The 230686-nt window shown below is 68.5% G+C and carries 203 protein-coding genes, 4 pseudogenes and 6 riboswitches (2 of these 213 cut by a window edge); of the genes and pseudogenes, 116 read left to right on the top strand and 91 right to left on the bottom strand.

Translation table 11 applies throughout. The features are described from left to right. Together K3U94_RS18395 and K3U94_RS18390 are read right to left on the bottom strand one after the other, a co-directional pair. A protein-coding gene (locus K3U94_RS18395) for a fatty acyl-AMP ligase (protein WP_220694644.1) crosses the window boundary here: on the bottom strand, window positions 1–1142 show its 5' portion. Its footprint begins 682 nt before the window's first position; only the first 1142 of its 1824 coding nucleotides appear in the window; it begins with the start codon at window positions 1140–1142; its stop codon lies off the left edge, out of view. A gap of 68 nt (window positions 1143–1210) precedes the next feature. Beyond that, window positions 1211–2254 (bottom strand): LLM class F420-dependent oxidoreductase, encoded by a 1044-nt coding sequence (locus tag K3U94_RS18390; protein ID WP_220694643.1) that lies wholly within the window; start codon window positions 2252–2254, stop codon window positions 1211–1213. A gap of 280 nt (window positions 2255–2534) precedes the next feature. On the opposite strand from K3U94_RS18390, the gene gjpA (K3U94_RS18385) reads away from it, so the two are divergent. The 5 genes from gjpA (K3U94_RS18385) (at window position 2535) to gjpA (K3U94_RS18365) (ending at window position 13256) form a co-directional block, all read left to right on the top strand. After that, window positions 2535–3710 carry an outer membrane porin GjpA gene (gjpA, locus tag K3U94_RS18385; RefSeq protein WP_220694642.1) on the top strand — a complete coding sequence of 392 codons (1176 nt, stop codon included), beginning with the start codon at window positions 2535–2537 and terminating at the stop codon, window positions 3708–3710. A gap of 87 nt (window positions 3711–3797) precedes the next feature. After that, on the top strand, window positions 3798–6566 hold the full coding sequence (locus K3U94_RS18380) for a PGRS repeat-containing protein (RefSeq protein WP_220694641.1): 2769 nt from the start codon (window positions 3798–3800) through the stop codon (window positions 6564–6566). A 550-nt stretch (window positions 6567–7116) separates the two neighbouring features. Further along, entirely contained in the window at window positions 7117–8304 is a 1188-nt protein-coding gene (gjpA, locus tag K3U94_RS18375; RefSeq protein ID WP_220694640.1) for an outer membrane porin GjpA, read from the top strand. Window positions 8305–8370: 66 nt separating this feature from the next. Further along, entirely contained in the window at window positions 8371–11748 is a 3378-nt protein-coding gene (locus tag K3U94_RS24310) for a PGRS repeat-containing protein (RefSeq protein WP_220694639.1), read from the top strand. A 410-nt stretch (window positions 11749–12158) separates the two neighbouring features. Beyond that, window positions 12159–13256, top strand: a complete 1098-nt coding sequence (gjpA, locus tag K3U94_RS18365; RefSeq protein WP_131721552.1) for an outer membrane porin GjpA — start codon at window positions 12159–12161, stop codon at window positions 13254–13256. Between the two features lie 62 nt (window positions 13257–13318). Here gjpA (K3U94_RS18365) and K3U94_RS18360 read toward each other — a convergent pair whose 3' ends face one another. After that, complete coding sequence (locus K3U94_RS18360; RefSeq protein ID WP_220694638.1) at window positions 13319–14158, bottom strand: dienelactone hydrolase family protein; 840 nt, start codon at window positions 14156–14158, stop codon at window positions 13319–13321. Between the two features lie 39 nt (window positions 14159–14197). After that, window positions 14198–16021, bottom strand: a complete 1824-nt coding sequence (locus tag K3U94_RS18355) for a fatty acyl-AMP ligase (RefSeq protein ID WP_220694637.1) — start codon at window positions 16019–16021, stop codon at window positions 14198–14200. 284 nt (window positions 16022–16305) lie between these two features. On the opposite strand from K3U94_RS18355, the gene gjpA (K3U94_RS18350) reads away from it, so the two are divergent. The 7 genes from gjpA (K3U94_RS18350) to rnhA all read left to right on the top strand — a co-directional run bounded on the left by gjpA (K3U94_RS18350) (window position 16306) and on the right by rnhA (window position 25635). Further along, on the top strand, window positions 16306–17418 hold the full coding sequence (gene gjpA, locus K3U94_RS18350; RefSeq protein WP_220694636.1) for an outer membrane porin GjpA: 1113 nt from the start codon (window positions 16306–16308) through the stop codon (window positions 17416–17418). Between the two features lie 105 nt (window positions 17419–17523). Continuing rightward, a complete protein-coding gene (gene glmS / locus K3U94_RS18345) occupies window positions 17524–19392 on the top strand; it encodes a glutamine--fructose-6-phosphate transaminase (isomerizing) (protein WP_220694635.1) in 1869 nt (622 codons plus the stop codon). Window positions 19393–19455: 63 nt separating this feature from the next. Then, the gene (locus tag K3U94_RS18340; RefSeq protein WP_230987219.1) at window positions 19456–19962 is read left to right on the top strand and encodes a cupredoxin domain-containing protein; all 507 of its coding nucleotides are present in this window, start codon (window positions 19456–19458) and stop codon (window positions 19960–19962) included. A 314-nt stretch (window positions 19963–20276) separates the two neighbouring features. Then, window positions 20277–23378: a hypothetical protein gene (locus K3U94_RS18335; RefSeq protein ID WP_220694634.1), complete on the top strand. Its 3102-nt coding sequence runs from the start codon at window positions 20277–20279 to the stop codon at window positions 23376–23378. Between the two features lie 313 nt (window positions 23379–23691). Next, window positions 23692–24513 carry a DUF4436 domain-containing protein gene (locus tag K3U94_RS18330; RefSeq protein WP_220696865.1) on the top strand — a complete coding sequence of 274 codons (822 nt, stop codon included), beginning with the start codon at window positions 23692–23694 and terminating at the stop codon, window positions 24511–24513. A 28-nt stretch (window positions 24514–24541) separates the two neighbouring features. Continuing rightward, window positions 24542–25168 carry a glyoxalase gene (locus tag K3U94_RS18325; RefSeq protein WP_220694633.1) on the top strand — a complete coding sequence of 209 codons (627 nt, stop codon included), beginning with the start codon at window positions 24542–24544 and terminating at the stop codon, window positions 25166–25168. After that, window positions 25165–25635, top strand: a complete 471-nt coding sequence (gene rnhA / locus K3U94_RS18320) for a ribonuclease HI (protein ID WP_047321379.1) — start codon at window positions 25165–25167, stop codon at window positions 25633–25635. The genes K3U94_RS18325 and rnhA overlap by 4 nt, the downstream gene beginning before the upstream one ends. A 3-nt stretch (window positions 25636–25638) precedes the next feature. On the opposite strand, the gene K3U94_RS18315 is transcribed toward rnhA, so the two are convergent. From K3U94_RS18315 to K3U94_RS18305, 3 genes are read right to left on the bottom strand one after another with little or no spacing between them, the layout of a single operon-like run. Continuing rightward, entirely contained in the window at window positions 25639–25839 is a 201-nt protein-coding gene (locus K3U94_RS18315) for a hypothetical protein (RefSeq protein ID WP_047321390.1), read from the bottom strand. An 11-nt stretch (window positions 25840–25850) separates the two neighbouring features. After that, window positions 25851–29174 (bottom strand): LuxR C-terminal-related transcriptional regulator, encoded by a 3324-nt coding sequence (locus K3U94_RS18310; RefSeq protein ID WP_220694632.1) that lies wholly within the window; start codon window positions 29172–29174, stop codon window positions 25851–25853. Window position 29175: 1 nt separating this feature from the next. After that, the gene (locus K3U94_RS18305) at window positions 29176–30576 is read right to left on the bottom strand and encodes an FAD-dependent oxidoreductase (protein WP_220694631.1); all 1401 of its coding nucleotides are present in this window, start codon (window positions 30574–30576) and stop codon (window positions 29176–29178) included. 152 nt (window positions 30577–30728) lie between these two features. Here K3U94_RS18305 and K3U94_RS18300 point away from each other — a divergent pair, with 152 nt between their 5' ends. Then, window positions 30729–31277: a hypothetical protein gene (locus K3U94_RS18300; protein WP_230987217.1), complete on the top strand. Its 549-nt coding sequence runs from the start codon at window positions 30729–30731 to the stop codon at window positions 31275–31277. 6 nt (window positions 31278–31283) lie between these two features. Here the strand turns inward: K3U94_RS18300 and K3U94_RS18295 are convergent, their stop codons facing one another. From K3U94_RS18295 to K3U94_RS18285, 3 genes are all read right to left on the bottom strand, one after another. Then, entirely contained in the window at window positions 31284–32021 is a 738-nt protein-coding gene (locus K3U94_RS18295) for an SDR family NAD(P)-dependent oxidoreductase (RefSeq protein WP_220694630.1), read from the bottom strand. Between the two features lies 1 nt (window position 32022). After that, a complete protein-coding gene (locus K3U94_RS18290; protein ID WP_220694629.1) occupies window positions 32023–33954 on the bottom strand; it encodes a flavin-containing monooxygenase in 1932 nt (643 codons plus the stop codon). Between the two features lie 99 nt (window positions 33955–34053). After that, on the bottom strand, window positions 34054–34803 hold the full coding sequence (locus tag K3U94_RS18285) for a sensor domain-containing protein (protein ID WP_052957054.1): 750 nt from the start codon (window positions 34801–34803) through the stop codon (window positions 34054–34056). 277 nt (window positions 34804–35080) lie between these two features. Here K3U94_RS18285 and K3U94_RS18280 point away from each other — a divergent pair, with 277 nt between their 5' ends. The 3 genes from K3U94_RS18280 to gad are packed head-to-tail and all read left to right on the top strand — an operon-like array spanning window position 35081 to window position 38580. Then, complete coding sequence (locus tag K3U94_RS18280; RefSeq protein WP_047321384.1) at window positions 35081–35725, top strand: rhomboid-like protein; 645 nt, start codon at window positions 35081–35083, stop codon at window positions 35723–35725. Window positions 35726–35757: 32 nt separating this feature from the next. Further along, window positions 35758–37179, top strand: a complete 1422-nt coding sequence (locus K3U94_RS18275) for an NAD(P)H-hydrate dehydratase (RefSeq protein ID WP_220694628.1) — start codon at window positions 35758–35760, stop codon at window positions 37177–37179. 12 nt (window positions 37180–37191) lie between these two features. Next, window positions 37192–38580: a glutamate decarboxylase gene (gad, locus tag K3U94_RS18270; RefSeq protein ID WP_047321386.1), complete on the top strand. Its 1389-nt coding sequence runs from the start codon at window positions 37192–37194 to the stop codon at window positions 38578–38580. 101 nt (window positions 38581–38681) lie between these two features. Here gad and K3U94_RS18265 read toward each other — a convergent pair whose 3' ends face one another. Then, complete coding sequence (locus K3U94_RS18265; protein WP_220694627.1) at window positions 38682–39554, bottom strand: putative endonuclease domain-containing protein; 873 nt, start codon at window positions 39552–39554, stop codon at window positions 38682–38684. A 163-nt stretch (window positions 39555–39717) separates the two neighbouring features. Between K3U94_RS18265 and alr the strand changes: the two genes are divergently transcribed. The 6 genes and pseudogenes from alr (at window position 39718) to tsaD (ending at window position 44526) form a co-directional block, all read left to right on the top strand. Then, complete coding sequence (gene alr, locus K3U94_RS18260; RefSeq protein ID WP_220694626.1) at window positions 39718–40872, top strand: alanine racemase; 1155 nt, start codon at window positions 39718–39720, stop codon at window positions 40870–40872. Beyond that, a complete protein-coding gene (locus tag K3U94_RS18255; RefSeq protein WP_047321154.1) occupies window positions 40862–41968 on the top strand; it encodes an alpha/beta fold hydrolase in 1107 nt (368 codons plus the stop codon). Before alr ends, K3U94_RS18255 begins: the two co-directional genes overlap by 11 nt. Next, window positions 41961–42422: a tRNA (adenosine(37)-N6)-threonylcarbamoyltransferase complex ATPase subunit type 1 TsaE gene (gene tsaE, locus K3U94_RS18250; RefSeq protein WP_220694625.1), complete on the top strand. Its 462-nt coding sequence runs from the start codon at window positions 41961–41963 to the stop codon at window positions 42420–42422. Before K3U94_RS18255 ends, tsaE begins: the two co-directional genes overlap by 8 nt. Next, window positions 42407–43033, top strand: a pseudogene (gene tsaB / locus K3U94_RS23760) (tRNA (adenosine(37)-N6)-threonylcarbamoyltransferase complex dimerization subunit type 1 TsaB); the annotation flags it as partial. The gene tsaE and the pseudogene tsaB, both read left to right, overlap by 16 nt. A gap of 15 nt (window positions 43034–43048) precedes the next feature. After that, on the top strand, window positions 43049–43495 hold the full coding sequence (gene rimI / locus K3U94_RS23755) for a ribosomal protein S18-alanine N-acetyltransferase (RefSeq protein WP_230987644.1): 447 nt from the start codon (window positions 43049–43051) through the stop codon (window positions 43493–43495). After that, on the top strand, window positions 43492–44526 hold the full coding sequence (tsaD, locus tag K3U94_RS18240; protein ID WP_220694623.1) for a tRNA (adenosine(37)-N6)-threonylcarbamoyltransferase complex transferase subunit TsaD: 1035 nt from the start codon (window positions 43492–43494) through the stop codon (window positions 44524–44526). Before rimI ends, tsaD begins: the two co-directional genes overlap by 4 nt. Before the next feature lie 13 nt (window positions 44527–44539). Here tsaD and K3U94_RS18235 read toward each other — a convergent pair whose 3' ends face one another. After that, window positions 44540–45199: a C39 family peptidase gene (locus K3U94_RS18235; RefSeq protein ID WP_230987215.1), complete on the bottom strand. Its 660-nt coding sequence runs from the start codon at window positions 45197–45199 to the stop codon at window positions 44540–44542. 239 nt (window positions 45200–45438) lie between these two features. Between K3U94_RS18235 and groES the strand changes: the two genes are divergently transcribed. From groES to K3U94_RS18220, 3 genes are all read left to right on the top strand, one after another. Then, on the top strand, window positions 45439–45741 hold the full coding sequence (gene groES, locus K3U94_RS18230; RefSeq protein WP_047321158.1) for a co-chaperone GroES: 303 nt from the start codon (window positions 45439–45441) through the stop codon (window positions 45739–45741). A 90-nt stretch (window positions 45742–45831) separates the two neighbouring features. Further along, complete coding sequence (groL, locus tag K3U94_RS18225; RefSeq protein WP_220694622.1) at window positions 45832–47454, top strand: chaperonin GroEL; 1623 nt, start codon at window positions 45832–45834, stop codon at window positions 47452–47454. A 147-nt stretch (window positions 47455–47601) separates the two neighbouring features. Then, the gene (locus tag K3U94_RS18220; protein ID WP_220694621.1) at window positions 47602–48237 is read left to right on the top strand and encodes a class I SAM-dependent methyltransferase; all 636 of its coding nucleotides are present in this window, start codon (window positions 47602–47604) and stop codon (window positions 48235–48237) included. A 130-nt stretch (window positions 48238–48367) separates the two neighbouring features. On the opposite strand, the gene K3U94_RS18215 is transcribed toward K3U94_RS18220, so the two are convergent. Both K3U94_RS18215 and K3U94_RS18210 read right to left on the bottom strand, forming a co-directional pair. Continuing rightward, window positions 48368–48769, bottom strand: a complete 402-nt coding sequence (locus tag K3U94_RS18215) for a styrene oxide isomerase (RefSeq protein WP_220694620.1) — start codon at window positions 48767–48769, stop codon at window positions 48368–48370. A gap of 110 nt (window positions 48770–48879) precedes the next feature. Then, a complete protein-coding gene (locus tag K3U94_RS18210) occupies window positions 48880–49410 on the bottom strand; it encodes an HXXEE domain-containing protein (protein WP_220694619.1) in 531 nt (176 codons plus the stop codon). Between the two features lie 153 nt (window positions 49411–49563). Between K3U94_RS18210 and K3U94_RS18205 the strand changes: the two genes are divergently transcribed. The 3 genes from K3U94_RS18205 to K3U94_RS18195 all read left to right on the top strand — a co-directional run bounded on the left by K3U94_RS18205 (window position 49564) and on the right by K3U94_RS18195 (window position 51415). After that, window positions 49564–50664 carry a ferritin-like domain-containing protein gene (locus K3U94_RS18205; RefSeq protein WP_047321164.1) on the top strand — a complete coding sequence of 367 codons (1101 nt, stop codon included), beginning with the start codon at window positions 49564–49566 and terminating at the stop codon, window positions 50662–50664. 160 nt (window positions 50665–50824) lie between these two features. Continuing rightward, on the top strand, window positions 50825–51124 hold the full coding sequence (locus K3U94_RS18200; protein WP_047321165.1) for a GlsB/YeaQ/YmgE family stress response membrane protein: 300 nt from the start codon (window positions 50825–50827) through the stop codon (window positions 51122–51124). Between the two features lie 9 nt (window positions 51125–51133). After that, the gene (locus K3U94_RS18195) at window positions 51134–51415 is read left to right on the top strand and encodes a hypothetical protein (RefSeq protein WP_047321199.1); all 282 of its coding nucleotides are present in this window, start codon (window positions 51134–51136) and stop codon (window positions 51413–51415) included. A 50-nt stretch (window positions 51416–51465) separates the two neighbouring features. Here the strand turns inward: K3U94_RS18195 and K3U94_RS18190 are convergent, their stop codons facing one another. From K3U94_RS18190 to K3U94_RS18175, 4 genes are all read right to left on the bottom strand, one after another. Beyond that, window positions 51466–52407, bottom strand: coding sequence for a PE-PPE domain-containing protein (locus K3U94_RS18190; RefSeq protein ID WP_220694618.1), 942 nt, complete (start codon window positions 52405–52407; stop codon window positions 51466–51468). Between the two features lie 212 nt (window positions 52408–52619). Next, window positions 52620–53615: a PE-PPE domain-containing protein gene (locus K3U94_RS18185; protein ID WP_230987212.1), complete on the bottom strand. Its 996-nt coding sequence runs from the start codon at window positions 53613–53615 to the stop codon at window positions 52620–52622. Window positions 53616–53684: 69 nt separating this feature from the next. Continuing rightward, a complete protein-coding gene (locus K3U94_RS18180; protein WP_220694617.1) occupies window positions 53685–53996 on the bottom strand; it encodes a DUF732 domain-containing protein in 312 nt (103 codons plus the stop codon). Between the two features lie 251 nt (window positions 53997–54247). Next, window positions 54248–54538: a WhiB family transcriptional regulator gene (locus tag K3U94_RS18175; RefSeq protein ID WP_047321169.1), complete on the bottom strand. Its 291-nt coding sequence runs from the start codon at window positions 54536–54538 to the stop codon at window positions 54248–54250. Between the two features lie 255 nt (window positions 54539–54793). Here K3U94_RS18175 and K3U94_RS18170 point away from each other — a divergent pair, with 255 nt between their 5' ends. Further along, a complete protein-coding gene (locus K3U94_RS18170; protein WP_220694616.1) occupies window positions 54794–55582 on the top strand; it encodes a hypothetical protein in 789 nt (262 codons plus the stop codon). Here the strand turns inward: K3U94_RS18170 and K3U94_RS18165 are convergent, their stop codons facing one another. Further along, the gene (locus tag K3U94_RS18165; RefSeq protein WP_024440345.1) at window positions 55583–55987 is read right to left on the bottom strand and encodes a DUF5319 domain-containing protein; all 405 of its coding nucleotides are present in this window, start codon (window positions 55985–55987) and stop codon (window positions 55583–55585) included. 189 nt (window positions 55988–56176) lie between these two features. Between K3U94_RS18165 and guaB the strand changes: the two genes are divergently transcribed. Genes guaB through K3U94_RS18150 form a run of 3 tightly spaced genes read left to right on the top strand, consistent with a single transcriptional unit; the run spans window position 56177 to window position 60726 of the window. Next, window positions 56177–57718, top strand: a complete 1542-nt coding sequence (gene guaB / locus K3U94_RS18160) for an IMP dehydrogenase (RefSeq protein ID WP_230987643.1) — start codon at window positions 56177–56179, stop codon at window positions 57716–57718. A gap of 56 nt (window positions 57719–57774) precedes the next feature. Next, entirely contained in the window at window positions 57775–58923 is a 1149-nt protein-coding gene (locus K3U94_RS18155) for a GuaB3 family IMP dehydrogenase-related protein (protein ID WP_047321172.1), read from the top strand. Window positions 58924–58983: 60 nt separating this feature from the next. Next, on the top strand, window positions 58984–60726 hold the full coding sequence (locus K3U94_RS18150) for a GMC oxidoreductase (protein WP_047321173.1): 1743 nt from the start codon (window positions 58984–58986) through the stop codon (window positions 60724–60726). A 14-nt stretch (window positions 60727–60740) separates the two neighbouring features. Here K3U94_RS18150 and K3U94_RS18145 read toward each other — a convergent pair whose 3' ends face one another. Beyond that, window positions 60741–61634 (bottom strand): TauD/TfdA dioxygenase family protein, encoded by an 894-nt coding sequence (locus K3U94_RS18145; RefSeq protein WP_220694614.1) that lies wholly within the window; start codon window positions 61632–61634, stop codon window positions 60741–60743. Between the two features lie 64 nt (window positions 61635–61698). Here K3U94_RS18145 and K3U94_RS18140 point away from each other — a divergent pair, with 64 nt between their 5' ends. Then, window positions 61699–62268, top strand: a complete 570-nt coding sequence (locus tag K3U94_RS18140; RefSeq protein ID WP_220694613.1) for a TetR/AcrR family transcriptional regulator — start codon at window positions 61699–61701, stop codon at window positions 62266–62268. A gap of 39 nt (window positions 62269–62307) precedes the next feature. On the opposite strand, the gene K3U94_RS18135 is transcribed toward K3U94_RS18140, so the two are convergent. After that, complete coding sequence (locus tag K3U94_RS18135; RefSeq protein ID WP_220694612.1) at window positions 62308–64668, bottom strand: glycoside hydrolase family 65 protein; 2361 nt, start codon at window positions 64666–64668, stop codon at window positions 62308–62310. 10 nt (window positions 64669–64678) lie between these two features. Next, complete coding sequence (locus tag K3U94_RS18130; RefSeq protein ID WP_047321177.1) at window positions 64679–65413, bottom strand: beta-phosphoglucomutase family hydrolase; 735 nt, start codon at window positions 65411–65413, stop codon at window positions 64679–64681. Window positions 65414–65502: 89 nt separating this feature from the next. Between K3U94_RS18130 and guaA the strand changes: the two genes are divergently transcribed. Together guaA and K3U94_RS18120 are read left to right on the top strand one after the other, a co-directional pair. Continuing rightward, window positions 65503–67056: a glutamine-hydrolyzing GMP synthase gene (gene guaA / locus K3U94_RS18125; RefSeq protein ID WP_220694611.1), complete on the top strand. Its 1554-nt coding sequence runs from the start codon at window positions 65503–65505 to the stop codon at window positions 67054–67056. Window positions 67057–67061: 5 nt separating this feature from the next. Next, the gene (locus tag K3U94_RS18120; RefSeq protein WP_220694610.1) at window positions 67062–67976 is read left to right on the top strand and encodes a phytanoyl-CoA dioxygenase family protein; all 915 of its coding nucleotides are present in this window, start codon (window positions 67062–67064) and stop codon (window positions 67974–67976) included. 14 nt (window positions 67977–67990) lie between these two features. Here the strand turns inward: K3U94_RS18120 and K3U94_RS18115 are convergent, their stop codons facing one another. Then, entirely contained in the window at window positions 67991–68593 is a 603-nt protein-coding gene (locus tag K3U94_RS18115) for a TetR/AcrR family transcriptional regulator (RefSeq protein WP_220694609.1), read from the bottom strand. Beyond that, a complete protein-coding gene (locus K3U94_RS18110) occupies window positions 68571–69425 on the bottom strand; it encodes an oxygenase MpaB family protein (RefSeq protein ID WP_220694608.1) in 855 nt (284 codons plus the stop codon). The genes K3U94_RS18115 and K3U94_RS18110 overlap by 23 nt, the downstream gene beginning before the upstream one ends. A gap of 195 nt (window positions 69426–69620) precedes the next feature. Here K3U94_RS18110 and imuA' point away from each other — a divergent pair, with 195 nt between their 5' ends. Beyond that, the gene (gene imuA', locus K3U94_RS18105) at window positions 69621–70325 is read left to right on the top strand and encodes a DnaE2-dependent mutagenesis accessory factor ImuA' (protein ID WP_220696861.1); all 705 of its coding nucleotides are present in this window, start codon (window positions 69621–69623) and stop codon (window positions 70323–70325) included. A gap of 11 nt (window positions 70326–70336) precedes the next feature. Beyond that, on the top strand, window positions 70337–71932 hold the full coding sequence (locus K3U94_RS18100) for a DNA polymerase Y family protein (protein ID WP_220694607.1): 1596 nt from the start codon (window positions 70337–70339) through the stop codon (window positions 71930–71932). A 9-nt stretch (window positions 71933–71941) separates the two neighbouring features. Here K3U94_RS18100 and K3U94_RS18095 read toward each other — a convergent pair whose 3' ends face one another. From K3U94_RS18095 to K3U94_RS18080, 4 genes are read right to left on the bottom strand one after another with little or no spacing between them, the layout of a single operon-like run. Beyond that, the gene (locus tag K3U94_RS18095) at window positions 71942–73009 is read right to left on the bottom strand and encodes a nucleoside hydrolase (RefSeq protein ID WP_220694606.1); all 1068 of its coding nucleotides are present in this window, start codon (window positions 73007–73009) and stop codon (window positions 71942–71944) included. Window positions 73010–73019: 10 nt separating this feature from the next. Further along, window positions 73020–75050, bottom strand: a complete 2031-nt coding sequence (locus K3U94_RS18090; protein WP_220694605.1) for an SDR family oxidoreductase — start codon at window positions 75048–75050, stop codon at window positions 73020–73022. Between the two features lie 31 nt (window positions 75051–75081). Then, complete coding sequence (locus K3U94_RS18085; RefSeq protein ID WP_220694604.1) at window positions 75082–75747, bottom strand: TMEM175 family protein; 666 nt, start codon at window positions 75745–75747, stop codon at window positions 75082–75084. A gap of 12 nt (window positions 75748–75759) precedes the next feature. Then, the gene (locus tag K3U94_RS18080; protein ID WP_047321186.1) at window positions 75760–76467 is read right to left on the bottom strand and encodes a histidine phosphatase family protein; all 708 of its coding nucleotides are present in this window, start codon (window positions 76465–76467) and stop codon (window positions 75760–75762) included. Between the two features lie 89 nt (window positions 76468–76556). Between K3U94_RS18080 and K3U94_RS18075 the strand changes: the two genes are divergently transcribed. Beyond that, on the top strand, window positions 76557–77426 hold the full coding sequence (locus tag K3U94_RS18075) for a MaoC/PaaZ C-terminal domain-containing protein (RefSeq protein WP_047321187.1): 870 nt from the start codon (window positions 76557–76559) through the stop codon (window positions 77424–77426). Window positions 77427–77564: 138 nt separating this feature from the next. Here K3U94_RS18075 and otsB read toward each other — a convergent pair whose 3' ends face one another. Beyond that, entirely contained in the window at window positions 77565–78698 is a 1134-nt protein-coding gene (gene otsB / locus K3U94_RS18070) for a trehalose-phosphatase (protein ID WP_220696860.1), read from the bottom strand. A 98-nt stretch (window positions 78699–78796) separates the two neighbouring features. Between otsB and K3U94_RS18065 the strand changes: the two genes are divergently transcribed. Beyond that, complete coding sequence (locus tag K3U94_RS18065; RefSeq protein ID WP_047321188.1) at window positions 78797–79660, top strand: universal stress protein; 864 nt, start codon at window positions 78797–78799, stop codon at window positions 79658–79660. A 9-nt stretch (window positions 79661–79669) separates the two neighbouring features. Here K3U94_RS18065 and K3U94_RS18060 read toward each other — a convergent pair whose 3' ends face one another. Together K3U94_RS18060 and K3U94_RS18055 are read right to left on the bottom strand one after the other, a co-directional pair. Further along, window positions 79670–82573 (bottom strand): MMPL/RND family transporter, encoded by a 2904-nt coding sequence (locus K3U94_RS18060; RefSeq protein ID WP_230987210.1) that lies wholly within the window; start codon window positions 82571–82573, stop codon window positions 79670–79672. Then, complete coding sequence (locus tag K3U94_RS18055) at window positions 82570–83001, bottom strand: MmpS family transport accessory protein (protein ID WP_220694603.1); 432 nt, start codon at window positions 82999–83001, stop codon at window positions 82570–82572. The genes K3U94_RS18060 and K3U94_RS18055 overlap by 4 nt, the downstream gene beginning before the upstream one ends. A 113-nt stretch (window positions 83002–83114) precedes the next feature. Between K3U94_RS18055 and K3U94_RS18050 the strand changes: the two genes are divergently transcribed. After that, a complete protein-coding gene (locus tag K3U94_RS18050) occupies window positions 83115–86438 on the top strand; it encodes an error-prone DNA polymerase (protein WP_220694602.1) in 3324 nt (1107 codons plus the stop codon). Between the two features lie 21 nt (window positions 86439–86459). Continuing rightward, on the top strand, window positions 86460–87107 hold the full coding sequence (locus tag K3U94_RS18045) for a nitroreductase family protein (protein ID WP_047321192.1): 648 nt from the start codon (window positions 86460–86462) through the stop codon (window positions 87105–87107). A gap of 18 nt (window positions 87108–87125) precedes the next feature. Here the strand turns inward: K3U94_RS18045 and K3U94_RS18040 are convergent, their stop codons facing one another. Then, window positions 87126–87590: a tRNA (cytidine(34)-2'-O)-methyltransferase gene (locus K3U94_RS18040; protein WP_220694601.1), complete on the bottom strand. Its 465-nt coding sequence runs from the start codon at window positions 87588–87590 to the stop codon at window positions 87126–87128. A 301-nt stretch (window positions 87591–87891) separates the two neighbouring features. Between K3U94_RS18040 and K3U94_RS18035 the strand changes: the two genes are divergently transcribed. The 6 genes from K3U94_RS18035 (at window position 87892) to K3U94_RS18010 (ending at window position 93522) form a co-directional block, all read left to right on the top strand. Beyond that, entirely contained in the window at window positions 87892–88182 is a 291-nt protein-coding gene (locus tag K3U94_RS18035) for a DUF732 domain-containing protein (RefSeq protein WP_220694600.1), read from the top strand. A gap of 440 nt (window positions 88183–88622) precedes the next feature. After that, entirely contained in the window at window positions 88623–91502 is a 2880-nt protein-coding gene (locus K3U94_RS18030; protein WP_220694599.1) for an ATP-binding protein, read from the top strand. Next, complete coding sequence (locus K3U94_RS18025; RefSeq protein ID WP_047321195.1) at window positions 91499–91942, top strand: roadblock/LC7 domain-containing protein; 444 nt, start codon at window positions 91499–91501, stop codon at window positions 91940–91942. Before K3U94_RS18030 ends, K3U94_RS18025 begins: the two co-directional genes overlap by 4 nt. Before the next feature lie 17 nt (window positions 91943–91959). Continuing rightward, window positions 91960–92376: a DUF742 domain-containing protein gene (locus tag K3U94_RS18020; RefSeq protein WP_220696858.1), complete on the top strand. Its 417-nt coding sequence runs from the start codon at window positions 91960–91962 to the stop codon at window positions 92374–92376. Continuing rightward, entirely contained in the window at window positions 92354–92956 is a 603-nt protein-coding gene (locus tag K3U94_RS18015; RefSeq protein WP_047321196.1) for a GTP-binding protein, read from the top strand. Before K3U94_RS18020 ends, K3U94_RS18015 begins: the two co-directional genes overlap by 23 nt. Further along, the gene (locus K3U94_RS18010) at window positions 92953–93522 is read left to right on the top strand and encodes a pentapeptide repeat-containing protein (RefSeq protein WP_220694598.1); all 570 of its coding nucleotides are present in this window, start codon (window positions 92953–92955) and stop codon (window positions 93520–93522) included. Before K3U94_RS18015 ends, K3U94_RS18010 begins: the two co-directional genes overlap by 4 nt. A 10-nt stretch (window positions 93523–93532) precedes the next feature. Here the strand turns inward: K3U94_RS18010 and K3U94_RS18005 are convergent, their stop codons facing one another. Together K3U94_RS18005 and K3U94_RS18000 are read right to left on the bottom strand one after the other, a co-directional pair. Continuing rightward, complete coding sequence (locus K3U94_RS18005) at window positions 93533–96199, bottom strand: ATP-binding cassette domain-containing protein (RefSeq protein ID WP_220694597.1); 2667 nt, start codon at window positions 96197–96199, stop codon at window positions 93533–93535. A 10-nt stretch (window positions 96200–96209) separates the two neighbouring features. Further along, window positions 96210–97394 carry an NADH:flavin oxidoreductase gene (locus tag K3U94_RS18000; RefSeq protein WP_220694596.1) on the bottom strand — a complete coding sequence of 395 codons (1185 nt, stop codon included), beginning with the start codon at window positions 97392–97394 and terminating at the stop codon, window positions 96210–96212. A 93-nt stretch (window positions 97395–97487) separates the two neighbouring features. Here K3U94_RS18000 and K3U94_RS17995 point away from each other — a divergent pair, with 93 nt between their 5' ends. From K3U94_RS17995 to kasB, 5 genes are all read left to right on the top strand, one after another. Further along, window positions 97488–98336, top strand: coding sequence for a bifunctional methylenetetrahydrofolate dehydrogenase/methenyltetrahydrofolate cyclohydrolase (locus K3U94_RS17995; protein WP_047321488.1), 849 nt, complete (start codon window positions 97488–97490; stop codon window positions 98334–98336). Next, window positions 98333–98623 carry a DUF3017 domain-containing protein gene (locus K3U94_RS17990; RefSeq protein WP_047321489.1) on the top strand — a complete coding sequence of 97 codons (291 nt, stop codon included), beginning with the start codon at window positions 98333–98335 and terminating at the stop codon, window positions 98621–98623. Before K3U94_RS17995 ends, K3U94_RS17990 begins: the two co-directional genes overlap by 4 nt. A 164-nt stretch (window positions 98624–98787) precedes the next feature. Then, a complete protein-coding gene (locus K3U94_RS17985) occupies window positions 98788–99708 on the top strand; it encodes a cyclopropane mycolic acid synthase family methyltransferase (protein ID WP_220694595.1) in 921 nt (306 codons plus the stop codon). Between the two features lie 27 nt (window positions 99709–99735). Further along, on the top strand, window positions 99736–100596 hold the full coding sequence (locus tag K3U94_RS17980) for a cyclopropane mycolic acid synthase family methyltransferase (protein ID WP_220694594.1): 861 nt from the start codon (window positions 99736–99738) through the stop codon (window positions 100594–100596). A gap of 23 nt (window positions 100597–100619) precedes the next feature. Next, a complete protein-coding gene (kasB, locus tag K3U94_RS17975) occupies window positions 100620–101882 on the top strand; it encodes a 3-oxoacyl-ACP synthase KasB (RefSeq protein ID WP_047321491.1) in 1263 nt (420 codons plus the stop codon). A 33-nt stretch (window positions 101883–101915) separates the two neighbouring features. On the opposite strand, the gene K3U94_RS17970 is transcribed toward kasB, so the two are convergent. Continuing rightward, complete coding sequence (locus tag K3U94_RS17970; RefSeq protein WP_047321492.1) at window positions 101916–102353, bottom strand: DUF732 domain-containing protein; 438 nt, start codon at window positions 102351–102353, stop codon at window positions 101916–101918. Between the two features lie 260 nt (window positions 102354–102613). Between K3U94_RS17970 and K3U94_RS17965 the strand changes: the two genes are divergently transcribed. Beyond that, window positions 102614–104782 (top strand): cellulase family glycosylhydrolase, encoded by a 2169-nt coding sequence (locus K3U94_RS17965; protein ID WP_230987206.1) that lies wholly within the window; start codon window positions 102614–102616, stop codon window positions 104780–104782. Window positions 104783–104956: 174 nt separating this feature from the next. Next, window positions 104957–106471: a PE-PPE domain-containing protein gene (locus tag K3U94_RS17960; protein WP_230987204.1), complete on the top strand. Its 1515-nt coding sequence runs from the start codon at window positions 104957–104959 to the stop codon at window positions 106469–106471. A gap of 9 nt (window positions 106472–106480) precedes the next feature. Here the strand turns inward: K3U94_RS17960 and K3U94_RS17955 are convergent, their stop codons facing one another. The 3 genes from K3U94_RS17955 to K3U94_RS17945 are packed head-to-tail and all read right to left on the bottom strand — an operon-like array spanning window position 106481 to window position 109712. Then, complete coding sequence (locus K3U94_RS17955) at window positions 106481–107227, bottom strand: class I SAM-dependent methyltransferase (RefSeq protein WP_047321493.1); 747 nt, start codon at window positions 107225–107227, stop codon at window positions 106481–106483. Then, on the bottom strand, window positions 107224–108360 hold the full coding sequence (metX, locus tag K3U94_RS17950; RefSeq protein ID WP_220694593.1) for a homoserine O-acetyltransferase MetX: 1137 nt from the start codon (window positions 108358–108360) through the stop codon (window positions 107224–107226). The genes K3U94_RS17955 and metX overlap by 4 nt, the downstream gene beginning before the upstream one ends. An 11-nt stretch (window positions 108361–108371) precedes the next feature. After that, window positions 108372–109712, bottom strand: a complete 1341-nt coding sequence (locus K3U94_RS17945) for a bifunctional o-acetylhomoserine/o-acetylserine sulfhydrylase (protein WP_047321495.1) — start codon at window positions 109710–109712, stop codon at window positions 108372–108374. Between the two features lie 140 nt (window positions 109713–109852). Next, window positions 109853–109972, bottom strand: a riboswitch (SAM riboswitch). Between the two features lie 144 nt (window positions 109973–110116). Here K3U94_RS17945 and K3U94_RS17940 point away from each other — a divergent pair. Beyond that, the gene (locus K3U94_RS17940; RefSeq protein WP_220694592.1) at window positions 110117–112351 is read left to right on the top strand and encodes an NADP-dependent isocitrate dehydrogenase; all 2235 of its coding nucleotides are present in this window, start codon (window positions 110117–110119) and stop codon (window positions 112349–112351) included. 24 nt (window positions 112352–112375) lie between these two features. Here K3U94_RS17940 and K3U94_RS17935 read toward each other — a convergent pair whose 3' ends face one another. Next, on the bottom strand, window positions 112376–114052 hold the full coding sequence (locus tag K3U94_RS17935; protein WP_230987202.1) for a glycosyltransferase: 1677 nt from the start codon (window positions 114050–114052) through the stop codon (window positions 112376–112378). Window positions 114053–114143: 91 nt separating this feature from the next. Continuing rightward, window positions 114144–114285, top strand: a riboswitch (cobalamin riboswitch). Between the two features lie 30 nt (window positions 114286–114315). Between K3U94_RS17935 and K3U94_RS17930 the strand changes: the two genes are divergently transcribed. Beyond that, entirely contained in the window at window positions 114316–115917 is a 1602-nt protein-coding gene (locus tag K3U94_RS17930; RefSeq protein ID WP_220694591.1) for a PPE family protein, read from the top strand. Between the two features lie 6 nt (window positions 115918–115923). On the opposite strand, the gene K3U94_RS17925 is transcribed toward K3U94_RS17930, so the two are convergent. Continuing rightward, window positions 115924–116580 carry a pyridoxamine 5'-phosphate oxidase family protein gene (locus K3U94_RS17925; RefSeq protein WP_220694590.1) on the bottom strand — a complete coding sequence of 219 codons (657 nt, stop codon included), beginning with the start codon at window positions 116578–116580 and terminating at the stop codon, window positions 115924–115926. Between the two features lie 40 nt (window positions 116581–116620). Between K3U94_RS17925 and K3U94_RS17920 the strand changes: the two genes are divergently transcribed. Together K3U94_RS17920 and K3U94_RS17915 are read left to right on the top strand one after the other, a co-directional pair. Next, window positions 116621–117928, top strand: a complete 1308-nt coding sequence (locus K3U94_RS17920) for an aminotransferase class I/II-fold pyridoxal phosphate-dependent enzyme (protein WP_220694589.1) — start codon at window positions 116621–116623, stop codon at window positions 117926–117928. 22 nt (window positions 117929–117950) lie between these two features. Next, a riboswitch (cobalamin riboswitch) is annotated at window positions 117951–118134 on the top strand. A 120-nt stretch (window positions 118135–118254) separates the two neighbouring features. Then, window positions 118255–119958 (top strand): PPE domain-containing protein, encoded by a 1704-nt coding sequence (locus tag K3U94_RS17915; protein WP_434084878.1) that lies wholly within the window; start codon window positions 118255–118257, stop codon window positions 119956–119958. A gap of 253 nt (window positions 119959–120211) precedes the next feature. On the opposite strand, the gene K3U94_RS17910 is transcribed toward K3U94_RS17915, so the two are convergent. From K3U94_RS17910 to K3U94_RS17895, 4 genes are read right to left on the bottom strand one after another with little or no spacing between them, the layout of a single operon-like run. Then, complete coding sequence (locus K3U94_RS17910; RefSeq protein ID WP_047318654.1) at window positions 120212–120790, bottom strand: DUF7676 family protein; 579 nt, start codon at window positions 120788–120790, stop codon at window positions 120212–120214. A gap of 14 nt (window positions 120791–120804) precedes the next feature. Then, window positions 120805–122559: an ATP-binding cassette domain-containing protein gene (locus K3U94_RS17905; protein ID WP_220694587.1), complete on the bottom strand. Its 1755-nt coding sequence runs from the start codon at window positions 122557–122559 to the stop codon at window positions 120805–120807. Continuing rightward, entirely contained in the window at window positions 122556–123596 is a 1041-nt protein-coding gene (locus K3U94_RS17900; protein WP_220694586.1) for a FecCD family ABC transporter permease, read from the bottom strand. The genes K3U94_RS17905 and K3U94_RS17900 overlap by 4 nt, the downstream gene beginning before the upstream one ends. Next, window positions 123593–124783: an ABC transporter substrate-binding protein gene (locus K3U94_RS17895; protein ID WP_220694585.1), complete on the bottom strand. Its 1191-nt coding sequence runs from the start codon at window positions 124781–124783 to the stop codon at window positions 123593–123595. Before K3U94_RS17895 ends, K3U94_RS17900 begins: the two co-directional genes overlap by 4 nt. 37 nt (window positions 124784–124820) lie before the next feature. Further along, window positions 124821–125009, bottom strand: a riboswitch (cobalamin riboswitch). Then, a riboswitch (cobalamin riboswitch) is annotated at window positions 124998–125111 on the top strand. Its footprint overlaps the riboswitch before it by 12 nt. A gap of 31 nt (window positions 125112–125142) precedes the next feature. On the opposite strand from K3U94_RS17895, the gene cobN reads away from it, so the two are divergent. Genes cobN through K3U94_RS17875 form a run of 4 tightly spaced genes read left to right on the top strand, consistent with a single transcriptional unit; the run spans window position 125143 to window position 131628 of the window. Then, the gene (gene cobN, locus K3U94_RS17890; RefSeq protein WP_220694584.1) at window positions 125143–128718 is read left to right on the top strand and encodes a cobaltochelatase subunit CobN; all 3576 of its coding nucleotides are present in this window, start codon (window positions 125143–125145) and stop codon (window positions 128716–128718) included. After that, a complete protein-coding gene (cobF, locus tag K3U94_RS17885) occupies window positions 128715–129449 on the top strand; it encodes a precorrin-6A synthase (deacetylating) (protein ID WP_220694583.1) in 735 nt (244 codons plus the stop codon). Before cobN ends, cobF begins: the two co-directional genes overlap by 4 nt. Next, window positions 129449–130897, top strand: a complete 1449-nt coding sequence (locus K3U94_RS17880; RefSeq protein ID WP_220694582.1) for a cobyric acid synthase — start codon at window positions 129449–129451, stop codon at window positions 130895–130897. Before cobF ends, K3U94_RS17880 begins: the two co-directional genes overlap by 1 nt. Further along, window positions 130894–131628 carry a cobalt-precorrin-6A reductase gene (locus K3U94_RS17875; protein ID WP_220694581.1) on the top strand — a complete coding sequence of 245 codons (735 nt, stop codon included), beginning with the start codon at window positions 130894–130896 and terminating at the stop codon, window positions 131626–131628. Before K3U94_RS17880 ends, K3U94_RS17875 begins: the two co-directional genes overlap by 4 nt. On the opposite strand, the gene K3U94_RS17870 is transcribed toward K3U94_RS17875, so the two are convergent. After that, on the bottom strand, window positions 131614–132060 hold the full coding sequence (locus K3U94_RS17870; protein WP_220694580.1) for a hypothetical protein: 447 nt from the start codon (window positions 132058–132060) through the stop codon (window positions 131614–131616). The genes K3U94_RS17875 and K3U94_RS17870 overlap by 15 nt on opposite strands. 122 nt (window positions 132061–132182) lie before the next feature. Between K3U94_RS17870 and K3U94_RS17865 the strand changes: the two genes are divergently transcribed. Together K3U94_RS17865 and K3U94_RS24385 are read left to right on the top strand one after the other, a co-directional pair. Continuing rightward, window positions 132183–132473, top strand: coding sequence for an antibiotic biosynthesis monooxygenase family protein (locus tag K3U94_RS17865; RefSeq protein ID WP_047318663.1), 291 nt, complete (start codon window positions 132183–132185; stop codon window positions 132471–132473). A gap of 154 nt (window positions 132474–132627) precedes the next feature. Beyond that, window positions 132628–132768, top strand: a complete 141-nt coding sequence (locus K3U94_RS24385) for a nitroreductase/quinone reductase family protein (protein WP_350355347.1) — start codon at window positions 132628–132630, stop codon at window positions 132766–132768. 1 nt (window position 132769) lies between these two features. Here the strand turns inward: K3U94_RS24385 and K3U94_RS17855 are convergent, their stop codons facing one another. The 5 genes from K3U94_RS17855 to K3U94_RS17835 all read right to left on the bottom strand — a co-directional run bounded on the left by K3U94_RS17855 (window position 132770) and on the right by K3U94_RS17835 (window position 141004). After that, window positions 132770–134947: a glutamine synthetase III family protein gene (locus K3U94_RS17855; protein ID WP_220694579.1), complete on the bottom strand. Its 2178-nt coding sequence runs from the start codon at window positions 134945–134947 to the stop codon at window positions 132770–132772. A gap of 171 nt (window positions 134948–135118) precedes the next feature. After that, on the bottom strand, window positions 135119–136042 hold the full coding sequence (cbiB, locus tag K3U94_RS17850; RefSeq protein ID WP_230987200.1) for an adenosylcobinamide-phosphate synthase CbiB: 924 nt from the start codon (window positions 136040–136042) through the stop codon (window positions 135119–135121). Next, a complete protein-coding gene (gene cobBC, locus K3U94_RS17845; RefSeq protein WP_230987199.1) occupies window positions 136039–138393 on the bottom strand; it encodes a bifunctional hydrogenobyrinic acid a,c-diamide synthase/histidinol phosphate aminotransferase CobBC in 2355 nt (784 codons plus the stop codon). Before cobBC ends, cbiB begins: the two co-directional genes overlap by 4 nt. A gap of 5 nt (window positions 138394–138398) precedes the next feature. Continuing rightward, the gene (gene cobO / locus K3U94_RS17840; RefSeq protein WP_047318667.1) at window positions 138399–139013 is read right to left on the bottom strand and encodes a cob(I)yrinic acid a,c-diamide adenosyltransferase; all 615 of its coding nucleotides are present in this window, start codon (window positions 139011–139013) and stop codon (window positions 138399–138401) included. After that, the gene (locus K3U94_RS17835) at window positions 139013–141004 is read right to left on the bottom strand and encodes a VWA domain-containing protein (RefSeq protein WP_220694577.1); all 1992 of its coding nucleotides are present in this window, start codon (window positions 141002–141004) and stop codon (window positions 139013–139015) included. The genes cobO and K3U94_RS17835 overlap by 1 nt, the downstream gene beginning before the upstream one ends. A gap of 28 nt (window positions 141005–141032) precedes the next feature. After that, window positions 141033–141159, bottom strand: a riboswitch (cobalamin riboswitch). Between the two features lie 46 nt (window positions 141160–141205). Here K3U94_RS17835 and K3U94_RS17830 point away from each other — a divergent pair. Continuing rightward, window positions 141206–142003 (top strand): dienelactone hydrolase family protein, encoded by a 798-nt coding sequence (locus tag K3U94_RS17830; protein WP_220694576.1) that lies wholly within the window; start codon window positions 141206–141208, stop codon window positions 142001–142003. A 2-nt stretch (window positions 142004–142005) separates the two neighbouring features. Continuing rightward, window positions 142006–143205, top strand: a complete 1200-nt coding sequence (gene cbiE / locus K3U94_RS17825; protein WP_220694575.1) for a precorrin-6y C5,15-methyltransferase (decarboxylating) subunit CbiE — start codon at window positions 142006–142008, stop codon at window positions 143203–143205. On the opposite strand, the gene cobM is transcribed toward cbiE, so the two are convergent. The 6 genes from cobM to K3U94_RS17795 all read right to left on the bottom strand — a co-directional run bounded on the left by cobM (window position 143191) and on the right by K3U94_RS17795 (window position 148391). Then, window positions 143191–143961 (bottom strand): precorrin-4 C(11)-methyltransferase, encoded by a 771-nt coding sequence (gene cobM / locus K3U94_RS17820; protein ID WP_220694574.1) that lies wholly within the window; start codon window positions 143959–143961, stop codon window positions 143191–143193. The genes cbiE and cobM overlap by 15 nt on opposite strands. Continuing rightward, entirely contained in the window at window positions 143949–145460 is a 1512-nt protein-coding gene (gene cobJ / locus K3U94_RS17815) for a precorrin-3B C(17)-methyltransferase (RefSeq protein ID WP_220694573.1), read from the bottom strand. Before cobJ ends, cobM begins: the two co-directional genes overlap by 13 nt. Next, window positions 145457–146152 carry a precorrin-8X methylmutase gene (locus tag K3U94_RS17810; protein WP_220694572.1) on the bottom strand — a complete coding sequence of 232 codons (696 nt, stop codon included), beginning with the start codon at window positions 146150–146152 and terminating at the stop codon, window positions 145457–145459. Before K3U94_RS17810 ends, cobJ begins: the two co-directional genes overlap by 4 nt. Then, window positions 146125–146949, bottom strand: coding sequence for a ferredoxin-like domain-containing protein (locus K3U94_RS17805; RefSeq protein ID WP_220694571.1), 825 nt, complete (start codon window positions 146947–146949; stop codon window positions 146125–146127). The genes K3U94_RS17810 and K3U94_RS17805 overlap by 28 nt, the downstream gene beginning before the upstream one ends. Window positions 146950–147123: 174 nt before the next feature. Then, window positions 147124–147783: an enoyl-CoA hydratase-related protein gene (locus K3U94_RS17800; RefSeq protein WP_220694570.1), complete on the bottom strand. Its 660-nt coding sequence runs from the start codon at window positions 147781–147783 to the stop codon at window positions 147124–147126. Beyond that, window positions 147780–148391 (bottom strand): TetR/AcrR family transcriptional regulator, encoded by a 612-nt coding sequence (locus K3U94_RS17795; protein WP_220694569.1) that lies wholly within the window; start codon window positions 148389–148391, stop codon window positions 147780–147782. The genes K3U94_RS17800 and K3U94_RS17795 overlap by 4 nt, the downstream gene beginning before the upstream one ends. Before the next feature lie 78 nt (window positions 148392–148469). Here K3U94_RS17795 and trpS point away from each other — a divergent pair, with 78 nt between their 5' ends. Further along, window positions 148470–149489, top strand: coding sequence for a tryptophan--tRNA ligase (gene trpS / locus K3U94_RS17790; RefSeq protein WP_220694568.1), 1020 nt, complete (start codon window positions 148470–148472; stop codon window positions 149487–149489). Window positions 149490–149496: 7 nt separating this feature from the next. Next, a complete protein-coding gene (yhjD, locus tag K3U94_RS17785) occupies window positions 149497–150393 on the top strand; it encodes an inner membrane protein YhjD (RefSeq protein ID WP_047318676.1) in 897 nt (298 codons plus the stop codon). A 21-nt stretch (window positions 150394–150414) separates the two neighbouring features. Here yhjD and K3U94_RS17780 read toward each other — a convergent pair whose 3' ends face one another. The 7 genes and pseudogenes from K3U94_RS17780 to K3U94_RS17750 all read right to left on the bottom strand — a co-directional run bounded on the left by K3U94_RS17780 (window position 150415) and on the right by K3U94_RS17750 (window position 156294). Next, complete coding sequence (locus K3U94_RS17780) at window positions 150415–150702, bottom strand: GNAT family N-acetyltransferase (RefSeq protein WP_220694567.1); 288 nt, start codon at window positions 150700–150702, stop codon at window positions 150415–150417. Between the two features lie 9 nt (window positions 150703–150711). Continuing rightward, window positions 150712–151830 carry an N-acetylglucosamine-6-phosphate deacetylase gene (nagA, locus tag K3U94_RS17775; RefSeq protein WP_220694566.1) on the bottom strand — a complete coding sequence of 373 codons (1119 nt, stop codon included), beginning with the start codon at window positions 151828–151830 and terminating at the stop codon, window positions 150712–150714. Beyond that, entirely contained in the window at window positions 151827–153236 is a 1410-nt protein-coding gene (locus K3U94_RS17770; protein ID WP_434084933.1) for a sugar porter family MFS transporter, read from the bottom strand. The genes nagA and K3U94_RS17770 overlap by 4 nt, the downstream gene beginning before the upstream one ends. 45 nt (window positions 153237–153281) lie before the next feature. Then, complete coding sequence (locus K3U94_RS17765) at window positions 153282–153677, bottom strand: DUF4345 domain-containing protein (RefSeq protein ID WP_220694564.1); 396 nt, start codon at window positions 153675–153677, stop codon at window positions 153282–153284. Then, window positions 153671–154894, bottom strand: coding sequence for a D-alanyl-D-alanine carboxypeptidase family protein (locus K3U94_RS17760; protein ID WP_047318680.1), 1224 nt, complete (start codon window positions 154892–154894; stop codon window positions 153671–153673). Before K3U94_RS17760 ends, K3U94_RS17765 begins: the two co-directional genes overlap by 7 nt. A gap of 172 nt (window positions 154895–155066) precedes the next feature. Further along, window positions 155067–155174, bottom strand: a pseudogene (locus K3U94_RS24450) (hypothetical protein); the annotation flags it as partial. Further along, the gene (locus K3U94_RS17750) at window positions 155167–156294 is read right to left on the bottom strand and encodes an SMP-30/gluconolactonase/LRE family protein (RefSeq protein ID WP_220694563.1); all 1128 of its coding nucleotides are present in this window, start codon (window positions 156292–156294) and stop codon (window positions 155167–155169) included. The pseudogene K3U94_RS24450 and the gene K3U94_RS17750, both read right to left, overlap by 8 nt. A 94-nt stretch (window positions 156295–156388) precedes the next feature. On the opposite strand from K3U94_RS17750, the gene sigJ reads away from it, so the two are divergent. Together sigJ and K3U94_RS17740 are read left to right on the top strand one after the other, a co-directional pair. After that, the gene (gene sigJ / locus K3U94_RS17745; RefSeq protein ID WP_267878365.1) at window positions 156389–157261 is read left to right on the top strand and encodes a sigma-70 family RNA polymerase sigma factor; all 873 of its coding nucleotides are present in this window, start codon (window positions 156389–156391) and stop codon (window positions 157259–157261) included. A gap of 2 nt (window positions 157262–157263) precedes the next feature. After that, complete coding sequence (locus K3U94_RS17740) at window positions 157264–157755, top strand: PPOX class F420-dependent oxidoreductase (RefSeq protein WP_047318683.1); 492 nt, start codon at window positions 157264–157266, stop codon at window positions 157753–157755. On the opposite strand, the pseudogene K3U94_RS17735 reads toward K3U94_RS17740, so the two are convergent. From K3U94_RS17735 to sdhC, 6 genes and pseudogenes are all read right to left on the bottom strand, one after another. Then, window positions 157730–158359 (bottom strand): annotated as a pseudogene (locus K3U94_RS17735) (carboxymuconolactone decarboxylase family protein); the annotation flags it as partial. The gene K3U94_RS17740 and the pseudogene K3U94_RS17735 overlap by 26 nt on opposite strands. A gap of 96 nt (window positions 158360–158455) precedes the next feature. Further along, window positions 158456–159247 (bottom strand): phosphatidylethanolamine N-methyltransferase family domain-containing protein, encoded by a 792-nt coding sequence (locus tag K3U94_RS17730; protein WP_220694561.1) that lies wholly within the window; start codon window positions 159245–159247, stop codon window positions 158456–158458. A 141-nt stretch (window positions 159248–159388) separates the two neighbouring features. Further along, window positions 159389–160258 carry a succinate dehydrogenase iron-sulfur subunit gene (locus K3U94_RS17725; protein WP_230987196.1) on the bottom strand — a complete coding sequence of 290 codons (870 nt, stop codon included), beginning with the start codon at window positions 160256–160258 and terminating at the stop codon, window positions 159389–159391. Further along, window positions 160258–162012 (bottom strand): succinate dehydrogenase flavoprotein subunit, encoded by a 1755-nt coding sequence (gene sdhA / locus K3U94_RS17720; protein WP_220694560.1) that lies wholly within the window; start codon window positions 162010–162012, stop codon window positions 160258–160260. The genes K3U94_RS17725 and sdhA overlap by 1 nt, the downstream gene beginning before the upstream one ends. Window positions 162013–162055: 43 nt before the next feature. Next, window positions 162056–162523 carry a succinate dehydrogenase hydrophobic membrane anchor subunit gene (locus tag K3U94_RS17715; protein WP_047318687.1) on the bottom strand — a complete coding sequence of 156 codons (468 nt, stop codon included), beginning with the start codon at window positions 162521–162523 and terminating at the stop codon, window positions 162056–162058. Further along, window positions 162520–162957, bottom strand: a complete 438-nt coding sequence (gene sdhC, locus K3U94_RS17710; RefSeq protein WP_220694559.1) for a succinate dehydrogenase, cytochrome b556 subunit — start codon at window positions 162955–162957, stop codon at window positions 162520–162522. Before sdhC ends, K3U94_RS17715 begins: the two co-directional genes overlap by 4 nt. 239 nt (window positions 162958–163196) lie before the next feature. Here sdhC and K3U94_RS17705 point away from each other — a divergent pair, with 239 nt between their 5' ends. From K3U94_RS17705 to K3U94_RS17695, 3 genes are read left to right on the top strand one after another with little or no spacing between them, the layout of a single operon-like run. Beyond that, window positions 163197–163589, top strand: a complete 393-nt coding sequence (locus tag K3U94_RS17705; RefSeq protein ID WP_220694558.1) for a cytidine deaminase — start codon at window positions 163197–163199, stop codon at window positions 163587–163589. After that, entirely contained in the window at window positions 163586–164887 is a 1302-nt protein-coding gene (locus K3U94_RS17700) for a thymidine phosphorylase (RefSeq protein WP_220694557.1), read from the top strand. The genes K3U94_RS17705 and K3U94_RS17700 overlap by 4 nt, the downstream gene beginning before the upstream one ends. Before the next feature lie 7 nt (window positions 164888–164894). Then, window positions 164895–165983, top strand: a complete 1089-nt coding sequence (locus tag K3U94_RS17695) for an adenosine deaminase (RefSeq protein ID WP_220694556.1) — start codon at window positions 164895–164897, stop codon at window positions 165981–165983. 68 nt (window positions 165984–166051) lie between these two features. On the opposite strand, the gene K3U94_RS17690 is transcribed toward K3U94_RS17695, so the two are convergent. Both K3U94_RS17690 and satS read right to left on the bottom strand, forming a co-directional pair. Next, the gene (locus K3U94_RS17690) at window positions 166052–166615 is read right to left on the bottom strand and encodes an LGFP repeat-containing protein (RefSeq protein WP_200900629.1); all 564 of its coding nucleotides are present in this window, start codon (window positions 166613–166615) and stop codon (window positions 166052–166054) included. Window positions 166616–166831: 216 nt separating this feature from the next. Then, the gene (gene satS / locus K3U94_RS17685) at window positions 166832–168112 is read right to left on the bottom strand and encodes a protein export chaperone SatS (protein WP_220694555.1); all 1281 of its coding nucleotides are present in this window, start codon (window positions 168110–168112) and stop codon (window positions 166832–166834) included. A 219-nt stretch (window positions 168113–168331) separates the two neighbouring features. Here satS and K3U94_RS17680 point away from each other — a divergent pair, with 219 nt between their 5' ends. The 4 genes from K3U94_RS17680 to upp all read left to right on the top strand — a co-directional run bounded on the left by K3U94_RS17680 (window position 168332) and on the right by upp (window position 173406). After that, window positions 168332–169798: a PE-PPE domain-containing protein gene (locus K3U94_RS17680; protein WP_230987194.1), complete on the top strand. Its 1467-nt coding sequence runs from the start codon at window positions 168332–168334 to the stop codon at window positions 169796–169798. A gap of 165 nt (window positions 169799–169963) precedes the next feature. Next, a complete protein-coding gene (locus K3U94_RS17675) occupies window positions 169964–171379 on the top strand; it encodes a PE-PPE domain-containing protein (protein WP_230987192.1) in 1416 nt (471 codons plus the stop codon). A gap of 3 nt (window positions 171380–171382) precedes the next feature. Beyond that, on the top strand, window positions 171383–172765 hold the full coding sequence (locus K3U94_RS17670; RefSeq protein WP_220694554.1) for a PE-PPE domain-containing protein: 1383 nt from the start codon (window positions 171383–171385) through the stop codon (window positions 172763–172765). Between the two features lie 17 nt (window positions 172766–172782). Continuing rightward, window positions 172783–173406, top strand: a complete 624-nt coding sequence (upp, locus tag K3U94_RS17665) for a uracil phosphoribosyltransferase (RefSeq protein WP_220694553.1) — start codon at window positions 172783–172785, stop codon at window positions 173404–173406. A 199-nt stretch (window positions 173407–173605) separates the two neighbouring features. Here the strand turns inward: upp and K3U94_RS17660 are convergent, their stop codons facing one another. Beyond that, entirely contained in the window at window positions 173606–175216 is a 1611-nt protein-coding gene (locus K3U94_RS17660; protein WP_220694552.1) for a phospho-sugar mutase, read from the bottom strand. A gap of 134 nt (window positions 175217–175350) precedes the next feature. Here K3U94_RS17660 and K3U94_RS17655 point away from each other — a divergent pair, with 134 nt between their 5' ends. Beyond that, complete coding sequence (locus K3U94_RS17655) at window positions 175351–176805, top strand: ArnT family glycosyltransferase (protein WP_230987190.1); 1455 nt, start codon at window positions 175351–175353, stop codon at window positions 176803–176805. Between the two features lie 172 nt (window positions 176806–176977). Beyond that, window positions 176978–178396, top strand: coding sequence for a glycosyltransferase family 39 protein (locus tag K3U94_RS17650; protein ID WP_220694551.1), 1419 nt, complete (start codon window positions 176978–176980; stop codon window positions 178394–178396). Here K3U94_RS17650 and K3U94_RS17645 read toward each other — a convergent pair. Beyond that, window positions 178390–179196, bottom strand: a complete 807-nt coding sequence (locus tag K3U94_RS17645) for a purine-nucleoside phosphorylase (RefSeq protein WP_047318697.1) — start codon at window positions 179194–179196, stop codon at window positions 178390–178392. The genes K3U94_RS17650 and K3U94_RS17645 overlap by 7 nt on opposite strands. Window positions 179197–179239: 43 nt before the next feature. Between K3U94_RS17645 and K3U94_RS17640 the strand changes: the two genes are divergently transcribed. Both K3U94_RS17640 and K3U94_RS17635 read left to right on the top strand, forming a co-directional pair. Next, entirely contained in the window at window positions 179240–180418 is a 1179-nt protein-coding gene (locus K3U94_RS17640; protein ID WP_220694550.1) for an amidohydrolase, read from the top strand. Between the two features lie 181 nt (window positions 180419–180599). Further along, window positions 180600–181484 (top strand): type IV toxin-antitoxin system AbiEi family antitoxin, encoded by an 885-nt coding sequence (locus tag K3U94_RS17635; RefSeq protein ID WP_220694549.1) that lies wholly within the window; start codon window positions 180600–180602, stop codon window positions 181482–181484. A 101-nt stretch (window positions 181485–181585) separates the two neighbouring features. Here the strand turns inward: K3U94_RS17635 and K3U94_RS17630 are convergent, their stop codons facing one another. Next, window positions 181586–182077 carry a gamma-glutamylcyclotransferase family protein gene (locus tag K3U94_RS17630; protein WP_047318700.1) on the bottom strand — a complete coding sequence of 164 codons (492 nt, stop codon included), beginning with the start codon at window positions 182075–182077 and terminating at the stop codon, window positions 181586–181588. A 42-nt stretch (window positions 182078–182119) separates the two neighbouring features. Here K3U94_RS17630 and K3U94_RS17625 point away from each other — a divergent pair, with 42 nt between their 5' ends. The 8 genes from K3U94_RS17625 to K3U94_RS17590 all read left to right on the top strand — a co-directional run bounded on the left by K3U94_RS17625 (window position 182120) and on the right by K3U94_RS17590 (window position 190996). After that, window positions 182120–183553 carry an NAD(P)H-quinone dehydrogenase gene (locus K3U94_RS17625; protein ID WP_220694548.1) on the top strand — a complete coding sequence of 478 codons (1434 nt, stop codon included), beginning with the start codon at window positions 182120–182122 and terminating at the stop codon, window positions 183551–183553. A 63-nt stretch (window positions 183554–183616) separates the two neighbouring features. Further along, on the top strand, window positions 183617–185329 hold the full coding sequence (glpD, locus tag K3U94_RS17620) for a glycerol-3-phosphate dehydrogenase (RefSeq protein WP_220694547.1): 1713 nt from the start codon (window positions 183617–183619) through the stop codon (window positions 185327–185329). Between the two features lie 158 nt (window positions 185330–185487). Further along, complete coding sequence (locus tag K3U94_RS17615; RefSeq protein ID WP_220694546.1) at window positions 185488–186570, top strand: hypothetical protein; 1083 nt, start codon at window positions 185488–185490, stop codon at window positions 186568–186570. Between the two features lie 555 nt (window positions 186571–187125). After that, window positions 187126–187971, top strand: a complete 846-nt coding sequence (locus K3U94_RS17610; protein ID WP_220694545.1) for a hypothetical protein — start codon at window positions 187126–187128, stop codon at window positions 187969–187971. Between the two features lie 149 nt (window positions 187972–188120). Beyond that, complete coding sequence (locus K3U94_RS17605) at window positions 188121–188270, top strand: hypothetical protein (RefSeq protein WP_220696937.1); 150 nt, start codon at window positions 188121–188123, stop codon at window positions 188268–188270. A 68-nt stretch (window positions 188271–188338) separates the two neighbouring features. Further along, window positions 188339–189604: a Na+/H+ antiporter NhaA gene (gene nhaA / locus K3U94_RS17600; RefSeq protein ID WP_350355346.1), complete on the top strand. Its 1266-nt coding sequence runs from the start codon at window positions 188339–188341 to the stop codon at window positions 189602–189604. Next, window positions 189601–190473: a pseudouridine synthase gene (locus K3U94_RS17595; protein WP_220694544.1), complete on the top strand. Its 873-nt coding sequence runs from the start codon at window positions 189601–189603 to the stop codon at window positions 190471–190473. Before nhaA ends, K3U94_RS17595 begins: the two co-directional genes overlap by 4 nt. A gap of 76 nt (window positions 190474–190549) precedes the next feature. Further along, window positions 190550–190996, top strand: coding sequence for a hypothetical protein (locus K3U94_RS17590; protein WP_047318706.1), 447 nt, complete (start codon window positions 190550–190552; stop codon window positions 190994–190996). Between the two features lie 91 nt (window positions 190997–191087). Here K3U94_RS17590 and nei2 read toward each other — a convergent pair whose 3' ends face one another. Together nei2 and K3U94_RS17580 are read right to left on the bottom strand one after the other, a co-directional pair. Continuing rightward, window positions 191088–191837, bottom strand: coding sequence for an endonuclease VIII Nei2 (gene nei2 / locus K3U94_RS17585; RefSeq protein ID WP_220694543.1), 750 nt, complete (start codon window positions 191835–191837; stop codon window positions 191088–191090). After that, on the bottom strand, window positions 191837–196282 hold the full coding sequence (locus tag K3U94_RS17580) for an ATP-dependent helicase (RefSeq protein ID WP_220694542.1): 4446 nt from the start codon (window positions 196280–196282) through the stop codon (window positions 191837–191839). The genes nei2 and K3U94_RS17580 overlap by 1 nt, the downstream gene beginning before the upstream one ends. Window positions 196283–196389: 107 nt before the next feature. On the opposite strand from K3U94_RS17580, the gene K3U94_RS17575 reads away from it, so the two are divergent. Continuing rightward, window positions 196390–196785: a hypothetical protein gene (locus K3U94_RS17575; RefSeq protein ID WP_052956810.1), complete on the top strand. Its 396-nt coding sequence runs from the start codon at window positions 196390–196392 to the stop codon at window positions 196783–196785. Between the two features lie 12 nt (window positions 196786–196797). Here K3U94_RS17575 and K3U94_RS17570 read toward each other — a convergent pair whose 3' ends face one another. From K3U94_RS17570 to mbp1, 3 genes are all read right to left on the bottom strand, one after another. Further along, window positions 196798–197112 carry a hypothetical protein gene (locus tag K3U94_RS17570; RefSeq protein WP_220694541.1) on the bottom strand — a complete coding sequence of 105 codons (315 nt, stop codon included), beginning with the start codon at window positions 197110–197112 and terminating at the stop codon, window positions 196798–196800. A gap of 14 nt (window positions 197113–197126) precedes the next feature. Further along, window positions 197127–197801 (bottom strand): winged helix-turn-helix domain-containing protein, encoded by a 675-nt coding sequence (locus K3U94_RS17565; RefSeq protein WP_220694540.1) that lies wholly within the window; start codon window positions 197799–197801, stop codon window positions 197127–197129. A 128-nt stretch (window positions 197802–197929) separates the two neighbouring features. Then, entirely contained in the window at window positions 197930–198169 is a 240-nt protein-coding gene (gene mbp1 / locus K3U94_RS17560) for a microaggregate-binding protein 1 (protein ID WP_047318711.1), read from the bottom strand. 148 nt (window positions 198170–198317) lie between these two features. Here mbp1 and K3U94_RS17555 point away from each other — a divergent pair, with 148 nt between their 5' ends. The 4 genes from K3U94_RS17555 to K3U94_RS17540 all read left to right on the top strand — a co-directional run bounded on the left by K3U94_RS17555 (window position 198318) and on the right by K3U94_RS17540 (window position 200660). After that, the gene (locus tag K3U94_RS17555; RefSeq protein WP_047318868.1) at window positions 198318–198698 is read left to right on the top strand and encodes a hypothetical protein; all 381 of its coding nucleotides are present in this window, start codon (window positions 198318–198320) and stop codon (window positions 198696–198698) included. 180 nt (window positions 198699–198878) lie between these two features. Then, the gene (gene usfY / locus K3U94_RS17550; protein WP_047318712.1) at window positions 198879–199190 is read left to right on the top strand and encodes a protein UsfY; all 312 of its coding nucleotides are present in this window, start codon (window positions 198879–198881) and stop codon (window positions 199188–199190) included. A 247-nt stretch (window positions 199191–199437) separates the two neighbouring features. Beyond that, window positions 199438–199875, top strand: coding sequence for an ATP-binding protein (locus tag K3U94_RS17545; protein WP_220694539.1), 438 nt, complete (start codon window positions 199438–199440; stop codon window positions 199873–199875). Next, window positions 199872–200660 (top strand): RNA polymerase sigma factor SigF, encoded by a 789-nt coding sequence (locus K3U94_RS17540; protein WP_047318714.1) that lies wholly within the window; start codon window positions 199872–199874, stop codon window positions 200658–200660. Before K3U94_RS17545 ends, K3U94_RS17540 begins: the two co-directional genes overlap by 4 nt. Before the next feature lie 7 nt (window positions 200661–200667). Here the strand turns inward: K3U94_RS17540 and K3U94_RS17535 are convergent, their stop codons facing one another. After that, a complete protein-coding gene (locus K3U94_RS17535) occupies window positions 200668–201102 on the bottom strand; it encodes a pyridoxamine 5'-phosphate oxidase family protein (protein ID WP_230987188.1) in 435 nt (144 codons plus the stop codon). 108 nt (window positions 201103–201210) lie between these two features. Beyond that, window positions 201211–202716 carry an FAD-dependent oxidoreductase gene (locus K3U94_RS17530; protein ID WP_220694537.1) on the bottom strand — a complete coding sequence of 502 codons (1506 nt, stop codon included), beginning with the start codon at window positions 202714–202716 and terminating at the stop codon, window positions 201211–201213. A 126-nt stretch (window positions 202717–202842) separates the two neighbouring features. On the opposite strand from K3U94_RS17530, the gene K3U94_RS17525 reads away from it, so the two are divergent. Continuing rightward, window positions 202843–204021, top strand: coding sequence for an alcohol dehydrogenase catalytic domain-containing protein (locus tag K3U94_RS17525; protein WP_220694536.1), 1179 nt, complete (start codon window positions 202843–202845; stop codon window positions 204019–204021). Between the two features lies 1 nt (window position 204022). Here the strand turns inward: K3U94_RS17525 and K3U94_RS17520 are convergent, their stop codons facing one another. After that, window positions 204023–205783 (bottom strand): glycoside hydrolase family 15 protein, encoded by a 1761-nt coding sequence (locus tag K3U94_RS17520; RefSeq protein WP_220694535.1) that lies wholly within the window; start codon window positions 205781–205783, stop codon window positions 204023–204025. A gap of 44 nt (window positions 205784–205827) precedes the next feature. Between K3U94_RS17520 and K3U94_RS17515 the strand changes: the two genes are divergently transcribed. Further along, window positions 205828–206940, top strand: coding sequence for an enolase C-terminal domain-like protein (locus K3U94_RS17515; protein WP_220694534.1), 1113 nt, complete (start codon window positions 205828–205830; stop codon window positions 206938–206940). Here the strand turns inward: K3U94_RS17515 and K3U94_RS17510 are convergent. Then, window positions 206903–207580, bottom strand: coding sequence for a cutinase family protein (locus K3U94_RS17510; protein ID WP_434084877.1), 678 nt, complete (start codon window positions 207578–207580; stop codon window positions 206903–206905). The two genes, K3U94_RS17515 and K3U94_RS17510, sit on opposite strands and share 38 nt — an antisense overlap. A gap of 325 nt (window positions 207581–207905) precedes the next feature. On the opposite strand from K3U94_RS17510, the pseudogene K3U94_RS24380 reads away from it, so the two are divergent. From K3U94_RS24380 to K3U94_RS17485, 5 genes and pseudogenes are all read left to right on the top strand, one after another. Further along, a pseudogene (locus K3U94_RS24380) lies at window positions 207906–208142 on the top strand (hemophore-related protein); the annotation flags it as partial. Between the two features lie 4 nt (window positions 208143–208146). Further along, entirely contained in the window at window positions 208147–208683 is a 537-nt protein-coding gene (locus tag K3U94_RS17500) for a DUF1360 domain-containing protein (protein ID WP_220694533.1), read from the top strand. A 15-nt stretch (window positions 208684–208698) separates the two neighbouring features. Next, the gene (locus tag K3U94_RS17495; protein ID WP_220694532.1) at window positions 208699–209148 is read left to right on the top strand and encodes an oxidoreductase; all 450 of its coding nucleotides are present in this window, start codon (window positions 208699–208701) and stop codon (window positions 209146–209148) included. Continuing rightward, entirely contained in the window at window positions 209145–210635 is a 1491-nt protein-coding gene (locus tag K3U94_RS17490; protein ID WP_220694531.1) for a molybdopterin-dependent oxidoreductase, read from the top strand. The genes K3U94_RS17495 and K3U94_RS17490 overlap by 4 nt, the downstream gene beginning before the upstream one ends. A 1-nt stretch (window position 210636) precedes the next feature. Continuing rightward, on the top strand, window positions 210637–210906 hold the full coding sequence (locus K3U94_RS17485; RefSeq protein ID WP_220694530.1) for a hypothetical protein: 270 nt from the start codon (window positions 210637–210639) through the stop codon (window positions 210904–210906). Here K3U94_RS17485 and K3U94_RS17480 read toward each other — a convergent pair. Further along, window positions 210903–211184 (bottom strand): hypothetical protein, encoded by a 282-nt coding sequence (locus tag K3U94_RS17480; protein ID WP_220694529.1) that lies wholly within the window; start codon window positions 211182–211184, stop codon window positions 210903–210905. The two genes, K3U94_RS17485 and K3U94_RS17480, sit on opposite strands and share 4 nt — an antisense overlap. Continuing rightward, a complete protein-coding gene (locus K3U94_RS17475) occupies window positions 211181–212212 on the bottom strand; it encodes a hypothetical protein (RefSeq protein ID WP_220694528.1) in 1032 nt (343 codons plus the stop codon). Before K3U94_RS17475 ends, K3U94_RS17480 begins: the two co-directional genes overlap by 4 nt. A 114-nt stretch (window positions 212213–212326) precedes the next feature. On the opposite strand from K3U94_RS17475, the gene K3U94_RS17470 reads away from it, so the two are divergent. Genes K3U94_RS17470 through K3U94_RS17450 form a run of 5 tightly spaced genes read left to right on the top strand, consistent with a single transcriptional unit; the run spans window position 212327 to window position 215485 of the window. Then, complete coding sequence (locus tag K3U94_RS17470; protein WP_220694527.1) at window positions 212327–212896, top strand: type 1 glutamine amidotransferase domain-containing protein; 570 nt, start codon at window positions 212327–212329, stop codon at window positions 212894–212896. Continuing rightward, window positions 212896–213243 carry a hypothetical protein gene (locus K3U94_RS17465; protein WP_230987185.1) on the top strand — a complete coding sequence of 116 codons (348 nt, stop codon included), beginning with the start codon at window positions 212896–212898 and terminating at the stop codon, window positions 213241–213243. Before K3U94_RS17470 ends, K3U94_RS17465 begins: the two co-directional genes overlap by 1 nt. A 17-nt stretch (window positions 213244–213260) precedes the next feature. Beyond that, the gene (locus tag K3U94_RS17460) at window positions 213261–214721 is read left to right on the top strand and encodes an aminotransferase class I/II-fold pyridoxal phosphate-dependent enzyme (protein ID WP_220694525.1); all 1461 of its coding nucleotides are present in this window, start codon (window positions 213261–213263) and stop codon (window positions 214719–214721) included. A 48-nt stretch (window positions 214722–214769) separates the two neighbouring features. Next, window positions 214770–215333 carry a hemerythrin domain-containing protein gene (locus K3U94_RS17455; protein WP_220694524.1) on the top strand — a complete coding sequence of 188 codons (564 nt, stop codon included), beginning with the start codon at window positions 214770–214772 and terminating at the stop codon, window positions 215331–215333. Beyond that, the gene (locus tag K3U94_RS17450; protein ID WP_167344268.1) at window positions 215330–215485 is read left to right on the top strand and encodes a DUF6131 family protein; all 156 of its coding nucleotides are present in this window, start codon (window positions 215330–215332) and stop codon (window positions 215483–215485) included. The genes K3U94_RS17455 and K3U94_RS17450 overlap by 4 nt, the downstream gene beginning before the upstream one ends. Before the next feature lie 16 nt (window positions 215486–215501). On the opposite strand, the gene K3U94_RS17445 is transcribed toward K3U94_RS17450, so the two are convergent. Beyond that, complete coding sequence (locus K3U94_RS17445; RefSeq protein ID WP_220694523.1) at window positions 215502–216443, bottom strand: esterase family protein; 942 nt, start codon at window positions 216441–216443, stop codon at window positions 215502–215504. 258 nt (window positions 216444–216701) lie between these two features. On the opposite strand from K3U94_RS17445, the gene K3U94_RS17440 reads away from it, so the two are divergent. Together K3U94_RS17440 and K3U94_RS17435 are read left to right on the top strand one after the other, a co-directional pair. Beyond that, window positions 216702–217424: a cutinase family protein gene (locus tag K3U94_RS17440; protein WP_047318873.1), complete on the top strand. Its 723-nt coding sequence runs from the start codon at window positions 216702–216704 to the stop codon at window positions 217422–217424. A 73-nt stretch (window positions 217425–217497) separates the two neighbouring features. Next, entirely contained in the window at window positions 217498–218823 is a 1326-nt protein-coding gene (locus K3U94_RS17435) for an MFS transporter (protein ID WP_220694522.1), read from the top strand. On the opposite strand, the gene K3U94_RS17430 is transcribed toward K3U94_RS17435, so the two are convergent. Continuing rightward, window positions 218820–219122, bottom strand: coding sequence for an STAS domain-containing protein (locus tag K3U94_RS17430; RefSeq protein ID WP_230987183.1), 303 nt, complete (start codon window positions 219120–219122; stop codon window positions 218820–218822). The genes K3U94_RS17435 and K3U94_RS17430 overlap by 4 nt on opposite strands. Window positions 219123–219535: 413 nt before the next feature. Here K3U94_RS17430 and K3U94_RS17425 point away from each other — a divergent pair, with 413 nt between their 5' ends. The 4 genes from K3U94_RS17425 (at window position 219536) to K3U94_RS17410 (ending at window position 222960) form a co-directional block, all read left to right on the top strand. Then, entirely contained in the window at window positions 219536–220546 is a 1011-nt protein-coding gene (locus K3U94_RS17425; protein ID WP_220694520.1) for a glycosyltransferase, read from the top strand. Next, window positions 220543–221766, top strand: coding sequence for a glycosyltransferase (locus tag K3U94_RS17420; protein WP_220694519.1), 1224 nt, complete (start codon window positions 220543–220545; stop codon window positions 221764–221766). The genes K3U94_RS17425 and K3U94_RS17420 overlap by 4 nt, the downstream gene beginning before the upstream one ends. 154 nt (window positions 221767–221920) lie before the next feature. Continuing rightward, window positions 221921–222610, top strand: a complete 690-nt coding sequence (locus tag K3U94_RS17415; RefSeq protein ID WP_220696848.1) for a GAF and ANTAR domain-containing protein — start codon at window positions 221921–221923, stop codon at window positions 222608–222610. Then, the gene (locus K3U94_RS17410) at window positions 222607–222960 is read left to right on the top strand and encodes a hypothetical protein (protein ID WP_220694518.1); all 354 of its coding nucleotides are present in this window, start codon (window positions 222607–222609) and stop codon (window positions 222958–222960) included. The genes K3U94_RS17415 and K3U94_RS17410 overlap by 4 nt, the downstream gene beginning before the upstream one ends. Before the next feature lie 4 nt (window positions 222961–222964). Here K3U94_RS17410 and K3U94_RS17405 read toward each other — a convergent pair whose 3' ends face one another. The 4 genes from K3U94_RS17405 to K3U94_RS17390 all read right to left on the bottom strand — a co-directional run bounded on the left by K3U94_RS17405 (window position 222965) and on the right by K3U94_RS17390 (window position 227401). Continuing rightward, complete coding sequence (locus K3U94_RS17405) at window positions 222965–224818, bottom strand: CheR family methyltransferase (RefSeq protein WP_220694517.1); 1854 nt, start codon at window positions 224816–224818, stop codon at window positions 222965–222967. A gap of 71 nt (window positions 224819–224889) precedes the next feature. Continuing rightward, window positions 224890–225645 (bottom strand): STAS domain-containing protein, encoded by a 756-nt coding sequence (locus K3U94_RS17400; protein ID WP_434084932.1) that lies wholly within the window; start codon window positions 225643–225645, stop codon window positions 224890–224892. Continuing rightward, window positions 225638–226642: a chemotaxis protein CheB gene (locus K3U94_RS17395; RefSeq protein WP_220694515.1), complete on the bottom strand. Its 1005-nt coding sequence runs from the start codon at window positions 226640–226642 to the stop codon at window positions 225638–225640. Before K3U94_RS17395 ends, K3U94_RS17400 begins: the two co-directional genes overlap by 8 nt. A gap of 90 nt (window positions 226643–226732) precedes the next feature. Then, window positions 226733–227401 carry a PAS and ANTAR domain-containing protein gene (locus tag K3U94_RS17390; RefSeq protein WP_230987182.1) on the bottom strand — a complete coding sequence of 223 codons (669 nt, stop codon included), beginning with the start codon at window positions 227399–227401 and terminating at the stop codon, window positions 226733–226735. Window positions 227402–227677: 276 nt separating this feature from the next. On the opposite strand from K3U94_RS17390, the gene K3U94_RS17385 reads away from it, so the two are divergent. The 4 genes in view from K3U94_RS17385 to K3U94_RS17370 are tightly spaced (at most 45 nt apart) and all read left to right on the top strand, a layout consistent with a single transcriptional unit that may run on beyond the window. Beyond that, window positions 227678–228157: an MPT63 family protein gene (locus K3U94_RS17385; RefSeq protein ID WP_434084931.1), complete on the top strand. Its 480-nt coding sequence runs from the start codon at window positions 227678–227680 to the stop codon at window positions 228155–228157. A gap of 12 nt (window positions 228158–228169) precedes the next feature. Beyond that, the gene (locus tag K3U94_RS17380) at window positions 228170–228382 is read left to right on the top strand and encodes a hypothetical protein (protein ID WP_220694513.1); all 213 of its coding nucleotides are present in this window, start codon (window positions 228170–228172) and stop codon (window positions 228380–228382) included. After that, window positions 228382–229065 carry a UdgX family uracil-DNA binding protein gene (locus tag K3U94_RS17375; RefSeq protein ID WP_220694512.1) on the top strand — a complete coding sequence of 228 codons (684 nt, stop codon included), beginning with the start codon at window positions 228382–228384 and terminating at the stop codon, window positions 229063–229065. The genes K3U94_RS17380 and K3U94_RS17375 overlap by 1 nt, the downstream gene beginning before the upstream one ends. 45 nt (window positions 229066–229110) lie before the next feature. Next, window positions 229111–230686, top strand: partial view of a thiamine pyrophosphate-requiring protein gene (locus tag K3U94_RS17370; protein WP_220694511.1) — the 5' portion only. Its footprint extends 245 nt past the window's final position; 1576 of the gene's 1821 nt are visible here — the first part of the coding sequence; the start codon lies at window positions 229111–229113; its stop codon lies beyond the right edge, outside the window.

The following is a 230686-nucleotide window of genomic DNA, read 5'->3' as shown; positions in this document are numbered from 1 at the left end:
GCGACGTCGGATTGACGGGGCTGGCCGCATCCGACGAATGTCGCGGCGGCGGGGTCATCCGGCGACACATCAACGATGCGGTCCTGCTCCAGCGCAACACGATCGAGGTAGCGCACTCCGGGCACTCCGGCGGGCGACCCGGACGCCACACACAGGGTGGCCTCGGCCAACCCGTACACCGGATAGCACGACGAGAGCTGGAAACCCGCCGGCGCGAAGGCGTCTGCGAAGGCGGCGAGCGACGTAGCGCGCACCGCCTCTGCACCGTTCATCGCCACCGTCATGCAGGAAAGGTCCAGTGCGGCACGTTCTTCGGGAGTGCTGGTCTCCACGCACCGGTCGTAGGCGAAGTTCGGCGCGGCGGTGATCACGCCGCGATGGGCAGACACCAGCTCCAGCCAGCGCATCGGGCGTTTGATGAAGGCGGTCGGTGACATCAGCGCCGTGCTGGCCCCGATGTAGATCATGGACAGAATGCCGCCGATCAAGCCCAGATCGTGGTGCGGTGGCAGCCAGAACACGCCCTTGGCGTTCTCGTCGCCGTTCCACGACTGACGGATGGCATCGCAGTTGTGCAGGATATTGCCGTGGCTGAGCAGCACACCCTTGGGGGAGCGGGTCGAGCCGGAGGTGTACTGGATGGCCGCCGGGGAGTCGATGTTGAGGTCGGGGGTCACCCAGGTGTCGGGGTCGGCGCCGGCGTCGGTGAAGAACCACTGCTCGGGTTCTCCCGGAATCCCGGCGACCGCGGCCCGGGTGGCCTCGCGGTTCTCGGCGGCGGTGAGCGCGAACCGGGCCTGAGCGTCGGGGACGACCACCGCCAGGCGCGGCGCCAGCTTCTGGTGCACCGGCACCGCCACGGCGCCCGCGTACAGGCAGCCGAAGAACCCGGCGATGAAGTCCAGTCCCGGCCGCACCAGCACCAGCACCCGTTCGCCGTTGATGTCGTAGCGCTGCAGGTTCGCCGCGATGGCGCGTGCGCGGCGGTCCAGCTCAGCGAATGTCAGCTCGCTGCGTCCTTCGTCGTCGCCGTTGTAGGAGAAGCTGAACGCGACTTTGTCGTCGAGCCGTTCAGCTTGGCGTTGCAGCAGCTCAACCAGGGTTTCTGCAGCGGGTGTAGTCACGGTAGGCGTGAATTCCATACGCCCCATCTTGGCGTGTGGGGTGTCCTGGGCCACACCCGGCCCAAATTCTCCGCCCGCGCCGTGAATCAGGACGGCAGCAGAGCGCGCAGCTCCTCGACGTAGCGCAGCGCTTCGTCCGGCGCTGTGGCCAGCGGGCCGACCAGCAGCGTTGTCACGCCGGCCTCGGCGTAGGCGGCGAGTCGTTCGGCCACCAGGCCGCGGGGTCCGACCAAGGACGTGTTGCGCACCAGCTCGTCGGGCACCGCGTCGATCGCCTCGGTCTTGCGTCCGGACAGGTACAGCTCCTGAATGCGATTCGCGACCTCGCCGAACCCGTAACGGGTGGCCAGGTTGTGGTAGAAGTTGCGGCCTTTGGCGCCCATTCCACCGATGTAGAGCGCCAGCTGCGGTTTCACCCAAGCCAGCCGATCCTCGACGTCGTCGCCGATGGCCAGCGACGCCCCCACGATGACGTCCAGCGGACCTAACGCGGGATCACGTTTGGCCGCACCGGCTTTCAGGGATTCACCCCACACGTCATCGGCACGTTCCGGGTAGAAGAACACCGGCTGCCAACCGTTGGCGATCTCGGCGGTCAGTTCAACGTTCTTGGGTCCCAGCGCGGCGATCGAGATCGGAATCTGTTCGCGCACCGGATGATTGATCAACTGCAAAGCCTTGCCGAGCCCGGTCCCGCGTTCGGCCGGGAGGGGCAGTTGGTAGTGCTTTCCGTCGTAGCGGAGTCGTTCGCGGCGCCACACCGCCCGGCAGATCTCCACCACCTCGCGGGTGCGTCCCAGCGGGGCGTCGAACGGCACGCCGTGGAAGCCCTCCACCACCTGCGGCCCAGAGGTGCCGAGGCCCAGGGCGAACCGGCCGTCGGACACGTAGTCCAATCCGGCGGCCGTCATCGCCAGCAAGGCAGGAGTTCGGGTGTAGATGGGCAGGACCCCGGTCAGGAGCTCGACTCGCGATGTCTTGGCCGCCAGGTAGCCCAGCTGGCTGATGGCGTCGAACGAGTAGGCCTCGGCGACCGACACCACGTCGATCCCGATTCGCTCGAGCTCGACAACCCGCTCCACCGCTTCCTTGAACCCACCCGCGTAGGCCAGCTGAACACCGATTCGCATCCCTCACACATACCAGGGTTTTTTCCGGTGGCAGGACGTGTCAGAAACAGGAAGACCGTCCACTCTCAGGTAGAAATTATGGAGGATCACGAGGTATCAGCATGTTAACGCCTGTGAGCTTTGGAAACGCCGAAAAATATTTGACCAAGGTGCTTGTGTCTTAAGTTACTCACGGTTAGTGTTCGGTCTCACATCAGTGAATAAGTGTGAATCCAGGAGCAACACGGCAGCGTCACGGCTTCTCGAGGCGCCTGCCGAGGGCGGCACCTCACAAAAGGAGATGGCTGTGCAGCAAACCCTTCGCCCCTACGTCACCGCCGGTATCGCGATCGTCGGCTCCGGCCTGATCGCCGCCACCCCGGTCGTGGCTACCCCGCTGGCCGGTGGCCCCACCATCCGAGATGTCGCACTCACCGCGGGCGGGCTTCCCGATCTGCTCGCGCCGTGGACGGCGGTGTTCAACGAGGCCTCGGAGAACGCGACGATCCTCGCCCAGAACTACTTCCTGGCCCCCGGGGTGGCGTTCCAGCAGATCCTGGCCAACCAGACCCAGTACTGGCAGGAGATCCTCGACGACCCGTCGAAGATCCCGGACGTGATGCAGCAGATCCAGAGCAACCTGGACGCGGTGCTGACGGGCTACACCTTGCAGAACGCCTCCGGGAGCCTCGGGTTGAGCGGTTTGGAGGGCACCATCGGCGCGGTGGGGGTGCACACCCTCAGCGGAACGGATCTGAACACCTTCGCCCTCGGTCACGACGCGCTCTTCGGCCTGCTGCCACAGTTCCTGCCTGCCGACATGGCCGATGTGGCGACGCCGATCGTGAACTTCCTGGCCTCACCGCTCAGCGCCATCATCATCGGGTCGCTGGGGCCGGCCATCAGCCCCTGGGTCGCGATGATGAACAGCATCCAAGACGGTGATGGCCTCAACCAGATCATGGCCAGCTGGCTTGACGGCTACCTCAACGGCGCCACCCTCAACCTCGACAGCCTGCTTCCCCTGATCGCCAGCACCGGCTTGCTCCCGGAGGGCACCGACATCACCCACCTGGAGTTCGCTTTCGGTGGTCTCCTGACCCCGGGCGAGGTGGCGGTAGGCCCCTACCAGGTGACCGATGCCGACGGCAATCTCATCGACGTTCCCGCGGTCGGGGGCTCGATCTTCAACAGCCTCGGCATCACGCTGCAGACAGGCATCCTGCCGGGCGTGCCCATCGCAATTGACGGCTACGGCGTCGGCCCGATCGCGGCCATGCAGGCCTGGGGACAGATCGTCGGTTCGCTGCTCGGTTCGGGCTGGACAGGCAAGGGGCCCGTCGAGGTCGCGCCGCCGTGGACGGGGATCGACTTCCCGATCGTGCCCGACGATTGGTTCGACGACGGCGGTGCGGGTGCCGGTGCGTCAACCGACTTCCTCGCTGACCTGGCGGGGCTCCTCGGCTTCGATGCCTGAGCCGGCCCCGCGCACTAGTTCCGAGATTCCCTCTAACAACTTTCAGCACTGCATTCCAGAACCGCTTCACAGGAGAGGTGTTCGCAAATGAGTCGTCGTCACAGCAGTAGCCAGCCTGATAACACCGGAGCGCGGTACCGCAAGCGGGTGATCGGTGCCACCAGCGCGGTCGGCGCGTTCCTGGCTTTTGGGATGGCCCCGTTAGCCGCCGCGCCGACCGCGCATGCCGATGGCGATTTCGATCTCGGCGACCTCTTCGGCGATCTGTTCAGTTCGTGGTCCACGACGGACTCCGGTGACACCGCAGCCACCTGGGACCTCAGTGCCCTGTTCGGTGCGGCTGACCCCGGCAGCGCCGCCGGTGACCCGTTCTCCTGGACCGGGATCATGGACCAGTGGTTCTACGAGCCGCTGCACAGCATCGCCCAGCTCTGGATCACCAACCCGTTTGGTGAAGCGGTCAACGGGATGATCAACCAGTGGTCCGGCATGTACCTGATCGGCAACGGCGTTGCCGGTACCGAGGACAACCCCAACGGTGGTGACGGCGGACTGTGGTTCGGCGACGGCGGCGCCGGCTGGAGCAGTGACCAAGCCGGCGTGGCCGGCGGCGACGGCGGCTCCGCGCTCGGCTGGCTGGGCAACGGTGGTGACGGTGGCGCGGGCGGTGCCGGTGCGGCTGGCGGTGACGGCGGCGCCGGCGGTTGGTTCATGGGCCACGGCGGCGCCGGCGGTGCCGGTGGTGCCGCGACCGTCGCGGGCGGTTTCGGTGGCGCAGGCGGTGACGGCGGCGCGGCGGCGGCCTGGTACTTCGGCAACGGCGGGGCCGGCGGCGCTGGCGGCGCCGGCATGAACGGCACCACGAACGTCACCGGCACGGGTATGAGTGGTGGCCAGGGCGGCAACGGTGGTGCCGGCGGCCGCAGCGGTTACATGTTCGGCGATGGCGGCCAGGGCGGCGCCGGTGGTGCTGCCGGAAACGGCGGTAACGGCACGACCGGTGCGACCGATGGTCTGGCCGGCGGTACCGGCGGCAACGGCGGCAACGGTGGAGCCGGCGGTGCCCGCGGCTCCGATTACTACGCCAGCTCGTTCTTCGGCAGCGCCGGGGCGAGCGGTGACGGCGCCAACGGCGGTAACGGCGGCGCCGGTGGGGAGGCCGCCAAGGACGGGGCCGGTGACTACCTCGGCCAAGGCGGCGGCGGTGGTACCGGCGGTGCCGGCGGCAGTGGTGAGCACGGCGGCAACGGCGGCACCGGTGGTAACGGCGGTGATGGCAACGGCCTCAACAAGACAGACCCCACCGTTCCCTACAGCACTGGAGGACAGGGCGGTACGGGCGGCCAGGGCGGTAACTCGCTGGGCGCCAACACCGGCGGCACCGGCGGTGACGGCGGCAAGGGCGGCCTGGGCGCCGTGGGCTTCGGCGGTCAGGGCGGCACCGGCGGCCAGGGCGGCGACAGTGACAGCGGCACTGGCGGCGCCGGCGGCAACGGCGGCGTCGCCGGCAACGGCGCCACCAATGACAACACCGTCGCCACCACTGGTGGGCAGGGCGGCTACGGCGGCCAGGGCGGCAACAGCAACACCGGCACCAGCGGCGCCGGCGGCAACGGTGCGGCCGGCGGAAACGGGACGCTGCGCGGCGGCAACGGCGGTGGCGGTGGCGGCGGCGGCTACAGCCAGACCGGCAACGGCGGCAATGGCGGCAATGGCGGTGCGGCCGGCAAGGGCCTGGGCTGGAACGACGGCACCACGACCTGGAGCGCGGGCGGCAACGGCGGATCCGGCGGCACCGGCGGCATGTCGGGTGGGACCGGTAACGGCGGTAACGGTGGTGCCGCTGCGGCCGGTGCCGACGGCGCGACCGGCGCAGGCGTGGTCAGCATCGGCGGCATGGGCGGATCCGGCGGTGCCGGTGGCTCGACCAGCGGCGGGACCGCGGGCGCAGGAGCTGACGGTGGTGCCGGCGGCAACGGCACCGCGTCCGGCGGCGAAGGCGGGCGCGGCGGTGACGGTGGCCCCGGCTACCAGGGCCTTGCCACCAAGTCCGGCGGCGGTGCGGGAGGCAATGGCGGCGCGGGCGGTAACAGCGGCGGCGTCGCCACGCCGGACGACGCACCTGCCGGCTTCGGCACCAGCCACGCCGGTACCGGCGGGGCCGGTGGTGCCGGCGGCTCAGCGTCCTACAGTGCGGCCGGCGGTCAGGGCGGTAACGGTGGCACCGGTGGAGCCGGAAGCGGATCGATCGACGGCGGCACCGGCGGCGCGGGTGGCGCCGGCGGTAACGGTGTCACCGCGGGCAACGCCGGCAATGGCGGTGCCGGTGGTACCGCTGCTGCCGGTAACGGTGGCACCGGTGGTGCCGGTGGCACCGGCGGCACTGCTGACGACGGGGCCGCCGGCATCAGCGGCATACCAGTGCTCCCCGGCGGCGCGAACACCGCTGGTGGCAACGGCGGTAACGGCGCGGCCGGTGGCACCGGCGGTAACGGTGGCGTCGGCGGCGCGTCCACCAGCGGAACCGGCGGCAACGGGGGTGCTGGCGGCACCGGCGGCGACGGCGGCGGTGGCGGTGCCGGCGGTCCTGGCGGAACCAACCCCGACACCGGCAACGGCTACAACGGCGGTAACGGTGGCAACGGTGGCAACGGCGGTACCGGTGGCAATGGCGGCGGCCACGGCACCGGCGGCGCCGGCAACGGCACCGGCGGCGCCGCGGGCAGCGGCGGCAACGCCGGCGCGGCGGGTGCCGCTGGTCCGGGCGGTGCGGCCACCGGTACCGGAACGCCCGGCGCCGACGGCGCGGCCGGCAGCGCCGGAACCACTGGCGGGTCGGGTACGCCCGGCACCTAGCCGACTGCACAGCGCGACCATGGTCGCCGGGTCCCTTCGGGCTCGGCGACCATGGTCGTTTTTGGGGTCAGTACGGCATTCCGTCCGCGCGAGCGCGAGTGTCCCACCGCGACTTGTCCGGCCTTAGAGCCAGGTATGACCTCGGAGAGTCCACTCCAGGGGCTTCTTGCGCACCTGTCTGAACCATTAATCCACCGACGAATCCACGCCGCGAAGCGGACATAAGTTATCGGCTATGAGGATTTCCCCCGGTCCGAGTGTCCGTGGCGCCCCAATCCTCATCCCTCAGTTCATTCACAGCATGTCGGATAAGTCTACTTACGTGAACGGTTCTTCCGGAGGGCGGGATTCGGATCTTTTGGCGACGAAGTGGCAGATAATCGCAGTTCATGGATGGTTATTGGCGGCCGAACCGAGGTAGGGGTCACGTTTGGGGCCGCCGTTGAGGCGCCTCACGTTCCCGGTTGCTTCTAAGTTAAATATTAGATATGTTCCCCGTGGTCCTACCTGCGCCTCAGGGTGCGGCGACAAGTTGTGAGGAGAAATTTTGATGCAGCAAGCACTTCGGCCCTACGCCACCGCCGGTGTCGCGATCGTGGGCGCAAGCCTGATCGCTGTCACCCCCGGCGTGACGCCGTCGACCCAAACGGCCCTCGCACGTGACTTTGCGTTGACCGCCGACTTCAGCCTCTCCGACCTCACCGACCCGTACGTCGCGGCCTACAACACCGCTCAGGACAACATCGCGCGGATGATGGCCTCTTACGACGCGGCGCCCAACATCGGTTTCACCCAGGCCATGAACAACCTGACCGGCTACATCCAGAGCATGACCGACGACCCGTCGACCATCCCGGCGATGATGAACGCGATCCAGACCGACCTCAAGAACGCGTGGTCGGCGATCACGTTGATGAGCGCCTCGCAGGACACCATCAACGACGTCATCCGCCACACCATGGACAGCAGCTACCTGGCGGGCAACCTGAGCGGTGGCCACGAAATCATCTTCAACCAGGTCCCGGGCTTCCTGCCGGAAGATCAGGCCGCGACGCTCACCCCGATCATCAACTTCCTGGGCTCGCCGATGAGCGCCCTCATGCTCGCCTCGGTGAGTCCCTGGATCGCGCCCTGGGTCGCCTTGGGTAACAGCTGGGACGACATCAGTGAAGCGCTGCGCGACGGTGACACGTCCACCGCGCTGCAGGGCCTGATCAACATCCCGGCGAACATGTTCGACGCCTCGCTCAACGGCGCCACTCTCAACCTGGACAGTCTGTTGCCGTCGATCAACGATGCGGGCCTACTCCCGGGCAACATGGAGATGACCCACCTGGACTTCGCGTTCGGCGGGTGGTTCAGCACCGGCGGGCACGTCACTGCCGACCCGATGCGCATCCTGGACGCCGACGGGAACGAGATCGGCCAGGCGCCGGCCTCCGGCGGCTCGATCTTCAACAGCGTCGGCTTCGACATCTCCGGCATCCCGGTGGTCGGCAACATCCACGCGCCCAGTGACGCGATCGGGCCCCTCGGTGCCTGGCTGGGTCTGTCCCAGGTCATCGGCTCGCAGCTGGGCTGGGGTTCGTGGAGTGGCAAGGACCCCATCTTCAGCATTCCGGCACCGGAGGGCTACGTCGTCGATGACGGCGGCATCGACGACGGTGGCGCGGGCAGCGCGATGGCCGACAGCTTCAGCTTCGGCGACCTGTTCGCTGACCTTGGCCTGGCCGGCTGATCCTTCGCCCCTTCCCCCAGCAACTTCCACTACTAGCCGAACTTTTCATCAGGAGAGGTATTCGCAATGACTCGTCGTCACACCGGTAGTCAGCCGGGTTCAGAAGCTCAGGCCGGAGCGCGGCGCGGCCACCGGGCGGTCGGCACCGGCAGCGCGGTCGCAGCGTTCTTGGCGTTCGGGGTGGCCCCACTGGCCGGCGCGCCGGATGCCCAAGCCGACGGCTTTGAGGATCTGTTCGACTTCAGTTGGCTCACCCCGGCCGACGTGACCTCGGACGTCGACCCCGGAATCGCCGCCTTCGATCCCGCTGCCTTCGACATGATCAGCATCATCGACCAGTGGTTCTACACCCCGCTGCACATGGGCATGACCGCCTGGATCGACAGCGACTTCGGCGCGATGGTCAACAACGCCATCAACGAGATGTCCGGGCAATACCTGATCGGTAATGGCGCAGCCGGCACGGAGCTCAACCCCGACGGTGGCGACGGCGGGTTGTGGTTCGGCGATGGTGGTGCCGGCTGGAACAGCGACGTCGACGGCGTAGCCGGCGGCAACGGCGGCGACGCCCTCGGCTGGCTGGGCAACGGCGGCGACGGCGGGGCCGGCGGGTTCGGCGCTGCCGGTGGCGACGGTGGCGCGAGCGCCTGGGGCCTGGGTCACGGCGGCGTCGGCGGCGCCGGCGGTGTGGGCGGCGACGGCGGCGACGGTGGCGCCTCGGTGGCCTGGCTCTTCGGCAACGGCGGCGTCGGCGGTGCCGGTGGCGACGGCGTGGCCGGCAGCTTCGCCAACGGCGGCAACGGCAACGGCACCGCCGGCGGTAACGGTGGTGCCGGCGGACGCGGCGCCTTCAACCTCGGCAACGGCGGCGACGGCGGCAAGGCCGGCGCCGGCGGTAACGGCGCTGCCGGCACCGCCGATCACGTCAACGGTGGCAACGGTGGCGCCGGTGGTGCCGGTGGCGCGGCCGGCAGCAACTTCTGGGAGCAGGGCCACGCCGGTACCGGAGCTGCTGGAGGCGCGGCCGGCAACGGAGGCAACGGTTTCAAGGACGAAGACGGCAACTTCCTCGGCAACGGGGGTAATGGCGGTGCCGGTGGTGCCGGCGGCAGCAGCGGTGACCCCATGAGCAGCACCAGCGGCGGTGTGGCCGGTAACGGTGCTGCTGGTGGTTTCGGCGGTGATGGTCTCAAGGGCGGCAACGGTGGCGCCGGCGGCGCTGGCGCCAATGCCGGCGACGGCACGGGTGGCACCGGTGGCGTCGGTGGTGCCGGTGGTGCCGGCGTCACCAACGGTGGTAACGGTGGCGTCGGTGGCGCTGCTGGTTCCTCGACCGGATCCCACGCAGGCGCCGCCGGCGGTGACGGTGGTCGCGGCGGTGACGCCAGCGGCGCTGCCAATGTCCAAGGTGTTGCCGGCAACGGCGGCAACGGTGGTGCCGGCGGGGCCGGAGCCAGCGGGCCCGCCGGGGCAGGTGGCAAGGGTGGCGCGGGCGGTAACGGTGCCACCGATGACGACACCATCCAAACCTTCGGCGGCAACGGGGGTAACGGCGGCACCGGTGGTACGCCCGGCTCCGGCGTCGGCGGCACCGGGGGTAACGGCGGCGCCGGCGGTAATGGCACCGTGGGCGCCGGCGGCGGCCTGCTCTCCGGCAACCACGCTCAAGGTGGTAACGGCGGTGGCGGCGGGGGTACCGGCCTGACCGGCGCGGGAACCGCCGGCAACGGCGGTGATGGCGGTGCCGGTGGTACCGGCACCGGCTGGCGCGACGTCAACGGCGACCACTTCACCGCCGGCACCGTCTACAGCGTCGGCGGCAACGGCGGTAACGGCGGGGCTGGCCCATCCTCCACGGCCGGTACCGGCGCCACCGGCGGTGACGGCGGCGCCGGCGGCAACGGTGCGGCCACCGGGGTAAGCATCGGCGGCAACGGCGGCAATGGCGGCAGCAGTGCGGTCGGTGTCGGCGGTGCCGGCGGTAACGGTGGCAATGGCACCGCCAGTGGCGGCAACGGCGGCAATGGCGCCAGCGGTGGCGCCGGTGCGGCCGGCGGCGCGGGTGGTAACGGCGGCAACAGCGCCGGAACTGCGGTACCGACCAACAACATCGGGGTCGCACCCAGTCACGCCGGTAACGGCGGTAACGGCGGTACCGGCGGCGCCAACGGGATCGGCGGCGCCGGCGGCAACGGCGGTAACGGCGCCGTCGCGGTCAACGGCGGCAACGGCGGCAACGGTGGCACTGGCGGTGCGGGCGCCGCCGGCGGTACCGGTGGCAACGGTGGCACGGCGGATGCCGGTAACGGTGGCAACGGCGGCAACGGTGGAGTCGGCGGCACGGGTAGCACCGGTACCGCGGGTGCAACCGGCGCGACCGCCACCGACACCGAGGCCGGCACGGCTGGCGGCAACGGTGGCAACGGATCCGCCGGTGGAGCGGGTGGCACCGGTGGTAACGGCGGCACCTCGAACACCGGCACCGGCGGTAACGGCGGCGCCGCGGGCAAGGGCGGGAACGGCGGGACCGGCGGTGCCGGCGGGACCGGCGGCGTGGACAACGCCGGCAACGGCTTGGCCGGCGGAACCGGCGGTGACGGTGGTGCCGGCGGCGCCGCGGGAACCGCGGGCAATGGCGGCGCCAGCACCAGCGGAACCGCAGGCAACACCGGCGCCGGCGCGCTGGACGGCAACGGCGGCGCAGGCGGCCGGGGTGGCACCGGTGGGGCCGGCGTCGCCGGAACTGCCGGCGCGGACGGCACGACCGAGGCCGGAGGCACCGGCACGACCGGTGGCAACGGTGGTGCCGCAGGACAAGGCGGTAACGGCGGCACTTCGGGCACCGGTAACGGCGGTGCCGGCGGGGCCGGTGGCACTGGTGGCACTGGTGGCGTCGGTGGCGCCGGTGGGGCTGGTGGCGCCGACGCCAGCGGCAACGGCCTGGACGGTGGGAGCGGCGGGCTCGGCGGCAACGGCGGTGTTGCCGGCTCCGGTGGACACGGCGGCGCGAGCACCTCTGGCACCAACGGCGGTAACGGCGCCGGTGGTGTGGGCGGTGCCGGCGGCAAGGGCGGCGTCGGCGGTGCCGGCGGTGCGGCGAGCGGCGCCGGTCATACCGCCGGCGACGGTGGTAGCGCCGGTGCCGGCGGCAATGGCGGCACCGGTGGCGCGGGCACCGATGGCAGCGCCGGTGGCAAGGGCGGCGCTGGTGCAGCCGGTGGGGTCGGTGGAGCCGGTGGTGCCGGCACCGATGGGGCCGCTGGCGGCAACGGCGCCAACGGCGGCCACGGCGGCAACGGCGGCACCGGTGGCGCGAGCACCGGAACTCCCGGCGCCGGCGGGGCACTCGGTAAGGGTGGCGCCGGCGGCGCGGCTGGTACCGGTACACCGGATGGAACCGGTGGTACGGCCGGCGCCGACGGCACAGCGGGCGCAGCCGGCTAGACGCCAACCGACAATGGCAACGGCCGCCGAGTCTGAAAAGACTCGGCGGCCGTTGCCATTCCTGCAGACGCGACGCCCGGGTGCGAATGTCAACTGAGCCCGTGGATTCGAAACTAAAAGCCTCAGCATTCCCTCATCGGAGAAGGGTTTTCATCAAAACGGACGGACTGTCGCAAAATATAATCTTGCGCACACGTCAATAGGTGTGGAACCGCTGAAAACCTGGTGTGAGCTGTAGTTATCCGGAAACTATTGGTGTATAGGAGGTCGAAGTTCCGGGGTCTCCCGCTCGATTTCGGCGAATTTTCTCGATCCGTACATTCGCATCGTTTCTCAGCCTAATGTCAGTTATGTTGCATGAATTGGTATGGCGCCTAAGGGGCGCGCACTGAAAATTTGAGGAGATGTCGATGCACCAATCACTTCGTCCCTACGTCACCGCGGGTGTAGCGGTGCTGGGCGCCAGCACGATCGCTGTCACTCCCGTGGTCGCCGCTTCGGCCGTCGAGCATTCCCCCGCGCTGCGGCTCACCGCCGGCGAGGGCTTCTTCGGCGCCTGGCAGGACGTCTTCAACACCGCGTCCGCCAATGCCACGCAGCTCGCCAACAACTTCCTGATCGCCCCCGAAGTGGGGCTGCAGCAGTTCATCGTCAACCAGCAAGCCCTCTGGGGGGAGGTCTCCGACGGCACCAAGACCATCCAGGACGCGCTCACTGAGATTCAGGGCAACTTCCAGATGCTCGGGTCGGCGCTGACGCTGAACGTCGACACGTCCGAGGACGCCGGCAAGGCCATCTGGGATGCGGTGACCCCGCATACCCTCGACGGGTTGCGCGGCCTCATGGTCAGCCTGTTGCCCGGCTTCCTGCCCGAAGACTCCGGGATCGACCCCGATCAGGTGACCGACATTCTGCAGTTCCTGTCGTCGCCGTTGAGCGCCATGCTGATCGGGTCCCTGGGGCCGTCTATCAGCCCGCTGGTGGCATTGGTCAACAGCGTCACCGACGTCTCCAATGCGCTGAACGGTGACACCCCGGACTTCGAGGCGGCGTTCAACGATCTACTCAATATTCCCGCCAATATGGTCAACGGATTCCTCAACGGCGCCGACCTGAATCTCGATGCGCTGGTGCCGACCATCAACGACGCGGGCCTGCTGCCGGAGGGCATGGAGCTCACCGCGCTCGACTTTGCGTTTGGTGGGCTATTGAGCCCCGGCATCGCGGGCGGGGCCGGCGACCAGGGCACCTACACCTTTGCCGATGGCACCACGGTGGACCCGGTGGGCGGGTCGATCTTCAACAGCTTGGGTCTGACGCTCACCGGTGTCCCGATCCTTGACACGCTGACCCTCGACAGCGTGCCCATCGGTCCGATCGCGGCGATGGAGCAGTGGTCGCAGGTCATGGGGGTGCTGCTCGGCGATAACTGGGATGGCAAGGGCGCCGAGCAGATTCCGCCCCTTTTCGGGCTCGACCCGATCGGCGACATGTTGTCCGACGTCTAGACACACCACAGCGGTTGCGGCCGTCGGGTTCCCGCCCGGCGGCCGCGATCGCTTCCAGCGCGCTACTTGAACAGCGCGGCGATCTTCTCTTCCGGGCCCACCGGCTCCGGCAGTGCGTCGAGTGCCTCGGTCCGGGGCAGGGCCACCTGCGGGTTGGCGAAGTCTCGGAAGGTCTTGTCGCCCACCAGTTGCGCCAGCAGGTATCCGGCCAGCAGGGCCCGCACCCGCCGCTGGGTGCGCCGGTCCGAGGTCGGCAAGCCGAAGAATCCGGTCAGCCGGCGGCCCTGCGGCAAACCGGCCGGCGACACCTTGCCGATCACTCGCAGCGTGGAAAGCTGCCACGCATGCGCCAGCTCGATCGCGTTGGAACGCAATGCTTTCGGATCGTCGGGGCTGCTGAACACCACGCCCGGCACGTCCAGCGTCAACGCCGCCTGCTCGGCGGGCGGTGTGGTGACGGTCGGAAAAATTGCTGCCACCGCTTTGGGTTTGACAGACAACGTGGTCGCAGCGAGTACCGCAGCCGAACCGCCGAAGCCGTGACCGGCCACCGCGAGTCGGTCGCGGTCGACGCTGATCCGGCCCGGCCCCAACCGGACGTCGGTGGCAATTTCCAGGGCGCGGCCCAGGTCAGCGGCCAGGTCCAGCACCGACGGAGCCAGCCCCCGCCCGGTGTCGGGCGCCGCCGCCACGATGCCCCAGGAAGCCAGGTGCTCCAGCAATCCGGCGTAGCGATCGGCCCCGGTCAGCCAGTCGTGGCCGAAGGCCACCGCCGGAAGGCGGTAGCCGGACTGTGGGGTGTACACCACTCCGGCCAGGCCGGCGTAGGCCAGATCCCCGCGTAGGACGCGATGCGGGCCGGGTCGGGTCAACGCGGCGTAAAGGCGCTTGATGCTGGCCATCCGATGACGGTAACGCACGCCGGAGCGGACGTTGAGCTCTCAGCCCTGCCGTGCCTTCCAGTACTGCAGCGCCACCGCCCGCTGGGCTGCGGCGGCGGCCTGGGCCGCCGCCATGGGCTCAGCGGGACCGGCGCCGGAGTCCTGCGCCGCCCGCCATTGCGCCAGCGCGGTGAACTCTCCGTCGAGGAACTTCTGCCGAGCGGCCTGTCGTTGGATCTTGCCGCTGGAGGTGGTCGGGATCGAGCCCGGCTCAACCAGGACGACGGCGTGTGGCCCGATTCCGTGGTGGCGGGCGATAGCCGCGTTGATCGCGTCCAGCACGCCGGTGGCGTCACCGGCCGATCGGACCTCTTGTACCACCACGAGTTGTTCCCCGGCACCGGGTTTCGGCGCCACCGAGAAGGCCGCACCGCGGCCGGACAGCAGCGCCGGATGGCTGCCCTGCACCGTCTTTTCGATGTCGTTGGGGTAGTAGTTGTTGCCGCGGAGAATGATCAGGTCTTTGCAGCGTCCGGTGATGAACACCTCGCCTTCTCGCAGGAAGCCCAGATCCCCGGTGCGCAGGAAGGGCCCTTCGCCGGTCTCGGCCAGGTATGCGCCGAACGTCTGCTCGGTGTCCTCCGGTTTGCCCCGGTAACCGTGGGCCACGCACGGACCCGAAATCCAGATCTCGCCGATCTGCTCGGCGTCGCGGCGCCGGCGAGTCTCCGGGTCGGCGATCACGATCTGCTGACCGCCTCGGGGGCGACCGCACCCCACCAGCTCCACGACACCGGGATCGTCGTCGGCGGCGTCGGTGATTTCGACGACCCGATCTTCGCCCAGCGCCTTGCGGTCGATGTGTCGGACTACCGGCGCGGCGGCGTCCGATCCACCCGAGACCAGCAGGGTGGCCTCGGCCAAGCCGTACACCGGTAGGAAAGCCTCCGGCCGGAATCCGGCGGGCGCGAAAGCCTCGGCGAAGGCGCGCAGGGTGCTGGCCTGTACCGGCTCGGCGCCGTTCATCGCGGTCGACCATTGCGACAGGTCCAGCGCCGCGCGCTCCTCGGCGGTGCTGCGTTCGACGCACAGCTGGTAGGCGAAATTCGGTGCGGTGGCGATGGTGGCGCGGTATCGGGACATGGCCTCCAGCCAGCGCATCGGGCGGGTGATGAAGCCTGCCGGCGACATCAGCACCGTGGTGCCGCCGACGTACACGCTCTGCAGGATGCCGCCGATCAAGCCCATGTCGTGGTGTTGGGGCAGCCAGCACACCGCGACCTTCTGGTCGTCGCCGCCCCACGCCTCGTGGATCGCAACCAGGTTCGCCAGTAGGTTGCCGTGCGTCACCACGACGCCCTTGGGTGCCCTGGTAGAGCCGGAGGTGTATTGCAGGGTGGCGGTGGTGTCGCCGTCGATGTCTGGCGGTTCCCAGCTGTCCGGGTCCGCGCCGGGATCCTCTGGGGCCAGCCACCGCAGGGGGCGCCTGGTCATACCGTCGACCTGTGCCTTGACCCTGTCTTGCGTGGTGGCGTCCGCCAGGGCGAAACCGGCTCGCGCGTCGGGGGCGATCAGCGTCAACCGCCCGAGCCGGTCCTGCACCGGCACGGCAACCGCGCCGGCGTACAGGCAGCCGAAGTAGGCCGCGACGCTGTCGAGACCCGGCCGGCAGACGACAAGCACACGACGTCCCGCCGCTCCCTGTTGTTGCAGATCCGCCGCGATCGCCCGCGCGCTGCGGTCGAGTTCGGCGTAGGTCAGCTGACTGTGTTCCTCCAGGCCATCCGGGGCGAACACGAACGCGACTTTGTCCCGATAGCGGTCTGCCTGCTGACGCAGCAGTTCCACCAGGGTGCGTGCGGTGGCTGGGCTGTCCTCTGGCATGTCGTCACCTAGACCGTCGTTTCCTGGCCGACCCCGCCGCGGGTCGTCGCGCGGCTTCCCAACATAACCGCTGTGGGCTCGAGCCGAGCTGAGTTAGCTGCGACGTTCTGGGAGCAGCCCAAGAAATCAGATGCCCGAAAAGCCCGCATCGGTGGCGAAACAGCACACCAAGATGCCGGAAATCTGGGACCGAGGCCTTGTGTCACAGCTTTCTATTATCTATGATCTTAGTCACACTCAGTTTTTTCCACTGTCACGACACTGGATGTTGAGGAGTTGGTCAAATGAATCCGACATTGCGTCCCTTTGTCACCGCCGGCGTTGCGCTGGTAGGTGCCGGTCTGATCACTGTCACGCCGGTGGCCACGCCCATGATCGAGGCGCACGCGATGCATGACGTCGCTCTGACCGCCGACCTCGATTTCACCGGAGCGTGGGCCGACGCCTTCAATACCGCGGAAGTCAACTTCGGGCACCTGCAGACCGCGATGCAGGACGCCAACAGCGCACTGAGCGACGCGCTGAGCAACGCCGATCTGAGCAACCTGGACTTCGAGCAGCTGGGTGCCGCCCTGACGTTCCTGGGTGGCGACCAGAAGGGCTTCCTTAACCCGCTGGCTGAATTTACGACGAGCCTCCCCTCGGGCGACGGCGGGATTGGGAGCCCAGGCTTCTTCCTGGGCAACTTCTTGCTCTACGGCCTGCTCAGCAACCAAGGGGAAGCCTTGGCTCCCGGGCTCATTCCGGCAATTCCCGACCCGATCCCGGAGATCGTCCAAGTCCTGACCTCGCCGCTGTCCGGTGTGCTGATCGGCGCCCTGGGGCCGTCCCTGTCGCCGCTGGTGGCGCTGATCAACAGCATCGAAGCCATCAGCGCCAATCTCGGCGGCGACAACCCAGACACCACGGCAGCGTTGCAGGAGCTGATCAACATCCCGGCCAATATGTTCAACGGCCTACTCAACGGCGCCACGCTCAACCTGGATTTCCTGATCCCGACGGTCACCGAAGCCGGCCTGCTGCCGGAGGGCGTTGACATTTCCGGCCTGAGCTTCGCCTTCGGCGGGCTGCTGTCCCCGGGAGAAGTCGGCGGCAATATCGATGCTTTGTCCGCGTCCGAACTTCCTCCGCCCATCTACGGTGGCGGCTCGATCCTCAACGCGCTCGGTATCACCGTTTCGGTCACCGATCCGCTCACCCTCGACCTGACATTCGGCCCGGGTCAGGGGGTCGGGTTGACCGGCGCGCTAGCCGGCTTGGAGCAGGTGCTCGCATTGCTGCTCAGCGGCAACTTGGACTTCGACGGGCCGCCTCCCGCGGATGCCCCGGATCCTGCGGCTGCTAGCGACTTCGACTTCGGAGCCCTGTTGGCCGACCTGTTCGGTGGGTCGCAGTAACGATCTGAGGAGATCGCCTGCGCCGGTCTGGCGGCGGCGTGCATAGCCGCCGCTGACCTGCGCGATTGCCTGGTGTGGGCTGCGGGTGCACTACCCTGAACAGCTATGTGTGGAATCGTCGGCTACGTCGGGCAACGGCCTGCTCGCGACGTGGTCGTCGAGGCCCTGCGCCGCATGGAATACCGCGGTTACGACTCCGCTGGAATCGCCGTCGTCGACGGGATCGGGCAGCTGACCGTCCGGCGCCGTGCCGGCCGGCTGGCCAACCTGGAAGCCGAACTGGCCGCGACCGATCCCGCGCTGCTGGCCGGGGGCACCGGCCTGGGCCATACCCGCTGGGCCACCCACGGCCGTCCCACCGACCACAACGCCCACCCGCACTGCGACACGGCCGGCAAGTTCGCCGTGGTGCACAACGGCATCATCGAGAACTTCGCCGTGCTGCGCGACGAGCTGGAACGCGCCGGGGTGGAGTTCACCAGCGAGACCGACAGCGAGGTGACCGTCCACCTGCTGGCGCGCCAGTACCGCGACGGCGACACCGCCGGGGACTTCGTGGCCTCCGCGCTGGCGGTGCTGCGCCGGCTCGAGGGTCACTTCACCGTGGTGTTCGCCCACGCCGACGAGCCGGGCACGATCGTGGCGGCGCGTCGGTCCACCCCGCTGGTGGTCGGGATCGGTGACGGCGAGATGTTCCTGGGCTCGGATGTGGCGGCGTTCATCCCCTTCACCCGCGAAGCCGTCGAGCTGGGGCAGGACCAGGCCGTGGTCATCACCGCCGACAGCTACCGCATCACCGACTTCCACGGCACCGACGACGCCGCCAACGCCAGGCGTTTTCACATCGACTGGGACCTGTCGGCCGCCGAGAAGGGCGGCTACGAGTACTTCATGCTCAAAGAGATCGCCGAGCAGCCCACCGCGGTGGCCGAGACGCTGTTGGGGCACTTCGAGGACGGCCGGATCGTGCTCGACGAGCAGCGCTTGAGCGACCAGGAGCTGCGCGAGATCGACAAGGTGTTCGTCGTGGCCTGCGGCACCGCGTACCACTCCGGCCTGTTGGCCAAGTACGCGATCGAGCACTGGACGCGGCTGCCGGTGGAAGTCGAACTGGCCAGCGAGTTCCGTTACCGCGACCCGGTGCTGGACCGCAGCACCCTGGTGGTGGCGATCAGCCAGTCCGGCGAAACCGCCGACACCCTGGAGGCTGTGCGGCACGCCAAGGAGCAGAAGGCCAAGGTGCTCGCGGTCTGCAACACCAACGGCTCGCAGATCCCGCGCGAGTGCGACGCGGTGCTCTACACCCGTGCCGGGCCGGAGATCGGTGTCGCGTCGACGAAGACGTTCCTGGCGCAGATCACCGCGAACTACCTGGTCGGTCTGGCGCTGGCACAGGCCCGGGGCACCAAGTACCCCGACGAGGTCGAGCACGAGTACCGGCAGCTGGAGGCGATGCCCGAACTGGTGTCGCATGTGCTGGCAGGCATCGACTCGGTCGCCGAGTTGGCCCGGCAGTTCGCGTCGTCGAGCGCGGTGCTCTTTCTCGGCCGCCACGTCGGCTACCCGGTGGCGCTGGAAGGCGCGCTCAAGCTCAAAGAACTCGCGTACATGCACGCCGAAGGTTTTGCCGCCGGTGAACTCAAGCACGGTCCGATCGCCCTGATCGAGGATGACCTGCCGGTGATCGTCGTGATGCCTTCGCCGAAGAACGCGGCGATGTTGCACTCCAAGCTGCTCTCCAACATTCGCGAGATCCAGGCCCGCGGTGCCGTCACCATCGTGATCGCCGAAGAGGGCGACGAGACGGTGCGCCCCTACGCCGACCACTTGATCGAAATCCCTGCGGTGTCAACGCTGTACCAGCCGCTGCTGTCGACCATCCCCCTGCAGGTGTTTGCTGCCGGGGTGGCGCAGGCCCGCGGCTACGACGTGGACAAGCCGCGCAACCTGGCCAAGTCAGTCACCGTCGAGTAGCGGGAGCCTTCAGTGCGTCAATTGTTGGCGGTGGTGTGCGCCGCGATAGCTGTGTTTACCCAGGTGCCGAATGCTGTTGCGGCGAACGAGGTTCCCGACCTCGATCCGCTCTTCGACGACAGCGGACCGCTGCCCGGCTCGGTCGGTGACCTGACCGGAATCCCGGATCTGGCGTTCACCACCCCGTCGGGCCTGGCCTGCCGAAAGAGTCGCGGCAAAGTGACGCACAGTGTGGCCTGTGCCGGGAATCTCGTGGGCGCCCCGGCGGGAACCCGCAGCGTCAGCCTTGGGACCGTATATGCCGACGGCAACGGTCCGGCGCAGTTCATGCCGATGGCGCCTGCCGGGCTCCTCGGCGATCCCGCAAAGGTTCCGTCGATCATGTTGGCGCCCGGCCACAAGATCGTGTTCTGGGATTTCTCGCCCACCGAATCGCTGGTCTGCGGTGCACCGATGGGTACCGAGGTGGCCTGCGTGCTCAAGGCCGCGCGCGAGAGCGGCGGCAAGAGCGGTGGCCCGGCGGTGACCCACGGATTCGTCATTTCGGCGCCGCACAGCGAAGTCTTCTAACGCGGCACAGTTCCCGGCAACATCGACAGCCAACGGCGGTTCAGTTGTTCGCCGGCAATGCCGCTGAGCCCGAGCCCGGTTGCTGGTGCGCACGAGGCGTCGCCGCGTCCGCATAGGTAGACGAATCAGTTGCTATAGAGAACTCAGTCATCTTTAATGTAAATCTGGGCTCATAGCAAGACAGATTTCATCGAAATCATACCCGGGCTGTCCTCGGGTTAGTGGCTCTGAGCTGACTTCCACGCAACGCAAGGAGCATGCGAATGACCGGTCGTCGCAACGCTGGACAACGTCGTTCAGTACGGGGACGCGGGATGCGACGTCGTGCCGTCGGCGCTGGAGGCGCCCTGAGCGCCTTCTTTGGGTTCGGGATTGCGCCACTGGCCGCCACGCCGGTCGCGAGTGCCGAAGTTGGTGACGTGATCATCGATTCGGTGACCTCGTTGTTCGAGTCGTCGACCTGGACGGACCACGACGCCCTGGGCGCCACCTGGGACGCCCTGCTCCTGCAGCAAAACTGGGACGACCTGTTCGTGCACCTGGGTGACGCCAATTTCGGTGGAGCTCTGTTCAACGAGCTCGTCTATACGCCACTTCACGACTCCACCAGCGCCTGGATTAACAGCTCAGACGGCCAGCTGTTCGCCAACTTCGTCAACTCACTGTCGGGTCAGTACCTGATCGGCGACGGCGCCGACGGCACAGCAGCTAACCCCAATGGTGGCGATGCCGGACTGTTGTTCGGCGATGGTGGTAATGGCTACGGCTACTATGGCAGCGGGGGCAACGCCGGATGGCTGTTCGGCAACGGCGGTGATGCCGGAAGTGCCGTCGACACCGTCAACGCCGGCATCCACAACGCCGGCTACCTTCCCGGTGCCGCTGACGCCACCAGCATCGTCGTTCCAGGTCCGATCAACGGCACGCCCGGACAGGGCGGGAACGCGGCCTTCCTATTCGGAAATGGCGGCAACGGCACCGACGGTGGCGATGGTCAATTCGGAGGTAACGGCGGCGCCGGAGGCGCCGGAGGTAGCGGAGGCTTCATCTGGGGTACCGGCGGCAATGGCGGCAATGGTGGGGCCGGTGGCGCGGGCACCGCACTGCATATTGATGGCGGCGCCGGAGGCGCAGGCGGCGTCGGTGGTAGCGGCGGCCTCTGGTTCAGCAGCGGCGGCAATGGCGGCAGCGGTGGTGTCGGCGGTACCGGCTCCGTCGGCAGCTCGGGAGCCGCAGGTGCAAACGGCGGCGCTGGCGGTAACGGTGGTGCCGGCGGCACCGGGGGCGCAGGAGGCGGCGGCGGACTGTTCTTCGGCAGCGGTGGCAATGGCGGACGCGGCGGTGACAGCGGGGCTGGGGGAAGCGGTGGTGTTGGCGGTGAAGGCACCGCCGAACATCATGACGGTGGCAACGGAGGAAACGGCGGTAATGCCGGTACAGCCGGCGCGGGTGGCGCTGCAGGATGGGGAGGGCTGTTAGGCAGCGGCGGCTACACCGGAGACGCCGGTTACATGAGCACCGCGGCCGCCAACGGCGGAAACGGCGGACACGGCTGGAACGCCACCACACCCGGAAGCGCCGGCGGTAACGGCGGTGCGGGCGGAGACGCCGGCACCTACGGCAACGGCGGAGCAGGTGGAACCGGGGGGACAGGTGCAACAGGCATCGCTGGGCCCGACGGCACAACTCCCACGGCCTCCGGCGGCGATGGCGGCAACGGATCGGCAGGCAACACCGGCGGTATCGGCGGGCGAGGTGGCGCAGGCGGCGCTGGCGGATTCTTCGGGGGGAACGGGGGCGTCGGTGGAACCGGCGGCACTGGCGGCACTGGTGGAACCGGCGGCACCGGTGGCCATGGCGGAGCAGGAGCGGCTGGTAGTGACGGCGGTGACGGCGGCGACGGTGGCGTTGGCGGCAGCGGCGGTCAAGGGGGGACTGGTGGCGTCGGCGGTGCAGCGAAGATACTCGGCTACACCGACGGCCGCGTCGGGGACAACGGAGCTGTAGGACAAGGTGGCGCAGGAGGGCGGGGCGGCAACGGCGGCGCCGGGGGAGCTGGCGACGCAACGCATCCCGATGGCGGCAACGGCGGCAAGGGTGGCAACGGCGGCAGCGGGACCAACGGAGCCGCCGGCCTCAATGACGTGGGCAACAACGGCGGCGATGGCACCGATGGCGGCGACGGCGGTGACGGTGGTGACGGTGGCTCCGGTGGTGCGGGCGGAGCGGCATTCGGTACCGGTGGAATAGGCGGCGTCGGCGGTGACGGCGGTAATGCCGGCAACGCCGGTGACGGCGGTAGAGGCGGTTTCGGCGTTGGCGGGGGTACGAACGCTTCCGCCGGTAACGGCGGCAACGGGGGAGATGGTGGAGTTCGCGGAACCGCGGGCAACGGCGGCATCGGAGGGCTGAATGGCAACGGCAGCCAAGCAGCACACGGTGATCAGGGTGCGGCAGGAACTGGCGGAAACGGCGGCAACGGAGGAAGCGGCGGCGACGGTGGGCGGCTCACCAGCCTCACGGGGCAAAACGGGGGGAACGGCGGCGCCGGCGGCACGGGTCGTGGCGTAGGTAGCACCGGGGGGGCCGGTGGCATCGGCGGGCAGGGCGGCGCTGGAAACGGCTACGGCGGTAAAGCCGGCAACGGCGGCGACGGCGGTAACGGCGGTAACGGCGTCGACGGGGCGCTGGCCACTCAGGGGGCGCGCGGCGGCGACGGTGGCTACGGCCTGCCGGGTGGGCGCGGCGGTAACGGCGGCAACGGCGGGGTGAGTGATGGCGGCGTGGGCGGTACCGGCGGGACTGGCGGCGGTAGTACCGCTGGTGGCCCGGGCGGAGCTGGCGGCGGCGGCGGCGCGGGCAACGGGGTCGGTAGCCGCGGCGGCGACGGCGGCGACGGCGGGGACGGTGGCGCGTCCTACGGTGGCAGCGGTGGCGTCGGAGGCAGCGGGGGCAACGCGGACAGCGGTGGCATTGGCGGCGCTGGAGGAAACGGTGGTGCTGGATCCGACAACGGCAGCCGCTACGGCGCCCGGGCGGGCGCCGGAGGCGACGGAGGCTCCGCCAGCAACAACGGCACAGGAGGCGCTGGTGGTAACGGCGGCGACGCAGGCACCAATAGCGGCGGTCAAGGTGGCGGATACGGCGGACGCGGTGGCGACGGCGGGAACGGTGACGGCGCTACCGGGGCACGGGGCGGCAACGGCGGTAACGGCGGTAACGGGAGCGGTGGATCAGGCGGTCGCGGGGGCAATGGCGGCCAGCTTGGCCCGAGCGGTGACGGCCACGGTGGGGAAGGTGGGAAGGGAGGCGACGGATACAACGGGCAGTACGGTGGGTCCGGCGGAGCGGGTGGAAACGGCAAACCCGACGGCACGCCTGGTACGTCCGGAACACCTGGGGAGACGCGCGGATAGGTCGTACTCCGCGAGCGAGCAAGCAACTCGACGGCCAGACCTGTTCAGCCGCAAGGACATTTCCCGTTCCGCCCGGGTCGGCGCGGGGGCCTCGGCGAGCCGAAGAACGGCTGTATAGCGGGCCTCGGCGAGCCGACGAGAGTCGACCAACAAGTGTTCCGTGCGTCGAAAATTCGGCGGTGAACGCGGTGGCGATGAGACGATGCAGCGGTCGCTCTCGACCACCAAGCTGACCGAGTGAGGGAGAACAGACTTGTCCAACGCTGATCCTGCTGTTCACGTCAGCCGGCCCCGGCTGCTTCTGATCTTCGGCATGACGGTCTTCTTCGTCGCGTCGTACCTGGTCACCGTTGCGCTGTATGAGCGTGCGGGGTGTGGATGCCCGCGCCACCTCACCGAAGGTCTGGCGTCATCCGATGGAACCACGGTGACCATCGACATCGAAGATCTCCAGACGGTGAAGGGCACCCTGACCGGCAAGGTCACCATCACCCCGGGTGCTGAACTTCTCGATCCGGTCAGGCACGGGCTCACCGAAGATCTGAGCATCGCGGTGCACTCCGCGGTCACGCCCACGAAGCGCACCTGGACCAAGGGCATGGTGCCCGGTGAGTTCCCGGTCCCGTTGACCATTTCGGGCAACTCGGCGAAGTGGCCGTTCGATCACTATCAGACCGGGCCGATCACCGTCGACGTCGTCCGCGGGAACGCCACGATGCCGGAACGGATGTCGGTGACGTTCGTCGACCACATCGCCGGCTGGAAGAACGAGATCGTCAGCGACCGCGACGACGGCGGACCGTACCGGATCGCACTGCACCGCTCGCCGAGCACGGTGGCTTTCGGTGCCGTGATCGTGGGTGTCCTGATCTCCTTGGCGCTGGTGGGCGTCATCGTCGCGAACCTGACCTTCCTGGGCTGGCGCAAATTCCAGCCGCCGATGACGACCTGGTATGCGGCAATGCTTTTCGCGGTGGTCCCGCTGAGAAACGCGCTGCCCGATGCTCCGCCGATCGGATCCTGGATCGACGTCACGGTCACACTCTGGGTGATCGTCGCGCTGGTGATGGCGATGATGGTCTTCATCTTCTGCTGGTGGCGCGACCTGAAACCCGAGCCCGACGCATCGGCCTGACAAGCTGCGCGGCAGTACGGTGAGCGGCATGCCCGTCACCGTCGACGAACTCCATCTTGCCGATCCGGCTGACACGTGGCGGTCGGCCGGGTTCAGCGTGGACCCCGACAACGTCTGCCGGGTGGGGGAGGTTCGGCTGCGGCTGACCGGAGGCGGCACCGGCATCCGCGGGTGGGCACTGCGGGGCTTGTCCCAGGACGGCCCGCTCGACGGTATCCCCACCTCCCGTTCCGCTGCGGCGGTCGCCGAGCCGGCCGCGCATCCGAACGGCGTGACCTCGATCGATCACGTTGTGCTGTTGTCCCCCAACCTGTCTCGCACCGTCGAGGCATTGGCTGCCGTCGGGCTGCAGTCGCGCCGGGTACGCGACGCCGAACTCGGCGGCCGGCCGATTCGGCAGATCTTCTTCCGGCTGGGTCCGGTGATCCTCGAGGTCGTCGGGTCGCCCGACACGATGGCGGACGGCCCGTCGTCGCTGTGGGGTATCACCTACGTCGTCGCCAATATCGAGGCGACGGCGTCGTTCTTCGGCGAGCGCACGTTGCCGGTGAAGGACGCCGTGCAGCCGGGTCGCCGGATCACCACGCTGCGGCATCGCGATCTGGGCATGTCGGTCCGCACCGCGATGATCTCGCCGCCTATCCTCAGCCGATGACCGAATCCACCGATGACGTGGTCGTCATTCACACCGACGGTGGGTGCCGGCCCAACCCGGGCCCCGGTGGTTGGGGCGCGGTGCTGCGCATGCGCCACCACGTTCGGGAGATGTGCGGTGGCGAGCCCGGCGAGACGAGCAACAACCGGATGGAGCTGACCGCTCCGATCGTGGCGCTGGAAGCCCTCACCCGGCCCGTGGTGGTACATCTGCACACCGACAGCACCTACGTCCGCAACGGCATCACCAAGTGGGTGTCAGGCTGGGAACGCAACGGCTGGCTGACCGCCGCCAAGCAGCCGGTGAAGAACGTCGACCTGTGGCAACGGCTTCAGGCCGCCTGCGCCCGTCACCAGGTCGAGTGGTTCTGGGTCAAAGGCCATTCAGGGGTCGCCGACAACGAGCTGGCCGATGCGTTGGCGACGCGGGGTCTACGGGAAGCGATCGCCGAGGCGGCGAGAGCCTAGGAGTCAGCCGCCCACCGCGAAGAGGTAGCCGCCGATGCCCGCGGCGCACGCCGCGGCCGGGCAGTAGTCCGTGAAGGCCATCATGAATACCCCCAGGACCGCCGCCGCACCACCCCCGACGACCGTCAGGACCAGTGCTGCGATAGACCCGGCGAGATCCGTCCGCGAGATCGGCGGCCTCGGCGGTGGGTAGCTCTGGGACATCCTCGGTGATGCTATCGATGCTCGTGCTCGGTGTGGCGAAGTGCCTCGCGGGCCAGCTGCACTCGGGTGGCCAGACCGAGCTTGGCGTAGACATGGGTGAGGTGGGTCTGTACCGTCCGCGGCGAGATGAACAGCTGCGCACCGATCTCTTTGTTGCCGAGTCCTTCGCCGGCCAACCGGGTCACCTCCAGTTCGGTCGGAGTCAGGGAACCCCAGCCGCTGGACGGGCGTTTGCGTTCGCCGCGTCCGCGTTGCGCGTAGCAGATCGCGTCGTCGGCGGACAGTGCGGCTCCGTCGGCCCAACAGTCGTCGAACACGGTGTCGGTCAGATCCTTTCGAACACGTTTCAGAGCCGAGTCGACCCACGGCCGGTAGATGGAGAAGCGAACAGTGGCCATCCGCCGGCGAGCGGCATCGGCCGCGCCGAACAGCCGAGCCGCCTCCTGATCGCGGATCGCGGGCAACGATGCGACGCATTCCAGGGCGTCGGGGACGAAGAGGAAAGCGCCGACAGACGCTGCGGTGCTCAGCGCGTCGTAGGCATCGCGCTCAGCCTGCTCCAGATCGCTGTGGGCAACCGCGATGTGGTAGCGGGTGGTCAGCGCCATAGCGCGATAACCACCTCCGGTGACCGACACCGCGGCGTCGGCCAGGCAGCGTGCCGTATCCAGATCGCCTTGGAGCCAGGCGATCTGAGCGGCCATGTTGGGGTCGAGAATGCTTCCCGCTTGGCTGGGGCCGTAGGAGCGGGTGGCCGAGTCGCTGGCGGGTCCGGCAGTCGTGAGATTGCCGGCCGACAAGTTCACAAAAGCCAGTGATGCGTAGGCGATACCGGCATGGGCCGGGCTGGCATCTGCGGTGACCAAGTCGATGGCCGCGTGGACGTTGTCCAGGGCGGAGTCGGTGTCGCCTCGGTAGGCCAGTGTGTTGGCGAGTATCACCCGTGCGGCGCACTCGCTGAGGATGTCGCGCATCGCGGCGGCTTCGGCGATGACGCCGCTGAGCAGATCGACAGACGTGTCGAGGTTCCCCTGAAACGTATGCCCGAGGCCGAGGAACCAGCCGCAGGTGCGGGAGAGGTAGCCATCACCAGTCGCGTCGGCGAGCGAGCGCGCCTGTTCACCGACCGAGCACGTCCTCACGGGGTCGCCCTCGCCCATCGCTGCGGCGTAGGTCCGCCACGTCAGGGCTTCGGCCAGGGTTCGGGTGTCGCCGGTCTGCTGGGCCAGACTGACCGCTTCGGTCAAGGCCGGCACGGCGATGTCGGCGTTGTAGGCGGTGACGCCGCCGTAGGCGGCCAGGGCGCGGGCCAGCAGCACCGGGTCGCCGATCTCGCGAGCGATGGACAAGGCCTGCTGGGCGCGATCCAGGTGATCGGTGATTCCCACGACGGCGTCCAGGGACACCCTGCCGGCCAGCGCCCGCGCATAGACGCCGGGATCGATCCGGACGAGATGGCGGTCATAATCGGCCAGCGCCGAGTCGAGCCACGCCATTCCTTCGAGTTGGCGACCTCCGCTGCGCCACAGCGGCTGTAGCGACGCGGCCAGGGCCAGAGCGGCTTTGGTGTCGGCGGTGTCACGGGACCAGGCGAAGGCGGCACGCAGGTTGTCGATCTCGGACTCGACCTGGTTGAGCCGGCGTTCGTGGCCGGCGACCGAGGGCGCGTCGAGTGCGGCGGCGATTCCGGCGTAATGGTCGCGGTGCCGCGTCCGCAGGGAATCGGCCTCGCCAGAGTCGCCGAGCTTCTCCAGTGCATACTGGCGCACCGTCTCCAAGAGTCGGTATCGCGTTCGGCCGGTAGTGTTTTCGGTATTCAACAGAGACTTGTCCACCAGCAGGGTGAGCAGATCGACCACTTCGTAGTGGTGCACCTGCCCGCCGGCGGCCACCGCTTGAGCGCCGTCGAGGTCGAAGCCGCCCGAGAACACCGAAAGCTGCCGGAGCAGCACCCGTTCGGGATCGCTGAGCAGCGCATGCGACCAATCCACGGATGCTCGCAGAGTCTGCTGGCGCCGCACCGCGGTGCGCGATCCGCCGGTCAACAGCCGGAAGCGATCATGCAGGCCGTCGACGATCTCGGTCAGTGACAGGGCGCGCACCCGCGCTGCGGCCAGTTCGATGGCCAGCGGCATGCCGTCGAGACGTCGGCAGATCTCGCATACCGCCGCCGCGTCGTCGCCGACGACACTGAACTCCGGACGCGCGAGCCGGGCGCGGTCGACGAACAGTTCGACTGCCTGGCTCTCGACCGCGAGTGGGGGAACCCGGCGTGTCTGTTCGCCGGCCACCGCGATGGGTTCTCGGCTGGTGGCCAACAAAGTCAGTGCCGGGCACGCGGCCAACAGTGTGTCGAACAGGGCGGCGCAGGCGTCGATCAGATGCTCACAATTGTCGAACAGCACGAGCATCCGACGATCGGCGATGCAGTCCACAATGGTGTCCACATTCGAGCGGCCCGGCTGATCCGGCAGGCCCAGTGATCGGGACGTCGCGACCGTCACCAACGCCGGGTCGGTGATCGGCACCAGGTCGACGTACCAGATCCCACCCGGGTAGTCACCGGCCATCTCGCCCGCGATCTGCGTTGCCAGGCGGGTCTTTCCGACTCCACCGGCGCCGGTCAGGGTGACCATCCGGTTGACGTCCAACAGCTGCCGTACGTCGGCCATCTCGTCGGTCCTGCCCACGAAACTGGTGCGTTGGTTCGGCAATCGGTACGCGCCCCCGGCTCGGGAGACTCGCAGCTCCGGAAAATCGTTGGGTAGGTCGCGGTGGCACAACTGCACGACTCGCTCCGGGCGGGACAGGCCGCGCAGGACATGGGTGCCAAGATCATTCAGCCAGACGCCGTCGGGAAGCAGATCGACGACCAAATCTGCTGTGGTTCCCGACAATACGGTCTGACCCCCGTGCCCCAATTCGCTCAGCAGGGTGGTGCGGTCGATGGCCGTTCCGGTGTAGTAGCCCGCGTCATCCAACTGCGTCTCGCCGGTATGCAGGCCGATTCGCAATCGGATCGGGGCCAGCCGAGATCGTTGCAGATCCAGTGCACATGCCACCGCATCGGACGCGCGGGCGAAGGCGATCACAAAGCTGTCGGCTTCGCGCCGACCGACCGGACAGACGCCATGGTGGGCGCTGATCAAACGGCTCAGCGTGCCATTCAGATCGGTGATCGCGCGGCCCATCTCATCCGGCTGGTTCTGCCACAACTCGGAGGCGTCGTCGACGTCGGCCCGCAGCAGCGTCACGATGCCGGTCGGTACAAGATCGCTCACGCCACCTGCGCTCCACTCCCAGGACACCACCGTCACCGGTGGAATCTCGCTCATGTTAGCCAGCGTCAACCGTTTCCGGAACGTGTTGGGCACGGCCGACATCGGCGGTTCGGGTCCGTCGCCTGCGATGGGCTTGCGCCACCCGGGCGACGAAGGCGGGCCGCAGCAGCCGCGAGGGCGGGTCGATCATTCCGGTCAGCCGCGCCAGTTGGCCGGAGACCAGCCGATCGGTCTCGGCGGCGGTCATCACCCAGTCGAGGTAGGCGTTGGTGAGCCGCATCGACACCGGACGCGGACCCTCCACCTCGGGCAATGCCAGATCGGAGCCGACCGCGGTCTGCCAGGCCACCCGGACCTTCTTCGCCGCGGCACGGAAGAACCGTTGCGGCCGATCCTGGTCGCCGCGGGTCAAACAGTCCCGCAACACCAGAGCTTCCATCGCTGCCACCGTCATCCCCTGGCCGTAGATCGGGTTGACGCTGCACATCGCATCACCGACCACGAGCAGACCACGCGGGAACCGGCGCATCCGGTCGTAACGGCGCCAGCGGCTGGACGGAATCCGGTAGCGGGTCACCTCGCCCAGCGGTTCGGCCGCCGCCCAGGCCGCCAACGCGTGTGGCGGCGCGAACGGCGCGGCGAAGGCGATCAACTCCTCCCGCGTGCCGGGTGGTTGCGTGCCGGTCATACCGCTCACCAGCACCATCACGGGTCCGTCTTCCTGAGCGGTGCACGCGAAGGTCGTGGGCCGGCCGGGTTCCGGGCCGATGAGGATCAAATCCTCCGGCAACGCGCCCGGCCGAAAACGCAGCGACTGGCTGGCATAGGTCAGTCGGATCACCAGCTCGTCCTCGGGGGGCCGACGGTAGCCGAGTGCGTCCAGAAACACCGGAGTGCGAGAGCCCCGTCCGGTCGCGTCGACCACCAGTTCGGCGTCCAGCTCCTGCTCCGTGCGGCCCGCGCCGACGCGAACGCCGGTCACCCGGTCGCCGGCTTCGGTGGCGGTCAACCCGAGCACGGTGTGCCCGTCGAGGACCGTGACATTCGGGATGGCCGTCAACCGGCGTCGTACCTGGTGTTCCAGCAGCGGCCGGCTGGGAAAGTACAGCGAGTTCGCCACCGTCTTGGGCAGCGTCCCGTGCTGAATTGACTGGTGCCCAAGGTATTTGATGCACAACCGGGACAGATCGCCGTCGTCCCACGTCGGAACACCCCGGTGCAGCAGTTCGTCGAGGATGCCGGGAAACAGCTCCTCCAGAATCTCCGTGCAGCGGGCCAGCGGGATATGGGCCTGACCGCTCTGTGGTACGCCGCGCCGCGGAGTGGCGCTGTCGCACAGCACATCGCGCTCCACGATGGTCACGTGTTGATAGAAGTCGGCGAGCACCCGAGCCGCGAGCAGTCCGGCGATGCTGCCGCCGAGGACGACGGCGTGGTTTCCACTGTGTGCGCTCATCGGGGTTCCTTTCAGATGTCGCCTGAGTCGACTATCTGGGTGCAGGAGTCGGGAAACATCCGCCAATGCGCGTAGATCGGTTCCGGGCGACATTGACCCGCGCGCCCGCCGCTCGTAGTTTGAAGATCTGACGGCGAACAGGGAGGCTTCGCGTGGCGCGGCGGGTATTGGCGGTGGCGGTCACCTCGGTGGCCCTGCTGATGGCAGTGCCGAACGCGCTGGCGGCACCGGGTATCCCCGATGTGGACTCCCTGATCGATGACAGCGGACCGCTGCCCGATTCAGTCAGCGACCTGCAGAAGGTTCCCAACGCGGTCTTCGCCACCGACTCCGGGCTGGTCTGCACGCTGCGGCAGGGCCGGATCACTCATGACGTCCACTGCGCCGGCGACATTCCGGGGGCGCCGCGCGACGCCGGCGCGGTGGAGCTGCCCGGGATCTACGGGAAGGAAAGCATCCCGGCGCGTTTCCTTCCCGCTCCGCCGGACGCCCTGGTCGCCGCAAGCCCGCCGGCCGCAAAGCTTCCGGTGGGCCACAAGATCGTGTTCTGGGATTTCCCGCCCGCCCAGTCGATGGTCTGCGGGGTTCCGCCGGCCACCGACCTGGTCTGTGTGCTCAGGGAGCCCCAGGATCCCGGCGCGGTGAGTCCGGTGGTCACCCACGGCTTCGTCATCGCCGCACCGCAGAGCTGGGTTTTCTAGACCGCCTCACGGATGCCGGGCGGTGACTCCACCGTCGACGACGACCTGGGTTCCGGTGATGAACGACGCCCGCGGCGACATCAGGAACGCCACCGCCTGGGCGACCTCCGCCGGTTGACCGATACGTCCCAGCGGCGCAGCGGCCACAAAGCCGGCCGCGACCTCTTCGACGTCGAGCGCGATCTGCAGCATCGGGGTTTCGATGAAGCCCGGGCAGACCGCGTTGACGCGGATTCCGGCCGGGCCCAGCTGGGCGGCCATCGACCTGGTCAGCCCCAGCAGCCCGGCCTTGGAGGCGCAGTAGGCCGGGATGAACGGGTTGGCGGTCAGGCCCTCGATGCTGGAGATACCGACCACGGCCGGGTCGCCGCCGGCCCGGGCGACAGCCTCCAGGTGCGGCAGCATCAACTGCACCAGCATCGCCTGGGCGCGCAGGTTGACATCCATGACGGCATCCCAGGATTCGCCGGTGTAGGCGCCCACCGGCTCGGGCAGCACCCGGCCCGCGGCGTGCACCAGCCCGTCGATTCCGTCCAGCGCCTCGGCTGCCGCCGCGATCGCAGCGGGCATCCCGGCGTCGTCGCAGACGTCGACCACCGCACCGGGCATCCCCAAACTCTCGGCAGCGTCCCGGACGGTCGGGGCGATGTCCCACAACGCGACCCGGCGGCCGTCGGCCACGAGCGCCTCGGCGCAGGCCCGGCCGATTCCCGATGCTGCCCCAGTGACGACAACTCCGCTCACCTCAGCGCTCCTTTGCGATGACGAACTGCGACCAATCTGGCTCACGCACCGCCGACCAGTACTCGTCGAGCCGCCACGGGCTCACGGTGTGAATCTCGCCGTCGGCGTTCTTGAAGTAGGAATGCTTGACCGCCGGATGCGCCCACACCGTCTTGGTGATCGCGGCCTGGGTGGCCCGATGCCACTCGGTGGCCGCCTGCACGGTCGGCTCGATCGAGTGCACCCGCTCGTCGGCGAGCTTGGCCAGGCAGGCGTCGATGTAGCGCATCTCCAACTCGGAGTTGAAGATCAGGCTGCCGCCGTGCGCCAGATGCGCGCCGGGCCCGTAGAGCAGAAAGAAGTTCGGGAACCCGGGCACCGTGATGCCCAGATAGGCGTACGGTCTGCTGCCCCACAGCGCGTGCAGATCGACACCGTCGCGGCCGGTGATGCGCATCGGCCACAGCACGTCGGTGTGCCGAAACCCGGTGGCGTACACGATCACATCCACCTCATGGTGGATGCCGTCGTCGGTCTCAACACCCTGCGGGGTGAGCCTGCGAATCGGGGTGCGGTTGAGTTCGACGTTGTCGCGTCGCAGGGTCTTGAGCCAGGTGCCGTTGTCCTGCAGGGTGCGCTTGCCGGTCGCCGGATAGTCCGGCAGCACCTTGGCCAGCAGCTCCTCGTCGTCGCCCACCTGGTCGGTGATCCAGCCGGTGAACATCTGCCGGGCCAGGGCGTTGATCTCGCTCACCGCATAGTCCTGGTCGGGATAGTCCGGGTCCACGCGGGCGGCCTCCAGGCCCTTGTCGGCGCCGGGCCACAGCAGCAGGAAGCGGTACCAGCGGCCGTAGAACGGCAGGTGCTTCAACGCCCAGCGCACCCCGTCACCGACGGCGTCGTGATACATCGGGTTGGGAAACATCCACTGTGCGGTGCGCTGAAACACCGTGAGGTGAGCCACTTTTTCCGCGATCGCGGGGGCGATCTGAAATCCGCTGGCACCAGCGCCGATCAGCGCCACCCGCTTGCCGGTCAGGTCGACACTGTGATCCCACGCCGCGGAGTGAAACGACGGCCCGGCGAAACTGTCCGCCCCGTCGAGATCCGGCAGATGCGGCCGGTTCAGCTGGCCCACCGCGGTGATCACCGCGCGCGCCGGCAGCGTGGACACCGAGCCGTCGACGGTGCGGGTGGTCAAGGTCCAGGTTCCGCTGCCCTCGTCCCAGACGGCGTCGGTGACCTCGGTGCCCCACCGAACGTGGTCACCCAGGCCGTGTTTGGTGACCAGGTCGGTGAAGTAGGCCCGCAGCTCCGGCTGTTCGGCGAAGTAGTGGCCCCAGTCGTTGTTGGGCTCGAAACTGTAGCAGTAGAAGTGGTTCGCGACGTCCACCCGAGCGCCCGGATAGTCGTTCTCCCACCACGTTCCGCCCGGACCCTCGTTCTTCTCGACGATCGTGAAGGGAATCCCGGCTTGGGCCAGCCGGATTCCGGCCAGTACACCCGACTCGCCGCAGCCGATCACCACCACGGGCAGTTCCGCCGCGCGGGAGGGGTCCAGCGGTGCCGGACGGCGCGGGTCGACGCCTTCAAGGTCGAGTTCTTCGGCGAGCAGACCCAGGTAGGCGTCCGGCACGGTCTCGCAGGCCGCCCAGTCCATCATCTCCTTGACCAGCTCGGCGGGAAGTGGCGCTGGCTGCGGGCAGCCGCGGTCGCGGTAGTCCGCGATCACCGGCAGTGCTTCGGCGCGGGCGCGGGCCTTGTCCTCCTCGGACATGAACCCCTGGATCTCGTTGAGGAAGATCCCGTTCTGCTTGAAGTCCCGGATGAAGCGGGGGTCGCCGGTGATGTGCACGCACGACAGCAACAAGGTGGGGATGGAGACCTGCTCGAGGGCCGCGGCGATCTCGGAATCGGTGGTGGTGAACGGTTCCCCGGCGTAGCGGTTGCGCAACGGCTCGGCCCTTTCCCTGTATTCGCTACTGTGCGACGCGAAATTGAGTCGGACGATACGCGAGGCGCAGGGGCGGATCAAGGATTGGGTGGCGCCGGCTCACCCGGCCGCGTCGACCTTCGGGGTGATCGAGCCGAGGATGTCCTGCGCCGCGTTGGGCGGGATGCTGTTTCCGCAGACGTCGGCCTGCGCGACGACGTTGTTGCGAATGGTCAGGGCGTCCTGGCATGACCAGCCGCCGCCGCCCTCGCTGATCGCGGTGGTCTTGACCAGCTGGTCGGACTCGGTGACCTCGGTGATGGTCCAGAAGACCCGCGGCTCGTTGTCGCCATTGGTCACGGTCATGTCCAGGGTGCGGCCGGCGCACCGTTTCCACTTGTCGCTCTGCTTCGTGTAGAAGGCCTGCGCGTTGTCCGCCCGCGGAAAGGTCGCCACCGACACCAGCAGACCGTGCTTCAGGTCGTGGGTGTCGATGTCGGGCGGGCTGTACCAGCGCTGCCAGCGGATCGCGGTCCAACCGGTACCGGCGTAGACGGGGCCCGAGGCGACCGAACTGATGCCCTGGCAGTCTGCGTCCACCACGGTGACCTCATCCATCGCGTCACCACTCATTACGACACCGAGTTCGGGATCGGCCACCGCCGCGGCGAGGGCCTCCTGGCGAGGCAGCAACCCCTCGATCTTGGAGACCGGCACCGGTGTGTTGTCAGGGGATGCCGACGCGGTCGCCGAGGTCCCCGTCTTTGCGGCGGGCCTGGCCTTGTCGTGCTGGCCACGCCCGGACAGCGTCACGGTGAGCACGACGCCGATCACCGCGATCACGGCGACCGCGGCCAACAAAGCCCACATCGCGCGGCGGTTGGGTCCTGGTGATCCCGGTGGGGGACTGCTGAGCCCAGGAGGTAACAGTGGCGGTGGGAACCCTCCGCCCGGGATCGGCGGGATGGGCCGGTTCATCGGCGGAAACGGAGGCTGATGGTACGGATTGGGAGTCGGACCGTGCGGTTCGCTCATAGGTGCCCCACATCCCCTCGGGGCCGATCGCAGGCGGATGGCCCGATTTTTCCCAGAGGTTATCAGCGGTCGGTCTGTCCGTGTCCGCACCGACCATGCGACGCTGTACGCCGTGGCGGACGTCAGAACGCGCCTGGCCGCGGCGTGGCACTTCGTGCATACCGCGCCGCTGACCTACCTGTGGCTGGCGGCGCTGGGGGTCACCACCGTCATCCAGCATCTGGTCGGCCGGCGCCTGCACACCATGCTCGTCGAGCAATCCACCAACCTGCATCACCTGGCCACCGACCCGCTGGAGGTGTTGGTCTCCAGTCTGCTGTGGATCGACGGCAAGGACTGGTCGCCGTACCTGGTGCTGTTCACCCTGTTCCTGGCGCCGGCCGAACACTGGCTGGGGCACCTTCGGTGGCTGATGGTTGGATTGATCTCCCACGTCGGCGCCACCTATGTCAGCGAGGGCGCGCTGTACGTGCTGATCCACCTGCACCGGGAATCGGAGCGGCTCACCTACGCCCGTGACATCGGCGTCAGCTATTTCCTGGTCGGGGTGATGGCGGTGCTCACCTACCGCATCCCTCGGCCGTGGCGCTGGGCCTACCTGGCCGGCCTGTTCCTCATCTTCACCGTGCCCCTGGTCATCAATCCGGACTTCACCGCGATCGGCCACGCCGCCGCACTGATCATCGGGTTGTGCTGTTACCCGCTGACCGTCCACCATCCGCTGCGACATCACCCGAGCGCCGTCGGCGGCCACTAGCCTGACAATCGCGAGCAGGGCGAGGAGGGCAAGTGCGGCATTACTACAGCGTCGAAGTCATTCGCGCCGCCGAGGCACCGCTGTTGGCGAGCCTGCCCGACGGGGTGCTGATGCGCCGGGCCGCGTTCGGCCTGGCGACCGCGATCGGTCGGGAGCTGGCCGCGCGTACCGGCGGAGTCGCCGGGCGCGACGTGTGCGCGGTGGTGGGCTCCGGTGACAACGGCGGCGACGCGCTGTGGGCGGCCACCCTGCTGCGCCGACGCGGTGCGGCGGCCAGCGCCATCCTGCTGGACCCGGAGCGCGCCCACGCCAAAGGGCTCGCCGCATTCAAACGTGCCGGCGGCCGGATCGTGGACACCGTGCCGCCCGCAACGGATCTGGTGATCGACGGCGTGGTCGGCATCTCCGGGCAGGGTCCGCTGCGACCGCACGCCGCCGAGATCTTCGCGGACGTCGACGCGCGAAGCATCCCGGTGGTGGCCGTCGACATCCCCAGCGGTCTGGATCCGCACACCGGCGCGGCGGACGGTCCCGCGGTGCACGCAGCACTCACGGTCACCTTCGGCGGCCTCAAACCGGTGCACGCACTGGGTCAGTGCGGGCGAGTCGAACTCGTCGACATCGGCCTGGACCTGCCGGCCACCGACATGCACTCGTTGACCGCAGCCGACGTCGAGGCGTGCTGGCCGGCGCCGGGCCCGCGTGACGACAAGTACACCCAGGGCGTCACCGGAATCCTGGCCGGCTCGGCGACCTACCCCGGCGCGGCGATCCTGTGCGCCGGGGCGGCGGTGGCGGCCACTTCCGGTATGGTCCGCTACGCCGGAAGTGCTGACGCCCAAGTGGTTTCGCACTGGCCGGAGGTGGTGGCGGCGCCCAGTCCCGCGGCCGCCGGGAAGGTGCAGGCCTGGGCAGTCGGTCCCGGTCTGGGCACCGGCGAACAGGCTGCCGCCGCACTGTGGTTCGCGCTGAGCACGGATCTGCCGGTGATCGTCGACGCCGACGCGCTGACCATCCTGTCCGCCCACCCAGCCCTGGTGGCCGACCGCAAAGCCCCGACGGTGCTGACCCCGCATGCCGGCGAGTACGCCCGGTTGGCCGGGCACCCGCCCGGAGCCGACCGGGTGGGCGCGGCCCGCGAGCTGGCCGATCGATTCGGGGCGACGGTGCTGCTCAAGGGCAACGTCACCGTCATCGCCGACCCATCCGGCCCGGTCTACCTCAACGAAGCCGGCGGGTCGTGGGCGGCCACCGCGGGCTCCGGAGACGTGCTGTCCGGAATGATTGGCGCGCTGCTGGCGTCCGGCCTGCCCACCGCCCAGGCCGCTGCCGCCGCCGCGTTCGTGCACACCCGCGCCGCCGCAGCCTCGGCCGCTGACCCCGGACCCGGCGATACTCCGACGTCGGCCTCGCGCATCCTGGCACACATCCGCACCGCCCTGGCCCAGCTATAGAGGAGAGTCGCAGTGACCCATTCCCACCCGTCCGTGCCGGCGCACACCATCGCTCCGGCCTACACCGGCCGGATGTTCACCTCGCCGGTCCCGGCGCTGCGGTTGCCCGACGACCCGATGGACCCGCAGACCGCCTACCGCTTCATCCACGACGAGCTGATGCTCGACGGCAGTTCCCGGCTGAATCTGGCCACCTTCGTCACCACCTGGATGGACCCCGAAGCGGCGGCGCTGATGGCGGAGTCGTTCGACAAGAACATGATCGACAAGGACGAATACCCGGCCACCGCTGCCATTGAGCAGCGCTGCGTGTCCATGGTCGCCGACCTGTTCCACGCTGAGAACCTGCGCGACGACGACCCCGCCAGTGCGATCGGGGTGTCCACCGTCGGGTCCAGCGAGGCGGTGATGCTGGGCGGGCTGGCGATGAAGTGGCGCTGGCGGCAGAAGGTCGGTGACGCTTGGAAGGGGCGTACCCCGAACCTGGTGATGGGCTCCAACGTGCAGGTGGTGTGGGAGAAGTTCTGCCGCTACTTCGACGTTGAACCCCGCTACCTGCCGATGGCCAAAGACCGCTACGTGATCACCCCCGAGCAGGTCCTGGACGCCGTCGACGAGAACACCATCGGCGTGGTGGCCATCCTCGGCACCACCTACACCGGGGAGCTCGAACCCGTCGAGCAGATCTGCGCGGCGCTGGACACCCTCGCCGCCGGCGGCGGGCCGGACGTGCCGGTGCACGTGGACGCGGCCAGCGGCGGCTTCGTGGTGCCCTTCCTGCATCCGGGTCTCAAGTGGGATTTCCGGCTGCCGCGGGTGGTCTCGATCAACGTCAGCGGCCACAAGTACGGCCTGACCTATCCGGGCATCGGCTTCGTGGTGTGGCGGGGCGCCGACTATCTGCCCGAGGAGTTGGTGTTCCGGGTCAACTACCTGGGCGGGGACATGCCGACGTTCACGCTGAACTTCTCCCGGCCGGGCAACCAGGTCGTCGGCCAGTACTACAACTTTTTGCGGCTCGGTCGCGCCGGCTACACCGAGGTGATGCGGACCCTGTCCGACACCGCCCGCTGGCTGTCGGATCGGCTGGCCGCCAGCGAACATTTCGAGGTGATCAGCGACGGTTCGGCGATCCCGGTGGTGAGCGTCCGGCTGGCCGGCGAGCGCGGCTACACCGAGTTCGACGTCTCCCACGAGTTGCGCACCTTCGGCTGGCAGGTCCCGGCCTACACCATGCCCGAGGGCGCCGAGGACGTCGCGGTGCTGCGCGTCGTGGTCCGTGAGGGGCTCTCGGCGGATCTTGCCCGGGCGCTGTTCGACGACATCATGAAATCGCTGACCGCCCTGGACCGGCTCAAGCCGGCGGGCCAGTACGACGACCAGCAGCACTTTTCCCACTGACCCGCGTCCTGACCCGCGTCGTCTGCCCTTTTCCGTCGAGTGTGCGTTTCGGTCGGCAAAACGGGTCGTCGGCCGACCAAAACGCACACTCGGTGAGCCCGTCACCAGGTTTTCTGGCAGCCACGGCCGATCAGGGCCGCCCCGACTCGGTCTAGGAACCGGTCCGGAGCCACGTGCAGCGTGCGACTGGTCAGCTTGATGTCGATCCAGCCCAGCTCGAGGAGGGCGTTGTAACGCTCGGCGTCACGTTCTCGCTGCTTGGGATCGGTCCAATGGTGCGCGCCTTCGAAGTCGACGCCGACCAGGTGCTCTTTCCACCCCAGGTCGATCACGGCGACGAGTTGCCCGTAGTCCCCGTACACCGGGATCTGGGTCTGCGGTCGCGGGAAGCCGGCGTGCACGAGGAGTAGTCGGGTGAGCGATTCGTATGGGGAGTCGGCTCCGCCATCGACGAGCTGCAACGTCTGGTCGAGCTGTCGCAGGCCGCGGGCGCCCCGGTGGGCGTCAGCCACCGCCATGACCTCCACCGCCTTGAGATCGGTGGCATTCATCAAGGCGTCGATGCGCTGCACCCCTTCGGAGAGACCGAGGTGTCTACCCAGGTCGAACGCCGTGCGCGCAGCCGTCGTCGTCGGCAGCCCGCGTACCTTCCGAGTCTCGCCGGGCAGCAGAGCGTCGCTGTGCACGGTGAGCAGCGGTGGCGCCCGCCGGTTGGCGTGGATGAGCTCGGCGGGCGTGTCCGCGTCGATCCACTTCGCGCCGAGCACCGCCGACGCGGACAGGCCGGCGAGCACCCCGTGGCGGCGTGACCACAGCCAGGCGGCGTGGGCCCGGTGGACGGGAGTCAGGTCCGCCTCGCGTGGCACCCAGACACCGGGATAGATGGCGACATAGTCGCGACGCAGCAGGTCAGGGGTCACGAGGTGAGCGTTCAAGGCTTCTGTCGCCCGAAACGGCCATCGTGGGACTTGCACCACCGCAGGGTTGCATCCAGGGGCGCGCCGGTGTCGACGTCAATCCACAGGCCGTCGAGTGTGCGTTTTGGTCGGCAAAACGGCGGGCGTTACGGCCGATCAGACCGCACACTCGGCGCTCCGGCGGGCCGGTTTGGAGGGTTCTGGGACAATCGAGGCTGACATGACTGCCGTATCCCGAACGTCCGGTCTGCTCGCGCAAGCGCTGGTGGACCTGGACGCCATCGCCCACAACGTGCGGGTGCTGGCCGATCACGCCGGCGCCGCCGGGGTGATGGCTGTGGTCAAGGCCGACGGCTACGGCCACGGCGCAGTTCAGGTGGCCCGCGCCGCGCTGGCCGCCGGCGCGGCCGAACTCGGGGTCGCCACCGTCGACGAGGCGCTGACGTTGCGCGCGGCCGGCATCACCGCGCCGGTGCTGGCGTGGCTGCACGGGCCGCACACCGACTTCGCTCCGGCCCTGGCCGCCGACGTACAGATCGCCGTCTCCTCGGTGCCGCAGCTGGGCGAGCTGCTCGAGGCGGTGGCGCGTACCGGGCGGACCGCCACCGTCACGGTCAAGGCCGACACCGGTATGAACCGCAACGGGGTGGGCGCCGCCGACTTCCCGGCACTGGTGACCGCGCTGCGGCGGGCCGTCGCCGACGACGCGATCCGGGTGCGCGGCCTGATGTCGCATCTGGCTTGCGCCGATGAGACTGCTAGCCCGGTCAACGACATTCAGGCCCAACGCTTTTCCGGACTGCTGAGCGTGGCCCGCGAGCAGGGCCTGGAGTTCCCGGTCGCCCACCTGGCCAACTCGGCTGCCGCGATGACCCGCCCCGATCTGGCCTACGACATGGTTCGGCCCGGAATAGCCATGTACGGCCTGAGTCCCATCCCGGAGCGCGGCGATATGGGCCTGATTCCGGCGATGACGCTGAAATCGCTTGTGGTGCTGGTTCGTCCGATCAAAGCCGGGGAGGCGGTCTCCTACGGGCACACCTGGGTCGCCCCGGTCGACACCACCGTGGCGCTGGTGCCGGTGGGCTACGCCGACGGGGTGTTCCGACCGCTGAGCGGACGGTTCGAGGTGTTGATCAACGGGCGGCGTCGGCCCAGCGTCGGGCGGGTGTGTATGGACCAGTTCGTCGTCGACCTGGGACCCGGCCCGGTCGACGTCACCGAGGGTGACGAGGTCATCCTGTTCGGGTCCGGAGCAGACGGCGAACCGCTGGCCCAGGACTGGGCCGACGCGCTGGGGACCATTCACTACGAGGTGGTCAACAGCCCGCGCGGGCGGGTCGCCAGGACGTATCGGGGCGCCGATGGCCGGTAATCGGCGCGGGTCCCGGCGGGCCGGCGGCTGGCTGGCGGGGATGGCCGGTCTGGCCGCCGTCGGCACCATCGCCGGAAGCACCATCGCCCGGTCGGTGACACGACGCACTACCGCCGAAGACGCTTACGCCGACGAGGATTTCGAGATCCTCGCAAACGACCACAGCTCGGTCGTGGTCACCGACGACGGGGTCGAACTGGCGGTGCGCGACACCGGTCCGCGCAACGCACCGTTGACGGTGGTGTTCGCGCACGGATTCTGTCTGCGGATGGGGTCCTTCCACTTTCAGCGGGCGCGGCTGGCAGCCGAGTGGGGCGATCAGGTCCGCATGGTCTTCTACGACCAGCGCGGCCACGGCGATTCCAGTGTCGCCCCACCGGGCACCTACACCGTGCCGCGACTCGGCCAGGATCTGGAGGCGGTGCTGCGGGCCACCGTCCCGCGCGGCCCGGTGGTGCTGGTCGGGCATTCGATGGGCGGCATGACGGTGCTGGCACACGCGCGACAGTTTCCCCAGCGCTACGGCAGCCGGATCGTCGGCGCAGCGTTGATAGCGTCTGCCGCCAAAGGGGTTTCCCGGTCCCCGCTGGGCCAGATCCTGCGTAACCCGGCGCTGGAAGCCGTGCAGTTCAGTGTGCGCTACGCACCGAAACTGGTGCACCGCGGCCGCGGGGCGGCCCGCGGGGTGATCGCACCGATCCTGCGCGCCGCTTCCTACGGCACCGACAAGATCAGTCCGAGCGTGGTGGCGTACTCCGAGGAAATGATGCACGCCACCCCGGTCGCGACCATGGTGGGCTTCCTGCACGCCCTGGAGGTGCACGACGAGAGTGCCGCGCTGGCGACGCTGGCCAAGATCCCGACCCTGGTCGCCTGCGGCGACCAGGACCTGCTCACCCCGCCGGGGTACTCGCGGGCGATGGCGGCCACGCTGTGGGATTGTGAGCTGGTGATCGTGCCCGGGGCCGGGCATCTGGTGCAGCTGGAGGAACCCGATGTCATCGACGAGGCACTGGTGCGACTGGTGGAGCGTGCCGCGCCGCGCCGTGCCATGCTGACTCACCGGTTACGCCGAAGGGCCGGGCGCAGTGGCTGATCCGCAGGAGGCGACCCTGGCCACCGCCGAGGACACTGTCGCGCTGGGAACTCGGCTGGGCGAGCAGCTGCGGGCCGGCGACGTGGTGGTGCTGTCCGGCCCGCTGGGTGCCGGAAAAACCGTGCTGGCCAAGGGGATCGCCGCCGCCCTCGATGTCGACGGCCCGGTCACCTCGCCAACGTTCGTGCTGGCCCGCGAGCACCGGGCCCGCCGGCCGGACAGCCCGGCGATGATTCACGTCGACCTTTACCGGCTGCTCGACGAGACGGGCCTGGACCTGCCGGCCGAGCTGGACTCACTCGACCTCGACACCGAACTCGACGACGCCGTCGTTGTGGTGGAGTGGGGTGAAGGACTGGCCGAGCGGCTCTCCGAACGGCACTTGGACATCCGGCTGGACCGCGCAGCGGACTCCGAGACGCGCACCGCGACCTGGCGGTGGCACACGCCGTGACCGGAGCGATTCTGACGATCGACACCGCCACCCCCGCCGTCACCGCGGGCGTGGTGGCCGCCGATCGGCACACCGTGTTGGCCGAGCGGGTCACCCCCGACGCTCGCGCGCACGCCGAACGGCTGACCCCCAATGTGCTGGGCGCACTGGCCGACGCCGGCCTGACCATGGCCGACCTGTCAGCGGTCGTAGTGGGTTGCGGCCCGGGACCGTTCACCGGCCTGCGGGTCGGGATGGCCAGCGCCGCCGCCTACGGCCACGCCCTGGGCATACCGGTGTACGGGGTGTGCAGCCTGGATGCGATCGGGGTGCGCACCACGGGGCCGGTCCTGGTGGTCACCGATGCGCGCCGTCGGGAGGTCTACTGGGCGCGCTATCGCGACGGCGCTCGGGTAGCCGGCCCGGCGGTGTGTGCCCCGGCCGGTGTCGATCCCGCCGATGCCGTCGCGGTGGCCGGCTCGCCGGCACACGCCGGGCTGTTCGACCTGCCGGTCCTCGACGCCACCCACCCGACTCCTGCGGGACTGGTCGCCGCGGTGCGGGATTGGAACGAAGCGCCGGAATCGCTGGTGCCGCTGTATCTTCGCCGCCCCGACGCCAAACCCCCGGCGACGGCCGCTGCACCGGTGACGCTGGGTGCCCTGGTGGACAGCGACGCGGAGCGCTGCGCCGAATTGGAAGCCCAACTGTTCGGCGGCGACGACCCGTGGCCGGCCGAGGCGTTCAGCCGGGCGATCGGAGCCCGCGACCACCACTACGTCGCCGCCCGGATCGGCGACGCCGTGGTGGGCTACGGCGGAATCGCGCGGCTTGGACGCACCCCGCCGTTCGAGTACGAGGTGCACACCATCGGGGTGGACAAGGCGCATCAGGGGCGTGGCATTGGGCGGCGGCTGCTCACCGACCTGCTGGAGTACGCCGACGGCGGCGTGGTGCACTTGGAGGTCCGCACGGACAACGCTGCGGCGATCGCGCTCTACCGCGACGTCGGCTTTGTCGAGACCGGACTTCGTAAGCGCTACTACCGCAACGGCGCCGACGCCTACACCATGCGGCGGGGAGCTGTCTCATGACCATCGTCCTGGCCATCGAATCCTCTTGCGACGAAACGGGTGTCGGCATCACCCGCCTGGAAGCCGACGGCACCCTGACGCTGCTGGCCGACGAGGTGGCCTCCAGCGTGGAGGAGCACACCCGCTTCGGCGGGGTGGTGCCCGAGATCGCGTCGCGAGCACATCTGGAGGCGTTGGGCCCGACCATGCGTCGGGCGCTGACGGCAGCGGGATTGGGAGAGGACCGCCGTCCGGACGCAGTGGCGGCCACCATCGGGCCGGGTTTGGCGGGCGCGCTGTTGGTGGGGGCGGCCGCAGCCAAGGCGTACGCGGCGGCCTGGGGAGTGCCGTTCTACGCGGTCAACCACCTGGGCGGGCACCTGGCCGCGGACGTCTACGCCCATGGCCCGCTGCCCGAGTGTGTGGGCCTGCTGGTCTCCGGCGGCCACACCCACCTGCTGTATGTGCGGTCGCTGGGGGAGCCGATCGTCGAGCTGGGCAGCACCGTCGACGACGCCGCGGGGGAGGCCTACGACAAGGTGGCCCGGCTGCTCGGGCTGGGCTACCCGGGCGGGCGGGCGCTGGACGAGCTGGCCCGCACCGGGGACGTCCACGCCGTGGTGTTCCCGCGCGGCATGACCGGCCCGCGGGATGCCCCGTACACGTTCAGCTTCTCCGGGCTCAAGACGGCCGTCGCCCGCTATGTGGAGCGCAACCCCGACTTCGTCGCCGCGGATGTGGCGGCCGGTTTCCAGGAGTCGGTCGCCGACGTCTTGACGGCCAAAGCGGTGCGTGCGGCCACGGATCTCGGGGTCGGCACCCTGCTGATCGCCGGCGGGGTGGCGGCCAATTCCCGGTTGCGCGAACTCGCCGAACAACGCTGTGCAGCAGCAGGTTTGACGCTGCGCATCCCGCCGTTGCGGCTGTGCACCGACAACGGGGCGATGATCGCGTCGTTCGCGGCACACCTGATCGCCGCCGGGGCGGCGCCGTCACCGCTGGACGTGGCCACCAACCCGGGCCTGCCGGTGGTGCAGGGCCAAGTGGGCTGACCGAGACTCGCCGCTAAATTTTGGGCGCCCACGGCAGCGTGCGGTACCCGGTCGCCTGGGTGACGATCAGCAGGTTGTCGCCGGTCGCCCAGGCCTGGGTGAAGGTGGTCATCGGGATCTGCTCGTCACGGCCGGTGGGGGTGCCGCTGTCGTTGAGGTGCACCACGTCGTTGGCGGTGTCCACGCCGGTGACGACGACGGCATGGTCGGCCTGGCTGCGCTGGCCCTGCCCGGCCGGGTAATCCCAGATGGTCTCGGCGTTGAGCCCGGCGATCACCTTGTGGCCGGCCGCCAGATCCTGCTCCAGGGCTGTCATGGTGTTGCCGGAGGTCAGCTCCGAGGTGACACCGTAGTTGCTCAGCAGCACCACCATGTCCTGCGGCGACGTGCCGTCGAATTCGTAGACGCTGCCCTGGTGGTCGCTGCTCGGGGTGAACAGGCCGCGCAACTCGATGCCGATCTGCAGCGGTTCATGGCCGGTGAGCTGACCGACCACGTCGGCGACCGCCATCAGCCCACAGTCCTCCTGGTGTTGATAGCGCCAGTAGGGTGCGGCGGCACCCGGGTCGCCGTACATCCGGCCGTTGGGGTCGGCGTGAACCGGCCCGGCAACGCCGATGGCGACGGCGGTGATCAGGGCGGCTGTCCCGGCGGAGCGCATGGTGGTCAACATGTGCGCCATTGTCGGTTCGCTTCCTGGATGCAGACTGGGAAATAATCCCGGCACCGGGGTAACCTTGAGTGCTAGCACTCTCATGTATAGAGTGCTAGGTGGCAGTCGCTCGAATTCTCGCTCGGCACCCGCGACGACGACGCGAGGGCTCGCACGAATGCCGAACACCTTAAGTAAGTACGTTCCGATGGGCTCGGCAAGGGCCGGGTCGCATCCAGACAATGTGGAGGGCTCCAATCGTGGCGAGCGTGAACATCAAGCCACTCGAGGACAAGATCCTCGTTCAGGCCAACGAGGCCGAGACCACGACCGCTTCCGGTCTGGTCATTCCGGACACTGCCAAGGAAAAGCCGCAAGAAGGCACCGTCGTCGCTGTCGGCCCCGGCCGGTGGGACGAGGATGGCGACAAGCGGATCCCGCTGGACGTCAAGGAAGGCGACGTCGTCATCTACAGCAAGTACGGCGGCACCGAGATCAAGTACGGCGGCGAGGAGTACCTCATCCTGTCCGCGCGCGACGTGCTGGCGATCGTCGGCAAGTAGCCACAAGCAACCACCGTGCCCGCCCCGGAGATCCCCGTAATACGGGTGATGTCCGGGGCGGCACGCGTAGAGAAAAGGGCTTAAACAGCTATGAGCAAGCAGATTGAGTTCAACGAGGCCGCGCGCCGGGCGATGGAAGCCGGCGTGAACAAGCTCGCCGACGCAGTCCGGGTGACACTGGGCCCGCGCGGCCGCACGGTGGTGCTGGCCAAGTCCTTCGGCGGCCCGACGGTGACCATGGACGGCGTCACCGTGGCGCGCGACGTGGACCTGGAGGACCCGTTCGAGAACCTCGGCGCACAGCTGGTGAAGTCGGTGGCCACCAAGACCAACGACGTGGCCGGCGACGGCACCACCACCGCCACCGTGCTGGCCCAGGCCATCATCTCCGGCGGACTGCGCAACGTCGCGGCCGGTGCCAACCCGATCGCGCTGGGCGCCGGCATCGCCAAGGCCGCCGACGCGGTGTCGCAAGCGCTGCTGGCCGCGGCCATCCCGGTCTCGGGCAAGGAATCGATCGCGCAGGTGGCCACCGTGTCCTCGCGCGACGAGGAGATCGGCGAGCTGGTCGGCGAGGCGATGACCAAGGTCGGCAGCGACGGCGTGGTCAGCGTGGAGGAGTCCTCGACCCTGTCCACCGAGCTGGAGATCACCGACGGTGTCGGCTTCGACAAGGGTTTCCTGTCGGCGTACTTCGTCACCGACTTCGACTCGCAGGAAGCCGTCCTCGAAGACGCCCTGATCCTGCTGCACCGCGACAAGATCAGCTCGCTGCCGGACCTGCTGCCGCTGCTGGAGAAGGTCGTCGAGGCAAACAAGCCGCTGCTGATCATCGCCGAGGACGTCGAAGGTGAGCCGCTGTCGACCCTGGTGGTCAACGCAATCCGCAAGACGCTCAAGGCCGTCGCGGTCAAGGCGCCCTACTTCGGCGACCGGCGCAAGGCGTTCCTGGAAGACCTCGCGGTCGTCACCGGCGCCCAGGTGATCAACCCCGACGTCGGCCTGACCCTGCGCGACGCCGGTCTGGACGTGCTGGGCACGGCCCGCCGGGTGGTGGTCAGCAAGGACGACACCGTGATCGTCGACGGTGCCGGGACCGCCGAGGCCATCGCCGGCCGGGTCAAGCAGCTGCGTGCCGAGATCGAGGCGACCGACTCCGACTGGGACCGCGAAAAGCTCGAGGAGCGGCTGGCCAAGCTGGCCGGCGGCGTGGCCGTGATCAAGGTCGGCGCGGCCACCGAGACCGCACTCAAGGAGCGCAAGCACCGGGTCGAAGACGCGGTGGCGGCGGCCAAGGCTGCGGTCGAGGAGGGCATCGTCACCGGCGGCGGCGCGGCGCTGGTGCAGGCCCGCGCGGCGCTGTCGGAGCTGCGGTCCTCGCTGACCGGCGACGAGAAGCAGGGCGTGGAGGTGTTCGCCGCCGCGCTGAGCGCGCCGCTGTACTGGATCGCCACCAACGCCGGCGTGGACGGTGCCGTGGTGACCAGCAAGGTCGCCGAGTTGCCGGCCGGACAGGGCTTCAACGCCGCAACGCTGTCCTACGGCGACCTGGCTGCCGACGGCGTCATCGACCCGGTCAAGGTGACCCGCTCCGCGGTGCTCAACGCCGCGTCGGTGGCGCGGATGGTGCTGACCACCGAGACGGCGGTTGTCGAGAAGCCCGTCGAGGTCGACGCGCACGCCGGCCACGGGCATCACGGGCACGCCCACTAGGTAGTTCGAGCAGTCCCCCAGAGGGTGGTGCCCCAGCAAAAGCCCCCAACACGCTCAGCGTGTTGGGGGCTTTTGTGTCTGGTCGCGAATCAAGCATGATTGGGCTGGACAAGCGCGATTGAGTGATTCAGTTCTGAGGTGACGGTCATGGGTTTGCGTCAGCGAGTCTTGGCGAAGGTCGCCGGGCAACTCGGCCGGCCGCATGGCCTGGTGGGGCGCGGCGTTGCGGTACTGCTCAACCGCGGCAATCGTCAGGCGGTGGCCGCCGCCGTCGATGCGGCGATGCCGGATGGAAAGACGGTGGCCGACATAGGTTTTGGTGGCGGCCTAAGCCTGGATTTGCTTCTACAACGGGTTGGTCCGCTGGGCGCCGTCTACGGTGTGGAAATCGCCGAGGACATGCTGACGCGCGCCCGGGCACGCTTCGCCACCCAGATCGCGGCCGGTCGGATGAGACTTGTCGGGGGGTCGCTGACCGCGTTGACGCTCGAAGACAGCTCGCTCGACGCGGCGATCTCGGTCAACACCGTTTATTTCGTCTCCGACCTCGACGCCGCCTGTGCAGAACTTGCCCGGGTACTGAGACCAGGTGGCCGGGTGGTGTTGGGGATCGGTGATCCTGACGTAATGGCCCGCTTGCCTTTCGCTGCCTACGGCTTCAACCTGCGCCCGATCGGCGAGATCGTTGCCGCGTTGAAGAACGCGGGTTTTGCGGATGTCGAGCAGCGCCGCCTCGACGAGGTGGCGATCCCTCACCATCTGCTCGTTGCTGTCGCAGGCTAGACCGCGGAGCGTCTTTTTCGTTGGCCGTGCTACGTCGTGGTCGGCCTGGCCGTGCTGTTCCACGAGGATTTGGGGTCGTACGCCGGCCGGCGCATACATCGATGACGACCCGTGGTCGGCAGGCGGAGCCTCAGAGTCCGACGATGACAATGATCACGCCGACCACGATCGACACGGCGAGGGACACCAAGAGGAAGCCGACGATCCCTTCTTTGCCCGCTGACGTCGCATGGTCTCCCGCCGCGATCGGGGCGAATTTCCGGCCGGCGCCCCAGGCCGCTGCGAGCAGTGTCGCCAACCAGTTCGCGTAGGCGGCGTAGACGATCAGTGAGACTGCCGTAACTCCCCACGCGTTGGGCAGATGGATGTGTGGCCACAGCAGGCCCAACAGCGCCAGGAACATTCCGTTGAGCGTGGCCTCCAGATGGCTCGACAGTGCCATGCGCGGGTTCTTGCACGCGGGAATGGCGAGCCCGGTGAGCAGGCCGAGCAGGAACAGGACCAATCCGAGCTTGAACAGCACTGTCTGCATGTCAGAAGCGTAGGAGTGCCCCGCGGCGCGCGGTGCGGATTGGCGGGGCAGGAGAACCCTTCTCGATCGCCGAGTATTGCTGGGCATGCCTGCGCACCGGTTTGTCCGGGTCAGACGGCGAAGTGAAACAGCCCGTACCAAACGACAAAGGCGAACAGCGCCACACCGCCCAGTAGGGCCAGGGTGAACTGGCGGCCGGTGAGGACCTTCTCCTTGACGGTGACGGTCCCGACCACCAGGCAGATCGGGTAGTAGAGCAGCATGGCGGTGACGACGCCGGGCGAATACCGATCGAGGGCTGGCGTCATCGCCAGATGAAAGAGTGCGTCCCAGAACAGGTTTGCGCTGGCGAAGGCGACCAGTGCAGCGCTGCGGGCCTGGGTCTGCTTGCGGTAGTTCGCATAGACGAGCGTCACCAGGATCGCCATGAAGGCGACGTTGTTGGCGGCGAAGGCGGCGTCGTCGAAGCGGCCGTGGACGTCCTGGGTGACCCAGGCGGGAAATCCGCCGAGGTATTCCTCGACGATGTGCAGGAGGTAGGCGGCCGGCATCAGCCAGATGACGCTCCGGAAGCGCGGCAGCGGCAGGTTCGCGCTGGGTCCGGCCGCCGCAGGCTGTCGTTGCGTGTCGTTGCCGTCCATGCCGCCGATCATCGCTCACTGCGGGGCCCACAGTGGCGGTTCGAGCGGGACCGCGGCGGTTTCCCGCCCGGCATGCTTGACGCGCCGCCGCGCGCGGCGCAGTGTGATACACGTCATGAGACCACTGGTCACACCCGGTAAAGGCGGCAGCGCATGACCACAAGGGACAAGTACACCGAAGTGCCCACGCCCTACTCGTGGGAGGTCGCCAGCGCCGGCGACGCGCGCTTCACGTGGGAGTACGACGACGGGCGGGCCCGGCTGCTGTCGCTGTATCAGAAGGGCAAGGACAAGCAGTGGGACGCCCAGTCACGCATTGACTGGTCCCAAGACGTGGACCCGATGAACCCGATCGGTCTGCCCGACGAGTTCCATCCACTGTTCGGCAGTCCGATGTGGGAGTCCGCGGACGACGCACGCCGGGCCGAGATGCGCCAGCACTCCCAGGCCTGGCAGTTCTCCCAGTTCCTGCACGGTGAGCAGGGCGCGATGGTGTGCGCGGCCAAGATCGTCGAAGTCGTCCCGGATCTGGACGCGAAGTTCTACGCGGCCACCCAGACCATGGACGAGGCCCGGCACGTCGAGACATTCTCGCGGTTCTTGCAGGAGAAGATCGGCATCGTCTACCCGATCAACAAGAACCTGACCGCACTGCTGGACGACACCCTGCGTGACTCGCGCTGGGACATGCCCTATCTGGGCATGCAGGTCCTCATCGAGGGGCTGGCACTGGCGGCATTCGGGGTGCAGCGCGATCTGGCAGCACCGGACTCACTGGCCAAGAAGGTACTGGCCTACGTGATGCAGGACGAGGCCCGCCATGTTGCCTTCGGTCGAATCTCGTTGAAGGACTACTACTCTGAGCTCACTGACTCTGAGCGGGACGAGCGCGAAGAGTTCGTCGTGGACGCCTGTTACCTGATGCGCGACCGATTCCGCGGCGAGGAGGTCTTCGAGACCCTCGGCATGAACGTCAAAGAGTGCGCGGAATGGGTCGACTCGTCACCGCTGATGATCCAGTTCCGTTCGCACCTGTTCAGTCGCATCGTGCCGATCGTCAAGGACATCGGGTTGTGGGGTCCCAAGGTGCAGAAGGCGTTCCGGGACATGGGTGTGCTCGACATGGGCGGCTTCGACATCGAGGCGTTGATGAAGGCCGACGAGGATCAGGCCGAGTCACTGGACAGGGCGCACGCCGAGATGGCCGCGCGGGCCGTCGAGGTCAACGAAGTGATCACGGCGGGCGCGAGTTAGCAGCGTCAGGGGAAGGCTAATGCATTGCATTGATTATCAATTCATTTTCCGGTCCAATGGCGAATAGAAGCGATGGGTGATTAGCCACCGCGCAGAACGGGTATGAATCCTCCGCGGCGTCGGCCTCGACGGCGCTAAGGGTGTTGAAAAGGAGATCACCATGGACGCAGTGGCGGCCACCGAATTCCTGGCTCGTTCCACAACGTTGACCAGTGTCGGGTGGATCGGCTATATCGTGATCGGTGCGATTGCCGGCTGGATCGCGGGTATCGCCATGAAGACCAAATATGGCCTGCTCGCCGACGTAGTCGTGGGTGTCGTTGGAGCGTTGATCGGCGGGTTCCTGCTCAGCTTCGTCGTCGACACGGCCAGCGGCGGCTGGTGGTTTACCTTGTTCACCGCAATTTTGGGTGCGATCATCCTGCTCTGGCTGCTGCGCCTGTTCGGTCGCGAGGCGTAAGGAGTGACGATGATGAAAAACGTTGCGTTCGTCGCCGTTGCGCTGGGGGTGCTGATTTCCAGCGGTTGCTCGGCCTCGCAGGTGATCAACACCGGCGGCGACACGAAGTGCAAGGACTTCGTCGACCAGGACGAGAAGAAGCAGGACGACGAAATCACCAAGATGCTCAAAGACCAAAGCGGTGCAGAACCGTCGAACCTGGAGATCTCGGCGACTCGGCTGTCGGTATCGACCTACTGCAAGACGCTGGGAAAGCCGGAGAGCAAGATATCTGAGGCGCCGCACGGCTAACGGCACGGCGCAGTTACGGCGCAGTTCGAGCCGGATAAGACCGGCTGAGCTCAGTACGAGTTGGTGAACAGCAGCACCAGCGAGTCCCACAAGCTCTGGAACGGATCACTGTTGGCGACCCCGTGCTCGAGCAGCGCGCTGAGCCAGGCATCGAAGCCGTTGATGTCATCGTCGTTGATGTTCACGTAGGTCAGCATGCCGTCGACCGTGGTGGTGGCGTCGGCGATCTGCTCCGGGGTCAGTCCCAGGTACTCCACGTGCGGGCCGAAGATGTTCAGCAGCGCGCCCCACAGGCCGTTCGCGGCGTAGGAGTCCACGAAGTTGGCCACCGGGTCGGTGGGCAGGCTGTAAATGGTGGTGGGGTACAGGTCATTCGGCGTAGCGCTGCCGATGCTCGCGTCCATACCCGTAAAACTGAGCACAAAATCCGTGAACTGGGTACCTAGTGTCGCATCCATGGCCGATTCCAGATGCTGCCAGACACCGTCGGGAGCGGAGGGGTCGCCAATGAATACGAAATGCAGTGCATCGGTGGGGATCGCGTACGCCGCAAGTTGGGCCATGGCCATCGACTCGGCGGTGGCGCTCTGTGAATATCCGAAGATCGTCAGCGGGTGGTCGGCGTCGAAAGCGCCGGGGTTGGCGTTGAATTCGTTCTCCACGGCGAGGACGACGGCTGTTGCGTCGGCGAGGCTGCTCTGCTGGAACAGCTCGGGTGTGGTCAGCACCTGCAGTGGGGCGCTGCACGGGTCGGTGCCGTCCATGTGGCAGACCATCGAGTCGGTGGAACCACCGTTGAAGCCCAGCGCGTTCAGATAAAGATCTTCGGCGGACCGTGCGTACTCCGGCGACGGCGTCGGCTGGCCGGTCCCGCCGAGGATCAGCGCGGTTTGGCTGCCCGCCAGCGGACCGGTGGTGGCCAGCAGTGCCGCCTCGGCGAGCAGAGACCCGGCGGGTTGGATGATCGCTGCGCCGGACGCAGCGAGGATCATGCTGACTGCGGCCAGTCGCCCGACAGCCTTAGACCCACTGCCCCTGGGCAGTATTACCTGAGCCATGAGAACCCCCCGGTTGTGTATGGCATATGAATATCACATTCTCATTTTTGAAGTCTAGAGTTCTCGTGGTCGCCGACGGCCGCCCTCAAGTGGTGCTGCCGCGCACAAAGTGTTGGAGAAAACCGTCGACGCCACCGTGGGGGCGGTCAGAAGAAGTCGTTGAAAAACAGTTGTAGAGAGTCGAATACGCTCTCGAACAATCCGCTGTTGGCGACCCCGCCGCAGAAAACCGCATTGATCCAGGCGTCGAAGCCGTTGATGTCGCTGGCGGAGATGTCGACGTAGGTCAGGCTGCCGTCGACCGTGATGGTGGCGTCGGCTACCTGCTCCGGTGTCAACCCCAGATACCAGGCGTGCGGTCCCACGATGTCCAGCAGCGCTCCCCACAAGCCCTCGGAGGCGTAGACGCCGGCGAAGTTGGAGACCGGGTCGCCGGGCAGGCCGTAGATGGTGGCCGCATACAGATCATTCGGCGTCTCGACGCCCAGGACGTCGGTCATACCGAACAGGTTGAACAGATAGGCCGTCAGGCTTGGGCCGAGCAGCGCCTCCACTGCCGCTTCCAGGTGTTGCCAGATCCCGGTCGGGGTGGAGGGGTCGCCGATGAACACGAAGTGCAGCGCGTCGCTGGGAATGCCGGCCTCGGCCAGCCGGGTCATTGCGATCGACTCTGCAGTGGCGCTCTGCGAGTAGCCAAAGATCGTCAGTGGGTGCTCGGCATCGAAAGCGCCTGGGTTGGCGTTGAATTGGTTCTCGACGGCGAGAACGATGGCCGACGCGGCCGTGAGACTACTGGGGCCCTGCTGGATCAGTTCGGGCGTCGTCAGCACTTGCAGTGGGGCGCTGCACGGGTCGGTGCCGTCCATGTAGCAGACCATCGAGCCGGTGGAACCGCCGTTGAAACCCAACGGGTTCAGAAACAGGTTCTCGGCGGAGCGTGCGAATTCGGGCGACGGTGTCGGTTGGGTGGTTCCGCCGAGGATGAGCGCCGTCTGACTGCCCGCCAGCGGTCCGGTGGCAGACAGCAGGGTGGCTGCGGCGTGAACCGGTTGGCTGGTCGCCACACCGGCCGCGGCCGCCATCAGGCCGACGACGGCGACGTGAGCAACTGCGTTTTTGCCGGCCCTACCCTGCGATGTCATCGCATGTACGTATCACACGCTGACGCCGTGTTCGACGGTTTTGCGAGCGTTGATGGGCGCCGGGACTACTCAGAGCGTGTCGGGGCACAGGTGATGCTGCGCGGCGTTGATCAGCATGCGTCCCGTTTCGACGTCGTTCGGATTCACCTGGGCCAGCGTCTGTTCGGGCTTCTCGCCCAGCCGCAGCCGATTACAGGCCATCCAGCCGTTGGCCACCACCACGCCGTCGGGCAGCTGCTGGTCTCCCAACGTCAGACCCGGAAACCCATGGGACCGCAGTTCATTGAGGAATCCCTCGTCGTCGGCGCTCGCGATGGGTGCGCCGATGAACCCCACGGCGCACCCAGCTGCGACGGTTCCGAATAGCAGGTGCTTTTTCACAGTGCTCTCCTTGCCCTTCTTGCCCGCGCAGCTCCGCGGGGCTGCCGAAAGAGCAGCGTAATGGCGCAAGCGGCCTGTGATCGCCAGAACCGGGCGGTCCGAGCTCAACTCAGCGGCGACAACGCTGCTCTACGCACCGTCTCGTCACTGCGGGAGGCGCCGTAGTGGGCGAACAGCCCCCGGGAAACCGGGGGCTGCTCAGGTACCCACTGGGCCGCGGATGTGACGCCGCCGGCCCGGTCGGGAAGCAATCAGCCGCTGGGGCGCAGGTTGCAGCGCAGCGCGGCGTGCCGCTCGGCTTCGGACATGCCGCCCCAGATGCCATAGGGCTCACCTACCGCGAGCGCGTGCGTCCGGCACTGTTCCAGCACCGGGCAGGCGCGGCACCACTTCTTGGCGTTCTGTTCGCGCTGTGCTCGGGCGCGGCCGCGCTCTCCGTCGGGCGGGAAGAACACCGACGAGTCGACCCCCCGACACGCTCCTCGGAGCTGCCAATCCCATACGTCCGCGTTGCGGCCGGGCAACTGCTCAACCTGTGGCATGGGAACCCCTCTCAAGACGCTGTTCGGCCGATCTTGGGAATACGGCCTGCCGAGCGGTGTCTGGGTGGTGCGCGTAAAACAGCGCCGGCTGTAATTCCGGCGCCGAGGGGACGGTAACTAAACGATCTGAAGTAAAACCAACGTGATGGTTAAGAAAGGCTGGCCTAAACGGGTGGACATTCCGTGAGAGTGGATGTTATTCCGCATTCTGTGAAGTGGTTATGGCGCGGCGATACCGCGTAACGTCGCGCAGCGATGATTGAGGACCCCAAAGCAGCCCTGGCGGCTGCCGCGTTCGGGGATGAACCCGGCCGCTGGCCCCTGCCCGAAGCCACCACGCCCCGGCAGCGGTGGCTGCGCGCCGTCGCGGCCGGCGGGCAGGGGCGCTACGCCAGCGCTGCGACTGATCTGGCGGTGCTGGTGCGCGAGGTGCCGACCGGCCCGCTGGCCTCCCTGGCATACAGCACCCGGGGTTCGTTCCTGCGCCAACTCGGCGGGCACGACGCGGCTCGCGGCTTCGACGGGCGGGCGCTGGCGCTGGCCGGCGACGACTTCGAAGCCCATGCCGATGCACTGGTCGGGTTGGCCGCCGACGCCCTGGGAGTCGGGCGTTTCGCGGCGTCGGCGGCACTGCTGGCCCGGGCCGAGCCCGAGCCGTCCACCGCACCGCCGCGCCTGGCGGTCCGCCGGCACTGGGTGACCGCAGAATTGGCGATGGTCACCGGCGACGGAGCCACCGCGGTGCGCCATGCCGAGCAGGCGTGCGAGCTCGCGAGCGACGTCATGGTGCGCCACCGGGTGAAAAGTCAGGTGGTGCTGGCCGGCGCGCTGTGCTGCGCGGGGAACGTCGATCGAGCGCGCAACGTCGCCGAGGTCGCACTACAGGACACCGGCCGGTTGGGGCTGATCCCGCTGCGATGGGCGCTGGCGTGCATGTTGGCCGATGTCGGCAGCACTACGCGGACGGCTGAAGAGCTACGCGGTCTGCGTGACGAGGCCGCCGAGCTGGTGCGCCACCGCGGCGGCAACTGGCATAGGCCCTGATCAGCGGTATCCGTCGGCTTCCGAGGTCGCCCCGTTGAGCGACGCGTCGGCGTAGCCGCGGCAGTAATCCCACGTCACGTAGCTGTCCGGCTCCGGGTCATAGGCCGGCTCGTGCGGGCGGACGGTGCCGTCGATGAGCAGCTGCAGCAGGTTGGCTCGCAGCATGTCCCAGTCGTGGTAATGGTCCTGCTGGCAGTCGTCGCAGCACACCACCAGGCCGCGAATTCCCCGGTGTGCCAGTAAGGCTTCGTAGACCGCCAGGTCGGCGAGGTCGGCCTCGACTGCGGTCCGCTCCTGCGGGTCCAGTGGCTGGCCAGGTTCGACGGCGTCCAGCGCGGCGGACGGGTCATGCGGATCGTCGGCAAACGGGTCGGGTGGCAAACCGGGTGGCAGGTGGTCACGCACGCCCATCAGGGTACGCAGTCGCCATGACAGAACGCCAGCGGTAGGCCGCGGGACCTCGCCCGGCGACTAAGGTGGTGGCGGGCGAAAGCTTCCGCGCGCCGCGATTAGGATGGACTTCTCACCCCGGCTGCGTAGTGGAGGCTCCCGATGTCCGTTGGTGACGCCAACCCTTTGACGGTGTCCTATGCCATGGGTCCGCAAGACGATGCGGTGTACGCCGGTGGTGCGTTCGGCGGGCAGTCTCCCAAGATCGCGATGCTGGGGCTGACCTTCGACGATGTCCTGCTGCTTCCGGCAGCGTCCGACGTGGTGCCGGCCACCGCCGACACCGCGAGTCGGCTCACCCGCAACATCGCGCTCAAGGTGCCGTTGGTCAGTTCCGCGATGGACACCGTCACCGAGGCCCGAATGGCGATCGCGATGGCCCGCGCCGGCGGTATGGGCGTGCTGCACCGCAATCTGCCCGTCACCGAGCAGGCCGGCCAGGTGGAGACCGTCAAGCGATCCGAGGCCGGGATGGTCACCGACCCGGTCACCTGTACGCCGGAGAACACCCTCGCCGAGGTGGATGCGCTGTGCGCCCGCTTCCGGATCTCCGGGCTGCCGGTCGTCGACAAGAATGGCTCCCTGGTCGGGATCATCACCAACCGGGACATGCGTTTCGAGGTCGACCAGAACAAGCCGGTCGCCGAGGTGATGACCAAGGCGCCGCTGATCACCGCGCAGGAGGGTGTCTCCGCCGACGCCGCGCTGGGCCTGCTGCGCCGGCACAAGATCGAGAAGCTGCCGATCGTCGACGGCCACGGCAAGCTGACCGGGCTGATCACCGTCAAGGACTTCGTCAAGACCGAGCAGCACCCGCTGGCCACCAAGGACAGCGACGGCCGGCTGCTGGTCGGCGCTGCCGTCGGCGTCGGTGACGACGCCTGGGTGCGGGCGATGACGCTGGTAGACGCCGGGGTCGACGTGCTGATCGTGGACACCGCGCACGCCCACAACCGGGGAGTGCTGGACATGGTCGGCAAGCTCAAGGCCGAAGTGGGGGAGCGTGTCGACGTGGTCGGCGGCAACGTGGCCACCCGCAGCGGAGCCGCCGCGCTGGTCGAAGCGGGCGCCGACGCGGTGAAGGTCGGGGTGGGTCCCGGCTCGATCTGCACCACCCGGGTGGTCGCCGGGGTGGGCGCCCCGCAGATCACCGCCATCATGGAAGCCGTGGCAGTGTGTCAACCGGCCGGTGTGCCGGTGATCGCCGACGGCGGGCTGCAGTACTCCGGTGACATCGCCAAGGCGCTGGCCGCCGGCGCGTCGACCACCATGCTCGGCTCACTGTTGGCCGGCACCGCCGAGTCGCCCGGCGAGCTGATCTTCGTCAACGGCAAGCAGTTCAAGAGCTACCGCGGGATGGGTTCGCTGGGCGCCATGGCCGGAAGGGGCTCCGGGGGCGCCGGCAAGTCCTACTCCAAGGACCGCTACTTCCAGGACGACGCGCTCTCCGAGGACAAGCTGGTGCCCGAGGGCATCGAGGGCCGGGTGCCGTTCCGGGGCCCGTTGAGCACGGTCATCCACCAGCTCACCGGCGGCCTGCGCGCCGCGATGGGCTACACCGGTTCGGCCACCATCGAGGCGCTGCAGCAGGCGCAGTTCGTGCGGATCACCGCCGCGGGCTTGAAGGAAAGCCACCCGCACGACATCACCATGACTGTCGAAGCGCCCAACTACTACGTGCGTTGAGCAGGCGTTCGTCCCGGCATTCTCGCGCAGCGAAACAGAAACGAGGCTGACCCGTCATGCGTGACATGGTTGAGATCGGCATGGGCCGCACCGCCCGTCGCACCTATGAGCTCGACGACATCAACATCGTGCCGTCTCGGCGCACCCGCTCCTCCAAGGACGTGTCCACGGCCTGGCAGCTGGATGCCTACCGGTTCGAGATGCCGGTACTGGCACATCCCACCGACGCACTGGTCTCCCCGGAGTTCGCCATCGAGCTGGGCCGGCTCGGCGGGCTGGGTGTGCTCAACGGCGAAGGGCTGATCGGCCGGCACGCCGACGTCGAGGCCAAGATCGCCCAGGTCACCGAGGCCGCCGCCAAAGAACCCGAGCCGTCGGCGGCGATCCGGCTGCTGCAGCAGTTGCACGCCGCGCCGCTGAACCCCGAGCTGTTGGGTGCCGCGGTGGCGCGCATCAGCGAGGCCGGAGTGACCACCGCGGTGCGGGTGAGCCCGCAGAACGCCGCCGCGCTGACCCCGGCGCTGGTGGCTGCCGGTGTCGACCTGCTGGTCATCCAGGGCACCATCATCTCCGCCGAGCGGGTCGCCGTGGACCGCGACGGGGCCGGGGAACCGCTCAACTTGAAGACCTTCATCTCCGAGCTGGACATCCCGGTGGTGGCCGGCGGGGTGATCGACCACCGCACCGCGCTGCACCTGATGCGGACCGGCGCGGCCGGGGTGATCGTCGGCTACGGCTCCACCTCCGGGGTGACCACCTCCGATGAGGTGCTGGGCATCTCGGTGCCGATGGCCACCGCGATCGCCGACGCGGCCGCCGCGCGCCGCGAGTACCTGGACGAGACCGGCGGGCGCTACGTGCACGTGCTGGCCGACGGTGACATCCACACCTCCGGGGATCTGGCCAAGGCGATCGCCTGCGGCGCCGACGCGGTGGTGCTGGGTACGCCGCTGGCGGCCGCCGCCGAGGCGCAGGGCGACGGCTGGTTCTGGCCGTCGGCTGCCGCCCACCCGTCCCTGCCGCGCGGTGCGCTGATGCAGGTCGCCTACGGCGAGCGCCCCGGCCTGGCGCAGGTGCTCGAGGGCCCCTCCGACGACCCGTTCGGCTCGCTGAACCTGGTCGGCGGGCTGCGTCGCTCGATGGCCAAGGCCGGCTACTGCGACCTCAAGGAGTTTCAGAAGGTCGGGCTGACCGTCGGCTCCTGACTCCAGGTAAGGGCAGCCTTTCTAGCAAGTTACTGCTGAGTACGGTCATACTTGCTGGCTATGGAGCCGGACTACGACGTTCTCATCATCGGCTCGGGTTTTGGTGGCAGCGTGAGCGCGCTGCGGCTGACCGAGAAGGGCTACCGCGTAGGCGTTTTGGAAGCGGGACGCCGATACGCCGACGAGGATTTCGCCAAGAACTCCTGGCACCTGCGCGAGTTCCTCTGGGCGCCGAAGCTGGGTTGCTACGGCATCCAGCGCATCCACCTGCTCAACAACGTCATGGTGCTGGCCGGCGCCGGGGTCGGCGGCGGGTCGCTGAACTACGCCAACACGCTCTACGTACCGCCGGAGCCGTTCTTCGCCGACAAACAGTGGGCGCACATCACCGACTGGCGCGCCGAGCTGATGCCGCACTACGACCAGGCCCAGCGGATGCTCGGTGTGGTCAAGAACCCGACATTCACCGACGCGGACCGCATCGTCAAGCAGGTCGCCGATGACATGGGGGTCGGCGACACGTTCGTGGCCACCCCGGTCGGGGTGTTCTTCGGACCGGACGGCGCCAGCGGAGCCAAGACGCCGGGCAAGACCGTCGCCGATCCGTTCTTCGGCGGCGCCGGGCCCAACCGCACCGGCTGCATCGAATGCGGTGAGTGCATGACGGGCTGTCGCTGGGGCGCCAAGAACACCCTGGTGAAGAACTACCTGTATCTGGCGGAATCGTCTGGCGCGCAGGTGCATCCGATGACCACCGTGACCGCGTTCGAGCAGGGTGGCGACGGGCTGTGGCAGGTGACGACGGTGCGCACCGGCTTGCGGGCGCGCCGGCACCGCAAGACTTTCACCGCCCGGTATCTGATCCTGGCGGCCGGCACCTACAACACCCAGCGGCTGCTGTTCAAGATGCGCGACAAAGGCAAGCTGCCCAAGCTGTCCGACAAACTGGGCGTGCTGACCCGCACCAACTCCGAATCCATCGTGGGTGCGGCGACATTGAACGTCAATCCGGACCTGAACCTGACCCACGGCGTGGCGATCACCTCCTCGATTCACCCCACCGCCGACACCCACGTCGAACCGGTCCGTTATGGCAAGGGCTCCAACGCCATGGGGCTGTTGCAGACCCTGATGACCGATGGCTCCGGCCCGCAGGGAACCGATGTGCCACGCTGGCGCCAACTGCTGGACCAGGCCCGCGAAGACCCCCGCCACATCCTGCGGTTGCTCAACCCGCGGCACTGGAGCGAGCGCACCGTGATCGCCCTGGTCATGCAGCATCTGGACAACTCGATCACCACCTTCACCAAACGCGGCAAGCTGGGCATCCGCCGCTACACCAGCAAGCAGGGTCACGGCGAGCCGAACCCGAGCTGGATCCCGGTCGGCAACGAGGTCACCCGCCGCATCGCCGCCAAGATCGACGGGGTGGCCGGCGGCACCTGGGGCGAGCTGTTCAACATCCCACTCACCGCGCACTTTCTGGGCGGGGCGGCGATCGGTGACAGCCCCGAGCACGGCGTCATCGACCCCTACCAGCGGGTGTACGGCTACCCGACTCTGGCGGTGATGGACGGCGCGGCGGTGTCGGCCAACCTCGGCGTCAACCCGTCACTGTCGATCACCGCGCAGGCCGAGCGCGCGGCGTCGCTGTGGCCCAACAAGGGCGAAGCCGACCTGCGGCCGGCCCAGGGCGAGGCCTACCGGCGCCTCGACCCGATCGCCCCGCGCGACCCGGCGGTGCCCAGCGGCGCATTCGGCGCGCTGCGCTGGCCGGACAAGCGCACCGACGCGGTCGGCTGAGTCCGCAGCGGGTTTCAGCTGGCGAGCGTTTGCAGCGGAACACCGCTGATCGCCCGGCTGGGGTTTCCGTGCACGTCGACGGGGACGTCGCCGGCCAGCGTGACTCGGTGCATCACCCGGTGCTGGTCGTCGTAGTCGGCAACAGCGCGGTGCTGGGTGGCGCGATTGTCCCAGACAGCGACGTCGCCGGGTTCCCAGCTCCATCGAACGGTGTTCTCCGGCAAGGTGATCCGCTGCTGCAGTAGATCCAGCAGTACGCGTGACTCGTGGTCGTCGAGGCCGACGAAGCCGCGCACGAAATCACCCGCCACCAGCGTGCGTTCCCCGGTCTCCGGGTGCACCCGTACTACCGGGTGCTCGGTGCGCAGGTCGGGCATCTGGAACCGCACCGCCATGGCGCGGACCTCGTCGGGAACCGCAACGGCGCCGCCCAGGGCGTAGTCGAAACGGTTGCTGTGCAGCGCTCGCAGGTTCTCGGTGAGCCGCTTCAGCGGTTCGGGCAGTGCGTCGTAGGCCGCCGCCGTGGACGCCCAGAGGGTGGACCCGCCGTAGCTGGGCAGGGTGACCGCCCGCAGGATCGACGCCGCCGGATAGTCGGGTACGAACGTGACGTCGGTGTGCCAGCGGTTGGCCTTGGCGTACTCGGAGTCGATCGGGGTGATGAGCGGCGCGTCGTCGCGCTGCAGCGTCGGGTGGGCGACCGGGTTGCCCAGCAGCGCGGCGAACGCGTGCTGGGAGTCGTCGTCGAGGTGGTGCTGGCCCTGGAAGAACAGCACCTTGTGGCGCAGCAGGGCCTGGTGGATTTCGTCGACCATGGCCTGGTCGAGGTCACCGCCGAGGCGCACGCCGTCGACGCGGGCGCCGATGCGGCTGCCGAGCCGGGTGATGGAGAGCGGGGGAACGGTCATCGGGTTGTCCTTTCAGATCATCTGTAGTCAAGTGACTACACGATGTGTGCGCTAGTGTAGTCATATGACTACAGACTCGGCAACCGGGCGGCGGGCCGCGACCCCGGTCGGCAGGGAAGAGGTGTCTGCGGCGATCCTGGCGGCCGCCGCCGAGCTGTTTGCCGAACGCGGACCAGCCGCCACGTCGATCCGGGACATCGCTGCGCGGGCCAAGGTCAACCACGGCTTGGTGTTCCGCCATTTCGGCGCCAAGGATCGGCTGGTGGGTGCCGTGCTCGACCACCTCGGCGGCGAGCTCACCGTGCTGCTGGAGGCCGGGGCCCCCGCCGATCAGGTGGAACCGGTGGCCGACCGGCAGCTGCGGGTGATGGCCCGCGCACTGCTCGACGGCTATCCGGTGGGGCAGTTACAGAGCCGGTTTCCCGCGATCGAGCGGCTGCTGGACCAGCAGCGCTCCCGTCACGACGAGCCGACCGCCCGGCTGGCGGTCGCGAACGCCGTTGCGCTGCAACTCGGATGGTGGCTGTTCGAGCCGTTCCTGCGCTCGGCGGCCGGTCTGGAGAAGCTGACCGGCGAGGAGCTGCGTGCGGAGGTGGCCGCACAGCTGGAGCGGATCAGCGGGCCGCCAAGCTGACGGCGCCCTGCGCTGGTCGGCGAAGATGCGCTGTGGCTCCTAGCGCGCGACATCCCGGCGGTGCTTCGGTTCGCGGCCGGGCGGCTGCGTCGGGGTGGGCAGCAGCGGTTCACGCCGGCGGGCCGGCAGCGTCGTCGGCGACTGTGTGCTCAGTTCGATTTCCTCCCCGGCATGGTTGATCGTCAGCCGACCGTCGGGGCCGTCGCGCAGCGTGTAGGTGACCTCTTTGTGGTTGGCGTCTACCGTCACCCGAAAACCCCGCCAGCGCAACCGGAACCGTAGCCGTGAGATCCCGTCCGGCAGCGCGGGATTCAGTGACAGCACGCCGGCGTCGTCACGCAGGCCGCCGAACCCGGCCACCAGGGAGAGCCAGGTCCCGGCCAGCGCCGCCATATGCAGGCCGTCGCGGGTGTTGTCGTGCAGATCGCGCAGGTCGACGAACGCCGTCTCATAGGTGTAGTCGTGGGCCAACTCCAAGTGCCCCACCTCGGCGCACATCACCGCCTGGGTGCATGCCGACAGCGACGAGTCCCGCACCGTGCGCCGCTCGTAGTAGTCGACGTTGCGCGCCTTCTGCTCGTCGGTGAACGCATGGCTGCGCCACTGCATGGCCAGCAGCAGATCGGCCTGCTTGACCACCTGAGCCGGATACAGCCGCACATAGGGTTCGTTGAGCAGCAGCGGGTAGGTGTTGCGGGTGTCGAAGTCCCATTCCGCGGCCGTGGTGAAACCGTCGCACTGCGGATGCACCCCGAGTTCCTCGTCGTAGGGGATGTGCGCCGCGTCGGCCGCATGTCGCCAGCCGGCCATCTCCTCGGTGGTGACCCCCAGCTCGTGGGCGGCATCGGGGTGGCGGGCACATGCCTCGGCGGCGGTATGGAGATTGTGGGCGGCCATCAGGTTGGTGAAGACGTTGTCCCGGACGATCGCGGTGTATTCGTCGGGGCCGGTGACCCCGTACAGGTGCCACACCCCGTGCCGGTCGTGGTGTCCCAGCGACCGCCAGAGTCGCGCGGTCTCGATCAGCACCGCCAGCCCGCACTCCTGCTCCACCGTGGTGTCGCCGGTGACCACCCGGTACTGCTCGAACGCCGCCGCGATGTCGGCGTTGATGTGCCAGGCCGCGGTGCCCGCCGGCCAGTACCCGGAGCACTCCTGGCCGCGGATCGTCCGCCAGGGGAAGGCCGCCCCGGACAGCCCCAGCTCGGTGGCACGCCCGCGCGCGAGATCGAGCGTGGTGGCCCGCCAGCGCAGCGCGTCGGCCGCGGCGTGCGGAGCGGTGTAGATCAGCACCGGCAGGATGAAACTCTCGCTGTCCCAGAAGGTATGGCCGTCATAACCGGTGCCGGTCAGACCCTTGCTGGGGATCGCGCGGCGTTCGGCGCGGGCACTGGCCTGCAGTAGGTGGAACAGTGCGAAGCGGACCGCCTGCTGGCAGTCCGGGTCGCCGTGGACCTCGACGTCGGCACCGTCCCAGAACTCGTCGAGATAGGCCCGTTGGGCCTCCAGCAGCCCCTGCCAGCCGCTGTAGCGGGCGCCGGTCAGCGCAGCGATGGCCTGGTCGCGCAGCGCGGGCCGCGACCGTTCGCTGGACCAGCCGTAGGCCAGGTACTTGACGATCCGCAGTTTCTGCCCGGGACGCAGGCCGCACACCACGGTGGTCGCCGCCACGTCCGGGATCGTCATGGTGTTGACCTGAACCCGGCCGGGTACGTCGACCTCGTGATCCATGGCCGCGGCCATCATCAGTTGGCTTGCGCGGGTGCGATGCACCAGCACCGCGCCGGTGTTGGTGTTCTCGCGTTCGACGGCCTCCAGCGGGTTCTCCAGGATCGCCGCAACCCGCGGGTCGTCGGAGGTCGGCGGCTGGTCCTCGTTGGCGACCAGCTCGGATTGCACTGTCACACGGACGAATTCGTCGATGGCCTCGACGACGTATTCGATGGCCGCGACACTGCGGAGAGCCAGCGACACCAGCCGGGTCGAGTGCACTTTGACCTGTTTTCCCGCCGGTGAGCGCCAGTGCACGCGGCGGGTCAGGGTGCCTGCCCGCATGTCGAGGATGCGCTCGTGGTCGATCAACTCGCCGTAGCGGACGTCCAACGGTTCGTCGTCGACCACCAGCCGGATGATCTTGCCGTTGGTCACGTCGACGACGGTCTGCCCGGCCTGCGGGTAGCCGAATCCGGACTCGGCATGCGGCAGCGGACGCACCTCGTAGAACGAGTTCAGGTAGGTGCCGGGCAGACCGTACGGTTCGCCCTCGTCGAGGTTGCCGCGCAGGCCGATGTGTCCGTTGGACAGCGCGAACAGGGACTCGGTCTGCCCGAGCAGATCCAGGTCGAGGTGGGTTTCGCGAATCTGCCACGGTTCGATCGGAAAGTAATCGTCTGCGATCATCGGCCCGCTTTCACAACAGTTCCTCCAGATCGGTGACGACGACGTCGGCGCCGTGGCTCAGCAGATCATCGCGCTGGCCCACCCGGTCGACGCCCACCACGAAGCCGAACCCGCCGGCTCGACCGGCCGCCACGCCCGCGAGCGCATCCTCGAACACTGCGGCCGCGGCGGGGGCGACACCGAGCAGCTGCGCCGCCCGCAGGAACGAATCCGGTGCGGGCTTGCCCGCGATGTGTTCGGTGCGCAGCGTCACGCCGTCGACTCGCTCGCCGATGAACTTGTCCAGACCGGTGCGCGCCAGGACTTCACCGGCGTTGGCGCTGGCCGACACCACCGCGGTGGCCAGGCCGGCGCCGGTGACCGCCGCCAGGTAGCGCCGGGACCCCTCGAACACCTCCACCCCGTCGGCCTGCAGTGTCACCTGGAACGCCTGGTTCTTGCGGTTGCCCAGACCGTGCACGGTTTCGGCGTCGGGCGGGTCGTCGTCGGCACCGTCGGGCAGCGTGATGCCGCGGCTGGCCAGAAATGAGCGCACCCCGTCGTCGCGTTTCCGGCCGTCGACGAAGCGCCGGTAATCGTCTTCGGGGTCGAACGGCACGAACGGTTCGCCGGTGAGTTCGGCGCGCGCCGACAGGTAGGCATCGAACATGGCCTTCCAGGCGCGAGTGTGCACGCTTGCGGTGTCAGTGAGCACTCCGTCGAGGTCGAACAGGCAGGCACGCACCGTTTCGGGCAGACCCAGCACATGTTCTCCTTCTTCTGAGGCGGTGTGCCTCTACTTCACCATGCCCGCCGTTGGTCCGGCCGACTTTTGCCGCCACTAGACTCTTTGCGGTGTCGTCACCATCGTCTCGCCCCGTCTTGGTCATCGACTTCGGCGCGCAGTACGCCCAACTGATCGCCCGCCGGGTCCGCGAGGCACGGGTGTTCTCCGAGGTGGTCCCGCACACCGCGACCGTCGAAGAGATCGCTGCGCGCAATCCGCTGGCGATCGTGCTGTCCGGCGGACCGGCCAGCGTCTACGCCGAGGGCGCCCCGCGGCTCGATCCGGCGCTGTTCGACCTCGACATTCCGGTGTTCGGTATCTGCTACGGCTTCCAGGCCATGGCCGCCGCGCTCGGCGGCACCGTCGAGCACACCGGGACCAGTGAGTACGGCCGCACCGAACTGACGGTGACCGGCGGAGAACTCCACTCGGGCCTGCCGGGCACCCAGCCGGTGTGGATGAGCCACGGCGACGCCGTGACCGTTGCGCCGGACGGGTTCACCGTGGTGGCCGGCACCGCGGGTGCCCCGGTGGCCGCGTTCGAGAACCGCGCCCGCCGGCTGGCCGGGGTGCAGTACCACCCCGAGGTGATCCACACCCCCTACGGGCAGCGGGTGCTCAGCCGGTTCCTGCACGAGTTCGCCGGCATCGACGCCGCCTGGACGCCCGCCAGCATCGCCGAGGCGCTGATCGAGCAGGTGCGCGAACAGATCGGCGACGGCCACGCCATCTGCGGACTGTCCGGCGGCGTGGACTCCGCGGTGGCCGCGGCGCTGGTGCAGCGTGCCATCGGTGACCGGCTGACGTGTGTGTTCGTCGACCATGGGCTGCTGCGCGCCGGGGAACGCGAGCAGGTGCAGAACGACTTCGTCTCCGCCACCGGCGCCAAGCTGGTCACCGTGGACGCCGAAGCGGTCTTCCTCGACGCGCTGTCGGGGGTGTCCGATCCCGAGGGCAAACGAAAGATCATCGGGCGCCAGTTCATCCGGGCTTTCGAAGGTGCGGTGCGAGACACCTTGGGAGACCACGATGTCGAGTTCCTGGTGCAGGGCACGCTGTATCCGGACGTGGTGGAATCCGGTGGGGGCGCCGGCACCGCGAACATCAAGAGCCACCACAACGTCGGCGGGTTGCCCGACGACCTGAAGTTCAGCCTCGTCGAACCGCTGCGGCTGCTGTTCAAAGACGAGGTGCGCGCGGTCGGGCGCGAGCTGGGACTGCCGGAGGAGATCGTTGCCCGCCAACCGTTCCCGGGCCCCGGGCTGGGCATCCGGATCGTCGGCGAGGTCACCGGCCCGCGGCTGGCGACGCTGCGTCAGGCCGACGCGATAGCCCGCGAGGAGTTGACCGCAGCCGGTCTGGACCACCAGATCTGGCAGTGCCCGGTGGTGCTGCTGGCCGATGTCCGGTCGGTGGGTGTGCAGGGCGACGGCCGCACCTACGGCCATCCGGTCGTGCTGCGGCCGGTGTCCAGTGAGGACGCCATGACCGCCGACTGGACCCGGGTGCCCTACGAAGTGCTGGAGCGGATCTCAACTCGGATAACCAATGAGGTTCCCGAGGTCAACCGCGTAGTGTTGGATGTCACCAGCAAACCACCCGGCACTATTGAGTGGGAGTAGTCACGATGATCGCTGCGCTTTCGGCGGCCGACGTTGCGCGTCGCGAATTCTGGGCGCAACTGTGCCCGGGGATGTCAATAGAAGCCGGGGGCGCCCGCCCATCGGCGGCGGTCGGCGAGCTCGATACCCAGCTGGCCAACTTGAAGCGCGAGGGCTACGTCCAGGTTCCCGACGCCTTCCCGGAAGCGGTCGTCGCCCCCATTCGCACGGGTGTGTCGACGCTGTACCAACGAGGAATCCCGCTGGCTTTCGCCTTCGTCTACGACGAGTTGTGGCTGGCTTTCCAGGGACTTTCGGAGTTCCTCGCCAGCGTGATGGGTGAGGGCTATCGGGCGTTGCCCGACTTCTGGGTCTGGCACGTCAACCCCAGCGACAACTCCATCGGCTGGGGACCACATCGGGACAAGTTGATCAACACCCTCGATGACGACAACTCGCCCCGGACACTGACCGTGTGGCTCCCGTTCACCGATGCCACCACGCTCAACGGATGCATGTACATGCTGCCCGCCCATCTCGATGATCGTTTCGTTCAGCGGCGATGGGACGGGCCGGACAACGCGATCGTCCACAATCTGCAGGACATTCGGGCGCTGCCCGCCACGGCCGGCACCATGTTCGCCTGGAACCAGGCAGTGCTGCATTGGGGTGGGCGCGGCAGCCGCCTGGGAGCCGCGCCGCGGATCAGCGCCGCTTTCGAGTTTCAGCGCTCCGACTGCGCCCCGTTCAACAGCCCGTTGCTGGATCCGGGCCGCACGCCGACGTTCACCGAGCGGCTCGGGCTGATCGGCAAACAGGTGCTGCAATATCGCCACATGTATCCGCTGTCCGCTGAGATCGAGGCTATCGCCACTGTGCTCGCGGAGCGGTACATGCCTGAGGTGGCCGCCTCGATGGGGGTTGCTGCCGCGGCGCTCTGACGGGCGGGCTGTCCCTACACCGGCATGCTGCGCAGCGCCGCGGGAAGACTGGGCAGGAAATGCACGGTCGCGAACGTGCGGATGTCTTCGACGGAATCCAGCGGGTCGCGCGACGGCAATAACAGTGCCATCGCCGCGTATCGCAGGATGGTGTCGGCCAATTCGGTGACCACCTGCGGGCCGATGCGCTCGGCGAACCCGGCCGGGAAGATCACCTGCAGGGCTTCGGACATCCGGTCCACGATCGCACCGTAGTGCTGTCGGGAGAGCTCCAGCGCCAGCGCCGGCTCATCGGTGATCATCCGGTTGAGCACTCGATGCCGGCGGAACTGCATGATCGCGGAGGTGAATGCCTCGACATAGTAGTTCGACTGGGCGCCAGAGTTTTTCAGCTCGGCGGCGATATCGGCGTAGAGCGCGGCGTTCTCCCGGTCGATGACCGCGGCGACCAGCTCGTCGCGGCCGGCGAACCGGCGGTAGATGGTGGTGCGGCTGACCCCGGCGCGGCGAGCGACGTCGTCGAGCGCGACCCGCCGGAAGCCGTGCTGCTCGAACTCGACGACCGCGGCGTCGAGGATGGCGGTGGTCGCCGGGTCAGCCCCGGGTGTAGCCGGCATAGGCGAATTTGTTGTAGCGCAGTCGCATCGGCAAATGATCCCACGCCCAGTTGACCGGCCGTGACCGGCAGACCGCCGCGAACCGCTGATAGCGCCGTTCCTGTCGATCACTCCACGGCAGACCCAGTTGGGCGCGGGTGCTCGGCGGCATGCCGCCGGTGGTGAGAAACGCCGCGAGCGGATTGAAGACTGTCGCGATCACCCGCCACAGCGTCGGCGGCACCCCCTTGGGGCAGGGGAAGCCCTTGGTGACATAGCCGACGCCGTACTTGGCGGTCGGGTGGTCGACGAGAACCTTGTCCAGCATCCGATTCCAGTAGCGCTCGAACTCGGCGTAGTCGGCCGGCATCGCCCGGTCGCTGACACCGTAGCGGCGATACCAGGTCTTCGATTCGAGGTAGATCCGCTCCTTCTCGGCGGGGGTCAGCCGCTTGACGAAGGTGTCGGCGAAGTACAGCACCTGCTCGACGAAGGTGGCGTGCGCCCAGAAGTAGGTCTCGGGATCTAGGGCGTGATAGCGGTTTCCGTCCGGCATGGTGCCCTTGATTTCGCGGTGGAAGTCGCGGACCTGCTGGCCGGGGTTGTCGGACTCGGCGCCGTAGACGGTCATGAAGATCGGCGGCAGCGAGCGTTTGACGCGGGCGGCGGTGTCGGTGAAGAACACCGAGTGGTCCAGCACGCCCTGGCCGAGCTCGGCGAGCATGTTCTGCAGCACCGCGGGCCGCGGGCCGATCAAGAACATCCGGTTATCGCCGAAGTAGCGCCATACCAGGGACTGCGGTCCCAACGGGAGCGCATCGGTAGCCGCGTCGGTCTCCACGGACTGGGTCATGCGGAACAGTGTTACATATTTTGAACTGTGTACCAACCCTTCGGTCTGGCGGCCTTTGGCGCGGTGCTGATGGGGCACGCGAGGCCGTTGTTGCGCCGCCGGGGGATCCGGCTTGACGGTTGTCGGTGGGGGAGTGTTCACTCGGGGTCAATCGAACATAGTTTCGAACATATGCGAGTTTTTCCGGAGGCGATCATGACGGCGGCGGTGGACTTGGGGCAACGTCATAACTCCGGAGGAAATCGCGCCGACCAGCTGGAACAGCTGCGTCGGCAGATGGCGGCAGTGTCGGGCAAGGTGGGTGCGGGCCGGCGGGGGTCCGCACCGTCGGCCGCGGCGGCCCCGGTTTTCGAGGCAGTGCTGCCGGTCCCGTCGCTGCTGGCCGGGGTGTTGCCCGCCGGACTGCCGCGCGGCACGGTGGCGGTGCTCTCGGGGGCCCGCTCACTGATGCTGAACATGGTGGCCACGGTGACGGCGGCCGGCGGCAACACGGCCATCGTCGGTCAACCGGACCTCGGGCTGCTGGCCGCCTCCGAGATGGGTGCCGACCTGAGCCGGCTCGCGGTGATCCCCGACCCCGGCAACGACCCGGTGGAGGTGGCCACGGTGCTGATGGACGGCATGGACCTGGTGGTGCTCGGCCTGGGCGGCCGATCGGTGCCGCCGGCGCGCACCCGGGTGGTGCTGGCCCGCGCCCGCCACCGTGGCTGCGCCCTGCTGGTCTCCGGCGGCACCTGGCAGGGCACGGCGCTGCAGCTGGACGCCCGGGTGAGCGGCTACGAGACCATAGGCGACAAGATGACGGGCTGCGGCGCCATCTCCGGCTTTGGGCGGATCGGCGCGGTGCGGCTCGAGGTGCGGGCCGCCGGACGCGCGGCCGGGCGAACCAGAGCCGGGTAGCGAGCCTTCTCATGGCCGACCCTCGAGTACTGGCGCTCTGGTGCATGGACTGGCCCGCGGTCGCCGCGGCAGCCGCGGCGGGATTACCGGCCACCGCGCCGGTTGCGGTCACCCTGGCCAACCGGGTGATCGCCTGTTCTGCGGGCGCCCGCGCGGCGGGGGTGCGGCGCGGGCTGCGGCGCCGAGAAGCGGCGGCCCGCTGCCCGGCACTGCATGTGGTGGCCGCCGACACCGATCGCGACGCCCGGCTGTTTGAGCCGGTCCTGACTGCGGTCGACGAACTGATACCGGCCGCCGAGGTGTTGCGGCCCGGACTGCTGGTGGTGTCGGTGCGCGGTGCGGTGCGGGCCTTCGGCTCCGAGGAGCAAGCCGCCGAACGTCTCGTCGACGCAGTGGCCGCGGCCGATGTCGAATGCCAGGTCGGGATCGCCGGCGGGCTCTCCACCGCGGTGCTCGCCGCACGTGCCGGCGCCGTGGTGCCACCCGGGGGAGACGCCCGATTCCTGTCCGGGCTGTCGATCCGGCAGCTGGCCGCCGAGCCCAGCCTGTCCGGACCCGGACGTGACGGCCTGATCGACCTGTTGTGGCGCTTGGGTATTCGGACCATCGGGCAATTCGCTGCGCTACCACGCCCGGATGTCACCTCGCGGTTCGGTCCCGACGCGCTCACCGCGCACCGGTTCGCCCGCGCCGAGCCGGAACGTGGGCCGTCCGGGCGGGAGCCCACGCCGGATCTCGATGCCGAGCTGCACTGCGATCCGCCGATCGACCGGGTCGACGCCGCGGCGTTCGCTGGCCGCTCGCTGGCCGGTGTGCTGCACCGCACGCTGATGGCCGCCGGGGTCGGGTGCACCCGGCTGGCCATTCACGCCGTCACCGAAACCGGGGAAGAGCTGACCCGGGTGTGGCGGTGCGCCGAGCCGTTGACCGAGGACGCCACCGCGGATCGGGTGCGCTGGCAGCTCGACGGCTGGCTGAACAGCCGCGTAGCCGGAGACCGGCCCACCGGCCCGGTGACGCTGTTGCGGCTGCAACCGGTGGAGGTGCTCTCGGCGACCGAGGCGCTGCAGCTACCGCTGTGGGGCGGTCTGGGCGAGGAGGACCGGTTGCGTGCCCGCCGCGCCCTGGTGCGGGTGCAGGGCCTGCTCGGCCCCGAAGCGGTGCGGGTGCCGGTGCTCTCCGGCGGCCGCGGCCCCGCGGAGCGCATCACCCTGACCCCGCTGGGGGATGAGCCGGTGCCGCTGGCCGACCCGCGCCAGCCGTGGCCCGGCCGCCTCCCCGAACCCTCGCCGGCGGTACTACTCGACGACCCGGTGGAACTGCTTGACGCCGAACGCAATCCGATCCGGGTGACCGGCCGTGGACTCTTCTCCGCCGACCCCGCGTGGCTGGTCGCCCGGGGCCGCGACGACCGGCTGCGCTGGTGGGCCGGGCCCTGGTCGGTCGACGAACGCTGGTGGGACCCGCAGCGGGAGGGGCCGGGATCCGGGCGCACCGCCCGGGTTCAGGCGCTGCTGGAGGACTCGCCGGGGAGCGCAGCGCCCGGCCAGGCGCTGTTGCTGTGCTATCGGCTGCGGCGGTGGTATCTGGAAGGGGTGTACGAGTGAACCGGGCTATCAGCCCAGCCGGCCGGCGAATGCGCCGACCCGCTGCACGAACCGGTCGAAGAACACCGCCGGGTCGACTCCGACGCCGATCAGCGCGTTGGGATGGCGCGCGTCCCAGTCGGGGATCGTCCGCCCGCGCGCCGCCCCGGGCGCGAGCTCGACCCTGAGTGCAGCCGGGCGGGTCGTCACCAGTTCGGGTTCCAGTGCGACCGCCGCGGCCAGCGGGTCGTGCAGATACGCCAGGTAGCCGTGGCCCCGCGCCTCGTGTGCCTCGAAATAGAACCGCAGCGCGTCGTTCAGCATCCGGACCACCGGGTTGATGCGGTGGTTCCAGCTTCGCCTCTCCTTCGTCGAGCCTCGCTGAACCACCGGGTTGATGCGGCGGTTCCAGCTTCGCCTCTCCTTCGTCGAGCCTCGCTGAACCACCGGGTTGTCAGCCGGCGCGGCCAGCCGCGCCAGGATCGCCGGCGTGATCGCGATATGTCGGGTCAGATCCAGACCGCACACGATCGGGAGCCGTTGCGGCGCAACTGCTCCCCACGTCGTGAATACCTCGGCGGCTGCCTCCGGGTCGAATCCGATGTTGAACTCGGCCCAGCCGGACCGCTCGCCTTCGAAGGCGCCGCCCATGATCACCAGCCGACGCAGCAGCGTGGGCAGTGCCGGTTCGGCTCGCAGCGCCAATGCCAGGTTGGTCAGCGGGCCGGTGGCCAACCCGATCAGCTGCCCCGGATGTTCCCGCGCGGCGGCGACCCAGGCCGCGGCGGCGTCGTATCCGGTGAGCTGCCCGGTGCCGGGCGGCAATTCGGCATATCCCAGCCCCTGGGGCCCGTGCAGAGTCTCCGCGGTGTGGACCGGGCCGTTCAGCGGCGCGTCGGCGCCCTGGGACACCGGGACTCCGGATGCCCCGCACAGCTCCAACAGGGCCAGGTTGTTGCGGCAGACCTGCTGCACCGCAACGTTTCCGCCGGTTGCCGCGATCCCGACAAGTTCGGCATCCGGGCTGGACAGCAGATACACCAGCGCGACCGCGTCGTCGACGCCGGTGTCGAAGTCGGCGAAGACGGGCGGCGTCACGGGCGCAGGTTCACCAGTACACGCCCGGAACCAACCGCACCGCCCGCTTGACCGGGCGGGGCACCCGCACCCGGGTGATCGCCCGCGACGGCCGCTTCGGGCGGCGTCGAGCCGGTCGCGCCGCAACGGATGCAACGGTGTCACTGGGCGCCACGCCGCGCGCCGCGGGCGAGTCGGGGTAGCCCAGGTAGACCTGGTGCAGAACCCGGCGCGCCAGCCCGGGGGTGATGTAGTTGCCGGTCTCGGCCAGGGTGCCCAGCGGGGTGTCGATCCGGTCCGGCTTCTCGACCAGGCCACGCACCACCATGGCCGCCGCGTGCTCGGCGCTGATCGCCCCGACCGGCAGATGCTTTCGCGACGGCGCGATCATCGGAGTGGCCACCAGCGGCATATGGATGGTGGTGAACGTGATGTGGTCCGACAGCGTCTCGGTCGACACCACGTCGGCGAACGCGTCCAGCGCCGCCTTGGTGGGCACGTACGCGCTGTAGCGGGGGCTGTTGGCCAGCACCCCTTCGCTGGAGACGTTGACGACGTGGCCGAATCGCCGTTCCCGCCAGTGCGGTAGCAAGGCCAGCACCATCCGCACCGCACCGAAGTAGTTGACCGCCATCGTGCGCTCGTAGTCGTGCAGCCGGTCGGTGGAGTTGGTCACCGAGCGGCGGATCGACCGGCCGGCGTTGTTCACCAGGTAGTCGACGTGCTCGAACCGGCCCAGGATGTCCTTGACGGTGTGCTCCACCGACGCCGAGTCGGTGACGTCACAGGTGAACGCATACGCCTGCCCACCGGCGGCTCGGATCTCGGCCACCAGCTCGTCGAGCGCCGAGCCACTGCGGGCCAGCGCGAAGACCGTGCCGCCGCGCTCGGCCACGGCGACCGCCGAGGCCCGGCCGATGCCGCTGGACGCCCCGGTGATGATGACGTGCCGCCCGACCAGCGGCCCGGCCGGATCGTCGCGGCGGGCCCGGTCGGGATCCAGGTGCTGCGCCCAGTACCGCCACAGTCTCGGCGCGTAGTCGGCGAACTCGGGTAGCCGAACGCCCGTGCCCTGCAGCGCCGCGCGGGTGGCGTCGGCGACGAACGTCGGCCGCAGGTTCACCAGGTCGAGCACCTCGGCGGGTAGACCCAGCTGGGTGGCCATCATGTTGCGCCACACCCGGGCTCGTCCGCGGACATTGAGCACCGGCGCCGCCACGGAACCGGGCAGCGTGGCGCGCAGCGGCGGAAGCCCGGCTTCGCGAGCGACGGCCCGGTAGATGTCGGGCAGCCCGATGGATCGCGGTGCGGTGAGGTGGAAGGTGCGCCCGTCGTACCCGTCGGCGTGCATCAGCTCGATCAGCGCATCGGCGACGTAGTCGACCGGAACGATGTTGGTGCGTCCGGTGTGGGGCAGCGCCATCGGGGTGAGCCGGGGCAGGGCCGCCAGCTTGGCCAGCAGCGGAAAGAAGTAGTACGGCCCGTCGACCTTGTCCATCTCGCCGGTGCGGGAATCGCCCACCACCACCGCCGGGCGGTACACCCGGTAGCGCAGTCCCGGTGTCGAGCGCACCAGCGCTTCGGCCTCGAACTTGGTCTGGTGATACGGGGTCGGCAGCTCCTGGCCGATGTCGAAGTCGTCTTCGGTGAACTCGCCGGCGTAGTTGCCGGCCACCGCGATCGACGACACATGCGACAAGGTGGCGTCGAGTCGCTTTGCCAGCCCGATCACCGCGCGAGTGCCCTCGACGTTGGCCGCCTGCTGCTCGGCCGCGCCGGCGGTGATGTCGTAGATGGCCGCGCAGTGCAGCACATGGTCGATGTCGCCGAGTTCGGCGAGCACCGTGTCGTTCAGCCCGAGATCCTCCGCTGTCAGGTCTCCGACCAGGGGTTTGACCCGTTCGCCCCACGCCTGGCCGTTCGGAGAGGCGAGGGCTTCGAAGCGGCCCAGCGAGGCGCGGCGCACCAGCACCCACACCTGCGCATCCGGCCTGGCCTCCAGCAGACGCGACACCGCCCGCCGCCCAATAAACCCGGTACCGCCGGTAACGACATAACGCATGCGGTCATGGTGGTCGCTCGGGTCGGCTACGTCAATGGTGAGTTGAGTCTCGCCGTCCGATGCCCGGGATGTTGATCGCGTAGAAGGCCGGCATCACGACGAAAACCGCCAGCGCGACCATCGGCGACCACACCACGCCGATCACGCCCGCCACCAGATAGGCGACGATCCCGGTCATCGACCGAAACCGCTGGGCGGCGAACACGCGCGGATCCGCCTCGTCGGCGACCAGCCGCTCGGGGCATCGGCTGACCTGGTCGAACAGCAGCAGCCAACTCGCGCACATGGCCGCCAGAATGCCGGCGTACAGGGCCACCGCGGTACGCGCGTCGGGGGTGTCGGCGCCGTCGATGAACGCGCGGGAGAGCACCGCGGTCGGAAACGGGATGAGCGCCGTGGTGAACAGCAACGCGATGTTGGCCAGGTGTACACCCTTGTCGACCTGTTTGATCGCGGTGAACGCCTGGTGGTGGTTGAGCCAGATCACCGCGACGTAGCCGAACGACGCGACGTAGCCGAGATAAGCCGGCCACTGCCGGATCAGCGCATCCAGCAGCTGTCCGGGGGTGTGCTCGGGTGCTTTGAGGTCGAGCACCAGCAGGGTCACCGCGATCGCGAAGACACCGTCGCTGAACGCCTCCACTCGTCCCGTGTCGGTCAAGCCGGCCGGAGCATCGGAGCCGTCAGACGTGCTCATCGGCGCCTGGCGTCAGAACGCGCGAATCCCGTCCCAGTCCACCAGTTTCCAGCCGGTGGCCGGGTTGCCGGTGATCACCACCTTGCCGAGGTTGGGCAGCGGATGGTCGGTCAACAGCTCGTCACGGGGATTCTTGACGTTCATCAGCGTCCAGGTCATGATCGACGCCCCGTGCGCGAACGCCACCGGGTTGGCGTCGCCGGCGTCGTAGATCTGCTGGACCGCGGCGCCGAACTCGTCGTTGAACTGGTTGCCGTCGATCGAGCCGGGGATGGCCGTGGTCCGCTCACCGTGAATCCAGGCCAGCGGAGCCAGCAGATACGCCGCGTCCACCATGGACCCGGGCTTGTCGCCGAACCAGCCGGCGCTGATCTCCCGCAGGCCGGGCAGCACCTGCACCTGACGGCCGAGTTCGCGCGCCAGCGGGGCGGCGGTCTGCTGGGCGCGCAGCATCGAGGAGGCGTAGACGCCGTCGTAGTGGTTGCGCGAGAGCTGATTTGCGATCTCCTGGGCTTGAACGCGGCCCTTGTCGGTCAGCCCAGGGCCGGGCACCGAGGTGTCGATGATCCCGGCGGCGTTGCTTTCCGATTCGGCGTGCCGGATCAGCGTCAGGGTGATGTTGCGCGGGTGCGGCGTCCCCGAACAGCCGCCGAGCACCAGGACTGCGGCCAGCGCCGCCGCCAACATTGCGAATACGGTTCCCCAAGTGCGCTTCCCCATGGCGACAGCCTGCCGTGTTGATGGCGCCGGCGGGGCCGGTTCTGCTGAAATGGTGGGGCCAATCCGTCCGAGGTGAATGAGGAGAATTCGTGGCACTGGACCCGACAGCCATCGGCGTTACCACCGACCCCGTGCGGTTCGAATGGACCGATCGCGAGACCATGCTCTATGCGCTCGGAGTCGGCGCCGGAACAGCGGACCTGGCGTTCACCACCGAGAACAGCCACGACATTCCCCAGCAGGTGCTGCCCACCTACGCCGTCATCTGCTGCATGGGCTTCGCGGCCGTCGGCAAGATCGGCACGTTCAATCCGGCGCTGCTGCTGCACGGCTCCCAAGAGGTGCGCCTCTTCGCGCCGCTGCCGCCCGCCGGAAGCCTGCAGGTGGTGGCCGAGGTGGCCGACATCCAGGACAAGGGCGAGGGTAAGAACGCCGTCGTGATGCTGCGGGCGCGCGGCACCGATTCGAAGACCTCCGAGCCCGTCGTCGAGACGCTGACCACCCTGGTCATCCGCAAGGCCGGCGGCTTCGGCGGGGAACCCGGGCAACGGGCGGTCGCGCCGCAGATCCCGGACGCGCAACCGGATTCACGCATCTCGTATGTGACCCGGGAGGACCAGGCGCTGCTGTATCGGCTCTCCGGTGACCGCAACCCGCTGCACAGCGACCCGTGGTTCGCCACCACACTGGCCGGCTTCCCCAAGCCGATCCTGCACGGGCTGTGCACCTACGGTTTCGCCGGCCGCGCGCTGGTCGCCGAACTCGGCGGCGGCGACGCCAGCCGGGTCAGCGCCATCTCGGCACGGTTCACCGACCCGGTGTTCCCGGGGGAGACGCTGACCACCTGGATCTGGCGGACCGAGCCGGGCAAGGCGGTGTTCCGCACCGAGGCCGCCGGTCCCGACGGCGCCAACCCGCGAGTGGTGCTCGACGACGGTGCGGCGGAGTACCGGGACTAAAGGCTTGCGCGCCGGGTGCCCCCGGCTTGGCTGTTCTGGCCAGGTAGGCACCGTTCGCGAAGGTGCGCAGTTGTACGTCAAACCGCGGCGTGTCGCGTGCAGACGCGCACGCTCGGCTGGTGAGGATGAGGGTGAGGGTCAGCCGGCGGCCAGGCGCTCGGCCAACCGCGCGGTGAACTCGGCTACCTGCGCCGGGCTGTCCAGGGCGTAACGGGCGGCGGTAGCGCGGTCGCCGTCGTCGTTGTGCCGCACGATGATTCCGATGCCGCCCAGTTCGGCGACCGCGTCGAACGCGTCCTCGTCGGTGATGTCGTCGCCGAGGAACAGCGGGGTCCTCACCCCGGTCATCCGATCCAGCAGCCAGCGCAGCGTGCGGCCCTTGTCCCAGTCGATTTCGGGGCGCAGCTCGATCACCTCGCGCCCGGTCGTGACCCGCAGCCCGCGGCGCCGACCGGTATCACGCACCGCCGCCAGCACCTCGCCGACCCGATCCCGGGCGACGTTGCGGTAGTGCACGGCGACGGCGAAGCGCTTGTGTTCCACCACTATTCCCGGGATCGCACCAAGCTGCTCGGTCAGCGAACCGGCCGCGGCGGCCAGCACCAGCACCGCATCGACCGCGGCGTCGTTCTGGTGGTGGGCGCCGTCCGGCCCGATCAGCTCGAAGCCGTGGCTGCCCGCATACCAGATCCCGTCCAGCCCCACCCGGGCCCGCACGTCGGCCAGGTCCCGGCCGGACAGCACCGCGACCGGGCATTGGGCGGCCAACGCGGCCAACGCATCCACCGCGCCGGCCACCGGCCGGGCCGCGTCGGGATCGTCGACGATGTCTGAGAGGGTCCCGTCGAAATCGAAGAACACCGCCGGGTGATCGAGATCGCGCAACTTCGCAGTTGTCATCGCATCCGGCAGGGCCGACATCGGCCGATCTCCGGTACGCACCTGCACCGCGCTCGGATCGTCCACCGCCACATCACCGCCGTCGCACGCCACGCCGATCACCAGGGCGAATCCGGCACTGCGAGCGGCGGTTACACCCGATTCGGAGTCGGTGAGCACTACGCAGCGGCCCGGCCGCACCGCCAACCCGGCGGCGGCAGAAACCAGTTCGTCGCCGGAACCGTCGGAGCTGTTGGAGGCCGCCGCAGCCACCCGCACGCCGGCTTGTTGCAGCCGCTCGGTCAGGGCCTTGGCCAGTGCTTCAGTGTCGGCATTACCGTCGAGGCGCAACAGCACCGCGTCATGCCGGCGCGGGTCGATCGTGACCGACATGCCAACCATGTCCACCACGGTGCCACAGCCTCGTTCGGATTAGCGTGGTAGGGGTCCAGAGAGGTCGTCGAGCGCAAAGAGAAAGGTAGGGAGCCCCGATGTCGTCCACTCCCGGAATCCTGGTCGGTGTCGACGGATCGCCGTCGTCGGTGGCGGCAGTCGATTGGGCGGCGCGGGACGCCGCGCTGCACAACCTGCCGCTGAACCTGGTCCACGTGCTCGCTTCCCCGGTGGTGATGACCTTCCCTGAGACACCGATGCCGCCCGGCTACACCGAGTGGCAGCGTGACCAGGGCGAACGCCACCTGCGCGAGGCTGTCGGGATCGCCGAGGCAGCCGGGGCGACGCAGGTCGCCGCCGAGACCGTCGTGGGCTCCACGGTCCCGATACTGGTGGACATGAGCCGCGAGGCCGGCCGCCTGGTGGTCGGGTCCCGCGGGCACGGGCGGATGCGCCGCCTGTTGCTCGGCTCGGTCAGCTCGTCGCTGGTGCGGCACGCGCACTGCCCGGTCGTGGTCATCCACGAGGACCATCGGCGCCCCGACACCGCACCGGTGGTGGTCGGCATCGACGGGTCCCCGGTGTCGGAGGCCGCAACGGCGCTGGCATTCGAAGAGGCCTCGCTGCGCGGGGTGGAACTGATCGCCGTGTATGCCTGGCACGACACCGGCCTGCTGGACTTCCCCGGCATCGACACGGCGGCGATGGCGTCCGAAGGCGAATTGGCCCTGGCCGAGCGGTTGGCGGGTTGGCGGGAGCGTTACCCCGACGTCACGGTGCGCCGGGTGGTGGTCGATGACCGGCCCGCCGACCAACTCGTCGACCAGTCCCAGGAGGCTCAGCTGGTGGTGGTGGGCAGCCACGGCCGCGGCGGCTTCGCCGGCATGCTGCTGGGTTCGGTCAGCCAGGCGGTGGTGCAGTCGGCGCATGCGCCGGTCGTCGTCGTCCGCCCGGCGCCATAACGGCCGGCGTCAGCTGACCGACACCGGGTCGGTCGTCGGCCGCGGCGCGAGCTGCTGCGCCACCGGAGTCGGCCGCAACGGCACCCGCTGCGGCCACCAGAACCAGCGGCCCAGCAGCGCGGCGATCGACGGTGTCATGAACGAGCGGATCACCAGGGTGTCGATGAGCAGACCCAGGCCGATGGTGGAACCGACCTGACCGATCACCCGCAGGTCGGAGACCAGCATCGACATCATGGTGAACGCGAACACCAGGCCCGCCGAGGTGACCACGGAGCCACTGCCGCCCATGGCGCGGATGATGCCGGTGTTGATTCCGCCGGGGAGTTCTTCCTTCATCCGGGAGACCAGCAGCAGGTTGTAGTCCGAGCCGACCGCCAACAGGATGATCACCGACATCGCCAGCACCATCCAGTGCAGGTCCAGGCCGATGATGTGCTGCCAGATCAGCACCGAGATCCCGAACGACGTGCCCAGTGAGAGCAGCACCGTGCCGACGATCACCGCCGAGGCCACCACGGCCCGGGTGATCAGCAGCATGATGATGAAGATCAGGCACAGCGAGGCGATACCGGCGATGATCAGGTCGTAGGCCGACCCGTCCTTCATGTCTTTGAACATGGCCGCGGTGCCGCCGAGATAGACCTTGGAGCCCTCCAGCGGGGTGCCCTTGAGCGCCTCGTGCACGGCGTGCTTGATCGGCGCGATGTGGCTGACACCCTCCGGCGACATCGGGTCGCCCTCGTGGCTGATGATGAACCGCACCGCGTGCCCGTCGGGGGACAGGAACATCTTCATGCCGCGCTTGAAGTCGGGGTTGTCGAACGCCTCGGGCGGCAGGTAGAACGAGTCGTCGTTCTTGGACTCGTCGAACGCCTTGCCCATGGCGTTCTGGCCTTCCATCATCTTCTCCATCTGAAGCTGCAGGCCCTCCATGGTGGACTGCATCTTCAGCTGGGTGACCCGCATGTTCGACATGGTCTCGATCATCGGCGGCATGATCTCGAGCATCCGCGGGATCAGCCGGTCGAGGTTGTCGATGTCAGGCAGGACCTTTTCGAAATCCTCGGTCATCTGGTCGAGGCCGTCCATCACGTCGAAGATCGACCGGATCGACCAGCAGATCGGGATGTCGAAGCAGTGCGGCTCCCAGTAGAAGTAGCTGCGCATCGGGCGCCACATATCGTCGAAGTCGGCGATCGAGTCGCGCATCTTCTGGATGTCGTCGAGCATGCCGTGCATCTTCACGTCCATGCTGTGGGTGGTCACCGACATCTCGCGGGTGACTTCGAGCATCTGCTTCATGCTCTCGATCGAGACCGCCATGTCGTCGCCCATCTTGAGCATGTTCTTCATGCTGTCGAGCTGGTACTTCATGTTCAGCTGCTGGGTGGTGCCCTGCATGCTGATCGCGAACGGGATCGTGGTGTGCTCGATCGGAGTGCCCAGCGGCCGGGTGATGGTCTGCACCCGCCCGATGCCCGATACCTCGAACACGCGCTTGGCGATCCGGTTGATCACCAGGAAGTCGGCCGGGTTGCGCAGGTCGTGGTCGGTCTCGATCATCAGCAGTTCCGGACTCATCCGGGCCTGGGAGAAGTGCCGGTCCGCGGCGGCGTAGCCGATGTTGGCCGGCACATAGCCCGGCAGGTATTGCCGGTCGTTGTAGTTGGTCCGGTACCCCGGCAGGGTGAGCAGCCCGACCAGGCAGACCGCCGTGGTGGCCACCAGCACCGGCCCCGGCCAGCGCACGATCAACGCGCCGATCCGCCGCCAGGTGCGGATCCGCATCGCCCGCTTGGGTTCCAGCATGCCGAAGCGACTGGCCACCGCCACCACCGCGGAGCCGAAGGTGAGCGCCGCGAGGACCACGACCAGCATGCCGATCGCCAGCGGGACGCCCAGCGACCGGAAGTAGGGCAGCCGGGTGAAGTGCAGGCAGAAGGTCGCGCCGGCGATGGTCAGCCCCGAGCCCAGGATCACGTGCGCGGTGCCGTGATACATGGTGTGGAAGGCCGATTCTTTGTCCTCGCCGAGCGCTCGGGCCTCTTGATAGCGGCCCAGCAGGAAGATCGCGTAGTCCGTCGAGGCGGCGATCGCCAACGTCACCAGCAGGTTCACCGCGAACGTCGACAGGCCGATGATGTTGTAGTAGGCCAACACGGCCACCACGCCGCGGGCAGCGCTCAGCTCGAAGACCACCATGCCCAGCACCAACAGCACCGTGCCGATGGAGCGGTAGATGGACAGCAGCATCGTGATGATCACCACGAATGTCAGCGCGGTGATGATCTTCAGGCTCTTGTCGCCGGCGATGTGCTGATCGGCGTTGAGGGCGGCCCCACCGGTGACGTAGGCGTGCACCCCCTCGGGTGCGGGGGTGTCGGCGATGATCTGCTGGACGGCCTCGACCGACTCGTTGGCCAGGGTCTCGCCCATGTTGCCGGCCAGATACACCTGAACGTAGGCGGCCTTGCCGTCCGGGCTCTGCGATCCCGCCGCGGTCAGCGGGTCGCTCCAGAAGTCCTGGATGTGCTCGACGTGGGTGTGGTCGGCCTCCATCTTGGCGACCAGTTGGTCGTAATACTTATGTGCGTCGTCGCCGAGCGGCTGGTCGCCTTCGAGCACCACCATCGCCGAGCTGTCCGATTTGAACTCGTCGAACACCTTGCCGATGCGCATCATCGCGATCATCGACGGAGCGTCGCGGGGGGCCATCGACACCGCGCGCATCTTCCCGACCTCGTCGAGTTGCGGCACGACGACATTCACCAGAACGGTGATCGCCAACCAGGCCAAGATGATGGGCACCGCGAGCCGGCGGATCCACGCCGGGATACCGCCGCGCTTGGGCGGCGGCTGCGTGGCCGGCAGCGTGTCGGTCGGGGTCTCGTCGCTGGTGTGTTTGCTCATGCGGATTTCACAATGCAGAAGGTCTGGGCGCTCACGGGGCCGGTGGCGATTCTTTCTTCTTTGATGACGCCGTCGATGGTGACCCGGCAGCCGATGGTGGCGCCGTCACCTTGGGCGACGATGTTGGGGCTCACCGCCGGGTTGGTGGTCGACAGGGTCAGCGACCACGGCAGGCTGGCGCCGTCGATGCGCTGCGGCGTGGCGTCGAGGTCCAGGTAGTTGATGTCGGCGTAGGTGCCGTCCGGGCTGAAGATGTCGTAGACCACGACCTTGGGGTGGAACGGCTTGGTGTCCTCGAACGGGGTCGATCCTGAGCCGCTGTCGTCGGCTCCGAAGAAGCCGCGGACTCGTTGCACGGTGAACCCCCCTACCGCAACGACGATGACGATGAGCAGGGGTAACCACGCGCGTCTGAGAGCGCCGAACATGAAAGCAGTGGCCCTTTCGCATCGTGCCGGAACTGACACAGATTAGTGCATCAAAGTTCTTTTTCACACCCATCCCAGACTTGTTCGTACGTATGTTCGATAGCCTGGGAGGCGTGGGCTGGGGTAATGGGCCGCCGAGCTGGGCGGAAATGGAACGTGTTCTCGATGGTAAGCCTCGTCACACCGGTGCTGCCGCCGGTGTATCGGCGGATCACGGCCCGTCGTCTCCGCAGGTCGAGCCGTTCCGGCCGGCTGGGCGAACAGTGTCTTTTCCGCCCTACGCCGAGTTGCATGCGCACTCGGCGTACAGCTTTCTGGACGGGGCCAGCAACCCCCAAGAGCTGGTCGCCGAGGCCGCCCGGCTGGGCCTGCGGGCGATCGCGCTGACCGATCACAACGGTTTGTACGGGGTGGTGCGGTTCGCCGAGGCGGCCGCCGAGCTGGCCGCCGCGGGCCTGGAGATAGGCACCGTGTTCGGCGCCGAGTTATCGCTGGGGCCCCTCCTTTCCAAGGCCCGTACCGATGACCCGGACCCGCCCGGCCCGCACCTGCTGGTGCTGGCCCGCGGCCCGGAGGGCTACCGGCGGTTGTCGCGGCAGATCGCCGCCGCGCACTTGGCCGGCGAAAAGGGCAGGCCGCGTTTCGATCTGGATGCGCTGACCGAGGCCGCGGGCGGGCACTGGCACATCCTGACCGGCTGTCGTAAGGGCCACGTCCGCCAGGCGCTGACCACCGGCGGCCCGGATGCGGCCGCCGCCGCGCTGGCCGACCTGGTGGACCGGTTCGGGGCGGCGCGGGTCAGCGTGGAGCTGACCCGGCACTCCGATCCGTGCGATGACGAGCGCAACGCGGCGCTGGCCGCCCTGGCGCCCCGGTTCGGGGTGGGGCTGGTGGCCACCACCGGCGCGCATTTCGCCCGGCCGGAGCAGGGCCGGCTGGCAATGGCGATGGGGGCGATCCGGGCCCGGCAGTCTTTGGATGCCGCCGCCGGCCGGCTGGCTCCGCTGGGCGGCTCGCATCTGCGGTCCGGTGCGGAGATGGCCCGGTTGTTCGCGCAGTATCCCGAGACGGTCCCGGCCGCGGCCGAACTCGGTGAGCAGTGCGCCTTCGCACTGCGGCTCATCGCCCCGCAGCTGCCGCCCTTCCAGGTGCCGGCCGGGCATACCGAGGACAGCTGGCTGCGCCGGTTGACCCTGGCCGGCGCCGCGGAACGTTACGGGCCGCCGGACCGAGGGCCGTTGGCCCGCAAAGCCTACGCGCAGATCGAGCATGAACTGAATGTCATTGCCACGTTGGGGTTTCCGGGCTATTTCCTGGTGGTGCACGACATCACCCGGTTCTGCCGGCGCAGTGACATCCTGTGCCAGGGCCGGGGATCGGCGGCCAACTCCGCGGTCTGCTATGCCCTCGGTGTCACCGCGGTGGATCCGGTCGGCAATGGGCTGCTGTTCGAGCGGTTCCTGTCGTCGGAACGCGACGAGCCTCCCGACATCGACATCGACATCGAGTCGGACCGGCGCGAAGAGGTCATCCAGTATGTCTACGAGCGCTACGGGCGGGACTACACCGCCCAGGTCGCCAACGTCATCACCTACCGGGGCCGCAGCGCGGTGCGCGACATGGCCCGGGCGCTGGGCTATTCACCGGGGCAGCAGGACGCTTGGAGCAAACAGGTCGGCCGGTGGCACGGGGTGGCGGAATCCTCCGACACCGAAGGCATTCCCGAAGCGGTGATCGACTTGGCGACCCAGATCGCCGACCTGCCTCGGCACCTGGGGATCCACTCCGGCGGCATGGTGATCTGTGACCGCCCGATCGCCGATGTGTGCCCGGTGGAGTGGGCACGCATGGCGGGGCGCAGCGTGCTGCAGTGGGACAAAGACGACTGTGCGGCAATCGGTCTGGTGAAGTTCGACCTGCTCGGGCTGGGCATGCTCTCGGCGCTGCACTACATGAAAGATCTGGTGGCGCAGCATAAGGGTGTCGAGGTGGACTTCGCCCGAATCGATCTGTCCGAGCCCGCGGTGTACGAGATGCTGACGAGGGCGGATTCCGTCGGGGTGTTTCAGGTGGAGTCGCGCGCCCAGATGGCCACCCTGCCGCGGTTGAAGCCCGACAAGTTCTACGACCTGGTGGTGGAGGTTGCGCTGATCCGCCCGGGACCGATCCAGGGCGGCTCGGTGCACCCCTACATCCAGCGGCGCAATGACCACAACAATCCGGACCGGGTCGACTACGAGCACGAGTCGATGAAACCTGCGCTGCGCAAGACGTTGGGGGTGCCGCTGTTTCAGGAACAGCTGATGCAACTCGCCGTCGACTGTGCGGGGTTCTCGCCGGCCGAAGCCGACCAGCTGCGCCGTGCCATGGGTTCCAAACGGTCCACCGAGCGGATGCGGCAGCTGCGCACCCGGTTCTACGACGGCATGGCCGAGTGTCACGGCATCACCGGTGCGGTGGCCGACCGGATCTACGAAAAGCTGGAAGCCTTCGCCAATTACGGCTTTCCCGAGAGTCACGCGATGAGCTTCGCGTCGCTGGTGTTCTACTCTGCCTGGTTCAAGCTGCACCACCCGGCGGCATTCTGCGCCGGGCTGCTGCGGGCGCAGCCGATGGGTTTTTACTCGCCGCAGTCACTGGTGGCCGATGCCCGCCGGCACGGAGTCCTCGTGCACGGTCCGGACGTCAACGCCAGCCTGGCGCACGCCACGCTGGCCGAAGCCGGAACGCAGGTCCGGATCGGACTGGGCGTCGTCCGTGGTGTCGGTGTCGATCTTGCCGAGCGGCTGGTGGCCGACCGCGAAGCTCATGGCCCGTTCGCTTCGCTGCTGGATCTGACTGCCCGGGTTCAGCTTTCAGCGGCGCAGGCCGAGGCGCTGGCGACTGCCGGCGCGTTCGACTGCTTCGGCATGTCGCGCCGCGAGGCGCTGTGGACGGCCGCGGCAGCGGCGGGGCAGCGGCCGGACCGGCTGCCCGGGGTGGGGGTGGCCGGATATGATGGGCGCACTCCAGCACTGCCCGGGATGAGCGCGATCGAGCTGGCCGCCGCCAATGTGTGGGCCACCGGGGTGTCCCCGGACAGCTATCCGACGCAGTTCCTGCGCGCCGATCTCGATGCGCTCGGGGTGATCCCCGCCGACCAGCTGCTGAGCGTGCCCGACGGTACCCGGGTGCTCATCGCCGGGGCGGTGACGCACCGGCAACGGCCGTCGACCGCCCGCGGGGTCACGTTCGTCAACCTCGAGGACGAGACCGGGATGGTCAACGTGCTGTGTACCCCGGGGGTGTGGACGAGGCATCGACGGCTGGCGCAGACCGCGACGGCACTGCTGATCCGCGGGCGGGTGCAGAACGCCAGCGGGGCGGTCACCGTGCTGGCCGATCGGCTGGGCTCCCTTGAGTTGACCGTGAGTTCGCGCTCCCGGGATTTCCGGTAGCCGCGACGGTAACCTCCACCCATGAACCTCAACTTGTCCGCCGACGAAGTCTTGACCACCACGCGATCGGTCCGCAAACGCCTCGATCTCGACAAGCCGGTTCCCCGCGAGGTGCTGATGGAGTGCCTGGAGATCGCCCTGCAAGCCCCCACCGGATCCAATGCTCAGGGTTGGCAGTGGATGTTCGTCACCGACCCGGTCAAGAAGCAGGCGCTCGCCGACATCTACCGCGCCAACGCCCTGCCGTATCTGAACCGGATGAGGCCGGACTACGGCGACGGTGACGTGCGCAGCGAGCGGATGGAGTTCATCAGCGGCTCGGCCAGATATCTGGCCGAGAACCTGCAGGACGTACCGGTGCTGATGATCCCCTGCCTGGAAGGCAAGCCGGAGACCGGGTCGCTGGGGTTCGGCGCATCGTTCTGGGCGTCACTGTTCCCGGCTGCGTGGAGCTACTGCCTGGCGTTGCGCAACCGCGGGCTGGGTTCCTGCTGGACGACGCTGCACCTGTTGGGCGACGGCGAGCAGCAGGCCGCCGAGGTGCTCGGCATCCCCTATGAGGAGTACAGCCAGGGCGGGCTGTTCCCGATCGCCTACACCAAGGGCACCGACTTCAAGCCGGCCAAGCGGCTGCCGGCCGAGCAGGTGGCGCACTTCGACACGTGGTGATCGCAAGCGCGGCAGGGCTCACACCCCGTCGGCGAACCCGTGCTGCCGCCACGCCTCATAGACCGCGACGGCGGCGGCGTTCGACAGGTTCAGTGACCGGCGCCCGGCCAGCATCGGGATGCGCACTCGCGCGGTGATGTGCGGGTCGGCCAGCGTCGCCTCGTCCAGGCCGGTGGGTTCGGGGCCGAACATCAGCACGTCGCCGGGCTCATAGCTCACGTCGGTGTAGGGCGTGTGCGCGCCCGCGGTGAACGCGAATACCCGCGTGGCGCCCAGCGCCTCCCATGCCGCCGGCAGGGACGGGTGCACCCGCACCCAGGCCAGATCGTGATAGTCCAAACCGGCGCGCCGCAGCTTCGGTTCGGCGAGGTCGAAACCCAGGGGTTCCACCAGATGAAGTTCCGCGCCCGTCGCCGCCACCATCCGGATCGCGTTGCCGGTGTTGGGCGGGATGCGGGGCGAATAGAACATCACTTTGAACACAACAGCATCCTCGTATGACGGCGAGCCAAGAAGCGACCAACCTCCGGTCGACGCGCGTATCGGGCAGGCTATGCCTGTCGAAGCCATGCCGGGCCGAGCCGGGGGAACCACGAATCATCGAGCTCAAGAAGTGGCCGTTAAGAACTGAATCCAGGCTTTCGTTTTGAGATGAATTCTCGGGCCGAATCGCGGACCTTGTCCGTGCGCGGTAATCTCGCACCCGAAACCATACCGATCACAAAAAGAATAGGGAATCGAAATACTTTTTGGTAAAGCGTGGGTAGTTGCTCCCATTGCAGCGATGGGACTCTCGGTGGGAGTTTTGACTGCACCCGCAGCACATGCCGATGAGCAGAGCTTCGTTGACGCGTTACGCGAAAATGGTTGGTCGGCCATGAGTTTCGGACCAACAGGTCATCCGCTGGCACCGGGACTCATCACGCGCCCGGACGTGGCAATCGCGGGGGGCCACGACGTGTGCAACCAGCTGCAGTTGGGGTTGACGCCAGATCAGATGGTTGCAACCACGCTGCCAGCTGCTCAGGATAATTATCGGATTTTCATAAACGCCGCGCAGCAGCATTTGTGCTAGCGGCCGACGCCCGTTGTTAGGGCGCGCTTTTTCTTTCTGTGGGCACCAGACCCCGGCTCGTCGGGGTCTGGTGCGCTGTTTATTCGGCTGTCCCGCTGACGTGAAAGTCAGCCCGCGTCTGGCGTGTCGCGATCATCAGCGCGCAGCCGTCCTTTGCCGGTGGCCACCAAAGATGGTTCCGGGGGCCATGCGGTCGATCGCGGCAGCCCGTCGGTCTGTTTGCTCGACCGGAGTTCGCGAAGACACGCGAAGGTCTCGGAAAGTGTTCTGTTCAGTAAAAATTCTGGTCATGCCTGCGGCCGACTGTCATACTCGTCCAATTGCTATGCCGTGAAACACACCGCAACCTGCTGTGCGGGTGCGATGTCCGGAGAGAGTCCGATGAATGAGGCGCAGACGGTGAATTTCAGCCGAGCGGTCGGCGAACCGGCCGCTGACCGGTGACGCTCTTTGACCACCCAGACGGGGTGGACCAGGCCCTGGACGAACCAGCCGAGGGCGGCCACAAGCCCGAGGCCGCGGCGGTCAAACGCCCCTCGCGATGGTCGGTGCGCAACTGGCCGGTGCGGTGGAAGGTGCTGGCGATCGCGTTGCTGCCGTTGGCGCTGGCCGGGCTCTTCGGTGGACTGCGGATCTCCAATGCGCTCACCGAGTCCAACCGGCTGCGGTTGGTCGCCGACCGCGCCGAGATGATCCCGGCGATCACCAATTACATGTCGGCGCTGGGCGACGCGCTGGTGGCTGCATCCTCCGACGGTGACGCCGAGGGCGCCCGGAAAAACTTCGAAAACCGCAAGTACGAACTCCAGTCTCGGCTGTCGCACACCGACGTGGCGACCGATGTGCGGTCCGGCGTGGAGACGCTGATCGAGCGCGGCCAGGGGTTGCTGAGCCTGGTCTCGACCACCGGTGTCGGCCTGCGCGAGGAGGTGACCGGCTACGCGCCGATCCTGCTGACCGCCGAGGACGCCATCAACGGGTCGGTGCGGTTGGACAGCGAGCGGATCCGCGCCCAGACCGAGGGCCTGAGTCGTGCGGTCGGCGCCCGGGGCCAGATGATGATGCAAGAGCTGCTGGTCAATCGCGGTGGCGAGCTTCCCGATCCGGAGCTGCGCAGCTCGATGATGACCTTGGCCGGCACCGAGCCGTCGACGCTGTTCGGGATGACCGAGGTGCTCGGCGTGGACTCCCCGGACGCCAAGTCGCTGCAACAGCAGCTGGTGACCCGGATGTCGATCATGTCCGACCCGGAACAGGTGCTGCCCAACAACCCGGTGCTGCGCGACTCGATCCGCACCACCGACCAGATCGCTGCCCGGCTGATCAGCGAGAACACCGGGGCGGTCACCGCGGCGGTGGAAGACCGGGCCGCGGACCGGCGCGCCGCCGCCCTGCGCGACATCGTGCTGGTGCTGGCCGCGATCACCGCCACGCTGCTGGCGGTGTGGTTGGTGGCGCGCTCGTTGGTGCGCCCCCTTCGCACCCTGCGCGACAGCGCGTTGCAGGTCGCCCACATCGACCTCGAACAGGAGATCACCCGGTTGCGTGCCGGCGTACCCGGGTCAGACCGCGACCCCGACCCGCTGCCGGTTTACACCACCGAGGAGGTCGGGCAGGTCGCCCACGCCGTCGACGAACTGCACGCCCAAGCGCTGCTGCTCGCCGGTGACGAGGCACGGCTGCGACGCCTGGTCAACGAGATGTTCGAGACGATGTCACGGCGCAACCGGTCCCTGGTGGACCAGCAGTTGGCCCTCATCGACCGGCTGGAACGCAACGAGGACGACCCGGACCGACTGGAGAGCCTGTTCCGCCTGGACCACCTGGCCGCCCGGATGCGGCGCAACGGCGCGAACCTGCTGGTGCTGGCCGGCGCACGGGCGTCGCAGGAGCGGGGCCGGCCGGTTCCACTGGCGACCTTGATCAGCGCGGCCGCCTCGGAGGTGGAGGGCTACGAACGGGTGCAGACCGTGCTGGTGCCCGACGCCACCGTGATCGGCGCCGCCGCCGCGGACTGCGTGCACCTGCTCGCGGAGTTGATCGACAACGCGCTGCGCTATTCGGCGCCGACGGAGCCGGTGCGGGTGGTGGCCGGTTTCGAGAACGACGGCGGGGTGGTGGTCGAGGTCGTCGACGTCGGATTGGGGATGACCGACGCCGACCTGCGGATGGCCAACATGCGCCTGGCGGCCGGCGGTGAGTTCAGTCCGGAGAACGCCCGCCACATGGGCCTGTTCGTGATCTCCCGGCTGGCGGCCCGCCACGAGATCGAGGTTCGGCTGTTCCCGGCGTCGCAGGGATCGCGCGGTATCACCGCCGAGGTGTATCTGCCGCCGCACCTGCTGACCGTCAGGCCCGTCGAGGAGCCCGCGCCGGTGCCCGCGCCGCCCGTTCAGCCCTACTTCGCTCCCGCCGAGCCGCCGCAGCCCGAACCAGCGCGGTACGAAGCGGAACCGTACGTGCCCGAACCGTACGGACCCGAGCCCTACCAGTCGGATGAGCCCTACGAGGACGCCGAGTTCGCCGAGCCCGGGCCGGTCATCTCGCTGCTGCCGCGACGCAGCCCGGGGTCCAGCGGCATTACCGGTGTGCCCTCCCCGCAACCGGTACCACCCGCGCAGGCACCGAGCGCCAGCGACCGAGTACGCCGCGAGCTGCCGCAACCGTGGTGGGAAACCGAGGAGCAGGGCGCGGGGCAGTCGGGCGCACCGGCTCCGGATCCGCAGCGGGCGCCCGAACCGCCGGCCGAGAAGTTTGTTCCCGCTGACACGTCGGGGTTTTTCGCGGCGCGTGCCCGAGTCGGCCCCGCTGCCCCCGAGCCCGAGACCGACTCGATCTACCAGCGGATGCTCTCGGAGTCGGTGGGCAATGACCCCAACGAGCCCGGCCTGCGCGCCGACCTGGACTGGCAGTCGGTGTGGGACCGCGGCTGGTCGGTGGCCGCCGAAGCGGAGAATGTGCCGGTGGTCGCCCACACCGAACACGGCCTGCCGGTCCGCGAACCCGGCGCCCGGCTGGTGCCCGGCTCAGCCGCGGCAGAGGCGCCGCCGGCGGATGCGGAAGACCCCCAACCCGCCGCGCACCAACCGGGTGACCCAGAACAGCCGGTAACATCCAACGGCGTACCGCCCCAACCCGCCCCCGAGCCACTGGAACGGGACCCCGCGGCGATCCGCTCGTCGATCAGCAGTCACTTCGGCGGGGTGCACGCCGCACGATCGCACGTCCGGGAAAACGGCCTGGAGAAGGGCTCAGAACAAGGCCCGGAAAAGGGCTTAGACAAAGGCTTCGACACCGACCAGGGACAGAACCAGCAATGACTTTCCCAACCGATCCCACCGCAGCGCGCCGTACCGCCGAAAACTCGTTGGACTGGCTGGTCTCCAATTTCGCCCGCGAGGTGCCCGGCGTCTCGCATGCGGTGCTGGTGTCGGTCGACGGTCTGACAGTGGCGGCCAGTGAGCACCTGCCCACGGAGCGGGCCGACCAGTTGGCCGCCGTGGCGTCCGGACTGGCCAGCTTGGCAACCGGGGCGTCGCAGTTGTTCGAAGGCGGCCGGGTACTGCAGTCGGTGGTGGAGATGGAGCACGGCTACCTGCTGCTGATGCGGGTCGGGGACGGCTCGCACCTGGCGACGCTGGCGAGCACATCCTGCGATATCGGCCAGATCGGGTACGAGATGGCGGTTCTGGTGGAACGAGTCGGCGCGGTGGTCCAGTCGTCGCGCCGGTCGGCGCCGTCGCAGGGCGGTCACTCGTGAGGTGCCGGTGAATGGTGATGGACATCCCCGAGAATTGGGCGCGCCCGAGGGCGCCGGAGCTCCCAGATGCCCCAGAGCCCCCGGAAACTGAGGCCAACCTGGTGCGCCCCTACACGCTGACCGCCGGTCGAACCCACACCGACGTGCCGTTGCCGCTGGAGGCCCCGGTGCAGACCCTGCGGACGGCGCCGCCCAACCAATGGCCGGTCAACGATCCGCGCGGCCGGATCGTCGAACTGTGTCAGGGAGCCCCGTCGGTCGCCGAGATCTCTGCCCGGCTGAACCTGCCGCTGGGCGTCGCGCGCGTCCTGGTGGGTGATCTGGTCACGTCGGGATACCTTCGGGTGCGTGCCACCCTGACCGAGGCATCCACCCGCGACGAACGCCGAGACCTGATAGGAAGGACCCTTCGTGGCCTACGAGCGCTCGGATAGGCCTTCGGACAGGTCCGCAGCTCCGCGAGACTCGGCCTCGACGAAGATCGTCATCGCCGGCGGATTCGGGGTCGGCAAGACCACGTTTGTCGGTACGGTCTCGGAGATCATGCCGTTGCGCACCGAAGCGCTGGTCACCGATGCCTCCGCCGGTGTCGACGGTCTGGAGGCCACCCCCGACAAGCGGACCACCACGGTGGCGATGGACTTCGGCCGCATCACGCTGGCCGACGACTTGGTGCTGTACCTGTTCGGCACGCCGGGCCAGCGCCGGTTCTGGTTCATGTGGGACGACCTGGTGCGCGGCGCGATCGGCGCGATCATCCTGGTCGACTGCCGCCGGCTGCAGGACAGCTTCGCCGCGGTGGACTTCTTCGAGCACCGCAATCTGCCGTTCCTGATCGCGGTCAACGAATTCGACGGCGCGCCACGTTATCCGGTCGCCGCGGTCCGCAAGGCCCTGGCCCTGGCCGAACACATCCCGGTGATCACCGTCGACGCGCGCGACCCCCGGTCGGCCCGCGACGCGCTCATCGCGATCAGCGAATACGCACTGTCCACCCTGGCGCCGCAGGCTTGAGCGCCGCGCACGAGTGGACCGGGCGCGAGTTGGCCGGCCACGACTTCCGCGATGCGGACCTGTCGCGGCTGCGCACCGAGCGGGTGGTGTTCGACGAATGCGACTTCACCGGCGCCGACCTCGGCGAGTCGGTGCACCGGGGATCGGCATTCCGCAATTGTCGCTTCGAGCGGGCCTCGCTGTGGCATTCCGAGTTCGTCCAGTGCAGCATGCTCGGCTCCCAGTTCGTGCAGTGCCGGATGCGGCCGCTGGTGTTCGACGAGGTGGACTTCACCCTGGCCGGGCTCGGCGGCAGTGACCTGCGGGGGGTGGACCTGAGCGGCTGTCGGCTGCGAGAAGCCAACCTGGTGGAGGCAGACCTGCGCAAAGCGGTGCTGCGGGGCGCGGATCTGACCGGCGCCCGGACTATCGGCACCCGGCTGGACGAGGCGGACCTGCGTGGCGCGCGGGTCGACCCCACGCTGTGGACCACCGCGTCGCTGACCGGCACGCGGATCGACATCGCCCAGGCGCTGACCTACGCGGCCGCCCACGGGCTGCGCCTGGACAGCGCGCAGGACTCCTGAACGCCGCCCGCTAGCGCTTGAGCCGGATCTTCCACCACACCAGCACGGTGTAGAACAACGACAGCAGCGCCAGCATCCCCATGTCCAGCAGATAGATGCCCTTGGTGTGGTCCCAGATGTGGTCTTTGGGGATCTGCGGCACGTTGACCAGCTTGTTGAAGTCGATCGCCGAGGCGCCCGCGGCGTACCCCCACCGGCCCGGCGTCACCCAGGCCGCCTGCGCCAGCCCGGCGCGCCCGGTCACCGGGATCATGCCGCCGGCCAGCACCAGCTGCGACATGATCGAGACCACCAGCATCGGCATGATCTGCTCGTTGGACTGCGCGAACGACGACAAAGCCAGGCCCAGTACCGCGGAGGCCACACAAGTCCCGGCCACGGCGAGGAACAAGTCGAAATTCGCACTGCCGAACATCACGGCGCCCTGCGTCGGCCCGCCCTTGCCCAGAATCACGATGACGGTGGCGATCGCCCCCTGCACCGTGGCGAACGCGCAGAACACCGTGACCTTGGCCAGCAGGTAGGCCACGGTCGACAAGCCCACGGCCTGTTCTCGTCTGAAGATCGGGCGTTCGCCGATCAGGTCTCGAATAGTCAGCGCGGTGCCCATGAAGACCGCGCCGATGATGAGCAGCACCATGATGTACTGCGGCTCGGTCGGCGCATCGGGCCCGGGCATCCCGAGACCACCGTTGCCCTTCACCGTCAGCGACAACGCGCCCACGATAAAGGGAAGCACCGCCAGGAAGACCGAATAGCCCCGGTCGGAGACGATCAGCCGGACTTGGCGGCGGGCGATCGTCGACAGCTGTTTGCGCAGGCTTTCCGCCGGCGGGCTGCCCAAGTCGGCCGGCGGCGTCGACGGGACTGCGGCCGGGGCGCCCTGGTGGCCGCCGTCGCGCTCCAGGAACCGTCGGTTGGCTTCGTCCGGGTCGGCGCCGACATTGGCGAAGATGTCGGCGTAGTTGTCGGCCCCCATCGCCGAGAAGACCTCTTTGGGCGGGCCGTTGTAGGCGGTCTTGCCGCCGGGGGCGATCAGCAGGATCTGGTCGCACACGTCGAGGTAGGACACCGAGTGGGTGACCACCAGCACCACGCGGCCGGCGTCGGCCAGCCCGCGCAGCATCAGCATCACCTGGCGGTCCAGGGCCGGGTCCAGTCCCGAGGTCGGCTCGTCGAGCAACAGCAGCGACGGCCCGGTCAACAGCTCCAGGGCCACCGAGGCACGTTTGCGCTGGCCACCGGAGAGCTTGTCCACCCGGGTGTCGGCGTGCTTGGTCAGCTCGAGCTCCTCGAGCACCTGTGCGACGGCCTTGTCCCGGTCGGCTTTGCTGCTGTCCGGCGGCAGTCGCAGTTCGGCGGCGTAACCCAGCGCCTGGTTGACGGTGAGCTGACGGTGCACCACGTCGTCCTGCGGCACCATCCCGATCCGGCTGCGCAACGAGGCGTACTCGGTGTGGATGTTGTGGCCCTCGAAGGTGACCGAACCCGCGGTGGGCCTGGTGTAGCCGGCGATCAGCCGCGACAGCGTCGTCTTGCCGGCACCCGAGCCGCCGATGATCGCGGTCAAGGTGCCCGGCCGGGCCGTCAGCGAGATGTTGTTGAGCAGTCGTTTGCCACCCTCGACGTCGAAGCAGACATCGCGGACTTCCAGGCCGCCGGTGCGGGTCGCGGCTTCGGTGCGGCGCAGCAGGGTGCCGCCGGTGAACTCCAGGTCGACGTTGCCGATCGTGACCAGGTCGCCCTCGGTCAGGATCGCCGAGCCGATCCGAACGCCGTTGACGAACGTGCCGTTGATGCTTCGGCTGTCGCGGATCTCGGTGCCCAGCGGCGTGGGAATCAGCATGGCGTGGTGGCGGGAGGCCAGCACGTCGGAGATCACGACGTCGTTGTCGGTGGCACGGCCGATGGTCAGGGCCCCGGCCGGAGCGTCCGGCGCGGAGCTGGAGGCCGGCCGCAGGATGTCGATCATGCGGGTGGCGATGTTGCCGACTTCCGGCGGCGTCGCCGACACCGGCGCCATCCGGGTGGCCGGTTGATGCGGGGGGAACACCTCCGCGGGCGCGAGCGGTTGGGGGGGAGATTGGTAGCCGGGGCGCAGTGCGGCATCCGGGGCGGGGCCGGGGGGACCGGACTGATACACCGGTGGCCGGTGCGGTGCGGGCGGCGGGGGATACGGTGCCGGTCCGGTCGGTGGCCGATAGGGCTGCTGCCCGCCGGGATGCCCGGCCGACCGCGGATCCGCATACGGCGCGGGTTCGGGCGGCGCCGGCCAGCCCGCCGGCTGCGGAGGCCGGCCCGGGCGCGCGATGCCGGGCTGCGGCACCTGGATCGAGACGGTCTGCGGCGGCCGGCCGGCCTGACCCTGGTGCCGCCCCACCTCGAAGGCGACCCGGGGCCCGTCCGGGTTGCCGAGGTTGACGGCCTGTCCGTCCCGGATGTCGACGACCGGCACCCGCTGGCCGTTGACGTAGATGCCGTTCAGTGAGCCGTTGTCGATCCCCAGCCACCGGCCCTGCTCGAAGCGCAGCAGCAGGTGCGCCCGCGAGACCAGGGGATGCGGGATGCGGATGTCAGCCCGCAGGTCGCGCCCGATGACGACGTCGTGGCCTGCGGAGAACGTGCCTTGCGACCCGTCGTAGCGGACGGTCAGCACCGGCGGGGCTGGGTGACTCATCGAGTCAACTCTAGCGAGTTGCGTCCGGTGCGCCGGTAACGACGCAGTGCGTCCGCTCATAGATCGTCGGCATGCACTGGTTGCAGTGGATGCATTCCGACAGGGTCGACGGCTCGTCGGCGATCCGGTTGATCAGGTCCGGTTCGGCCAGCAACGCCCGGGCCATCGCGACGAACTCGAATCCCTCGGCCATCGCCTGATCCATCGTCGCGCGGTTGGTGACACCGCCCAGCAGGATCAGCGGCATCGACAGCTCGGCGCGGAACAGCCGGGCGTTGTCCAGCAGGTAGGCGTCGGTGTAGGGGTACTTGCGCAGGAACCTGTTGCCGGTCATCCGCATGCCCCAGCTCAACGGCGGGGGAAAGACCCTGGCGAATTCCTTCACCGGGGCGTGCCCGCGGAACAGGTACATCGGGTTGACCAGCGAGCTGCCGGCGGTCAGCTCCAACGCGTCCAGGCCGCCGTCGTCCTGCAGCCATTTCGCGGTGGTCAGCGACTCGTCCAGGTTGATACCGCCGCGGACTCCGTCGGCCATGTTCAGTTTGGCCGTCACCGCGATCTGTCCGCCCACCGCGCGATGCACGGCCGCCACAATGCCGCGGGCCACCTTGGCCCGGTTGGCCAGCGACCCGCCGAACTCATCGGAGCGGCGGTTGATCAGCGGGCTCAGAAAGGAACTCGCCAGATAGTTGTGGCCGAGATGGATCTCGACGGCGTCGAACCCGGCGTCCACGGCGTAGCGGGCGGCGTCGGCGTGCTGGGCGATGACCAGGTCGATGTCGTCGCGGGTTGCCTTCTTGGCGAAGCGCATGCCGATCGGGTTGAAGAACCGCACCGGGGCCAGGGCGCGGGCCTTGTTGGAGCGCGCGTCGGCGACTGGGCCGGCGTGGCCGATCTGAGCGCTGACCAGGGCCCCCTCGGCGTGCACGGCGTCAGTGAGCCGGCGTAGCCCGGCGACCGCCTCCGGGCGCATCCACAGCCCGTCGTTGGAGGTGCGCCCGCCTTGCGAGACAGCGCAGTAGGCCACGGTGGTCATGCCCACTCCGCCGGCGGCCGGCAGCCGGTGATATTCGATGAGATCGTCGGAGGCCAGCGCATTAGGCGTGCGGTTCTCGAACGTCGCAGCTTTGATGATCCGGTTGCGCAACGTGATCGGGCCGAGCTTGGCGGGACTGAAGACGTCGGGAACGGGCATAGCCGGAGCTTAACGGCGACCGCAAGCGCGGCGAAGCCGGGCGAAGCGGGTCGTCGTCATTGGCGTCGCGCGCGGACATGCCAGACTGTCCGCGTGGGTGCGATTACGTTGGACGGCAAGGCCACGCGCGACGAGATCTTCGTCGACCTTCAGGCACGAGTGGCGGCGCTGACCGCCGCGGGCCGCACGCCTGGTCTGGGCACCATTCTGGTCGGTGACGATCCCGGCTCACACGCCTACGTGCGCGGCAAGCACGCCGACTGCGCCAAGGTCGGCATCACCTCGATCCGCCGCGACCTGCCGGCGGACTGCAGCCCGGCCCAGCTCAACGACACCATCGACGAGCTGAACGCCAACGACGACTGCACCGGCTACATCGTGCAGCTGCCGCTGCCCAAACATCTGGACGAGAACGCCGCACTGGAGCGCGTCGACCCGGCCAAGGACGCCGACGGGCTGCATCCGACCAACCTGGGTCGGCTGGTGCTGGGCACCCCGGCGGCGCTGCCCTGCACCCCGCGCGGCATCGTGCACCTGCTGCGCCGCTACGAGGTGCCGATTGCCGGCGCCCATGTCGTGGTGATCGGGCGTGGCGTGACGGTAGGGCGCCCGCTGGGTCTGCTGCTGACCCGCCGGTCGGAGAACGCCACCGTCACGCTGTGCCACACCGGGACCCGTGATCTTGCGGAGCTGACCCGCCAGGCCGACATCATCGTGGCCGCGGTCGGGGTGCCGCACATGCTCACCGCCGACATGGTGCGTCCGGGCGCGGCGATCGTCGACGTCGGGGTGTCGCGTACCGACGCCGGACTGGTCGGCGACGTGCACCCCGACGTGTGGGAGGTGGCCGGTCATGTGTCGCCCAACCCCGGCGGGGTGGGTCCGCTGACTCGGGCGTTCCTGCTGACCAACGTGGTGGAAAGGGTCGAGGGCACGCTGTGAGGGCCGCCGATGTCCGCCGGGTGATCGCCGCGCAGTGGCCGATCTTGCTGGTCGGGCTGATCTTCACGGCGGCGTTCGTGCTGGCCGGGGCGAACTTCTGGCGGCGCGGCGCGCTGCTGATCGGGATCGGGACCGGGGTGGCCGCCGCGCTGCGCCTGGTGCTGTCCGAGGATCGGGCCGGGCTGCTGGTGCTGCGGGACCGGGGGCTGGACTTCGCGACGATGACGACGGCGGCGACGGTGATGCTCTACGTGGCCGCGACCATCGACCCGCTCGGGACCAGCTAGTCGTTTTTTACCTGTCCGACAATTTCTTGAGCGCGACGGGCGCATCCGCCAGTTCTGCCCATCAGATCGGGTGACGTGTTTGACCCTCCCGCGCGCCGGGAACCCGCGCGGGTACGGCCGGTTCACGTCGGTCGGACGAGTCGGGGAGGAAGCCGGTGCCCGAAATGAATTCATCAGCAGGGTCGTATTCAAGGTCCCTGGGCGTCGAACTGATTCCGGATGTCGACCACGTCCGGTCGCACTACGACCGGTCCAACGAATTCTTTCGGCTGTGGCTGGATCCGACGATGACCTACAGCTGCGCATATTTCGAGCGCGACGATATGACGCTCGAACAAGCTCAGATGGCCAAAGTGGACTTGGCATTGGGCAAGCTGGGCCTGCAGCCCGGGATGACGCTGCTCGACATCGGTTGCGGTTGGGGCTCCACCATGCGGCGGGCCGTCGAGAAGTACGACGTCAATGTCATCGGGCTGACACTGAGCAAAAACCAAGTGGTCCATTGCGCACAGAAATTCGCCGAAATGGACAGCCCACGCTCGAAACAGGTGCGACTGCAGGGCTGGGAGGAATTCGACGAACCGGTGGACCGCATCGTGTCCTTGGGGGCCTTCGAGCACTTCGCCGATGGCGTCGGCACCTACCAGCGCTACGACGACTTCTTCACCATGTGCCACCGCGTCCTGCCCGACGACGGAGTGATGCTCCTGCATTCCATCGTGGTGCCCACCGCCGAAGAGGGCGAGCGGCGGGGGCTGAAGAAGACGATGTCGTTGTTGCGCTTCATCCATTTCATCCTGACCGAGATCTATCCCGGCGGACGGTTGCCGCAGATCTCGATCGTTGACGAGCACGCGACCCGCTGCGGCTTCTCGATCACCCGCCACCAGCTGATCGGGTCGAATTATGTGCGCACCTTGGATACCTGGGCCAAGGCACTGGAAGCGCACAAGGACCAGGCGGTCGAGCTGAAAGGCGAGCAGACCTACGAAACGTTCTTGAAGTACCTGACCGGTTGCCGCGAGCTGTTCCGTGACGGTTACACCGACGTCTGCCAATTCACGATGGAAAAAGCAGTGGCATAAGCGAATTCGGAGGACAAGATGGTCCAGATGACCAATCTCAAGCCGTACTACGAAGAGTCCCAAGCGGCATATGACATCTCCGATGACTTCTTTGCGCTGTTCCTCGATCCGACGATGGCCTACACGTGCGCGTACTTCGAGCGCGACGACATGACCCTCGAGGAAGCGCAGAACGCGAAGTACGACTTGGCATTACGCAAACTCAACCTCGAACCGGGGATGACGGTGTTGGACGTCGGTTGCGGGTGGGGAGCAGGGCTGGTCCGGGCGGTGACGAAGTTCGATGTCAATGTCATCGGTATCACGCTCAGTCGCAACCACTACGCACGCAGCGCGACCAGTTTGGCGGCGATCGAGACCGAGCGGCGGGCGGAGGCGCGCTTGCAGGGTTGGGAGGAGTTCGACGAGAAGGTCGATCGGATCTTCACCATCGAGGCGTTCGACGCATTCAAGAAGGCGCGCTATGCCGCGTTCTTCGAGCGAGCCTACGAGATTCTGCCCGATGACGGCCGAATGCTCTTCCACAGCATATTCACCTATCCCCAGACCTATTGGCGCGAGCATGGCATCAAAGTGACGATGAGCGATCTGCGCTTCGTCCGATTCCTCGGCAAGGAGATCTTTCCCGGCGGGGAGATGGCGGGCCGCGACGACATCTACGAATACTCCCAAGGCGCCGGATTCCATATCCAGGACGCTTTTCTGATGCCGGAGCACTACATCCGGACCCTGGACATGTGGGCGGCCAATTTGCGGAGCAACCGCGAACGCGCCATCGCCCTGCAATCCGAAGAAGTGTACGAGCGCTATCTCCGCTATCTGACCGGCTGCGCCGACCTCTTCCGCAGGGGGATCAGCAACGTCGGGCAGTTCATCTTGACCAAGTAGCGGCCCGGAAGCGAGGCGCGGATATGGCCCGAGTGACTCGGCTCTCCACCGGGAAAGGCCTTCCCGAGGTCGTCATCACCGGAGTCGCGATGACGACTGCGCTGGCAACCGACGCCGACGAAACCTGGAAGAAATTGCTGGACGGGCAGAGTGGCATCCGCAAGCTCGACGACCCGTTCGTCGAGCAGTTCGACCTCCCGGTGCGTATCGGCGGCCATCTGCTCGAGGACTTCGACCACGAGCTGAACCGCAAGGAATTGCACCGGCTGTCATACCTGCAGAAAATGGCGGTCATCCTCGGTCGTCGGGTCTGGGCGAATGCCGGCTCGCCGGAGGTGGATTCACGTCGCTTGCTGGTGTCGATCGGCACCGGGCTCGGCTCGCCCGAAGAGCTGGTCTGGGGATACCAGGGCATGGTGGAGCGCGGCATGAGGGCAGTGTCGCCGCTGGGTGTGCAGAAATACATGCCCAACGCCGCGGCCGCCGCCGTGGGGCTGGAACGTGGCGCCAAGGCGGGTGTCTTCACCCCGATCTCGGCGTGCGCTTCGGGCGCCGAGGGTATCGCGCAGGCCTGGCGCAACATCGTCTACGACGAAGCCGACATCGCGATCTGCGGCGGGGTCGAGACCAAGATCGAAGCGGTGCCCATCGCGGGATTCGCCGCGATGCGCATCGTGCTCTCCACCACCAACGACGACCCGGCGGGTGCCTGCCGGCCCTTCGACGCCGACCGCAACGGCTTCGTGTTCGGCGAGGCCGGCGCCTTGATGGTCATCGAGACTCATGAGCACGCAAAGGCGCGCGGCGCAACGATTCTCGGCCGGTTGATGGGTGCCGGCATCACCTCGGACGGCCATCACATCGTGGCGCCCGATCCGCTGGGCGAACGAGCGGGATACGCCATGACGCGGGCAATGGAACTTGCCGGGCTGGCTCCCCGCGACATCGACCACATCAACGCGCACGCCACCGGGACCCGAATCGGGGACCTGGCCGAGGCCCAGGCGATCAACAACGCCATGGGCGCCCACCGTCCGGCGGTGTATGCGCCCAAGTCCGCGCTCGGCCATTCGGTGGGTGCGGTCGGGGCGGTGGAAGCGATCCTGACCGCACTGACGCTGCGGGACGGTGTGGTCCCGCCGACGCTGAACCTGCACCGGCTCGACCCGGAGATCGATCTGGACGTCGTCGCCGGCGACGTGCGGCCGGGCGACTACCGCTACGCGATCAGCAATTCCTTCGGATTCGGCGGCCACAACGTGGCGCTCGCGTTCGGCAAGTACTAGCAAGTACTAGTAGGGAGCCCGAGGCTGCGAGTGCTAAAACCCGGGGATGGCCGGAATGGCCGGGATCCCACCGGTTAAGCCGGGAACACCGACCGACATCCCCGGGATCTGCGGCAGATCCGGCACCTGACCACTGGCCAGCTGAGACAGCATCTGGGGGCAGTAGATCTGCACGGCGATCTCGGTGAACAGCTGCGCCATCTGCGGCGACAGGGAGGGGCCGCCGCCCAGGCCGGCGACCGGGGCCGCCACTGACGCGGCGGTGCCGGCGGGCTCGGTCAGCATCGGGCACACCGACTGGCCGAGAGCTGCCGTCGCGGCCGGGTCGGCGACCGGAATGCCGGCCCCGGCCAGATCGGACAGGAACGACGTGTCGACCGGGCTCGCCTGCGCCGGTGCCGCGAATCCGGTGGTCGCGATCAGGCCGGCTAGGCCTGCCCCCGCGCCCGCCTTGATCATGAAGCCTGGCATGCATCCCCCTCGTCGTGGTCCGGCGCCGAGCGGTACCCGGGACTTGTCCGAACGTTCTTGTTGAAATCCTGCATCAAAGCGATAACACCGGCGAGTCGGCCGGGTCACGGTTTGCCTACGGCGCTATATCGCCCGGGCCGATGCCGCATTTTCGGGGCTTTGAGCCGAAATCGAGGCTCAACCCGCTACGTTTGTTGGAATCATTCATACAGGGCACATGTAACGCTCAGTTTTATGGGACGAAGAGAGGTCCACGCCAGATGGCTCGACGTCGCAGCGGCACAGTCAATCGTCGGGCCGTAGGGCTGGGCGCCGCGGTCGGCTCGGCCCTGGCGGTCAGCGTGACCGCACCGGTCCCGGCGAGCGCCGAGGTGATCGACGACGTGCTCGAGCAGGTGATGGCGCCGTTCGTGGACGCGGCCACCCACAGCGTGGACTGGCCCGCGCTGTCGAGCCCGGCGGCTTGGGACGCATTCTTCGACCCGGCGCACTGGAACGACGTCCTGGCCGGGATCTCCGGAGCGCCGAGCGCGGGAGCAGCCGATGCGACGGCGTGGCTGCAACAGCTCATCTACACCCCGCTGCACACCGGCATCGAAAGCTGGATCCATGCCACCGGCCCCACGCCAATCCTGGACGGGCTCAACGATCTCAGTAGAGCGCTGGGGTGGGGCGCGATGATCGCCGACGGCACGGCAGGAACCGAGACGCATCCCGACGGCGGTGACGCGGGCTGGCTCTTCGGTGACGGCGGCGCCGGCTGGGACAACAACGCCGGCGGTGGCGGCGGGGCCGGGGGAGCGGCCGGCATGTTCGGCAACGGCGGCGCCGGTGGCGACGGGGGTGACGGTGGTTCCGGGGGCAACGGTGGAGACGGCGGTGCCGGCGGCTGGCTGATGGGCGTCGGCGGTGCCGGTGGCGACGCCGGCAACGGTGTCTACGGCGGCGCCGGCAGCCTGCCGGCGCTGGGCGGTGCCGGCGGTGCGGCCGGCATGTTCGGGATCCACGGCGCGGTCGGGCACTTCGGCACCCTGGCCGGCGCCCCGGACAGTGGCCCCTACACCGGCCTGTCCACCGCCGGCGCCTGGATCACCGACAGCGACGGCAAGGTGGTGATCCTGCACGGGCTCAACCAGGTCTACAAGATCGCGCCGTACACGCCGGGCGCCAACGGGTTCGGCGACGACGACGCGGCGTTCCTGGCGGCCAACGGCTTCAATGCCGTTCGGGTGGGGGTGCTCTGGGCCGGCGTGGAGCCGCAGCCCGGCGTGTTCGACCCCGACTATCTCGCCGCGATCAAGCAGACCGTGCAAACCCTGGCCGACCACGGCATCTACAGCATTCTCGACTTCCACCAGGACTTCTACAGTGCGGGCTTCGGTGGCGACGGCGCGCCGGACTGGGCGGTTCTGACCGGCGGGTTGCCCAACCCCGACGTCGGCCAGATCGGCACCTACCTGGTCAACCCCGCGCAGCTGCACGCCTGGGATGCGTTCTGGTCCAACGCCAAAGCCGAGGATGGGATCGGGCTGGCCAACCACTACGCGCGCTCGTGGCAGTACGTCGCCGACTACTTCAAGGACGACGCGAGTGTGGCCGGCTACGGGATCATCAACGAGCCGTGGCCGGGCTCGCCGTGGCTGTCTGCCGCGTTGGGCAGTCCGCACTTCGACGCCCAGACCCTGACGCCGTTCTACAACCAGATGACCGCGGCGATCCGCTCTGTCGACCCGAACACCCCGGTGCTGTTCGAACCGACTTTCCTGTTCAACACGGCCATACCGACGTCGTTGGGAGTCGTGGACGATCCACACGGCATCTTCGCGTTCCACAACTACTGCCTGGCGAACTCGGTGTTCGACATCGACTTCGGCTGTGGGCTCAACTTCGACATCCTGTTGAACAACGCTGCGGCATATGCCGACTCGCACAACGTCCCGGCGCTGATGACGGAGTTCGGCGCCACCGCCAACGCTGGTGTCATCGCCAATACATTGGCGCACACCAACCCCTATCGGTACGGCTGGCTGGAGTGGGCCTATACCGGCGGTGACGTCGCCAGCAGCTCTCCGGAGGGTCAGGCGCTGGTCTTCGACACCAATCTGCCGCCGGTGGGCGACAACGTCGACGCCGCCAAGCTGGCGGCGCTGGCCGAGCCGTACCCGCAGACGATCGCCGGTGTGCCGACCGCCTGGTCGTTCGCAGGCGGCGTCTTCCACTTCAGCTACTCCACCGCGATGGCTGACGGCTCGGGCGGTTTCGCCGCCGACGCGCAGACCCGAATCGTGGTGCCGGCGCTGCAGTACCCGGACGGCTACCAGGTGGACGTCATCGGCGGGCACGTGGTGTCCGGAGCCGGCTCCTCGGTGCTGGTGATCGCCGCCGACCACGGCGCCAGCACCGTCGACGTCCTGGTCAAGCCGGCCTGAGCGGGAGTGGACCACCCGGAAGCGACGCAAACTTCCAGCCGGACGACTGGCGCGTTCCCAGGGCCAACGCCGTCAGCGGCTGAATTTACTACAGTTAAAACTTAGAGTTATTCAGAATTACTTCAGCATTTCAACATGTAGGGGCTAATGTTCTGCACGCAAAAAGCAGTTTCCGTGCCGCTGCCGGAGGTCGCCATGAAGGTAATCCCCACGTTCCACTCGCTGGGTGTTGCGGCGGTAGCCGTGACCAGCGCCGCCGCGGTGGTGGCTTCGCCGGTCATGACGCCGGCCTGGGCGTCCGCGGCGCGCACGGTGGTCGCGGAGGTGGCGCTGCTCGACAACGTCGCCCTGGTCATGGGCGGCAGCGGCACCCCCATCCCGGGAACGTGGGACTTTCACTGGGCCGACCAATACCTCTCCCACCTCGGGTACGGCGGCTACACCATGCAGGGCGTCTTCACCCCCGAAGGTCTCTACCCCGGAACCGGCGTCAAGAGCCTGCCGCTGGACACCTCGGTCGACCAGGGTGTGCAGATGCTCGACGCGACTCTTCGCGACCGCATCGCAGCCGGCGACAACGTGGTCGTCTACGGCGTCTCGCAGAGCGCCGTCCTGTCGTCGATCGAGATGAACCAGCTGCTCAGCTCCGGCAGTGCCCCCGACCCCGACCAGCTGTCGTTCGTCTTGATCGCCAATGAGATGTTCCCCAACGGCGGCCTGCTGTCCCGATTCGCCGTCCCGGACGTCCCGCTCTACATCCCGTCCATGGGGATCGACTTCTACGGCGGCACGCCCGACACCCCGTACGCGACCGACATCTACATCGCGGAGTACGACGGATTCTCCGACTTCCCGCGCTACCCGCTGAACTTCCTGTCGACGCTCAATGCCGTGCTGGGGATCGCGCTGGTGCACGGCCCCGGCTACAGCCGCCCGGACTCCATCGACAGTGCCCAGCTGTTGCTGGGGTCCACCAACTACGACGGGCCCCTGACGCTGCCCGACGGCGCCTCGGCCGCCCTCAACACCGACTACTACATGATTCCGACGGAAATCCTGCCGCTGCTGCAGCCGCTGCTCGGAATCCCGGTGATCGGCGAGCCGCTGTATGACCTGCTGGAGCCCGTCACCCGGATCCTGATCGACCTGGGTTACGGCAACGTCGACACCTACGTCGACGGGGAGCTGACCCATGGCGGCTGGGACATGGGCCCGGCGAATCTGCTCACCACCTACGGCGTGTTCCCGGACATCGACGTGTTCACCCTGCTGAACTCGCTGGCGCAGGGAGCGCAGCACGGATTCAACGACTTCATCTACGACCTCGGGCACTTGTCGCTGGGCGGCCCGGCCGACGCGCTCGGTTCGGGGATGGACTTCGCGCTGCCGAGCCTCCTCGATGTCGTCAACACGTTCTCCGGCGCGGCCTCGACGCTGTACTCGGTGCTGCTGCCGACCGCGGACATCATCAACGCCTTGCTGACCACCATGCCCGCCTACGACATCAGCATGTTCTTCAACGCATTGGGCAACGGCGACGACCTGCTGACCACACTGACGAACGCCATCGGACTTCCGCTCGCGGCCGACGTCGGGCTGATCCCGACGGCCATCGGTTTCGAACTGATGAGCGTGATGAGCGCGTTCCAGTCGATCGCCAACGACTTCGCCGACCTGTTCAGCGCGTAGCCATCAGGATCAGTGCAGCGTTGCTCGCGTGCACACCGTGATGTAGGGCAGCGCCAGGCCGGTAGACCCGACCAACGCCGGATGGGTGGCCAGCAGGTTGCGGACCTGGTCCAGGGTCTGGGTGCGCACCGCGTCGGGTGAGGTGATGCAGTAGCTGCGCGAGGCGACCAGGTCGATCAGCGCCTGCGGCGTGAGATAACTGGTCCACTCCACCTGGTGGCTTTCGATGTCGCCGAACGGCGCCGGCAGACTCACCCCGGCGTCGACCACGTCGCGGGCGTCCTCGCGGCCGATGATCTTGCCAAGCTCCTTGACCCAGCCCAGCCGTTCGTCGCGAGTGTTCCACACCAACCCCAGCCGGCCGCCGGGCCGCAGCACCCGCACCAGCTCGGGGATGGCCCGGGCGGGGTCGAACCAATGCCACGCCTGGGCCACCAGCACGGCGTCGACGCTGTCGTCGGGCAGCGGGATCTGCTCGGCTGACCCGAGCAGTGCCGGGGTTCCCGGCAGGGCGGTGGCCAGCACCTCGAGCATTTCGGCGATGGGGTCCACCGCCACCACGTCCAGGCCGCGCTCCACCAGGCGGGCGGTGAGCTTGCCGGTCCCGGCGCCCAGGTCGAGGACGTCGCGGGCCCCCGGCGGCAGCAACCAGTCGATCGCCTCCGGCGGGTAGGACGGACGGCCCCGCTCGTAGGCGGCAGCTTGGGAACCGAACGACAGCGAGCGGTCGCGGCGACCCTGATCGGACGGGCTCACCGCCGGCGGTCCCCGGCCGCGCGCGCCAAGTCCAGGGTCTGGCGGATCAGCTCGCCGACCCGGCCGGTCTCCAGCAGAAAACCGTCGTGCCCGCAGTCGGAGTCCACCACCTGCAGGCCGTCGCAGCCGGGCAGCAGCTCCGCCAGCTCGGCCTGCAACCGCAGCGGGTACAACCGGTCCGAGGTGATTCCGGCGACCACCGCGGGGACCGGGCAGCCGCGCAACGCCGCGGCCACCCCGCCGCGTCCGGCGCCGACGTCGTAGCTGGACAGCGAGTCGCTCAGGGTCACATAACTGCCCGCGTCGAACCGCGCCACCAGCTTGTCGCCCTGATACTCCAGGTAGCTCTGCACGGCGTAACGCGGATCCGCTGGATCTTCCTCGGCCTGCGCTCTATTGGCGAAGCGCCGGTCCAGCTCGGCCTCGCCGCGGTAGGTCAGGTGCGCGATGCGCCGGGCGATCGCCAAACCGGCCTCGGGACTGCGGCCGGTGCCGTGGTAGTCGCCGCCCTGCCAGTCCGGGTCGGCCTTGATGGCCGCGATCTGGGTGCTCTGCGTGCCGATCTGGTCGGCGGTCGCCCGGGCGCCGACGGCCAGCAGCAAGCCCGCGCCCACCCGGTCCGGGTGGCTGACCATCCACTCCAGCCCGCGGGCGCCGCCCATCGAACCGCCCAGCACGGCGGCCACCTCGGTGATACCCAGCGCGGCCAGCGCGGCGACGTCCGCCTGCACCTGGTCGCGAATCGTGATCGCGGGAAACTTTGAGCCCCAAGGTTTTCCATCGCGGGCCAGGGAGCCTGGACCGGTCGACCCGCGGCAGCCGCCCAGCACGTTGGTGGCCACCGCACACCAGCGGTCGGTGTCGATCGGGGCGCCGGGACCGATCACCCCGTCCCACCAGCCGGGGGTGGGATGGCCCGGCCCGGCGGGCCCGGTGACGTGAGAATCCCCGGTCAGTGCATGCAGCACCACGACGACGTTGTCGCGCTGGGGCGAGAGCTCGCCCCAGCGCTGCACGGCGATATGCACGTCGTCGAGCACCGCGCCGCTCTCCAATGTCAGCGACCCGATGGGGACCACGCCGGTCTCTCCCTCGGCGGGCAGTAGCTGCCTGGACACGTCGGAGATCGTCACCGGGGACCGCCTCAACGGGCCGCCAGCGCCGACGAGTCGCCGAGCTGTGCCGAGGCCGCGGAGAAGCCGAGCTCCAGGTCCGCCAGGATGTCTGCGATGCCCTCGATGCCGACCGCCAGCCGGACCAGGCCCGGGGTGACACCGCTGGCCAGCTGCTCTTCGGCGCTGAGCTGGGCGTGCGTCGTCGACGCCGGGTGAATCACCAGCGAGCGCACGTCACCGATGTTGGCGACGTGGCTGTGCAGCTGCAGTGCGTCGACGAACGCCTTGCCGGCCTCGATGCCGCCCGCGAGCTCGAACGAGAGCACACCGCCGACACCCTTCGGTGCCAGCTGCTGGGCCCGGGCATGCCACGGCGAGCTGGCCAGCCCGGCGTAGTTGACACTGAGCACGTCGTCGCGGGCCTCCAGGAACTCCGCGACCCGCTGGGCATTGGCCACGTGACGCTCCACCCGCAGGCTCAACGTCTCCAGGCCCTGGGCGATCAGGAACGCGTTGAACGGCGAGACCGCCGCCCCCAGGTCGCGCAGCAGCTGCACGCGGGCCTTCAGCGCGAACGCGGGTGCGCCCAGCTCGGCGAAGACCACCCCGTGGTAGCTCGGGTCGGGTGTGGTGAAGCCGGGGTGGCGGCCCTGCGTCCAGTCGAAGCTTCCGCCGTCGACGATCACGCCGCCGATCGCCGAGCCGTGCCCGCCCAGGTACTTGGTGGCCGAGTGCACCACGATGTCGGCACCGTGGGCCAGCGGCTGGATCAGATAGGGCGTGGCAACCGTGTTGTCGACGATCAACGGCACCCCGTGCTCGTGCGCCACTCCCGACACCCCGGGGATGTCGAGCACGTCGATCTTCGGGTTGGAGATGGTCTCGGCGAAGAAGGCCTTGGTGTTCGGCCGCACCGCCGCCCGCCAGGACTCCAGGTCATCGGGGTCCTCGACGAAGGTGGTCTCGATGCCCAGCTTGGCCAGCGAGTGGTGCAGCAGGTTGTAGGTACCGCCGTAGAGCCGTGGGCTGGAAACGATGTGGTCACCGGCGCCGGCGAGGTTCAGGATCGCGTAGGTCTCCGCGGCCTGCCCGGAGGCCACCAGCAGGGCGGCGACCCCGCCCTCGAGTGCGGCGATCCGCTGCTCGACGACGTCGGTGGTCGGGTTCATGAGCCGGGTGTAGATGTTGCCGGGAACCTCCAGGCCGAACAGCTTGGCCGCGTGATCGGTGCTGTCGAACGTGTACGACGTGGTCTGGTAGATCGGCAGCGCGCGCGCATTGGTGGCAGCGTCGGGAGCCTGCCCGGCATGGACCTGCTTGGTCTCGAACGACCAGTGCGAACTGGGGTCGGTGTTGTTCTCGGCGGTCATCGGTGAATGTTTTCCTCGGAGTTGTTATCGCTGGGTTGTCGAACGGATTCGGCGTGGGTTAGCGACAACAGCAACGGGTGAGCGGGCGCAAGGAGGCACGCATCAGGTTCCCCTGTCTACTCGGGGGGCCCGTTGTGGCGGACCCGCGCTTGCCGCGTAGCCGCTGGTGGCTACTCAACCCGGTCATCACCCGGGGCACCCCACCGCGGTTGGAGGGTTGCCGGCCAGCAAGCCGGGGCTTCGCGCTGGCACTCATGACCGTCAAGCAGCTTATCGCATCTCCCGGAGCTGTCGCCACCTGCTCACCGGCGGTGGACGCGCCGGTGAGGTACGCGATACTGATGCCGCCGTGTACCACGCGGCACAAAATCGTTCGCCACGAACCTGACGCCGGGAGAACAGCCATGTGCGCCGACCAACCGACCATCATCTACACGTTGACCGACGAGGCGCCGCTGCTGGCGACCTACTCGTTCCTGCCCATCGTGCAGGCTTTCACCGGACCCGCGGGTATCGACGTGACGCCCAGCGACATCTCCTTGGCGGCCCGCATCCTCGCGGAGTTCCCCGACGAGTTGACCGAGGAGCAGCGAGTACCGGACAACTTGGCCGAACTGGGGCGGCTCACCCTGCTGCCGGACACCACCATCATCAAATTGCCCAACATCAGCGCGTCGGTGCCGCAGCTGGTCGCCGCCATCAAGGAGTTGCAGGGCAAGGGCTTCGCGCTGCCGGACTTCCCCGAGGACCCGAAGACCGACCGGGAGCGCGACGTGCGCAACCGCTACGCCAAGTGCCTGGGAAGCGCGGTGAACCCCGTTCTGCGGGAAGGCAACTCGGACCGTCGAGCGCCCAAGGCGGTCAAGGAGTACGCACGCAAGCACCCGCACAGCATGGGCGAGTGGTCGCAGGCGTCGCGCACTCACGTGGCGACCATGAAGCACGGCGACTTCTACCACGGTGAGAAGTCGATGACGCTGGACCACGACTGCGACGTCAAGATGCAGCTGAAAGCCAAGAGCGGCAAGACCATTGTGCTCAAGGAGAAGGTGTCGCTGCTCGACGGCACCGTCATCGACTCGATGTTCATGAGTGTCAAGGCGCTGCGTGAGTTCTACGAGGAGCAGATGGAGGACGCCCGCAAGACCGGCGTGATGTTCTCCCTGCACGTCAAGGCCACCATGATGAAGGTCAGCCACCCCATCGTGTTCGGCCACGCCATCAAGGTGTTCTACAAGGACGCCTTCGCCAAGCACCAGGCGCTCTTCGACGACCTCGGCGTCAACGTCAACAACGGCCTGGTCGACCTCTACAGCAAGATCGAGGCGCTGCCGGCCTCCAAGCGTGAGGAGATCATCGAGGATCTGCACGCCTGCCACGAGCACCGTCCCGAGCTGGCGATGGTGGACTCGGCCAACGGCATCACGAACTTCCATTCGCCCTCGGACGTGATCGTGGACGCCTCCATGCCGGCGATGATCCGGGCCGGCGGCAAGATGTACGGCGCCGACGGGCGGCAGAAGGACACCAAGGCGGTCAACCCCGAGTCGACGTTCGCGCGGATCTACCAGGAGATGATCAACTTCTGCAAGACCCACGGCCAGTTCGACCCGGCCACTATGGGCACGGTGCCCAACGTCGGTCTGATGGCACAGAAAGCCGAGGAGTACGGCAGCCACGACAAGACCTTCGAGGTCCCCGAGGCCGGTGTCGCCGAGATCGTGGACCTGGCCACCGGCGAGGTGCTGCTGAGCCAGAACGTGGAGACCGGCGACATCTGGCGGCTGTGCACCGTCACCGACGCCGCCATCCGGGACTGGGTGAAGCTGGCCGTCCAGCGGGCCCGGGCATCGGGCATGACGGCGGTGTTCTGGCTGGACACCGAGCGTCCGCACGAGGCCGAACTGCGCAAGAAGGTCAAGACCTATCTCAAAGACCACGACACCGAGGGCCTGGAGATCCAGATCATGCCGCAGGTGTGGGCCATGCGCTACACGTGCGAGCGGCTGATCCGCGGCCAGGACACCATCGCCGTCACCGGCAACATCCTGCGCGATTACCTGACCGACCTGTTCCCGATCCTGGAGCTGGGCACCAGCGCCAAGATGCTGTCGATCGTGCCGCTGATGGCCGGGGGCGGCATGTACGAGACGGGCGCGGGCGGCTCGGCCCCCAAACACGTCAAGCAGCTGGTGGAGGAGAACCACCTGCGCTGGGATTCACTCGGCGAATTCCTGGCGCTCGGCGCCAGCTTCGACGATCTGGGCGCCAAGACCGGCAACCCGCGGGCCAAGATCCTCGGCCAGACGCTGGACGCGGCGATCGGCAAGCTGCTGGACAACAACAAGAGCCCGTCGCGCAAGACCGGGGAGCTCGACAACCGTGGCAGCCAGTTCTACCTCGCCAAGTACTGGGCGGAGGAGCTCGCCGCGCAGACCGAGGACGCCGGGCTGGCCAAGCACTTTGCCGCGTTGTCGGACGCACTGGACAAGAACGAGGACGTCATCCTGGGCGAACTGGCCGAGGTCCAGGGCAAGCCGGTGGACATCGGCGGCTACTACGCGCCCGACCACGACCTGACCTCGGCGGTGATGCGGCCCAGCCCGGCGCTGAATGCGGCGATCGACGCCAAGGACTGACTCGGCAGCCGACCTGGGAGTGGGTCACTCCAGGATGGCGAGTACTTCGTCGAGAGTGGCGGTGCCGCCGACCTGATTCAGTCGCGTGGTGTCGAACATCGCCGGGCCGGTGGCGGCCGTCTCGGTCAGCAGGTAGCGGCCGGTGCCGGGGGCGCGGCGCACGGTGTCCTCGGCCGCGCAGGTGCCGATCAGCTTCACCGCGTCGGCGAAGTTGATGCCCACCTGGAACACCTCCGGTTCGGCTTGCAGTACGCCGGTCAGCCGGGTGATGAGGTTCTCCGGGGCAAAGAACCGCCAGCCCGAGTCCAGCCGCAACCAGTAGCGACCAACGACGGCATCGCTGATTTCGGTGCCGGGATCGGCGAACTCCACAAACGGATACCGCTGCGCCAGCAGCCCCCGATCTTCGGCTGACAGGCCGGTGTCGATCACCAGGAAGCGTCCGGCGCGCGCCACGTCGAGGCAGCAGTGCAGGAGCGAGTTCAGGGTCTGCTCGGTGCTGGCTCGGTCGGGCCCGGTGCGCAGGCTGACCGTCACCTCAGTGTCAGGCGGCCCGGCAACCAGGTTGTGCGCCAAGGCTTCCGGGTAGCTCGATGCCGCGTCGAGCATGGCCGGAACCGAAAAGTCGCGGTTGGAAGCGATGCGTTGCCGTTCGTCATCGGGGACGTCGGCGAGGGCCAGCAGGCCTCGGCACAGCGTGAACGCTTCGTCGTGGTTGCCGAGCCAGGAGGCGCACACCGCACGCTCGTCGGTCGCGCGGAAGGTGTAGACCCCCGCATCGACCCAGAGGTTGTCGTCGGGCATCGGGATTTCCTCGGCTTGTCTGGCGAAGAGGTGACCGAGCTCGTAACGCCCCGCGGAGCGGTAGGCGAACGCGATGCAATACAGCGGTTCGGCACGGGTCGGCCGAAACTCCCAGGCCCGTAGGTAAGCGGCCTGCACCTCCGGCCACGGTTCACCGAGTACTTCCATGGCGCCGGCTTTGCGGTACAGCGAGAAGTAGACCTCTTCGTCGTAGCCCCCCATTTGAGTCCGCCGTTCGTACCACGTGATCGCGGCGGCGTAATCCTCGAGATCGAAGCAGCTCTGCGCCAGATAAAAGACCGACCTCGCGTCCTCGGGATTGCATTCGACCTCGGCTAGTAGGAGATCCCGGTCGCGGGCATACTTCTGTGGATCCAGGTTACGGGCGCCCAGGCGCCGTGATTCGATGGCGAAGTCGTCGTTGAGGCGGGAAGTGACGTGGTCTTCATCGCATTCGACGTACTCGTGGACCACACCGACGTAGCGCACCGGCAGCCCATCGCGGAACATCTGAGGGCGCCAGCCTCTGACGGCTTCCTGCCGGATACGGAACTCGTAGATGTCGGCGTCCAGGCCGGTGAAATCCGGTGTGCCCACGAGCGTGTCGTCGGCGTCGATCACCAAGATGTAGTCGGCGCGGCCCTGGGCCAGGGTCAGTGCCTCGGTGCGGTTGTGCCCGAAGTTGTGCCAGGGCCGCTCGTACAGCTCGCCGGGAATGCCCAGGGTGGCCATGTGGTCGCGGATGATCTGTTGGGTGCCGTCCTGCGAGCCGGTGTCGACGATCACCCACGAACTGATGTAGGGCGCGGTGGCGTCCAGCACCTCCCGAATGATGTGGGACTCGTCTCGCACGATCATGTTGAGGCAGATCGTGGGGGTGTTCGCCGGATCGGACACGGTCGGCAGATTACCTGGTGCCCGGTGAGTGTGAGTCCACCGACGAAAGCGCCGGGAGATTCGCCGTGGATTTCACAGTCGGCGGTGGTCAAGGCGCCGGGCGTGCGACAATTCGCCGGTAAGGCGATGACGATGTAGGAAGCCGGTGCGAATCCGGAGCGGTCCCGCCACTGTTATCGGGGGAGTGAACTCACCCGAGAGCCAGACACTCACGTCGTCGCAACCTCCGATTCGGGGCGGGTAACCCGAGAGAGCTGACGAACGTGACCGCGCCGATCTGGATCGCGTCTCCGCCCGAAGTCCACTCGACATTGCTGTCGGCCGGACCTGGGGCCGGTCCACTGTTGGCGTCGGCGACGGCATGGAGCTCGTTGAGCACCGAATACGGTGCGGTCGCCGACGAGTTGACGGCGCTGCTGGGAGCAGTGCAGGCCGGGGCCTGGCAGGGCCCGAGCGCCGAAGCGTATGTGGCGGCCAACCTGCCGTACCTGGCGTGGCTGATCCAGGCCCGCATCGCCAGTGCCCTCACCGCCGCCGCGCAGCAGACCGCCGCCAGCGCCTACAACAGCGCGCTGGCAGCGATGCCGACGCCGGCGGAGCTCGCGGCCAACCACGCCACCCACGCGGTGCTGGTGGCCACCAACTTCTTCGGCGTGAACACCATCCCGATCACGCTCAATGAGGCGGACTACGGCCGGATGTGGTCGCAGGCGGCCACCGTGATGGCCACCTATCAAGCCGTTGCCGGCACCGCGGTGGCTTCGAGCCCGCAGACGTCCGCGGCGCCGCAGATTGTCAAAGCGCAGTCCGCGGACGCCAGCCAACCGCAGCTCCCGCCGGATCGGCAGAACGAGATCATGGAATGGCTGCAGAACAGCGGCTATACCGACTTCTACAACAACGTGCTGCAGCCGATGATCAACGAGCTGGCGAACAACCCCTTCTTCTCGTCGATGTTCGGCGGGTTCGACCCCTGGCTGCCCATCCTGGGCAACCCGCTGGGCTTCCTGAGTCCCTACAACATTGCGTTCGCGATCGGCTACCCGATGGACTTCGGCTCGTTCGCCGCCTACCTGTCGCAGACGTTCGCGTTCATCGGCGCCGATATCGCCGCGGCGTTCGCATCCGGCAATCCCAGCACCATTGCCTTCACGCTGATGTTCACCGCCGTGGAGGCGATCGGCACGATCATCACCGACGTGATCGCGCTGCTCAAGACGTTGCTGGAGCAGGCTCTGGTGTTGATTCCGGTAGTGCTGCCGATGCTGACCGCGGCGCTGGCGCCACTGGCCGCGGCACCGTTGGCGGGACTGGCGGGGCTGTCCGGTCTGGCTGCGCTGCAGGCCGTACCGGTGCCGTTGGCCCCGGTCCTGCCCCCGCCGTTCGCCGGACTGACGGTGGCTCCCACGCCGCCGGCTCCCGCGCCGGCCCCCGCTCCCGCTCCGGCCCCCGCGCTGGCGACGCCGACGCCGCCCGGTGCGCCGCCTGCGCCCCCGCCGCCGCCCGCGCCACCGCTGTCCCCGGGCGACAGTCTGGCCGCGATGTATCTGGTCGCCGGCGTGAGCCAGCAGGCTCGCCGGCCCGCGGGCACCGGCGCACGGCGCCGCCGCCAGGCGCCCGAGCCCGACACCAGCGAGGTGCCGGCGCCGGTGGCCGCCGAGGCGAAGGCCAAGGCTCGCCGGCGTCGCAAGGCGAAGGTGGACATGCTCGGCCGCGGCTATGAATACATGGACCTGGAGGACGCCGCGGACGACGTGGTGCCGAGCGGACTCACCGCCCTTGCCGCGGACGCTTTCGGCGGCGGCGCCACCACCCCGATGACGCCGGGCACCTGGATGCCGGAGTACGGCAGGCAGACGAGCTAGGGGCTGTCAGCGCGGTCTGCGGTAGGACTCCAGATAGGACGGCAGCGCGATGGCCGGGTCGAGATCGGCGGCCGGCTCCGGAAGCCCGGCCACCAGGCTCAGCGGAACCATCCCGGCCCAGTGCGGCAGCGCCAGGTCCTCGGCGTCGTCGGCGGGGCCGCCGGCTCGTATCTTGGCCGACACTTCGACGAGGTCGAGAGCCAGCACCGCCGTCGCCGCCAGTTCGCGGCGGTTGGGCGGCCGGGTGTCGGCGGCCCGGCCGGGCGCGACGTGATCGAGCAGCGCCGCCAACGCGAGCCGCTTCTCGCCCTCGTCGTCGACCAGGCGGGCGGAACCGATGACCACCACCGAGCGGTAGGCCATCGAATGGTGCAGTGCCGAGCGGGCCAGCACCAACCCGTCGACCAGGGTGGCGGTGACGCAGACCGGCAGACCGGCGGGGCCGGCGGCCAGCACCGGGCCGCTGCCGGTGGACCCGTGCAGATACAGCGTCTCGTCGACCCGGGCGTGCGTGGTCGGCAGCACCACCGGATGGCCGTCGCGGGCATAACCCAGATGGCAGATCAGCGCCTCGTCCAGGATGCGGTGCACGACCTCGCGATCGTAGCGGGCCCGTTCCCGGTACCGGGTCGGGGTGGTCTGCGGTGTCGGTGCATAGGACACGGACTTGCCTCCAACTATGTACTAGTGCAATATAAAGTACGTGGCAGTACAATATCGGATTTCCGGTGAGGGTGCTGAGGCTATCGCGGCCAGCGTCGAGGAAGGCATCGCGGACGGTGCGCTGGCGCCGGGCGCAGCGTTGCCGCCTATTCGCGGTCTGGCGCAGCAGCTCGGGGTGAATCCGAACACCGTGGCCGCCGCCTACCGGCTGTTGCGCGACCGCGGCGCCGTCGAGAGCTCGGGCCGGCGCGGCACCCGGGTGCGCGACCGCCCGGCGACCACGCCGCGTTCACTGCGCGGGCTGGCCGTACCCCCGAACGTGCGGGACCTGTCCACCGGAAACCCCAACCCGGCACTGCTGCCCGTTATCGCCGCCGTGCCGGGACCCGTTGTGCTTTACGGGGATCCCCCGATCGCACCGGCACTGGCCGAGCATGCCGCGAGCGAGCTGGCCGCCGACGGCGTGCCGGCCGACCACCTGGCGGTCACCTCGGGAGCCCTGGACGGAATCGAGCGGGTGCTCAGTGCGCAGCTGCGCCCCGGTGACCGGGTGGCGGTCGAAGATCCGGGGTGGCCCAACCTGCTCGACCTGCTCGGCGCATTGGGGCTCACCCCGGAGCCGGTCGGGGTCGACGACGACGGTCCGCTGCCGGCCGACCTGGCCCGCGCGCTGCGGCGCGGGGTGCGTGCGGTGGTGGTGACCAGCCGCGCTCAAAACCCCACCGGTGCAGCGGTTTCCGCGGAGCGTGCCAACGTTCTGCGGGGGCTGCTGGACGAATCGGAGGTGCTGCTGATCGAAGACGACCACGGTGCGGCGATCGCCGGGGTGCCGCTGCACCCGCTGGCGGGCGTGACCCGGCGCTGGGCGTTCGTGCGATCGGCGGCCAAGGCGTATGGCCCGGACCTGCGGTTGGCGGTGCTGGCTGGGGATCAGCGCACCGTCGAGCGTGTGCAGGGTCGGCAGCGGCTGGGGCCGGGCTGGGTCAGTCACCTGCTGCAGAACGTGGCGGTCGAACTGTGGGACGATGCCGCGGCGGCGCGGCGGGTGGCCGACGCCGAAGCCGCCTACCGCGCGGCCCGCGTCGGGCTGTGCACGGCGCTGGCCGACCGGGGCGTGGTCGCGCACGGCCGTTCCGGGCTCAACGTGTGGATCCCGGTATCCGACGAGGCGGTGGCGATGACGGCGTTGTTCGCCGCGGGCTGGGCCGCGGCCCCGGGGGCGAGGTTCCGGATCCGCGGCACCCCGGGCCTGCGGGTCACCATCGCCGAGCTGGCCCCCGCCGACGTCGGCCCGCTGGCAGATGCGATCGCGGCAGCGGTGCGTGGCCCCGGCCGGGGCAGCGTGTAGCCGCGCTTTGCCGCCAGAGAGATGCGGTGGCGTGCGATAATGCACCGGTACGGCAACGATGGTGCAGGAAGCCGGTGTGAATCCGGCACGGTCCCGCCACTGTGATCGGGGAGCGACCCTCAACAGCCACGGCTCTTAGCGGAGTTGGAAGGCGAGGCGAGCGTTGATCCGAGAGTCAGGACACTCACATCGTCGCATCCTGCGACCCGGGGCGGTGTACCCCGAGAGAGCTGACGAACCCCTATGTTTCGCCCTTTTCGGGTGGCATCCGGCGGTCCGCGATGACGGCGCCGATCTGGATGGCCTCTCCGCCAGAAGTACATTCGATGTCACTGTCGGCCGGGCCTGGTGCCGGCCCCTTATTGTCGTCGGCCGCTGCGTGGAGCGCGCTGAGCACTGAATACGCCGAGATCGCCGACGAGCTGACGGCGGTGCTGGGCGCGGTCCAGGCCGGAGCGTGGCAGGGCCCGTCAGCCGACGCGTTCATGGCGGCCAACGTGCCCTACCTGGCGTGGTTGGTGCGTGCCGGTGGCGATGCGACGGTGACGGCCGCACAGCAGCAGACCGCGGCGGTGGCCTACACCAGCGCGTTGGCGGCGATGCCGACCATGGCCGAGCTGGTCGCCAACCATGTCACGCACGCGGTGCTGGTGGGCACAAACTTCTTCGGTGTCAACACGATTCCGATCGCGCTGAACGAGGCCGACTACGCGCGGATGTGGGCGCAGGCCGCCGCCGTGATGACCGCTTATCAGGCGGTGGCCGGCGCCGCGGTGGCGACCGCCGCGGCAGCTCAGACCGAACCGGCGCCCACGGTGCTCAAGACGCCCGGCAGTGCGGCGGATACCGCGCCGGAGCCACCGCAGTGGTTCCTCGACTTCGCCAAATGGCTGGAAAGTCTGGTGCCCAGTCCGCCCTATCCCGACAGCAGTCAGTACCCGCTGTATGCCGAGTTGCAGGAGTTCTTCAACAAGATCGGTTTCACCGGGTTCGCAGACCCGCTCGCCGATTTCTTCGCCAGCCTGCAGAACGGATCGTCGTTGCTGCCGCCGTGGGGTGTCCCGGGGTCGTGGCTGGCGTGGACCGGCAACCCGCTGGGCTACCTCAACCCCGCAAACCTGGCCTACATCTTCTCGGTGCCGCTGGACCCGGGCTCCTATTTCGCGTTCACCAGCATCGTGATCGTCGACGACCTGATCGCGATCATGTACACCGCGCTGTTCAACCCGCAGGGCCTGGGCCTGGTCATCCCGATGGCGATGGTCGAGATCGTCGGGTCCACGATCGGCAACACCATCCAGGCGCTCAACTACCTGATCACCCAGACGGCACTGCTGCCGGCGCTGTTGCCGGCGCTGGCCGCCACGACCGTGCTCACTCCGGCCGGAGTGATCGGGGGTCTGGGTATCGGGGCGCTGGCGCATCATGCGGCAGTCGCCGCGGTGCCGCCCCCGCCCGCCCCGCCGCCACCCGGGCTGGCGATGGCGCAGCCGCCGGCACCGGCTCCCGCGCCGGCTCCTGCTCCGGCGCCGCCACCCGCACCGGCGCCCGCCCCGGCCGCGGCCGCCGCACCGCCCCCCGGCGCGCCGCCGCCGACTCCCGCCGGGCCACCGTCGGTCACCATGCCGGCCTACATGTACATGGTGGGCGGTCTGGACATGGGCGCTCGACGGGGCTCGGGCACCAGCACTCGCAAGAAGGCGGCACCGAAACCGGACAGTGCGGAGGTTCCCGAGGCCGCCGCGGCGGAGCAGGTCGCGACGCAGCGGCGCCGGCGTAAGGCGAAGGCCGGCATGCTCGGGCGCGGCTACGAGTACATGGATCTGGAGCCCGGCCCGGTGCCGGAGGTGCCGGAACTCGCCGGGGCGGTCGCCTCGAGTCGAGGCGCCGCGGCGCAGGGCTTCGCCGGTGGCACCCACCGGGTTGCCCGCGCACAGCCGAGCGGGCTGACCGCGCTGGCCGACGATGGTTTCGGGGGCGGCGCGGTCAGCCCGATGATGCCGAATACCTGGCAGGGCTCCGAGGAATAGCGGGGGACCAGCCCCAATACCGTTCAGTCAAGACTGGACGGTATCGGGGTAGGCCGTGTTCACGGCGGGCCTCGTAGGGATAGTTGCCCGCCTCTGCGCGACAAACCGCCGCGGGCGCATCCACACCCGCAGTTTGTCGCGCAGAGGTGGGCAACTCTGCTATTCCCCGGTGCCGCTACGCCAGGGACTGCCCGGGGCTAGCCGCCGGGTCTGTTGGGGCGGTCCAGCTTCGGCTCTCCTTCGTCGAGTCTCGCTAACCGCCGCAGCGGATCTGACTCCCGCCGCGGTCCAGCGGGTCCGGCCCCAGGCCGAGGTACTTGTCGCGCAGCTTGTCCCACAACTCCAGCTGGCCCCACTCGGGCTCATCGCGCATCTGCTGGTCGTTGGTGAGGAACGGGTTCGGCAGCATCACCGTCATCATCTGCTCGTCGCGGCCGTTGAACAGGCGCACTCCCCACGACTGCGGGTTGCCGTCCTTGCCGATCCGGCGGTACAGCTCGGCCCGGGTGCAGCGGCGAATCCGGCCCAGCTCGTTTCCGCTGGCTCGGTGCTTGCCGATGCAGAGGTGAAAGTGCCAGCGGCCGAAATCGATAGTGGCGTAACCGTCGAGCATGGCGATCTTGCGCGGCGCGTTGGGCGCGGCCACCTCCCAGGCCGCGCCCTGCATGATGATGCCGAACCAGATCTCGTCCCAGTACTCGTCGAAGCACAGGTGCAGCAGATCCAGCAGGCTCTGCTGGTCGGTGGGCAACGGCCAGAGTTGTTCGCGGCCGCGGTCTTCGGTGTCGACGATCGGGGGATCGGCAACGACGGTGCCGGTGTTCTCGGTCATGGGAATCCCTTCCTCTATCGGTCCAAGCGAACCGGGGGTTTGTGGGTCAGTGCGCAGTCGCCGCACAGGCCGCCGCCGGGCGTGCGATAGAAAAGGCAGCAGCTGGTACGCCGGTAGTCCGTATCGGAACCGTTGAAACATATTGTGCCGGTGAGGCGTTCGTCGTCGCATAGCTTGCGGGCGAGAGCCCATCCCGGTTCGTCGGCAAGATCGCCACCGCTATGCCAGCGCAAGGCGCGGGCGGCACCCAGTACCGCGGAGGCGGCATTGCCGAGCAGCAGCCGTTCCGAGATCGGACCGAGCCGCTGCGCCGCGGCGGCTAACGGCTCCAAATGTCCGGTCAGGATCATGTCGGCCAGCGCCGGCTCCAGACTCTCGTTCGCCGACGATCCCTGCCAGGCCACCGGGTTCGGCAGGTGCAGGCGGACCGCCCCTTCCGAATCGGTGTACCAGAGCTGATCGGGGTCCAGGTCGATCAGCAGCGCGTGCTCAGCGACCCCGCCCAGCCCGATCGACCACAGTCGCGCCGCGAATCCGAGGAAGAAAGTGGACACCGCCACGCGGAGATCCGGCGCCCCGATGCGCTCCCGGACGTGGGCGACCGCGCCGGCGAGCAGCTTCTCATCGGTGTAGAGCTGCGTCACCGGACGCCAGTCGGCGCCGTCTGCGATCCCGGTGGAGACCGCGAAATAGGAGCTGACAGCGGATAACTCGGTGAGCGCCGCGATCGTCTCATCCCGGGAGGCGCAACGGTGTGGGATCGTCGGCAGCGCCCGCAGCCGCTGCGGCAGGTCACGCAGCGCGGTGAGCTGGTTGCCGCTCGCGGTGCGCACGGCGATGGCGTCGGGATCGGTTGCTGTGAGCACGATTTCGGCGGAGTCGCCGAAACCCCAGCCCTCCCGCGACAGCACCCGGGTCAATGCTGAACGCAACGGTTCTTCGGCGTCGACCCGGGCGGTGCGCTCGTTCTCGTCGCCGACGAAGGTGAACATCCCGCTGGCCGGGTCGAAACGCAGGGTGCCGTTGCCGAACATGTCTCCGATCCGCCCGGACAACATCAGCTCTTCGCCGACGGTGTCCGTTAGGGTGCCCGCCGGATCCATCAGCCACACCCGGTCGGCCACCCGCAGCGCCAATTCCAAGTCGTGAGTGCTCAGCACCACCGCCAACTGCTGGTCGCGGGCGAGCTCGCGCAGCAGCCCGAACAGTGCGGCCCGCGACGACACATCCAGAAACGCGGTCGGCTCGTCGAGGATCAGCAGACCTGGTTGCTGGGCCAGCGCCCGCGCGGTCAGGACCCGCTGGCATTCGCCGTCGGACAGTTCGGCAGCCGGCCGCGACGCCAGATGCTGCGCGCCGGTCGCTGCCAGCGCCCAGTCGATGATCTCCTCGTCGGCCGGACGCAGCCGGCCACCCAAACCCAGGTGCGGGATGCGGCCCAGCCCGACCAGCTCCCGCGCCGACAGCAGGCCCGGGTCGACTCGTTCGGTCAGCACCACCGCGACCCGGCGGGCCAGCTCGTCGCGGGGCAGTGCGGTCAGGTCGGCGCCGTCGAGCAGAACCCGCCCGCCGAGCGCGGGCTGCAGTCCGGCCAGCGTGCGGATCAGGGTGGACTTGCCGGCGCCGTTGGGCCCGATCAGCACGGTCAGCTCGCCGCGGCGGGCCTGGGCGGCCAGCCCGGCCGCCACCGTCACCGACCGGCGCCGGCCGCGGTAGCCGATCACCAGGTCGGCAAGCTCGACCGCCGGTGCGGCCGCGGTGGGCGTCATGACGGCAACCCCGATCCACGACGGGCCCGCAGCAGCACGGTGATCACCACCGGCGCCCCGACCAGCGCGGTGACCGCGTTGATCGGGATGACCAGGTCGCTGCCGGGCACCTGGCTGACGAGGCCGCAGCCCAGCGCGGCGACCGCGCCCAGCAGGATCACCGCCGGGACCACCACCCGGTGGTCGGAGGTACCGACCACGATGCGGGCCACGTGCGGCACCACCAGCCCGAGGAACGCGATCGGTCCGCAGAACGCGGTCGTCACACCCGCCAGCAGGGACGCCGAGATGACCGTGACCACCCGCGCCCGATGCACGTTGATGCCCATCGTCGCCGCGTAACTCTCGCCGAGCAGCAGGGCGTTGAGCGGCCGGATCGTCAGCGCCGCGGTCACCAGCCCGAGCGCCACCAGCGGCAGCAGCAGCTCCAAATCGGCCCAGCCGGTCCCGGCGAAACTGCCCAGGCCCCACAGCAGGTACTGCTGCACCCGCTGCGGATCGGAGTACACCATCGCCAGACTCACCAGCGCGGTGCTGGCCGCCCCGAGCATCACCCCGATCAGCAGCAGCGTCGCCGCCGAGCGGGTCCAGCGCGACAGCACCAGCACCAGCGTGAGCATCGCCGCGGCGCCCAGGGCCGCCGCGATGACCTCCCCGGCGCGGCCCGCGCCGGCCATACCGGTGGAGAAACCGGCGCCGGCCGCACCGCCGAACAAAACCACCACCGCGACGCCGAGGCTGGCCCCGGAGCTCACGCCCAGAATGTAGGGATCGGCAAGCGTGTTGCGGAACAGGGTTTGCAGCTGCAGGCCGGCGACGCCGAGCGCGGACCCGGCGGCCAGCGCGGTCAGCACCCGAGGTAACCGCATGTTCCACACGATCACCTGCCAGCGCGGGTCGGAGGGTTCGGCGCCGAACAGCACCTGCACGGTGTCGAGCACCGGAACCCGCACCGGCCCGAGCACCAAACCCAGCAGGGCCAACAGGACCACGGCAGCGCCGAGCGCGGCCAGCACCAGGGCGAGACGCGGCTTCACCGCGGCACCCGCCGGTAGAACTCGAACGCGTGGTTGGCGACGAGCTCGGGATGCAGGATCGCGACGAGGTCGCCGAGCAGCAGATCAGGTCGCGCCGTGCCGCGTTCCCAGTAGAGATTGCCGCCTCCGGGTGTGATCGCCTTGGTGGCCGACCACACGTGACCGGTCCGCAGCGAGGTCAGCTCGCCGTAGCGGCTGTCGCGGGCCACCGCGTCGCCCAGGGTGTGCCAGTCGTCGGTGACCAGCCACACCGGCGCCGTGCCGGCACGGGCGTACACCGACTCGAAGTTCAGTTGCCGGTTCTCGGCGCCGGTGTCCGACAGCCAGGGGTAGGTGCCGCCGGCGTCGGCGACCAGACGTCCCGAGTAGCTGTCACCGGTGGGCATCGACCAGCTGCCGGAATACATGGTGCCGGCCAAGACCTCGACGGGCTTCGCTGCGGTGGCTTGGGCGGCCAGCGCGCGGTAGCGGTCGCGAATGGACTCATACGCCCGCCCGGCCTCACGCTCGGTTCCGGTCAGCGCGGCGAACACCTTGACCCACTCGGCCCGGCCCAGCGGAGTGGATTCCAGCCATTCGGCGTCGGCCAGCACGGGAATACCGGCTTCGCGCAGCTTGGCATAGCCGGGGTCATCGATCCCCTCGGTGACCAGCAGGTCGGGGCCCGCGCCGATCACGCGCTCGACATTGATCTGCCCGCCGGGTGCGTAGCCGACGATCTCACCGCTCTCGATGCGCGCGCGGATCTGCGGGTCGGCGACGGCGGCCGGGCTCGCGACCCCGGTGACCACGCCGGCTTGGCCGAGTTCGGTGATCATCGCCAGGTGCGTCGTCGAGCCCGAGTAGAGGCTGTGTACCGGGACGGTGATCCGCTGGGAGTGGGCAAGCTCGCCGGTCAGTGCCGGCGCGGGCGCGCCGCAGCGCACCAGCACATAGGACACCGGCTTACCGCCCAGGTAGGGCCGATTGACGGTCAGGATCTGGTAGCTGCCGCGGTAGGTGATGGAGAAGTTGGTGGCCTCGGTCAGCGTCGACTTGTCCGGAAAGTAGTCGGCGGCCGGATCGAAGTCGGTGATGCAGCCGGCACGTGCCTCCGGTGTGCGAGAGGCGGGTTCGCCGGAGCATCCGGCCAACGGGGTGGCCAGCGTGATCAGCAGCGCAAGGACTACCCGCAGCGCACGACACATGGGCGTGAGTCAGCTTCCTCGGGGTACACCGCCCCGGTACGCAGGACGCGATGACGTGAGTCTCCTGGCTCTCGGATCACTGCTCGCCTCGCCTTCCAACCCCACAAGTGGCGGGCCGTGGCTGATGAGGGTCGCTCCCCGATGACAGTGGCGGGACCGCGCCGGATTCGCACCGGCTTCCTCAATCGTCATCGCCTTACCGGCGACATTCTTGCATGCCGTGCTGGGCTAGGCTGGCCGCCGTCTCGTGGCATCAGGAACCCGGTGTGAATCCGGGGCGGTTCCGCCACTGTGTTAGCCAGATACTGGCCGCGGGACATCCGACTATGCGGGGCGCGAACCCCCAGGAGGAACCGGCTATGCGGCGCATCGCGCTCCTATCCACATCCGACACCGACCTGCTGTCCGCGCGGGCCAGCGGCGCGGCGTACCGGCTCGGTAACCCCGCACGCCACGACATCCAACCGCTGCTCGACGGGGTCGATGTGGTGGTGCTGCGAATCTTGGGCTCGTCGGCCGAGATCGCCGATGAGCTGAAGCTGCTGCGCGCGACCGGCTTGCCGCTGGTGGTGCTGGGCGGGGAGCGCTCACCCAACGCCGAGCTGATGGAGTGCTCCACGGTCCCGATCGGGCTGGCCGCGCAGGCGCATGCCTATCTCGCCGAGGGCGGGCCGGCCAACCTCGCGCAGCTGCACGCGTTCCTGTGCGACACGGTGCTGCTCACCGGGGAAGGCTTCGACGAGCCGGCGGTGATCCCGGAGTGGGGCTACGGGAAGCGGAGCGAGCCGCCCGCGGCTCCCGACGCGGTGCGGATCGGGGTGCTCTACTACCGGGCGCATGAGGTCAGCGGCAACGCCGGGTTCGCGCACGCCCTGGCCGACGCCATCGATGCCTGCGGCCGGGCAGTGGGGGTGCCGATCTTCGCCGCGTCGCTGCGCAACGCCCCCGACGAGCTCTTCGCCGCGTTGGGGCAGCTCGACGCGGTGGTGGTCTGCATGCTGGCGGCCGGTGGGGCGATGAACGCCACCGCCGGTGTCAGTGCCGGCGACGACGACGGCGCCTGGGACATCGAACGGATCGCGGCGCTGGACATCCCGGTGTTCCAGGGACTGTGCCTGGCGTCCTCGCGCGCGGACTGGGCGGCCAACGACGACGGCGTGACCCCGCTGGACTCGGCCACCCAGATCGCCATCCCGGAGTTCGACGGCCGGATCATCACGGTGCCGTTCTCCTTCAAGGAGATCGACGACGACGGGCTGCCGCACTATGCCGCCGACGCCGAACGCTGCGCCCGGGTCGCGGGTGTGGTGGTGAATCACGCTGTGCTGCGCCGCATTCCGAATGCGCAGAAGAAGCTGGCGCTGGTGCTGTCGGCCTACCCCACCAAGCACTCCCGGGTCGGCAACGCCGTCGGGCTGGACACCCCGGTGTCGGCGGTGCGGCTGCTGCGCCGGCTGGCCGACGAGGGCTACGACGTCGGGGACGGCTTCGGGGTGCTGGACATCGATGACGAGACGGCTGCCGGGGATCGGCTGATCCACACCCTGATCGAGGCCGGCGGGCAGGACGAGGACTGGCTGTCCGCTGCGCAACTGTCCGACGCGCAGGTCCGGGTCACCGCGCAGCAGTACGCGCAGTGGACCGCCGAGTTGCCCGACGAGCTGCGCGACGCGATGGCGACGGCGTGGGGCCCGGCGCCGGGCAAGCTGTTCGTCAACGATTCCGGCGAGATCGTGCTGGCCGCACTGCAATCCGGCAACATCGTGCTGATGATCCAGCCGCCCCGCGGGTTCGGGGAGAACCCGGTGGCGATCTACCACGATCCCGAGTTGCCGCCCAGTCACCACTATCTGGCCGCATACCGTTGGCTGGCACATGGTTTCGGTGCGCACGCGGTGATCCACCTGGGCAAGCACGGATCGATGGAATGGCTGCCCGGTAAGACCGCGGCGTTGTCTTCGGCGTGCGCCACCGACGCGATGATCGCCGACCTGCCACTGGTCTACCCTTTCCTGGTCAACGACCCCGGCGAGGGCGCCCAGGCCAAGCGACGGGCGCACGCCACCATCGTCGACCACCTGATCCCGCCGATGGCGCGTGCGGAGTCCTACGGCGACATCGCTCGGTTGGAGCAGCTGCTCGACGAGTACGGCAACATCGCCACGATGGACCCGGCCAAGCTGCCGGCGATCCGCGGCGAGATCTGGAACCTGATGCGGGCCGCGGAGATGCACCGTGATCTGGGCCTCGACGAGCGGCCCGAGGATGAGGAGTTCGACGACTTCCTGCTGCATGTCGACGGCTGGCTCTGTGAGATCAAGGACGCCCAGATCCGCGACGGTCTGCACGTGCTCGGCGGTGCACCGACCGGCCCGGAGCGGGTGAATCTGGTGCTGGCGATCCTGCGCGCCCCGCAGGTGTGGGGCGGGGTGGACCACGCCGTGCCCGGACTGCGGGCCGCGCTGGGCCTCAAGGAAGGCGCTGCCGCCGCCGCAGTCGACGAGATCGAGGACCGCGCGCGCGAACTGGTCGAAGCCATGGAGGCGGCCGGCTGGGAGACCGGTGTCGCCGACACGCTGCATCCCGACCCCGAGGTGTGTCGGGTGCTGAGATTCGCGGCCACCGAAGTGGTTCCGCGGCTGGCCGGCACGGCGGCCGAGCTGGACTCGGTGCTGCACGCGCTGGCCGGCGGGTTCGTACGGCCGGGACCTTCCGGGTCCCCGTTGCGCGGCCTGGTCAACGTGCTGCCCACCGGGCGCAACTTCTACACCGTCGACCCCCGCGCGGTGCCGTCTCGGCTGGCGTGGCAGACCGGTCAGGCGATGGCCGACTCGCTGGTGCGGCGCTACCTCGACGAGACCGGCGGCTACCCGGAGTCGGTCGGGCTGTCGGTGTGGGGAACCTCGGCGATGCGCACCTCGGGGGACGACGTCGCCGAGGTGCTGGCCCTGCTCGGCGTGCGGCCGGAGTGGGATGAGGCGTCCCGGCGGGTCTCTGGGCTCGAAGTGGTTTCGCTGGCCGAGCTCGGTCGGCCCAGAATCGATGTGACGGTGCGGATCTCGGGGTTCTTCCGGGATGCCTTCCCGCACGTGGTGACGATGCTCGACGACGCGGTGCGGCTGGTGGCGGCGCTCGACGAACCCGACGAGGCGAACTTCGTGGCGGCGCACGCCCGCGCCGACCTCGCCGAGCACGGCGACCTGCGTCGGGCCACCACCCGGGTCTTCGGTTCCGCACCCGGTTCGTACGGGGCCGGGATCCTGCAGGTGATCGAATCCGGAACCTGGCGTGACGACAAGGACCTGGCCGAGGTGTACACCACCTGGGGCGGGTTCGCCTACGGCCGCGGACTGGACGGCTGCGCCGCATCCGAGGACATGCGCACCAACTACCGCCGGATCAAGGTGGCGGCCAAGAACATCGACACCCGCGAGCACGACATCGCCGACTCCGATGACTACTTCGTCTATCACGGCGGCATGATCGCGACCGTGCGGGCGCTCACCGGCGCCGACCCGAAAGCCTACGTGGGGGACTCGACGTCGCCGGACGCCGTCCGCACCCGCACGCTGGCCGAAGAGACCGCGCGGGTGTTTCGGGCCCGGGTGGTCAACCCGCGCTGGATCTCCGCGATGCGCCGACACGGCTACAAGGGTGCGTTCGAACTGGCCGCCACCGTCGACTATCTGTTCGGGTTCGACGCCACCGCGGGAGTGGTGCACGACTGGATGTACGAGAAGCTCGCGGCCGAGTACGTCCTGGACCCGCAGACTCGGGAATTCCTCGACAAGTCCAACCCGTGGGCGCTGCACGGCATTGTGGAGCGACTGCAGGAGGCTGCCGACCGGGGCCTGTGGGAGCAACCCGACCCGGAGACCCTGGCGGCATTGCGGCAGGCTTACCTGGACGTCGAGGGGGACCTGGAGGACCGGTGAAGGTTTGGATTCTCGGTGTCGGCATGGGGCCTGCGCACGTCACCGCCGAGGTCGCCGACGCGCTGCGATCGGCCGACTACGTGGTGGCCCCCGAGAAGTCCTCCGACGACGCCCTCTTGGCACTTCGGCGGGCAGTCGTGGACGCGTACGCCGGCACGGTTCCGATCGTCACCGTCTCCGACCCGCGCCGGGACCGTTCCCCGGGGCTGACGACGGCCGGGTATGAGAACGCCGTCGCCGACTGGCATGCGGAGCGCGCGGCGCGCTACGCCGAGGTGCTGCGTGAGCGGGGAGGAACCGCAGCATTTCTGGTGTGGGGTGACCCGGCGCTGTACGACTCGACGATCCGCATTGTCGAGCAGGTGAAAGCCCTTGGGCTTGAACTGGATTACGATGTGCTGCCCGGGATCAGCGCCCCGCAGCTGCTGGCGGCCCGGCACCGGATCGTGCTGCACGAAGTGGGTCGGCCGGTGCACATCACCACCGGCCGGCGACTGCTCGAGGCGGTCGATGAAGGCCAGGACAACATCGTCGCGATGCTCAACAGCGAGCTCGATCTTTCCGCGGTGGCCGACTGGACGATCTGGTGGGGCGCCAACCTCGGCGCGACGGGGGAGCGACTGATCAGTGGCCGAGTCGCGGACGTCGCCGACGAGATCGCGGCCGCCCGTGGCGCGGCCAGGGCCGAGGCGGGTTGGGTGATGGACGTGTTCCTGGTGCGGCGAACCTGATGGCGGGCATCCTGATCGCCGGAACCACCAGCGACGCCGGAAAGACCGTGGTGGCCACCGGTGTGTGCCGGGCGCTGGCCCGCCGCGGTGTGCGGGTGGCGCCGTACAAGGCGCAGAACATGTCGAACAACTCCATGGTGTGTGTCGATGCCGACGGCGTGGCGACCGAAATCGGCCGGGCGCAATGGATTCAGGCCTGCGCTGCCCGAGTCGAGCCGGAGCCCGCCATGAATCCGGTTCTGCTCAAGCCCGGCAGCGACCAGCAGAGTCATGTGGTGTTGATGGGCCGGCCGTGGGGAACCCTGTCGTCGTCGAACTGGATGCACGGCCGAGCGGAGTTGGCCGCGGCGGCGCACAGCGCCTACGACGATCTCGCCGGACGCTATGACGTTATCGTCGCAGAGGGGGCAGGTAGTCCGACCGAGATCAATTTGCGGGCAGGCGATTACGTGAACATGGGCCTGGCTCGGCACGCCGGCCTGCCGGTGGTGGTCGTCGGCGACGTGGACCGCGGCGGGGTGTTCGCGGCGTTCTTCGGCACCGTCGCCCTGCTGTCGAGCGAGGACCAGGCGCTGGTGGCCGGGTTCATCGTGAACAAGTTCCGTGGCCAGCAGCGGCTGTTGGAGCCCGGCCTGGCCGATCTGGAGCGCCTCACCGGCCGACGAGTGTTCGGCACGCTGCCGTGGCACCCGGAGCTGTGGCTGGACTCCGAGGACGCGCTCGACCTGGACGGCCGGCGCTCGGCGCGCACCGCGGCGCGACGGGTTGCGGTGATCCGGCTGCCACGGATCAGCAATTTCACCGACCTGGACGCACTCGGGCTGGAACCCGAGCTGGACGTGGTGTTCGCTGCCGACCCGCGCGGGGTGTCCGACGCCGATCTGGTGGTGCTGCCCGGAACCCGGGCAACGATCAGCGATCTGGCCTGGTTGCGGTCGCGCGGAATCGACTCCGCGATCGCCGCGCACGCCGCCGCGGGCAAGCCGGTACTGGGGATCTGCGGGGGCTTCCAGATGCTGGGCCGGATGATCCGCGATCCCCAGGGAATCGAAGGAGCGCCCGAGGTGGCCGGGCTGGGTCTGTTGGACGTCGAAACAAGCTTTGCCGCAGACAAGGTGCTGCGCCTGTCCGACGGCGGCTACGAGATCCACCACGGCCGCATCACCCGCGGTGACGGTGCCGGTGAGTTTCCCGGCGGCGCCCGGGCTGCTCAGGTGTTCGGCACCATGCGGCACGGTGCCCTGGAGTCCGACGCGCTGCGCGCGGCATTCCTGCGTGACACCCTGGGCCTGGAGCCGTCGGGTGTGTCCTTTCCCGCCGCCCGGGAGCGTCGCCTCGACCTGCTCGGGGATCTGATCGAAGAACACCTGGACGTCGACGCCGTGCTGGAGCTGGCGGGCGGCGGGCCGCCGGCGGGACTGCCGTTCCTACCGCCGGGGGCACCGTGACGCGCCTGTTGCTGCTCGGCGGCACCGCCGAAGCCCGAGCACTCGCCGATCGGCTGGTCGCCGCGGGTGTCGACGTCACGACCTCGCTCGCCGGCCGGGTCGCCGACCCACGGCTGCCGACCGGGGCGGTGCGGATCGGCGGATTCGGCGGAATCGACGGTCTGCGAGCGGCATTGGCCGCCTACGACCTCGTCGTGGACGCCACCCACCCGTTCGCGACGACGATGTCGGCCAACGCGGCCGCGGCATGCGCGGCGGCCGGGCGGCCGCTGCTGCGGCTCGAGCGGCCCGGCTGGTCGCAGCGCGCCGGACAGTCGTGGCAGTGGGCCGACTCGCACGCCCACGCCGCGCAGATCACCGCCCGGCTGGGGCGGCGGCCGGTGCTGACCATCGGGCGTCAGCAGTTGGCGTCGTACCTGCCGGCGCTGGCCGACGCGGAGGTGCTGGCGCGGGTGGTCGAGCCGCCGTCGATCAGCCTGCCGCCCAACTGGTCGGTGATCAGGGACCGGGGTCCCTACGCGCTGCCCGGTGAACTCGAGTTGCTGCGCGATCACCGCGCCGATGTGGTGGTCACGAAGGACTCCGGGGGTGAATACACCTGGCCGAAGATGCTGGCCGCCGAGGAACTCGGCCTGCCGGTGGTGATCGTGCGCCGCCCGGCCCGGCCGGCGGGCGTGCCGGCAGTGTACGACGTCGAACGAGCGCTGGCCTGGGTGCTATCCGGCGATTGAGGCGACCTGCAGTGCGGCGCCCGCGGTCAGCAGTGCGGCGACCTTGACCACTTCCATCCCCGCGTAGGCGTAGTGGGCGCGGGAGCGCTCGATGATGCCGCCGGGTGGGGCGGTCTGCGCGGCCAGCACCGCATCCGAGCGGCGGCGCAGTCGGGGCCGGACCACCAGCACCTGAACGGTCAGCACTGCCACCGCAACGCAGACCCCCGCCAGCGCCAGCGGCCCCGGGCGATCGGCGGCCACCGCGAGCACCACCACCGTCGCCAGCGCGATCTCCACCGCATTGAGGGCCCGGAACACCAGGCGACCGATGCCCAGCCCCAGGGGAATGGTGATCCCCGGCGCCCGGAACTTCAGCGGCGCTTCCAGGAACGAGATCGCCAACACCATGCCCAGCCAGGCAAAAACGACTGCTGCCGCGAGAGCACCCATAGCGCCACCTCCAGGGATACCTGTGTCCGTCGGTTGCAGGTAACGTATCTGTGTCGCGTCGTAACAGACAAGAGTCTTTGGTCGGTAATCCTGGCCACCCGCCGTCGGGCAGACTGGCAAGCGTGATTGTGGAACATGGAGTGCTGCCCATCCGGCCGGGCAGCGAAGCCGATTTCGAAGCAGCGTTCGCCAAGGCGCGACCGCTGATCTCCGCCCAGCCCGGGTTCCTGGGCATTTCGATGTCCCGGTCGGTCGAGTCGCCGAATCTGTACCTGCTGCTGGTGCAGTGGGAGAACATCGAAGCCCACACCGAGGGTTTTCGGAAGTCCCCGGAATTCGAACAATGGCGTGCGCTGTTGCACGGTTTCTACGAGTCACCGCCGGTGATCGAGCACTTCGTGGGCATCGACTGAGGAGATGGTCGCCCGTGGACGCAGAGCGGACTCTGGAGTTCAACGCCCGTAACATCGCGGAGTTCCGCAGCAGCGGCGGAAAACTCGGAGGACGGTTCGCAACCTACGGGCAAACCCCTCGGCCACTGTCGAACTCGGCACCGACACCTTCCCGGTGACGGCCACCGAGATCACCGGCGCCGAACATGACCGGCTCTATGGGATTCAGGCACAGCGTTACCCGGGTTTTGCCACCTATCGGGAGCGCACCGATCGGGTCATCCCGGTCGTCGAGCTGAGTCCCGTGAACAGCTAACTCAGAGGATGTAGAGCATCTCCTGATAGGTCGGCAGCGGCCACAGGTCGTCGGCCACCACACTCTCCAACGTGTCGGCGGCGGCCCGGACAGCATCCATGGCGGGCAACAGCGCCTGCTGGGCATGCTTGGCCTCGTCGAACGCGGATTCCGCCGAATGATCGGACAGGGCCTTCTTCAAGGTGTCCAGGGCTCCGATTAGTGCGCTGATCGGCTCCGAGACGTCCTGCAGGAGTGCCAAACTCGGGGTCATACCTGCCGCGGTCAATGCAGCGGCGTTCTGCGCGAGCTCTGTTTGGTAGCGGATCGCGGCCGGCAGGATGGTGGTCGAGCCGAGTTCGAGCGCCAGCTTGGCCTCGACGCCGATGGTCAGTGCGTACTGTTCCAGTCGCACCTCGTAGCGGCTGTGCAGCTCGCGTTCGTTGAAGACGCCGTATTTCTCGAAGACTTCCACTGCCTCGGGTTTGATCAGTTCCGGGATGGCGTCCAGCGTGGTCTTGAGGTTGGGCAGCCCGCGGGTGGCGGCCTCGGCCTGCCAGTTCTCGGAATAGCCGTCCCCGTTGAAGACCACCGCCCCATGTTCGGTGATGACGTCGGTCAGCAGCTTCTGCACCGCGGTGTCGAACTCTTCACCATCGGCTACCGCTGTCTCCAGCGCGGTGGCCAAGTAGTCGAACGAGTCGGCCATGATGGTGTTCAGGACGATCATCGGCACGGCGACGGTCTGGCCCGCGCCGGGTGCCCGGAACTCGAATCGGTTGCCGGTGAAGGCAAATGGGCTGGTGCGGTTGCGGTCGCCCGGGTCGGTGGGCAGCACCGGCAGAGTGTCGACGCCGATGATCATGCTGCCCTTACCTTTTGACGACGTCGCAGCGCCCTTGGCGATCTGCTCGAAGACGTCTGCGAGCTGATCGCCGAGGAAGATCGAGATGATCGCCGGCGGCGCCTCATTGGCGCCCAGTCGGTGGTCATTGGTGGCTGAGGCCACCGAAACGCGCAGCAGCCCGCCGAACTTGTGCACGGCACGGATGACCGCCGCGCAGAACACCAGGAATTGGGCATTTTCGTGCGGAGTGTCACCCGGCACCAGTAGCGAGCCCAATTCAGCATTGCCCACCGAGAAGTTGACGTGCTTCCCTGAGCCGTTCACCCCGGCAAAGGGCTTCTCATGGAACAGGCACTCCATACCGTGCTTCTTGGCGATGGTCTTGAACACGGTCATCAGCAACTGCTGGTGATCTGAGGCGATATTGGCCTGCTCGAACATCGGGGCCACCTCGAACTGAGCCGGGGCAACCTCGTTGTGGCGAGTCTTGACCGGAATGCCGAGCTTGAACAGCTCCCGCTCGGTGTCCATCATGAACCCCAGCACCCGCTCGGGGATCGCCCCGAAGTAGTGATCGTCGAACTCCTGCCCCTTGGGTGGCTTGGCTCCGAACAAGGTGCGGCCGGCGTTGATCAAGTCGGGCCGTGCCAGGAAGAAGTGCCGGTCGACCAGGAAATACTCCTGCTCGGGGCCACAGAACGAGACCACCTTCTCCAAGTCCTTGTGCCCGAACAGTTTCAGAATGCGCTCGGCGTGTGCACCCATCGCCTGTTGGCTGCGGAGCAGGGGCGTCTTGTAGTCCAGCGCCTCGCCGGTCATCGACACGAAAACCGTGGGGATGCACAGGGTGTTGCCGTTGGGATTCTCCAGAATGTAGGCGGGGCTGGTGACGTCCCAGCCGGTGTAGCCGCGGGCCTCGAACGTCGATCGCAGACCTCCGGACGGGAAGCTCGATGCGTCAGGCTCGCCCTGGGTTAGGGTCTTGCCGGCGAACTCAGCCAGCGCCTGTCCGTCCGAAACGGGCTCGAGAAAGCTGTCATGCTTTTCTGCGGTCAGCCCTGTCATCGGATAGAACACGTGCGCGTAATGGGTCGCGCCCTTCTCCAACGCCCAGTCTTTCATCGCCGCGCCCACCGCGTCGGCCACCGTCGGGTCAAGCTTGGCGCCCTTTTCGATGGTCGCTACCACCGATTTGTAGATCGCCTTGGGCAGCCGGGATCGCATCTCCGCCTTGGTGAACACGTTGGCGCCAAAGATCTCACCCGGGGCTTTTGCAGGGTCGAAGCTGCAAGCGGGGGGCACATGGGCTTCGACTTGCGCAATCGCCTGCAAGCGGGTGGTGTTTCCACTCAATGGAGTTCCTATCGTGACAGGTGGCGTGAGTGGCTTCACCCTAGGAAGGTTCGATGGCGGAGCTGTTACAGACGTGTCACGGGCGCAATTCAGGCACCGGCACAATCGTTAAATTATCGACGGGCACCCGCAGCTCCGGTCGGTCAGGGGATTGGAGAGCCGCCGCCGTCCTCATCTCCCGCGACCCAGACACCACGCCACCGCGGTGAGCAGTGCGCCCACGCCCACCCGCCGCGCCAGCCGCGTCGACCGCGGAATATCGGAGGGCACCGGCACCCGGCCGTAACCCATCCGCGCGCGATCCTCCCGCCGATTCCCGTAATAGGTGTTGACCCCGCCGAGCTGCACGCCCAGCGCCCCGGCGAAAGCGGCCTCGACCACTCCGGCATTGGGACTGGGATGGTGGCGGGCGTTGCGGTGCCACGCCCGCAGTGCGCCGGCACCATCAGGGCCCAGAGCAGCCGCCAGGACACCGCTCAACCGGGAGGCCGGCAATCCCAGCGCGTCATCCAACCGGGCTGCCGCCCAGCCGAACCGGTCGTAGCGGGCGTTGCGGTGCCCGATCATGGCATCCAGTGTGTTGGCTGCGCGGTGCGCGATCAGGCCGGGAATCCCAGCCACTGCCCCCCACACGAACGACGCCACCACCGCGTCGGAGGTGTTCTCCGCGACGGATTCGACGACGGCGCGGGCGACCTCGTCGGGGCCCAGCGCGGTCGTGTCGCGACCGACCAGGTTGCGGACCCGGGTCCTGGCCGAGTCCAGGTCGCCGGCGACCAGCAAAGCGTGCACGGTATCGGCTTCGCGTTCCAGGGACCGGCCGCCGAGCACCGCCCAGGTAACTGCCGCAGTCAGGACCGTTCGCGCCAACGGGTTTCGGGCGAGCAGTTCGGCGGTGTACGCCAGGCCGGTGGCACCGCCGACCAAGACCAGGACGTGGGCGACCCCGCTCGCCCGATTGTCGCGGTAAATCTGCCGCTCCAGCGCCAGTGCGCACGTCCCGAATCCGGCGACCGGATGCCGCCGCCTCGGATCACCCCAGACGCGATCGGCACCATAGCCGAGGGCCAGTCCGAGTGCCCGGGCCGCAATCACCGCCGCGTCCGGTCGAGCGTGACCAGCAGCTGATCCGTCAGGTCAGGGGGCCGCACCGCGATCCGCACCCAGCTGTCATCCAGGCCCGGAAAAGTGTCGGCGCGCCGCACGGCAATACCGTTCTCGCGCAACGCCGTATGCGCCCCGCGGCCGACCTGGGCCAGCACAAACGGTGCCAAACCTGCGACGAACCGTATCTCGCGCGCGGCGAGGCCCTCACTCAAGTGCACCCGCCAGGACATCAATTGCCGTGCCCGACGGTCGCTTTCGCGTTCCGCCCGCTCATCCGAGCACACCAGCATGGCCGCCAGCGCCGACGCGGACACCGACCAGGGGATCTGTAGTCGTGCCGCGTCGGCGAGCAGTGCGGGATCGCCGAGCAGATATCCCGCGCGAACCCCGGGGATCGACCAGTGCTTGGTCAGGCTGCGGCTGACCAGCAGACCCGAATGCCGCTCCCCGGATAGGGTTTCCGGCTCACCGGGGATCGCATCGAGGAACGCCTCGTCGACCAGCACCACCCGGCCCGGACGCAGCAGTTGGCGCAACGTCTGCGCCGGATGCAGTACCCCGGTGGGATTGGTCGGGTTGCCGACGACGACGAGGTCGGCGTCTTCGGGCACCGCGTCGGGGTGCAGTGCGAAGCCGTCGTGGGCCCGGCACAGCACCGTGCCGACGGTGTGACCGGCAGCGCTCAGCGCGGCATGCGGGCCGGTGTACTGCGGATGCACCACCACCGGGCAGCGCCACGCTCGCATTCGAGCCACCAGGTCGAAGGCCTCCGACGCCCCCGCAGTGGGCAGTACCTCCGGGGCGGTGAGACCGTGCCGGGCGGCCAACGCGGCGCGGGCCGCCGACGCATCGGGGTAGGCCACGGCGTCGTCGAGGGAGGCATGCAATGCGTGCTCGAGCCAGTCCGGGCGCGCCCCGGCGTAGATGTTGACCGCGAAATCGAGCAGCCCCGGTGTGGCCTCGACGTCACCGTGATGGTGCAGATCCGGGCCGCTGAAACCATGCACGGCGTCGGCGAACCGCTGGGCCAGCGCGGGATACCCGGCCCAATGGGTGTGCAGGTAGGACGCATGCAGGCTCGCCGAGGCAAAGCCGTCCGGCCCGTCGGGAAGCTGCCAGGCCGCGCTGACCGGGCGATCGAAAACGACCTGGGTGCGGTGAAACTCGTGCCCGGTGACCTGATCTCCCGCCCGCGCCAGCAGATTGTCGGCCACCGCCGTGGCCTGCCGGTAACCCAGCGTCAGGCGCGGGGTCATCGCCGCACAACCCGGCAGCGCGCCCACCCCGGCGTCCGCACCCACCCGGCGGCACAGGTAGGCCAACCCGCCACACTCGGCGACGGTCGGCACTCCCGCGGCCATCGCCGCCCGCAGCGCACCCAACAGCGCGGTGTTGGCCGCCAAGTGCTCTGCGTACACCTCCGGGAACCCGCCGCCCAGGTAGATCCCGGCGGTACCGGTCGGCAGACACGTGTCGGTGAGCGGGTCGAAGCTCACCACCTCGCAACCGGCGGCGCGCAGCAGCTCGAACGTCTCGGTATAGCCGAACGTGAACGCCCGCCCCGCGGCGACGGCCACCACCGGCCGCCGCCCCGACGCGGCGGTGACCTCGGCAGCCGGATCCCAGGCGCTGCCGGTCAATTCCGGAGCCTGGCGCGCCACCGCCGACACCGCGTCCAAGTCCACGTACTGCTCTACCAACCCGGCAAGTCGAGCCGCCACGGCCGCCGCCTCGCCGCGCTCACCCGCCGGTACCAGGCCGAGATGCCGCGACGGAGTCTGCACGCCCGCATCGCGAGGCAGCACCCCGAGCACCGGAATACCGCAGGGGCGCAAAGCGGCAACGACTTCATCAGCGTGCCGCGCACTGCCGGCCTTGTTCAGCACCACCCCGGCGACGCGCACCGCCGGATCGAAACCAGCCAGGCCCGCCACCACCGCCGCGTGTGTCCGGGAGGCATGCGAGACGTCGACGACCAGCACCACCGGCGTCGCCGTCAACGCCGCGACATGGGCGGTGGAAGCCTCGCCGTCGGTGCCCAGGCGCCCGTCGAAAAGCCCCATCACGCCTTCGATCACGGCGACATCCGCGCCCGCGGCGCCGTGCAGCAGCAGCGGCACGATCCGGTCGGCGCCGACCAGATACGGATCCAGGTTGCGGGCCGGCCGGCCGGTGGCCAGCGCGTGATAACCGGGGTCGATGTAGTCCGGGCCCACCTTGTGCCCGCTGACCTGCAGGCCGCGTGCCGACAGCGCCGCCATCACCCCGACGGCCACCGTGGTCTTGCCATGCCCGGACGCGGGTGCGGCGATGACCAGACGGGGAAGGGGAACGCCCACCACGCTCACCATTCGATGCCGCGCTGGCCTTTCTGGCCGGCGTCCATCGGGTGCTTGATATTGCCCATCTCGGTGACCAGGTCGGCGACCTCGATCAGCCGCGGATCGGCGCGCCGGCCGGTGATGACGACGTGCTGGTGGCCCGGCCGGTTGGCCAAGGTCTCCACCACGTCGTCGACGTCCACCCAGCCCCAACCCATCGGATAGGTGAACTCGTCGAGGATGTACAGGTCGTGGGTCTGCGCCGCCAGGCGTTCCTTGATCTGGGCCCAGCCTTCGGCGGCGTCGCCGGCGTGATCCTCGACGCCGCCGGCCTTGCGGCTCCACGACCAGCCCGACCCCATCTTGTGCCACTGCACCGGACCGCCCTCACCGGTCTCGGCGTGCAGGGCGCCCAGGCGCTCGAGCACGGTCTGTTCGCCGACCCGCCACTTCGCGGATTTCACAAACTGGAAGACCCCGATGTTGAAGCCCTGATTCCAGCCGCGCAGCGCCAATCCGAATGCGGCAGTGGACTTCCCCTTGCCGTCACCGGTATGCACCATCAACAGCGGCCGGTTGCGCCGCTGGCGGGTGGTCAGGTTGTCGTCGGGCACCGTCAGCGGCTGTCCCTGCGGCATCAGGCGGCTCCTCTTCCGGTGGCATCGCGGACGACCTCGGTCAGCGCCTCGGCACTCACCTGCGGCAGCGGAACGTATTCGGCCCGCATGTGCTCGGCCAGGGTGCGAGCCAACCCCAGTCGCATCCGGCCGTTCTCGCAGTCCACCACGACCGCCGAATATCCCTGCCCGGCAATCTGGTCGGCGGCGAGGCGAGAGCGCTCGACCGGGTCGGCGCCGGCGGTGGCCCGGCCGTCGGTCAGCACTACCAGCAGCGGGCGGCAGGCCGGCTCGCGCAGTCGCTCCCGGCGGATCACCTCGACAGCCTCCGTCAGGCCCTCGGCCAGCGGGGTGCGGCCACCGGCGGGCAACTCGTCGAGCCGGACGGCGGCGATCTCCACCGACCGTGTCGCGGGCAACACCACCTCCGCCTGCGTATCGCGGAACGTCACCACCGCCACCCGGTCCCGGCGGCGGTAGGCGTCCAGCAGCAAGGACAAGATCGCGGTCTTGACATGTCGCATCCGCTCGGCGGCGGCCATCGACCCGGAGGTGTCGACCACGAACAGCACCAGGTTGGCCTCCCGGCCTTCCCGGACGGCGCGACGAAGGTCGTTCGCCGCCAAGATCATCCGGCCGCCGGCACGGCCACGGGCACCCTGGTGCGGCGCGGCGGCGCGCAGCGTCTCGAACAGGTGCAGTCCGCCGGTGCTGCCGGATGCGGTGGCGCCCACCCGGCGTCCGGAGCTGGTGCGGGCCCTGCTGCGCCGGCCGGCGCGTCCGGAACCCACGCCGTCGACCGAGAAAAGCCGTGCCCGGTAAGGGGAGTCGGCGCCCACGGTCGAGGTGGAGCCTGGCTTGGAGTGCCCGGTCGGTGCGGGGCCGTCCTGCTGTTCCGGTGCCGGCGAACCATCCGGCGGACCATCGGGCTCGGGACCGTCGGGTCCCGGACCGTCCGGGTCAGGCTCGGGGCCGGAATCCTCCGGTGGGAGTAGCTCGTCGAGCTCAGCCTCATCGAGGCCCGGGGCGTCGAACGGCTTGCGTCGCCGCCGATGCGGCAGGGCCAGCCGGGCGGCCACCCGCAGGTCCTCGAGGGTGACCGCGTCGCGTCCCTGCCACGCCGCATGTGCCACCGCGGTGCGGGCACAGACGATGTCGCCGCGCAGACCGTCGACGTCGAATGCCGCGCAGATCTCACCGATCTTGACCAGCGCCGCGTCGGTCAGCGCCACCTGCGGCAGCAGGTCCTGGGCTTGCCGGATCCGGGCCCGCAGCCGGTCTTGGGCCGCGGCGTAGGTCGCGGCGAAGGCATCCGGATCGGCGTCGAACGCCAGCCGCCGGCGCACCGCCTCGGCACGCAACACCGGATCGCGCGGGGCGGACACCTCGACGGTCAACCCGAACCGGTCGAGCAGTTGGGGGCGCAGCTCGCCCTCCTCGGGATTCATCGTCCCGACGATCACGAACCGCGCGGCATGGGTGACCGAGACCGCGTCGCGTTCCACGGTCAACCGGCCCATCGCCGCGGCGTCCAGCAGCAGGTCCACCAGGTGGTCGGCCAACAGGTTGACCTCGTCGACGTAGAGGATGCCGCGATTGGCGCGCGCCAACAGCCCCGGTTCGAAGTCGACGGTGCCGGCGCTGAGCGCCCGCTCCAGGTGGATGGAGCCCACCACCCGGTCCTCGGTGGCGCCGACCGGCAGCTCCACCAGCCGCACCGGGCGGGTCTCGACGGCGGCGTCGCTGGGGAACGGGCCGTCGGGGGAGAGCGGGTTCGCCTCAGTCGGATCGGAAGAGAACCGGTCGCCGGCCACCACGTCGATGGGCGGCAGCACCTGGGCGAGCGCACGGACCAGCGTCGACTTGGCGGTGCCCTTCTCGCCGCGGATCAGCACCCCGCCGATACCGGGGGAGATCGCGCTCAGGACAAGTGCCAGCGCCATGTCGTCGAGGCCGCCCGGGCCATCCGGGTCGCCGCCGAGGACAGCGGGAAAGGGGTACAGCTGTTGCATTGAGGCTCCGCTCGTGTGGCCAACACCTCTGTGTTGGCAACGCGAAGCCGGTATTCGGACTGACCGTGGCGCACCGAAGAGCGTCGCGGAACACCGTAGCGGGCCTGCGTCGGAGTCACACCGACTTCCCTGGCACTTCGCGCCGATACCCTAACACCCATGGCGTGAGACGCCGACCTGGGCGAAAGGACTAGAGGACCCATGACCGCACCCGAAGCAGACCTGACCGGATGGGTTGCCGAGCCGTTCACCGGCGGCGAATTCACCCACGACGTGTACCGCAAGGGCGAGGGCCCCGGCGTGGTGCTGATCCCGGAGATCCCAGGGATTCACCCCGGGGTGCTGGCGTTGGGAAATCACCTGGTGGACAACGGTTTCACCGTGGCGATTCCCTCGCTGTTCGGCGAGCCGGGTAAGGCGATCACGCCGGGCTACGCCGCGGCCACGATCGCGCGGGCCTGCGTGACGCGGGAGTTCGCCGCGTTCGCCACCGACAAGCAGCGGCCGGTCACCCAGTTCCTGCGGGCGTTGGCCCGCGACCTCAACGAGAAGACTCCCGGCAAGGGCGTCGGGGTGATCGGGCAGTGCTTCACCGGCGGTTTCGCGCTGGCCGCGGCCGTCGACGACTCCGTGCTGGCCCCGGTGCTCAGCCAACCGTCGGTGCCGATACCGCTGACGCTGAAGCAGCGCCGCGACCCGGGGCTCTCGGAGGTCGAGCTGGGTGTCGTCGCCGACCGCGCCGCCAATGACGAGCTGTGCGCTCTGGGCCTGCGGTTCAGCGAGGACAAGATGGCCCCCGGCGACCGTTTCGCGACGCTGAAAGCTCGCCTCGGCGATGCGTTCGAGGTGATCGAGATCGACTCGTCGCCGGGCAATCCGGACGGCCTGTCCCGGATGGCGCACTCGGTGCTCACCGACCAGGTCCGCGAGGTCGACGGCCACCCCGCCTACGAGGCACGCAAGCGGGTGGTGCAGTTCCTCACCGAACGCCTGACCTAGCGGTGCCCGCCGCGGAACGCATCGCCGTCGTCGGCATCGGCGCCGACGGCTGGGCCGGGCTGGGCGGGCCGGCGCGGGACACGGTGCTGGCGGCCGACGTCGTGATCGGCGGGTCGCGCCACCTGGACCTGCTGCCCGCGGTCGAAGGCCAACAGCGCCACACCTGGCCGTCGCCGCTGCGGGCCGGGCTGACCGGGCTGCTCGACGGGCTGGCCGGGCAGCGAGTGGTCGCGCTGGCCTCTGGCGATCCGCTGCTGTCCGGGGTGGGCAGCACGTTGATCGAGCTGTTCGGAGCCGACCGGGTCACGGTGGTCCCGGCGGTCTCGTCGGTCACGCTGGCCCGGGCCCGGTTGGGCTGGCCCGCGGAGTCCGCCGCGGTGATCCGGGCCGCCGATGTGCACGCGGTGCTGCGCGAGCTGGCGCCGGGCCGACGGGTGCTGGTGTTGTCGTCGGACCAGACCACCCCGGGGCAGCTGGCCGCCCTGTTGACCGAGCGCGGCTACGGGGCGAGCCGGATGGTGGTGCTGGGTGACCTCGGCGGCGCGGCCGAATCCAGGCGGGACAGCACCGCGGCCACCTTTGCCGGCCCGGTGCCGCGGCTCAATATCGTCGCCCTGGAACTGTCCGGCCCGCTGGTCTCCGGCTGGGCGGCCGGCCTACCCGACGACGCCTACGAGCACGACGGGCAACTCACCAAACGCGACCTACGGGCGTCCGCGCTGGCGCGGCTGGCCCCGGCGCCCGGGCAGCTGCTGTGGGACGTGGGCGCGGGTGCCGGCTCGGTGGGCATCGAATGGATGCGCTCGCATCCGACCTGCCGTGCCCTCGCTGTCGAGTCGAACGATGCCAGAGCGCAACGTATCTCGGACAACGCCCGCAACCTCGGGGTGCCCGCGTTGCGGGTGGTTCACGGCACGGCCCCGCAGGTGTTGGCGGACCTGCCCGCCCCGGACGCGGTGTTCATCGGCGGCGGCCTGAGCCGGGACGGGGTGCTGGCGGCCTGCCTGGCAGCGCTGGTACCGGGCGGGCGGCTGGTGGCCCACGGCGTCACGCTGGAAACCGAGGCGCTGCTGGCGACGGCCTACCGCGAACACGGCGGCGAGCTGACCCGCATCCAGGTTGAGCACGCCGCACCCCTGGGGTCCTTCACCGGCTGGACGCCGGCCCGGGCGGTCACCCAGTGGGCGCTAACCCGGCCCTGACCGGTCCCGAGCCGGGTCATAGAGGTGGCTCTCGCCGGCACACGGATCGGGCAGATCGGCCACCGCCCGGCCGACCAGGATGACCGCGGCCGACCGCAGGCCCGCCGCCTCGACCGCGTCGGCGATGTCGGCGATCGTCCCGCGCAGCACCAGCTCCTCGGGCTGCGAGGCGCGATAGACCACCGCGACCGGGCAGTCCGGACCGTACTCGGATTCCAGCTGGGCCATCAGTTCTCGGGTCCGAGTGATCGCCAGGTGCAGTACCAGGGTGGCTTGCGTGGCGGCGAATGCGGCCAGCGATTCCCGCTCCGGCATCGCGGTGGAGGAGGCCTGAACCCGGGTCAACACCACCGACTGCGTCACCAGCGGGACCGTGAGCTCGCGGCCGAGCGCCGCCGCGGCGGCCGCATACGCCGGCACTCCGGGCGTCACCTCCCACGGCACCCCGGCGGCATCGAGGCGGCGGGTCTGCTCGAAGACCGCGCTGTACAGCGAGGGATCCCCGGAGACCAGCCGCACCACCGCACGTCCCGCCCGGTGCGCGGTGACCAGCCGGTCGGTGATCGCGTCCAGGTTCAGGTCGGCGGTGTCGACGAGGTCGGCCGTACTCGAGCAGTGGGCGAGCACCTGTGGGTCCAGGTAGCTGCCCGGATAGAGCACCACGTCTGCCTCGGCCAACAGCCGGGCGGCCCGCACCGTCAGCAGCTCCGCCGCGCCCGGGCCGGCGCCGACGAACTGGACCGTTAACGCACCCATCGCGGCGTCCACACTCGCCCAGCCGTCACCCGGGTTGACGAGGCACCCACCAGGACAAGACATTTCATGTCGATGGTGTCGGTGTCCAGCTCGCCCAGAGTGGTCACGGTGAGTGCCTCGGACTCCCGGCCGATGTCACGGCCGACCACCACCACCGTCGCCGCGTCCCGATGTTCCAGCAACACCTTGCGCGCGATCGCGATCTGGTCGGGCCGGGCGCGAGACGCCGGGTTGTAGATCGCCAGCACCAGATCGGCTTCGGCGATCGCCCGCAGCCGCGACTCGATCACCGCCCAGGGCTTGAGCCGATCCGAGAGGCTCAGCACCGCGAAGTCGGCACCGATCGGGGCGCCGGCTGCCGCGGCCACCGCCTGCACCGCGGAGACTGCGGGCAGCACTCGCACCGAAACATGTTGATATTGCTCGTTATCGGCCGCCTCGAACACCGCTGATGCCATCCCGAACACCCCGGCATCCCCGCCGGAGACCACCGCCGCCCGCTCGCCGCGCGCGGCCAGGTCCAGCGCGAAGCGGGCCCGGTCGAGCTCGACGGTGTTGCCCGAGGTGTGCCTCTGCAATCCCTCTCGCTGCGGAACCCGCGCGACGTAGGGGCCGTAGCCCACCACATGATCCACCTGCTCCAGCGCGGCGGCCGCTTCGGCGGTCAACCAGCCGTCGGGCCCGGGTCCCAGCCCGATGACCAGCAGCTCGGCGGGCTGGGAAACCTGTTCGACCACGGCGGGGGCCGGCTCGGCCGACGTGCGGGAGCGCTGCCCGTTGCGGGAGTCGCCGTCCACGACGATCAGCGACAGATAGGGAACCTCGTCGGATTCGTCCATGCCGGCCACCGGCAGCCAGCGCTGTTGCGGATGACTCGCCCGCTCGACGTAGTAGGCGTGCTCCAGGCGGCCCGCCGCTGCCAGGGCCCGGCGCACTGCCGGGAACGTGCGGCCCAGCTTCATGATGATGGCGCCGTCGGTGTCGGCCAGCCGCATCGCCAGCTCGTGCTCGCCCAGGGTGCCCGGCAGCACGGTCAGCACGTCGGTCTGGCGCACCAGCGGCATCCCGAGCGCGGCGGTGGCGGCGCTGAATGCCGGTACACCGGGAATGATCTCGGTGTCGAAGCGCGCCGAAAGCCGGTCGTGCATGTACATGAACGAGCCGTAGAACAGCGGATCGCCCTCGGTCAGCAGCGCCACCGTGCGACCCGCATCCAGGTGCGCGGCCAGCCTGGACGCCGAGGCCTCATAGAAGTCGGCGAGCGCGCCGGCATAGCCGCCGGGGTGATCGGTGACCCCGGTGGTGACGGGGTAGCGCAGCTCCTCTTCGCGGACACCCGGCCGGATCAGGTCGGCGGCGATGGTGCGCGCATACGACGCCTTGTTGACCCCGGCGTGGTAGGCCACCACGTCGGCGTCGGCGATGATCCGGGCGGCCTTGCGGGTGATCAGTTCCGGGTCGCCGGGGCCCAGGCCCACGCCGTAGAAGGTGCCGGTCATTCGGCATCCGAGGCGAGTGCGTTGAGGGCCGAGGAGGTGATCGCCGAGCCGCCGCGCCGGCCGCGCACGGTCACGAACGGGATGTCGATGCCGTGGTCGGTGTGCAGGGCGGCCAACGCCGCCTTGGACTCGGCGGCGCCGATGAAGCCCACCGGGCAGCCGACGATCACCGCTGGGCGCGGCCCGCCGTCGAGGATCAGCTCCAGCAGGTGGAACAGCGCGGTGGGGGCGTTGCCGATCGCGACGACGGCACCGGCCAGCTCGGGTTCCCACAGCGAGACGGCCGCCGCCGAACGGGTGGTTCCCCATTCCTTCGCCAGCTCCGGTACCCGCTCGTCGCGCAGGTAACAGCGCACCTCGTTGCCGGCCGGCAGCCGCCCCGCGGTCACCCCGACCGCCACCATCCGGGCATCGCAGAGGATCGGTGCCCCGCCGTCGAGCGCGGCCCGGCCGGCCGGCACCGCGTCGGGGTGGATCACCAGGTCCTTGGCAACATCGGTCTGCCCGGCGCCGTGAATCATCCGCACCGCGAGCCGCTCGGCGTTCGCGGGGATATGGGACAGCTCGGACTCGCGGCGGATGGTCGCAAACGACTCGAGGTAGATGGCCGGGCCGTCGGCGATGTAGTCGTAGCGCTTGGTGGGTCTGTTCACGAAGCCAACTCCTACGCGGGGACGAAGATGCCGTGCCATGGGGTCACGACGACCTCGGCGGCGACCGGAAGCGTGCGCGCGCGATCCGGGGTGAGCACCCCGTCAGGCATCGGCACATGGGTGCCACCGGGCACCGGACCGTAGGGTAACGGACCCGACGGGGCGGGCAGGCGTACGTCGGCGGACACGATGGCGGCAAGCGGCCCGGAAAGCTCCCGGATGTGCCAGGGCGCGTCGGGTCCGTCGCCGCGGGCGGTCTGGAAGGCTCCGGCCAGCTCGGCGAGCCGCGTCGCGGCGTCCTCGAGACCGATCACGGCACCCCAGTGCTCGCCGATCCGCAGCTGCGCCGCCGTGCTGCTGAGCGCAACCAGGCCGGTATCGGCGGAGCGGTCCAGCAGGTCGCCGCGGCCGTCGTCGAGGACGAACAGGAAGCGGCCGGGCAACCCGGCGAGTCGCGGGTCGCCGCACAGCAGGGCGTCCAGCCGCGCCGCCACCGGTCGTAGGTCCGCCCGCCCGCCGGCGTGGCCGGTCTGCGGCGAGACCAGGATGTTGCGGATCAGCTCGTGGCTGCGCGACGGCAACAGCCCGGTCGACTCCAGGGCGGCCACCGCCTCGGGGGCCAGCTCACCCCGGTGATCGGCCAACCCGCGCAGCTGCAGGTTGGCCCGCTTGGTCAGGTAGACCGAACCGTCGGCGAACTCGGCGCTGACCTGCAGTAAGCGGGCCAGCGATGCGGCCGGCAGTCGACCGCCGACCAGGCGCAGCCGCACCAGCAGTCCGTCGTCGGCCACCCAGGGGCGCAGCACGCCCGGGCACCGGTCGGCCCTCGTCCTCATCTGTCACACCCGCCACGCGGGGGAGGGCATACCGCAGTTGCCCGCCTTTGCGCGACAACACCCGTTAAGTCAGCGCTGCCGGTGGCGGGTTTGGCGTGCACGGACTGAATTGTCGCTCAAAGGCGGGCGACAGACATGCCCCCGCCCTCCGGTGACAGGTGGGACGTGTGGGGCTCAACCGCCCAGTGCCGCCACCGCCGGGCCGAACATGGTGTCCTTGATCGCGCCCAGCGTGCCCGAGTCCTTGCCGGCCAGCGGTCGCAACAGCTCGGTCGCGACCGGAGTCACCGCGCCCTCGGCGGCGGTGCTGTCCACAATGCCGAAGGCCGCGGCGTCCACCCCGCCGAACCGGCGGCCGGTGGTCATCGACGCCACCTGGGCCTGTGGGGTGAGCTTGGCCTGGATCAGCGCCGCCATTCCCGCCGTGAACGGAATCCGGATGTCGACCTCGGGCAGGCAGAAGAAGCCGCGATCGGCGCGCATCACCCGGAAATCGTGGGCGAGTGCCAGCATCGCGCCGGCCCCGAACGCGTGGCCGACCACCGCCGCCGCGGTGGGGATCGGCAAGGTCAGCATCCGCGCGAGCAGGGCGTGCACCCGGCCGACGTACCAGTCGGTGCGGTCACCGTTGGCCATCAGCCAGTCCAGGTCCAGGCCGTTGGTGTAGAACTTGCCGCCCGCGGTGGTCACCAGGCCGTGCGCTTTCCCCTGGCTGTTGGCGTCCAGCACGTCGTCGAGAACGCGATTGATCTCGTCGAGAAAATCGGGGGAGAACCGGTTTTCGTCGTCGCCGAGGTCCAGCACCGCGATCTGGCTGTCATAGGTCAGGTTCACTTCGAGGGATCCTTTCTAGAGGGTGGCCCGACCGACAGCACGCCGCGGACCGCCGCGTGCAGGTGGGCGCGGGCGTATGTGCTGCCCAACCGGTTCCGGCTGAGCACGATAGCGGTGGGCAGGTCGACGACGCAGGTGGTGATGGTGTCGACGGCGGCGGCGTCGCGGCGCGCCCACAGCGCGTCCGCGAGCCGGATGAGCAAGCCGACCAGCTGGGCATCGGCGCCGCGCAGCTGCTCGGCCAGCTCGGGAGCAAGATCGTCGTCGGGCAGTTCGTCGCGCCGGATCGCGAACAGCAGCTTGCAGGCGTCGGGATGACGCTCGGCGAACGCCACCGGGGCGTCGGCAGCGGCCACCACAGCCTCGAGTGGGTCCGACACCGCTTCCACCAGCGCGCCCTGTACTGCCAGGAAGCGCCGGGTGGCCCGCAGCCAGGCGGCGGCGACCAACCCGGCACGCGAGCCGAACTCGTGGTAGACCGCGCCATTGGAGGCGCCGGTGGCCTCCCCGATCGCGCGAATCGTCACCGCGGCGGGGCCGGACCGCGCGGCAAGCGACTCGACGGCGTCGAGCACCTGCTCGGGGTCGTGCACGCGCGGGCGGGGCATGGCCGCCACCGTAACAGAGCGCCCGCTCTGTTACCAGGTGCGGTCGTCCGGTCTCGGGCGTGACAGGATCGAGCAATCATGAGCACTCCCGGTTCCCGTCCCGTCGTATTCTCCGGCGCCCAGCCGACCTCCGACTCGCTGCACCTCGGAAACGCCCTCGGCGCGGTCGCTCAGTGGACCAGCCTGCAGGACGATCACGAGGCGTTCTTCTGCGTCGTCGACCTGCACGCGATCACCGTTGCGCAGGACCCGGCGACGCTGCGGCGCCGCACACTGGTGACGGCCGCCCAATACCTGGCGCTGGGCATCGACCCGGCGCGCAGCACCGTCTTCGTGCAGAGCCACGTGCCCGCCCACGCCGAACTCGCCTGGGTGCTGGGCTGTTTCACCGGCTTCGGGCAGGCGTCGCGGATGACGCAGTTCAAAGACAAGTCGCAGAAGCAGGGTGCCGACTCCACCAGCGTGGGTCTGTTCACCTATCCGGTGTTGATGGCCGCCGACGTGCTGCTCTACGACACCGAGGTGGTCCCGGTCGGGGAAGACCAGCGCCAACATCTGGAGCTGGCCCGCGACGTCGCGCAGCGTGTCAACGCGCGGTTCCCGGAGACCTTCGTCGTCCCGGAACCGATGATTCCGAAGGCCACCGCCAAGATCTATGACCTGCAGGACCCGACCGCCAAGATGAGCAAGTCGGCGGCCACCGACGCCGGTCTGATCAGCCTGCTCGACGATCCGGCGAAGAGTGCCAAGAAGATTCGCTCGGCGGTCACCGACTCCGAACGCGAGATCCGCTACGACCCGGAGGCCAAGCCCGGCATTTCGAACCTGCTGACCATTCAGGCCGCGGTCACCGGCTCCGACGTCGCGACCCTGGTGGACGGCTATGCCGGGCGCGGCTACGGCGACCTGAAGAAGGAGACCGCCGAGGCCGTCGCCGAGTTTGTCACCCCCATCAAGGCCCGGGTGGATGAGCTGCTCGCCGACCCGGCTGAGCTGGAGGCGGTGCTGGCCGCCGGTGCGAGCCGGGCGCGTGCGGCGGCCGCCGGAACGCTTGCGCGGGTGTACGACCGGGTGGGATTCCTGCCGCCGCGGGCATGAGCAAGGCATGAGCAAGGCCGTGACCGACCCCTCTAAGCCGGGCATCATCGACCGGCTGCGGTCGCGTTATGGCTGGTTCGATCACGTGGTGCGGGCGCAGGAGCGCTACGACGACCGCCGGGGCAACTTCTTCGCCGCCGGGATGAGCTACTACACCATCTTCGCGCTGTTCCCACTGGCGATGGTCGGCTTCTCCGTCGGCGGGTTCCTGTTGTCGCGGCGCCCCGAGGTGCTCGACGAGATCGAGCGCCGGATCAAGCACTCGATCCCCGGCGAGTTCGGCAACGAGCTGATCACCTTGGTGGACAGCGCGATCGCCTCGCGCGCCTCGGTGGGGCTGATCGGCCTGGCCGCGGCCGGGTGGGTTGGTCTGACCTGGATTGCCAACCTGCGCGAGGCGCTGTCGCAGATGTGGGAAACCCGTTTGGACAAGCAGGGTTTCGTCTCCGCCAAGCTGTCGGACCTGCTTGCGATGGTGGCGGCGTTCGGCGCCATGCTGGCCACCATTGCGCTGACCGCCCTGGCCGACCCGAAGCTGATGCGAAACTTCCTGCGCTGGATCGGTGTTCCCGACTTCACGCTGCTGGGCGGGCTGCTGCGCGTCGTGTCGCTGACGATGGCGGCCGGGGTGTCCTGGCTATTGTTCACCTGGATGATCGCCCGGCTGCCCCGGGAGTCGGTGAGCTTCGACAGTGCCATGGAGGCCGGCGCGATAGCCGCGGTCGGCTACGAACTGTTCAAACAGGCGGGCTCGGTCTATCTGCAGTCGGTGATCAACGGCCCGGCCGGGGCGGTGTTCGGGCCGGTCCTGGGCCTGCTGGTGTTCGCCTACATCACCACCCGGCTCGTTCTGTTCGCCACGGCGTGGGCGGCGACGTCGGCGGACAACCTGCCCAGCGACTGACGCCGGAGATCGTGGCGCGGTCTATTCGGCGGCTGGGTCGACGAGGTCGGCGTACTCCGGGTGTTTGGTGATGTAGGCCTCCACGAACGAGCAGGTCGGCACCACCCGTTTGCCGGCCGCCCGGGTGTCGTCCAGGGCTGCGCCGATCAGGGTGCTGGCCAGTCCGCGTCCGCCGAACGCCTTGTCGATCACGGTGTGGTGGAAGATCCGCTGATCGCCCTTTTCGATGTAGTCGGCGAAGCCGGCCTGTTCGCCGTCGACGGTGATCCGGTACTGCCGGTTGTCGTGCGTGACGGTCGGTTCGCTCACGATTCTCCTTCAGCTCAGCCACGTTCCGCGGCGCATCACCCGCACCACGTGCAGGTCGGCGTTCATCACCACCAGGTTAGCCGTGGACCCGGCGGCCAAAACCCCGGCGCCGTCGAGACCGAGGGCGCGGGCCGGAGTGGACGCGGTCATGAGCACCGCCGCCGTCAGCGCTGCGTCGTCGCCGCCGAGCAGCCGCACCGCGGTCGCGAACAGCCGGTCCATGGTGGCGGTGCTGCCGGCGATGGTCGTCGTGCCCCGCAGCCGGGCGACTCCGCCGGCGACGTCGACGTCGAGCCCGCCCAGGGTGAACCCGCCGTCGCCGGCTCCGGCGGCGGCCATCGCATCGGTGACCAGCGCGACCCGGTCCGGGCCGGCGGTGGCCACCACGTGCCGGACCACACCCGGGTGCAGGTGCACGCCGTCGGCGATCAGCTCGACGGTCACCCGGGGATCGGACAGCAGCGCGGGAACCGGTCCCGGCTCGCGATGGTGCAGTGCCCGCATCGCGTTGAACAGGTGTGTGGCCACGGTCGCACCGGTGTCGAGAGCGGCCTGCGTCAGTTCGTAGTCCGCGTCGGTATGCCCCACGGCCACAACGACTCCCGCGTCGACCAGGCGCCGGATGGCCGCGATGCCTCCGGGCAGCTCGGGTGCCAGGGTGGCCATCCGGATCGTGCCGTCACCGGCGGCCAGCAGCGCGTCGATCTCGGCGTCGTCGGGGGCGCGCAGCTGCCCGCTGTCGTGCGCGCCGCAATGCAGCCGGCTCAGCCACGGCCCCTCCAGGTGGATGCCGTCCACGACACCGCGCCGGGTCGCGGCGGCCAGCGTGCGCACCTGAGCGAGCAGGGTTTCCGGAGACGCGGTCACCAGGCTGGCCAGGCCCCCGGTGGTGCCGTGCGAAGCGTGCAACGCCGCCGCGCGGTCCGGATCGTCGGCGTAGGAGACGCCGGCGCCGCCGTGCACATGCATGTCGATGAAGCCCGGAACCATCAAGCAGTCACTGAAATCGGCGTCCGCGCCAACCGTCCCGGACCCGCAGTCGGTGATCCGCCCGTCGGCCACCGACACCCAGCCGGGCCGGAGCACCGCACCGTCGAGCACGACGGCGCCGGCGGCGATGACGGTCACGCCGGTGCCTCACTGCCCGGCACCAGGGCGGCGGCGTCGTCGGCGGGCCAACGTCCGCCGTTCTCCCAGAAGTGCCGGATGTCTTCCAACTGGCGGCCCTTGGTCTCTGGGGCGTAGCGGTAGACGAAGGCCAGGCTGAGCGTGGCCAGCACACCGAACACCGCGAAGGTGCCGGCGCCGCCCAGTGAGGTCAGCATGGTCAGGAAGACCGCGGCGACGATCGCGTTGGCCACCAGGTCGGAGGTCAGCATCGCGGAGGCCCCCATCGATCTCATCCTGGCCGGCAAGCTCTCCCCGGCATACACCCAGACCAGGGAGCCGAAACCGAACGTGTAGCCGACGGTGAACAGCAGCACCCCGCCGAACTTGACCACCGCCAGTACGTCACCGAACACCTCACCGGCGGCGAACACCGCGACCAGCAGCAGGTTGGCCGCGACCATCGCCGCTATGCCCGCCAGCAGGATCGGCCGCCGGCCGACCCGGTCGATGATCGCCAGCGAGACGACCATCGCCGCCAGGGCGGCGACCTGCACCAGCGCCGGCAGGACCAGCAACGCGAAATCGCCTTCGAAGCCCATCTTTTCGAACAGCCGGGGGCTGTAGTAGACGATCGCGTTGATCCCGGTGATCTGGATGAAGAAGCCCAGCGTGACCACGAACAGCGTCGCCCGCAGGTAGGGCGGCCGCAGCATCTCGCGCAGTACGCCGACCCCGCCGGCCTGCTCCTCGGCCAGGGTCGCACCGATCTCGGCCAGCTCGCGCTGCGCGTCGGCGCCGGGTTCAATCCGCCGCAGGGTGCGTTCCGCGTCGTCGGCGCGGCCCTTGAGCAGATACCAGCGGGCGGTATCGGGGAGGCGGGCCAAGGCCCACGTCACCAGCACGGCGGGAACCGCGGCCAGCCCCAGCATCGCCCGCCAGTTGCCGGTGCCGGCCAGCAGGTAGGCGACCAGGTAGCCGGCGATGATCCCGATCACCGTGGCCACCCCGTAGGTGACCAGCAGTGCGCCGCGGGCATCGGCCGGCGCCGACTCGGCCACGAACACCGGGACCACCACCACCGATACCCCGATGGTGATGCCCAGCAGCAGCCGCGCCACGGTCAGTGTCGTCACCGAGGTCGCGGCCGCGCCCAGCAACGCGAAAGCCGCGTAGCCCAGGGCCACCGAGACCATCGAGCGCTTTCGGCCGATCGCGTTGGCCAGCCATCCACCGGCCATCGCGCCGCCGATCTCGCCGATCACCGTCGCGGTGGTGATCATCTCCTGCTGGGCTTCGGTGAGCCCGAAATCATGCTCGATGAACAACAGCGCGCCGGCGATATTGGACAGGTCGTAGCCGTAGATGACCCCGACGCTGGCGGCGGCCACCCCCACCAGAAGTGCCAGCGGCGAGGAGCGGCGCAGTTCCCCGATTCGGCCCATCTGGCTCACGGTAGGGGATGCGGTCGTCTACCGAATGCCCGAGTCGCGGTGATCAGCCAGGCTCGCGTACCAGTAGGTCAGCCCGGCCGCGACGAATTCGACGGCGCACGCCGCGGTGAAGGCCGGATGCGGCATGCCGACATCGGCCATGGACATCAGCCGGGACACCCCGAGCAGCGCCATGGTGGCGGCCAGCAGGCGCACGGCTCCGGCCGGGATCGGGGAGCGCCGAAAGGCCTCGAGGTAGCCGACACCGAAGCCGATGAGCAGGGCCCCGGCCGCGCGGCTCTCGCTGTCCACGGTCGCGTTGACGGCCTGGCCGTCCGGAATCGAATCCAGCGAGAACGCCATCCGGCTGATCCCGATCCCGATCAGCAGCAAGCCGGCCAGCCAGCCGAATGCTCGCAGCGCCTTGATCACCATGCCGAGCCCCTTCTGGGGCGGCGGTTCACCGCCCGTGCACCCATGATGAGCCCGAACACGACGATCGTCCCGAAGATGCCCACCCCGACGCGCACCGGCACCGTGTCGTCCGACGGCGCCAGCAGCATGGCCTGGGGGTTCGCCGCGTCGGCCGGTCCGCGGGGCGCCACCAGCGAGGGGTCGGGCTCGATCAGCGTCCCGACTCGGGTGCCGGCCGGGACGGAGAAGCCGTAGTCGAGCAGCTGGGCGGCCTGCTGCCAGGGCGGAATCGGCTGTCGGGTGCCGCGCAGCAGCACCGCCACCAGCCGGCGCCCGTCCCGGGTCGCGGCGCCGACGAACGTCTGCCCGGCGTCGTCGGTGTAGCCGGTCTTGCCGCCGAGGGCGCCCGGGTAGTTGTAGAGCAGCTGGTTGTCGTTCTCCAGCTGGTAGCCGGGCGTATCGCCGTAGCCGGGAAAGTCGAAGGTGCGGGTCGCCACGATGTTGGCGAACGCCGGGTTGTTCCAGGCGTAGCGGTAGAACAGCCCGATGTCGTAGGCCGAGGTGCTCATGCCCGGCCCGTCCAGACCGGAGGGGGTGGCGGCGCGGGTGTCGCGGCCGCCGAGCCGCGCGGCCAACGTGTTGATCTTGTGCAGTGCCACATCCCAGCCGCCGAGCTGCATGGCCAGGGCGTGGGCGGCGTCGTTGCCCGATCCCATCAGCAGGCCGTGCAGCAACTGGTCGACGGTGAAGCGGCCGCCGGGGCCGACGCCCACCCGGGTGCCTTCGGCGTTGGCGTCTTCCTGGGTGCCGAGAACGACGGCGTTCGGGTCCAGCTCGTTCAGCGCTGCCATCGCGGTCAGCACCTTGATCACGCTGGCGGGCCGGTGCCGCCCGTGCGGGTCGCGGGCGGCGATCACCGCACCGCTGTCCAGATCTGCCACCAGCCACGACTCGGCGGAGACCTCGCTGGGAACCGGCGGGGTGTCTGGTGCGGCCACGATCCCACAGCCGGCCAGGGCCTCACCGCCGACCGGGGTGGCCGGCACGGGCAGCGGCAGCGGGGGAGCACCGGCTTGGGGCACCTCGGAGGCGTCTACCGCGGGAGGGGTACTGACCTGGTACGGGCAGCCGACCGTTCCCGCGTTGAGGCCCGGGGTGGGATCCGCCGTCGCCAGGGGTGCGGCCGCAGCGAGAAAACCCGCCGCCACCAGGGCTGACACCGAGCGCAGAGCAGTCATCGTGTGTGCAGGGTAGGCCAAAAGCGCGCTGAAACCGGGGAGCCACGCTGTGGTTGGTGGTTCAGGAGTTATGTCTGTGGTGTAGTCCAAAGGCCCAGGATCAGCCTGAGCCCCCGTTCGATCTCGTGCATGGTTTCGGGAGTCAGCGTGCCCAGTCGCTCCAGTAGGCGGCCGCGGGGCGGTGCGTGCCCGGTTCGCCGGTTCGAGCGGCGCCGAGGGCGACGAGCCAGAGGTCGCCGCGGTGCGGTTCAACCCGTGGGTCCGGTCTGCGTTCAGTCAAGGCCGTCGCCGCCAGTGGTGTCCCAGTCGCGGTTCTCGTCGACAAGGGTGTGCAGCGCAGCTTCGGCCCGCGTGGCGTCGCGTTCGGCGCGGAAGGCAGCTGCACGCTCGGCGTCGGCGGCTAGTTCCGAGAGCTCGAAGTACGCCAGGCCAGACCCGGCGATCCGCCCCATCCACAACCGGCCGTCGGACTCCACCACGCCGGTGGCCAGCCCGAAGTCGGGGTGTTCGGTGCGGAACTGGGCCAGCACCCGCCCGTCGTCGGCATCGAAGGCGACAACCCACACCACCGGCGTGGGGTCGGGCAGCAAGCGGTAGGGCAGCAGCCGCCAGAGCAGGCGGCGCAGCACCGGCGCGCGGGGACTGAGCCAATCGGACAGTGCATTGCGATCGGAGACCATCGCGACCCAGATCCGTCCGTCGGTCCCGGTGGAGATGTTGTCGGGGTGGCCGGGCAGTTCCTCGACCAGTGGGGTGATCGAGCCGCGGTGGGGACCGGTCAGCCAGTACTTGGACAGTCGCCGCCCGGTGCTCTCGGCGAACACGACTGCCGATTCGTCGGTGGTCAGCGTCACGCCGTTGGCGAAGTGCAGCCCGTCGGCCAGCACGCTCACCGCACCGTCGGGATCGCGCCGCAGCAGCGACCCGCTGCCGCGGGCCTCGATCACCGAACCCTTGTAATGCTCATAGTGGAACCGGTTGGTGGATTCGGTGAAATAGATTGTGCCGTCCGCGGATTCGACGGCGTTGGAGCAGAACGTCAGCGCCTGCCCGGCCACTTCGCTCACAAGCGTCTCCAGTCGCCCGGTCTGCGGGTCATAGCGCAGCAGGCCGCGGTGGCTGTCACAGATCAGCAGCCGGTGATCGCCGGTGAAAGCCAGTCCCAGCGGGCGCCCGCCGGTGTCGGTCACCACCCGTGGTGCGGTGCCGTCCGGGCCGACCGCGACGATGCGCCCGTCCTCGACGCCGGTCCAGATGCTGCCGTCGGCGGCGGCGACCACGTCTTCGGGGGCGGTGCCGGGAATCTCGACGATTCTCAGCGCCGGGGTGGGATCCGGCGGGGGTAGCGGCCGCGAACCCGGGGGCTGCCAGCGGACGGGGTCGATGTGCGGCTTGGCCATTGCTGCATTGTGTCTGACCGGCCGAACCCGATTTGTGCCTAGGCTGGTGGCGATGACGGCATCGGTGGAGGATTTCTAGGCGTTACGGCCTCATCTGCTGGCGGTGGCCTACCGGCTCACCGGCATGTTCGCCGACGCCGAGGACATCGTGCAGGACGCCTGGCTGCGGTTCGACGCCGCCGAGCGTGACCGCATCAACGACCCACGGGCCTGGCTCACCACGGTGGTGAGCCGGCTCGGCCTGGACCGGCTGCGTTCGGCGGCACGGCGGCGCGAGTCCTACGTCGGCGAGTGGCTGCCCGAGCCGGTGGTCACCGGCGTCGACGACGCGGATCCGCTGTCGACGGTGGTGGCCGGCGAAGACGCCCGGTTCGCCGCAATGGTGGTGCTGGAGCGGCTGACTCCCGATCAGCGGGTGGCCTTCGTGCTGCACGACGGATTCGCGGTGCCATTCGGCGAGGTGGCCGGGGTGCTGAACACCACCGAAGCCGCGGCCCGCCAGCTCGCCTCGCGCGCCCGCAAGGCCGTCACCGCTGACCCGCCGCCGCAACCCGATCCGCGCCACGACGAGGCGGTCGGCTCGTTGATGGCCGCGATGGCAGCCGGTGACCTGGCGGCCGTGGTGGTACTGCTGCACCCCGACGTGACGTTCACCGGCGACGCGAACCGCCGGGCGCCGACCGCCCCGCGGGTCATCCGTGGTCCGGAGAAGGTGGCCCGGTTCCTGCTCGGCCTGGCGCGCCGCTACGGCCCGACTCTGATCACCGCGAACCAGCTGGCGCTGGTCAACGGTGAACTCGGTGCCTACACCCCGGGCGCACCCGGCGCCGACGGTTTCTCCGAGCTGATGCCGCGGGTCACCGCGATGACGGTGCGCGACGGGCGGGTGGTGGCGATCTGGGACATCGCCAACCCGGACAAGTTCACCGGAACCCCGCTGCGCCCCACCGAGTCGAACGGAGAATGAGCATGCCCAACAGCATCACGACGAAGATGGGCGCGTTGATGTTTCGCGCGATGGACAAGATGCGCCACCGCGACGCCTTCGACATCGGCGATCCCACCGGCACGGACTTCACCGGCTTCGACACATCTCGGCAGATCGTGCTGGTCACGTTCAAACGATCGGGTGAAGCGATGCCGAGCCCGATCAACCACGGTGTCGACGCCGGACGGATCTACGTCCGCACCGATGCCTCCACCGGCAAGGTCAAACGGATCCGCAACAACCCGAACGTCGTGGTGGTCCCCAGCAGCCTGCGCGGGAAGCCCACCGGGCAGCCGGTGGCGGGAACCGCCAGGATTCTGCCCGAGGCTGAGCATGCGCACGCCGAACGTGCGATCGCTGCCAACTGGAGTCCGGCGATGCGGATCTTCGAGCGCGGTCTGGACAAGGGCAGTGCGGCAGCGGGACTCCCGATCGCCTACATCGAGATCACTCCTGCGAGTCAGCCTCGGTGATCCAGGGCACCCGGCAGGCATCCCCGGAGTTGAAGCCCTGCTCGGTGATGCCCAGCGCCGAGTACATCCGGGATCGCATGTTCTCCACCCCGATCTGGTAGGTCAGCTCGATCACGCCGGCGTCGCCGAACCGCTGCCGCAGATCGGCGACTTGGGCGTCGGTGACCGAATGCGGATCGGTGGTCATCGCGTCGGCGTAGGCGATCGCGGCCCGCTCATCGTCGGTGAAAAGCGGAGAACTCGCGTAACTGTCGATTTCCTTGAGTCGCTCGGTGTCCAGGCCCTCCAGCCGGGTCAGCATGGCCCCGAAGTCCACGCACCACGAGCAACCGACGGTGCGGGCGGCCCAGAACACCGCCAGGTCCCGCGGACCGGCGGGCAGCTTGCGCGACGCGGACTGCAACAGGCCCTCGTGCACGGCGTTGGCCACCAGCAGGCGCGGGTGGTGGGCGATGACGGCGAACGGTTCCGGGACCTCACCGAAGCGCCGCTTGGTGTAGCGGTACATCGCCCGCACCAGCGGGTTGGCCTTCTTGGGGGACAGCGGTTCGATTCGTGTTCGAGTAGTCATACCTGTTAGACGAGGCGGCCCGCCGAAGTGTGACGGCCCCTTTTTTTCGCGCCAGCGCGCGTGTTTGCACGGCGACACGCCGCTACAGCTGTACAACTGTGAACGCTCGCGCACCGAGGTAGGCGCGCCTCAGATCAGGAACGGCACCAGCGCCTTGCGGTCGGTCGGGTAGTCGGCGAACTTCTCCTGGTACCACCGGTGGGTGCCCAGGGCCCGGGGGATCAGATTCCCGGCGGTGATCAGCAGGATGGCGACGCCGGGCAGCGCCCAGGTCAGCACCGCGAAGCCGGTCCAGGCGATGATCTCGCCCAAATAGGCGGGGCTGCTGACGAACCGGAACCCGCCGCCGAACGGAATGCGGTACTCGGCGCCACCGGGATTGTTCTTGTCGCGCAGGTTGCGCACGATCGACTCGGAGTTGACCAGCAAGGCGAATCCGCACAGGTAGATCACCAGGCCCACCAGGAACCGCGGATCGGTCAGCCAGCGGGTGCCGTACTGACCGAAGTAGTCATGGCTGAACAGCGCCCCGTTGAGATAGCCGTGCATGGACGTGACGAGCATGCCCATCACCACCACCGAAATGTTGAAGGTGCTGCGCTTGCCGGGCACCTGGCGGATCGCCAGCGGGAAGAACCAGCCCCGATTGGCGTAGTGCAGCGCCCAGATCCCGGCGAGCACCAGCGACGTCGGCTCGAACCGGGCCGGCCCGCTCAGATAGGCGGCCAGGAACACCACGGTCGCCGGGATCTCCATCAACCACCAGCCGAACTTGGGGTTCAGGTTCAAGCCGAGCTTCGTCGTCGAGAACCGCCCGTAGGAGCTCTGGCCGAAGAAGCCGCCGACGATCACGAACGCCGCGAAGGCGAACGCTGCGGTCAGGACGGTGTCGTAGACGGTGTTGCCGGTGTACCAGTGCATGCTCAGTGTCCTATCACGGTCGCGGCCAACCTAACGCGAGGGTGCACCGTTGTACGCCCGTAAGCGGCGTGTCCCCGGACAAACACGCGCGCTCGCGCACAAACACGGACGCACGCTGGAGCACAAAGGCGCGCGGGCAGGTCAGCGGGCGAACATCAGCGCCCGCTTGACCTCCTGGATCGCCTTGGTGATCTCGATACCGCGCGGGCAGGCGTCCGTGCAGTTGAAGGTGGTGCGGCACCGCCACACCCCGTCGACCTCGTTGAGGATGTCCAGGCGCTCGGCGGCCGCCTCGTCACGGCTGTCGAAGATGAACCGGTGGGCGTTGACGATCGCGGCCGGACCGAAGTAGGCGCCCTCGCTCCAGTACACCGGGCAGCTCGTGGTGCAGATGGCACACAGGATGCACTTGGTGGTGTCGTCGTAGCGCGCGCGGTCGGTCTGGCTCTGGATGTGCTCGCGGGTGGGGTGGTTGCCGGAGGTGATCAGGTACGGCTTGACCGCCTTGTAGGCATCCATGAACGGTTCCATGTTGACCACGAGGTCTTTTTCCACCGGCAGGCCACGCAGCGGCTCGATGGTCAGCGTCAGCTCCTTGCCCGGCTTCTTGGGCAGGATGTCACGCATCAGCAGCTTGCAGGCCAGCTTGTTGTTGCCGTTGACCCGCACCCCGTCCGAGCCGCACACACCGTGCGCGCAGGACCGGCGGAAGGTCAGCGTGCCGTCCAGGTAGCTCTTGACGTAGATCAGCAGGTTGAGCAACCGGTCGGTGGGCAGCGCAGGGACCCGGAAGCTCTGCCAGCCGCCGGTGGCGGCGTAGGCGTCGGGGTTCTCCGGGTTGTAGCGGGCGATCTTGAGCGTGACCATCTGCGCGCCCTCGGGGACCGGGGGCAGCGGCGGGTCGCCGGCGGGGGCGTTGTCGACCAGTGCCGCCGGTGCCGCGCTGGACGGCCCGGGCGAGCAGCAACCGCCCTCGGACGAGCAGCAACCGGAGTCAGCTGAGGAGGACATCAGTACTTCCGTTCCTTCGGTTCGTAGCGGGTCTGCACCACCGGCTTGTAGTCCAGCCGGATGTCGGCGATCAGATCGGTGCCCTGCTTGTAGGCCATGGTGTGGCGCATGTAGTTGACGTCGTCGCGGTTCGGGTAGTCCTCGCGGGCGTGTCCGCCGCGCGATTCCTGTCGATTCAACGCACCCACCACGGTGACCTCGGCCAGCTCCAGCAGGAAGCCCAGCTCGATCGCCTCCAGCAGGTCGGAGTTGAAGCGCTTGCCCTTGTCGTGCACGGTGATCCGGGCGTAGCGCTCCTTGAGCGCGTGGATGTCGCTCAGCGCCTGCTTGAGGGTCTTCTCGGTGCGGAACACCGCGGCGTTGTTGTCCATCGACTGCTGCAGCGCGCCACGGATGTCGGCGACCCGCTCGTTGCCGTGCTCGGAGAGGATGTCGCCCACCCAGCCGACCACCATGTCGGCGGGGTTCTCCGGCAGCTCGACGAAGTCGTGGGCATTGGCGTACTCGGCGGCGGCGATGCCCGCGCGGCGGCCGAACACGTTGATGTCCAGCAGCGAGTTGGTGCCCAGCCGGTTGGCGCCGTGCACCGACACGCAGGCGCATTCGCCGGCGGCGTACAGACCCGGCACGGTGTTGGTGTTGTCGCGCAGCACCTGGCCGGTGACGGTGGTCGGGATGCCGCCCATCACGTAGTGGCAGGTCGGGTAGACCGGCACCAGCTCCTTGACCGGGTCCACGCCCAGGTAGGTGCGGGCGAACTCGGTGATGTCGGGCAGCTTCTCCTCGAGCACCTCTTCGCCGAGGTGACGCACGTCGATGTAGACGTAGTCCTTGTTCGGCCCGGCGCCGCGGCCCTCGAGCACCTCAAGCACCATCGAACGGGCCACGATGTCGCGCGGGGCCAGGTCGACGATCGTCGGGGCGTAGCGCTCCATGAACCGCTCACCGTCGGCGTTGAGCAACCGGCCGCCCTCGCCGCGCACGGCCTCGGAGATCAGGATGCCCAGGCCGGCCAGGCCGGTCGGGTGGAACTGGTGGAACTCCATGTCTTCGAGCGGGAGTCCCTTGCGGAACACGATGCCCAGGCCGTCGCCGGTCAGGGTGTGCGCATTCGAGGTGGTCTTGTACATCCGGCCCGAGCCGCCGGTGGCGAACACGATGGCCTTGGCGTGGAAGACGTGGATGTCACCCGTGGCCAACTCGTAGGCGACGATCCCGGTGGCCACCGGGCCCGACGGCGTCTCGGTGAGCACCAGGTCCAGCGCATAGAACTCGTTGAAGAACTCCACGCCGTGCTTGACGCAGTTTTGGTACAGGGTCTGCAGGATCATGTGGCCGGTGCGGTCGGCGGCGTAACACGCGCGGCGCACCGGGGCCTTGCCATGATCGCGGGTGTGCCCGCCGAACCGGCGCTGGTCGATGCGGCCTTCGGGGGTGCGGGAGAACGGCATGCCCATGTTCTCCAGGTCCAGCACCGCGTCGATGGCCTCCTTGGCCATGATCTCCACCGCGTCCTGGTCGGCCAGGTAGTCACCGCCCTTGACGGTGTCGAAGGCGTGCCACTCCCAGTTGTCGTCCTCGACGTTGGCCAGCGCGGCGCACATGCCGCCCTGCGCCGCGCCGGTGTGGCTGCGGGTGGGGTAGAGCTTGGTCAGTACTGCAGTGCGGGCCCGCGGGGCCGCCTCGACGGCCGCGCGCATCCCGGCGCCGCCGGCACCGACGATCACCACGTCGTATCGATGTTCTTGAATCACCGCGATATCACCCGTTCGCTAGGAGAATCTGCCGTCAAGACCGTCAAGAAATGTTCGCGTCGAAGCTCAGCAGCACGTAGCTGCCCAGCACCAACGTGAAGATGATCGACACCGCCAGCAGCGACATCAGCCAGAACCGGCTGCGGGAGCTGCGGGTGTAGTCGCCGATGATGGTGCGCAGGCCGTTGCCGCCGTGCAGTTCGGCCAGCCACAGCAGGCACAGGTCCCAGATCTGCCAGTACGGGTGGTGCCAGCGCTCCGCCACGTAGTTGAAGTCGATGCGGTACACGCCGTCCTGCCACATCAGCATGACGAACAGGTGGCCGAGCACCAGGAAGATCAAGACGGCACCGGAGAACCGCATGAACAGCCAGGTGTACTTCTCGAAGTTGGGCATCCCGCTGTGTCGCTGCGGCGCACGCGGGTCGCCGAGGCTGGCCGGGCGGTCGCGGTCCGGGCCGCGAACCGGGGCTATCGGGCCCCTGCTGCGTTGCACGTCAGTTGTGCTCATAGGAACCGCTCCACCATGTGCATACCGATCCGGACCACCACCGGGACCATCACCACCAACCAGATGACGCCGACCGCCACCAGCATCTGGCGGTGCCAGCGGGTGCCCTGCCACCAGAAGTCGATCAGGATCAGCCGGACCCCGTTGAGGCCGTGGAACAGCACCGCGGCCACCAGTCCCAGCTCCATCAGGCCGACGAGCGGGGTCTTGTAGGTCGCGATCACCTCGGTGTAGGCCTGCGGGCTGACCCGCACCAGGGCCGTGTCGAGCACGTGTACGAACAGGAAGAAGAAAATGGTCGCACCGGTGATCCGGTGCAGCGCGAACGCCCACATCCCCGGGTCGCCCTTGTACAGACTCTGCCGCCGGAACCGCGTCGCATCCGACCGCGTTCCCGGCAGCGCAGTCGCATCGGCGGATGTCGCCGTCATCAACGCCTCCAAATTTTCTGCAGCGGCCCGCTGCGCCCGGCTATACCGTGCGTACGGTCGCTCCGCAACGCCATCGCTGTCAATAAACCTCGGCAAGGACTCTAAACCCATCAACAGGCCCGAAACGACCACGCGAAAGTTACTGACGAGTAGCCAGGGCCTGCGGCTACGCTGATTTTTGATCGTTGCCGACGGACGGACGAGGTGATGTGGTGCGCTCGGGTCGACAAGAGATCTGTTGAATGACTCACCAAATCGACTGGGACATGTTGCGGCGCAACGCAATCAAGGTTGCAGCTAACGCCTACGCGCCCTACTCGGGCCTGCGGGTGGGTGCTGCCGGACTGACCGACGACGGCCGGGTGGTCACCGGCTGCAATGTGGAAAATGTCTCATATGGGCTGGGCCTGTGCGCTGAGTGCGCGGTGGTCTGCGGGCTCTACGCGGCCGGTGGCGGGCGGCTGGTCGCGCTGTCGTGCAGCAATTCCGACGGGGAGCTGCTGATGCCGTGCGGTCGGTGCCGCCAGGTACTGCTCGAACACGGGGGTTCCCAGTTGCTCATCGACCACCCGGCGCGGCCGCGGCCGTTGGCCGAGCTGCTGCCGGACGCCTTCGGGCCGGATGCGCTGCCATGAGCCCCCTCGCCTCCTTTGATGCCCCGGCGCTGATCGCCACCAAGCGTGACGGCCACCGGCTGCCCGACGCCGGGATCGACTGGCTGATCGAGGGCTACACCACAGGCCTGGTCGCCGAAGAGCAGATGTCGGCGCTGCTGATGGCGATCTACCTGCGCGGGATGGACACGGCCGAAACCGTGCGCTGGACCGCGGCGATGATCGCCTCGGGCGAGCGGATGGACTTCACCGACCTGCGCCGCGGCGGCAAACCCCTCAAAACGGTGGACAAGCACTCCACCGGCGGGGTCGGCGACAAGATCACCCTGCCGCTGGTCGCCGTCGTTGCCGCCTGCGGAGCTGCGGTACCGAGCGCGTCGGGTCGCGGCCTGGGCCACACCGGCGGCACCCTGGACAAGCTGGAGGCCATCGCGGGTTTCGACGTGGCGCTGTCCACGGCGCGGCTGCGCGAGCAACTGGCCGGCGTCGGCGCGGCGATCTTCGCCGCCGGCGCTCTGGCGCCTGCCGACGCCAAGCTCTACGCGTTGCGTGACGTCACTGCCACCGTGGAATCGCTGCCGCTGATCGCCAGCTCGGTGATGAGCAAGAAGCTCGCCGAGGGGACGGACGCGCTGGTCCTCGATGTCAAAGTCGGCTCGGGGGCGTTCATGAAAGAGCGGGACGACGCCCGCGAGCTGGCCCAAGCGATGGTCGGGCTGGGCGCGGCACACGGGGTTGCCACCCGAGCCCTGCTCACCGACATGAGCATGCCGCTGGGGTGCACGGTCGGCAACGCGATCGAGGTGGCCGAAGCCCTCGAGGTGCTGGCCGGCGGCGGCCCGGCCGATGTGGTGGAGCTGACGGTGCGGCTGGCGAGCGAGATGCTGGAGCTGGCCACAATCGACGGCGCCGACCCCGCGCAGACACTGTCCGACGGCAGCGCGATGGACCGATTCACCGCGATGGTCGCCGCCCAGGGCGGGGACCTCGGTGTTCCGTTGCCGGTGGGGAAGTGCTGCGAGACTGTGACTGCTGATCGGGGCGGCTTTATGGGGCACATCGATGCGATGGCGGTCGCCCTGGCGGCCTGGCGGCTCGGCGCCGGCCGGTCCAGGCCGGGGGAGCGGGTGCAGCACGGGGCGGGGATGCGGATTCACCGCCGGCCGGGCGAACCGGTGGCGGCCGGCGAAACCTTGTTCACGCTCTACACCGACACCCCCGAGCGGCTCGGACCGGCGTGCGCCGAGCTGAACGGCGGCTACTGCGTCGGCGACACACCGCCGCTCCCGCGTCCCCTGATCATCGAGGCGACCGCATGATGAAGTCATGAGTAGACCGGTGAACCTGGAGACCATCCGGGAGGTCCCCAAGGCGCTGCTGCACGATCACCTGGACGGCGGGCTGCGCCCGGCCACCGTCGTCGACATCGCCGGACAGGTCGGCTACGACGACCTCCCGGCGACCGACCCCGAAGAGCTGGCGACCTGGTTCCGCACCCGATCGCACAGCGGGTCGCTGGAGCGCTACCTGGAACCGTTCAGCCACACCGTGGCCGTGATGCAGACCGCCGACGCGCTGCATCGGGTGGCCCGCGAATGCGTCGAGGATCTGGCCGCTGACGCCGTCGTCTACGCGGAGGTGCGGTTCGCGCCGGAACTGCACATCGAGGGCGGGCTGTCGTTCGACGAGGTGACCGATGCGGTGCTGGCCGGTTTCGCCGACGGGGAGCGCGACGCCGCGGCAGCCGGCCGGGAGATCACCGTGCGCTGTCTGGTCACCGCCATGCGCCATGCCGCGCTGTCGCGGGAGATCGCCGAACTGGCCATCCGGTTCCGCGACAAGGGCGTGGTCGGGTTCGATATCGCCGGCGCCGAGGCCGGATATCCGCCGACTCGGCACCTGGACGCGTTCGAGTACATGCGTGACCACAACGCGCGTTTCACCATCCACGCCGGCGAGGCGTTCGGACTGCCTTCCATCCACGAGGCGATCGCGTTCTGCGGCGCGGACCGCCTGGGGCACGGGGTGCGCATCACCGACGACATCACGGTCGGCGATGACGGCAGCTTGCAGTTGGGTCGGCTGGCGGCCATCGTGCGGGACAAGCGGGTCCCGTTGGAGTTGTGCCCGAGCTCCAATGTGCAGACCGGAGCGGTCGACAGCATCGCCGAGCACCCGTTCGACCTGCTGGCCCGCGCTCGGCTGCGGGTGACGGTCAACACCGACAACCGGCTGATGAGCGACACCAGCATGAGCAAGGAGATGCTGGTGCTCGCCGAGACCTTCGGGTATGGGTGGGCAGATCTGCAGCGGTTCACGGTGAACGCGATGAAGTCGGCGTTCATCCCGTTCGATCAACGGGTGCAGATCATCGAAGAAGTGATCAAGCCGCAATATGCGGTGCTGATCGACTGACCACAGCGGCTGAAAACTTCGAAGGCCGGACAATCGCGGTGGCGATTGCCCGGCCTTCGATCGAGAGATCAGTGCTCGGTGACGGTGGCCTCAGCGTCGCCCTGCTTCCAGGTGACGATGCCGTGCTCGAAGGTGGTCTGCTTGGACCCGTCGGCGTTGGTGGTCTCGTCGCTGGTCGGGTAGCCGAGCTTGCCCTGCGAACCGCCCAGCTCGTTCCACTTGTCGCGGATCTTGCCCCACACCACGTACGAACGGGTGGTGTGAACGATCACGCCGCCGTCGAACTGCTGGTAGGTGCCGCCGTCGGGGTTCTTCTGCTCGGCGCCGGTGGGCTCGCCCAGGTCCTGCTTCGCGGCGGCGTCCAGCGAGTCGAGCTTGGCCAGGATCGGCCCGGAGACGGTGTACTCCTTGCCGTCGGCGCCGGTGATCACGGTGGAGCTGGCGGCGCTCTCCTCCGACGGTGCGCTGACCGCGGACGAGATCACCGAGCTGGCCGAGGACGCAACTGAGCTGGCCGAACTCAGGGCCTCGCTGGTCTTCTCCTTGGCGGTGCTGCTGCAACCCGTGCCGATCAGCGCGACTCCCAAAACTGCTGCGGATACTGCTGCGGCCCGCTGTGTTGCCTTGCGCATGTGTAGTCCTTTCGAATTGGAAGGCCCCCGCAAACCGCACGGCCCGGCCCGAGTGTTATCGGGCCAAATGCTAGTCGTGAATATGACCACTCGGCAATGAAATGGGGCAAATGATTGCCGCAATTCGGAGTGAATATCCGCAGCACCCGGCAGGTTGTCCTGCGTGGGGCTTCGGCCCGGCTACCACCGGGGGCGGGGCGACCGGGTGGCAAAGCCTTATTCGCGCCGCAGTCGCGACTGCACGAACTGTTCGAGCTGCTCCCATTCCTTGACGGCGGGAGCGTACGGGCGCTGCGGCTCGTTGACCGACTCCCGGTCGAGCACGTAGCTGACCATCCGGCCCAGCGGACGGTCCGGCTTGAGGGTCTCGGCGACCACGCCGTCCTCGGCATAGGTGCCCACGTCCTGCAGGAACTCGACGGCCAGGTCCAGCTGCTCGCGGTCCACCGCGTCCGGCCCGTCGGTGAGGTCGTCGACGATCCCGGAGAGCACGTAGACGTTGTCATCGGTGATGTCGATCGACAGTGAACCGTCGGTGGCGGCGGTCCGGATGTCGTCGTAGGTGCTCAGATCCGACAGGTCGTGGTCGTGCTCGTCGGCCAGGTAGCGGGCCAGGGCGCGCTCGGAGCCGAACACGCTGATCCGGCCGTTGCGGCCCAGGAACACCGGCTCGTCCCCGAGGTAACAGCGCAACGTGAAGAACGTCCCGTTGTCGGTGATGACCCGAATCGGGTCGATGCCCACCTTGGTCCAGAAGTTCGCGTCGCCGCCAAGCACCACCCGGTCGCCGGAGGCCCGCTCGCCGGTCGCGGCGGCTGTCTCGTCGTCACCGCTGCTTTCCGCCTCGGCGGCTTCGTCGTCCTCGGTCTCCTCGGTGTCCGGCTCCGGTTCGGCCGGGGCTTCAGCGGCCAGTTCATCGGCTGCCTTCGACACCGCGGCAGCGTCGACGTTGGGGGTGGTGATGATCTCTTCGATGGCGGTCAACACATTGCCCCAGTTGCGGCCGATGATCTCGGCGATCGTCTCCCAGCGTTTCCGGCCGGACCGGCCGGTGAAGTTGTCGACGCCACCGGCCAGCCAACCCAAGTTGGGGTTTCCGTTGAAGAACTTGGTCACTGCCGGCAGGTCGCACACCGATCCGATCGCCGAGACGATCTCCAGTGCATTGGCCAGGGTCTGAACGGACTGCTTGGTCGGCTTCTCGGTCAGCAGTTCCTCGACCGCGATGAGGTCGTATTGCCGGTTGCGGGCCGGGTCCAGCTTGTGGGCGTTGGCCCGCACAAGCTGCGGCCAGCCCGGGTGATCGGCCAGGTCGTTGTTGGCGTTGATGCGTACGAACGCCACCAGTTCGGCCACGGTGGGGAAACCGTAGAGGTCTTCGTCCCTGCCCAGGAACGCCTGCCACTCGTCACCGGAGTCGCGCCAGCTCGGCGCCCACAGGGTGTAGCGGTCACCATCGGTCACCGCGAGGCGGATCGGTACGAGGTCAGCTGCCATGGCGCACAGAATAACGATGTAGCCCGCGCGGCCTGACGGCGGGATTGCGCCGGGATTGGCCGGGATTGGCCGCGCGGCGCCGGGCATCGCGTATTAAAGAAACCTGAATTTTGCGGCGATCGGGTTAGCGGTATGCGCCGGGTGGCTAGCGTCGCCGCCAGGGCGAAGCGGGTCGTCGCCGATGACCGAGCGCAACAAGCCGGGGCCGGGGAGGTCGCGATGACGACTGATCGGATGCGCCCCCTGGGCGCGATGCTGTGCGCCGCGGTGCTGGGCACGGCGTCGGTGCTGTCCTCGGCGGCGGTCTACGGCGTGGACCAGCTGGCGATTCGGCTGCGGCTGCTGGCCGACCAGGGCTGGATCATGAACGGAACCGGCCAGCCCGATCCCACCGTCGGGCCCTACCTCGGCCAGATCCTCGCCGGATACCTGCAGCCGTCATCGCCGCACTTCCCCGACCAGCCGACGTTCGCCGGCTACTCCTTTCAGGGCCTGACCACGCCGGAGCAGTTCTGTCCGTTCGTGTGCATCCCGGGCCAGCCGCCGATGGACTTCGGCGTCTCGCTGAACACCGGTGTGGGCCTGCTGGATCAGGCCATCCTGGCGCCGTTGCTGGCCGGCGACAACGTGACGGTGTTCGGCTACTCGCAGAGCGCCGCCATCACGACGATCGAGATGAACAGTCTGATCGCCAACGCCGGCACCGCCGGTTACCCGACCCTGGATCAGCTGGGCAACATGCACGTCGTCCTGATCGGCGACCCGAACAATCCGATCGGCGGCATCCTCGATCGCTTCGAATTCCCCGGCGACCAGCACCTGCCGTTCGTCAACATTCCGCTGAGCCTGGAGGCCACCCCCACCGACCACATCGCGTCCGACATCTACACCGGCGAGTACGACGGCTGGGCCAACTTCCCGCAGGATCCGACCAACCTCCTGGCCGTCGTCAACGCCCTGATCGGCATCCTGACCGTGCACCCGTACTACCCGGACTACACCGCCGAGCAGCTGGCCAGCGCCGTCAACGTCGGCACGATCGGCGACGCGAACTTCTACATGATCCCGCAGAATCTGCCGATCCTGCAGTTCATGTTCAACGGCGGGACAGCCGGGCAGTTCTTCGGCGACTTCTTCTCGCCCTGGGCTCGGCTGTTCATCGACTGGGGCTACGGCAACGCGGGCGACCCGGAGGTCAACGGCCTCTACCGGATCCCGGCCGGCGACTTCATCAACGGCAGCGCCTACCAGCAGGCATTCGGGGTGGCCGGCGGTCCATGGGCGATGACCCCGACCGGTGAGCTTTACGACGGATCCAGCGCGATGGGCCTGTTCGAGCGGATGGACCCGCTGCAGATGCTGGCCGGTGTTCAGAACGCACTGATCCAGAGCCTGGTCGGGCCGTGGGCCGACGTCGCGGCCGCGGCCAGTGGCGGCGTCCTCACCGCCGGTGACATCGGCACCATCACCGGCATCACCGATTTCCTGCAGACCATCACCGGCTACGACCTGGTGAACTCGCTCGACCAGTTCCTGATCAACGGCTGGAGCGCCCTGGCCGATGCACTGAACCTGGGCGCCGTGCTGGGTCCCGACGCGCTGCTGAGCGGGGTGGGGGTGCCCGGTGACGGGCTGCTCGACCTGATCGGAGCGGGCTTCAGCGTCTTTAACTTCTTCGGCGCGTAGACCGGCGCGGGTCAGCAAACTCCGGGCGGATTCTCGCCGATTTGACAACACGCGTTTTCTCAAAGAAGGTCAATGCTTAATTCCACCTAATAGATTAATGTGCTCTTGGCAGGTGGAAGCACAAGATCACCGATGACGTATTCGAGGCGACCTGGGAGGTCTGCGATGACGGTTAGGCGAGTGCATCCGCTGGGGGCCACCTTGCTGGCCATGCTGTGCGCCGTCCTCCTGGGCATGTCGTCGCTGATGACTCCGGCGCTGGCGTCGCGGCTGGAGAAGATGATCGCCGACGTCGCGCTGCTGGCCGGCGAAGCCTGGATCATGACCGGCACCGGCCAGGCCGACCCCACGATCGGCAGCTACATGGACGTGGTGCGCGACTTCTACCTCCAGCCCGTAACCCCATGGTTCGCCGGGCAGACGACGTACGCCGGCTACGCGCTGAACGGCCTGACCACCCCCGAACAGTTCTGCCCGATCGTCTGCCAACCGCTGCCCATCCCACAGCTGAACTTCGGGGACTCGCTGGCGCAGGGCGTGGCCAACCTCGAGGGTGCGATCCGCCCCCAGCTGGAGGCCGGTGACGAAGTCACGGTGTTCGGCTACTCGCAGAGCTCCGTCATCGCCACCCTGGCGATGCACAACCTGCTCGCTAACGCGCCGGGCGGCGACTACGACCCGGACAACCTGCACTTCGTGCTGATCGGTGCCCCCAACAACCCCATCAGCGGCATGTTGACCCGGCTGAGCTTCCCGGACGGGTTCGACGGAAACATGCAGCACATTCCGTTCCTGAACATCCCGCTGGGCATCGACCCGACCCCGACCCTTCCGTTCGCGACCGACGTCTACAGCACCGAATACGACGGCTGGGCCATCTTCCCGCAGGACCCCACCAACCTGCTGGCCGTGATCAACGCGGTGATGGGGATCGGGGCGGTGCACAACGCCTACTTCACCGACAACCTCGCCAACGCCATCGACCTGGGCACGATCGGCAACACCAACTACTACATGCTGCCCGAGCAGCTGCCGATCCTCGGACCCCTCTACGGGCTCGGCGACATCGGCAAGTTCGCCGCTGACGCGCTGGCGCCCATCCTCAAGACGGTCATCGACTGGTCCTACGGCAACCCCGGTGCCCCGGACGCCGGAATCACCGTGAACGGTGTCGACCCGATCGGCGCGGCCGGGGCCTGGGCGGTCACCGCGACCGGCCAGTTGTCCGAGGACACCGGTGTCGCCGGGTTCCTGCTGCGGATGGACCCGCTGCAGATGCTGGCCGGACTGCAGTACGCGGGCGTGCAGAGCCTGACCAACACCATCAATAACCTGCTGGACTTCGCCGGGCAGGGCCCGCTGTCGGACTCGGTCGTCGAGACGCTGCTGTCGGGCTACAACCTGACGCTCGGCCTGGACCAGGCGCTGCTCACCGGATGGCAGGACCTGGCCACCCAGTGGAACGTGGTTGACGTGCTCGGGCCCGACGCCATCTTCAACGGTGCGCCGTTGATCTCCGCGCAGCCGCTGCTGGACCTGCTCGGGGTTGGCTTCAGCCTGGTCAACCTTCTCGACGCCTGACCCATGCTTCGCCGGCGCCCGCCCGGGGCGGTGCTGCTCGCGGCGGCCGTGCTGGTGGCGGGTTCGGGGCTGGGCGTGGCGAGGCTCGGCGCCCAGGACCGGCATGACGTCACGCTGCTGGCCAACGAGGGCTGGATCATGGGGCCGACCAGCATTCCCGACCCCACGGTCGGCGGCTACCTGGACGCGGTGTTGGACCTGTTCCTGCAGCCGGCCTCGCCGTGGTTCCCGGGGCAGCCGACCTTCCCCGGGTACCAGTTCGAAGGACTGGTCACCCCCGAGCAGTTCTGCCCGCTGGTGTGCCTGCCGCCGCCGAATCCGTATCTGACCTTCGCCGAGTCGGTGGCGCGCGGCGTGGAGATCCTGCGCGCCGCGTTGGCGCCCCAGCTGGCCGCCGGCTCGGACGTCACGGTGTTCGGCTACTCACAGAGCGCCACTATCTCCACCCAGGAGATGATCAACCTGCTGGCCAACCCGCCGGGCGGCGGCTACGACACGGACAACCTGAACTTCGTGCTGATCGGCAATCCCAGCAACCCGCTCGGCGGCGTCCTGACCCGGTTCCCGGCGTATCCGCTGTTGGGCGACCAGCCGGTGCATCTGCCCTTTCTGGGCATCCCGTTGAGCATCGGACCGACCCCGACGAGCGGGTTCGACACCGACATCTACACCGGTGAGTACGACGGCCTGGCCAACTTCCCGCAGGACCCGGCCAACCTGCTGGCCATGGTCAACGCGCTGATCGGCACGGCGACAGTGCATTTCTCTTACATCGACTTCGACAACCTGGCCGACACCATCGATCTCGGCAGGGTCGGGGATACCGACTTCTACCTGATTCCCCAGCAGCTGCCGATCCTGTGGCCGCTCTACCAGCTCGGGGATGTCGGCAAGGTGATCGCGGACGCGCTGGCGCCGATGCTGAAACTGGTCATCGACTGGGGCTACGGAAATCCGGGCGACCCGTTCGTGGGCGTCAACGGCACAGACGCCGTCGGGCCCTGGGCCGTCACCGCCGGCGGGCATCTGGCCGACGGCTCCGACGTAGCCGGCTTCCTGTTGCGGATGGACCCGCTGCAGATGCTGGCCGGCCTGCAGTACGCCGGGGTGCACAGCTTCGTCGATCCGATCAACGACGTGTTGGGTTTCGCCGGGCAGTCGCCGCTGTCGGATTCGTTCGTCGATGCGCTGCTGACCGGCTACCACGTCACCAATGCCGTGGACGCCTATCTGCTCAACGCGTGGAACGAGCTGGCGGTGTCGCTGAACGTCGCCGATTGGCTGGGCCCCGACGCCGTCTTCAACGGCGAGCCGTTGATCTCGCTTGCGCCGATGCTGGAGATGGGCGCGGTGGTCTTCGAGATCCTCAACTTCCTCGGCGCATGACCCGTAGGGTCCCAGGCGTGGATGTGTGCGTCGTCGACCACCCGTTGGCCGCGGCGCGGTTGACCGCACTGCGCGACGAGCGCAGCGACAACGCGGCGTTCCGGTCGGCACTGCGGGAGCTGACCTGGATGCTGGTCTACGAGGCCACCCGCGACGCGCCCCGCGAGGACATCGACGTGCGCACCCCGCTGACCGGCACCGTCGGGGTGCGGCTGGCGCGGCCGCCGCTGCTGGTGCCGGTGCTGCGTGCCGGGCTGGGCATGGTGGACGCGGCGCATGCCCTGATTCCCGAAGCCGACGTCGGTTTCGTCGGCGTGGCGCGTGACGAGGCCACCCACCAGCCGGTTCCGTATCTGGCATCGCTGCCGGCGGACCTGAGCGCGACACCGGTCATGGTCCTCGACCCGATGCTGGCCACCGGCGGCTCGCTGGTGCACACCCTGGGGCTACTGCTCGATCGCGGCGCAACCGACATCACCGTGCTGTGCGTGGTGGCGGCGCCGGAAGGCGTTGCGGCGCTGGCGGAAGCGGCACCGGGGGTGCGGCTGTTCACCGCCACCGTTGACGACGGGCTGAACCAGAACGCCTACATCGTTCCGGGCCTCGGCGATGCCGGCGACCGCCAGTTCGGGCCGCGCTGAGATCCCCACCGTCACACCAGTAACCGGCGGGCGGGTATGCGGTTGTTGCCCACCTTTGAGCGACAACCGTTGTTGCGTTGGTGGAGTCAGCCCTCCCGGCATCCGTTGTCGCTCAAAGGCGGGCGAACATCACACCCCGTCGGGCTGGTGGCAGGTGAGCCGGGCGCGGCGGCTGGTGACAAGTGGGGTGAATGAGGCGCTACCAGGAGCGGACCGCGTCGGCGACGGCCGCACAGACCCGCTGCGCCTCGGCGCGGCCCGCGGCAAGGTCATCCGACGGCGGCCGGGCGACCTCGAGATAGCACTTGAGCTTCGGCTCGGTGCCCGATGGTCGCACCACCACCCGTACCGAGTTGCCGTCATGCTCGCCGGTGAACTCCAGCGCGTCGGTGACAGGGCCGCTGCGGTGCAGCAGATCGCTTGCGGTGACGGCGAATCCGGCCAGCATCTCGGGCGGATCGGTGCGCAGCCGGGCCATCACCGCGGCCGCCTCGGCGGGGCTGGCGACCCGGCGCGACACTGCGTCGGTGACGTGCACACCGTGCCGACGGGCCAGTTCGTCGAGCGCTTCGGGAATGGAGCTGCCCCGATCCCGCAGTGCCGCAATCAGATCACCGACCAGCACCGCGGCGCTGATGCCGTCTTTGTCGCGCACCGCATCCGGGTCGACGCAGTAGCCGATTGCCTCCTCGTAGGCGAAAACCAGGGTGGCACCGGGCAGGCCGTCATCGGCTCGCGCCAGCCATTTGAACCCGGTCAGCGTCTCCACATGGTGGGCGCCGTAGCGCTGCGCGATGCGTACCAGCATCCGCGACGACACCACGCTACTGGCCACCACAGCGCCGGCTGCTCGGCCGGCGGGTAGCCGCGACAGCAGGTAATCGCCCAACAGCCAACCGGTTTCGTTTCCGGTCAGCATCCGCCAACCGTCCGGGCCGACGATGCCGACCGCGCATCGGTCGGCATCGGGGTCGAGGGCGATCGCGACGTCGGCGTCGACCTCGGCGGCCAGCTCCAGCAGAGCGTCGGTGGCGCCGGGCTCTTCCGGGTTGGGAAAGGTCACCGTGGGAAAATCGGGATCGGGGTCGAATTGGGTTTTCACCGTGTGGATATCGGCCAATCCGGCGGCGCGCAGTACCTCGACCGCAACCTTGCCGCCCACGCCGTGCAGCGGTGTCAGCGCCACCCGAACCCGACCGCCGTGCCGCCGCACCGCAGCGGCCCGCCCGATGTAGCGCGCGATGAGCTCATCTCCGGCCGGTGTGACAGGACGCCGGGCAATCGTGTCGGCCGGGGGAGCGGCGGCCATTGCTGCCTCGATCTCGGTGTCGGTCGGCGAGACGATCTGCACGCCGCCGTCGAAGTACACCTTGTAGCCGTTGTCGGTCGCCGGGTTGTGCGAGGCGGTGATTTGGATGCCGGCTGCCGCGCCGGTGTTGCGCACCGCGAACGCCACCACCGGCGTCGGGCACGGCTCAGGCAGAAGCAACACCGAGAATCCCGCGCCAGCAAGCACTTCGGCCGTCGCGATGCTGAATTGCGCCGAGCCGTGACGCGCGTCACCGCCGACCACCACCGTCGAACCCATTCGGTGATGAGCGGCGAGCACCCGCGCCACCGCCCAGCTGGCGCGCAGCACCACGGCGAGGTTCATCGCGTCCGGCCCACCCCGCACCGGACCGCGCAGCCCGGCGGTGCCGAACCGCAGCGGCGCCGCGAACCGGGCGGCCAACTCATCGGGGCTGCACGCTGCGAGCTCCGCGGCGGTCACCGGGTCGGGATCGTGGGCGATCCATTCCTTGGGAGTCACCTGTCAATTGTGGCAAGCGGCTAGTCGACACGTGTCAACTACTTGCTACGCTGCCCCGGTTTGTGCCCGATATGACTGGAGTGCCGGTGACCGATTCGACGTCCTTGCTGGCGAGAGTTTCAGCTGCCTCGCCTGTGAGCTGGCGAAACATGATGCCGGTAGGCATCGTGGTGGCCGTCGCGGCCGTCGTGCACCTGGCGGTCGCCACGCACTACGGCTGGCATACCGACGAGTTCTACTACGTGATCTGCGGTCAGCATCCGGCGTGGGGATACTTCGACCACCCGCCGCTGGTGCCGCTGCTGGCCCGGGTGGCGGCTCTGGGCGGCTTGTGGGGGCTGCGGCTGTTGGCCATCGCCATACACCTGAGCTGCATCGTGCTGGCGGCGCAGTTGGCGGCCGAATTCGGCGGTCGGCGGGTGGCGCAGGTGATCACCGCGGCCGCCGTGGCGGCCAGCCCGTTGTTCATGGGTGCCGCGATGTTCTTCGGGACCACCGTGGTCGACCAGCTGGTCTGGATCGCGGTGCTGGTGCTGGTGACGCGGGCGCTGCGGATCGGAACGACGTTGGCCTGGCTGCCGGCCGGCGTGGTGGCCGGCATCGGGTTGGAGGCCAAACAGACCGTCGTGTTGCTGCTGATCGGCATCGGGGTCGGTTTGGCGATCTTCCGGCGTGATGCGCTGCGCGGCTGGGGTCCCTGGGCGGCGGGCGCGGTGGCGGCGGTCTTGGCGGCTCCGAACCTGATCTGGAACGCCGCCCATGGCTGGCCGAGTCTGACGTTCGCCCACGCCATGTCCGTGCGCATGGGCGGCTCGGTGGGGTCACTGTCCCAGATGCCCCTCCTTGTCTTGCTTTACGCCGGCCCGCTGTTGATAGTGCTGTGGTTGATCGGTATCGGCTGGCTGGCCTCCCCGGCGGGGGCGGATCACCGCTGGGCGCTGGCAGTACCGGTGGCGGTGGTGGTGTTGGTCATCATCAGCGGTGGGCGCTGCTACTACGTGGGCCCCGTGTTCGCGGTGCTGTTCGCCGCCGGCGCGATGCGTATCGAAGCCGCGAACCCCGACCGGCTGCCGCCGGGGTGGGCAGTTGCGCTTGTCGGTCTGTTCGCCGGCGCGGCCATGCTCTGCCTGCCGATGCTGCCCGTGACGGCCGCCGATTCGCTGCGCAAGGTCAATCCCATTCCGCTGGAGACCTACGGCTGGCCTGCTTTCGTCGACGAAGTCGCGGCTGCCGCGGCGTCGCTGCCCGACGATGTGCCGATCTTCGCCAGCGACTACGGCGAAGCCTCGGCACTGCGAATCTTCGGGCCGTCAGCGGGTATCAATCGTCCGGTGGTCAGCGGCGACAGCAATTACGCACTGTGGGGCCCGCCGCCCGGTGACGCAGCCACGGTGCTGTGTGTCGGGAGATTCCCGGTCCGCAAGCTCACGCAGTACTGGGAGCACGTGACCTATCTGGCGTCGATCAAGATCCCCGGTGGTGTGCACAACGGGTTGCACGGAGCCCACATCTACCTGTGTGAGCAGCCGCGGGGCAGCTGGGCCGCGATGTGGCCGCGGATGCGCCACAGCTCCGGTGTTCCGTACTGAACCTGTTGACTGCGGCAAGCGTCGAGTGGACAGGTGTCAACTACTTGCTACCATGCCCGGGTCTGTACTGCTTGACGATGGAGAGCCGGTGATTCGCTCGACAGCCGTGCCGGGGCGTCGTTCCACCGACTCGTTGGTGAGTCGCCGAACGCTCGTGCCGGTAGGCATCGTGATGGCCGTGACCGCCGTCGTCCACGGGGCCTTCGCCATGAACTACGGCTGGCACCCCGACGAGTTCTACTACGTGATCTGCGGCCAGCACCCGGCCTGGGGATACTTCGACCACCCGCCGCTGGTGCCGCTGCTGGCCCGGGTGGCTGCCCTGGGCGGCCTGCTGGGGCTTCGGCTGTTGGCCATCGCGATACACCTGGGCTGCATCGTGCTGGCTGCGTTGCTGGCCGCAGAACTGGGCGGTCGGCGGGTGGCGCAGGTGATCACCGCGGCGGCCGTGGCCGCCAGCCCGCTGTTCATGGGTGCCGCGATGTTCTTCGGGACCACCGTCGTCGACCAGCTGATCTGGATCGCGGTGCTGGTGCTGGTGACGCGGGCGCTGCGGATCGGAACGACGTTGGCCTGGCTGCCGGCCGGCGTGGTGGCCGGCATCGGGCTGGAGGCCAAACAGACCGTCGCGTTGCTGCTCATCGGCATCGGGGTCGGTCTGGCGATCTTCCGGCGTGATGCGCTGCGCTCGCCGGGACCATGGCTGGCCGGCTCCGTCGCGATTTCATTGGCGGTCCCGAACCTGATCTGGAGCGCGGCACACAGCTGGCCGAACCTGGAATTCGCCCACGCGATGTCGGTGCGGATGGGCGGCCCGGCGGGATCGCTGACCCAGCTTCCCCTGCTGCTGCTCTTGTACGCAGGCCCGCTGCTGGTGCTGCTGTGGGTGATCGGGGCACGGTGGCTGGCGTCCGATGATGCTCGCGAGTACCGCTGGATGCTGGCGGTGCCGGTGGTCGCGTTGGTGCTGTGCGTCGTCACCGGCGGTCGCTGTTACTACGCGGGCCCGGCGCTGGTCGCGTTGTTCGCCGCCGGGGCGGTTTGGATCGAAAGCGAGAACCCCGACCGGCCGCCGCGCGGCTGGGCGATTGCGCTGGTCGCGCTGTTCGCCGGCGCGGTGGTGTTCTGCCTGCCGGTGTTGCCGCCGGCGAACGCCACAACACTGCGGAAGGTCAACCCCATTCCGATGGAGACCTACGGGTGGCCGCAGTTCGTCGATCAAGTGGCGACTGCCGCCGCTCCACTGCCCGCCGACGTACCGATCTTCACCAGCAATTACGGCGAAGCCTCGGCCCTGCGAGTCCTCGGGCCGGCGGCCGGCATCAACCGTCCGGTGGTCAGCGGCGACAGCAGTTACGCCCAGTGGGGGCCGCCGGCCGGCAGCGCCGACACCGTGCTGTGCGTCGGCCGATTCCCGGTCGCGAAGTTGACCCAGTATTGGCGGCACGTCACCTACCTGACGTCGATCAGGTTTCCCGCCGGGGTGCGCAACGGGGAGAGCGCCGCGAAGATCTATCTGTGCGAGCAGCCGGTGGGCAGCTGGGCAGCGATGTGGCCCCGCATGCGGCACAGCTCAGGAGTGAGCTACTGACCTGAGGGGGCAGGCAGCAGCGCGATCACGTCGGCGAGCAGCGCACCCATGCGGGCCGCCGATTCCCGCCCGGCGGCCAGCACCTCGGCGTGGCTGAGCGGCTCGCCGGTGATCCCGGCTGCCAGGTTGGTCACCAGCGACAGGCCCAGGACCTGGGCGCCGGCCGCCCGGGCGGCGATGGCCTCGTGCACGGTCGACATGCCCACCAGGTCGGCTCCCAGGGTACGCAGCATCCGGATTTCGGCGGGGGTCTCGTACTGCGGGCCGGGCATCCCGGCGTAGACGCCCTCGGCGAGCGTGGGGTCGACTTGGTGGGCCAGCGCGCGCAGCGACGGGGTGTAGGCGTCGACCATGTCGACGAAGCGCGCCCCTTCGAGGGGGGAGCGCCCGGTCATGTTCAGATGGTCGCTGATCAGCACCGGTTGGCCGACGTGGTAGCTGGTCCGCAGGCCGCCGGCCGCGTTGGTCAGCACCACGGTGTTCGCGCCGGCCGCGACGGCCGTGCGTACCGGGCGCACGACGTCGGCGAGCTGATGGCCCTCGTAGGCGTGGATCCGGCCGACCAGCACCAGCACCCGGTGCGTGCCGATCTGCATCGACACCAGCTCGCCGGTGTGGCCCGCCGCGGTCGGCGCACTGAACCCGGGCAGGTCGGCCATCGGCAGGGCCGCAGTCGGGGTGCCGAGGGCTGCCACCGCGGGTGCCCACCCGGAACCCAGCACGACCGCCACGTCGTGCGTCTCGACGCCGGTGCGCCGGGCCACGACCGCTGCCGCCTGTGTTGCCAGCGGTACCGTCACAGGCACTGAGTTTAGTAGCGCTCCGCGATGGGATACTGCCTGAATGTCTCCAGCTCCCGTGTCGCACGCCGTCGAGGCGTGGCTGGCAGCCCATGCCGAGGAATTGGTGGCATGGCGACGGCACCTGCACCGCCACCCGGAGTTGAGCCGGCAGGAGTTCGCCACCACCCAGTTCATCGCCGAGCGTCTCGCCGGAGCCGGCCTCAATCCCAAGGTGCTGCCCAGCGGAACCGGCTTGACCTGCGACTTCGGCCCAGAGGACGGGCCTCGCGTTGCGTTGCGGGCCGATATCGACGCCTTACCGATGACCGAACAGACCGGGGCGCCCTACGCCTCGCTGGTGCCGGGGGTGACGCACGCCTGCGGTCACGACGCGCACACCGCGATCCTGTTGGGTGCGGCGCTGGCGTTGGCATCCGCGCCGGAATTGCCGGTCGGGGTGCGGCTGGTGTTCCAGGCCGCGGAAGAACTGATGCCGGGCGGCGCGATCGACGCGATCGCCGCGGGCGTGCTGAGCGGGGTCAGCCGAATCTTCGCGCTGCACTGCGACCCGCGGCTGGAGGTCGGCCGGGTGGCCACCATCCCGGGGCCCATCACCTCGGCGGCCGACACCATCGAGATCATGGTCACCGGTCCCGGCGGACACACCTCGCGACCGCACCTGACCGCCGACCTGGTCTATGGGCTGGGCACGCTGATCACCGGGCTGCCCGGTGTGCTGTCCCGGCGCATCGATCCGCGAAACAGCACGGTGATGGTGTGGGGTGCGGTGAATTCCGGTGCCGCGGCCAACGCCATACCGCAGTCGGGGCGCCTGGCCGGTACGGTGCGCACCGCCAGCCGGGACACCTGGGTGGCGATGGAGAGCATCGTCGAGGAGGCGGTGGCGTCCCTGCTGGAGCCGCTGAAGATCGAGCACACGCTGAACTACCACCGCGGCGTGCCGCCGGTGGTCAACGAAGCGGTGTCGACGCGGATGCTGACCCATGCGATCGAGGCCATCGGGCCCGAGGTGCTGGCCGAGACTCAGCAGTCCGGCGGCGGGGAGGACTTCTCCTGGTATCTGGAGCAGGTGCCCGGTGCCATGGGCCGGCTCGGGGTGTGGCCGGGCACCGGGCCGCAACTGGACCTGCATCAGCCGACATTCGATCTCGACGAACGGGCGCTGGCGGTCGGCGTGCGGGTGATGGCCGGCGTCGTCGACCAGGCCGGTCTGCTGTAGCACCTTTCTCGCGCCTTTCTCGCGAGGGTGCGTGTTTGCCCGCCGACACTCCGTGATTTCTGTACAACTGCGCACCCTCGTGGCGCTCACGGGTGTGCACAGTACGGAGGCTATCCACAGTTCATGCGGGACGATCTCGTCGAGGTAATCGCCGCAGTGGCCGCGCGCCGACGATCGCGGCATGGACCCTCGATTGCGTCAACTGCTCGACCGACAGGGCGGGGTGGTGACATCCGGTCAGGCGCTCGCTGTCATCACCCGACGCGGCTTGGCGGCGGAGCTGAAACATGGCCCATTGCAAAAGATTTGGTATGGAATCTACGGCGACGGCGAGTTGAGCGATGAACTCCGGTTGCGGGGACTGGACCTGGCCACCGGAACCAGTGTCGCGATCTGTTTGGGTACCGCGGCGGCGGCGTACGGTTTCGACACCGAGGAACCGGTCGATCTGCACGTACTCAACCCGCCGAACCAACAACTGCGCCCGGCCGATGGGCTTGTGGTGCACCGTCGTGAGGGTGCACCGCTGAGTGAGGTGGCGGGCCGGCCGGCGACTGCCCCGGCGTGGACCGCGATCGAAGTCGCTCGCAGCCTGCGGCGGCCACGCGCGCTGGCAACGCTGGACGCGGCACTGCGCAGCGGCACCTGCTCCCGCGGCGAGCTGCAACGGGCCGCCATCCGGCAGGCGGGCCGTCGGGGCATCGTGGCCGTGCGCGAACTCCTGCCACTCGCCGACCCGCGCGCGGATTCCGCGATGGAGAGCGAGTCGCGGCTGATGATGATCGAGGGCGGCCTGCCGCTGCCGGTACTGCAGTATCAGGTCGTGGACCGCGATAACCGGACCTGGCGTCTCGATTTCGCCTGGCCCGAGCAGCGGGTCGCGGTCGAGTACGACGGCGTCGACTGGCACGAGGGGCCGGCTGCGTTCGTCTACGAGCGGCAGCGGCGCGCGGCGTTGGAGGAGATGGGCTGGGTGGTGATCCCAATCATCGCCGACGACGTTCGGCGCCGACCTTGGCAGACGGTCCGACGTATCGAGACGCACTTGGCGCGTGCTGCAGCCTGACGGCGAAATGGAGCGCGCGAGGGTGCACGGTTGGACAGATATTGCCGCGTGTCGGCGGGCAAACACGCACCGTCGCGGGAAGGGGAGCCAGCAAAGGAAAACTAGCTGCCGGGGCCGATGTTGCGGGCCGGTCGGGTCTGCAGGTTGCGCACGTATTCGTCTGGCGCACCGGCGATCTGGGCGGCCTCGGCCACCACGCCGAGATACCGCGCCGACGGCAGCCCGCCCTCCCAGGCGTCCACCACGTACAGCCAGGCGAGCACCGGTTCGGGGGCAGCGTCGGCGGGGTCCGACGTGATGCCGTCCACCCGGTCCACCCGGAGGCGGATCTTCTTGTGGATGCCGAACTCCGAGCCCTCCCAGCTGTCCATGTTCTTCTCGTCCTCGGGGGTCACGTCGTAGAGCACGACGAAAACACTCGAGTCCGGGTCCTCGACCACGGTCGCCAGGGCGCCTTCCCAGCCGATGTCCTCGCCGGCGAACGTGAGCCGCCAGCCGTGTAACCAGCCGGTGCCGGTCATCGGGGAGTGCGGTGCCCGCTGCAGCATCTGCTCGGGATGCATGTTCGACCCGTAGGCGGCGTAGAGCGGCACGGCAGAAAGCTTAAACGTCGCGCCCCGGATAGGTTAGTCGCTGTGACTTCTCCCTCGACGCGCATCGTGATCGTCGGCGGCGGCCCGGCGGGCTATGAGGCCGCGCTGGTCGCGGCGGCCAAGGGCCCGGAGGCGGTCTCGGTGACGGTGGTCGACGCCGACGGCCTCGGCGGCGCCTGCGTGTTGTGGGACTGCGTGCCGTCCAAGACCTTCATCGCCTCCTCCGGGGTCCGCACCGAGCTGCGACGCGCCCCGCACCTGGGCTTCGACATCCATTTCACCGACGCCGAGATCGAACTGGACAAGATCCACGAGCGGGTGAAGTCCCTGGCCGCGGCGCAGTCCGCCGACATCCGCACGCAACTGCTCAACTCCGGCGTCGACGTCATCGCGGGCCGGGGGGAGCTGATCGACCCCGAACCCGGTCTGGCGCACCACCGGATCCGGGTCACCGAGCCGCATCAATCCAGCGGTGCGCAACGCGTGCTCGACGCCGACGTCGTGTTGATCGCCACCGGCGCCAGCCCGCGCACGCTGCCCGGCGCCGAGCCCGACGACGAGCGAATCCTGACCTGGCGGCAGCTCTACGACCTGCACACACTGCCCGAGCACCTGGTGGTGGTGGGCTCCGGCGTCACCGGTGCGGAGTTCGCCAACGCCTACACCGAGCTCGGGGTGAAGGTGACGGTGGTGGCCAGCCGGGACCGGGTGCTGCCGCACGAGGACCCCGACGCGGCCCGGGTGCTGGAGAGTGTGTTCGCCGAACGTGGCGTCACCCTGGTCAAGAACGCCCGGGCCGCCTCGGTGACACGCACGGGAGACGGCGTGCTGGTCACCATGACCGACGGCCGCACCGTGGCGGGCAGTCACGCGCTGATGACGGTCGGGTCGGTGCCCAACACCTCCGGTCTGGGCCTGGAGCGGGTCGGGATCGAGCTCGGGCCGGGCAACTACCTGCAGGTGGACCGGGTGTCGCGGACGTCGGTACCCGGGATCTACGCCGCGGGGGACTGCACCGGGTTGTTGCCGCTGGCGTCGGTGGCGGCCATGCAGGGCCGGATCGCGATGTATCACGCGCTGGGTGATGCGGTGGCCCCGATCCGGCTGCGCACGGTGGCGGCGGCGGTGTTCACCCGGCCCGAGATCGCCGCGGTGGGGGTGCCGCAGTCGCAGATCGACGACGGCACGGTGCCCGCCCGCACCGTCATGCTGCCGTTGCAGACCAATGCCCGGGCCAAGATGAGCCGGATGCGGTACGGCTTCCTCAAGCTGTTCTGCCGGCCGGCCACCGGAACGGTGATCGGCGGGGTGGTGGTGGCACCGATCGCCTCCGAGCTCATCCTGCCGATCGCGCTGGCGGTGCAGAACCGGATCACGGTGGCGGACCTGGCCCAGACGCTGGCGGTGTATCCGTCGCTGTCGGGTTCGCTCACCGAGGCCGCCCGTCGGCTGATGACGCACGACGACCTGGACTGAAACAGCCGGGATGAAGCGAGCGTCACACTCGGCCGGAGCACCAAGCCACGTAGCCTGGCACTCGTGAGCACGCTGGGACCCGACCAACGAGCACGAGCCTGGGAACGACTGGGCAGTGAGCAGTTCGACGTAGTGGTGATCGGTGGTGGTGTGGTGGGCGCCGGCTGCGCGCTCGACGCGGCCACCCGCGGCCTGAGGGTGGCGCTGGTCGAGGCGCGTGACTTCGCCGCCGGGACGTCGAGCCGAAGCTCGAAGATGTTCCACGGTGGCCTGCGCTACCTCGAGCAGCTGGAGTTCGGCCTGGTGCGCGAGGCGCTGCACGAACGCGAGCTGTCGCTGACCACCCTGGCGCCGCACCTGGTCAAGCCACTGCCGTTTCTGTATCCCTTGACCCGGCGGTGGTGGGAGCGGCCGTACGTGGCCAGCGGCATCTTCCTCTACGACCAACTCGGCGGAGCGAAATCGGTTCCCGCGCAACGGCATCTGACTCGCGCCGGCGCACTGCGGCTGTGTCCGGGGCTGAAGCGCAGCGCGTTGATCGGCGGCATCCGCTACTACGACACCGTCGTCGACGACGCCCGCCACACCCTGACCGTCGCGCGCACCGCGGCGCACTACGGGGCGGTCATCCGCACCTCCAGCCAGGTCGTAGCGCTGCTGCGCGAAGGCGACCGGGTGACCGGAGTGCGGGTCCGTGATTCCGAGGACGGCGAAGTCACCGAGGTCCGGGGACATGTGGTGGTCAATGCCACCGGGGTGTGGACCGATGAGATCCAGGCGTTGTCGCGCCAGCGCGGCCGGTTCCACGTCCGGGCTTCCAAGGGCGTGCACATCGTGGTGCCGCGGGACCGGATCGTTTCGGAAGCGGCGATCATCCTGCGTACCGAGAAGTCGGTGCTGTTCGTCATCCCATGGGGCACCCACTGGATCATCGGCACCACCGACACCGACTGGAATCTGGACCTGGCCCACCCCGCGGCCACCAAGGCCGACATCGACTATCTCCTGACCCACGTCAACACCGCGCTGGCCACGCCGCTGACGCACGCCGACATCGAAGGCGTGTACGCCGGGCTGCGACCGCTGCTGGCGGGCGAGAACGACGACACCTCCAAGCTGTCGCGTGAGCACGCGGTGGCCGTTCCGGCGCCGGGCCTGGTGGCGATCGCCGGCGGCAAGTACACCACCTACCGGGTGATGGCCGCCGACGCGATCGACGCCGCCGCCGAGTACATCCCGACGCGGGTGGCGCCCTCGATCACCGAGAAAGTTCCGCTGTTGGGCGCCGACGGCTACTTCGCGCTGGTCAATCAGGCTGAACACGTCGGCGCTCACCAGGGCCTGCACCCCTATCGGGTGCGCCACCTGCTGGACCGTTACGGCTCGATGATCCACGACGTGCTGGCGGTGGCCGAGGGGCAGCCGGATCTGCTGGATCCGATCGCCGAGGCGCCCACCTATCTGAAGGTGGAAGTCGCCTACGCGGCCGTCGCCGAGGGCGCACTGCATTTGGAGGACGTGCTGGCCCGCCGGACCCGGATCGCCATGGAGTACGCCCATCGCGGGGTGAACTGTGCGCGTGAGGTCGCCGAGGTGATGGCGGCGGTGCTCGGGTGGGACGACGCCGACATCGACCGGGAGGTGGCCATCTACATCGCCCGGGTGGAAGCCGAGATCCTCTCGCAGGAGCAGCCCGATGACGCATCCGCGGATGCGCTGCGGGTCAGCGCCCCCGAAGCGCGGGCCGAAATACTGGAGCCGATTCCGCTTACCTGAACAGAATGTCATTACTACGGGTATGGTTCAGGGAATCTTTCCGGACATTTAGGTTGATATCAGCATTCACATGTGTTTGACACACATTTCTGACAGGGCTACTTTCTGCCCATGAGCTGGATCACATGGGGGATCCGGGCTTGGGGAAGGGGCGGCTCATGTCGGGTGGGATCGGGGTGTGGCGCTCTCGCGAGCTCTCGGTAAGGGGCGGCGCCCTAATCGCCGCCGCCGTCGTCGCCGGGGCCGGCCTGCTCGGTGTCGGTGCGGCCGGGCCACGACTCCCCAGCCCGTTGAGCGCCTCGGCGCAGCACCAAGTGATGCTGACGGCCTATCCGACGTTTACGCAGAGTCTGCAGACCCTGCTCGACACCATGTCCCTCGGGGATCTCAACCAGGTGCTGGCGGCGCTGGGGGATGTGCCCGGGACCAGCACGCCGCTGAGTGTCAGCGCGGATGTGTCGGCCCTGCTGGCGGCGTTCAACCCGGACGGCACCACCCTGGCCGGCATCGCCGACATCTTCGGGATATCGCTCACCGAGCCGCTCTACAGCTCGAACCCCGCGGTCCCATCGTTGTTGGGCACCGGCAGCCTGTTCCTGGTGGATGGCGTGCCGATCGGCAATGTGGACCTCGGCGACCTGGTGGACGTCGTTCTGGGCGACGGTGCCGGTACGCACTCGCTGACCGATCTGGCCAACGCGGTGGGCCTGGGATCGCTGCTCGGTCAGTTCGCCAGCATGATCAACGCGCTGGGCATGGACAACCTGAACGTTGAGAACTGCACCTTGACCTGCGGCGCCCTCCTCAACATCACCAGCCATCCCGATCTGACGGTCAACAGCTCGCTGGTCGACTGGTTGAGCGGGATACTGACTGTTCCCACCACCGACGTCACCCAACACGCGTTCTCGGGTCTGGGCTCGACCACGGTTGTGGCGGGCAGCGCCTACACGCTGGGCGAGTACCTGCACATCTTGCCCGTCAGCTCTACCAACAGCACCACCATGGATAACGCGACCCTGGCGCTGCTGTTCAGCCTGAACCCCGTCCAGACCTGGGACAAGTACCTCGACGGTCTCCCGTTCGGCGGGACGCTGCTGGACCCCTCCGGTGAAACATGGGGTGAGCAGAGCCTGGGCACCTTCCTGGCCAGCTTCCTGCCCGACGACAGCACCTTGGTGATCACCGGCGACACGCCGGTCACCGACTTCTTGGAAGCTCTCGGCCTGCTGGCTCCCTAGCGGCCCCGCCTTTCTCGCCGCGCCCGGTCCGTCTGCGCGGACCGGGCGCGGCTTTTGTCTGAGTTCAAACGCGCGATAAACGCACCCGTAAATTTTCGCGACCGAGAAATAGTACTGCCGTGTGCGCATTTCGCTCTATAGCGCAAAATAGCTCAAGTATTTTTGCCCCGTAAATTTCATACCGATTGACTGCTTTGACGTGATGTTAATGCCCATTAGCCATCGGTCTGTCGCGTGCGACGATCGGCTGGGCTGAAAATCCCGAGAAAAGGCTGAACTTCTTGCTGCCGGCGGGCGGATTTCCGACCCGCGGCGCATTGCCTGTGGTCGTTGCGGGTCCGACTCCGCCATCTCGATGAGCTGGCAATTTGCTGTGTACTGACGTTGCTGGTGCCGAAAGATCTACCCCTGAAACCGTTGACACGAGACTGAGCACATAATAAGTTAATGGCGATGTGGGAATCGCATCGCCTTAATGCTCGATCCCAGAAGGGGGACCCATTCATGTCTACTTGTTCCACTGTCGCCACGCCGACGGGGCCGCGTGGTTTTGTGGTGAAAGCCGGTGCGCTAGCGGCCGGAACTGCATTTGCGGGTGCGGCTCTACTCGGCGGTACCGCGGTCGCTCCGACAATTACCGCCGGCCTTACCGCGTCGGTGCAACACGAGGTCATGCTGACCGCCAGCTTCCCGACGTTCAGCGAGAGCCTGCAGAGCCTGCTGAACGCCATCGACCTCGGCAACATGGGCCAGGTCTTGGGGATATTCGGCGATGACATCTCCACCACCTCGAGCCTCGCCGACCTGCTCGCGGCGCTGAACCCGGACGGCATGTCCCTGGACGACGCCACCCTGGGCATGCTCTCCACCGACATCACCGCGCTGCTCAACGATGTCGACTTCGGCGGGGCGCCACTGGGCTCGATTCCGATCGACAGTTTGATCGGCGGCTTCATCGGTGGCGACGGGGCCGCCACCGAACTCGGAACCTTGCTGGGTTACTTCGGTCTCGGTGAGTACGCCGGCCTGCTGAACATCCCGTTCACCGACTTCTCGCCCGAGATGACCGTGGCCCAGCTGCTCGACGTCCTGATGGGGATCGACGGCACCACCACGCTGAACGGCCTGCTGGCGCAGAACGGAATGGAAGACGCCACCATCGGCGGCCTGTTCGGGATCACCCCCGAGCAACTCGACGCGGGCTGGGACAAGTTCGTGGACAGCATGGTTGTCGGCGGCACGCTCGCCGACCCGGACGGCACCGGACTACTGGGCGACGAGACGCTGGGAGCCCTGCTGACCGCCTTGCTGGGGACGGGCGCCGACCCGGTGACCGACGCCACCACGCTGACCGCATTCTTGGACGACCTGGGCATCTTCGCCATGCTCGGGGTCAGCTGAGCCGGACCGCAACTCCGCGTCAACAAGCCACATCGGCCACAACCCCCCGACGGTTGTGGCCGATGTGTCGTTGTGGGCTGGGACGCCGCTCGGGGCGGGGAGCCCGCTGACCTGGCGGAATGTGCGGCTGTCCCGGTACGGTGGGCACCATGTCCGCGCAGCCCTGCCGCACCGGGATGCGTGCAGTTCCGCTACCGACCGACCGAGATCTACGGCCTCGGGGCACCAACGGCTACACCACCTGCTGGGGCAACAATGCCCACGGCAAGCTTGCCGGCTGCCCACCGGCGCACCACTGAGCCGCCACGTCCGACATCGTCGAGGTCCGAGATCTCTGGCCTCCGTCACTCGAATCAAAGGCTTTCCCTTGACCTCTGGTCGCCCCCCGCTTTTCGGCCGCGGATCTTCGGCCGAAGCCCGACGGCTTGCCGACGTGCTCCGCAAGGAGACCGTCGGTGGGGCGCTGTTGCTGCTCACCGCTACCGTCGCGATCGGGTGGGCCAACTCGCCATGGTCGGCTGTCTATTACCGGCTCGGCGACCTCACTGTCGGCCCGCGCGCCTGGCATTTGAATCTCCCGGTGTCGACATGGGCCGCCGATGGCCTGTTGGCGGTCTTCTTCTTCATGGTCGGCCTGGAACTGAAGTACGAAGTGCTCGCCGGCGACCTGCGTGACCCGCGTCGAGCAGCGCTTCCCGTCGTCGCCGCGGTCGGCGGAATGGTCATGCCCGCAGCGGTATTCGTCGCCGTCAACATCCACACCGGGGGCGGGGCGCTGCGCGGGTGGGCCATTCCCACCGCCACCGACATTGCCTTCGCCCTGGCCGTACTGGCCGTGATCTCGTCGCACCTGCCGTCGGCGCTGCGTACCTTCCTGCTGACCTTGGCTGTGGTGGACGATCTGTTGGCGGTCACCGTGATCGCGGTGTTCTACACCGATGACCTCAACCTCGCCGCTCTTGCGCTGGCGCTCGTCCCATTGGCGTTGTTCGCGGTGGCGGCCCGGCGTTTCGGAAACGCCGCGGTGCTGCTCCCGCTGGCCGCAGCCACCTGGTATCTGGTCCACGAATCCGGTGTGCACGCCACCATCGCCGGTGTGTTGCTCGGTCTGACGGTTCCCGTTCGCGAGTCGGCCAAGCGTAAGTCGGGGCGTCGTCGGCTGGACGCCAAGGACCTCGAGCACCGGATTCGCCCGCTGTCCGCCGGACTTGCGGTACCGGTGTTCGCGTTCTTCGCGGCAGGAGTGACCTTTGGTGGACTGCACGGATTGGCCGCATCCCTGCGTGATCCCGTCGCCGTCGGGATCGTCGCCGGCCTGGTCATCGGGAAAGCTGTCGGCATCGCCGGTGCCGCCGCGCTGACCGCCGCATTGACCCGGGCCGAACTCGACACCTCGCTGAAGTGGATCGACGTGGTGGCTCTGGCCTTACTCGGTGGCATCGGGTTCACCATTGCACTGCTCATCGGCGATCTCGCCTTCGCCGACCCCGTTCGCCGAGAACACGTCAAATTGGGCGTGCTGATCGGCACGCTGACCGCGGCGCTGCTGGCGGCGGTGCTGCTGACCATTCGCGACCGGGCCTACGCCCGCGATGCCGACAGTCCACAGTCCTTCGACCTCAAACCGCAATGACCCGCCGACGCCTCGCCCCGCTGCCGGCACGCGACGGCCTGGGCCCCGCCCGGCTGCGCCTGCACGGCGGCCCGGTCGCCGCCGAGCTGCTTAGCCGGTTCGGCGCGACTGCCGCGGCGAAAGTTGCTGCCGGAGAAGTGGTTACCGCAGATGGGGCGGTAGTGGACGACACCACGGTGTTGCCGGCCGGGGCACACGTCTTCTTGTATCGCGACCTGCCCGACGAGGTGCCGGTGCCCTTCGACGTCCCGGTGTTGCACCGTGACGCGAACCTGGTGGTGGTCGACAAGCCGCACTTCCTGGCGACCATGCCGCGCGGCAGCCATGTGGCCCAGACCGCGCTGGTACGGCTGCGGCGGGAGTTGGACCTGCCGGAGCTGAGTCCGGCGCACCGGTTGGACCGACTCACCGCCGGGGTCCTGCTGTTCACCACCCGCCGAGAGCTGCGTGGGCCCTATCAGACCCTGTTCGCCCGCGGCGCGGTGCGCAAGCAGTACCTGGCGCGGTCCTCCGCCGAGCCGACCGTCGCGTTTCCGCAGCTGGTTCGCAGTCGGATCGTCAAACAGCGCGGCTGCCTGCAGGCGCGTGAGGAACTGGGCGAGCCGAATGCCGAGACGCTGATCGCGTCACTGGGCGACGGCCGCTACCGGCTCACGCCGCGCACCGGACGCACCCACCAGTTGCGGGTTCACCTGGCTTCACTCGGGCTGCCGATCGACGGCGACCCGCTGTACCCGCAGGTCATCGATGTTGCCCCGGACGACTTCTCGCAGCCGTTGCGACTGCTGGCCCACCGGCTGGAGTTCGAAGATCCCTTCACCGGCCGGCTGCGCGGGTTCGTCAGCGAACGCAACCTCGACGCGAACTGACTCCGGCCGCCCCGGGTTTCGGCCCCGACCGTCCTGGGTACAGGAACACGACCAGAGCAGAAGGAGTCTGATTCTGATGAAGGCACACAGCAAGATGACGATCGCGGTGCTCGGCAGCGCAGTCGCGCTGGTGGCAGCCGGTTGCAATGGCACCAAAGAAGAGGGGCCGAGCACCACCACGACCACGACAACCACCACAACCACGACCGAGACGACACTCGAACCGGTACCTGGTGGGCCAGGACCGGAAAACCCGGGTGAGCCTGGCCCGACCGGTGGTGGCGAAGTTCCCGGTGGCCCGACCGGTGGTGGCGGGCCCGGTGGTGGCGGTGGTCAGATTCCCGGTGGCCCGACGGGTGGTGGCGGGCCCGGTGGCGGCGGTGGTCAGATTCCCGGTGGCCCGACCGGCGGTGGCGGGCCCGGCGGGGGCAGCGGCACGATCCCCGGTGGCCCCACCGGCTGGGGCGGACCCGGCGGCGGCGGGGGTTGCGTGCCCGGTGTGGGTTGCGGCGGGTGGCCGTGATCGAACACCGCTTCGGGTGCTGACAGCCGAAAGTCGGCCGGCGAGACAGCCGGCCGGCTTCGGTTGTCTCAGCGGCCGGAAGGTCTCGGCATCACCGCTGACATGACGAACACCAGAACCGAATCCGCTCGCCATTGCGGTCGGACTCCACAGCGGTACCACATCGCCGACACGGCAGACCGGCTCGGCCGTACACCCACAGCTGTCGGCCCGGCCGGGTGTCGCCGGTGGTGCAGCGCGACCATCGCAGCCGATTCGCCCACAACATCTCGCGTGCCCGCGATACCAGCCGACCCGGATCGTTCAGTTCCGCAACAGGCGTCGTCGGCAACCGGCCCACGATGAAGCACAACTCGTTGCAGTAGACGTTGCCGATCCCGGCCATCACCGTCTGATCCAACAGTGCCGATGCCAGTGGACGCTGAGGGTCGGCGATCAGGCGGTCTGCGGCCACAGTCGGATCCCAGTCGGCGCCGAGCAGATCCGGACCCAAGTGCGCGACGACGTCACCGTCATGGCGGCGATCCAGCACCTCCAGCACACCCAGATCGACGCCGGTGGCGCGAACAGGGCCGGCCTCCAGGATGATTCGCGCTCGATGATCGGCTGGCCGGCGTCCGATTCGCCAACTGCCCTCCATTTTCAGATGCGAATGGATGCTGGCCGGACCGACGCGGATGAACAGGTGCTTGCCGCGGCTGACCACCTCGTCGACCCGCTGTCCGCTCAGATCGATATCGGCGTACCGCGGGACCCGGACATCGCAGCGGGTCAAGGTCTTTCCCGCCAACGCGGTGGCCAGCACCGTCGCGGTGTGGAAAACGGTGTCCCCCTCGGGCATCAGCGCATCCGCAATCCGCGTGGCGTACGGGAGAACCCGGCCTCGGTCAACGCGTCCAGCGTCGGCGAATCGTGCAGCTCCAGTACCGGTACGCCGTCGACCCGCTCGATGAGAATCCCGTCGACCCGCCGATCGCTGATCAGCTGAGCCAATGCCCCGGCGGCGGCCTGCTGCGCCTCGGCGACACCGGCGAAGTTGAGCAGTGTGCGGCCACCCCGCTCGACGAACCACGCCAGTTCACCGTCGACCAGCACCACCAGCGCGCCTGCCTTGCGACCCGGCCGGGCCGTTCCCGGCTGCGCCGGCCAGCTCAGCGCCGCGCCGTACGGGTTGGCCGGGTCGGCGGCGGCCAGCGCGACCGCGTGGTAGTCCGGACGGGCCGGGTCGACACCGTCGAGGTAGCCACGCAGCCGGTCCACGGTGGAGGCCAGCGCGAACTGTGCTGCCCCCAACGACTCGATGAAATAGCCACGCTGGCATCGCCCGGCGTCCTCGAACGCGGTCAGCACCTTGTAAATGGTGGAAAAACCGCCCGGTACGGCCTCGACGGCCACCGCGCCGCGGGTCAGCACGCCGTAGCGGTGCAGCAACAGCTCGGCGGTGTGGTGTGCCCGCAGGGTGGAATCCTCTTCCGGTGCCGGCAGAGCCGACCAGCGTCCGGCTACCGTCGGGTCGGCGGCGCGGGCAGCGGCGTGCGCCACGCTGTAGCGACTGAGCCGGGGTGGGCGCCTGCTGCGGTGCGCCGGGGTGGCGCGCCGGGTGCCGGCCAGCACCGCGCGCACCGGAGCGAAGGTATCGCCGGTGACCCATCCCGCCCAGATCAGCTCCCACAGTGCGGCTTTCAGAGCCGCCTCGCTTGCGTCACCGCACAGTTGACGGAAGAAGAACGCACCGCCGCCGTGCAGGGCGTCCAAGACCATCCGGTGGGCCTCGGTGAATTCGACCGGCGCCCCGGGTGACAACGTCAGCGGCGCCGAATCGGCGGTGTGAAAGCTGATCCAGCCGTCGGTCGCCGGGGCGCTGCCGGCCGGGGCGCCCGCGCCCGACCAGAGCACCTCCCCGGAGGCCAGCAGTTCATCGAGCATGGCCGGTGAGTAGTCGCGCACCCGCGGGCCGAATATCAACGGCTCGACCGCCGACGCCGGCAGCGCTACGCCGGCCAGTTGCTCGATCACCCCGGCCAGCCCGTCGACACCGGTGGCGCCAGCACCGCCGATCTGCTGCCAGGCCGGCAGGAAGCGCCCGTAGGCGGCCGGCGACACCGGCTCGATCGCCGCGCGCAACGCGGCCAGTGACCGGCGCCGCAGGATCCGCAGCACCTCGGTGTCACACCACTGTTCGCCGGGGGAGTCCGGGAAGTCGGTGAACTCGCCACGCACCACCCGTCCGTCGGCGGCCAGTCGGCCCAGCGCATCGGCCGCCACCCGCACTCCCAGCCCGAACCGGTCCGCGGCCTGCCCGGTGGTGAACGGCCCCCGGGTGCGGGCGAAGCGGCCCAGCAGCTCGCCCAGCGGGTCTGCGACCGGTTCGGTGAAGCCCGTCGGCACCCCGGGCGGCACCGCAACGCCGAGGCCGTCGCGCAGCCGGCCGATGTCCTCGATCGTCACCCACCAGCGGTGCCCGCCGAATGCCACCGTCAGCACCCGCCGGGCGGCCAACAGATGTTCCAGCCAACCGCTCACCTGCGCACCTGCGGCCCGCTCGCTGATCTCGTCATTGGTGAGCGGACCGAGCAGCCGCAGCAGATCGGCCACCCCCTCCGCGTCGCGGGCGGCCTTCTCCGGCGTCAGATGCTGCAGTTGAGCGCTGACGCTGGTGATCACGTCGGTGTCGAGCAGCTCGCGCAGCTCGACTCGGCCGAGCAATTGCGCCAGCAGGGTGGGGTCCAGTGACAGGGCCGCCGCGCGGCGCTCGGCCAGCGGGCTGTCGCCTTCGTACATGAATGCCCCGACGTAGCCGAACAGCAACGACGCCGCGAACGGTGACGGGGTGGTGGTCTCGACCTGGGACACCCGCACCCGGCGTTGGGCGATCCGGGCCATCAGCGCGGTCAGGGCGGGCACGTCGTAGACGTCCTGCAGGCATTCCCGCACGGTCTCCAGCACGATCGGGAACGTCGGATACTTGCGCGCCACGTCCAGCAGTTGGGCGGCCCGCTGGCGTTGCTGCCACAACGGTGTCCGACGGCCGGGATGCCGGCGCGGCAACAGCAATGCCCGGGCCGCGCATTCCCGGAACCGGGAGGCGAACAACGCCGAACCGCCCACCTCGGCGGTGACGATCGGCTCGATCTCGTCCGCGTCGAACACGAACAGTTCGGCGCCGGGGGCGACTGCACCGGAGTCGGTGTTGGGCAGCCGGACCACGATGCCGTCGTCGGAGGCCGTCGGCTTCTCGTCGATGCCGTAGCGGTCGAGCAGCCTGCGGCCCACGGCCAGCGCCAACGGCCCGTGCACGCGCAGCCCGTATGGTGAGTGCAGCACCACCCGCCAGTCCCCGAGCTCGTCGCGGAATCGCTCCACCACCAGCGTGGTGTCGGTGGGCACCGCTCCGGTGGCGGCGCGCTGATCGTCGAGTAGCCGCCTCAGGTTGTCGATCGCGTAGTCATCGAAACCCAAACCTGCGCAGCGTTTGTCGAATGACTCAGGGGCAAGTCCGGCCAACTCGCCGGTGAACGCGCCGAGCGCCGCACCGAGCTCGGCTGGCCGCCCGACACCGTCACCGTGCCAGAACGGCAGCCGGCCAGGCTGGCCGGGTGCCGGCGTGACCAGCACGCGGTCGTGGGTGATTTCGGTGATCCGCCACGTGGTGGCGCCCAGCGAGATCACATCGCCGGGACGCGACTCGTAGACCATCTCCTCATCGAGTTCGCCGACCCGGGAAGGCTTCTCAGCGCCCGCCAGGTACACCGCGAAAAGTCCGCGGTCCGGGATGGCGCCACCGGAGGTGACGGCCAATCGTTGCGCGCCGGGCCGGCCGGTCAGGGCCCCGGTGTCGCGGTCGTAGACCAGCCGCGGCCGCAGTTCGGCGAATTCGGTCGACGGGTATTTGCCGGAGAGCAGGTCCAGCGTCGCCTCGAAGACACCGCGCGACAGGGTGGCGAACGGAGCGCTGCGGCGCACGGTGTCGAACCAGGCTTCGGCGTCCAGCGGTTCCAGCGCGGCCGCGGCCACCGTGTGCTGGGCCAGTATGTCCAGCGGATTGGCCGGTACTGCCAGGGTTTCGATCTGGCCGGCGAGCATCCGCTCTACCGCGACCGCGCACCCGAGCAGATCGGTGCGATGTTTGGGAATCAGTACGCCCGAAGAGATTTCGCCGACCTGATGCCCGGCGCGACCGACGCGCTGCAGGCCGCTGGCCACCGACGGCGGCGCCTCGATCTGGATCACCAAGTCGACCGCACCCATATCGATACCCAGCTCCAGGCTCGAGGTCGCCACCACTGCGCGCAGTCGCCCGCTCTTGAGGTCCTCCTCGACGTCGGCTCGGGTCTGCAGCGACACCGAGCCGTGGTGTGCCCGGGCCAGCGGTGCCGTCGGCTCCGCGATGTCAACATAGCGCTCCGCGTGAATCTCGTTGAGCCGCGCAGTCAGTCGCTCAGCGAGCCGTCGCGAGTTGGCGAACACGATCGAGGACCGGTGGGCTTCGATCAGATCCACGATGCGCTCTTCGACCTCGGGCCAGACGGTGCCCTCGGCCGGATTGGCCATGTCCGGCACCGGGACCTGAACCGTCAGCTCGAACGTCTTGGCGGCCGGAGGAGCCACGATCGTCGCCGGCGACTGCCCGGACAAGAACCGGGCGACTTCTTCAGCGGGACGCACGGTGGCGCTCAAGCCAATCCGTTGGGCGGGTCGGGCGAGTGCTGCGTCGAGGCGCTCCAAGGACAGTGCCAGGTGGGCGCCGCGTTTGGTTGCAGCCACCGCGTGCACCTCGTCGACGATCACTGTGCGCACCCCGGTCAACGTCTCCCGCGCCGCCGAGGTCAGCATCAGAAACAGCGACTCCGGGGTAGTGATCAAGATGTCGGGTGGCTTGGCGACCAGCTCGCGGCGCCGCGCCGGGGAGGTGTCGCCCGAGCGCACTCCCACGGTGATACCGGGAGCGGGCAGATCGCGCTGTGCGGCCAACCGGGCGATGCCGGCCAACGGGGTGCGCAGGTTGCGCTCGACGTCGACGGCCAGCGCTTTGAGCGGCGAGATGTACAGCACCCGGGTGCCGCTACCGGGCCGCTCGGTCAGTTGATCCAGCGCCCAGAGGAATGCCGCCAGCGTCTTACCGGACCCGGTTGGAGCGACGACGAGCGTGTTGTGGCCGTCGGCGATCGCCGACCAGGCCTGCTCCTGCGCCGGGGTCGGCGCGCTGAAGGTGCCGGTAAACCAGTCCCGGGTCAGCGCCGAGAACCGCGCCAGCGGGGCGGGAGTCTCTCGGTCTGGTGGGCTCACCCCGCCATGGTGCCAAGTTCAGCGCCGGAATGCTCCCGCGCTTGCGGTTTTGTGCACGTCGTAGCCGGGTATCCGGCAACGGTGATCGCGGTGATCGGAGGCGGGGGATGATCATTCTGGATGAGGGGCCGGCGACGGTCCGGCCGATATTCGCCGATGCGCGACCGCGGGCGGCAGGAACGTCGCCGCCCGAAGCGCAGCCACGCGATTGGACCTGGGCCAACTGGGCGCTGTCGCTGCTGACCGGGCCTGCTGCTGCGCTGCTGATGGCATTCGCGCTGACCAGAGTGTCAGGTTCCGCGTTGTGCAGCAGGGCGGCCTGCCCCGAACTGAAGGTGCACGGATCGTTGTTCGGCCTGCTCTACCACGGAGCGGCGGGGGTGGCGGCCCTGACGCTGTTTCTGGCCTTCTTCTTGGCGACGCACCGCCGCGGGTTCGCGGTCTGGGTGTGCGGGTGGGCCCTACTGGCGGCCGACCTGATGGTCCTGCTTGCGGTGTTCTGACCGAGCGGTACGTCACTCCTCGACGGTGAAGAACGAGTCGCCGTCTTCGGGACTTCCGGAAACCTGAGCGCGGTGCCGGCCGCCCGCGACAGGCTCGTCGGGATCGTGTTCGGGGCCGGCGACGTCGGGTAATTCGGCCGCCAGCTTCTGATCCAACGACTCATGGGCCGTCTCCTCGTCAGCGGCTTGCCAGTTGTCCGGCGCGGTGACGGTCGCGTCGCCGTCATCGTTGCGCAGCTCGTCGGAGTCGGTGGCCTCACTCGGCGGCAGCGTGTCGTCATCGGTGGTGTCGGTGGCCGCCGTATCGGGCTCGGGTTGTTCGGTCATGGTTCTTGCCCTTCTCAGTTGGCGATGGCCCACTGCGGTGGTGGCGACTCCGGCGTCATGTAGCCGACACCGCGGACCGTGTCGACGATCGATTCGTGGTCGGCGCCGAGCTTGGCGCGCAAGCGCTGCACATGAACGTCGACTTTGCGACGGCCGCCCTCGCCGCCCCATATCTCCCGCAGCAACCGGGTGCGCGTGAATGCCTGGCCGGCATGCCGCACCAGATAGTTGAGCAGTCTGAACTCGGTGAGGGTCAGATCGAGTTCGCGATTCGACAGCGTTGCGGTGAAGCTGTCCGGGTGGATGACCAGGGCGCCGAATCGCAACGTGCTGTGGGTGGATTCGTGCCGCCGGGCCAGGGCCAGTCGCAGCCGGGCGTTCGCCTCGGCCGGCCCTGCGGTCGCGGCCAGAACATCGTCGACGTGCCAGTCGAGGCCGATCGCGGCGAAGTCTTCGGCCGCGACGACGGCCAGCACGGCAGCCCACGGCTCCCAGGCTCCGAGCTTGCGGCAGCTCTCCCGCGCGGCCGGCACATCAGAACAGCCATCCACCAGAACGGCTTTCGCCCCCCGGCAGTCGGCTCGCGCGGTGAGGGTCAGCGGGCGGCGGGCGACCGAATGACCGAAGACCCCCAGCCCCAACAGCGACCGTTCGAACTCGTCGCGGTCGGTCAGTAACAGGATCTCCATCGCCTGGCTCCAACCCGTGGATGCTTTCCGCCTCAAGGCGTTTACTACCCGTTGCACCCAGGAAATAACCCCGGTCCGTAGCGACAGGCCCGGCCCGCCAGGCGGACCGGGCCTGCCCTCCCCTCGGGCTACTGGTGCGACTGTTCGCGCGCCTCGGCTGCCTTCGCACCCGCTCGGGCCGATTCGGCCTCGGCTTGGTGTTTGGCGGCGTCGCGCTGCGCTTCGCCCTTGTCCTGCTGGGCCCGGCCCTCACGAGCCATCTCGTCGTTGCCGGTCACGGCCCCCAACGCTTCCTTGGCCTTGCCTTTGACGCCCTCGACGGCGCCGCGGACGCCGTCTTCGGTGGCGCTCTTCTTGTCGTCCGACATAAGTCCTCCCTTCGTGACTGCGACAGACCCACGCGGGTGTCGAGGTCCGCCACAATGGCAAGGCTTCCCGGGGTTCCGCGCGCCCAAACGTTGCCCCAAACGATGAATCGCCTTGACGCAGAGCTGATCAGCGCGGACGGTGGAATATGTGGAACCGCCCACACCGTCACGCTCTGCTCCCGGTGGCGATCGGCTGGGCCAGGAGGACCGTGAGGTTCGAGCGGCCGCTCGATTCGCCGGGACGATCGCCGCTGTCGCGTTGGCGTTTGTCGTGATCGCGGTGTTGTGGGTGGGCTCATGCGACCCGCAGTCGGCCACCGCGGGATGTGGAAGGCCCTACCGAGCAGTGTTGGCCGCCGGAGGCCCGGTGATTCTGGCCGCCGGTGGATTGCGGGCGTTTATGCGCACCTACCGAGTGTGGCGCGCCCGCGGCACCTGGTGGGGCTGGCAGGGCGCCGGATGGTTCTTGATGACGTTGATGCTGGTCGTCTTACTGGTGAGCGGGGTGCCGATCATGGGTATTGGCTGACCGCGGCGCCGGCCTCGACATCGCTGTTGCATGACTGTGAACATCCTGTAAACCAGGCGCCGCGCTCAACGTATCGTCATACGATAGTTGCGGGTCGCGGACGGGTTCACCTCATATCGGTCGACTTCCGGGGGCGACTTCTGAGATCAGAGTTCAGGAGTGTTCAGGAGGAGGAACGCAATGGGAGACACGTTTCATGACCCGGTAGACCATGTCCGGACGACCCGGCCCCATGCGGGCCGCGCCATGATCGACGTCATGGGCTGGCCGGGCTACTCCCTGCTGGTGGTGGGAATGGTGGCCGGAATCGGCAGCCTCGCCGCATTCGGGACCGGAAACGACCGTCAAGGCGTGGAGGTCGCGGTTGTCGCGGTGCTCGCCGCCGCGTTGGGCACGGTGTGGCTGCTGCTCGAGCACCGCCGGATCAGCAAGGTGAATCATCAGTGGCACCTGGCGCACGCAGAGATGCATCAGCAGGTCTCCACGAGTTAACCCGAGGGGGTCAAGTCGGCCCGGCCGGTGTTCCGGCCGGGCCGCTCTACGCTCACCTGCCGAATTCGATGATTGAGTTGCCCGGCGATCGGGTACAGACTTCCCATGACTGATCTCCGGGCAGCCGGCGTGCGATGTTGACGGTCTCGGCTGAAGGTGGAACGCCCGAGGGTGGCTGCAGGCGAGGGTGGTGAGCAGTCGATTGACACGCAGCAGTAGTCTCGGTCCGATTTCGCCGGGAGGCCTCATGACCGACATTCACAGTGACCGGGCTCAGCCGTCGTGCAGTGAACGGGCCGTCGAACTGCGGGTTACGCCCAGACTGGAAAGTCTGGCGGTGGTACGCATGTTGGTCGGTGCGATCGCTACCTACGAGGATCTCGATGTCGACACCGTTGCTGATCTGCGGCTGGCGATCGATGAGCTGTGTACCCAGCTGATCCGTAGCGCCGCGCCCGGCGCGATGCTGACGGTGGTCATCGACCCGCACGACGACCACGTGACGATTCAGGCGTCGGCAGCCGGTGACGGGGCGGGTGTGCTGACTCCGGGAAGCTTCAGCTGGCACGTGCTCACTTCGCTGGTCGACGACGTCCAGACATTCAGGGATGGGCACGAAACCGACGGCGTGGGTGAGGTATTCGGGGTAACGCTGACAACCCGCCGGGCGGATTCCGAGCGGTGACTCCGCGTGCCGCCGGCAGCGGCTCACAGTCCGGATCCGAGTACGCCGACGTCGGCGACATGTTTCGTGAGCTCGCCGAATACGACGCCGACTCGCCCGACTTCCGCAACCGCAAAGACAAGATCGTGGAGCGGTGTCTGCCGTTGGCGGACCACATCGCTCGCCGGTTCGAGGGCCGCGGGGAGTTGCGGGACGACCTGGTCCAGGTAGCACGGGTGGGTCTGGTCAACGCGGTAACGCGCTTCGACGTCGAAACCGGCTCCGACTTCGTCTCGTTCGCGGTTCCGACGATCATGGGCGAAGTTCGCCGCCATTTTCGCGACAACAGCTGGTCGGTCAAAGTACCGCGGCGGCTCAAGGAGCTGCACCTTCGGCTCGGGGTGGCCACCGCGGAACTGTCGCAACGACTGGGGCGGGCGCCGACCGCCTCCGAGCTTGCGGCCGAGCTGGAGTTGAGCCGCGACGAGGTGGTCGAAGGACTGGTGGCGGGCAGCTCCTACAACACGCTGTCGATCGACGGCGGCGGCAGCTCGGATGAGGACGACGTCCGCTCGATCGCGGACACCCTCGGTGAGGTCGACGCCCGGATGGACCGGATCGAGGACCGAGAGGCGTTGCGGCCCTTGCTGGAAGCTCTTCCGGAGCGAGAACGCACCGTATTGGTGCTGCGGTTCTTCGAGTCGATGACCCAGACGCAGATCGCCGAGCGGGTGGGCATCTCGCAGATGCACGTGTCGCGCCTGCTGGCCAAATCGTTGGCGAAGCTGCGCGACCAGCTGCAGTAGCCCCCGCTCATTGCAGCCCGTAGATGCCCGACCACAACCGGCTCAGTTCGGCTTCGTGAGCGTCGCCAAACATGTAGGCAGGTGCGGCGATCGGCAGCGCGCGTTCGACCCGGATCAGTACGGCTTCGCGACACGGAAACCGCGGTCCGTGGGTGTCGATGACCCATTGGCGCAGCCACTCGTAGACCTCGTCCCCGGGCTGGCGCAACTGCGCGGTGCCCTTGAAGCGATAGCCGCGCCGTTTGAGGAAGTCCACCACGTTGACCTCGATGCGCGGGTCTCGGCGCAGATCGGCCACCGTCGTCGGCGACGCCATATGCATGAACGCCAGGTGCTCGTCGCCGTAGACCAGCAGCGACTCCTTCGGTGACAGGTTCGGCGAACCGTCCGCACAGACCGTGGCCACGAACGCCAGCTTCGCGCTCTCAACGATCTGGCGCATGTCATGGTCGATGATGCACACCGCTCACCCCGTCGCTTCGCAGCCGTCTTTCACCGCCCAGCGGTCGATTACCCGCCCCGGCGCGCGATAAACGACGTCCGCGGCTGCTCAGCTGCCGGCGGTCAGGCCGCGGGTGGCCGGGCCTTCCAGCAGAGTGCCGTCGGGGGCGAAACGCGAACCGTGCAGTGGGCACTCCCAGGCGCGGTCGGCGTCGTTCCAGGTGACAACGCCACCCAGGTGGGGGCAGACCGGGGAGAGGCGGTGTTCGACACCGTCCACGCGACACTGGGCCTGCAGGTGCCACGGGGGTCCGCTGACCACGCCGGCATCGGTGCCCAGGCATTGCTGGCCGATGTGAGCCGCCGGAGTGATCCAGCCCTTCGCCAGGTTGACGCCGACCGCAAGGTTGGCTGCCACGGCCGTCGACAGTCCGCGCAGCTCGCGGGTGCTCCAACTGGCGAACGCCGGGTCCCACCGCGGCCGTTCACCGAGCAGCCGGCCCGACAACGCGAGCGCGGCCGCCGCCCCATTGGTCATACCCCATTTGTTGAAACCCGTTGCCACGTAGATGGTGTCGTTCTCGGGGAGAATGGGACCGACATAGGGGAGCTCGTCGACGGGCGCGTAGTCCTGCGCCGACCACAGGTGGGTGCGGATGGCGCCGGGGTAATGCCTGACCGTCCACGACTCGAGTTCGGCCAGTGCATCGATGGGGTGCTTTTCGCGGCCGACGGTGTGCCCGGCCCCGCCGACGAGCAACAGCTGCGAGTCGTCGACCGGGGCGTAGCGCAGTGACCGCGTCGGCGAGTCGGTGGAGATCATCATCGGTCGGGTGATCTCGCCGGGCACGTCGAATGCCATGCAGTACGACCGGCTGGGCTTGAGGCGGGCGAAGTATCCGCCGCGGTCCAGGACCGGGATTCCGGTGGCCAGCACCAGTTGGGTGGCCTGGAGCTCGGCATTCCCGCGCGGAGCGTTGACTGTCAGGAGAAGGCCGCGACGGTTGCTGGAAACACGCTGCAACCGTGTGTGTTCCACCAGTTGTCCGCCACTGGCGAGCAGCTCGGCGCGCAGCGCGTCGAGAAACGGCATCGGGTCGAACTGTGCCTGCTCGCCCAGCCGGACGCCGCCGTGGTAGGCGAACGGCACCTCGGCGTGCGCCGCCCACGTTGCCGGCAGGCCCAGTGCGCGGCAGGCCTCGAACTCGGCGCGCGCCGCGGCCACCCCACGCTCGGACTGGGCGAAGCTGTAAGCATCCTCGCGCTGGACCGGCACCCCGGCATCGGCGCAGAACGACAGCAGCCAGTCCTGTCCGGCGCGGTTGCCGTCCAGGTAAGCAGCGGCCAGGCCCTTGCCCTGCTTCGCCGAGATCGTCGACAGCTGGGTGCCCTGCAGCAGGCTGATCTTGGCGGTGGTGTTGCCGGTCGCGCAGGACCCCACCGTGCGGGCTTCCAGCACCAGCACCTGGCGGCCGGCCCGGGCCAGCAACACCGCGGTCATCAGCCCGGTGATACCGGCGCCCGCCACCACCACGTCGGCGAGGCCGGGCAGGTCTTCGGCGGTGCCCGAAGCCGGTGATGTTGCGATCCGGTCGGCGAGCCACAACGACGTCATGGTCGATCAGTACCCCGCGGGGCGACCGTGAAACGTGCCGGGACTCGCCGGTGCGGCCAACGCGTTTGCGCTGCGCCACGGGCGGGTAGCCGGGCGATGTTCTCAAGACACGACGGAGGCGACCCGATGCGGGCAGTCACATGGCAGGGCAAGCGCAAAGTTCAGGTCGACACCGTCCCCGACCCGGTGATCGAGAAGCCGACCGATGCCGTCATCGAAGTGACGACTACCAACATCTGTGGATCCGATCTGCATCTCTACGAGGTGCTCGGCGCGTTCATGGATCCCGGCGACATCCTGGGGCACGAGCCGATCGGCATCGTGGCCGAGGTCGGTGCCGCGGTCAGCAATCTCGAGCCCGGTGACCGGGTGGTCATCCCGTTCCAGATCGCCTGCGGGCACTGCTGCATGTGCCGCCGCGGTCTGCCGACGCAGTGCGACACCACCCGGGTGCGTGAGCAGGACACCGGCGCTGCGCTGTTCGGCTACTCGAAGCTCTACGGCCAGGTTCCGGGTGCGCAGGCGCAGTACCTGCGAGTGCCGCAGGCGCAATACACCCACATCAAAGTTCCTGAGGGCCCGCCGGATTCGCGGTTCGTGTATCTGTCCGACGTGTTGCCGACCGCGATGCAGGCGGTCGACTATGCCGCGATACCCGACGGCGGGTCGGTGACGGTGCTGGGGCTTGGGCCGATCGGTGACATGGCGGCACGGATCGCCACCCATCAGGGCGCCCGGGTGATCGGCGTGGATCTGGTGCCCGAGCGGCTGGGCCGGCTGGCTCGGCGCGGGATCGAAATCGTCGACCTCACTCAGGTATCCGACCTCGGTGAGGTGATTCGTGACCGCACCGACGGCCGGGGGACCGATGCGGTGATCGATGCTGTCGGCATGGAGGCACACGGCTCCGTCGGTGCCAAGGCCGTGCAGCAGTTCAGCTCGCTGCTGCCCGATGCCGTGGCCGCACCGTTGATCAGCAAGGCCGGCATCGACCGGCTCGCCGCGCTGTACGCCGCGATCGACATCGTGCGCCGCGGCGGCACCGTGTCGATCGTCGGCGTCTACGGTGGCAAACTCGACCCGCTGCCGATGTTCACCTTGTTCGACAAGCAGATCACCCTGCGGATGGGGCAGGCCAACGTCAAACCACGCGTCGACACGCTCATGCCGCTGCTCACCGACGACGACCCACTGGGCGTCGACACCTTCGCCAGCCACGAACTGCCCTTGGAGCAGGCGCCAGAGGCCTATGAGATGTTTCAGGAGAAGCGCGACGGCGCGGTGAAGATCACGCTCAAGCCGTAACTCAATCCGGGTGGGGGCCTGCCAATAGGTGCGCGGCCTCGAACAGCAGTGCGTGCGCGAACGCCTGCGGCAGGTTGCCGCGCAACTGACGTTGGCGCACGTCGTATTCCTCGGCGAGCAGGCCCGGCGGACCGCATGCGGTGCGGCCCCGCTCAAACCACTGCAGCGCCGCAAGGTCATTGCCCTGCTGGTGATCGGAGAGCGCCATGACGAAGTTGCACAACAGAAACGCCCCCTCGGCCGAGCCGAGCCCGCGCTGGTCGGGCCGGTAGCGGTAGACGAAGCCGTCTTGGGTGAGGTCTCGGCGCACGGCGGCCAGGGTGGCCAGCGTGCGGGCATCATCGGCCGGGACGGCTCCCCGCAGGCCGGGCAGCAGCAGAGCCGCGTCGATCCCCGCGTCGCCGGGTGCGCGTTGCCACCTGCCGTCCCGGTGCAGACAGCCGGCGCTGGTACCGCTGACCAGCTTGTCGGCCAGTTGTTGCCAGTGGGCGCCTTCGGCCAGGGATGCCGCGCCGGCGATTCGGCGCAGCCCGGCCGCGCACATCAGCCGGGAATGGGCCCAGCGTTGGTTGTCGAGTTCCCAGATACCGGCATCTGGTTCGGCGCAACGCTTTTCGATCGCGTCGACCAGGGTGTGAACTGCCCCCCAATGGGTGCTGTCTATCCGGTCGAGCCGGGCGGCGGCGGCCAGCAGCAGCAGCGCCTCCCCGAAGATGTCGAGTTGGAACTGCCGGCCCACCCAGTTTCCGGTTCTGGCCGACGCGCCGGGATAGCCGGGCAGCGGCAGGTCGTGTTCGGACGGCGGCGTCGTGGCGTCGACGCAGTAGGCCGGTCGCAGGTCGGGCCCGTCGGCCAGGACCCGCTCGGTGACGAACCGGACGGCGTCATCAAGCAGTGGATGCGGGCCGGCGGCGGCGATCGCCTGTCCGGTGTAACACTGGTCGCGAATCCAGCAGTAGCGATAGTCGTAGTTGCGCCCCTCCTTGGCGCGCTCCGGCAGTGACATGGTCGCCGCCGCGACCATCCCGCCGCCGGTGCTGGTGAGGCCGCGCAGTACCGCGTAGGACTGTTGTGCGTCCACGTCGGCCAGCGTGCCGGTGACTTCCGGAACGGCTTGGTTCCAGGCGCTTTCGGTGGCGGCCCAGGCCTGCGCCGCGTCGGCCGGCTGCGCCGGCAGTTCGCGGTCGGACAACTCCAGCACCAGGTCGTGGTCACGCCCCGGTGCGACATCGAGCACCATCCGCAGCGACCCGTCGTCGGCGCAGCGGGCCGTGGCAGCGCCGGTCCACCGGAACCGGTGCGGTCCCGATCGACCGGTCCAGACCCCGCCGTCGCAGGACAGTGCCGACATGGCGTCCGCGCCGAAGTCGGCGCGAACGTCGAGCGCGACCTGCATCCGCATCGGTCGGTCGAGTGCCCGGATGCGGCGTAGCACGACCGCGGTGTGGGTGTCGCCGGGGAAGGCCAGCGCCTCGCGGCACTCCACGATTCCGTCGGTGGTGACCCAGCGGGAACGCCAGATCAGTGACCGCTCCTCGTACCGGCCACCCCATACGTAGCGCAGCTCCGGGGTAACGGCATAGACTCCCGAGCCGCCGAGCAGCGAGCTCAAGACCGCCGGACTGTCCCAGCGGGGCAAGCACATCCAGCAGAAGTCGCCGCGCGGCCCGACCACGATCCCGCGCTCACCGTCGGCGATCAATGCATACTGGCGCAGCACCTGCGGCGGATAGCGTTCTGACAGCGACGGGCCGGTGTTCATGATCGGGTGCATACCCTGCGCCGGACGAGGGTAGTCACCGACCTATGAGCCAGCCTCGTGGTGTTGCGGTGCCGATCGACTCGATCGGGATTGCGGCCTACACGATTCCCACCGACGCCGAAGAATCCGACGGCACACTGGTGTGGCATTCGACCACGCTGGTGCTGGTGTCGGTGCGCGCCGCAGGACAGACCGGCACCGGCTACACCTACGCCGGCAGCGCCGCGGCGACGGTGGTGTGCGACCAGCTGGCCGGGGTCATCACCGGCGCCGATGCGCTGTCGCCACCGGCTCGCTGGGCTGACATGGTGCACGCGGTGCGCAACCTGGGCCGCCCCGGACTGGTGGCCGAGGCGATCGCCGCGGTCGACATCGCGCTGTGGGATCTGCGGGCCCGGCTGCTCGACGAGCCGTTGACGGTGGCGCTCGGTGCCGTGCACGAGGCCACCCCGATCTATGGCAGTGGCGGTTTCACCTCCTACGACAACGACACGCTCTGTCGCCAGCTGGCCGTGTGGGTCGAAGAGGGCATCGGCCGGGTCAAGATGAAGGTCGGCCGCGACCCTGCCGTCGACGCCGCACGCGTGGCGGCGGCCCGCTGCGCGATCGGCGCTGCCACCGAGTTGTTCGTCGACGCCAACGGCGCCTACCGACGCAAGCAGGCACTGGACTGGGCGCAGCGCTTCGCCGAGCAACAGGTCGGCTGGTTCGAGGAACCGGTCAGCTCCGACGACCTCGAAGGCTTGCGACTGCTGCGCGACCGCGGGCCGGCGGGCATGGATATCGCCGCGGGTGAATACGGATACGACTTGCCCTATTTCCAGCGGATGCTCGATGCCGGCGCTGTTGACTGTCCGCAGGCCGATGTCACGCGCTGCTTGGGTGTCACCGGAGTGCTCAAGGTGGGCGCACTGTGTGACGCCCGCGGCCTGGACCTGTCGTTGCACTGCGCGCCGCAGATCAGTGCGCACGTCGGTACCGCGCTGTGGCACCTGCGACATCTGGAGTATTTCCACGACCATGTGCGGATCGAGCGGATGGCCTTCGACGGCGTTCTTCACCCCGAGCCGGGCGGAGTGCTGCGTCCGGACCGGGGCGTGCCGGGGCATGGCTTGACCGTCAAAGCGGCGGACCTGGAACGCTTTCGGGTGTTCTGAGGTGTTCGACGGCGAAGTCCGCCGCCTGCGCTGTCATGCCGTTTGCCGCATAGGCCGCATGCGCGGCACCGTCGCCGCCGGCCGAGCAGACCGGATCACCGGGCGCGCACAGGTCGATCGTCTTGGCGGCGTAGCCCGGCCCGATCTCCACGGGCGGCGCCCCGATGGAGTTCAGGAACGCCGCCGACGGCTTTCCCAGCAGCGCCACGGCGGCGACGTGGCCGGCCGCCTCGGGCGGTAGTGGGGCGCCCAGTCCGCCGCCGGCGGTCGGTTCGGTGACGTATCCGATCAGGGCCGCGCCCCGGGAGTATCCACCGAGGACCATTTGGGTGCTCGGGCAACCAGCCGCCATATCGCGGATGTGGCCGGCTGCGTCGGTGATACCGGCGGCGGACGGACCGAATTCGGCTACTGCCGGAAAGTCGACCGGATAGACGTCCACGTTGCGACCCCAAGTGCGCCACCGTAGTGCGTCGATGAACTGTTGGCCGATCCATCCGACACCGGGGGCTTCGCCAGTGCCCCTCGCGAACACCACCTGGATATCGGGGCAGCCGGTGCCGGCCGCGTCGCCGCCGGCGGGTGAGCACAGCAGCGTGCAGCCCGACAGGCCCACCACGGTGAGGACTCGAGTAATCACAGCACTTGGTCCGATACCCACTGTAAACAGTGTGCAAACCGTGGTTTAGCTCCGGAGAAAACGGCAAGCCTAGTTCGGTGCCGTCGTCGACGGAACATGAGTTGAAGGGGAGAAACCAATGATTACAACGTCTTTGACCAGGCTTGCCGCTGTCGGCGGCATGGCGCTGGCGTTGGCGGCGGGCACCGGACTGGCGAACGCCGAGCCGTCTCAGCCGGGCCAGCCGACTCAACCCGGCCAGCCGGCTCAACCGGGCCAGCCCGCTCAGCCGGGCCAGCCGGCTCAACCGGGTCAACCGGGTCAGCCAACCCAATGGTCGCAGCACCCCGCGGTGAACACGACATGCAGCTATTCCCAGGTGGTGGCGGCAATGAATGCGCAATCACCGGACGCCGCAGCACAATTCAACGCGACACCCATGGCGCAGTCGTTCTTGCAGAACTTCCTGGCCGCACCGGCGCCGCAGCGTGAGCAGATGCTCGAGCAGGCCCAGGCGGTGCCGGAGGCGGCGCAGTACGTCAATCTGGTCGGACCCATCGCCAAGACTTGTCACAAGTACTAGAGCGATGGCGCAATCGACCGGGACCGGCAGCACCATCGCCGACGCGGCCAAGCGGGAAGCCGACGCGTATCGCGGCGACAACCCGCGTCCGCTGGGGGGATACGTGATGGTGCTGCTGGTCTACGGCGGGCTGGTCGCGGCGGTAACCGTGGCCGCCGCGGCCACCGGCCGCCGCTTACCGCAGGGCTGGTTGGCCGCAGACCTGCTGACGGTGACGCTGGGGACCCACAAACTGTCCCGAACGCTGGCCAAGGATGCGGTGACCAGCCCGCTGCGGGCGCCGTTTGCCCATTATGCGGGCACCGGCGGCCCTGCCGAGGTGATGGAGGAGACCCGGCACTCCAGCGCGCTGCGGCACAGCGTGGGGGAGCTGCTGACGTGCCCGTTCTGCCTGGACATGTGGGTGGTCACCGCGTTCACCGCGGGGCTGGTGCTCGCTCCGCGGCTGACCCGGCTGGTTGCGGGTACGTTCACCGCGCTGGCCGGGGCTGATTTCCTGCAACTGGCCTACGCGAAGGCCCAGCAGATGACCCAGCAGTGACGACGGAGATTCCTGGTGCGAAGGCACGAACCGCCAACGAGGAGCATCGCCTTCAACCTGCCGCGGACGGTGACGCTGGCCGCCGACGCCGCGCTGCTGGGGCTGGCGGCCACGCACGGCTACGTACTGGCCACCGCGACGGACCCGCCGGAATATTTCGCGGTGTACTGCGTAGCGGTGATCATCGGCTGCGTCGTCGCCGCCGGCACCACCTGGATCGACGTCGACCATATTGTGCCGGCCGGGGGATGGATGGCCGGCGGCGTCATCTGCACCGCTGTTGTGATCGGCTATCCGATCGGCCGGCTGGTGGACCTGCCCGGTTTGCCGGCGCTGACCGGACGATGGGATCTGGCTCCGGGAAGCCTCGCGCTGGCCTGCGCGGCCGCCTTCCTCGGGCTGTATCTGACGGTCTTGTCCGGGGTCAATGTGGCGTTCGGACAGCGCAGGGGCTGGTATGAGTGATGGTGCTCGACTATCCCGCGTGGCTACGGATCGACCACTGGCTCAACGTCTTATTCCTGACGCTGCTGCTGCGTAGCGGCATCGAGATCCTGTCCACCCATCCGAAGCTCTACTGGCACGACGACAGTGCGCCGGGAACGGAGTGGGCCCGGTTCACCGGCAAGGTGATGCCGACCGACAAGCTCTACGACACCTTGGATGAGGAACAGGACTATCACCCGTTGATCGCACTGCCGGGTCACGCGCAGCTCGGCATCGGCCGGCATTGGCATTTCGCTGCGGTCATCGGCTGGATTCTGGTGGGTCTGTCTTACTACGTCTTGCTGTTCGCAACCGGCCAGTGGCACCGGTACTGGCCGTATTCGTGGTCGATCTTCGGCGAGGCGTGGGACGACATCGTCACCTACCTGAGCTTCAATCTGCCGTCGCTGCTGCCGGGCGAACCGCTGGATGCCATCCAGAAGCTGACCTACGCCGGGGTGATCTTTGTGTTGGCGCCGTTTCAGATCCTCACCGGCGCCGCGCAGTCGCCGGCGATCGAGGCCCAGTTCCCCCGCTACGTGCGGCTGTTCGGCGGGCGCCAAGTTGCCCGGAGCCTGCATTTCCTGGGGCTGATCGCGTTCGCGGTGTTCATCGTGATCCACCTGGCGATGGTGTTCTTCTGGGGCTGGGGCCGGCTGACGGCTTTGATGATCTTCGGGTCGGTCCGCCACGTCTACTGGGCGACTGTGCTGTCATTGCTCATCATCGCGGTGATCGTCGCGGTCCACATCGCGGCGACCCGGTGGAGCCAGCGCAGCCCGTCATCGGTGCGTCGGGTGCTCGGGGCGGTGATCAGTGTGCCGCGTCGAACCCTGCTGCGGCGGTTGGACTCTCGGCAGGATTATCCGGTGAAGATGCTGTCGCCGCAGCACCGCGTCAACGGCAAACCGCCGACCGCCGAGTACTACAAGGTGATGGCGGTGCACGACTTCGTCGACTGGCGCCTGCGGGTCGGTGGTCTGGTGGAACACCCGGTGACCCTGGACCTGGCGGGGCTGCGCGACCTCGCCGAGCCGCAGACCCAGCGGGTGCTGCACAACTGCGTTCAGGGCTGGTCGTCCATCGGCGAGTGGACCGGGCTTCCGCTGGGAGCCCTGGTGGACCTGGTGCGGCCGTTGCCGCCGGCCCGCTACATCTGCTTTATGAGCATGCAGGACAACAGCACCGACGAGCCGAGCGCGCACGGTGGGGGGCAGTTCTACGAGGTGTTCGATCTGGAGCTGGCGCACAAGCCGCAGATGCTGTTGGCCTACGCGATGAATGGCCAGCCGCTGCCGATCAAGCACGGGGCGCCCCTGCGGCTTCGGGCGGAGACACAGGTGGGTTTCAAAATGGCCAAATGGATCAACCAGATCGAGTTCATCGACGACTACACCCACATCGGGAAGGGACGCGGTGGCTGGCGTGAGGACAACGTCTACTACGGCATGGACGGGGAGATCTGACGTGACCGCAATCGCCGGTGCGCGTCCGGAACTGATCGAGTTGAGCCAGGTCGCCCGCGATCGGGTGTCGGAACTGGTCACGGTGCGCGGCGGTTACTGTGCGGCATGTGGTGGAGCCGATTTCGCGGTAGGGCAGGCGCTGTACCTGGGCTTCCTGTTTCTCGATGAGGACGACGACGCCTACCTCGTCGCACTGACCTGTCGCAATACCTGCTGCCCGCAGTCGCGAACCGCGATCCGGCTGCGGTACAAGGAATTTCTGGCCAACTAGCCGGGAAGTTGCGGGCGGGCGAGATCGAACCGCGCTGCCAGGTCGGTCACGCCACGCAGCTCGTCGCAGACCGCGGTGAAGCGGCGCTCGGCGTCGTCGTCGAGCAGGCCACGGTCGTGGTAATAGACCAGCCGGCGTAGCCGTCCGGCCAGCGCGGTGCCCCACCGGATGCTCAAGTCGTAGGTCTGTTCGTCGTCGACTTCGTTGCGCCGCGCCAGTTCACGCAGCGCGCGCACCTCGGTGAGCACCGCGACGTCGTCGTCGATGCTGATTCTCATAGCGGCGGTTTGGCGACGCTGACCAAGACCGGCTGGCCGACAAGGGTCAGATATATCCGGTCGGGGCCGATCGCCATGCCGGACAGTGGGGCGGACCGGGCCGGTCCGGACGGTAGACCGGCCCGGTAGTCAATGTCGCGCAGCACCGGAATGCTGGCGTGGGGATAGCCGGTGAACGTCGCCGACTCAAAGACGGTCACGCGTGCGTTGGTGGCGGCGTAAACCCGGGTGTCGTCTGAGCCGAGATAGCGGATCGGCGAGGAGATCGACGAGCGACCGACCATCTGCAAACCGTGCCCGCCGCGGGCGGTCTCGACGGCGTACAGGGTGTCGCCGCTCGCGTCGGTCAGATAGACCCGGCTCGCCGCGGTGCCGTCGCCGGCTGCCGCGATCACCACGGCGTCGTAGTGGCCGCGTTGCTCCGGCGGCGACGATGCCCCCTTGTAATAAGAGATTCCGTCCGACCCGTAGACGTGGTATTCGATCGCGCGGCCCCGGTTGGCGCCGTCGATCACCCCGGTGGCGCCCGCAAATACCTGAGCGGCTGGCAGTTTCCGTAGGCCGAACTCCTCGACCGGGGTGACCGTCGACCCGTCCGCGGACAGCGCGAGCAGCACCCGCATTCCCGAGTCTTCGGACAGGTAGGCCGGAGCCGGACCGGCGTCGATGTCGCCGACCTGACGCAGGCCGGTCAATTCGACCGCCGCTACCCGGTTGCGCGCCGGCTGAGGGACGAACACCGTCCGATCATCGGCGCGGCTGATCTGCACGTTGCGTCCGGCGTCCAGTGGCGCCGACAACCGGGTCGCCACCGTGTCGGGGTTGTCGGGGTGATCGACCGCCGCCAGCCGCCCATCATCGGTCAGCGCGAGCAGCGCTCCGGTGGCATAGGAGAACACCGGGGCGTGCAGCGGTGTCGACACCTGAACCGAGACGGCCGCCGGTGTGCTCTGTGAGATCGGCGGCGAGCAGCCGGCGCACGCGAACATGCCGACGGCTGTCGCTCCGAGCCCGGCCCGCCAATCCATTGCGACGGGATACCCCCGCAATTGCCCTACTACACCGCTTCGTTTGTGCGGCCGGGCAGCCGGGTATGCGGATCGGTGTTGGGGGAGCTGTCCGCAGCACGCAAAGGAGAGGTCATGTCCGGATCGCTGGCAGGACGACGGGTCGCGTTTCTGGTGGCGCCAGAGGGTGCCGAACAGGTCGAGCTGACCGAACCGTGGCGCGCGGTAGCCGAGGCCGGCGCGCGGCCGGTGTTGGTGTCCACAACCGCCGGTCCGGTTCAGGCCTTCAACCATCTGGATCGCGCCGACAAATTCGACGTGGACCGGCAGGTCAGCGATGCCTCGGCGGATGACTTCGACGCGCTGGTCCTGCCGGGCGGGGTGGCCAACCCCGACCAGTTGCGCACCGATGAGCGGGCAGTGTCGTTCGTGCGGGAATTCTTCGACGTGGGCAAACCGGTCGCTGTCATCTGCCATGGCCCGTGGACGCTTGTCGAGGCCGGAGTCGTTGCCGGCCGGCGGATTACGTCATGGCCGAGCCTGCGCACCGACATCGTCAATACGGGCGGTGATTGGGTCGATGAGGAGTTGGTGCGCTGCGACTGTGGGCCGTCAATCCTGCTGTCCAGCCGTAAACCCGACGACCTGCCCGCTTTCTGCGACGCGGTGGTCGAGGAGTTCGCGGCTCGCGGGGCGACGCTGTGATGGGCGAGCCGATGCCGGTACCGGTCGAGACCGACAACCGCCGCGCCCGGCTCTGGGTCAACTGGGCCGCCGCCCTGTTGACGGCCGCAGGGGCTGCGCTGGTGATGATCTTCGCGATGGGCGCGGTGATGAGCACCGCCGCCTGCAGCACCACCGAGTGCCCCGACATGGGTCCCAGCGGGGTGGTCTTCGGCCTGCTGTACTACGGCGCACCGGCCGTCTCCGCGCTCACCATCCTGGCGTCGTTCTTCACCGCGGGGCGGCGACGTGGCTTCCTGGTGCCGGTGGCAGGTTGGGTGCTGCTGGCACTCGATCTGCTGGCACTGCTCATCGTCTTTCGGCGTTAGATGACGGCGGCTCGTCGATGGATCAGCGCCGAGCACCCGTGCTGGAAGCCCTGGCCGATTACCACCGCAAGGGCCGGTACGGGTTCAGCCCGCCCGGCCATCGTCGGGGCCGCGGCGCCGACAAGCCAGTGCTCGACGTGCTGGGCGCCGACCTGTTCCGCGCCGACGTGCTCGCCCGCGGCGGTTTGGATGACTGGGAAGCACGCGGCGAGTTCCTGACCGACGCCGAGCAATTGATGGCCGACGCGGTCGGTGCCTCGACGGCATTCTTTTCCACCTGCGGCAGTTCGCTTTCCGTCCGCGCCGCGATGATGGCGGTGGCCGGCGGCGCTGACGGTGGGCTGCTGCTGCCCCGCGACAGCCACAAGTCCGTGGTGGGTGGGCTGATCTTCTCCGGTATCCAGCCACGCTGGATCGCCCCGCGCTGGGACGCTGAGCGGCATCTATGCCACCCGCCGTCGCCGGAACGGGTTGCCGGCGCGTGGGAGGAAAACCCCGATGCCGCGGGCGCGTTGGTGGTCAGCCCGTCGCCGTACGGTACTTGCGCGGACCTGGCTGCCATCGCCGAGATCTGTCATCAGCGCGGCAAGCCGCTGATCGTCGACGAGGCATGGGGCGCGCACCTGCCCTTCCACCAAGATCTGCCGACCTGGGCGATGGACGCCGGCGCCGACGTCTGCGTGGTCAGCGTGCACAAGATGGGAGCGGGATTCGAGCAGGGCTCGGTCTACCACATCCAGGGCGATCTCATCGACCGAGAGCGACTGACGGCCTGCGCCGATCTGTTGATGACCACCAGCCCCAGCGTGCCGATCTACGCAGCACTGGACGGCTGGCGCCGCCAGATGGTGCACCACGGGCATGAACTGTTGGGCGCCGCACTGAAATTGGCGCGCGACGTGCGTGGGCGCATCGATGAGATCGCGGGAGTCGAAGTGCTCGAACAGGCGCTGCTCGGCAGGGAGGCCTCCCACGATCTGGACCGGCTGCAGGTGCTGGTCGACGTGTCGGCGACCGGTACCTCGGGTTATCAGGCCAGGGACTGGCTGCGCGAACACCGCTGCCTCGACGTGGGGTTGGCCGATCACCGGCGCATTCTGGCCACTATGTCCATCGCCGATGATGCCGGCACCGCCGACCGGCTGCTGGACGCACTACGCGGTTGGCGCAATGCCGCAACGTCTTTCGAACCACCACCTGAGATCCGTATACCGTCGCCGCAGGAGCTGCAGTTGGAGACCGTGCAACTGCCCCGGGACGCGTTCTTTGGCTCGACCGAGATGGTCGCCGCGCCGCAGGCGGCCGGACGGATCGCCGCCGAGCAGATCACGCCGTACCCGCCCGGCGTACCGGCAGTGGTACCCGGCGAACGACTCAACTCCGCGGTCATCGACTATCTGCGCACCGGGCTGGCGGCCGGAATGGCGTTGCCCGACGCCGCCGACCCGTCACTGGAACGCATCCGGGTGGTGGCCTGAGGGGCTGGCGCGGGTTTTGCCCCGTCCCGGTCGGGGTAGCCCATGGCCATGGCACAGACGACTTTGCACAGCCGGACCGATGTGGTCGATTTCCTCACCGCGCAGCATCAGCGGATCAAAACCCTGTTCGACGAGACGCTGCTGGCCGCCGGCGCCGAGCGCGACGAGTCGTTCGTCCGGTTGCGGCGGCTGCTGGCCGTTCACGAGACGGCCGAAGAGGAGATCGTTCATCCGCGAGCTGCCCACGAACTCGACAACGGCCGCGCGATGATCGACGCACGGCTGGCCGAGGAGAAGCAGGCCAAGGAAGCCCTGGGTGAACTGGAGAACGTCAACGTCGACTCGGAGTTCTTCACCGAAAAGCTGCGGGAGCTTCGTGACGATGTACTCGAACATGCCGAGCACGAAGAACACGACGAATTTGCCCGGCTGCGTGACGAACTCAGTGACTCCGAACTGCAGCTGCTGGAACGGGCAGTCAGGCTCGCCGAAGCGATCGCACCGACCAGGCCGCACGCCGGGGTCGAGGGCGCACTGGCCAATGCATTCGTCGGGCCGTTTGCCTCGATGGTGGATCGGGCACGCGACGCGATCCTGGGGTATGACTCATGATCGGCCTCGGGGTGTTGCTGCTGATCCTGGGACTGGTGTTCGACGTCTACGTCCTGTGGGCGATCGGGATCGTCCTGCTGGTCGTCGGCGCGGTGTTCTGGCTGCTGGGTGCGGTGGGGCGCCCAGTTGGCGGCAGGCGGTACTGGTACTGATCGCTTGGTGCTCGGGTCAGACTCGCCCTCCAGCGCCCAGCGTGTTCTGCATGTCACCCTTCATGGCCACCAGTTGGGCGTTCCAGTAGCCCCAGCTGTGCACGCCGTTGCTGTCGATGTTGAACGTCGCGTTGTGACCGCCCGCGCCGGTGTAGGCGTCGCGGAAGGCGACGTTGCTTTGCATGACGACCTGCTCGATCACCTGGCCGGGCAGGCTTCCCTCGCCGATCTCCGACGGGCTGCCGTTGCCGCTGTAGATCCACAAGCGGGTGCCGTTTCCCGCCAGGCGCCCGGCTTGCACCGTCGGGTCGTTACGCTGCCATCCCGCACTGCCCGAGGGACCCCACATGTCCTGCGGGTTGAAACCGCCCTCGTCGTTCATGGCCATTCCGATCAGCGTGGGACCGTTGCCGCTGGACGGCGTCAGCAGCGCTGAAAGCGAGGCGGCGTAGGTGAATTGCTGTGGGTGGTAGGCCGCCAGGGTCAGCGCCGACGATCCGGACATGGACACGCCCACCACCGCGTTGCGGGTGGACCGTACGCCCTTCCCCGCGAGGTAGTTCGGCAGCTCACTGGTCAGAAACGTCTCCCATTTGTAGGTCTGCCCATTGGCCGACCCGTACCAGTCGGTGTAGAAGCTGGAGCGCCCACCCACCGGCGCCACCACCGACATCCCCGAACCGCTGTACTCGTTGAACGCCGGCGTTTCGATGTCCCAGCCGCTGCGGTCGTCACGAGCCCGTAGGCCGTCCAGCAGGTAGACAGCCGGCGCGCCGCCGCCCTGGAATTCGACGGTGATGTTGTGGCCCATGCTCGGCGAGGGCACAGAGAAAAATTCCGGCCCGGCGGCGCCGGCGGGCGGGGCCGATGCACCCAGGCCGATCAATGCCGGCAGCAACACTGCCGCCGCTGCGACCGCGCTGACCCGGCGCGGCCGGTGCGTTGCGTTGTTCCCCATCGTTCTCCCCTTTCGCACAGACCCGAACGCCAAGGCCCGTCGACCGGCTGTGTGAGAGGGGAGAGACCAACACAGGGCCCGTGAGGCTTTGGTTCCCTCCGTCGGCATTGTGAGTTACCGCGAAGGGCTGCCCTGCAGTCTGAAGACAGATACCTAACCTTCTTGTCTTAACAAAGTGGCGGACCATTGTCCAGAGTGTTGGCCAAAAGCGCCGCCGGCATAAAAATTTTCGGGCAGGCGGTTTGGGCCGGGGCCGCGGTGGGCACCTCCACCGACATGTTCGCGCGTACCAGTCTCGATTCCATTGGCCCGCTGGTGATCGCGGTATCGGCAGCCGGTGCCGCGATGCTCCTCACTCCCGGCGTTCCCGCCGCGAGAGCTGCGCCATGTCCCGATACCGAGGTGGTCTTTGCGCGCGGAACCGGCGAGCCGCCGGGCGTCGGCCCAACGGGTCAAGCGTTCCTCAATGCGCTGGACGCACGCCTGGGTACAAGCCCGGCCGTCTACGCGGTCAATTATCCGGCTACCGATCAGTGGGGCACCGGTGTTGACGGCATTCGGGACGCGGGTGCTCACGTCGTCTCCCGGGCGACCACCTGTCCCAAAACCAAGATGGTGCTGGGAGGGTACTCCCAGGGCGCGGCGGTCATGGGTTTCGTCACCTCGGCGCAGGTGCCCGACGGGGTGGACCCGGCGACGGTGCCCAAGCCGCTGGACCCCGACGTCGCCGATCACGTGGCCGCGGTCGTGTTGTTCGCCATGCCCAATGAGCGGGCGATGAACTTCCTGAACGAACCCACAATCGCGATCGGACCCTTGTACCAGGCGAAGACACTGCAGGTGTGCGCGCCCGAGGACGCGGTGTGCTCCGACGGCATGAACTTCGCGGCGCACGACAGCTACGCCGGCGACGACGTGACGATGGTCCAACAGGGGGCCGACTTCGCCGTCCGGCAGCTGCGCCAGGGCCGCGTGGGATAGCCCACTGGCCGGCCGCAGGCATCGCCGCCGAAGATGGCGGCGCGAGCAGATCCGCGTAGCCGACCCCGACCAGGTGCGGCGCTCCATCCGCGGCACCGCCATCGGCAACTTCATGGAGTGGTACGACTTCGGTGTCTACGGCTACCTGGCCACCACGATCGCGCGGGTCTTCTACCCGGACACCGGCGCCGGCAGCCTGATCGGCGCGTTCGGCACGCTGGCCGCGGCGTTCGCGGTACGCCCGGTCGGGGGATTGGTCTTCGGCCCGCTCGGCGACCGAATCGGCCGTAAACGCGTGCTGGTCACCACCCTGCTGTTGATGACGCTCGGCACCACCGCCACCGGGCTGCTCCCCAGCTATAGCGCGGTCGGCGTTGCGGCGCCCATCCTGCTCGTGGCGACACGAATGGTGCAGGGCTTCTCCGCCGGCGGTGAATACGTCGGCGCGATGGTCTACGTCGGCGAACAGGCCCCCGACAACAAGCGCGGCATGATGGCCGGATTCCTGCCGCTGAGTTCACAGGCCGGGTACGTCGCCGCCGGCGTGCTGGTCACCGTTCTGCAGAGCCAACTGACCGACGAGGCAATGCTGCAGTGGGGGTGGCGAATTCCGTTGTTGCTCAGCGCTCCGCTGGGGTTGGCCGCTCTGTACCTGCGGTTGCGTTTGGCGGAATCACCGGCCTATCAGCTGGCCGGCGGCCGCAACGACAGCCCCGACGACTCCGCCGCGGCGCAGCTGCGGCGCACCGCCAGACAGTGGAAACCCCTGCTGCTGTGTATCGCACTGGTGTTGACCTACAACGTCACCGACTACCTGCTCACCGGTTACCTGCCCACCTACCTTCAGACCACCGCGCAGATCCCCCGCACCGGGGGGCTGCTGGTGGTGGTGCTGACGCTGGTGGTTCTGATGGCCACCGTGGTGTTGGTGGCCCGGTTGTCCGATCGCGTCGGTGTCAAACCGGTTCTGTGGGTGGGATGTGGTCTGCTGCTGGCTGTTTCGATCCCCGCGTTCAGTCTGATCCGCTGCGCCCACAACTATCCGACGGCGTTCGCGGGAGTTCTCCTGGTGGGGCTGATGCTGCTGTGCTTCGATGCGACACTGCCGGCGACGTTGCCCGCCCTGTTTCCCACGCCAGTGCGCTACGGCGCGCTGGCTATCGGCTTCAACCTGTCGGTCTCGGTATTCGGCGGCACCACACCCCTGATAGCCGAGACCCTGGTCTCGGGCACCGGCAACCCGATGGCGCCGTCGTACCTGCTGATCGCGGCCGGAGCCGTCGGTGCGCTCGCGCTGTTCTTCACCCCCGAAGTCGCCGGGAGGCGGCTACCCGGTTCGGGGCCGGCGGTGGAGAGCGAGGCGCGGGCACGCGAACTCGCCGGGGGACGCGAGCGTTAGCGGACCTGGCGGAATCCCTGCACCCCGGCCAGCGCATCAGCCACAGACGATGTGGTCGGCAAGGCATTTCCGGGATCGCAGATTCGCAACAGTCGCGCAACCGCGACGCCGGGCACGGTCGTGCAGTAGACCATGGTTTCGGCGCATCGGTCGGCAATCGTCTTCAATGCCGAAAATCCCGCGGTACCAATGAATTCCAGATCATTCAGATCGAGTACCAACCACTCGCAGTAGCCTGCGCAGCGTTGCACGTGCTCGGCCAGTTGGTCGGCGTTGGAGGCGTCGAGTTCGCCGCCCACGCTGATCACCGCGCCGGAGCGTCCCCAGCGTGTGACGGAGCGGACGGTGCGGCTCTCCCAGGTATCGGAGGGTCCAAGGGTATTTATTCGGGACGCCGGGAACACCGACCCGGCGGTTTTCAGAGCTGACATTGCACTACTCCATCAGTCGAAACTCGTACTGTTGGATCGCGTCGATGCGAGTTACACCTTCACGGATGAGATGCAGGGAGCGGGCCCCCTGGCTAGCGTGGTTGACGCGTCTTTCCGGGTGGCTGTGAACTCAACCTGCTATCGAACCTACGCCGATCTCCGCGACTCTGCAACGATTCGGTAACGGTGCTGGAGTCAGTGGCCACCGAATTCCCTTGCAGCAAACCGCTTCGGGGACGTTTTCCACGTTTAGACGCCGGTGTCGCGGGTAACAACCGATTATGGCATTTCCGCAGACCACCCAGCGTTCCGTGCTCGCCTGGCACGTGCACGGCTCCTGGATGGACTCCTTCGTCGCCGGCGAACACCGCTACCTCATTCCGGTCAACGCCCCGCGTGACCCCGACGGCCGCGGCTTGTGCGGTCGCGACTGGCCGCGGGCGCGCGAAGTGCCGTTGGCGCAATTGCGCGACCAAGAGGTCGATCTGGTGGTGCTGCAGCGACCACACGAGCTGGAGCTGGCTGCTCGCCTGCTGGGCCGCCGGCCGGGAATCGATGTTCCTGCGGTGTACGTCGAGCACAACACCCCGCGGCCGTTCGTGGTGGAGAGCCCGCACCCGATCGCCGACCGTGATGGCATCCCGTTGATCCACGTCACCGCCTTCAACGAGCTGATGTGGGACAACGGCCGCGCGCCGACCATGGTGATCGACCACGGGATCGCCGACCCGGGCCATCTGTACACCGGGGATATCGCCGCCGCGGGTGCCCTGATCAACGAACCGCTGCGGCGCTGGCGTACCGTCGGCGCCGACCTGCTGGGCGCGTTGGGGCAAGCCGCGCCGGTCGACGTCTGGGGTATCGGCACCGAGGGCCTCAACGAACCAGCGCATCGGTGCGCGGGTGTCGTCGGCCACGGCGACCTGCGCAGCGACCAGCTGATGAAGGAACTGGCGCACCGGCGGGTCTATCTGCACACCGCGCGCTGGACGTCGCTGGGTCTGTCGCTGTTGGAGGCCATGTTCCTGGGAATGCCGGTGGTGGCGGTGGCCGCCACGATGGCCCCGCTGGTGGTGCCCCCGGAGGCGGGAGTCGTGAGTGCGGACGTCGACACCTTGCGGACTGCGCTGAGTGGGTTGGTCGCCGACCGTTACCTGGCCGAGGTGGTGGGCAAGGCGGCCCGCAACTACGCCACCGAGCATTTCGGCCTCGACCGATTCCTGCGCCAGTGGGACCAGGTCATCGAGACGCAATGCAGCGCAGGGAGTGGCGGGGGAGTACTGCTGCCATGAAGATCGCAATGATTTCCGAACATGCCAGTCCATTGGCCGCTCTGGGCGGCGACGCCGGCGGCCAGAGCGTTCACGTCGCCGAGTTGTCGGCAGCGCTGGCGCGCCGCGGCCACGATATTGACGTCTACACCCGTCGCGATGACCCCGACCTGCCCGAACGGGTGCGCACCGACCAGGGCTACACGGTGGTGCACGTGCCGGTGGGACCACCGCGTCGGGTGCCCAAAGACGAACTGTTGCAATACATGGTCGCGTTCGGGCGGTACCTCGACGCGCAGTGGGACCGCGAGCGGCCTGACATCGCGCACGCGCATTTCTGGATGTCCGGGATCGCCGCCCAGCTGGCTGCCAAACGTCGCCGGGTACCCACGGTTCAGACCTTTCATGCGCTGGGCGTGGTCAAGCAACGACACCAGGGGCAGCGAGACACCAGCCCCGCCGAACGGCTGCGACTGGAGGCCTACGTTGCCCATGAGGCGACGTGGGTGACGGCTGGCTGCAGCGATGAGGTTTTCGAGTTGATGCGACTCGGCCGGGACCGATTGCGAATCTCGTTGGTGCCCTGCGGTGTCGACGTGGACCGGTTTTGCCCGCACGGTCCGATCGCGGCCCGCGCGGGGCGCAGGCGCATCGTTACGGTCGGCCGGTTCGTGCCCCGCAAGGGCCTCGACACGGTGATAGAGGCGTTGACCACCGTGCCCACCGCTGAGCTGGTGATCGCAGGTGGACCCGAGCGGGCTGAACTCGACACCGTTGCGGAGGCTTGCCGGCTGCGACAACTGGCGGTCGATCTCGGTGTGGCGGATCGGGTCTCGATGTACGGGTCTGTCGCCCGCGAGGCTATGCCGGCGCTGCTGCGGTCTGCCGACGTCGTTGCATGCACGCCCTGGTATGAGCCCTTCGGCATCGTCCCACTGGAAGCGATGGCGTGCGGGGTGCCGGTCGTGGCGTCGGCGGTGGGCGGCATGCTCGACACCGTCGTCCACGACGTGACCGGCCTGCTGATACCGCCGAAGGATCCGCGCGCCTGCGCGAACGCCATCAACGCGATTCTGCGGGATCGGCGCGCGGCGTCCGGCTTCGGCGCTGCGGGGCGAGAGCGGGCCCGGTCCAGGTACTCCTGGGATCGGGTCGCCACTGATACGGTGCGGGTGTATGACCGGCTGGTGCCCGCAGCGGCGCCGGGGCGTATCGCGGCGCGGGTTTCGGGGTCGGGGTAAGTGCCGGGCCGACGAATATGTAACGCCTGAGAGTCATTTGACGAATTCTTGGTTCGGGCACGGCTTGCTGTCCGCGACGCTGAAGCAGTTGCCGCTTCTGGCTGATCGGAGGAACATGGATGCATCTGACGCGGGACCTGGGCGGAGCGAAGACATGGCGGTGACGAGCCGCAACGACATGATGCGCGACGTGGCGGATCTGGTTCACACGCTGAATCAGCGAGCACGTGTCGAGGCTGATGCTGCGCTCGACGAACTGGTCGCGAATCTGCTCGGCCACATGTCCTGCGCTCAGCATGCCGGTGTCACGCTCACGACGTCGGGCGGCGAGGTGCAGACCCTGTCTGCGACAGACCCCTACCCGGCCGTGCTGGACGATATCCAGCGCCGGCAGCAGGAGGGACCGTGTCTGGCTGCGGCCTGGAAGCACCACGTCGTCCGCCTCGATGACATCTGCGGCGAGGAGCGCTGGCCCTCGTATTGCCGGGAGGTTGCCGCAACGACGCCGATCCGGTCTGTCTTGGCGTTCGAACTGTTCACCGGGGAGGGCACTACCGGCGCCCTGAACTTCTATTCGCAAACCGCCAATGCCTTCGATGAGGACGCGGTGGAGTTGGGTTTGGTCCTGGCAACCCACGCTGCGCTGGCCTGGCACATGGTTCGTCGTGATGAACAGTTCCGCAGCGCGCTGGCCTCCCGCGACGTCATCGGCCAGGCCAAAGGCATGCTGATGGAGCGGTTCGACATCGATGCGGTGCAAGCTTTCGAGTTGCTCAAACGACTGTCGCAGACTTCCAACACGCCGCTGGCCGAGGTGGCACAGCAGGTAGTGACCCACCGATGAGCCCGTCGTCGGCGGCTGCACGCGGTGAGCTGGCGCGGCTGCGAGCCGTGGAACTGCAGCTGCGGCGGGCCGAGTTGGCCGCCGGACGGACGGTTACCGCGGAAAACGCCGGCAACGCCCGCCGCCATGCCGAGGAGTCGCGAGAGCGAGCCGAGCGGGCGCATCGGGATGCCGCGGCCAGACACCGCGCCGCCGTCTCGGCCCATCTGAAGGCCGCCGCCGCGCACGAGCAGGCCGCATTGTTTGCCGGCAACGGGGACGGCGACGCTCACCTGGACGCCGCTGAAGTCCACCGTGCCGCGGCGCGAACGCATGAGCTTGCCGCTGCCGAGCAGTCTCGGCGCGGCTGACGGCTCAGGCCTGCGCCTCCATCAGCAGTAGTGCCCCGTTCACGCCACCCTCGCCGGGCGCCTGGAAGCCCGCGCACGTCACCCGGATCTTCGCCGTGCGGCCACGCCGATTGACGGCTTCGACGTGCGCCTCACCGGGATGGTCCGGATCGACGAATGCGTTGCCGATCAGCGGTCGAATGTTGTCCATCGGCAGTCCGATGTCGAGGCTGGTCAGCGTCGAACCAACCGCCTCGTCCGAACGCAGGCCCCACAGTTCCTCGCAACCGCGGTTCCACACCATCACCCGCATCTCTCGGTCGACCACCACCATGCCCAGATGCACCGAATTGACCAGCGAATCAAGGAAGGTACGGGCGTCGTCCAGTTCGATGCTGCGCTCGCGCAACGTGTCGTTGATGGTGTGCAATTCGTCGTTGGTGGATTGCAGCTCCTCGTTCATGGTTTCGAGTTCTTCGTTGGTGGACTGCAACTCTTCATTCGTCGTTTCCAACTCTTCGACTGTTGACTGCAGTTCTTCGTTGGTGGTTTCGAGTTCTTCGTTGGTGGACTGCAGCTCCTCGTAGGCCGCCTCGAGCTGGCGGTTGGTCGCCACCACCTTGTCGACCAGTGCCCGGGTGGCGGTGACGTCGAAGAACACGATTGAGACGCCCAACAGGCCGTTCTCGGCGTCCACCAGGGGGTTGATGTGGATCTCGAACCAGACGGTCTCGGCGCCCGGGCGTTGCCAGCTGACGTCTTGAATCCGGGCCGAACGCCGGTCCACTTTGGCCTGTTCCAAGTACGCCCGCAATTCCACCGGGCGATAGGAGACTTCCAGGTCGCGCAGCAGCCGCCCGATGTCGCGGGCGGACAGCCCGAACATTGTCTCGGCCTGCTGGTTGATCATCGCCACCGTGTCCTCGCCGGTCACCACGATCTGCGCCACCGGACTTGCCCGAAAAGCCATCTCCCGCACGGTCACCAGACCGGGCAGCTCGCCGTGCCGCTCATACATCGACGCCGTCGGGTCATAGCGCTCCAGGCCGCTGTGTGACCCGGCCGCCTTGCGGAAGATCCGATGCTTGAGGCTCAAGGGAGTGAACCGATCGCTGTGGCTCAACAACATCTCGGCGTGGCCGAGGAACAGGACACCCTGTGCGGAGAGCGCAAAATGCAGGCGGCCCAACACATTACGCTGCGTTTCGGCGTTCATGTACATCAGGGTGTTGCGGCACACCAACAGGTCCACCCGGGAGATCGGGGCGTCCCTGACCAGGTCGTTGCGGCCGAAAATCACCCCGCGACGCAAGTCCTTGTGAAAGACGTACCGGCCGTTGACCTGTTCGAAGTACTTGTTCAGATACTCCGGCGGCACCGATTCGACGGCTTTGGCGTCGTAGGTGGCGGCCCGCGCCTCGGCGAGGGCATCTTCGTCGACGTCGGTGGCGTAAATCTTGACCCGTTGGCGGTACTCCTCGGTGCCGAGCGCTTCGGCCAGCAGAATCGCCAGGGTGTAGGCCTCCTGGCCGGAGGCGCAGCCGGCGCTCCAGACCCGGATCGGGTCGTTCGGGCTGCGCTCGGCCAGTATCCGCGGAATGATGTCGGAGGCGATGTAGTCCCAGGTGTCCGGGTCCCGGAAGAACGCCGTCACATTGATCAAGATGGTGTTGAACAGTGCCGAGAACTCGTCGGAACTGGCCTGCAGGACGTCGAGATACTGTTCGAAGGTGTCACATCCGGCCTGGCTCATCCGGTGGCGTACTCGGCGCATCAGCGAAGCGCGCTTGTAACCGGTGAAGTCGAAACCGCGTGAGTCCCGCAGGTAGCGCAGCAGGGTCTCGAAGGCTTCGTCTGTCTCTTCGTTCTGCCCGTCCATCTCGCCCCGTCCGCTGGGAGAAACCTCGCGACCCCAAACATTACTCGCGGGACTCTTCGGGTTTGCGAAGGTCAAAGGCGGTTCTCTGGGCCGAGCACCGCCCACACCGTCTTGCCTTCAGGGGTGGGGCTGCTGCCCCAGGCGCGAGCCAGGGCGTCGACCACCGCCAGGCCGGAGGCTCGATCCGCGCCGCCAGCGGCGGCTTCATGGCGCACCGCTGGGACGCCGCTGTCGTCCTGGACCGCGATGGTGACGGTGGAGTCGGCGCATTCGAGCCGGACCACCAAGTGGCTGTCGGTATGGCGCAGTACGTTCTCCACCAACACGTCGACGATCACTTTCGCGGTCGGGATCAGCTCGGTCTGCGACCAGTTGGTGAGGCATTCGGTCACGAAGTCGCGGGAACCACGCAGACTGCTCAGACAACGCGGCAGTGCGACGCGGGCGCGGCGGCGCGGGTGCGGGCCGTGCACGAGCGAGGCCACCGCGGACGCGACGTCGGCGTGCACCGAGACGTAGCGGGTCACCCCGGTGCTCTTGATTCGCGCGGCCACGTCCGCTTGCGGACAGATCAGCAGGATCGGGATATCGGGCCAGGTGCTCACATGCCACCGCGCGCTGGTGAACACCGACCACGCCGACGGCGCCGGGACATCGAGCCGGCTGACATCGACCAGCACGGCCGACGGCTCGTCGAGCGCTGCCTTGATCACGCTGTCGCGCAGTTCGAGGTAGGTGCCGCTGTCCAACGTCCCGGCCGCGGTCAGCAGGCGGACGCCGGCGGCGGTGGCCGCCGTCACCGTCAGCTGACTCGACGCGCTACTCAGGGTCGTCCTCCTGGGCGGCGTAGACGGCGGCCAGTCGCCGGCCGAGTACCGAGGTCGCATGTTCGGCCTCGCGGGCCAGGGCGGCATAGCGCTCGCTCAAGATGCCGGGGCTGACCTGATCCGCGAGCCGGCGCGACAGTTTGGCCTTCTCCTGCAGGCTGCGTACGGCGACCCACAGTGCGTTGCCGACCTCGTCGTCGCGGGCCTGCAACAGCGCGTCGCCGGTCCAGGCATGCCCGACGTGACAGCGATAGTTGCCCTCGCTGACGGCGATCAGCGCACCGTGGCAGTCGGGGCAGACGTAGCCCGACGGCGGCCCGAGTTCCTCGGTGTCGAAATCGGTTGCGAACCGCCGGGCCATCGCGATGCGGTTCTCCAGCTCCATCCTGCTGTCCGGCTTCATCACGGCTTCCTCGAATTCTTGACCGGCCAGCTTCTCCAGCAGGCCGCCGATCTCGGCCGCCGGTGCCTGATGGTCAACCACGCCGGCGTGGATCGCGTTCTTCGGCATGGCCGGGAACAGCGCGTCGTCGGGGGATTGAGCGATCGTCGTCCCGCCGCGCGCCCGGATGGCGCTCAACCCCAGCACCCCGTCATCGAGCACCCCGGACAGCAACACCCCGACCGCACGGCGGCCATGAGCCAGCGCGATCGACCGGAACAGTGCGTTGATCGCGGGACGGTGTCCGTTCTCGGTGGGGCCTTCGGAGAGCACGATCTTTCCGTCGTCCACCAGCAGGTGGTGGCCTGGCACTCCGACGTAGATCTTGCCGTGCTCCATCGGGGTTCCCGCGGTCGCGGTCTCCGCAGGCAGGGGCCCGGCACGATCCAAAATCCGGGCCAGCACGCTCGGCGCTCCCGGCGGGATGTGCAGTACCACCAGGACCGCGCAGGGCAAGGTGGTCGGCAGCTCTGCGACGAGGCTCTTCAGCGCCTCGACCCCGCCGGCCGATGCCCCCACGCCGACGACGTTGAGAGGGCCGGAATTCCCTGCCATCGCACTCACCACCTTCAGGTGGCTACCCACTGGACTACGCGGGCAACCTAACCGCGTGGCATTCTCGAGCGTAGTCTTCGCGCCGCTGCTTTAGGTCACGGTCAAAAGAGTGTGGTCCAGATCCGACAGCACCTCGGCCGGCAGCTTGCCGCTGAAAGCAGCCAGGAATCGGGCCGCCAGGTCACGCACCTTGACGTTGGTCTCCTGTGAACGCCACACCAGGATGTCGAACGCCCGCTCAGCGGAAATGCCGTAGGCGACCATCAGCACCCCTTTGGCCTGCTCGATCACCGCACGCGACTCGGCGACCTCGGACACCGCGGCGCTGACGTCGGCCTGCAATACATCGGTGACGTCGACGTAGAAGCCTGCCGTGCCGATCACCAAGCCGGCATCGTCGAGCATGCGGTCACCGACCACGATGACCCAGTGCTCCTGCCCACCGGTGTCGATGATCCGGTGGCGGCTGCTGAACGGCTCGCCCTGGATAACCCGCTCCAGCACTTCGGCGACCTGGGGGCGGTCCTCGGGATGTTTGTGCTGCAGCAGCAATTCGGTATTGGGTGTCACGGTGCCCGGCTCGTAGCCGTGCATGCGGGCCACCGTATCCGACCACTCCCAGCGCTGCTCGCCGAGCCAGTACCGAAACCGGCCGACCCGCTGCGGCTCGCCGTGGCCCACTACCAGGTCGAGGTCACTGTGGACCTCGGCCTCGTCGTCCGCCGGTGTAGCAAACGAAGCGTTGACATCCCCGACCACCGCATACCCGCCTTCTCGTACTCGAACAGTATGAGCTGATTCCGAACGGCCGGCGGGCGAGCCGCGGTCTGGAATCGCAGGAATGAACGGCACGGACAATCCAGACCGGCGCTACTTCCTGAACGCCCGAGCTTCGTAACTATCCACAATTTCCCTACGCTGCGCAACCACCTCCGTGTTTCCCTACCGGCTGTCCCGGGTAAGCGCTGTGACACGGGCGGTGATGTTCCAGCAACGGGACCACCGCCAAGTATCGACTCGATGGGAGGAGCCACTGTGAAGCTCTCCAAGACTGCGGCCAAGACGGCCGCCGGGGCGGCCGGGATCGCGGCGCTCAGTGTTTTGTCCGCGACCACCGCCGTCGCCGATCCGGCCGTCCAGCCATTCGGCACGCCCGAACAGCTCAACGACGGAGCGATGGCAACGTCCTACACCGTCAGCAACCTGGGGCCTGCCAACGTCACCATTCCCGGGTACCAGCCCCACGGCAAGCTCTATCAAGCCGACGTGACCGCTCGCGCCGACCGCGGCACGGTGACCCCGGTGGTCGCCGACTTCAACGCCCGGGCGGCCAACAGCGACACCTACCGGGTGATCAACACGGTGCCCACGCCGGGCGGTATCAACCCCGGGCCCATCGCCCAGGGTGCGGCGGCTAACGGCAAGATCTACTTCGACGTCACCGGCCCGCCGCCGGACGGAGTGGTCTACAACGACGGTGTCCAGGACGTGCTGGTCTGGACGAGCAAGGCCTGACGCGGAGCTGCGATGTGGCCCATTGAGCATCTTCCCGGTGAGCTGGGCCAGAACTTCCCCACGCCGGCGCATTTCGAGCAGGCGTCGAGCTTGGTGACTGCCGAGGCGGTGGAACGGTCCGTTCCGGCCGGGCCGGACGCCGAACCCTATCTGGACCGGAACCGTCAGTTCGCCGATGCCGGCGTCGACGAGGTGTACGTCCTCGCGCCGGAGCTGGCGGCGTAGTGGTGGCGACGAAAGAGCCTGGGGCGCAGCGCTACCTGCCGGAGCGGCGGACGCTGGACGCACTGCGTGAGGCGGCTGCGCAGTGCCGCGGTTGCGCGCTGTACCGCGACGCGACGCAGACCGTGTTCGGTGAGGGTCGGCGGGGCGCGCCGCTGATGCTGGTCGGGGAGCAACCCGGCGATCACGAGGACCTCGAGGGCCACCCGTTCGTCGGCCCGGCCGGACGCTTGCTGGACCGTGCGGTGCGTGACGCGGGCATCGATCCGGCGCAGGCGTATGTGACCAATGCGGTCAAGCACTTCAAGTTCACCCGCCGTGAGGGCAAACGCCGGATCCACCAGAAGCCCGGCCGCACCGAGGTGGTGGCGTGCCGGCCGTGGTTGATCGCCGAAATCGACTCGGTGCGGCCACAAGTGGTGGTCTGTCTGGGCGCCACCGCCGCACAGTCACTGCTGGGTCCCTCGTTTCGCATCTCCACCGGGCGAGGAGAGCTGCTGTCCCTGCCTGGCTTGGCGGGGTCCAACGGCCGGCCGAGGGTTCTGGCCACTGTCCACCCCTCGGCCGTGCTGCGTGACCGCAGCGACCAGCGTGCGAAAGCCTACGAAGCCTTCGTCGACGACCTTCGGGTGGCCCGCAACGCCGTGACCGGAGGTAGCGCACCGCTGGCGCACCCCGCCGTTTGACAACTCCGGTGGCGGGTAATCCGTGCGTGTTGAAGGGAGCAGCCAATGCCGAAAACCGCGGACTTCATCCTCGACAGGCTCCGCCAGTGGGGGGTGCACCGGATCTTCGGCTACCCCGGTGACGGGATTCTTTCGATGATCGGGGCCTTGGACCGGGCCGGCGGAGACCCGGAACTCATCCAGCCGCGCCATGAAGAGATGGCGGCCTTTATGGCCACCGGCCACGCCAAATTCACCGGCGAACTCGGCTGCTGCCTGGCCACGTCCGGCGGCGGGGCGATCCATCTGCTCAACGGGCTCTACGACGCCAAGCTCGACCACCAGCCGGTGGTCGCGATCATCGGTCAGCAGAAGCGGATGTCGCTGGGCGCGGCCTTCCAGCAGGAGATCGACCCGAACTCGCTGTACAAGGACGTCTCCTCGGACTTCGTCCAGACCTGCATGGCGCCGGTCCAGGCCCGCCACCTGGTGGACCGGGCCTGCAAGGTGGCGCTGACCAATCGAACCGTGGCCACCATCATCCTTCCCGAGGACGTCGCCGAGGAAGAAGCGGTCCCTTCGCCACCGCGCCAGCACGGGGCCGTCTTCAGCAGTGTCGGGTGGACCAAACCGCGGATGATCCCGCCGCAGACCGAATTGCGCAAAGCCGCCGAGATCCTCAATGAGGGCGAGAAGGTGGCGATCCTGGTCGGCGCCGGAGCCGCCGACGCCGCCGACGAAGTGGTGGAGGCCGCCGATCTGCTCGGCGCCGGGGTGGCCAAGACGTCGTTGGGGCGCGCCGCGCTGCCCGATGAGCTGCCGTACGTGACCGGGCCGATCGGCCTGCTGGGCTCCACGGCCAGTGAGGCCATGATGTCGGGCGCCGACACCCTGCTCATGGTGGGAACCAGCTTTCCCTACGCCGAGTGGCTGCCCAAGGAAGGGCAGGCTCGCGGGGTGGAGATCAACCACGACGGTCGGATGATCGGGGTGCGCTACCCGGTGCAGGCCAACCTGATCGGCGACTCCAAAGACACGCTCGCCGAACTGATCCCGTTGTTGACTCGGAAGAAAGACCGGTCCTGGCGGCGCAAAATCGAAAGCGAAGTGGAGACCTGGTGGCGGGTCCTGGACGACCGGGCCCACGACAAGGCCAGTCCGCTCAACCCCGAATTGGTGGTCCACGAACTCTCCAAGCGCCTGCCTGACAACGCCGTGGTCACCACTGACGCCGGGTCGGTCGCCAACTGGTGGGCACGGCACCTGCGGCTGCGGCGCGGGATGGCGGCCTCGCTGGCCGGGAACCTCGCCACGATGGGGCCCGGCACCCCGTATGCGATCAGCGCCAAGCTCGCCCAACCCGACCGGCCGGTGATCGCCGTTGTCGGTGACGGCGTCTTCCAGATGAACGGGATGGCCGAAATGATCACCGTGAAGCGCTATCTGGACCGGCTGTCCGACGGGCCGCTGATCTTCTGCGTGTTCAACAACCAAGACCTCAACCAGGTGACCTGGGAGCAGCGAGCGATGGGCGGCGAGCCCAAGTTCGAAGACTCGCAGATGATCCCGGACGTGCCGTACGCCGAGTTCGCCAAGCTGCTGGGACTCACCGGCATCCGGTGTGACAGCCCGGACACGATCG

The organism is Mycolicibacter heraklionensis (assembly GCF_019645815.1).
Lineage (GTDB): Bacteria > Actinomycetota > Actinomycetes > Mycobacteriales > Mycobacteriaceae > Mycobacterium > Mycobacterium heraklionense.
This window is presented reverse-complemented; position numbering and strand designations above follow the sequence as displayed.

What these genes read in the sequence shown, in the direction of transcription:
- K3U94_RS17750 (WP_220694563.1), bottom strand. Translation starts at nt 156,294, where the DNA reads ATGGCCAAGCCGCACATCGACCCCGTCCGCTGGCAGCCCCCGGGTTCG.
- K3U94_RS18215 (WP_220694620.1), bottom strand. Translation starts at nt 48,769, where the DNA reads ATGCAGACAGTGCTGTTCAAGCTCGGATTGGTCCTGTTCCTGCTCGGC.
- K3U94_RS18085 (WP_220694604.1), bottom strand. Translation starts at nt 75,747, where the DNA reads ATGAGCACGTCTGACGGCTCCGATGCTCCGGCCGGCTTGACCGACACG.
- K3U94_RS17690 (WP_200900629.1), bottom strand. Translation starts at nt 166,615, where the DNA reads ATGCGCAAGGCAACACAGCGGGCCGCAGCAGTATCCGCAGCAGTTTTG.
- K3U94_RS17535 (WP_230987188.1), bottom strand. Translation starts at nt 201,102, where the DNA reads ATGCGCCAGATCGTTGAGAGCGCGAAGCTGGCGTTCGTGGCCACGGTC.
- K3U94_RS24310 (WP_220694639.1), top strand. Translation starts at nt 8,371, where the DNA reads ATGACTCGTCGTCACACCGGTAGTCAGCCGGGTTCAGAAGCTCAGGCC.
- K3U94_RS18175 (WP_047321169.1), bottom strand. Translation starts at nt 54,538, where the DNA reads ATGCCACAGGTTGAGCAGTTGCCCGGCCGCAACGCGGACGTATGGGAT.
- K3U94_RS17675 (WP_230987192.1), top strand. Translation starts at nt 169,964, where the DNA reads ATGACGGTTAGGCGAGTGCATCCGCTGGGGGCCACCTTGCTGGCCATG.
- cobO (WP_047318667.1), bottom strand. Translation starts at nt 139,013, where the DNA reads ATGCCGCAGGGACAGCCGCTGACGGTGCCCGACGACAACCTGACCACC.
- K3U94_RS17805 (WP_220694571.1), bottom strand. Translation starts at nt 146,949, where the DNA reads ATGAGGACGAGGGCCGACCGGTGCCCGGGCGTGCTGCGCCCCTGGGTG.
- K3U94_RS18150 (WP_047321173.1), top strand. Translation starts at nt 58,984, where the DNA reads ATGGAGCCGGACTACGACGTTCTCATCATCGGCTCGGGTTTTGGTGGC.
- K3U94_RS17795 (WP_220694569.1), bottom strand. Translation starts at nt 148,391, where the DNA reads ATGCCCCGCCCGCGCGTGCACGACCCCGAGCAGGTGCTCGACGCCGTC.
- K3U94_RS18305 (WP_220694631.1), bottom strand. Translation starts at nt 30,576, where the DNA reads ATGAGCGCACACAGTGGAAACCACGCCGTCGTCCTCGGCGGCAGCATC.
- K3U94_RS17740 (WP_047318683.1), top strand. Translation starts at nt 157,264, where the DNA reads ATGCCCAACAGCATCACGACGAAGATGGGCGCGTTGATGTTTCGCGCG.
- K3U94_RS17940 (WP_220694592.1), top strand. Translation starts at nt 110,117, where the DNA reads ATGTGCGCCGACCAACCGACCATCATCTACACGTTGACCGACGAGGCG.
- K3U94_RS17970 (WP_047321492.1), bottom strand. Translation starts at nt 102,353, where the DNA reads ATGCCAGGCTTCATGATCAAGGCGGGCGCGGGGGCAGGCCTAGCCGGC.
- K3U94_RS18005 (WP_220694597.1), bottom strand. Translation starts at nt 96,199, where the DNA reads ATGAGTCACCCAGCCCCGCCGGTGCTGACCGTCCGCTACGACGGGTCG.
- gjpA (WP_220694640.1), top strand. Translation starts at nt 7,117, where the DNA reads ATGCAGCAAGCACTTCGGCCCTACGCCACCGCCGGTGTCGCGATCGTG.
- K3U94_RS17465 (WP_230987185.1), top strand. Translation starts at nt 212,896, where the DNA reads ATGGGCGAGCCGATGCCGGTACCGGTCGAGACCGACAACCGCCGCGCC.
- cobJ (WP_220694573.1), bottom strand. Translation starts at nt 145,460, where the DNA reads ATGACCGGCACCTTCTACGGCGTGGGCCTGGGCCCCGGCGACCCGGAA.
- K3U94_RS17680 (WP_230987194.1), top strand. Translation starts at nt 168,332, where the DNA reads ATGACGACTGATCGGATGCGCCCCCTGGGCGCGATGCTGTGCGCCGCG.
- K3U94_RS17450 (WP_167344268.1), top strand. Translation starts at nt 215,330, where the DNA reads ATGATCGGCCTCGGGGTGTTGCTGCTGATCCTGGGACTGGTGTTCGAC.
- K3U94_RS17520 (WP_220694535.1), bottom strand. Translation starts at nt 205,783, where the DNA reads ATGAACACCGGCCCGTCGCTGTCAGAACGCTATCCGCCGCAGGTGCTG.
- K3U94_RS18190 (WP_220694618.1), bottom strand. Translation starts at nt 52,407, where the DNA reads ATGATCCTCGCTGCGTCCGGCGCAGCGATCATCCAACCCGCCGGGTCT.
- K3U94_RS18115 (WP_220694609.1), bottom strand. Translation starts at nt 68,593, where the DNA reads ATGCCGGCTACACCCGGGGCTGACCCGGCGACCACCGCCATCCTCGAC.
- K3U94_RS17410 (WP_220694518.1), top strand. Translation starts at nt 222,607, where the DNA reads ATGAGCCCGTCGTCGGCGGCTGCACGCGGTGAGCTGGCGCGGCTGCGA.
- K3U94_RS17530 (WP_220694537.1), bottom strand. Translation starts at nt 202,716, where the DNA reads ATGACGTCGTTGTGGCTCGCCGACCGGATCGCAACATCACCGGCTTCG.
- K3U94_RS18080 (WP_047321186.1), bottom strand. Translation starts at nt 76,467, where the DNA reads ATGGGGAAGCGCACTTGGGGAACCGTATTCGCAATGTTGGCGGCGGCG.
- cobN (WP_220694584.1), top strand. Translation starts at nt 125,143, where the DNA reads ATGCGGCGCATCGCGCTCCTATCCACATCCGACACCGACCTGCTGTCC.
- K3U94_RS17525 (WP_220694536.1), top strand. Translation starts at nt 202,843, where the DNA reads ATGCGGGCAGTCACATGGCAGGGCAAGCGCAAAGTTCAGGTCGACACC.
- K3U94_RS17415 (WP_220696848.1), top strand. Translation starts at nt 221,921, where the DNA reads ATGGCGGTGACGAGCCGCAACGACATGATGCGCGACGTGGCGGATCTG.
- K3U94_RS17765 (WP_220694564.1), bottom strand. Translation starts at nt 153,677, where the DNA reads ATGGTGATCAAGGCGCTGCGAGCATTCGGCTGGCTGGCCGGCTTGCTG.
- K3U94_RS17575 (WP_052956810.1), top strand. Translation starts at nt 196,390, where the DNA reads ATGATCATTCTGGATGAGGGGCCGGCGACGGTCCGGCCGATATTCGCC.
- K3U94_RS17705 (WP_220694558.1), top strand. Translation starts at nt 163,197, where the DNA reads ATGACTCACCAAATCGACTGGGACATGTTGCGGCGCAACGCAATCAAG.
- K3U94_RS17545 (WP_220694539.1), top strand. Translation starts at nt 199,438, where the DNA reads ATGACCGACATTCACAGTGACCGGGCTCAGCCGTCGTGCAGTGAACGG.
- K3U94_RS17515 (WP_220694534.1), top strand. Translation starts at nt 205,828, where the DNA reads ATGAGCCAGCCTCGTGGTGTTGCGGTGCCGATCGACTCGATCGGGATT.
- K3U94_RS18090 (WP_220694605.1), bottom strand. Translation starts at nt 75,050, where the DNA reads ATGCGTTATGTCGTTACCGGCGGTACCGGGTTTATTGGGCGGCGGGCG.
- K3U94_RS18285 (WP_052957054.1), bottom strand. Translation starts at nt 34,803, where the DNA reads ATGTGGGCTTTGTTGGCCGCGGTCGCCGTGATCGCGGTGATCGGCGTC.
- K3U94_RS17985 (WP_220694595.1), top strand. Translation starts at nt 98,788, where the DNA reads ATGAATTCATCAGCAGGGTCGTATTCAAGGTCCCTGGGCGTCGAACTG.
- tsaD (WP_220694623.1), top strand. Translation starts at nt 43,492, where the DNA reads ATGACCATCGTCCTGGCCATCGAATCCTCTTGCGACGAAACGGGTGTC.
- K3U94_RS18170 (WP_220694616.1), top strand. Translation starts at nt 54,794, where the DNA reads ATGATTGAGGACCCCAAAGCAGCCCTGGCGGCTGCCGCGTTCGGGGAT.
- K3U94_RS17835 (WP_220694577.1), bottom strand. Translation starts at nt 141,004, where the DNA reads ATGCAACAGCTGTACCCCTTTCCCGCTGTCCTCGGCGGCGACCCGGAT.
- K3U94_RS18060 (WP_230987210.1), bottom strand. Translation starts at nt 82,573, where the DNA reads ATGAGCAAACACACCAGCGACGAGACCCCGACCGACACGCTGCCGGCC.
- K3U94_RS17425 (WP_220694520.1), top strand. Translation starts at nt 219,536, where the DNA reads ATGGCATTTCCGCAGACCACCCAGCGTTCCGTGCTCGCCTGGCACGTG.
- glmS (WP_220694635.1), top strand. Translation starts at nt 17,524, where the DNA reads ATGTGTGGAATCGTCGGCTACGTCGGGCAACGGCCTGCTCGCGACGTG.
- K3U94_RS17715 (WP_047318687.1), bottom strand. Translation starts at nt 162,523, where the DNA reads ATGAGCACAACTGACGTGCAACGCAGCAGGGGCCCGATAGCCCCGGTT.
- gjpA (WP_220694642.1), top strand. Translation starts at nt 2,535, where the DNA reads ATGGCTGTGCAGCAAACCCTTCGCCCCTACGTCACCGCCGGTATCGCG.
- K3U94_RS17395 (WP_220694515.1), bottom strand. Translation starts at nt 226,642, where the DNA reads ATGGCAGGGAATTCCGGCCCTCTCAACGTCGTCGGCGTGGGGGCATCG.
- K3U94_RS18195 (WP_047321199.1), top strand. Translation starts at nt 51,134, where the DNA reads ATGATGAAAAACGTTGCGTTCGTCGCCGTTGCGCTGGGGGTGCTGATT.
- usfY (WP_047318712.1), top strand. Translation starts at nt 198,879, where the DNA reads ATGGGAGACACGTTTCATGACCCGGTAGACCATGTCCGGACGACCCGG.
- kasB (WP_047321491.1), top strand. Translation starts at nt 100,620, where the DNA reads ATGGCCCGAGTGACTCGGCTCTCCACCGGGAAAGGCCTTCCCGAGGTC.
- groL (WP_220694622.1), top strand. Translation starts at nt 45,832, where the DNA reads ATGAGCAAGCAGATTGAGTTCAACGAGGCCGCGCGCCGGGCGATGGAA.
- K3U94_RS17650 (WP_220694551.1), top strand. Translation starts at nt 176,978, where the DNA reads ATGGCCGTGACCGCCGTCGTCCACGGGGCCTTCGCCATGAACTACGGC.
- cobM (WP_220694574.1), bottom strand. Translation starts at nt 143,961, where the DNA reads ATGGGTGCGTTAACGGTCCAGTTCGTCGGCGCCGGCCCGGGCGCGGCG.
- K3U94_RS17460 (WP_220694525.1), top strand. Translation starts at nt 213,261, where the DNA reads ATGGATCAGCGCCGAGCACCCGTGCTGGAAGCCCTGGCCGATTACCAC.
- K3U94_RS17895 (WP_220694585.1), bottom strand. Translation starts at nt 124,783, where the DNA reads ATGTGTCGTGCGCTGCGGGTAGTCCTTGCGCTGCTGATCACGCTGGCC.
- K3U94_RS17500 (WP_220694533.1), top strand. Translation starts at nt 208,147, where the DNA reads ATGGCGCAATCGACCGGGACCGGCAGCACCATCGCCGACGCGGCCAAG.
- K3U94_RS18185 (WP_230987212.1), bottom strand. Translation starts at nt 53,615, where the DNA reads ATGACATCGCAGGGTAGGGCCGGCAAAAACGCAGTTGCTCACGTCGCC.
- K3U94_RS17420 (WP_220694519.1), top strand. Translation starts at nt 220,543, where the DNA reads ATGAAGATCGCAATGATTTCCGAACATGCCAGTCCATTGGCCGCTCTG.
- K3U94_RS18315 (WP_047321390.1), bottom strand. Translation starts at nt 25,839, where the DNA reads ATGTCCCAGAGCTACCCACCGCCGAGGCCGCCGATCTCGCGGACGGAT.
- K3U94_RS17880 (WP_220694582.1), top strand. Translation starts at nt 129,449, where the DNA reads ATGGCGGGCATCCTGATCGCCGGAACCACCAGCGACGCCGGAAAGACC.
- K3U94_RS17595 (WP_220694544.1), top strand. Translation starts at nt 189,601, where the DNA reads ATGACCCGCCGACGCCTCGCCCCGCTGCCGGCACGCGACGGCCTGGGC.
- K3U94_RS17965 (WP_230987206.1), top strand. Translation starts at nt 102,614, where the DNA reads ATGGCTCGACGTCGCAGCGGCACAGTCAATCGTCGGGCCGTAGGGCTG.
- K3U94_RS17470 (WP_220694527.1), top strand. Translation starts at nt 212,327, where the DNA reads ATGTCCGGATCGCTGGCAGGACGACGGGTCGCGTTTCTGGTGGCGCCA.
- K3U94_RS17980 (WP_220694594.1), top strand. Translation starts at nt 99,736, where the DNA reads ATGACCAATCTCAAGCCGTACTACGAAGAGTCCCAAGCGGCATATGAC.
- K3U94_RS18205 (WP_047321164.1), top strand. Translation starts at nt 49,564, where the DNA reads ATGACCACAAGGGACAAGTACACCGAAGTGCCCACGCCCTACTCGTGG.
- K3U94_RS18045 (WP_047321192.1), top strand. Translation starts at nt 86,460, where the DNA reads ATGAACCTCAACTTGTCCGCCGACGAAGTCTTGACCACCACGCGATCG.
- K3U94_RS18145 (WP_220694614.1), bottom strand. Translation starts at nt 61,634, where the DNA reads ATGACCGTTCCCCCGCTCTCCATCACCCGGCTCGGCAGCCGCATCGGC.
- K3U94_RS17760 (WP_047318680.1), bottom strand. Translation starts at nt 154,894, where the DNA reads ATGACTGCTCTGCGCTCGGTGTCAGCCCTGGTGGCGGCGGGTTTTCTC.
- K3U94_RS17605 (WP_220696937.1), top strand. Translation starts at nt 188,121, where the DNA reads ATGTCCGCGCAGCCCTGCCGCACCGGGATGCGTGCAGTTCCGCTACCG.
- K3U94_RS18025 (WP_047321195.1), top strand. Translation starts at nt 91,499, where the DNA reads ATGACTTTCCCAACCGATCCCACCGCAGCGCGCCGTACCGCCGAAAAC.
- K3U94_RS17945 (WP_047321495.1), bottom strand. Translation starts at nt 109,712, where the DNA reads ATGACCGCCGAGAACAACACCGACCCCAGTTCGCACTGGTCGTTCGAG.
- K3U94_RS17380 (WP_220694513.1), top strand. Translation starts at nt 228,170, where the DNA reads ATGTGGCCCATTGAGCATCTTCCCGGTGAGCTGGGCCAGAACTTCCCC.
- K3U94_RS17810 (WP_220694572.1), bottom strand. Translation starts at nt 146,152, where the DNA reads ATGGCACGGCATCTTCGTCCCCGCGTAGGAGTTGGCTTCGTGAACAGA.
- K3U94_RS18055 (WP_220694603.1), bottom strand. Translation starts at nt 83,001, where the DNA reads ATGTTCGGCGCTCTCAGACGCGCGTGGTTACCCCTGCTCATCGTCATC.
- K3U94_RS17700 (WP_220694557.1), top strand. Translation starts at nt 163,586, where the DNA reads ATGAGCCCCCTCGCCTCCTTTGATGCCCCGGCGCTGATCGCCACCAAG.
- K3U94_RS17730 (WP_220694561.1), bottom strand. Translation starts at nt 159,247, where the DNA reads ATGCACTGGTACACCGGCAACACCGTCTACGACACCGTCCTGACCGCA.
- yhjD (WP_047318676.1), top strand. Translation starts at nt 149,497, where the DNA reads ATGAGCAAGGCCGTGACCGACCCCTCTAAGCCGGGCATCATCGACCGG.
- K3U94_RS18360 (WP_220694638.1), bottom strand. Translation starts at nt 14,158, where the DNA reads ATGGCCAGCATCAAGCGCCTTTACGCCGCGTTGACCCGACCCGGCCCG.
- gjpA (WP_131721552.1), top strand. Translation starts at nt 12,159, where the DNA reads ATGCACCAATCACTTCGTCCCTACGTCACCGCGGGTGTAGCGGTGCTG.
- K3U94_RS17910 (WP_047318654.1), bottom strand. Translation starts at nt 120,790, where the DNA reads ATGACCGAGAACACCGGCACCGTCGTTGCCGATCCCCCGATCGTCGAC.
- K3U94_RS17640 (WP_220694550.1), top strand. Translation starts at nt 179,240, where the DNA reads ATGTCTCCAGCTCCCGTGTCGCACGCCGTCGAGGCGTGGCTGGCAGCC.
- K3U94_RS18210 (WP_220694619.1), bottom strand. Translation starts at nt 49,410, where the DNA reads ATGGACGGCAACGACACGCAACGACAGCCTGCGGCGGCCGGACCCAGC.
- K3U94_RS18065 (WP_047321188.1), top strand. Translation starts at nt 78,797, where the DNA reads ATGTCGTCCACTCCCGGAATCCTGGTCGGTGTCGACGGATCGCCGTCG.
- K3U94_RS17635 (WP_220694549.1), top strand. Translation starts at nt 180,600, where the DNA reads ATGGACCCTCGATTGCGTCAACTGCTCGACCGACAGGGCGGGGTGGTG.
- K3U94_RS18380 (WP_220694641.1), top strand. Translation starts at nt 3,798, where the DNA reads ATGAGTCGTCGTCACAGCAGTAGCCAGCCTGATAACACCGGAGCGCGG.
- K3U94_RS18135 (WP_220694612.1), bottom strand. Translation starts at nt 64,668, where the DNA reads ATGATCGCAGACGATTACTTTCCGATCGAACCGTGGCAGATTCGCGAA.
- K3U94_RS18325 (WP_220694633.1), top strand. Translation starts at nt 24,542, where the DNA reads ATGCCCGTCACCGTCGACGAACTCCATCTTGCCGATCCGGCTGACACG.
- K3U94_RS17455 (WP_220694524.1), top strand. Translation starts at nt 214,770, where the DNA reads ATGGCACAGACGACTTTGCACAGCCGGACCGATGTGGTCGATTTCCTC.
- K3U94_RS17915 (WP_434084878.1), top strand. Translation starts at nt 118,255, where the DNA reads ATGTCACTGTCGGCCGGGCCTGGTGCCGGCCCCTTATTGTCGTCGGCC.
- K3U94_RS17830 (WP_220694576.1), top strand. Translation starts at nt 141,206, where the DNA reads ATGACCGCACCCGAAGCAGACCTGACCGGATGGGTTGCCGAGCCGTTC.
- alr (WP_220694626.1), top strand. Translation starts at nt 39,718, where the DNA reads ATGACTGCCGTATCCCGAACGTCCGGTCTGCTCGCGCAAGCGCTGGTG.
- trpS (WP_220694568.1), top strand. Translation starts at nt 148,470, where the DNA reads ATGAGCACTCCCGGTTCCCGTCCCGTCGTATTCTCCGGCGCCCAGCCG.
- K3U94_RS18020 (WP_220696858.1), top strand. Translation starts at nt 91,960, where the DNA reads ATGGACATCCCCGAGAATTGGGCGCGCCCGAGGGCGCCGGAGCTCCCA.
- K3U94_RS17615 (WP_220694546.1), top strand. Translation starts at nt 185,488, where the DNA reads ATGTCGGGTGGGATCGGGGTGTGGCGCTCTCGCGAGCTCTCGGTAAGG.
- mbp1 (WP_047318711.1), bottom strand. Translation starts at nt 198,169, where the DNA reads ATGTCGGACGACAAGAAGAGCGCCACCGAAGACGGCGTCCGCGGCGCC.
- satS (WP_220694555.1), bottom strand. Translation starts at nt 168,112, where the DNA reads ATGGCAGCTGACCTCGTACCGATCCGCCTCGCGGTGACCGATGGTGAC.
- K3U94_RS18335 (WP_220694634.1), top strand. Translation starts at nt 20,277, where the DNA reads ATGCGACGTCGTGCCGTCGGCGCTGGAGGCGCCCTGAGCGCCTTCTTT.
- K3U94_RS17695 (WP_220694556.1), top strand. Translation starts at nt 164,895, where the DNA reads ATGAGTAGACCGGTGAACCTGGAGACCATCCGGGAGGTCCCCAAGGCG.
- K3U94_RS18035 (WP_220694600.1), top strand. Translation starts at nt 87,892, where the DNA reads ATGGGACTCTCGGTGGGAGTTTTGACTGCACCCGCAGCACATGCCGAT.
- otsB (WP_220696860.1), bottom strand. Translation starts at nt 78,698, where the DNA reads ATGTCGGTCACGATCGACCCGCGCCGGCATGACGCGGTGCTGTTGCGC.
- K3U94_RS17870 (WP_220694580.1), bottom strand. Translation starts at nt 132,060, where the DNA reads ATGGGTGCTCTCGCGGCAGCAGTCGTTTTTGCCTGGCTGGGCATGGTG.
- K3U94_RS18200 (WP_047321165.1), top strand. Translation starts at nt 50,825, where the DNA reads ATGGACGCAGTGGCGGCCACCGAATTCCTGGCTCGTTCCACAACGTTG.
- K3U94_RS18255 (WP_047321154.1), top strand. Translation starts at nt 40,862, where the DNA reads ATGGCCGGTAATCGGCGCGGGTCCCGGCGGGCCGGCGGCTGGCTGGCG.
- rnhA (WP_047321379.1), top strand. Translation starts at nt 25,165, where the DNA reads ATGACCGAATCCACCGATGACGTGGTCGTCATTCACACCGACGGTGGG.
- K3U94_RS17570 (WP_220694541.1), bottom strand. Translation starts at nt 197,112, where the DNA reads ATGACCGAACAACCCGAGCCCGATACGGCGGCCACCGACACCACCGAT.
- K3U94_RS18355 (WP_220694637.1), bottom strand. Translation starts at nt 16,021, where the DNA reads ATGCCAGAGGACAGCCCAGCCACCGCACGCACCCTGGTGGAACTGCTG.
- guaB (WP_230987643.1), top strand. Translation starts at nt 56,177, where the DNA reads ATGGGTCCGCAAGACGATGCGGTGTACGCCGGTGGTGCGTTCGGCGGG.
- K3U94_RS18140 (WP_220694613.1), top strand. Translation starts at nt 61,699, where the DNA reads ATGACTACAGACTCGGCAACCGGGCGGCGGGCCGCGACCCCGGTCGGC.
- K3U94_RS18330 (WP_220696865.1), top strand. Translation starts at nt 23,692, where the DNA reads ATGACGGTCTTCTTCGTCGCGTCGTACCTGGTCACCGTTGCGCTGTAT.
- K3U94_RS18220 (WP_220694621.1), top strand. Translation starts at nt 47,602, where the DNA reads ATGGGTTTGCGTCAGCGAGTCTTGGCGAAGGTCGCCGGGCAACTCGGC.
- K3U94_RS17405 (WP_220694517.1), bottom strand. Translation starts at nt 224,818, where the DNA reads ATGGACGGGCAGAACGAAGAGACAGACGAAGCCTTCGAGACCCTGCTG.
- K3U94_RS17725 (WP_230987196.1), bottom strand. Translation starts at nt 160,258, where the DNA reads ATGTCCTCCTCAGCTGACTCCGGTTGCTGCTCGTCCGAGGGCGGTTGC.
- K3U94_RS17670 (WP_220694554.1), top strand. Translation starts at nt 171,383, where the DNA reads ATGCTTCGCCGGCGCCCGCCCGGGGCGGTGCTGCTCGCGGCGGCCGTG.
- K3U94_RS17590 (WP_047318706.1), top strand. Translation starts at nt 190,550, where the DNA reads ATGAAGGCACACAGCAAGATGACGATCGCGGTGCTCGGCAGCGCAGTC.
- K3U94_RS18235 (WP_230987215.1), bottom strand. Translation starts at nt 45,199, where the DNA reads ATGTTGACCACCATGCGCTCCGCCGGGACAGCCGCCCTGATCACCGCC.
- K3U94_RS18100 (WP_220694607.1), top strand. Translation starts at nt 70,337, where the DNA reads ATGGCCGACCCTCGAGTACTGGCGCTCTGGTGCATGGACTGGCCCGCG.
- imuA' (WP_220696861.1), top strand. Translation starts at nt 69,621, where the DNA reads ATGACGGCGGCGGTGGACTTGGGGCAACGTCATAACTCCGGAGGAAAT.
- nei2 (WP_220694543.1), bottom strand. Translation starts at nt 191,837, where the DNA reads ATGCCCGAGGGGGACACCGTTTTCCACACCGCGACGGTGCTGGCCACC.
- K3U94_RS18120 (WP_220694610.1), top strand. Translation starts at nt 67,062, where the DNA reads ATGATCGCTGCGCTTTCGGCGGCCGACGTTGCGCGTCGCGAATTCTGG.
- K3U94_RS18310 (WP_220694632.1), bottom strand. Translation starts at nt 29,174, where the DNA reads ATGAGCGAGATTCCACCGGTGACGGTGGTGTCCTGGGAGTGGAGCGCA.
- K3U94_RS18155 (WP_047321172.1), top strand. Translation starts at nt 57,775, where the DNA reads ATGCGTGACATGGTTGAGATCGGCATGGGCCGCACCGCCCGTCGCACC.
- K3U94_RS17445 (WP_220694523.1), bottom strand. Translation starts at nt 216,443, where the DNA reads ATGGGGAACAACGCAACGCACCGGCCGCGCCGGGTCAGCGCGGTCGCA.
- K3U94_RS18000 (WP_220694596.1), bottom strand. Translation starts at nt 97,394, where the DNA reads ATGCCCGTTCCCGACGTCTTCAGTCCCGCCAAGCTCGGCCCGATCACG.
- K3U94_RS17565 (WP_220694540.1), bottom strand. Translation starts at nt 197,801, where the DNA reads ATGGAGATCCTGTTACTGACCGACCGCGACGAGTTCGAACGGTCGCTG.
- K3U94_RS18390 (WP_220694643.1), bottom strand. Translation starts at nt 2,254, where the DNA reads ATGCGAATCGGTGTTCAGCTGGCCTACGCGGGTGGGTTCAAGGAAGCG.
- gjpA (WP_220694636.1), top strand. Translation starts at nt 16,306, where the DNA reads ATGAATCCGACATTGCGTCCCTTTGTCACCGCCGGCGTTGCGCTGGTA.
- K3U94_RS18110 (WP_220694608.1), bottom strand. Translation starts at nt 69,425, where the DNA reads ATGACCCAGTCCGTGGAGACCGACGCGGCTACCGATGCGCTCCCGTTG.
- K3U94_RS17480 (WP_220694529.1), bottom strand. Translation starts at nt 211,184, where the DNA reads ATGAGAATCAGCATCGACGACGACGTCGCGGTGCTCACCGAGGTGCGC.
- K3U94_RS17475 (WP_220694528.1), bottom strand. Translation starts at nt 212,212, where the DNA reads ATGGATTGGCGGGCCGGGCTCGGAGCGACAGCCGTCGGCATGTTCGCG.
- K3U94_RS17905 (WP_220694587.1), bottom strand. Translation starts at nt 122,559, where the DNA reads ATGACGCCCACCGCGGCCGCACCGGCGGTCGAGCTTGCCGACCTGGTG.